182 protein-coding genes and 4 tRNA genes (1 of these 186 only partly in view) are annotated in these 192,561 nt (G+C 44.7%); 117 read left to right on the forward strand and 69 right to left on the reverse strand.

Annotated elements, in window-relative coordinates:
- The 3 genes in view from LZT22_RS04690 to LZT22_RS04700 are tightly spaced (at most 54 nt apart) and all read left to right on the forward strand, a layout consistent with a single transcriptional unit that may run on beyond the window.
- On the forward strand, window positions 1-96 hold the final stretch of the coding sequence (locus LZT22_RS04690) for a (2Fe-2S)-binding protein (protein ID WP_233923911.1). Its footprint begins 390 nt before the window's first position; only the last 96 of its 486 coding nucleotides appear in the window; its start codon lies off the left edge, out of view; its stop codon occupies window positions 94-96.
- A complete protein-coding gene (locus LZT22_RS04695) occupies window positions 80-2,476 on the forward strand; it encodes a xanthine dehydrogenase family protein molybdopterin-binding subunit (protein WP_233923912.1) in 2,397 nt (798 codons plus the stop codon). The genes LZT22_RS04690 and LZT22_RS04695 overlap by 17 nt, the downstream gene beginning before the upstream one ends.
- A 54-nt stretch (window positions 2,477-2,530) precedes the next feature.
- The gene (locus LZT22_RS04700) at window positions 2,531-3,307 is read left to right on the forward strand and encodes a 3-hydroxybutyrate dehydrogenase (RefSeq protein WP_233923913.1); all 777 of its coding nucleotides are present in this window, start codon (window positions 2,531-2,533) and stop codon (window positions 3,305-3,307) included.
- A 2-nt stretch (window positions 3,308-3,309) separates the two neighbouring features.
- On the opposite strand, the gene LZT22_RS04705 is transcribed toward LZT22_RS04700, so the two are convergent.
- Window positions 3,310-4,233: a hydroxymethylglutaryl-CoA lyase gene (locus LZT22_RS04705; protein WP_233924083.1), complete on the reverse strand. Its 924-nt coding sequence runs from the start codon at window positions 4,231-4,233 to the stop codon at window positions 3,310-3,312.
- 154 nt (window positions 4,234-4,387) lie between these two features.
- On the opposite strand from LZT22_RS04705, the gene LZT22_RS04710 reads away from it, so the two are divergent.
- Window positions 4,388-4,984 carry a urate hydroxylase PuuD gene (locus tag LZT22_RS04710; RefSeq protein WP_233923914.1) on the forward strand — a complete coding sequence of 199 codons (597 nt, stop codon included), beginning with the start codon at window positions 4,388-4,390 and terminating at the stop codon, window positions 4,982-4,984.
- A 79-nt stretch (window positions 4,985-5,063) separates the two neighbouring features.
- Here LZT22_RS04710 and LZT22_RS04715 read toward each other — a convergent pair whose 3' ends face one another.
- The 3 genes from LZT22_RS04715 to LZT22_RS04725 are packed head-to-tail and all read right to left on the reverse strand — an operon-like array spanning window position 5,064 to window position 7,075.
- The gene (locus tag LZT22_RS04715) at window positions 5,064-6,236 is read right to left on the reverse strand and encodes an NAD(P)/FAD-dependent oxidoreductase (protein WP_233923915.1); all 1,173 of its coding nucleotides are present in this window, start codon (window positions 6,234-6,236) and stop codon (window positions 5,064-5,066) included.
- The gene (locus LZT22_RS04720; protein ID WP_233923916.1) at window positions 6,214-6,381 is read right to left on the reverse strand and encodes a rubredoxin; all 168 of its coding nucleotides are present in this window, start codon (window positions 6,379-6,381) and stop codon (window positions 6,214-6,216) included. Before LZT22_RS04720 ends, LZT22_RS04715 begins: the two co-directional genes overlap by 23 nt.
- A 40-nt stretch (window positions 6,382-6,421) precedes the next feature.
- A complete protein-coding gene (locus LZT22_RS04725) occupies window positions 6,422-7,075 on the reverse strand; it encodes an FABP family protein (RefSeq protein ID WP_233923917.1) in 654 nt (217 codons plus the stop codon).
- A gap of 58 nt (window positions 7,076-7,133) precedes the next feature.
- Between LZT22_RS04725 and LZT22_RS04730 the strand changes: the two genes are divergently transcribed.
- Window positions 7,134-7,421 carry a hypothetical protein gene (locus LZT22_RS04730; protein WP_233923918.1) on the forward strand — a complete coding sequence of 96 codons (288 nt, stop codon included), beginning with the start codon at window positions 7,134-7,136 and terminating at the stop codon, window positions 7,419-7,421.
- Between the two features lie 61 nt (window positions 7,422-7,482).
- Here LZT22_RS04730 and LZT22_RS04735 read toward each other — a convergent pair whose 3' ends face one another.
- Complete coding sequence (locus LZT22_RS04735) at window positions 7,483-8,217, reverse strand: ABC transporter substrate-binding protein (protein ID WP_233923919.1); 735 nt, start codon at window positions 8,215-8,217, stop codon at window positions 7,483-7,485.
- A gap of 220 nt (window positions 8,218-8,437) precedes the next feature.
- Here LZT22_RS04735 and tcuB point away from each other — a divergent pair, with 220 nt between their 5' ends.
- The 6 genes from tcuB (at window position 8,438) to LZT22_RS04765 (ending at window position 15,047) form a co-directional block, all read left to right on the forward strand.
- Entirely contained in the window at window positions 8,438-9,613 is a 1,176-nt protein-coding gene (gene tcuB / locus LZT22_RS04740) for a tricarballylate utilization 4Fe-4S protein TcuB (RefSeq protein ID WP_233923920.1), read from the forward strand.
- A 67-nt stretch (window positions 9,614-9,680) separates the two neighbouring features.
- Window positions 9,681-10,907 carry an aminoacetone oxidase family FAD-binding enzyme gene (locus LZT22_RS04745; protein WP_233923921.1) on the forward strand — a complete coding sequence of 409 codons (1,227 nt, stop codon included), beginning with the start codon at window positions 9,681-9,683 and terminating at the stop codon, window positions 10,905-10,907.
- A 170-nt stretch (window positions 10,908-11,077) separates the two neighbouring features.
- Window positions 11,078-11,689: a hypothetical protein gene (locus LZT22_RS04750; RefSeq protein ID WP_233923922.1), complete on the forward strand. Its 612-nt coding sequence runs from the start codon at window positions 11,078-11,080 to the stop codon at window positions 11,687-11,689.
- A 79-nt stretch (window positions 11,690-11,768) separates the two neighbouring features.
- On the forward strand, window positions 11,769-13,091 hold the full coding sequence (locus LZT22_RS04755) for an efflux RND transporter periplasmic adaptor subunit (RefSeq protein ID WP_233923923.1): 1,323 nt from the start codon (window positions 11,769-11,771) through the stop codon (window positions 13,089-13,091).
- A gap of 20 nt (window positions 13,092-13,111) precedes the next feature.
- Window positions 13,112-13,804 carry an ABC transporter ATP-binding protein gene (locus LZT22_RS04760; RefSeq protein WP_233923924.1) on the forward strand — a complete coding sequence of 231 codons (693 nt, stop codon included), beginning with the start codon at window positions 13,112-13,114 and terminating at the stop codon, window positions 13,802-13,804.
- Window positions 13,805-13,808: 4 nt separating this feature from the next.
- On the forward strand, window positions 13,809-15,047 hold the full coding sequence (locus tag LZT22_RS04765; protein ID WP_233923925.1) for an ABC transporter permease: 1,239 nt from the start codon (window positions 13,809-13,811) through the stop codon (window positions 15,045-15,047).
- 5 nt (window positions 15,048-15,052) lie between these two features.
- Here LZT22_RS04765 and LZT22_RS04770 read toward each other — a convergent pair whose 3' ends face one another.
- A complete protein-coding gene (locus LZT22_RS04770; RefSeq protein ID WP_233923926.1) occupies window positions 15,053-16,507 on the reverse strand; it encodes a carbohydrate porin in 1,455 nt (484 codons plus the stop codon).
- A gap of 146 nt (window positions 16,508-16,653) precedes the next feature.
- On the opposite strand from LZT22_RS04770, the gene LZT22_RS04775 reads away from it, so the two are divergent.
- The 6 genes from LZT22_RS04775 to LZT22_RS04800 all read left to right on the forward strand — a co-directional run bounded on the left by LZT22_RS04775 (window position 16,654) and on the right by LZT22_RS04800 (window position 21,701).
- Complete coding sequence (locus LZT22_RS04775) at window positions 16,654-16,902, forward strand: FeoA family protein (RefSeq protein ID WP_233923927.1); 249 nt, start codon at window positions 16,654-16,656, stop codon at window positions 16,900-16,902.
- Entirely contained in the window at window positions 16,899-18,797 is a 1,899-nt protein-coding gene (locus LZT22_RS04780; protein ID WP_233923928.1) for a ferrous iron transporter B, read from the forward strand. The genes LZT22_RS04775 and LZT22_RS04780 overlap by 4 nt, the downstream gene beginning before the upstream one ends.
- 45 nt (window positions 18,798-18,842) lie before the next feature.
- Window positions 18,843-19,562, forward strand: a complete 720-nt coding sequence (locus LZT22_RS04785; RefSeq protein WP_233923929.1) for a haloacid dehalogenase type II — start codon at window positions 18,843-18,845, stop codon at window positions 19,560-19,562.
- Window positions 19,563-19,569: 7 nt separating this feature from the next.
- Window positions 19,570-20,607, forward strand: coding sequence for a tripartite tricarboxylate transporter substrate binding protein (locus LZT22_RS04790; protein ID WP_233923930.1), 1,038 nt, complete (start codon window positions 19,570-19,572; stop codon window positions 20,605-20,607).
- A 116-nt stretch (window positions 20,608-20,723) separates the two neighbouring features.
- Window positions 20,724-21,227 (forward strand): hypothetical protein, encoded by a 504-nt coding sequence (locus tag LZT22_RS04795; protein ID WP_233924093.1) that lies wholly within the window; start codon window positions 20,724-20,726, stop codon window positions 21,225-21,227.
- 30 nt (window positions 21,228-21,257) lie between these two features.
- Complete coding sequence (locus tag LZT22_RS04800) at window positions 21,258-21,701, forward strand: glycine zipper family protein (protein WP_233923931.1); 444 nt, start codon at window positions 21,258-21,260, stop codon at window positions 21,699-21,701.
- A 62-nt stretch (window positions 21,702-21,763) separates the two neighbouring features.
- Here the strand turns inward: LZT22_RS04800 and LZT22_RS04805 are convergent, their stop codons facing one another.
- From LZT22_RS04805 to trxA, 5 genes are all read right to left on the reverse strand, one after another.
- On the reverse strand, window positions 21,764-23,155 hold the full coding sequence (locus LZT22_RS04805) for an MATE family efflux transporter (protein ID WP_233923932.1): 1,392 nt from the start codon (window positions 23,153-23,155) through the stop codon (window positions 21,764-21,766).
- 18 nt (window positions 23,156-23,173) lie between these two features.
- Entirely contained in the window at window positions 23,174-24,892 is a 1,719-nt protein-coding gene (locus LZT22_RS04810) for a glycosyltransferase family 39 protein (RefSeq protein ID WP_233923933.1), read from the reverse strand.
- Window positions 24,893-25,036: 144 nt separating this feature from the next.
- Window positions 25,037-25,402, reverse strand: coding sequence for a type B 50S ribosomal protein L31 (locus LZT22_RS04815; RefSeq protein WP_233923934.1), 366 nt, complete (start codon window positions 25,400-25,402; stop codon window positions 25,037-25,039).
- A gap of 155 nt (window positions 25,403-25,557) precedes the next feature.
- Entirely contained in the window at window positions 25,558-26,820 is a 1,263-nt protein-coding gene (gene rho, locus LZT22_RS04820; RefSeq protein WP_233923935.1) for a transcription termination factor Rho, read from the reverse strand.
- A 241-nt stretch (window positions 26,821-27,061) separates the two neighbouring features.
- A complete protein-coding gene (gene trxA / locus LZT22_RS04825; RefSeq protein ID WP_233923936.1) occupies window positions 27,062-27,388 on the reverse strand; it encodes a thioredoxin TrxA in 327 nt (108 codons plus the stop codon).
- Between the two features lie 81 nt (window positions 27,389-27,469).
- Here trxA and LZT22_RS04830 point away from each other — a divergent pair, with 81 nt between their 5' ends.
- Complete coding sequence (locus LZT22_RS04830; RefSeq protein WP_233923937.1) at window positions 27,470-30,448, forward strand: PD-(D/E)XK nuclease family protein; 2,979 nt, start codon at window positions 27,470-27,472, stop codon at window positions 30,446-30,448.
- Window positions 30,400-34,011: an exodeoxyribonuclease V subunit beta gene (locus LZT22_RS04835; RefSeq protein WP_233923938.1), complete on the forward strand. Its 3,612-nt coding sequence runs from the start codon at window positions 30,400-30,402 to the stop codon at window positions 34,009-34,011. The genes LZT22_RS04830 and LZT22_RS04835 overlap by 49 nt, the downstream gene beginning before the upstream one ends.
- On the opposite strand, the gene LZT22_RS04840 is transcribed toward LZT22_RS04835, so the two are convergent.
- Window positions 34,004-34,639 carry a flavin reductase family protein gene (locus tag LZT22_RS04840; protein WP_233923939.1) on the reverse strand — a complete coding sequence of 212 codons (636 nt, stop codon included), beginning with the start codon at window positions 34,637-34,639 and terminating at the stop codon, window positions 34,004-34,006. The genes LZT22_RS04835 and LZT22_RS04840 overlap by 8 nt on opposite strands.
- 168 nt (window positions 34,640-34,807) lie before the next feature.
- On the opposite strand from LZT22_RS04840, the gene LZT22_RS04845 reads away from it, so the two are divergent.
- The 6 genes from LZT22_RS04845 to hpaH are packed head-to-tail and all read left to right on the forward strand — an operon-like array spanning window position 34,808 to window position 39,362.
- Complete coding sequence (locus tag LZT22_RS04845) at window positions 34,808-35,785, forward strand: tripartite tricarboxylate transporter substrate binding protein (RefSeq protein WP_233924084.1); 978 nt, start codon at window positions 34,808-34,810, stop codon at window positions 35,783-35,785.
- Window positions 35,786-35,824: 39 nt separating this feature from the next.
- Complete coding sequence (locus LZT22_RS04850) at window positions 35,825-36,208, forward strand: RidA family protein (protein WP_233923940.1); 384 nt, start codon at window positions 35,825-35,827, stop codon at window positions 36,206-36,208.
- 4 nt (window positions 36,209-36,212) lie between these two features.
- On the forward strand, window positions 36,213-37,085 hold the full coding sequence (locus LZT22_RS04855) for an amidohydrolase family protein (RefSeq protein ID WP_233923941.1): 873 nt from the start codon (window positions 36,213-36,215) through the stop codon (window positions 37,083-37,085).
- A 27-nt stretch (window positions 37,086-37,112) separates the two neighbouring features.
- Window positions 37,113-37,763 (forward strand): fumarylacetoacetate hydrolase family protein, encoded by a 651-nt coding sequence (locus LZT22_RS04860; protein WP_233923942.1) that lies wholly within the window; start codon window positions 37,113-37,115, stop codon window positions 37,761-37,763.
- Window positions 37,760-38,551, forward strand: a complete 792-nt coding sequence (locus tag LZT22_RS04865) for a fumarylacetoacetate hydrolase family protein (protein ID WP_233923943.1) — start codon at window positions 37,760-37,762, stop codon at window positions 38,549-38,551. Before LZT22_RS04860 ends, LZT22_RS04865 begins: the two co-directional genes overlap by 4 nt.
- Window positions 38,552-38,558: 7 nt before the next feature.
- Window positions 38,559-39,362 (forward strand): 2-oxo-hept-4-ene-1,7-dioate hydratase, encoded by an 804-nt coding sequence (hpaH, locus tag LZT22_RS04870; RefSeq protein WP_233923944.1) that lies wholly within the window; start codon window positions 38,559-38,561, stop codon window positions 39,360-39,362.
- Between the two features lie 158 nt (window positions 39,363-39,520).
- Here hpaH and pcaF read toward each other — a convergent pair whose 3' ends face one another.
- The 5 genes from pcaF to LZT22_RS04895 are packed head-to-tail and all read right to left on the reverse strand — an operon-like array spanning window position 39,521 to window position 43,961.
- Window positions 39,521-40,738 carry a 3-oxoadipyl-CoA thiolase gene (gene pcaF / locus LZT22_RS04875; RefSeq protein WP_233923945.1) on the reverse strand — a complete coding sequence of 406 codons (1,218 nt, stop codon included), beginning with the start codon at window positions 40,736-40,738 and terminating at the stop codon, window positions 39,521-39,523.
- A 4-nt stretch (window positions 40,739-40,742) separates the two neighbouring features.
- Window positions 40,743-41,996, reverse strand: a complete 1,254-nt coding sequence (locus tag LZT22_RS04880) for a CaiB/BaiF CoA-transferase family protein (RefSeq protein WP_233923946.1) — start codon at window positions 41,994-41,996, stop codon at window positions 40,743-40,745.
- A 3-nt stretch (window positions 41,997-41,999) separates the two neighbouring features.
- Window positions 42,000-42,977, reverse strand: a complete 978-nt coding sequence (locus LZT22_RS04885) for a tripartite tricarboxylate transporter substrate binding protein (protein ID WP_233923947.1) — start codon at window positions 42,975-42,977, stop codon at window positions 42,000-42,002.
- Between the two features lie 49 nt (window positions 42,978-43,026).
- A complete protein-coding gene (locus tag LZT22_RS04890; RefSeq protein ID WP_233923948.1) occupies window positions 43,027-43,467 on the reverse strand; it encodes a MaoC family dehydratase in 441 nt (146 codons plus the stop codon).
- A gap of 20 nt (window positions 43,468-43,487) precedes the next feature.
- The gene (locus tag LZT22_RS04895) at window positions 43,488-43,961 is read right to left on the reverse strand and encodes a MaoC family dehydratase (RefSeq protein WP_233923949.1); all 474 of its coding nucleotides are present in this window, start codon (window positions 43,959-43,961) and stop codon (window positions 43,488-43,490) included.
- A 271-nt stretch (window positions 43,962-44,232) separates the two neighbouring features.
- Here LZT22_RS04895 and LZT22_RS04900 point away from each other — a divergent pair, with 271 nt between their 5' ends.
- On the forward strand, window positions 44,233-45,246 hold the full coding sequence (locus tag LZT22_RS04900; protein ID WP_233923950.1) for a tripartite tricarboxylate transporter substrate binding protein: 1,014 nt from the start codon (window positions 44,233-44,235) through the stop codon (window positions 45,244-45,246).
- Window positions 45,247-45,282: 36 nt separating this feature from the next.
- Here LZT22_RS04900 and LZT22_RS04905 read toward each other — a convergent pair whose 3' ends face one another.
- The 5 genes from LZT22_RS04905 to LZT22_RS12765 all read right to left on the reverse strand — a co-directional run bounded on the left by LZT22_RS04905 (window position 45,283) and on the right by LZT22_RS12765 (window position 49,234).
- Window positions 45,283-46,425, reverse strand: coding sequence for a mandelate racemase/muconate lactonizing enzyme family protein (locus tag LZT22_RS04905; protein ID WP_233923951.1), 1,143 nt, complete (start codon window positions 46,423-46,425; stop codon window positions 45,283-45,285).
- 25 nt (window positions 46,426-46,450) lie between these two features.
- Window positions 46,451-47,725, reverse strand: coding sequence for an NAD(P)/FAD-dependent oxidoreductase (locus LZT22_RS04910; RefSeq protein ID WP_233923952.1), 1,275 nt, complete (start codon window positions 47,723-47,725; stop codon window positions 46,451-46,453).
- Between the two features lie 13 nt (window positions 47,726-47,738).
- Window positions 47,739-48,080, reverse strand: coding sequence for a hypothetical protein (locus LZT22_RS04915; protein WP_233923953.1), 342 nt, complete (start codon window positions 48,078-48,080; stop codon window positions 47,739-47,741).
- Between the two features lie 63 nt (window positions 48,081-48,143).
- Window positions 48,144-48,947, reverse strand: coding sequence for an enoyl-CoA hydratase/isomerase family protein (locus LZT22_RS04920; protein ID WP_233923954.1), 804 nt, complete (start codon window positions 48,945-48,947; stop codon window positions 48,144-48,146).
- Complete coding sequence (locus LZT22_RS12765; RefSeq protein ID WP_370634782.1) at window positions 48,947-49,234, reverse strand: hypothetical protein; 288 nt, start codon at window positions 49,232-49,234, stop codon at window positions 48,947-48,949. The genes LZT22_RS04920 and LZT22_RS12765 overlap by 1 nt, the downstream gene beginning before the upstream one ends.
- Before the next feature lie 63 nt (window positions 49,235-49,297).
- Between LZT22_RS12765 and LZT22_RS04930 the strand changes: the two genes are divergently transcribed.
- Window positions 49,298-50,515, forward strand: coding sequence for a CaiB/BaiF CoA-transferase family protein (locus tag LZT22_RS04930; protein ID WP_233923955.1), 1,218 nt, complete (start codon window positions 49,298-49,300; stop codon window positions 50,513-50,515).
- 2 nt (window positions 50,516-50,517) lie between these two features.
- Here the strand turns inward: LZT22_RS04930 and hemW are convergent, their stop codons facing one another.
- The 3 genes from hemW to rph all read right to left on the reverse strand — a co-directional run bounded on the left by hemW (window position 50,518) and on the right by rph (window position 53,120).
- Window positions 50,518-51,681: a radical SAM family heme chaperone HemW gene (hemW, locus tag LZT22_RS04935; RefSeq protein WP_233923956.1), complete on the reverse strand. Its 1,164-nt coding sequence runs from the start codon at window positions 51,679-51,681 to the stop codon at window positions 50,518-50,520.
- Entirely contained in the window at window positions 51,678-52,274 is a 597-nt protein-coding gene (gene rdgB / locus LZT22_RS04940; protein WP_233923957.1) for an RdgB/HAM1 family non-canonical purine NTP pyrophosphatase, read from the reverse strand. Before rdgB ends, hemW begins: the two co-directional genes overlap by 4 nt.
- Window positions 52,275-52,340: 66 nt before the next feature.
- The gene (gene rph / locus LZT22_RS04945; RefSeq protein ID WP_233923958.1) at window positions 52,341-53,120 is read right to left on the reverse strand and encodes a ribonuclease PH; all 780 of its coding nucleotides are present in this window, start codon (window positions 53,118-53,120) and stop codon (window positions 52,341-52,343) included.
- A 50-nt stretch (window positions 53,121-53,170) separates the two neighbouring features.
- Between rph and LZT22_RS04950 the strand changes: the two genes are divergently transcribed.
- From LZT22_RS04950 to LZT22_RS04965, 4 genes are all read left to right on the forward strand, one after another.
- Window positions 53,171-54,112, forward strand: coding sequence for a YicC/YloC family endoribonuclease (locus LZT22_RS04950; protein WP_233923959.1), 942 nt, complete (start codon window positions 53,171-53,173; stop codon window positions 54,110-54,112).
- A gap of 2 nt (window positions 54,113-54,114) precedes the next feature.
- Complete coding sequence (gene gmk, locus LZT22_RS04955) at window positions 54,115-54,741, forward strand: guanylate kinase (protein WP_233923960.1); 627 nt, start codon at window positions 54,115-54,117, stop codon at window positions 54,739-54,741.
- A gap of 43 nt (window positions 54,742-54,784) precedes the next feature.
- Window positions 54,785-54,988 carry a DNA-directed RNA polymerase subunit omega gene (gene rpoZ, locus LZT22_RS04960; protein WP_233923961.1) on the forward strand — a complete coding sequence of 68 codons (204 nt, stop codon included), beginning with the start codon at window positions 54,785-54,787 and terminating at the stop codon, window positions 54,986-54,988.
- A gap of 69 nt (window positions 54,989-55,057) precedes the next feature.
- Entirely contained in the window at window positions 55,058-57,373 is a 2,316-nt protein-coding gene (locus LZT22_RS04965) for a bifunctional (p)ppGpp synthetase/guanosine-3',5'-bis(diphosphate) 3'-pyrophosphohydrolase (protein WP_370635189.1), read from the forward strand.
- A gap of 23 nt (window positions 57,374-57,396) precedes the next feature.
- Here LZT22_RS04965 and greB read toward each other — a convergent pair whose 3' ends face one another.
- Entirely contained in the window at window positions 57,397-57,894 is a 498-nt protein-coding gene (gene greB / locus LZT22_RS04970) for a transcription elongation factor GreB (RefSeq protein WP_233923963.1), read from the reverse strand.
- Between the two features lie 18 nt (window positions 57,895-57,912).
- Here greB and LZT22_RS04975 point away from each other — a divergent pair.
- The 8 genes from LZT22_RS04975 (at window position 57,913) to LZT22_RS05010 (ending at window position 65,922) form a co-directional block, all read left to right on the forward strand.
- Window positions 57,913-57,989: transfer RNA gene (locus tag LZT22_RS04975), tRNA-Arg, on the forward strand.
- A gap of 52 nt (window positions 57,990-58,041) precedes the next feature.
- On the forward strand, window positions 58,042-59,217 hold the full coding sequence (locus LZT22_RS04980) for an ABC transporter permease (RefSeq protein ID WP_233923964.1): 1,176 nt from the start codon (window positions 58,042-58,044) through the stop codon (window positions 59,215-59,217).
- Window positions 59,217-59,972, forward strand: coding sequence for an ABC transporter ATP-binding protein (locus tag LZT22_RS04985; RefSeq protein ID WP_233923965.1), 756 nt, complete (start codon window positions 59,217-59,219; stop codon window positions 59,970-59,972). Before LZT22_RS04980 ends, LZT22_RS04985 begins: the two co-directional genes overlap by 1 nt.
- Window positions 59,969-60,919, forward strand: coding sequence for an MlaD family protein (locus LZT22_RS04990; protein WP_233923966.1), 951 nt, complete (start codon window positions 59,969-59,971; stop codon window positions 60,917-60,919). Before LZT22_RS04985 ends, LZT22_RS04990 begins: the two co-directional genes overlap by 4 nt.
- The gene (locus LZT22_RS04995) at window positions 60,916-61,599 is read left to right on the forward strand and encodes an ABC-type transport auxiliary lipoprotein family protein (RefSeq protein ID WP_233923967.1); all 684 of its coding nucleotides are present in this window, start codon (window positions 60,916-60,918) and stop codon (window positions 61,597-61,599) included. The genes LZT22_RS04990 and LZT22_RS04995 overlap by 4 nt, the downstream gene beginning before the upstream one ends.
- A 2-nt stretch (window positions 61,600-61,601) precedes the next feature.
- On the forward strand, window positions 61,602-62,573 hold the full coding sequence (locus tag LZT22_RS05000) for a tripartite tricarboxylate transporter substrate binding protein BugE (RefSeq protein ID WP_233923968.1): 972 nt from the start codon (window positions 61,602-61,604) through the stop codon (window positions 62,571-62,573).
- Window positions 62,574-62,605: 32 nt separating this feature from the next.
- Window positions 62,606-63,391: an SDR family oxidoreductase gene (locus LZT22_RS05005; RefSeq protein ID WP_233923969.1), complete on the forward strand. Its 786-nt coding sequence runs from the start codon at window positions 62,606-62,608 to the stop codon at window positions 63,389-63,391.
- Between the two features lie 26 nt (window positions 63,392-63,417).
- Window positions 63,418-65,922: an ABC transporter permease gene (locus LZT22_RS05010; RefSeq protein WP_233923970.1), complete on the forward strand. Its 2,505-nt coding sequence runs from the start codon at window positions 63,418-63,420 to the stop codon at window positions 65,920-65,922.
- A 27-nt stretch (window positions 65,923-65,949) separates the two neighbouring features.
- Here LZT22_RS05010 and LZT22_RS05015 read toward each other — a convergent pair whose 3' ends face one another.
- The 4 genes from LZT22_RS05015 to LZT22_RS05030 are packed head-to-tail and all read right to left on the reverse strand — an operon-like array spanning window position 65,950 to window position 68,244.
- Window positions 65,950-66,477: an RDD family protein gene (locus LZT22_RS05015; protein ID WP_233923971.1), complete on the reverse strand. Its 528-nt coding sequence runs from the start codon at window positions 66,475-66,477 to the stop codon at window positions 65,950-65,952.
- Between the two features lie 8 nt (window positions 66,478-66,485).
- Complete coding sequence (locus tag LZT22_RS05020) at window positions 66,486-67,097, reverse strand: DUF3106 domain-containing protein (protein WP_233923972.1); 612 nt, start codon at window positions 67,095-67,097, stop codon at window positions 66,486-66,488.
- Window positions 67,098-67,123: 26 nt separating this feature from the next.
- Window positions 67,124-67,678 carry a DUF3619 family protein gene (locus tag LZT22_RS05025; RefSeq protein ID WP_233923973.1) on the reverse strand — a complete coding sequence of 185 codons (555 nt, stop codon included), beginning with the start codon at window positions 67,676-67,678 and terminating at the stop codon, window positions 67,124-67,126.
- The gene (locus LZT22_RS05030) at window positions 67,675-68,244 is read right to left on the reverse strand and encodes an RNA polymerase sigma factor (RefSeq protein WP_233923974.1); all 570 of its coding nucleotides are present in this window, start codon (window positions 68,242-68,244) and stop codon (window positions 67,675-67,677) included. The genes LZT22_RS05025 and LZT22_RS05030 overlap by 4 nt, the downstream gene beginning before the upstream one ends.
- Window positions 68,245-68,465: 221 nt before the next feature.
- Here LZT22_RS05030 and LZT22_RS05035 point away from each other — a divergent pair, with 221 nt between their 5' ends.
- The 13 genes from LZT22_RS05035 (at window position 68,466) to LZT22_RS05095 (ending at window position 80,699) form a co-directional block, all read left to right on the forward strand.
- Window positions 68,466-70,244 (forward strand): acetolactate synthase 3 catalytic subunit, encoded by a 1,779-nt coding sequence (locus LZT22_RS05035; RefSeq protein WP_233923975.1) that lies wholly within the window; start codon window positions 68,466-68,468, stop codon window positions 70,242-70,244.
- Window positions 70,244-70,735 (forward strand): acetolactate synthase small subunit, encoded by a 492-nt coding sequence (gene ilvN, locus LZT22_RS05040; RefSeq protein WP_233923976.1) that lies wholly within the window; start codon window positions 70,244-70,246, stop codon window positions 70,733-70,735. Before LZT22_RS05035 ends, ilvN begins: the two co-directional genes overlap by 1 nt.
- Before the next feature lie 53 nt (window positions 70,736-70,788).
- Complete coding sequence (ilvC, locus tag LZT22_RS05045) at window positions 70,789-71,805, forward strand: ketol-acid reductoisomerase (protein ID WP_233923977.1); 1,017 nt, start codon at window positions 70,789-70,791, stop codon at window positions 71,803-71,805.
- 20 nt (window positions 71,806-71,825) lie between these two features.
- Window positions 71,826-72,476 carry a phosphatidylserine decarboxylase gene (locus LZT22_RS05050; protein ID WP_233923978.1) on the forward strand — a complete coding sequence of 217 codons (651 nt, stop codon included), beginning with the start codon at window positions 71,826-71,828 and terminating at the stop codon, window positions 72,474-72,476.
- A complete protein-coding gene (gene pssA, locus LZT22_RS05055) occupies window positions 72,476-73,345 on the forward strand; it encodes a CDP-diacylglycerol--serine O-phosphatidyltransferase (protein ID WP_233923979.1) in 870 nt (289 codons plus the stop codon). Before LZT22_RS05050 ends, pssA begins: the two co-directional genes overlap by 1 nt.
- 231 nt (window positions 73,346-73,576) lie before the next feature.
- The gene (locus LZT22_RS05060) at window positions 73,577-75,124 is read left to right on the forward strand and encodes a 2-isopropylmalate synthase (protein WP_233923980.1); all 1,548 of its coding nucleotides are present in this window, start codon (window positions 73,577-73,579) and stop codon (window positions 75,122-75,124) included.
- A gap of 136 nt (window positions 75,125-75,260) precedes the next feature.
- Window positions 75,261-75,530 (forward strand): 30S ribosomal protein S15, encoded by a 270-nt coding sequence (gene rpsO, locus LZT22_RS05065; protein WP_233923981.1) that lies wholly within the window; start codon window positions 75,261-75,263, stop codon window positions 75,528-75,530.
- Window positions 75,531-75,767: 237 nt separating this feature from the next.
- Complete coding sequence (gene pnp / locus LZT22_RS05070) at window positions 75,768-77,942, forward strand: polyribonucleotide nucleotidyltransferase (RefSeq protein WP_233923982.1); 2,175 nt, start codon at window positions 75,768-75,770, stop codon at window positions 77,940-77,942.
- A gap of 52 nt (window positions 77,943-77,994) precedes the next feature.
- The gene (locus LZT22_RS05075; protein WP_233923983.1) at window positions 77,995-78,993 is read left to right on the forward strand and encodes an NAD(P)H-quinone oxidoreductase; all 999 of its coding nucleotides are present in this window, start codon (window positions 77,995-77,997) and stop codon (window positions 78,991-78,993) included.
- Window positions 78,994-79,001: 8 nt separating this feature from the next.
- Window positions 79,002-79,760 carry a triose-phosphate isomerase gene (tpiA, locus tag LZT22_RS05080; RefSeq protein WP_233923984.1) on the forward strand — a complete coding sequence of 253 codons (759 nt, stop codon included), beginning with the start codon at window positions 79,002-79,004 and terminating at the stop codon, window positions 79,758-79,760.
- Window positions 79,761-79,781: 21 nt separating this feature from the next.
- A complete protein-coding gene (gene secG / locus LZT22_RS05085; protein WP_233923985.1) occupies window positions 79,782-80,204 on the forward strand; it encodes a preprotein translocase subunit SecG in 423 nt (140 codons plus the stop codon).
- Between the two features lie 113 nt (window positions 80,205-80,317).
- Window positions 80,318-80,402 (forward strand) — tRNA-Leu (locus LZT22_RS05090).
- Between the two features lie 75 nt (window positions 80,403-80,477).
- Window positions 80,478-80,699 (forward strand): hypothetical protein, encoded by a 222-nt coding sequence (locus LZT22_RS05095; RefSeq protein ID WP_233923986.1) that lies wholly within the window; start codon window positions 80,478-80,480, stop codon window positions 80,697-80,699.
- Window positions 80,700-80,705: 6 nt separating this feature from the next.
- Here LZT22_RS05095 and LZT22_RS05100 read toward each other — a convergent pair whose 3' ends face one another.
- From LZT22_RS05100 to LZT22_RS05110, 3 genes are all read right to left on the reverse strand, one after another.
- The gene (locus tag LZT22_RS05100; protein ID WP_233923987.1) at window positions 80,706-81,248 is read right to left on the reverse strand and encodes a hypothetical protein; all 543 of its coding nucleotides are present in this window, start codon (window positions 81,246-81,248) and stop codon (window positions 80,706-80,708) included.
- Window positions 81,249-81,332: 84 nt separating this feature from the next.
- Window positions 81,333-82,301, reverse strand: coding sequence for a tripartite tricarboxylate transporter substrate binding protein (locus tag LZT22_RS05105; protein WP_233923988.1), 969 nt, complete (start codon window positions 82,299-82,301; stop codon window positions 81,333-81,335).
- Between the two features lie 109 nt (window positions 82,302-82,410).
- Window positions 82,411-83,832, reverse strand: coding sequence for an amidase (locus LZT22_RS05110; RefSeq protein ID WP_233923989.1), 1,422 nt, complete (start codon window positions 83,830-83,832; stop codon window positions 82,411-82,413).
- 116 nt (window positions 83,833-83,948) lie between these two features.
- On the opposite strand from LZT22_RS05110, the gene LZT22_RS05115 reads away from it, so the two are divergent.
- The 21 genes from LZT22_RS05115 to LZT22_RS05215 all read left to right on the forward strand — a co-directional run bounded on the left by LZT22_RS05115 (window position 83,949) and on the right by LZT22_RS05215 (window position 105,242).
- Entirely contained in the window at window positions 83,949-85,778 is a 1,830-nt protein-coding gene (locus tag LZT22_RS05115; protein WP_233923990.1) for an FAD-dependent oxidoreductase, read from the forward strand.
- Window positions 85,775-87,625, forward strand: coding sequence for a 2-oxoacid:acceptor oxidoreductase subunit alpha (locus tag LZT22_RS05120; protein ID WP_233923991.1), 1,851 nt, complete (start codon window positions 85,775-85,777; stop codon window positions 87,623-87,625). Before LZT22_RS05115 ends, LZT22_RS05120 begins: the two co-directional genes overlap by 4 nt.
- Window positions 87,622-88,677, forward strand: coding sequence for a 2-oxoacid:ferredoxin oxidoreductase subunit beta (locus LZT22_RS05125; RefSeq protein ID WP_233923992.1), 1,056 nt, complete (start codon window positions 87,622-87,624; stop codon window positions 88,675-88,677). The genes LZT22_RS05120 and LZT22_RS05125 overlap by 4 nt, the downstream gene beginning before the upstream one ends.
- A 23-nt stretch (window positions 88,678-88,700) precedes the next feature.
- Window positions 88,701-89,141 (forward strand): cyclic nucleotide-binding/CBS domain-containing protein, encoded by a 441-nt coding sequence (locus LZT22_RS05130; RefSeq protein WP_233923993.1) that lies wholly within the window; start codon window positions 88,701-88,703, stop codon window positions 89,139-89,141.
- 16 nt (window positions 89,142-89,157) lie between these two features.
- Complete coding sequence (locus LZT22_RS05135; protein ID WP_233923994.1) at window positions 89,158-89,394, forward strand: CDGSH iron-sulfur domain-containing protein; 237 nt, start codon at window positions 89,158-89,160, stop codon at window positions 89,392-89,394.
- A gap of 147 nt (window positions 89,395-89,541) precedes the next feature.
- On the forward strand, window positions 89,542-89,901 hold the full coding sequence (locus tag LZT22_RS05140; RefSeq protein ID WP_233923995.1) for an NADH-quinone oxidoreductase subunit A: 360 nt from the start codon (window positions 89,542-89,544) through the stop codon (window positions 89,899-89,901).
- A 5-nt stretch (window positions 89,902-89,906) separates the two neighbouring features.
- On the forward strand, window positions 89,907-90,389 hold the full coding sequence (locus LZT22_RS05145; RefSeq protein ID WP_108468834.1) for an NADH-quinone oxidoreductase subunit B family protein: 483 nt from the start codon (window positions 89,907-89,909) through the stop codon (window positions 90,387-90,389).
- 11 nt (window positions 90,390-90,400) lie between these two features.
- Window positions 90,401-91,000, forward strand: coding sequence for an NADH-quinone oxidoreductase subunit C (locus tag LZT22_RS05150; protein ID WP_233923996.1), 600 nt, complete (start codon window positions 90,401-90,403; stop codon window positions 90,998-91,000).
- 11 nt (window positions 91,001-91,011) lie between these two features.
- Window positions 91,012-92,265, forward strand: a complete 1,254-nt coding sequence (locus LZT22_RS05155; protein ID WP_233923997.1) for an NADH-quinone oxidoreductase subunit D — start codon at window positions 91,012-91,014, stop codon at window positions 92,263-92,265.
- The gene (nuoE, locus tag LZT22_RS05160) at window positions 92,265-92,783 is read left to right on the forward strand and encodes an NADH-quinone oxidoreductase subunit NuoE (protein ID WP_233923998.1); all 519 of its coding nucleotides are present in this window, start codon (window positions 92,265-92,267) and stop codon (window positions 92,781-92,783) included. Before LZT22_RS05155 ends, nuoE begins: the two co-directional genes overlap by 1 nt.
- Entirely contained in the window at window positions 92,780-94,120 is a 1,341-nt protein-coding gene (gene nuoF, locus LZT22_RS05165) for an NADH-quinone oxidoreductase subunit NuoF (protein WP_233923999.1), read from the forward strand. Before nuoE ends, nuoF begins: the two co-directional genes overlap by 4 nt.
- 2 nt (window positions 94,121-94,122) lie before the next feature.
- Window positions 94,123-96,513, forward strand: coding sequence for an NADH-quinone oxidoreductase subunit NuoG (gene nuoG / locus LZT22_RS05170; RefSeq protein ID WP_233924085.1), 2,391 nt, complete (start codon window positions 94,123-94,125; stop codon window positions 96,511-96,513).
- Window positions 96,514-96,516: 3 nt separating this feature from the next.
- Window positions 96,517-97,590 (forward strand): NADH-quinone oxidoreductase subunit NuoH, encoded by a 1,074-nt coding sequence (gene nuoH, locus LZT22_RS05175; RefSeq protein ID WP_233924000.1) that lies wholly within the window; start codon window positions 96,517-96,519, stop codon window positions 97,588-97,590.
- Between the two features lie 8 nt (window positions 97,591-97,598).
- Entirely contained in the window at window positions 97,599-98,102 is a 504-nt protein-coding gene (nuoI, locus tag LZT22_RS05180) for an NADH-quinone oxidoreductase subunit NuoI (RefSeq protein ID WP_233924086.1), read from the forward strand.
- 21 nt (window positions 98,103-98,123) lie between these two features.
- The gene (locus LZT22_RS05185) at window positions 98,124-98,783 is read left to right on the forward strand and encodes an NADH-quinone oxidoreductase subunit J (protein ID WP_233924001.1); all 660 of its coding nucleotides are present in this window, start codon (window positions 98,124-98,126) and stop codon (window positions 98,781-98,783) included.
- Window positions 98,780-99,088, forward strand: coding sequence for an NADH-quinone oxidoreductase subunit NuoK (nuoK, locus tag LZT22_RS05190; protein WP_233924002.1), 309 nt, complete (start codon window positions 98,780-98,782; stop codon window positions 99,086-99,088). Before LZT22_RS05185 ends, nuoK begins: the two co-directional genes overlap by 4 nt.
- A 2-nt stretch (window positions 99,089-99,090) precedes the next feature.
- Window positions 99,091-101,148: an NADH-quinone oxidoreductase subunit L gene (gene nuoL / locus LZT22_RS05195; RefSeq protein WP_233924003.1), complete on the forward strand. Its 2,058-nt coding sequence runs from the start codon at window positions 99,091-99,093 to the stop codon at window positions 101,146-101,148.
- A gap of 11 nt (window positions 101,149-101,159) precedes the next feature.
- On the forward strand, window positions 101,160-102,626 hold the full coding sequence (locus tag LZT22_RS05200; protein ID WP_233924004.1) for an NADH-quinone oxidoreductase subunit M: 1,467 nt from the start codon (window positions 101,160-101,162) through the stop codon (window positions 102,624-102,626).
- Window positions 102,627-102,636: 10 nt separating this feature from the next.
- Entirely contained in the window at window positions 102,637-104,154 is a 1,518-nt protein-coding gene (nuoN, locus tag LZT22_RS05205; protein ID WP_233924005.1) for an NADH-quinone oxidoreductase subunit NuoN, read from the forward strand.
- Window positions 104,154-104,750 (forward strand): NUDIX domain-containing protein, encoded by a 597-nt coding sequence (locus tag LZT22_RS05210; RefSeq protein ID WP_233924006.1) that lies wholly within the window; start codon window positions 104,154-104,156, stop codon window positions 104,748-104,750. Before nuoN ends, LZT22_RS05210 begins: the two co-directional genes overlap by 1 nt.
- A 57-nt stretch (window positions 104,751-104,807) precedes the next feature.
- Window positions 104,808-105,242: a DUF1178 family protein gene (locus tag LZT22_RS05215; protein ID WP_233924007.1), complete on the forward strand. Its 435-nt coding sequence runs from the start codon at window positions 104,808-104,810 to the stop codon at window positions 105,240-105,242.
- A gap of 37 nt (window positions 105,243-105,279) precedes the next feature.
- Here the strand turns inward: LZT22_RS05215 and LZT22_RS05220 are convergent, their stop codons facing one another.
- Window positions 105,280-106,800: a CoA-acylating methylmalonate-semialdehyde dehydrogenase gene (locus tag LZT22_RS05220; protein ID WP_233924008.1), complete on the reverse strand. Its 1,521-nt coding sequence runs from the start codon at window positions 106,798-106,800 to the stop codon at window positions 105,280-105,282.
- A gap of 128 nt (window positions 106,801-106,928) precedes the next feature.
- On the opposite strand from LZT22_RS05220, the gene LZT22_RS05225 reads away from it, so the two are divergent.
- From LZT22_RS05225 to LZT22_RS05240, 4 genes are all read left to right on the forward strand, one after another.
- A complete protein-coding gene (locus tag LZT22_RS05225; RefSeq protein WP_233924009.1) occupies window positions 106,929-108,050 on the forward strand; it encodes an NADH:flavin oxidoreductase/NADH oxidase in 1,122 nt (373 codons plus the stop codon).
- Window positions 108,051-108,083: 33 nt separating this feature from the next.
- Complete coding sequence (locus LZT22_RS05230; RefSeq protein ID WP_370635186.1) at window positions 108,084-109,073, forward strand: Bug family tripartite tricarboxylate transporter substrate binding protein; 990 nt, start codon at window positions 108,084-108,086, stop codon at window positions 109,071-109,073.
- Between the two features lie 16 nt (window positions 109,074-109,089).
- On the forward strand, window positions 109,090-109,749 hold the full coding sequence (locus LZT22_RS05235) for a SprT family zinc-dependent metalloprotease (protein WP_233924010.1): 660 nt from the start codon (window positions 109,090-109,092) through the stop codon (window positions 109,747-109,749).
- Between the two features lie 114 nt (window positions 109,750-109,863).
- Window positions 109,864-110,937, forward strand: coding sequence for a tartrate dehydrogenase (locus LZT22_RS05240; protein WP_370635190.1), 1,074 nt, complete (start codon window positions 109,864-109,866; stop codon window positions 110,935-110,937).
- Window positions 110,938-110,959: 22 nt separating this feature from the next.
- On the opposite strand, the gene dnaQ is transcribed toward LZT22_RS05240, so the two are convergent.
- From dnaQ to LZT22_RS05265, 5 genes are all read right to left on the reverse strand, one after another.
- Window positions 110,960-111,655 carry a DNA polymerase III subunit epsilon gene (gene dnaQ, locus LZT22_RS05245; RefSeq protein WP_233924011.1) on the reverse strand — a complete coding sequence of 232 codons (696 nt, stop codon included), beginning with the start codon at window positions 111,653-111,655 and terminating at the stop codon, window positions 110,960-110,962.
- Window positions 111,656-111,657: 2 nt separating this feature from the next.
- Window positions 111,658-114,756 carry an efflux RND transporter permease subunit gene (locus LZT22_RS05250; RefSeq protein ID WP_233924012.1) on the reverse strand — a complete coding sequence of 1,033 codons (3,099 nt, stop codon included), beginning with the start codon at window positions 114,754-114,756 and terminating at the stop codon, window positions 111,658-111,660.
- A complete protein-coding gene (locus LZT22_RS05255; protein WP_233924013.1) occupies window positions 114,753-116,105 on the reverse strand; it encodes an efflux RND transporter periplasmic adaptor subunit in 1,353 nt (450 codons plus the stop codon). Before LZT22_RS05255 ends, LZT22_RS05250 begins: the two co-directional genes overlap by 4 nt.
- A gap of 135 nt (window positions 116,106-116,240) precedes the next feature.
- A complete protein-coding gene (rnhA, locus tag LZT22_RS05260; protein ID WP_233924014.1) occupies window positions 116,241-116,696 on the reverse strand; it encodes a ribonuclease HI in 456 nt (151 codons plus the stop codon).
- Window positions 116,689-117,492: a class I SAM-dependent methyltransferase gene (locus LZT22_RS05265; protein WP_233924015.1), complete on the reverse strand. Its 804-nt coding sequence runs from the start codon at window positions 117,490-117,492 to the stop codon at window positions 116,689-116,691. The genes rnhA and LZT22_RS05265 overlap by 8 nt, the downstream gene beginning before the upstream one ends.
- 32 nt (window positions 117,493-117,524) lie before the next feature.
- Between LZT22_RS05265 and gloB the strand changes: the two genes are divergently transcribed.
- The 7 genes from gloB (at window position 117,525) to LZT22_RS05300 (ending at window position 127,325) form a co-directional block, all read left to right on the forward strand.
- Entirely contained in the window at window positions 117,525-118,370 is an 846-nt protein-coding gene (gene gloB / locus LZT22_RS05270; protein ID WP_233924016.1) for a hydroxyacylglutathione hydrolase, read from the forward strand.
- The gene (locus LZT22_RS05275) at window positions 118,289-119,764 is read left to right on the forward strand and encodes a transglycosylase SLT domain-containing protein (protein WP_233924017.1); all 1,476 of its coding nucleotides are present in this window, start codon (window positions 118,289-118,291) and stop codon (window positions 119,762-119,764) included. The genes gloB and LZT22_RS05275 overlap by 82 nt, the downstream gene beginning before the upstream one ends.
- 21 nt (window positions 119,765-119,785) lie before the next feature.
- Window positions 119,786-121,690 (forward strand): propionate--CoA ligase, encoded by a 1,905-nt coding sequence (locus tag LZT22_RS05280; protein WP_233924018.1) that lies wholly within the window; start codon window positions 119,786-119,788, stop codon window positions 121,688-121,690.
- A gap of 141 nt (window positions 121,691-121,831) precedes the next feature.
- Window positions 121,832-123,052 (forward strand): glutamine-hydrolyzing carbamoyl-phosphate synthase small subunit, encoded by a 1,221-nt coding sequence (gene carA, locus LZT22_RS05285; RefSeq protein WP_233924019.1) that lies wholly within the window; start codon window positions 121,832-121,834, stop codon window positions 123,050-123,052.
- Window positions 123,045-126,317, forward strand: coding sequence for a carbamoyl-phosphate synthase large subunit (carB, locus tag LZT22_RS05290; RefSeq protein WP_233924020.1), 3,273 nt, complete (start codon window positions 123,045-123,047; stop codon window positions 126,315-126,317). The genes carA and carB overlap by 8 nt, the downstream gene beginning before the upstream one ends.
- Before the next feature lie 15 nt (window positions 126,318-126,332).
- Window positions 126,333-126,809, forward strand: a complete 477-nt coding sequence (gene greA / locus LZT22_RS05295; RefSeq protein ID WP_233924021.1) for a transcription elongation factor GreA — start codon at window positions 126,333-126,335, stop codon at window positions 126,807-126,809.
- Window positions 126,810-126,821: 12 nt separating this feature from the next.
- Window positions 126,822-127,325 carry a DUF4149 domain-containing protein gene (locus LZT22_RS05300; RefSeq protein ID WP_233924022.1) on the forward strand — a complete coding sequence of 168 codons (504 nt, stop codon included), beginning with the start codon at window positions 126,822-126,824 and terminating at the stop codon, window positions 127,323-127,325.
- Window positions 127,326-127,363: 38 nt separating this feature from the next.
- Here LZT22_RS05300 and LZT22_RS05305 read toward each other — a convergent pair whose 3' ends face one another.
- On the reverse strand, window positions 127,364-127,918 hold the full coding sequence (locus LZT22_RS05305; RefSeq protein ID WP_233924023.1) for a YhbY family RNA-binding protein: 555 nt from the start codon (window positions 127,916-127,918) through the stop codon (window positions 127,364-127,366).
- A gap of 74 nt (window positions 127,919-127,992) precedes the next feature.
- Between LZT22_RS05305 and LZT22_RS05310 the strand changes: the two genes are divergently transcribed.
- From LZT22_RS05310 to phoB, 10 genes are all read left to right on the forward strand, one after another.
- Window positions 127,993-128,682: an RlmE family RNA methyltransferase gene (locus LZT22_RS05310; protein ID WP_233924024.1), complete on the forward strand. Its 690-nt coding sequence runs from the start codon at window positions 127,993-127,995 to the stop codon at window positions 128,680-128,682.
- A 167-nt stretch (window positions 128,683-128,849) separates the two neighbouring features.
- Complete coding sequence (gene ftsH, locus LZT22_RS05315; RefSeq protein WP_233924025.1) at window positions 128,850-130,733, forward strand: ATP-dependent zinc metalloprotease FtsH; 1,884 nt, start codon at window positions 128,850-128,852, stop codon at window positions 130,731-130,733.
- Window positions 130,734-130,750: 17 nt separating this feature from the next.
- Window positions 130,751-131,605, forward strand: coding sequence for a dihydropteroate synthase (folP, locus tag LZT22_RS05320; protein ID WP_233924026.1), 855 nt, complete (start codon window positions 130,751-130,753; stop codon window positions 131,603-131,605).
- A gap of 7 nt (window positions 131,606-131,612) precedes the next feature.
- Window positions 131,613-132,959, forward strand: coding sequence for a phosphoglucosamine mutase (gene glmM, locus LZT22_RS05325; protein WP_233924027.1), 1,347 nt, complete (start codon window positions 131,613-131,615; stop codon window positions 132,957-132,959).
- Between the two features lie 163 nt (window positions 132,960-133,122).
- A complete protein-coding gene (gene pstS, locus LZT22_RS05330; protein ID WP_233924028.1) occupies window positions 133,123-134,157 on the forward strand; it encodes a phosphate ABC transporter substrate-binding protein PstS in 1,035 nt (344 codons plus the stop codon).
- Between the two features lie 56 nt (window positions 134,158-134,213).
- Window positions 134,214-135,203 carry a phosphate ABC transporter permease subunit PstC gene (pstC, locus tag LZT22_RS05335; RefSeq protein WP_233924029.1) on the forward strand — a complete coding sequence of 330 codons (990 nt, stop codon included), beginning with the start codon at window positions 134,214-134,216 and terminating at the stop codon, window positions 135,201-135,203.
- The gene (gene pstA, locus LZT22_RS05340) at window positions 135,200-136,066 is read left to right on the forward strand and encodes a phosphate ABC transporter permease PstA (protein WP_233924030.1); all 867 of its coding nucleotides are present in this window, start codon (window positions 135,200-135,202) and stop codon (window positions 136,064-136,066) included. Before pstC ends, pstA begins: the two co-directional genes overlap by 4 nt.
- On the forward strand, window positions 136,063-136,920 hold the full coding sequence (gene pstB / locus LZT22_RS05345) for a phosphate ABC transporter ATP-binding protein PstB (protein WP_370635187.1): 858 nt from the start codon (window positions 136,063-136,065) through the stop codon (window positions 136,918-136,920). The genes pstA and pstB overlap by 4 nt, the downstream gene beginning before the upstream one ends.
- Window positions 136,921-136,932: 12 nt before the next feature.
- A complete protein-coding gene (gene phoU, locus LZT22_RS05350) occupies window positions 136,933-137,637 on the forward strand; it encodes a phosphate signaling complex protein PhoU (protein ID WP_233924031.1) in 705 nt (234 codons plus the stop codon).
- Between the two features lie 38 nt (window positions 137,638-137,675).
- Window positions 137,676-138,389: a phosphate regulon transcriptional regulator PhoB gene (gene phoB, locus LZT22_RS05355; RefSeq protein WP_233924032.1), complete on the forward strand. Its 714-nt coding sequence runs from the start codon at window positions 137,676-137,678 to the stop codon at window positions 138,387-138,389.
- A gap of 18 nt (window positions 138,390-138,407) precedes the next feature.
- On the opposite strand, the gene LZT22_RS05360 is transcribed toward phoB, so the two are convergent.
- A complete protein-coding gene (locus tag LZT22_RS05360) occupies window positions 138,408-139,379 on the reverse strand; it encodes a hypothetical protein (RefSeq protein WP_233924033.1) in 972 nt (323 codons plus the stop codon).
- Between the two features lie 50 nt (window positions 139,380-139,429).
- Between LZT22_RS05360 and phoR the strand changes: the two genes are divergently transcribed.
- Window positions 139,430-140,731, forward strand: a complete 1,302-nt coding sequence (gene phoR / locus LZT22_RS05365; RefSeq protein ID WP_233924034.1) for a phosphate regulon sensor histidine kinase PhoR — start codon at window positions 139,430-139,432, stop codon at window positions 140,729-140,731.
- Here phoR and ppk2 (LZT22_RS05370) read toward each other — a convergent pair.
- The 4 genes from ppk2 (LZT22_RS05370) to ppk1 all read right to left on the reverse strand — a co-directional run bounded on the left by ppk2 (LZT22_RS05370) (window position 140,728) and on the right by ppk1 (window position 146,169).
- On the reverse strand, window positions 140,728-141,621 hold the full coding sequence (gene ppk2, locus LZT22_RS05370; RefSeq protein ID WP_233924035.1) for a polyphosphate kinase 2: 894 nt from the start codon (window positions 141,619-141,621) through the stop codon (window positions 140,728-140,730). The two genes, phoR and ppk2 (LZT22_RS05370), sit on opposite strands and share 4 nt — an antisense overlap.
- A 103-nt stretch (window positions 141,622-141,724) precedes the next feature.
- Window positions 141,725-142,516: a polyphosphate kinase 2 gene (gene ppk2, locus LZT22_RS05375; RefSeq protein WP_233924036.1), complete on the reverse strand. Its 792-nt coding sequence runs from the start codon at window positions 142,514-142,516 to the stop codon at window positions 141,725-141,727.
- Between the two features lie 18 nt (window positions 142,517-142,534).
- Window positions 142,535-144,181 (reverse strand): CHAD domain-containing protein, encoded by a 1,647-nt coding sequence (locus LZT22_RS05380; RefSeq protein WP_233924037.1) that lies wholly within the window; start codon window positions 144,179-144,181, stop codon window positions 142,535-142,537.
- On the reverse strand, window positions 144,076-146,169 hold the full coding sequence (ppk1, locus tag LZT22_RS05385) for a polyphosphate kinase 1 (protein WP_233924038.1): 2,094 nt from the start codon (window positions 146,167-146,169) through the stop codon (window positions 144,076-144,078). Before ppk1 ends, LZT22_RS05380 begins: the two co-directional genes overlap by 106 nt.
- 163 nt (window positions 146,170-146,332) lie before the next feature.
- On the opposite strand from ppk1, the gene LZT22_RS05390 reads away from it, so the two are divergent.
- Window positions 146,333-147,790, forward strand: a complete 1,458-nt coding sequence (locus LZT22_RS05390) for a Ppx/GppA phosphatase family protein (protein ID WP_233924090.1) — start codon at window positions 146,333-146,335, stop codon at window positions 147,788-147,790.
- A 28-nt stretch (window positions 147,791-147,818) separates the two neighbouring features.
- Here LZT22_RS05390 and LZT22_RS05395 read toward each other — a convergent pair whose 3' ends face one another.
- Genes LZT22_RS05395 through LZT22_RS05410 form a run of 4 tightly spaced genes read right to left on the reverse strand, consistent with a single transcriptional unit; the run spans window position 147,819 to window position 151,021 of the window.
- Window positions 147,819-148,748 (reverse strand): GNAT family N-acetyltransferase, encoded by a 930-nt coding sequence (locus tag LZT22_RS05395; protein ID WP_233924039.1) that lies wholly within the window; start codon window positions 148,746-148,748, stop codon window positions 147,819-147,821.
- Between the two features lie 29 nt (window positions 148,749-148,777).
- On the reverse strand, window positions 148,778-149,173 hold the full coding sequence (locus LZT22_RS05400) for a diacylglycerol kinase (RefSeq protein ID WP_233924040.1): 396 nt from the start codon (window positions 149,171-149,173) through the stop codon (window positions 148,778-148,780).
- A gap of 16 nt (window positions 149,174-149,189) precedes the next feature.
- Window positions 149,190-150,218 (reverse strand): glycosyltransferase family 1 protein, encoded by a 1,029-nt coding sequence (locus tag LZT22_RS05405; protein WP_233924041.1) that lies wholly within the window; start codon window positions 150,216-150,218, stop codon window positions 149,190-149,192.
- Window positions 150,215-151,021 (reverse strand): UDP-2,3-diacylglucosamine diphosphatase, encoded by an 807-nt coding sequence (locus LZT22_RS05410; protein WP_233924042.1) that lies wholly within the window; start codon window positions 151,019-151,021, stop codon window positions 150,215-150,217. The genes LZT22_RS05405 and LZT22_RS05410 overlap by 4 nt, the downstream gene beginning before the upstream one ends.
- An 86-nt stretch (window positions 151,022-151,107) precedes the next feature.
- On the opposite strand from LZT22_RS05410, the gene LZT22_RS05415 reads away from it, so the two are divergent.
- The 3 genes from LZT22_RS05415 to LZT22_RS05425 all read left to right on the forward strand — a co-directional run bounded on the left by LZT22_RS05415 (window position 151,108) and on the right by LZT22_RS05425 (window position 152,124).
- The gene (locus tag LZT22_RS05415) at window positions 151,108-151,905 is read left to right on the forward strand and encodes a 1-acyl-sn-glycerol-3-phosphate acyltransferase (protein WP_233924043.1); all 798 of its coding nucleotides are present in this window, start codon (window positions 151,108-151,110) and stop codon (window positions 151,903-151,905) included.
- A gap of 33 nt (window positions 151,906-151,938) precedes the next feature.
- Window positions 151,939-152,015: transfer RNA gene (locus LZT22_RS05420), tRNA-Pro, on the forward strand.
- A gap of 32 nt (window positions 152,016-152,047) precedes the next feature.
- Window positions 152,048-152,124: transfer RNA gene (locus tag LZT22_RS05425), tRNA-Arg, on the forward strand.
- A gap of 138 nt (window positions 152,125-152,262) precedes the next feature.
- Here the strand turns inward: LZT22_RS05425 and LZT22_RS05430 are convergent.
- From LZT22_RS05430 to LZT22_RS05455, 6 genes are all read right to left on the reverse strand, one after another.
- A complete protein-coding gene (locus LZT22_RS05430) occupies window positions 152,263-153,249 on the reverse strand; it encodes a tripartite tricarboxylate transporter substrate binding protein (protein WP_233924044.1) in 987 nt (328 codons plus the stop codon).
- 66 nt (window positions 153,250-153,315) lie between these two features.
- Window positions 153,316-153,975 (reverse strand): aldolase, encoded by a 660-nt coding sequence (locus LZT22_RS05435; protein ID WP_233924045.1) that lies wholly within the window; start codon window positions 153,973-153,975, stop codon window positions 153,316-153,318.
- Complete coding sequence (otnK, locus tag LZT22_RS05440) at window positions 153,968-155,287, reverse strand: 3-oxo-tetronate kinase (protein ID WP_233924046.1); 1,320 nt, start codon at window positions 155,285-155,287, stop codon at window positions 153,968-153,970. Before otnK ends, LZT22_RS05435 begins: the two co-directional genes overlap by 8 nt.
- 5 nt (window positions 155,288-155,292) lie before the next feature.
- A complete protein-coding gene (locus tag LZT22_RS05445; protein ID WP_233924047.1) occupies window positions 155,293-156,306 on the reverse strand; it encodes an NAD-dependent epimerase/dehydratase family protein in 1,014 nt (337 codons plus the stop codon).
- Window positions 156,307-156,322: 16 nt separating this feature from the next.
- Window positions 156,323-157,231, reverse strand: a complete 909-nt coding sequence (ltnD, locus tag LZT22_RS05450) for an L-threonate dehydrogenase (RefSeq protein ID WP_233924048.1) — start codon at window positions 157,229-157,231, stop codon at window positions 156,323-156,325.
- Window positions 157,232-157,406: 175 nt separating this feature from the next.
- The gene (locus LZT22_RS05455; protein WP_233924049.1) at window positions 157,407-158,219 is read right to left on the reverse strand and encodes an IclR family transcriptional regulator; all 813 of its coding nucleotides are present in this window, start codon (window positions 158,217-158,219) and stop codon (window positions 157,407-157,409) included.
- 83 nt (window positions 158,220-158,302) lie between these two features.
- On the opposite strand from LZT22_RS05455, the gene LZT22_RS05460 reads away from it, so the two are divergent.
- From LZT22_RS05460 to LZT22_RS05485, 6 genes are all read left to right on the forward strand, one after another.
- Window positions 158,303-160,201, forward strand: a complete 1,899-nt coding sequence (locus LZT22_RS05460) for a metallophosphoesterase (RefSeq protein ID WP_233924050.1) — start codon at window positions 158,303-158,305, stop codon at window positions 160,199-160,201.
- Window positions 160,198-161,151 carry a tripartite tricarboxylate transporter substrate binding protein gene (locus LZT22_RS05465; RefSeq protein WP_233924051.1) on the forward strand — a complete coding sequence of 318 codons (954 nt, stop codon included), beginning with the start codon at window positions 160,198-160,200 and terminating at the stop codon, window positions 161,149-161,151. Before LZT22_RS05460 ends, LZT22_RS05465 begins: the two co-directional genes overlap by 4 nt.
- Before the next feature lie 37 nt (window positions 161,152-161,188).
- The gene (gene gabT, locus LZT22_RS05470) at window positions 161,189-162,460 is read left to right on the forward strand and encodes a 4-aminobutyrate--2-oxoglutarate transaminase (protein WP_233924091.1); all 1,272 of its coding nucleotides are present in this window, start codon (window positions 161,189-161,191) and stop codon (window positions 162,458-162,460) included.
- 116 nt (window positions 162,461-162,576) lie between these two features.
- Window positions 162,577-163,548: a tripartite tricarboxylate transporter substrate binding protein gene (locus tag LZT22_RS05475; RefSeq protein ID WP_233924052.1), complete on the forward strand. Its 972-nt coding sequence runs from the start codon at window positions 162,577-162,579 to the stop codon at window positions 163,546-163,548.
- Between the two features lie 124 nt (window positions 163,549-163,672).
- Entirely contained in the window at window positions 163,673-164,344 is a 672-nt protein-coding gene (locus LZT22_RS05480; RefSeq protein WP_233924053.1) for a M15 family metallopeptidase, read from the forward strand.
- 82 nt (window positions 164,345-164,426) lie between these two features.
- A complete protein-coding gene (locus tag LZT22_RS05485; RefSeq protein ID WP_233924054.1) occupies window positions 164,427-165,104 on the forward strand; it encodes a hypothetical protein in 678 nt (225 codons plus the stop codon).
- Window positions 165,105-165,200: 96 nt separating this feature from the next.
- Here LZT22_RS05485 and LZT22_RS05490 read toward each other — a convergent pair whose 3' ends face one another.
- Entirely contained in the window at window positions 165,201-166,820 is a 1,620-nt protein-coding gene (locus LZT22_RS05490; RefSeq protein WP_233924055.1) for a thiamine pyrophosphate-binding protein, read from the reverse strand.
- Between the two features lie 182 nt (window positions 166,821-167,002).
- Here LZT22_RS05490 and LZT22_RS05495 point away from each other — a divergent pair, with 182 nt between their 5' ends.
- Entirely contained in the window at window positions 167,003-167,782 is a 780-nt protein-coding gene (locus LZT22_RS05495; RefSeq protein ID WP_233924056.1) for an ABC transporter substrate-binding protein, read from the forward strand.
- Between the two features lie 26 nt (window positions 167,783-167,808).
- Here the strand turns inward: LZT22_RS05495 and araD are convergent, their stop codons facing one another.
- Complete coding sequence (gene araD, locus LZT22_RS05500) at window positions 167,809-169,620, reverse strand: L-arabinonate dehydratase (protein WP_370635191.1); 1,812 nt, start codon at window positions 169,618-169,620, stop codon at window positions 167,809-167,811.
- The gene (locus LZT22_RS05505) at window positions 169,571-170,500 is read right to left on the reverse strand and encodes a tripartite tricarboxylate transporter substrate binding protein (RefSeq protein WP_233924057.1); all 930 of its coding nucleotides are present in this window, start codon (window positions 170,498-170,500) and stop codon (window positions 169,571-169,573) included. Before LZT22_RS05505 ends, araD begins: the two co-directional genes overlap by 50 nt.
- Before the next feature lie 108 nt (window positions 170,501-170,608).
- On the opposite strand from LZT22_RS05505, the gene LZT22_RS05510 reads away from it, so the two are divergent.
- The 3 genes from LZT22_RS05510 to LZT22_RS05520 are packed head-to-tail and all read left to right on the forward strand — an operon-like array spanning window position 170,609 to window position 173,136.
- Window positions 170,609-171,670: a malate/lactate/ureidoglycolate dehydrogenase gene (locus LZT22_RS05510; RefSeq protein ID WP_233924058.1), complete on the forward strand. Its 1,062-nt coding sequence runs from the start codon at window positions 170,609-170,611 to the stop codon at window positions 171,668-171,670.
- 32 nt (window positions 171,671-171,702) lie between these two features.
- Window positions 171,703-172,470 carry an HpcH/HpaI aldolase/citrate lyase family protein gene (locus LZT22_RS05515; RefSeq protein ID WP_233924059.1) on the forward strand — a complete coding sequence of 256 codons (768 nt, stop codon included), beginning with the start codon at window positions 171,703-171,705 and terminating at the stop codon, window positions 172,468-172,470.
- 33 nt (window positions 172,471-172,503) lie between these two features.
- A complete protein-coding gene (locus LZT22_RS05520; protein ID WP_233924060.1) occupies window positions 172,504-173,136 on the forward strand; it encodes a bifunctional 2-polyprenyl-6-hydroxyphenol methylase/3-demethylubiquinol 3-O-methyltransferase UbiG in 633 nt (210 codons plus the stop codon).
- Between the two features lies 1 nt (window position 173,137).
- On the opposite strand, the gene LZT22_RS05525 is transcribed toward LZT22_RS05520, so the two are convergent.
- The gene (locus LZT22_RS05525; protein ID WP_233924061.1) at window positions 173,138-174,745 is read right to left on the reverse strand and encodes an MFS transporter; all 1,608 of its coding nucleotides are present in this window, start codon (window positions 174,743-174,745) and stop codon (window positions 173,138-173,140) included.
- Window positions 174,746-174,749: 4 nt separating this feature from the next.
- Window positions 174,750-175,796, reverse strand: coding sequence for a LacI family DNA-binding transcriptional regulator (locus LZT22_RS05530; RefSeq protein ID WP_233924062.1), 1,047 nt, complete (start codon window positions 175,794-175,796; stop codon window positions 174,750-174,752).
- 87 nt (window positions 175,797-175,883) lie between these two features.
- Between LZT22_RS05530 and LZT22_RS05535 the strand changes: the two genes are divergently transcribed.
- From LZT22_RS05535 to LZT22_RS05560, 6 genes are all read left to right on the forward strand, one after another.
- Window positions 175,884-177,566, forward strand: a complete 1,683-nt coding sequence (locus LZT22_RS05535) for a thiamine pyrophosphate-binding protein (protein ID WP_233924063.1) — start codon at window positions 175,884-175,886, stop codon at window positions 177,564-177,566.
- A gap of 20 nt (window positions 177,567-177,586) precedes the next feature.
- Window positions 177,587-178,321, forward strand: a complete 735-nt coding sequence (locus LZT22_RS05540; protein ID WP_233924064.1) for an SDR family NAD(P)-dependent oxidoreductase — start codon at window positions 177,587-177,589, stop codon at window positions 178,319-178,321.
- Window positions 178,322-178,357: 36 nt separating this feature from the next.
- Window positions 178,358-179,140, forward strand: coding sequence for an SDR family NAD(P)-dependent oxidoreductase (locus LZT22_RS05545; RefSeq protein ID WP_233924065.1), 783 nt, complete (start codon window positions 178,358-178,360; stop codon window positions 179,138-179,140).
- Between the two features lie 40 nt (window positions 179,141-179,180).
- Window positions 179,181-180,152 carry a tripartite tricarboxylate transporter substrate binding protein gene (locus LZT22_RS05550; RefSeq protein ID WP_233924066.1) on the forward strand — a complete coding sequence of 324 codons (972 nt, stop codon included), beginning with the start codon at window positions 179,181-179,183 and terminating at the stop codon, window positions 180,150-180,152.
- An 82-nt stretch (window positions 180,153-180,234) separates the two neighbouring features.
- Complete coding sequence (locus LZT22_RS05555; protein WP_233924067.1) at window positions 180,235-181,098, forward strand: phytanoyl-CoA dioxygenase family protein; 864 nt, start codon at window positions 180,235-180,237, stop codon at window positions 181,096-181,098.
- Window positions 181,099-181,128: 30 nt separating this feature from the next.
- The gene (locus tag LZT22_RS05560; RefSeq protein ID WP_233924068.1) at window positions 181,129-182,142 is read left to right on the forward strand and encodes a tripartite tricarboxylate transporter substrate binding protein; all 1,014 of its coding nucleotides are present in this window, start codon (window positions 181,129-181,131) and stop codon (window positions 182,140-182,142) included.
- Between the two features lie 22 nt (window positions 182,143-182,164).
- Here LZT22_RS05560 and LZT22_RS05565 read toward each other — a convergent pair whose 3' ends face one another.
- The 8 genes from LZT22_RS05565 to LZT22_RS05600 all read right to left on the reverse strand — a co-directional run bounded on the left by LZT22_RS05565 (window position 182,165) and on the right by LZT22_RS05600 (window position 188,987).
- Window positions 182,165-182,881 carry a ribonuclease activity regulator RraA gene (locus LZT22_RS05565; protein WP_233924069.1) on the reverse strand — a complete coding sequence of 239 codons (717 nt, stop codon included), beginning with the start codon at window positions 182,879-182,881 and terminating at the stop codon, window positions 182,165-182,167.
- A gap of 26 nt (window positions 182,882-182,907) precedes the next feature.
- A complete protein-coding gene (locus LZT22_RS05570; protein ID WP_233924070.1) occupies window positions 182,908-184,053 on the reverse strand; it encodes a mandelate racemase/muconate lactonizing enzyme family protein in 1,146 nt (381 codons plus the stop codon).
- Window positions 184,054-184,071: 18 nt separating this feature from the next.
- Window positions 184,072-185,061, reverse strand: coding sequence for a tripartite tricarboxylate transporter substrate binding protein (locus LZT22_RS05575; protein WP_233924071.1), 990 nt, complete (start codon window positions 185,059-185,061; stop codon window positions 184,072-184,074).
- Between the two features lies 1 nt (window position 185,062).
- Window positions 185,063-186,064 (reverse strand): tripartite tricarboxylate transporter substrate binding protein, encoded by a 1,002-nt coding sequence (locus tag LZT22_RS05580; RefSeq protein ID WP_233924072.1) that lies wholly within the window; start codon window positions 186,062-186,064, stop codon window positions 185,063-185,065.
- A gap of 16 nt (window positions 186,065-186,080) precedes the next feature.
- The gene (locus LZT22_RS05585; RefSeq protein ID WP_233924073.1) at window positions 186,081-187,310 is read right to left on the reverse strand and encodes a CaiB/BaiF CoA-transferase family protein; all 1,230 of its coding nucleotides are present in this window, start codon (window positions 187,308-187,310) and stop codon (window positions 186,081-186,083) included.
- Between the two features lie 11 nt (window positions 187,311-187,321).
- Window positions 187,322-188,200 (reverse strand): enoyl-CoA hydratase-related protein, encoded by an 879-nt coding sequence (locus tag LZT22_RS05590; protein WP_233924074.1) that lies wholly within the window; start codon window positions 188,198-188,200, stop codon window positions 187,322-187,324.
- Window positions 188,201-188,309: 109 nt separating this feature from the next.
- Complete coding sequence (locus LZT22_RS05595; RefSeq protein WP_233924075.1) at window positions 188,310-188,447, reverse strand: hypothetical protein; 138 nt, start codon at window positions 188,445-188,447, stop codon at window positions 188,310-188,312.
- A gap of 27 nt (window positions 188,448-188,474) precedes the next feature.
- On the reverse strand, window positions 188,475-188,987 hold the full coding sequence (locus LZT22_RS05600; protein WP_233924076.1) for a hypothetical protein: 513 nt from the start codon (window positions 188,985-188,987) through the stop codon (window positions 188,475-188,477).
- A 236-nt stretch (window positions 188,988-189,223) separates the two neighbouring features.
- On the opposite strand from LZT22_RS05600, the gene LZT22_RS05605 reads away from it, so the two are divergent.
- On the forward strand, window positions 189,224-191,140 hold the full coding sequence (locus tag LZT22_RS05605; protein ID WP_233924077.1) for a S8 family serine peptidase: 1,917 nt from the start codon (window positions 189,224-189,226) through the stop codon (window positions 191,138-191,140).
- A 17-nt stretch (window positions 191,141-191,157) separates the two neighbouring features.
- A complete protein-coding gene (locus LZT22_RS05610; protein WP_233924078.1) occupies window positions 191,158-191,709 on the forward strand; it encodes a hypothetical protein in 552 nt (183 codons plus the stop codon).
- A 514-nt stretch (window positions 191,710-192,223) separates the two neighbouring features.
- On the opposite strand, the gene LZT22_RS05615 is transcribed toward LZT22_RS05610, so the two are convergent.
- Complete coding sequence (locus LZT22_RS05615) at window positions 192,224-192,457, reverse strand: HPP family protein (RefSeq protein WP_233924079.1); 234 nt, start codon at window positions 192,455-192,457, stop codon at window positions 192,224-192,226.
- Window positions 192,458-192,561 lie beyond the last annotated feature (104 nt).

Raw genomic sequence — 192,561 nt, forward strand, 5'->3', positions numbered from 1 at the left:
TGGATTTCTGGTAATTACTGTCGTTGTACTGGCTACCATTCGATTGTGGATGCCATTATGGATGTACTGGAGGCGCAGCGTGAACAAACCGAATGATCTGGCGGGATTAGTACTCGATCCTGTTACTGCCGACCAACGCTACATTGGCGAGAGTGAACCACGCCATAGTGCCAAACGCTTATTAGAAGGCCAAGGCACCTATGTTGATGATCTACAGTTTCCGCGCATGGGTCATGTGGTGTATTGGCGTTCACCAGTAGCACATATGCGCATTATTCAAATCCATTCTGCCGCAGCACGCAATCTGCCTGGTGTTTTAGCCGTCGTTGATGGCGTACAAATGGCGACCATTTGCAAACCTTGGGTAGCCACTTTAAGTCATTTAGCAGGGATGAAGTCGGCCCCACAACATGCTTTAGCGATTGAGCGCGCATGCTGGCAAGGCGAGCCCGTAGTAGCAGTGGTCGCAGAGTCTCGTGCGCAAGCCGAAGATGCTTTACAACTGATTGAGGTGGAGTGGGAGGAGTTACCCGCTGTGGTCTCGATGCTGACTGCTTTAGATCCTGAAACACCCTTGATTCATCCTGAGTTAGGCGATAACCTGTGTTTTAGTCGCACACTAGATGTGGGACAGGTCGATGCGCAGTTTGCTACTGCAGAAATTGTGGCTGAAGCTACCTTTGGGTTTGGACGTCATACAGGGGTTACGCTTGAGCCCCGTTGTCAAATTGCGGATTACAACCCCGGCGATGGTCGCTTAACGGTCTACCATTCGCAGCAAGCCCCACACATGATGCAAGATCTCTATTGCCGGCAATTTGGTTTAGCTGAATCGGATGTACATGTCATTTGTAAAGATGTTGGCGGTTCATTTGGGATTAAAGTGCACGCCTATCCCGATGATTTTGCAACAGTTGGTTTGGCTATTTTATTAGGACGCCCGATTAAATTTGTGGCCGACCGTTTAGAGTCATTTACCAGCGATATTCATGCTCGTGAACATCAGGTGAAAGGCCGCATCGCAGTCAATCAGCAGGGCGATATTTTGGCTTTCGAGATTGATGATCTCACGGCGATTGGCCCCTATTCAATGTTCCCGCGCACCAGTGCAATTGAAGGCAATCAAGTGGTTAACTTAGTTGGCGGCCCTTATAAGCACCAGCATTATCGCGCCCAACTGAAGGTGGTGTTTCAAAACAAAACTCCCACGTGTCAATACCGTGGTGTGGGTCATCCCATCGCTTGTGCTGTCACAGAAGGTTTAGTTGACTTGGCCGCAGAAAAATTACAAATGGATCCTTTAGTTTTTCGGCAACGCAATGTGATTCCGGATGACGCGTATCCATGCTCGGGAGCCTCGGGAATTAAATTCGAAATTCTCTCGCATGAACAATGTTTGCGCACCATTGAAAAAATGATGCATTACACCGAATTGCGCCAAGAGCAGGCTGCGCTCCGAAAAAAAGGAATTTATCGCGGCATCGGTTTTGCTGCCTTAATTGAATTAACCAATCCCAGCGCCGCATTTTATGGGGTTGGCGGCGCTCGCATTGCTTCGCAAGATGGCGCTACGGCTAGACTCGATCCATCAGGGGTGGTGAGCATCATGGTGGGTGTTGGTGAACAGGGTCAAGGTACCGAAGGTATATATGCGCAAATTGCTGCTGATGCTGTTGGAGTATCGATTGCAGATGTGCGGATTATTACTGGTGACACTGCCGTCACACCCTATGGGGGTGGCACTTGGGCATCTCGCGGTGCGGGTATTGGTGGTGAAGCAGTATTGTTAGCAGCTCAGGCTTTGCAAGAAAATATTTTACGATTAGCCGGTGCTATTTTGCAGCGCGATACCGCCGAATTGCTGGTGCGGCGTAGTCAAATAATTGATAAAGCCACTGGCCAAGCAGTGCTGCCGTTTTCAGAAATAGGGCGTATTGGTTACTTCCGAACCGATACCTTACCAAATGATTTTAAAGTGGACCTCATGGTGACTCGTCATTATGCGCAACGTGATTATCCCTTTATTTTTACGAATGGTGTACAAGCTTCTTACGTTGAAGTAGATCTCGATACTGGATTTGTTACTTTACTAAAGCATTGGGCAGTTGAAGATTGTGGTCGAGTATTAAATCCAATGTTAGTTGATGAGCAAGTGCGCGGGGCTATTGTGCAAGGAATTGGCGGCGCACTCTATGAGGAGTGTCTTTATGATGACAGTGGCTTGTTGCGTAATGGCAATATGGCTGATTATTTAGTCCCGATGGCCAATGAAATGCCCGATATTGAAGTGGCACATGTCCAAACCCCGACTGCCTCTTCTCAATTAGGCGCTAAAGGTGCGGGTGAAGCGGGCACTGCTGGCGCGCCCGCGGCAGTGATGAATGCCATTAATGATGCCTTAATGCCATTTAAAGTTAAGGTATTTGAGCAGCCCATTACCTCGGAAAAAATTCTGCATGCATTAGGAAAAATATAAGTTTTTTAAGTCCTGTACCATTGCTTATCTTTATATTTAATTGCGAGAATAATGATGTCTTTTTTAAGCGGAAAAATTGCTTTAGTAACTGGCTCAACTAGTGGCATTGGATTAGCTATTGCGAAAGCCTTGGCACAGCAAGGCGTTCACGTCATGATGAATGGTTTTGGTGAAAAAGAAGCTGCGCTTGCCGAGGTTAAGGCTCATGGAGTAGATGTAGATTATCACGGTGCTGATATGAGTAAGCCTAAAGAAATCGAAGACTTGATTCTGACAGTTGAGAAACGTTTTGGTGCGCTTGATATCTTAGTCAATAATGCTGGCATCCAGCATGTCGATAAAATTGAAGATTTTCCGGTGGAAAAGTGGGAAGCGGTGATTGCGATCAACCTTAGTTCAGCGTTTTATGCGAGCCACTATGCTTTACCGGCAATGAAAAAACGCAACTGGGGTCGGATTATTAATATTGCTTCAGTCCACGGCTTAGTAGGCTCAGCAGAAAAGTCAGCTTATGTTGCTGCTAAGCATGGAATCATTGGCCTAACAAAAGTAACTGCCTTAGAAAATGCGCGCACTGGCATTACTTGTAATGCAATTTGCCCGGGCTGGGTGCTCACACCCTTGGTACAAAAGCAGGTTGATGCGCGCGCTGAACGTGAACATATTTCAAATGAAGCCGCCAAAATTGCCTTGGTTTCGGAGAAGCAGCCTTCAGGAGAGTTTGTCAAGCCAGAGCAGCTGGGTGCGCTAGCTATCTTTCTCTGTGGACCAGATGCTTCTGAAGTGAGGGGTGCCGCTTGGAATATGGATGGCGGATGGGTAGCGCAATAAAACTACGGTTGCTGAGGCGCCGAATGAAGTCGATCCACTTTCCCTGCCATCAGTAACTGGCTAGGCAGTTTTCGTCCAATCAAGGTTTGCAAATCATTCGAGCATTCCAACAGAAGATCTAAATTCATATTGGTATCGTAGCCCATTAAATCAAACATATGCACTAATTCTTCGGTGCAAATATTGCCAGTTGCACCTGGTGCGTAAGGACAACCGCCCAAGCCACCGAGGGAGGAATCAAAGCGCACAATGCCGGCCTCTACTGCTGCCAAGGCATTAGCCAGCCCCATGCCGCGGGTATTGTGAAAGTGTAAGGTCCACTGGATATGCGGATATTTATCTTGGACCGCGTAGCAAACGGCTTTGACTTGCGCCGGATTCGCCATCCCAGTGGTATCGCATATCGTTAGGCCGCGTACCCCTAAGTTCGCGAAGTAATCTACCCAATGCATCAGGTCTTTAAGGCTGATTGCGCCAGCAATAGGGCAACCAAAGCTAGTGGATAAAGAAACGTTACTCGCAATACCTGCTTGATTAGCAAATGCAATGACCGCATGTAGGGCTGCAGCCGAATCGCTACGGCTCATGCGCAAATTGGCTTGGTTATGCGCTTCGCTTGCGGACATTACTAAATTAAACTCATCAACATGAACGGCCCCAGCTCTTTGGGCGCCTTTTAAATTTGGAATGAGGGCGGTGTACTCAATTCCTGGATTACGTTTGATGCCTTGCATCACTTGTTCGGCATCTGCCAACATCGGAATCGCTTTGGGGCTAGTAAATGAGGTCACTTCAATTTTCGCGTAACCGGCATTACTGAGGCGATTAATAAGCTGGATTTTTTCAGCCGTTGGCACAAACTGAGACTCAGCTTGAAAGCCATCACGCGTCACAACTTCCTGGATAAAAAGGCGTTTAGGAGTCATTTTCAAGAGGAACAATGAAGGTTAGAAAGGTCTAAGTATCTATTTTAATTAAGAATAGCGGATTTCTGTAGTTTTCGTGCCGCGGAAGATATTCTCTGAATCGTTTATAGTTACTGCGAATCAAACCGATTGTTTATAAACAGGAGAATTTTAGATGGCTTCAATTCTGACTTCATTAGGGCGTACGGTATTAGCCGGCTTCATCCTTTTGCTGATTATCATTTTTGCATTAGGCGGCTTTGCTGGTAATAGCTGGACCTTGTTTACTTTTCGATGGTTGCATGTCACTTCAGGGGTCATGTGGATTGGCTTGCTGTGGTACTTTAATTTTGTCCAAATTCCGTCGATGCCTAAAATTCCGGATGAGCAAAAGCCCGCAATTAGCAAAGTCATTGCTCCAGTCGCTTTATTTTGGTTTCGCTGGGCTGCTTTAGCAACGGTGGTAACAGGCTTATTAGTCGCGTTGATTAGTGGTTACGCTCATCAAGCATTTACCTTGCAACCTGCTTTCCGTGCAATTGGTTTAGGTATGTGGATTGCCTTAATTATGGCCTTTAATGTTTGGTTCATCATTTGGCCCAATCAAAAACGGGCACTGGGCATTGTGACCGTTGAACCTGATGTCAAGGCAAAATCGGCACGCGTTGCGATGTTAACTTCACGTATTAATACCGTACTATCAATTCCAATGTTATTTTTGATGAGTGCGCAGTCACATAACCAAGGTTGGTTTATCGCCATCATTTCCTAAGTTTTAAGTCTTTAAAGATTTAATTGCTAAAAAACCCACCGCAGCAATCTGTCGGTGGGTTTTTTTATTGCTTGGCTCACTAAATTAAAACGGGTGGGAGTAATTTAGCTAAGGCGGCACGCTCGGTAGTTGCTGTACCAACTAAGGCAAAGCCCAGTAGCTTACCAGTGGCACTTTTAAAGCACGCCTTCATACCACCTTCTTGAGCAGTTGATTCCCACATACCCACCGCATCTTTAGCAGGTGGAGAGACCACGATTGGCATAGCCGGTGTTTTTACCATCACTGGCATTGCGGGGTATAGCACGGTTACCTCTTCGCCGAGTAAGTTTGGGGCTAAGGCCCGTGCAGCTTGCATGAGAGGCATGACATACGGCAGAACTAAACCATCAACTTCGGCGCAATCACCCAGCGCATAAACTTGAGGTGCAGAGGTTTCGAGCCGACGATTAACCTGAATGCCCTGGTTAGTGTTGAGGCCAGCTAACTTTGCCAAAGTCGTACGGGGCCGCAAACCAACCGCCGATAGCACTACATCACTCACTAGTTGAACCCCATTTTTTAGTTGAATCAGCAGGGCATCTTGATGATGGGTAATGGTTTCAATCGTTGTTTCAAAATGCCAGCTTACGCCAGCATTGGCTAGCTCTCTTTTTAGCTCGGCAGCAGCACTGGGCGGTAGCAGGCGCCCCAGCGGTTGGTTAGCTAAATCAATTACATCTACGGTGTATCCTCCAGCAATTAAATCATTAGCAAATTCAGTACCAATTAAACCCGCGCCTAAAATTGCAATGCGTTTTTTATTGGTAATGCGCTCACGGAAAGAGCGGTATTCTTCTAAGTCATTCACTGAGATAACTTGATCTGCAGCATCACCCTGCAAGGGCAAACGAATTTGATCGGCACCTAAAGCTAAAACTAATTTTGTGTAGCTAATATTGCCCTGAGCACTGGTAATAATTTGGTTTTTGATGTCGATTGCGGTGACTTCAGTTTGCGCCAAAATAGTGATGCCTAATTGCGCTGCCATGTCCTCGCGTGAGCCAGTAATTAATTGCATGGGCTCTTTTCTCCCGGCAATAGCAGTCGAGAGCATCGGCTTCGAATAAAAGTAAGCCGGCTCACGGGTAATTAGGGTGACGGGTATTTCTTGATTTAATTTGCGAATTTCCCGAATGACGGTGTAACCCGCTAAACCACTTCCAATGATGACTATCGGTGCCTCAAGCTTAACCAATTTGGACCATTTCAAAATCGGATTTTGCCACGCCACAATCGGGGCATGCCCAGCTATCGGGTACATCAGCCCAAACAGTACCAGGGGGAAGCCCATCTTCGGGCAAGCCTAAGGCTTCATCATAAATAAAGCCACAAACGATACATTGCCACATTTTCATAGTAAAACCTTTCAAGATTTAATGGTTAAACGCAGCAGCTTTAAGCCGCTTGAGGAGAATATAAATGCGCTGCTAAACCATTGGGGGTGGGCTCACCAATTTTATGCAAGGTATTAACATCGGTATGGTGAAATGGTTCAGTTTGACCTTTAATTATGAGAATGGTATCGAGTTGATATGACCACGTGCCATCAGCATTAAAACTAACTTCAATATGGTACTCAGTGGTTCTAAAGGCATATTCAAGAAACGGATTAGACGAAATACCTGAAGTAGGATCATTTTGATAGGCGCTTAATTTAAATTGATCTACCTGAGGGTCTACGGTATTCGAGGCCATGGCAATTTGACCGCGCGGGATTGTCAAGGTTTGCATCACTAACTGGGTTTTGGGATCCCACAACCAGTACCCAACTTGATCGTGATACATCTTGATATTGTCGGGCTTGGTAATAAAGGTGTGATAACGCAAACCATATAGCAGTTGGGGGCCATTGGTTTGAGGGTCGATAGGCTGTAGTTCGATATGCTCTACATAAGCTTGTTGCTTAGGGCCCGCTGCTTTGGGTTTTACATCCAGCCCCTTAGTGCCCTCCCATATTCCAGCAAGGCGGGTAAGCGGGCCGAGGTTTTTCAGCGTATCTACACTAACGTCGCTAGGCTCGGTATAAATATCGGAGGGAAACTGTGCCATGACGATTCTTTCAAAGAGTATGATGATTCTACGAATTGTATTTGATGAGGAGATTTAAATGGTTCAACGTATATCCCAAGTAGTGCTTTCAGGCTTTATCGCAGCTGCAGTAGCTATGCCTTCAGCAACTGTCTTTGCTCAGGCCGCTGCGCCAGCAGCGCCGGTTGCTCCTGCTGCAGCGCCCGCCCCAAGTGCTGCGCCGATGGCTAGCCCGAATACGCCTTCCGCTGCTGCGCCAGAAAAAAGTGCCAAGCAAGCGAAGAAAGATAAAAAAGCCAAGAAAAAGGCTGACAAGAAAGCTAAGAAAAAAACCCCAAAGGCTAGCCAGTCGAATTCTGCTACGTAATCTACGCGATAGTTGTTCACAAGGCTTTTAGTAATTAGCAACTGACTTCATCGTGCAAGGATTACTCGGCTACGCGAGCGCCTTCAATCTGATGGCGTTTCATAGCCTCAGCAACAAAGCCCGATGATTTCAGATTAGTAATGATGGCGCTTAAATAGCTCGTAATTTCTGCGCTATTGGCGCGTTCTTTTGGGGTGCCAATGGCCTGATTGATGACCATGAAGCGACCTGGCAATAAACGGACATTGGTATAGCGCTTCGCGTCAACCTCGAGTTGCTGCTTCACGCCGGCGGCAACATTCCCTTTACCACTCATAAATTCTGCGACCACTGCAGGTGAGCTTGCTACTCGTATGAGGCTCGCTTGTTTTATTTCACGCGTAAGAAAGAGATCATAGGCGCTGCCTTTGCCAACCACAATTTCATTTCCAGGCCGGTCGACCTCATCGTTTTTTTGGAATGGGGAATTGCTCTTCACTAAATAAGCCCCTTCGATTTGAATATAGGGAGGGGTATAGCTAATATCAGCACCGCGCACGGGATCGATCGCAACAAAAATGAGATCAAGGCTACCATTTTTCATCGCTTCAACAGTAGCGCCTGCACTTTTAAATAACTGAAAATCAATCCCTACACCCGCCTGTTTGCCAATCGCATTCGCAATATCAACCGATACGCCTTTTGGCGCCCCTGTGCCAAGCTCTTGGGAGGCTAAAACAGGGTTGCCTAAATTGATGCCAACCCGTAATTTACCCGTGGGTGCAAAGGTTTGAATGAGGGTAGGAGAAAGTGGCATATTGGTAGGAGGGTTAGTTTGACTAATGGCGGCAGTATAAAAAAAGCCGATTACGCAAAAACAGCACAATCGCAGCACTTGCTGCAGCAATGCTGAGTGCCAAGCCAGAGGCCTAAGAAATTTCATTTTATCCAATCGTGTCTGCATCGGTCAAAATTCATGATAGTGGATATCATATGGACTTGATAATTGGTATTTCACCTGAGGAACTAGTAGACGGATGCGGCAACTGAATTTATTAGTGGCAGAAGCTCAAGCTTTAGGCGCAAATGCTGCCGAAATAGCAATCGATCCAGCAGTGGGCGAGGTTGCACGTATTCTACAAATTTGTAATGCCTGCCGTTATTGTGAGGGGTTTTGTGCGGTCTTCCCAGCGATGACGCGGCGCCTCACATTTAGCCCGAGTGATATTCATTATTTAGCCAACTTATGCCATAACTGTGGCGCCTGTTTACATGCTTGCCAATATGCACCACCCCATGAGTTTGGCGTCAATGTGCCGCAGTCTATGGCCGTAGTGAGAAAGGAAACTTATATTGAATATGCTTGGCCACGAGCACTTGGGGCCCTATATCGTAAAAACGGTATTACTTTAGTCCTGGCAAGCTCGCTTGCACTCATTTTTTTCTTGATATTAACGCTAGCATTAAATGGTAGTTTAATGAGCCCCAGTGTAAATGGAAACTTTTACGCTGTCTTTTCGCACAATACGCTAGCTTATCTATTTAGCGCCACCTTCTTATTCGCCGTGCTTGCTTTAGGTATTGGGGTAAGGGATTTCTGGCAGAATATTTCTTCTGGTGGGATGGACGCGGCCAGCTTAGTGGCAAGCGCAGAAGCGGCGCATGATGCCCTTACCTTAAAGTACCTTGGCGGTGGCCATGGCGAAGGCTGCAATAATGCGGACGATGGTTTTTCCTTATGGCGTAAACGTTTTCATCATTACACCTTTTATGGTTTTGGTTTATGCTTTGCTGCCACTAGTGTGGCTACGCTATACCACTATGTATTTGGCTGGCAGGCACCCTATGCAATTTTGAGTCTGCCAGTTATTTTAGGAACGGTAGGCGGAGTAGGTTTAGTCATCGGCCCGCTAGGTTTGTTGTATTTAAATTTCACCCGCGCAGAGCAACATGGCGATGCATCACAAAAGCCAATGGATCGCGGCTTTATTTTGCTATTGTTGCTCATTAGTATTTCTGGATTACTATTGTTAGCGTATCGCGAGACTGCGGCCATGGCAATTTTATTAGCAGTACATCTCGGCTTTGTCATGGCATTTTTTCTCACCATGCCCTATAGCAAATTTGCCCATGGAGTTTATCGGGTAGCTGCCTTGTTGAAAAATTCTATTGAAAAACGTCAAGCTAATAATTTGATGTTAGGTTCCGAATGAGTAATCTCATTTCTTATATCCGCGCGGTCCGCGTTTTGACTTTGCCGAGGTTGCTGAGATTTTATAAGTGAGCACACCAGCAATCTGGGACGCAATTATTATTGGCGGTGGCGCTGCAGGACTATTTTGTGCTGGCCTAGCAGGTCAACGTGGTAAAAAAATTCTGGTGTTGGATCATGCTGAAGTATTGGGTGAAAAAATCCGTATTAGTGGTGGTGGACGCTGTAATTTTACGAATACCGATTCCAGTCCACAACAATTTTTATCTCTTAATCCGCATTTTATGAAAAGTGCTCTAGCGCGTTATCCCGCTAGGGCATTTATTGATTTAGTAAGAGCTTATGGGATTAGTTTTCACGAAAAACATGCAGGACAATTATTTTGTAATAACTCGGCCAAAGAAATAATAGACTTACTTTTTCAGGAATGCGCTAAAGGCCAAGTACAAATTCGGCATCCAGTAAGCGTTAGTGCGATTGATTCGACATCATCACACTGGGCAGTAATGACTGCACAGGGCATCCACAACACCCATGCAGTAGTTCTTGCTACCGGTGGCTTACCCGTTCCCGCAATAGGTGCCAGCAGTTTTGCTTTAGATCTTGCTAGGCAATTTAATATTGACGTGATTACACCACGTGCGGCATTAGTGCCACTGTCGTTTACAGCAAAGGCATTTGCTCAACTCGATTCTTTAGCAGGCATCAGCTTGCCAGTAGCTATTCGCTCAGGGATAAAAGGACAGCAGTATGGAGCCAGCGTATTTCACGAGGATTTATTATTAACCCATAAGGGTCTTTCGGGCCCTGGTGTATTGCAGGCAAGTAGTTATTGGGAAGAGGGCGAGCCAATTGAAATTGATTGGCTGAGTAATAAAGCGGGTATGCCTGGCGCAACATTATTTGATGAAATTTTTTCTGCCAACGTAAACCGTCTTAAAACTACTGAATATATTTTGGCGAGTGTGATGCCCCTGCGATTAGCAAAAATGTTTGCTGAGCAAGCGGGTTTATTGAGCAAGAAATGGGCTGAAGTTGGCAAGATTGAGCAGCAGGCATTAAAAGCCAGTCTCACCCAATGGCGGGTTAAGCCGGCTGGTACCTTAGGCTGGAATAAGGCTGAAGTGATGCGTGGCGGGGTAAATACCGACGCTTTAAATGGCCAGACCATGATGGCGCGGAATCATCCTGGCCTCTACTTTATTGGTGAATGCGTTGATGTGACAGGGCATTTAGGGGGCCATAATTTCCAATGGGCCTGGTCCAGCGCCTATGTTTGTGCTTATTCCCTTTAGGGCGCATGCGCTAGATTATTAGAGAATTTATTGCATTGCAATAAATTAAGCTTAAATAGCCATAGAAACAGGTTAGAATGCTGACAGATTAATGGCGTATTCCCAGCTGGCTAGTTGCCCGCTTTACGTTTTGCGGCATTAACTTTCTTTTATTTCTTTTAGGGGTTATCTTGAAAAAATCATTACTATTTGCAGCAATGCTTGCAACCGTTACTGCAACTGCAATTGCTCAACCAGCTAAACCAGCTAAACCAGCCATGATGCCAATCGAAGCTGGTGTAGTTGTTATTACTGCCACGGTTGATTCAGTGGATATGAAAGCACGCACCGTCATGTTTAAAGACGACAAAGGCAATATGGTAGGAATGCGCGTTTCTAAAGACGTTAATAACTTAGGCAAAGTTAAAAAGGGCGATATTTTTGTAGTTGAGCATGCTGAAGCTGTTGCCGTAGGCTTAACAGCAGCAGGTAAAGATGCAAAACCTGGCGTTTCAGGCGTTCGCTCTGTACAAATTGCCGGTAAAGGTGGTGCTAAGCCATTTACCGATATTACCGACACCGTTTTTGCAACTGTCAAAATTACTGCAATTGATGCCGCTTCACGCGTTGTCACCTTCACCCTGCCAAGCGGTGAGAAGCAAAAAGTAAAAGTGGACAAAGCTGTACTTGGTCTTGAGAAATTTAAAGTTGGTGATGATGTGATGGTTGAGTATGCTGATGAAACAGTCATTACTTTTGTTACACCTCCAGCAGCTCCAGCAGCAGCACCTGCAAAGAAGTAAACTAGCTTGCGGTTATGCCGCTTTAGCCTGATAAACCCATCAGAGTGATCTGGTGGGTTTTTTTAATTGATTAATAAAGATGTTAAAAAGAATAAAGCCTTTTTTCTTGCGCGTAACGCAGCTAGTGAGCAGAAGCTGGTTTGGCGGTATGCTAACTCGTTTCATGCAGCGCTGCTTCGTGGGTCGCTGGCGCTGGCTTAGTATCGGCTTGATCACCTGCATGGTGATTACGCTCTTGTGGTTTCTAGTACGTTCGGTTTTCGGTTTAAATACGCCCGATTTCCGTACTGCTTTAATTGAGGAGGGCCCTCTGGTTGCTTCAATTAATGCCAGTGGTATTTTAAATCCAGTAAAACAAGTTACGGTAGGATCACAAGTAACTGGTATGGTAAAAGAATTATTAGTCGATTTTAATTCGCCAGTAAAGCAGGGGCAAGTGATTGCTTTAATTGATCCACGCGATTTTCAAGCTAAATATGATCAAGCCTTGGCTAATTACACCTTAGCACAGAAAAATCATCAATTTAACCTTAAGTTAATTAAACAGGGTTTTATTTCCCCACAAGCCCTAGTGCAAACCGAAGCGGCTTATAAAACAACTGAGGCGGCTTTACGATCAGCAAAAAAATCACTTGACGATACAGTTATTCGAGCACCTGTCGATGGCGTAGTTGTGAAGCGGAGCGTGGAAGTTGGGCAAACCGTGGCGGCTAGTTTACAAACTCCTGAGATTTTTATTATTGCAAAAAATTTAGCTGAGATGCAAGTCGATACTGCAATAGATGAAGCCGACGTAGGTCGTTTAAGCGAGGGACTGAATGCCAGTTTTACCGTCGATGCATTTCCTGGCCGTATCTTCAAGTCTAAGATTACACAAATTCGTAAAGCACCAACAACCATTCAAAATGTGGTGACTTATACGGTGATATTGTCAGCCGATAATCCCGATTTCAAGCTCTTGCCGGGGATGACAGCGAACGTAAAAATTGTGATCGATAAACGCGAAAAGGTTTTAAAGGTACCTAACGCGGCTTTGCGTTTTCGTATGCCGGCTGCTGGCGAAGTACAGTTGAGTACATCACCATCCAGTGCGGGGCCACCTGTTAGCGCTTCTCGTAAAGGCGGCGGTGGCGCTGGCGGTGCGGGTAATCGCGGCGTACCGACGATCCGCCGTATTTGGCTCTTAGAAGCTGAAGGTCTTCGTTCTAAGGCAGTGCAGCGCATGATTAAGACCGGCTTAAGCGATGGTAATTTCACCGAAATTTTGCCCGATGATGACACAAAATTACCGCCCCTTAAAGTAGGTGAGGAAGTGATTATTGGCATACAGTCGCCGGATAGTAAATCTTCTGGCGCTGCCAGTAGCAGCCCAAGTCGGCCGGCTGGCCCACGCATGTTTTAAAAACACAATTAAATGACGTGTTGATTCATACTAAAAATTTAAGCAAAACATATGGCATGGGCGATCAAATCGTCCACGCCTTAGATCATGTATCACTGGATATTGATGAGCAAGATTTTGTGGCGATAGTGGGCGCATCGGGGTCTGGCAAATCTACTTTTATGAATTTGATTGGCTGCCTTGATCAAGCAACAAGTGGTTCTTATCATTTGGCTGGAGAGAATGTCGAAGTAATGGATACGGATGCTTTAGCAGATATTCGTAGCCGCAGAATTGGTTTTGTATTTCAACAATTTAATTTGTTACCGCGAACCTCGGCCCTCGATAATGTGGCACTGCCCTTACTGTATGCGCGTAATGGCCCACTAGCCCATTTAGATCAGCAAGCGCGCATCGCTCATGCTCGCGTACGTTTAGAGCAAGTGGGGCTGGGCAAGCGTTTGACCCATACACCCGCTGAGTTATCTGGTGGCCAACAACAACGTGTTGCGATCGCGCGAGCCTTAGTAAATGATCCCCTTTTAATCTTGGCCGATGAGCCTACTGGCGCTTTAGATTCTAAAACTTCGGTTGAGGTATTGGAATTATTGACCCGTCTAAATCAGCAAGGTATGACGGTGATAGTGGTAACCCATTCCTTAGAGGTTGCTGCTTATGCCAAAAGACAAATAACTTTTCGTGATGGTCAAATCGTTGATATTCAAGTGAATTAGCGTAATGCAACTAGATCTTAAAACCAATTTATCGATTGCCTTATTAGCGTTACGAATTAATAAATTGCGCTCGATATTAACGATGCTGGGCATCATCATTGGTGTGGCGGCGGTGATTACGATGGTGGCCGTAGGCAGCGGCGCTCAGGCTCGCGTGAAAGAACAAATATCCAGTCTTGGCTCTAATTTAATGATATTAATTCCTGGTACCTTATTGCAATCGGGGGTGCGTCTAGGCGCAGGTAATGCACAAAGCTTAACCGAAGAAGACGCTATTGCGATTGTGCGCGAGGTACCTGAGGTTGCCATTGCGGCTCCAACTTCACGGGGCGCTGGACAAATCGTGACTGGCAATAATAATTGGGGTACCACTATCTATGGCGTCAAAAATGATTACTTTGATGCGCGTGAGTGGACTTTAGCTAAAGGTCGATTTTTTGATGCTGGCGAATTACAAGGTGCAAGTAAAGTGGTGATTTTAGGGCAAACGGTTGCGCGTGAATTATTCGAAGAGGTTGATCCGCTTGATCAAATGGTGCGCATTAAAGGCATTCCATTTTTAGTGATTGGTGTTACAGAGCGCAAAGGGCAAAGTAGCCAAGGTCAAGATCAAGATGATGGCGTATTTGTACCATTATCTACTGGGCGCAGGCGGATTTTTGGTGAGGCCTTAGGGCGAATTTCACGGGTGGGCTCAATTATTGTGAAGGTTGGGGCTGGTGAGAATATGAAACTAGCCGAAGAACATATTACTGAATTATTGCGGCAACGCCACCGTCTTCAGCCTACTGCTGATAATGATTTTACAGTGCGTAATTTGACCGAGATATTACAAGCGCAAGAGGCATCGAGTAAAGTGATGTCGCTTTTATTGGCTGCAGTGGCATCGGTAAGCTTAATGGTAGGTGGCATTGGCATTATGAATATTATGCTGGTCTCAGTAACCGAGCGGACTCGAGAAATTGGTTTACGCATGGCAATTGGCGCGCGCAGTAAAGATATCTTGGCGCAATTTTTAGTTGAGGCGATGACTTTAGCTACTATTGGTGGCGTGATTGGGGTGTTAGTAGGATCTATTGCTTCGTTATTAGTGGGTTCGCTTGCCGGTTGGCCAGTCGAGCTATCGTTTGCATCGATTGCGCTTGCAGTTGGGTTTTCTGCCGCGATTGGTATATTTTTTGGCTACTATCCTGCCAAGAAAGCTGCCACTATGCAACCGATTCAAGCTTTGCGTTATGAATAGTTTCTTTAGAGTTCAAGGTGGGCGCGTAGGCCAAAGAAATTGACCGGGCCCCGTGCAGCGTTATAGGCTGGATTAGCAATGCGCTGATAGTCGGCAGTTAAGTAGATACCTTTATAAACATTCAAACTATAGTAAGTTTCAATAATTTGTTCGGGCTTATATTTCAAGGCACCGTCACCGATAAACATCGTGCTGGCTTTTAGTTGTAAGTAGTTAATTTCAGAAGCAGAAATGCCATTGGCTGCAAAAGCTAACCCAAAGGTATCTTCTTTGCGGTTCCAGATTGCACCATTCACAGAAACACCGCCAGATAATGACTTACTAATGTCGTATGTTTGGGTTTCAGTTTGGCCATTATTCCAACTCCAGCGCGCAAAAATGCCGATGTCCTTGGTCAAAGCTTGCTCTGCATTTAAGCCATACCCCCATGCCGTTTGATTGGCTTGCCGAGCGTTATAGATTGAGGGGACCGAATTGGTTTTAGCGGCTAAGCTAATGGCATTTTGATAGTTGGCCATATAAGCATGGGTTTGAAACCATAAAGCGCGAACTTTTCCTGCTTGGTCCCCTATGGTATGGTCACGGGTAATTTCAATTTGATTGCCGTAATCTTGCGTCATGCTGTAATCAAGCTGCAAGGTATTAGGCTCGGTTGGCATGGCAAAACGTGCTGCACGTGTCACCCAATCACCCTGATACCACTCTGCAACTACGCCATAGGTATAGCCTTTGGCGTCTGCTGCAAAGCTATAAGCACCGCTGGACATAATGGCATAGTTTAAAAATTGGGTACGCGGATCACGGCTATAAGTATTGGCATCAAAAAAGTCTAAAGCAGCAAACTTACCGTAACTAAAGACCAATCGATTTTTATCAACATTACCAGCTAATTGATTGGCTACCCCTTCAATATGTTCCTTACCGCCACCTAGGCCAAAGGTTTGGCGTATAAATGCGCGCGCAGTGTAATACGAAGGGGGTACTGAAGTCCCTTTTTGTAATTCTCCATTGGTAAAACCACCCAGTCCACTAAAATTCGAAAAGGGCAGCCCCTCAAACATTTCTGGGTTGTAATACACCTCCGCACCTTCCCATAAGCGCGCCCCCAAAAATACCGTGGCAGAGAAGGTGTAGCTGCGACCAATATCGCCCTCAGTTTTATTCAGCATACTTTTTTCACCATAGTAGGGTGAATTAAAGTTATTTTTCCATTGCGATATATAAGTTGATTGCGCGTGAATGCTCCATTGCTCGGTATCATTGGCTAATGGCGTTAAGCTATCAACAATCGGCGTATCGGAGACGGCTTCAGCTGCAATGGCAGGAGGTATGGCGATCAAGGATAGGGCAAGGAAAAGGAATAGGGCAGGAAAATTGAGTAGATAGTATCCCTCCCAGCAATTAATTTGGGTTCGAAGTTTGCCAAGTAGATGGCGATACTGGAACTGAAAATCCGACATGTTTTAACGCCAAAATCAAAAAAACGCTCTAAACCGATCATAGGAATCATTCTCAATAGAATAGCTTATAATGATAATGATTCTTGATAACAATTTTCGGCATATGAAATGCTTGCGTGATTCTAGCTTGTTAGTGTGAAACAACCATGAAATCCATCACTGTGAACCAGCTTCCCATTGGCTTAGTAAGACAAGTCGAGCGCGTAAATGCGCCGAGTAATAAGCCTGAATTAGCCCAACAATTAGAAGATATTGGGTTTTTGCCTGGCGAGCAGGTAACTGTATTGCGGCGCAGCTTGCTGGGCGACCCTTTAATGGTGCGAATTGGCACTTCAACTTTTGCTTTACGGCGCGCCGAGGCTCAATTGATTGAGGTGGCAATTATTTCTCAATGAAATCGAGCAAGATTCATTTTTTTGATAGCGATCCGCTGTTAGCGTTATTGGGTAATCCTAATTGCGGCAAAACAGCACTCTTTAATTTGCTCACCGGTAGTCGGCAAAAAGTGGCGAATTATGCTGGCGTCACCGTTGAACGTAAAGAAGGGCGCCTCACACTGCCTTCGGGTAAAGCCATCCGCATTCTAGATTTACCGGGCGCATATAGCTTGTATCCCCGTTCGCTTGATGAGCGAGTCACTTGCAATGTGCTGCTCGGTCGTGCCGAAGGCGAAAAGCGCCCCGATTTAGTCTTATGTGTATTAAATGCCACAAATCTACGCAGAAACTTACGGTTAGTGTTAGCAGCAAAACGCTTGGGTTTATCCTGTATTGTTTTGCTCAATATGGCAGATATTGCCCAGCGCAAGGGTTTAAAAATTAAGCTTGCTGATTTATCGGCGGAGTTAGGTTTGCCGGTGATTTCGACCATTGGCATCAAGCCACACGGGGCTGATGACTTGAAGCACTTTTTAGATGAGCTGGACTGGTCGAATTTATCTCGGCTAACTGCAGGAACTGGACAAGTTAATAGCCTGCTCAATCACACTGAAACCGATAATCTGCGGGTTCATCAAATACTAGAAAAGCTCGCACTCAACGAAGTGGTGCCTGATGTATTAGCCGATCGTCTCGATCGTATTTTGCTGCAGCCAATATTCGGCCCCATGATTCTTGTAGCAATACTTTTTTTAATTTTTCAAGCCGTTTTTAGTTGGGCTGCCCTGCCGATGGAAGCAATTAAGTGGGTAATTGATGCTTTGGCGGGAGTAGTCAGTTCCCATATGTCAGATTCTTGGATACGTAGCTTGCTCATCAATGGCATCTTGGCAGGTTTAGGGGGGGTATTAGTATTTCTCCCGCAAATTTTAATCCTGTTCTTTTTTATTTTGCTGCTCGAAGAGTCGGGCTATTTACCACGAGCTGCCTTTATATTAGATCGCTTAATGGCGACAGTTGGCCTATCGGGCCGCTCTTTTATTCCCTTGCTGTCAAGTTTCGCTTGTGCTATTCCGGGCATCATGGCTACGCGGAGTATTTCTAATCCACGCGATCGTCTTGTAACCATTTTAATTGCTCCGATGATGACTTGTTCAGCGCGCTTACCTGTATATGCTTTATTAATTTCTGCTTTTATTCCCAATCAAAAGTTATGGGCGGGCCTTGATTTACAGGGTCTCGTATTATTTTTTCTGTATCTTGTGGGCATTGTTGGCGCAATGGCGGTGGCTTGGGTTTTGCAGCACTTTACCAGTAAGCAATTTCAAGTACATGCTTTAATGATGGAGCTGCCGAGTTATCATTTGCCCCGTTTAGGTAATTTACTGATTAGTTTATGGCAGCGATGTGAAATATTTTTGCGACGGGTAGGCGGAGTTATTTTTGTGCTTACAGTATGCCTATGGGCGCTCTCTAGTTTTCCTGCCCCACCACCAAATGCTAGTGGTGCGCCGATTGAATATAGCCTTGCGGGCATGTTAGGTAAAACATTGGCAGTTATTCTTCAACCGATTGGTTTTAATTGGCAAATTAGCATAGCTTTAGTGCCAGGCATGGCTGCACGTGAAGTCGTGGTGAGTTCATTGGCGACTGTTTATGCTTTATCTGTAGTTAATACTGAAGCTAGTCAATCTCTGATTCCGTTAATTTCCCACGCATGGAGTTTAGCCACCGCACTTTCTTTATTGGCCTGGTTTGTCTTTGCGCCGCAGTGCCTCTCGACCATTGCAGCAGTGAAGCGCGAAACAGGTGGTTGGAAAATTCCCCTGATTATGCTTGGTTATTTATTTGGCTTAGCTTATTTAGCCTCTTTTATTACTTATCAAACTGCACTTATTTTTGGATGGGGATGAGATAATGAACCTTCGGCAATCCTTGCTTTAAATATGGTAACTCCTATGCAAGCCTTGAGTAATGTAGGCGCAATTCGTGTTTTGGCCTTTGATGTTTTTGGTACCGTCGTTGACTGGCATGGGTCTATTGCAAAAGAAGTATCTCAATTTGATCTCAATGTTGATCCATTAGCATTTGCCACTTCTTGGCGTAATGGCTATAAGCCCGCTATGGCCCGTGTGCGCTCAGGTGAGTTGCCCTGGACGCGTATCGACGATTTACATCGGATGATTCTGGATCAAGTGCTAATTGAGTTCAAGGTTGATGCACTGAATGAGGCGCAGAAAAAAGATTTGAATTTGGTGTGGCATCGGCTAGCCGCGTGGCCCGATACCGTACTGGGTTTACAGCGGCTCAAAAGCAAATACACTATTGTGACTTTATCGAACGGGAATTTAGGCTTATTGGCCGAGATGGCGAAAAATGCGGGGCTGCCGTGGGATTTAATTTTGTCAGCCGAAGTGTTTCGTCATTACAAGCCTGATCCAGAAACCTATTTAGGGGTAGCGGCAACCTTTGATATTGCTCCCGAGCAGGTCATGCTGGTGGCTACCCATAAAGACGACTTATTAGCGGCCCACAAACTAGGTCTTAAAACTGCGTTTGTTGAGCGCCCCTTTGAGCATGGGCCAAATCATTTGCGTCAAGATATGCAGGTGGAGACTTGGACTGATTTTCATGCTAAAGATTTTCTCGATCTAGCACATCAGCTTGGTATAAGTTAATTTACCCGTGAAAAAACATTTTCAAATAGTTGCAAGTTTATTGTTGAGCTTAGTTTTTTGCCTGCTGAGCACGGTAGCTTTTTCGCAAGCGAATGCGCATAAAAATGCTAGTGCTAGTGCTAGTAGCCAGAAAAGCGACGTGATGCTGTGGCCCAAAAAGCCAATTCATCTGGTCGTGAGCTTTACGCCTGGGGGTGCTCCCGATACATTGGCGCGTATTTTGGCTGAAAGTTGGCAGAAGACTCTGGGAGTAAACGTCTTAGTTGAAAATCGCCCAGGTTTTGGTGGCAATATTGGCGCCGACTTTGTAGCTAAAAGCGATGCTGACGGCTATACCTTGTTAATTGGCACCGTTGGCATCCATGCAATTAATGGCGTGCTTTACGAGAAATTGAGCTATGACCCTGTCCGTGATTTTGCACCCATTAGTTTTTTAGCTAGCACCCCGAATGTATTGGTAGTGAATAAAAAATTAGGGGTCAGTAATTTAAGTGAACTCATTACCCTAGCCAAAACCGAGCCTAATCAGCTGACTTTTGGTTCATCGGGCTCGGGTACTTCTTTGCACATGTCGGGTGAACTAATAAAGGAAATGACTGGAATACAAATACGGCATATTCCCTACAAGGGGCGGGCACAATTTTTACCTGACCTCGTTAGCGGGCGCATCAGTATGGCTTTTGATAATTTGGTTTCAGCATTACCATTAATTCAGGCGGGTGAAATACGCGCAATTGGTATTACTTCGCTAAGGCGTTCGGCGGCTGCACCCGATATTCCGACTATTGCAGAGCAAGGCTTACCAGGTTTTGAAGCGGTTTCTTGGTTTTCCTTGGTAGGGCCTGCGGGTCTGCCTGTTGCAATACAAACTCGCTTAAGCCGACTGACTAAAGAAGTCTTGATGCAGCCTGTTGTACAGAGCAAATTAAGGGCAAGTGGGCTCGAGCCTGCACCGAATAGTCCCACAGAATTAGCACGTTTTATTGACCAAGAAAGAGAAAAATGGACTGGAATCGTGAAAAAGTCGGGGGCTAAGGCCGATTAGGCCTATTTTTGAGGGATTAAATGAAGTGCTTTGTCAGCGTAGTATCTTTTCAGCCGTTAATAGCTGATCAGCATAGAATAAATACTGACGACTAACCCCGAATTTATGGAGAGATTATGCAAAAAAAGCTCAAACCTAATTCAACCCAATCTAAATTTGATCCGCATGGCTTTTTTGGGAAATCCACTTTTACTATCTTAGCGCTTATCTGCGGGCTTGCAGGTCTATCTCATACTAGCGTTGTGCAGGCTGGCGCACACTATGGTGGGTGGCGAGGTGGTAACGGAGGCAGTGCTGGATGGAACGTTGGCTGGCGCGGTGGACCTGCTTACGGCTATGGTGGTGGCTTTCGTTACGGCTATGGTTGGGGTTACCCATATGCGGTTGCCCCTGTTTTTGTAGGGGCGGGTTTTTATGGGCCGCCGGCTTATCCCTATTCTGCTCCTGTGGTCTATGCACCACCTGAGCCTATGGTCATGGTTTCTCAACCCCAGCCTAACATTTGGTATTACTGCGCGCTGAGTAAAGCTTATTTTCCGTATGTGCAAACTTGTGCAACCGATTGGCAGGTGCTACCTGCTATGCCGCCCTCTGGGGCGCATGAAGTAAAGCCGCAGTAGCGCAATTTTTAATTTATTTAAAGGTCTTTAATGAAACGTTTAATTTGTTCGGCTTTTGGCGTAGCCGCTACTGTTGTTGGCTTAGCCGCATGTACTTCAGCCCCAACTGGCCCAACGGTAGCAGTAATGCCAAGAGCAGGCAAACCCTTTGATGTCTTTCAAAAAGAAGATCAAGAATGCAAACAATACGCTACCAGCTCCACCGTGGATACATCGAATGCAGCTTTGAAAGAGGGGGCAACTAGTGCTGCGGTTGGCGCTGCGTTAGGGGCAGTTGCTGGCGCTGTTATTCAAGGTGGTAATCATCAAAATGTGGGAACGGGCGCAGGAGTGGGTTTATTGGGCGGCGCAGCAATGGGAGCAGCAAACGCAGCAGGCAAACAAAATCAATCACAAACCCAATACAACATTGCTTATCAACAATGCATGTATGCTAAGGGTAACCAAGTACCAAGCTTCCCAACCCAGCGCTAGAAGCACAAAACGATGATTGCTGAATGATTCAATACTTTAATTGGCTTGTTGATTTTTTAATCTTAAGTTACAACAGCCGGATGCGTTAATTCAAACCGTTCAGCGGTTCTTCTAAATAAATATAGTAAGAGCATAGCTGCTAAGCCAAGGCTAATGCTATTGGCCAACCAAAAGCCACTTGCGCCTTGCATCGATAAGGGAACAGTGCCAGTCATGTTAAATGCCAAAATATAACCGCCACCTAAACCCACGCCCCACAGAGACACAGCGTAAATAATCATTGGTAGAAAGGCGATGCGATAAGCCCGCAAGATAAATGCTGCGGTAACTTGTAAAGAATCGAATATTTGATATAAAGCTATAAATAAAAACAAAGGAATGGCAAATTGTTTTACTGCTGCGGGTGGGTTGTATAGGTCTAGCAAAAGCATACGCAGAAACCACACTGCGATACCGATTGCAATACATAATAAGGTAGTAAAGGTGACGGCAGACCAGCCAATTTCTTCGGCACGATCTTGGCGATTGGCCCCAATCGATTGTGAAACCAAAGTCATAGTGGCAATCGAAAGTGAGAGCGGCACCATATAGATGACAGTGCCAAGGTTAGCCACAATTTGGTGTCCTGCTAGAGCAGTAATTCCAAAACGGGCTATAAACAAAGACATAAACGTAAATGAAGTTACTTCAATTAGATAACTAAAACCAATGGGCGCGCCTAACTTCAAGATGGTCCAAATGCGTTGTAAGTTAGGCCAACTCAATTGCTTAAAGATTGCAAAGGGTCGATAGAATTTACCGTTCCATACAATCATTAAAGTGACCAATAGCCATAACCAAGTAACAATAACAGTAGCAACTGCGCAGCCGGGCCCACCCATAGCCTCGATCCCCAGTCCACCGTAAATAAATAGAGCATTTAGAGGTAGTTTTAAGGCTAGCCCAGCAAGTTGGACGGCAGTAATGACTGCCGGTCGTGAGACGGCATTATGGAGTGCCATTAAAACCCGCATGCCTAAACTGGCCGGCAGGCCAATAGCTAAGATCGATAAATACAGATTTGCTTTGGCATGAATCTCAGCGTTTGCATGGGCAAGGTCTAGGAGATAGTCGGCATTAAGTAAAACCGCGCATCCCAAAATTGCTAAACCAATAGCCAGCCAGGTTGCTTGTCTTACTTCTTCGCCAATTTCATGAGACCGCTTTGCGCCAAAGAGTTGGCCTGCTATAGGTGCTAAAGCAGAGACAATGCCCGTTAAGCCAACATAAATACTAATAAAGATTGCTGAAGCCATCGCTAGGGCCGCTAAATCTTCAGCCGAATAGCGCGCAGTCATGGCGGTATCGAGTACGCCAAAAGCGATAACAGCTAGTTGACCCACCAAAATAGGGGTAGCCAACTTTAAAATAGCCGGGACATCTTCGCGTAAACGCGCTAATTTAAAATGAATCATCTGCAGTACCCGCGCGTTCTACTGCAATTGTTCTTGATAGAGGCGCAACCGCTCATCGCGGTCAGCCGCACGACGGTCTTCCCAAAGTAAAGTTAACTTTTCTCGATTTAAGTGACCCAAACCTTGAACTTCATTGGGGTTATGGGTAAGAAGCCACGGGCAATTGAGATCATCGCGCAATGGCAGGCGGGTGAAATAATCAAATGAAGCTAATTGCGAGTACCCCAAATGCGTGGTATCGATGCAATAGGCCTCTTTGGGTACGGCTTGAGTTAAGCGTTGAGCCACGTATTGATAGGTCTTAGCGTAGTTAATAGTGGGTAACCACAGGGTCATTAATAAAACCCACATGAGGGTAGTGCCTGAAGCCGAAATAATTAAACAACGCCAAATGACCTTAGGCGCGCGCGAGGTGCGCCAGCGGATTACTAAGCCCCATAAAGAAGTAATAATGATGGCAGCGATAAAGGTGGTGAGATTAAATTCTGCTTGAAAGCCTGGAATATAGCGCCCAACATTACTTGCCGTACTTGCTGGAAAGCCGGTTATTTTGGCAAACCAAATGAGCCAAATCATGAAGCCAATCACAGTAAAACTGAGCATGGCAAACCAATCGATAAAGCTAATGAGATTGCGTTTCAAAATGGGCAAACTAAAAACCGCTAATACTGAAAGAGGTGGAATCAAAATAATTAAATCATGATCATTGGCTTCAGTACGAAATAAGTTATATAGGAGACCACCCAAGGCAATACCCAATGGAATGCAAATATGGGGTGCGCGCCATGAGCCGGCTTTTTTTTGCCCAACCCAGTGCACTAAGGCAATGAGTGCGAGCGGCCAAACTGGCCATGCATAAAGCCAAAAGTTGATACTTAAAAAACTGAGTGATTTGTAAGAAGGATAAGCTTGCATGAGGGGCCAATTAAGCCAGCCCTCGAGTGCATTGGCTTGTTGCGTCGCGCTGAGATCAAAATAGAGCCACAGTAATGGCCAGAAGATAAGCCCAATGATTCCTAAGACAATCGATGTAATCGACCAACGAAAGCGCAGACGAGCATTACTTGCGGCAACTGCGCTAGCAGTGCCAATGGCCAATAAAGCCGCCATGATTAAATTACCCGAGAGGATCACAATAGCAAGCCCAAGACCTGTCCAGATGCCCCCTTGCCATGGCTTATCTAAGCCACGAATAGTGCCGTAGAGCATCAGGCTTACACCCATGAGTTGTGCCATCATTGGCGTGGTTTCGTGAGCTTGCTGGGCAATGCCGACACAGGCTAAGAAAATAAGCAGCGCGCCATCGGCCAAGGTCATGCCATATTCCTTGGCATGCGGTTGTCCACCAAGCGCAAAACTCATGGGTTGCACCTCAGGGCGTCGGCCTAGCAAATAACTGGCATACCAAATTGCTAAAGCAGCAGCAAAAAAACAGAGCGCTGAATAGATACGGGTAGCGTTGGCCAAGCCAACGAAGGGACCAAACCAATCCATTAGAAGGGCGCCTAACCAGTAGGGAAGAGGTGCACCCATCGAGGCATCGCGTCCTGCCAAATGAGGCACCAACCAATCTTGGAGACCGCCGTGATGTAAAGTCCACATCACTCCAAAACCAATTGCGTCTTCGTTCTTCCAGGGATCGCGCTCAAAAAGACCAGCTAAGCCATATACCAAAGTCAGCGAAAAAATAATGACTCGCGGAATCGAAGCGGTAGAAGCGGCGGTAAGTTTAACCATCAGTTACACAATTTTAAAAATTTCAAGTTTTCAGTTTTAATAACGAGCACTTTTAAAGCGACTACTCTAGGTTTTCCAATAAAAAAGGCAGCACAGGCTGCCTTTTTTCTACCGCGGGGGATGTGCTGCTTACCCCCAGCAAAATTAAGCGGGTTTTTTAGCGGCCACTTTTTTAGCCACTGGTTTTTCAGTTGTCTTAGCAACTTTAGCAGCTGCTTTCTTTTCAGCAGTTTTGGCTACGCCATCACCAGTAGCCTTAGCCACTGCTTTGCTACCAAATTTCTGGCGGAATTTCTCAACCCGTCCAGCGGTATCCATAATTTTTTGGGTGCCAGTATAGAAGGGGTGTGATTCAGATGAGGTTTCTACTTTAGCCAAGGGATACTCTTGACCGTCTTCCCATTTAATCTTTTCTTTTGTAGCAATGGTAGAGCGGGTTTTAAAGCTAAAGTTATTCGAGACGTCGACAAAGACGACTTCGCGGTAATCGGGGTGAATGCCAGGTTTCATATTAAGTCCTTTAGCGGGTAGCCGTTTCAGCCCTTAATTTCAGCCTAAAAAGGCTAAAGAGGGGGAAATACTTATCCAGGTTTTATTGGGAAAGCAAAATTATGCCATGAAATCAATGGGAAAGGCGAACTTTAGCCCTTTTGAGGCCAGGGAATTTAGCCCCCGCGACGCATTAAATCAAAGAATTCCGCATTATTTTTGGTCGATTTAAGCTTATCCACAATAAAGTTCATTGCTTCAATTTCGTCCATATCGGCCAACAGCTTACGTAATACCCAGATTTTTTGCAGGTTTTCAGCTTTGACTAGCAACTCTTCGCGGCGGGTGCCCGATTTATTGAGATTAATTGCGGGGTAGACCCGGCGCTCGGCTAAACGCCGCTCGAGGTGCACTTCCATATTGCCAGTACCCTTAAATTCCTCATAAATTAAGTCATCCATACGACTACCTGTTTCTATTAGGGCGGTAGCGATGATGGTTAAAGAGCCACCTTCTTCAATATTGCGGGCGGCACCGAAAAAGCGCTTGGGGCGTTGCAAGGCATTCGCATCAACACCACCTGAGAGCACCTTACCAGAGGAAGGCACTACGGTGTTATAGGCGCGCGCTAAACGGGTAATCGAATCCAGCAAGATGATGACATCTTTGCCCATTTCGACTAAACGTTTAGCTTTTTCAATTACCATTTCAGCAACTTGTACGTGCCGTACTGCTGGCTCATCAAAGGTGGAGGCAACTACTTCGCCACGTACTGAGCGCTGCATTTCAGTAACCTCTTCAGGGCGCTCATCTACCAACAGCACAATTAAAATAGCATCTGGGAAATTGGTTGAAATGGCATGCGCAATATGTTGCATCATCACCGTCTTACCAGACTTCGGTGACGACACGATAAGACCGCGCTGACCAAAGCCAATTGGCGAAATCATGTCGATGATGCGGCCGGTTAAATTTTCTTCCGCTTTAATATCACGCTCTAAATGAATAGTGCGATTCGGGTGTAGGGGGGTTAGGTTTTCAAACATGATGCGGTTTTTAAGCGCCTCTGGGGGAAGACCATTAATTTTGTCAACCTTCACTAAAGCAAAGTAACGCTCGCCATCTTTCGGCGTCCGTACTTCGCCCTCAATGCCATCGCCAGTGTGTAAATTAAAGCGGCGAATTTGCGCTGGCGATATATAAATATCATCTGGCGAGGCCATGTATGACGATTCGGGTGAGCGTAAGAAACCAAAACCATCAGGTAAAACTTCAAGAACGCCATCACCAAAAACAGATTCGCCCGTTTTGGCGCGTTTTTTAAGAATCGCAAACATTAGCTCTTGTTTGCGCATCCGTTGGGTATTTTCAATTTCAAGGCTAGCTGCCATTTCAAGCAGAGCGGAAACGTGGAGGACTTTAAGTTCAGTAAGTTGCATAGATTTTCGGTGGGTAAATCAGAGTAATTAAGAGGAAATCAGGAAAACGAGATTTAGGGAGGGGGAGAGCTTAAAAAGAAACTATGGGGGGAGAGGGGAACTAAGGGGGGGGTGGCTGTATTGAAAACAGCGCTATTGAGGGTGAATACTACACTAAAAAAGGCAAATAATAGAAAAAAAAAGGTATTTCATCAGCTCAGCCCTGATTAGATCAATGAGTGAGCTAATGAAAGTCTAGACTTTATATATGACTATCGATAAACGCGGTCATTTGCGATTTTGCCAATGCGCCGACTTTTTGAGCGGCTACAGCCCCGTTTTTAAACAGAATTAAGGTGGGAATGCCACGAATATTAAATTGTGCTGGAACCCCTTGATTTTCATCAACATTCATCTTGGCAATTTGCAATTTATCGCCATATTCTTGGGAAAGTTCTTCTAAAATAGGGCCAATCATTTTGCAGGGCCCGCACCATTCTGCCCAAAAATCGAGCAGTACAGGTTTATCCGATTTCAGCACATCTTGTTCGAAAGATGCGTCACTAACATGTTTAATGCCGGCACTCATGAAAATTCCTTCAATAGATAGATGGGTAGCGTTAAAAGCTTATATTAGCATTTAATGAACCCACCCTTTCCCCACTTAATAATGCCCACGTTTAGCAACGCTGCGACCATTCATGCGTGGCAGGTAGCTCCGAACGGCACTGCTTTAGAGACTTTGGCAAAAGGGATTTGGCAGTGCGCAGTACAAACGGGTCAACGCCCTTTGGTTGTACTCAGTACGGCAGGGCCAGTAATTGGCTTGCGAGCTGGTCTTGAGCGGTATCGCCCTCAAGACTTAAGTGCAAGTGTTCAACCTGGAATTGCCTTCTTGCCTCAAGTAATGAGTAGTAACGATTGGTTAGAGGCTGCACCCAAAATTTGGTCTTTACCGCCAGCGCAAAATGCTTTGACCCGTTGGTTGGCGGTGTATGCAACTCTTAAGAAACACCCACAATTACAAGCTTGGTTTACCGCAGACAGCGAAGCGGGTACTTGGGGTTTAGCCCAAGCCATTATTGAGGCTTGCGACACCTTATCAGCAGCTGCCTTGCCCGAGTTACAAAAAGCCCTCGATTTATCAACGCAAAATTCTGCCACTTGGTTGGCCACCCTAGAACCTATTTTAGAAAAAGCTTTAGCTGCAGCATACCCAGTTTTAGCCCGGCAAGTGGTTGATAAAGAGGCGCAGGTCTTACTGAATTTTTGGCGTTATTTAAGTGGCGTAGGCGATCCCATATTTCGGCGGCATTTTGCCATGGCAGCGCATTTACAAGCAGCAAAAGAGTTGAGAAGCGCAGGGCAAGGAGTCTATGCACGGCCGCTGATTTGGGTGCAAACCGCCGATGCTAAACCCATTGAACAAGATATAGTGCAAGCGTTTTTAAATGATTATGCGCAGCATGCAGTAGTTGTGCAAATTGAAATGGCTTGGCAAACCGTAGCCCTATGGCCCGAGGCGCTTGCTGCGATATCCGCAGAGCGGCTTGAGCAAAACCATGAAGCCCAAACTGCCGAACACATTGCACACAATTTAGCTCATGCGCCAATGAAAAATTGGCGATTAATATCTGCGCGCAGTTTTGAAGAGCTGGCATGGGCTGCAGCCCGCAGTATTGAAGAGCAAGTGATGGCTGGCAAAACCAAGATTGCTTTGGTCGCCCAAGATCGTTTAGCAGCTCGTCGCGCGCGCGCTTTATTGGCGCGCCTTGGGCCCGCGCTGAATATTCTCGATGAAACGGGCTGGAAACTATCTACTACCCGCGCTGCTGCAGCTTTAAATAGTTGGTTGGTTTTATTGCGGGCGCCCGAGCAAGGGCCAAGTGCGTTAGATCTTTTAGAGTTTTTAAAAAATCCATTTTTAAATTTGCCGCATTGCTTAGGGCAATCTCCAGAGAATTGTGCTGGCTTAGTAGCCGAGCTAGAAGACCTTTTCATTGCGCGACAAGCGCAAGCGGGATGGGAAACATTTTATTTGGCAATTGAAGGGGTCTCGGCATATTCGTCAACCACGGCACCAAACCCACTGTTGCTGCAATTAGTGCAATGTATTCGTGGGCGCTTAAATACTTGGCAGAAATTAAAGTTAAGTTGTGCAACTGCGTACGAAGCGCTGATTGCAGATTTAGAAATATTTGGAATGGCTCAAGGTTTAGAGCAAGATTCTGCTGGTCAACAATTATTAAATGTTATACATGGCTTTGATTTGGGCTCAAGTGATTATAAAAATCAAAAAATGCGCTTGGGCGAATGGTTGAGTTTATTAAAAACGGTAATTGAAGAAGCTGCTTATGAAGAGTCTGGAAGGGAAGCAGCTGCGAGCTTGAGCATTTTGCCCTTAAGCTCGACTCGTCTACGCCAATTCGATGCCGTAGTGGTAATAGGCTGCGATGAGCAGCAGCTACCTGCTTATGCAGATCCCCCTTTATTTTTTTCAGAGGCACTAAATTATTTTCTGAAGAGCTCAACAATTACTGCGCAATACATTCAACAGGCTAAAGATTTGTCGCAATTATTAATGAGTTGCCCGCAGGTGGATTTACTGTGGCAAAGCAAAACGAATCAAGCAGAACCATTGGGACCTTCACCCTGGATTCAGCGTTTACAGCTGGACTTTCCGCTTTGGCAAGTAAAGCCAGCAAGGGTTAATCTTCGTGCTGGTAAAGCCCAGCCTTTACAAATGGCCAGCGCGCGTTTAAGCCCCGACTTGCCGATGCCCTTATCAATGAGTCCCAGCGCTTATCGGGCTTTACGCGACTGCCCTTACCGATATTATGTGCGCAGTTTATTAAACCTCAGAAAGCTACGCGACTTCGAAGAGGGTTTTGATGCTTCTTTAGCAGGACAAACTGTGCATAAGGTATTGCGGCAATTTTATGACGCACTTAAAAGTGCTGAAATACAAACACATCTGGATCTTGTGAAGAATCTGGTAGTACGACGCCAATGGATGCTACAAAATTTATCGCAAATTTCTGAGCAGGTTTTTAAGCGTTTAATTGATGGTGATGCCAGAGTCTTAGGGGTCTTACGCGATTGGCAAAAACAAATCCCCAGTTTTGTTGATTGGCAATTAGCACGTGAGGCAAATGGTTGGCAATTCATGAATGCCGAGACTCCCGTAGGGTTTGATTTAATGTTTCAAGATAGCAATGGGATTGAGCGAGCCATGCGCATTGAAGGACGCGCTGACCGGTTTGATACCAATATCCATAACCAAAGTGCCGAGGTGATTGACTATAAGCATCAGCGTCTGGATAAAATTATTTCGCGTGCTGAAAGCATTTTAGAAGATCCCCAGTTATTAATTTATGCGCGCGGCGCCAATGAAGGTCGGCTTTTTCCAGCGCATCAAGTAAACCTGGCTGCATGGGTTGCCTTAAGACCGACTATTAAAGCTGGACAAGAAGAGGTAGAACGCGCGTTAACACTTGAGCAAATGCCTGAACTCATGAGCGAGTTTAATGAGCAACTCACTGAAGATCTGACTCAGTTATGGTCGGGCGCAACGCTGACAGCTTTTGCCCCTGACGGGGTATGCTTGTATTGCGAGGCACGCGGCATCTGTCGCAAGGGGGTATGGTGAGTGATTTAAACGCCGCTTCGCCAATCCAATTTGATGTTGCGCTTGCATGCGATCCGCAACGCAGTGTAGTGGTTTCGGCCTGCGCTGGTAGCGGGAAGACGTGGTTATTAGTAGCCCGCATGGTACGTTTACTGCTGGCAGGTACTAAACCACAAGAAATTTTAGCCTTAACTTTTACACGTAAAGCCGCACAAGAAATGCGCGCTCGCCTGTATGGTTTGCTTGCACAATTTGCCCGAGCTAGCGATACGCAATTACTTGATGAGCTAACTAAGCGGGGTTTAAGTGCAGCACAGGCTACTGCTGCATTGCCAGAAGCAAGGGCTTTATACGCCAAGGTTTTAGCTAGTCCGCAAGGGATTGTGATTGATACTTTTCATGGCTGGTTTGGGAGGTTATTGGGTGCCGCACCAATTTCTACAGGAATTCAGCCGGGCTTTAGTTTGCGTGAAGATAGCAAGCGTTTGCAGGCAGAGTGTCTCGACGATTGGTGGGGGGATTTACCCGTCACTTTAAAAAATCATTATGACGTACTCTTGGCACATTTAGGTGCACACGAGACTCAGCAATTTTTACTTGGGCACTACAGCCTCTTTAAACAAAGAGGTGCATGGGCTTTCTATGCCGAAGCATGTGCGCAAAAAGGTATTACACCATTGCAGCAGTTAGAACAAGATTTACCGCTGGTAAAAAAACCTAACCCACTTTTAGCCTTGTGGAATGCACCTAATATCAAAGCAGATTTAGATTTACTGCTGCACTATTTCAGCAATAGCAATGCCACAGAGCGCGAATATGTCGCCGCTGTACAGGCGGCAATTAATTGCAAGTCTCGGGATGGTGATGTAATGGAAATTATTTCATCATGGCAGAATATTTTTCTTAATCTTAATGGGGGCTATCGCCAAGCAAACAATAAAGTCGCAGGCGAGCTGAGTAAATTTCTCAAGCGAGAAAAACTTCCAGAGGCTAAGCATGTTGCATTTAAACAATCTTGGGGTGAAGCGCTAGTTGCATATATTGAATGGCAAAAAGATCAAGTTGCGTATGCGTTAAATCAAGCCTGGTTTGCAATGAGTGCAGCAATGATGGAGCATCTAAAACAAAGTAAAGAAGCATTGCGTGTGCGTGACTTTGATGATTTGGAAATTGACGTTAGTCGGCTCATGAACCACACAGTTAATGCGGCTTATTTACAAGCCCGTTTAGACGCTAAATATAAACATATTTTAGTCGACGAGTTCCAGGATACGAATCCCTTGCAATGGCAAATCTTGCGCTCGTGGCTTGATGGATATGGCAATGATGAATCGAAGCCTAGCGTTTTTATTGTTGGCGATCCGAAGCAATCGATCTATCGGTTTCGCCGCGCTGATCCTAGATTATTTCAGGAGGCTGAAAATTTTCTGCAGCAAGAATTAAAGGCGGTGACCTTAAAGCAAAATACTACTCGCCGCAATGCCATGAAAGTAAATAAGGCTGTTAATGCTATTTTTATGCGTGATCAGTTGCCCGAGGGCTATCCATTTGTTAGTCAAACTACGACTTGGAATACGCCACCTATTCAATTAGATGATGCCAGTAAGCCAAATGAAGCTATTTTAAAGATGCCATATTCACTACATGGTGAGGCAGTATTGTTGCCCTTAATTCCGCTGGATGTTAATGAGACTTCCCCGCGGAAGGGTAGCGCTTTTGAAGCGGCAATTGTCGATGTTCGGCAAACTGCTGATGTTCTGCAGCGTTATACCGAAGGGAAGAGAATTGCTGAACTTATTCATCATGTGCTGCAAACCCGAATGGTTTTGGACACAGATAGTGTTGAGCCCATTTGGCGAAAACCGCAACCTAGCGATTTTTTAATCCTCGTAAAACGGCGTAAATATATCCCGCAATTTGAACTTGCGCTGCGTGAAGCGGGCCTTGCTTTTGAAAGCTCTCGCCTTGGGGGTTTGCTGAATACCCTTGAGGTAGATGATTTAATCGCCTTACTGACCATTTTGGTCACGCCTCGGCATGATTTACCCCTAGCCCAAGTATTACGAAGCCCACTTTTTAGCTTTAGTGAAGAGCAAATGCAAATTTTAGCTAGTGCGATGGCCACGCAAACTTATCGCTCCTGGTGGGATGCCTTACAACATTCAGCAGATCATGAGATTCAGCAGGCTGCGCGTTATTTAGAGCATTGGCGAATATTGGGTGAGCGCTTGCCAGTGCATGATTTATTGGATTGTATTTTTCATGAGCGCGATTTGCGGATGCGATACGCGCAGGCATCAAAAACAATTGACCGCCCGCAAGTACTTGCTAATTTAGATGCATTTATGCATGTTGCACTAAATCTAGACGGCGGTCGTTATCCAAGCTTAAGTCACTTTATTGCCGAAATAAATTTGCAACGACGCGGAGATGACGATGAAACTCCCGATGAGGGGGAGGTTGACTTTAACCTTGGAGATACCGATGCGCTAAATGATATGTTGGAAGAGGAGCACCAGCAACGCGTGCGCTTAATGACGATTCACGGCGCCAAAGGTCTAGAGGCCCCGTTCGTAATGGTGCTCGATGCAAACCATACTGCAGGCACCCACGAGCACCGCGGGGTATTGCTTGATTGGCCTTCAAATCAAACTAGTCCAAGTCATTTATCGATGTACACCTTAGATACTTTAACTAGTCCCCGCAGGGAAATTCGTGATAAAGAATTGGTGATTGCTAAAAATGAAAATTGGAACTTACTCTATGTGGCAATGACTCGCGCTAAACAGGGTTTATGGATTAGTGGGGTGGCTCATTCCAAAGGCAATGACATAGGTGTTGATGAAAAATCGTGGTACAGCAGGGCGCTTCAAGGTAATTTACCTTTGCTTGAAGAGACTTTATTAGCGCCAGTAAGAGTAGCTATAGGTAGAAACGAAAAAAAGATCCCGCAAGATAAAAATCAGGCCGAGGCAGCATTTTCAATCGATGATTTTCAAATCAAGTGGGAGGCGGCAAAAGCTCACCATCAGCAGTTAATTGGCAAGATTGAAGACGGCATAGTTTTAGATGCTTTTGCTTCTGCAGCAGAAGAGGCTGAATTCAATCCGGATATTTTGGAGCAAGGTAAGCATTTTCACCGGCTAATGGATTCCTTTTCCATGCAAACCGGTGTTACACCCGCTAATTTGCCCGATGTGCAAGAGCTTGCTGTTTGGTTCAATATTGATATTGAGCTTGCAGCTCGTGCGCTCGAGCGCGCCCGAACCGTATTAAATGTACCGGCACTTAAGACTTACCTCACGTCTGGTGAGTGGATTGCCGCATGGAATGAACTGGATCTTGTGAGTACTAGCGGTAAAAATTTTCGCCTGGACCGCTTAGTAGAATTTTCCGATCGCTTAGTCATACTGGATTTTAAGCTGACGATTCCTTTAGCCGGTGATGCTAAAACACAGGCCAGAGCAGATCAGTATCGCGCACAGTTGAATAATTATGCGCAAGAGCTCACGCGAATTCGGCCAGACAAAGTGGTTGAAGCTTATTTAATCTCAGCATTAGGGGAAATGGAGCAGATTATTTAATTACTGTTTTGGGTGTTTGAAAAATCGACTTTTGCGAAATTACTGATCCTAGTCCAGCGTAGTTTGGCCCACCTAGGCGTGCGACTGGACGTAGTTGAGCACTATCAATTTTATAATTCTGAATTAAATCTGGGCGAATATGAAAAACCACGATTTCCCCGACAATAAATTCAGAGCCGGTATCACCATAGGATGTCGCAGAGTGAAAACGGCACTCCATGCTTGCGGGCACGTTTGTCAGACGAGGAACCTTCACTTTTTCTGAGGATATGGTTGTTAGCCCTAGTAATTCAGCTTCACTGCATTCCGGCGGATGCTCTACAGCACTTTCATGAATCATGCTTATCATGGTTTCATCAGCGATATTGACCACAAACTCACCGTGCTCGTATATATTTCGCGCTGTATCCTTCATTTTTCCATCTTTACGGCCAACGTTAATGCCAATCATCGGCGGCTTGTTTGAAACAAAAGTAAAGCAACTATAGGGAGCAAGATTAATAATTCGCTTTTCACCGGAAAGAGGGCCTAAAGTGGTAACCCAAGCAATTGGGCGCGGTACAACAATGCCAGCCAGCAATTTATAGGCCTGTTCGGGGTTTATATCGCATGAGTGAATATGTTGCATCGGAGAAATCATAATCTTGCTGGCCTATAAGCTATTATTTGAGATAAATTTGGAATAAATAAGCCGCGAAATAAGGCTTACTTAGGGAAATTCTATTCTAAACTGATGATGCAGATATAAGAATTGATAAAAAGCATATACTTTTACATTCACTATTAAAATTACATGATGACACCTCTAAAAAAATATATTTTGCAATTTAGCTTACTAATTGCGACGGCCTTATTTCATTCCCTTGCTTTTGCCGTGTGGCCAGATAAGCCGGTAAAAATTATTGTTCCTTATCCACCCGGAGGCAATGTTGATGTTGCCGCCCGCATCATAGCTCCAGAATTAACGACCGTTTTTGGGCAACCTTTTGTCGTGGAGAATAAAGCTGGGGCAGGAGGCATGATTGCTGGGGAATTCGTTGCTCGTTCAGCACCTGATGGCTACACGCTATTTATGGCGGCTAATGGCCCCTTACTCTTTAGCCCAATTATTTTTGGTAAAGATGTATATAAATGGAATAAAGACTTTGCGCCTATCAGTTCAGTTTCCTATACGCCCTTAATTCTGCAAGTTAAGCCATCATTGCCGGTTAAAACGCTAGGCGAATTTATAGCCCTCGCCAAGAAAGAGCCCAATAAATTAAATATGGCCTCACCGGGTGCAGGCACCACTAATCATTTGGCTAGCGAGCTACTACAGTCTCTTACTGGCGCGCAATGGAATACCGTGCACTACAAGGGCAATGCTCCGGCTACGGCCGATCTGTTAGGCGGACAAGTTGATTTTAATTTTGATCAAATTTCAGTTGCATTGCCATTCATCAAGGAAGGCAAAGTTAGGGGTTTAGCGGTGACATCGCCTAAGCGAATTACGTCAATTCCTGATGTGCCTACTTTTGCCGAAGCGGGAGTACCGAGCATGGTAGCGGTAACTTTTACTGGCTTGCTTGCGCCTAAGGGAACGCCAAATGAAGTTTTAGAGCGCTTAAGTGAGGCTTTGCAAAAAATATTGCAACAAGCAGTTATTAAAGAAAAGTTTGAAAAATTAGGCGCAGAGGCGCGTGGCAGTTCACCTAAGGCATTTACTGCCTATTTAACTGAAGAGGACACTAGGTGGACGCCTATTATTAAGAGTGCGCGCATTAAAGCTGATTAATTGCTTTTCACTCGGCAGCCAATTTAAGAAAAAATGAGTATGAAACGTAAAAGTATTTATGCGGAAGGTTTTAGTCATAAAAATCCAATACCTGCAGCGTGCCAAGTTGGCAATATGTTGTATTCAGGAAGCATTCAAGGAACCGATGCGTTGACAGGCGCCTATGGTAAAACTATTGATGATCAATGCCGTTTGATGTTCGCCCATGTCGAGCGGATTATTAAAGCTAGTGGTGCATCAATGGAAAATATTATTAAAATGACGGTTTGGATGAAAGATCGTGCGCAGCGAGCACCCCTAAATCAAGTTTGGCTCGAAATCTTTCCTGATCCAGCCTCACGGCCAGCTAGACACACAATGCAGGCTCCATTAGATGGAGAAAAATTAATTGAGTGCGATTTTATTGCAGTGCTAGACCTGTAACTAGATGAAGAATTATCACCCCTTTAACCCGCAGCCGACCGCGCCATCCAAACCCCCGCCTCCCTTCAGTTGCGATAGTCAGTTTCATGTGTTTGGTCCCCAAGATAGGTATCCAATTCGTGTTGGTGCAGCTTATGAGATGCCAACAGCAACTATCGAAAAGGCTCTCGAGTTACATCGAATTTTGGGTATTGAGAGAGGGGTCATCGTACAGGCTACGACTTATGGTGTAGATCATCAGGTTGTACTGGATGGCTTAGCTTATGCGGGCGCTAACTATCGTGGCTGCGCTAACGCAATTGTTTTACTCGAAGGTAGTGATGCTTACATAGAACAACTTCATTCTGCTGGTGTGAGGGGAGCCCGATTTACAAGACAGGGCTTAGGCATAACGATGAGCAATGCAGATTTTGATCGGGCTATAGGTAGGGTGCGAGAGTTAGGTTGGTATGTCAAATTTCAACCTGAAACTGCCGGCATCTTAGAGCAAGTTGGCTTATTCACTAATTTAGATATGCCAGTTGTTATTGATCATATGGGTCGAAGTGATGTTAGCTTGGGCAGCGCCGACCCATCGTTAAAAAAATTATTAGATTTATTAAAGCAAGGTAATTTTTGGGTAATGTTGTCATTAACAGAAAAACTTTCTAAATCTGGATTGCCCTGGGATGATGTCTTGCCATTGGCTCATCAATTGATTGAATCCGCCCCTAATCGTATGATTTGGGGGAGCGATTGGCCTCATCCATTATCAGTAAGTCCGCCACCAGATGAAGCGCTCTTAATAAATCAACTTTATAAATACGCACAGAATGATGATGCACTTATTCAGCAAATTCTGGTGGATAACCCGGCTACATTATTTGGTTTTAAATAAACAGCTATTTTTAGAAATGGGTATCAGTTGAAGACTGTCATTGGCGCACTATTAAATTTTCAAGGAGTTTGGGATCGGTACGCTCCAATAATGAATCAAGAGCCACATAACAAGCCGCCTCTATACCCAGTCTTATATATCAAGCCTGTTAATACCTGGAGAAAATCGGGTGAGCCAATTATGCTGCCGGCAGGGATTCAGGAAATCGAAATTGGAGCAACGCTGGGCATTGTGATTGGGAAAACAGCAGTGCAAATTGAGGAGGCTGCTGCATTCTCATATATTCAGGGTTACTTAATAGCTAACGACGTAACTATTGCCCACGAGAAAATCTTGCGACCACCTATTAAACAGAAATGTCGCGATAGCTTTTGCCCAATGAGTGAGATGATTATTGCTTCTGATATTAAAAATCCAAATAATTTTAATATTAGCGTTTACATAAATGACGAACTTAAGTTACAAAATTCTACTAAAAATTTAGTCCGCCCAATTGCTAAACTGCTTGCTGATATTACAAAATTTATGACTTTAAATGAAGGGGATGTTGTTTTGGTAGGTACCCCGGAAAATTTACCTCTTGCACGAGCTGGCGATAAAGTTTCCATTGACATTAGTTGTGAAGGTAAGAGCATTGGGCATCTGGTTAATTTTGTTAAGCAGGAGCTTGTCTCATGAAACATGCGCGCGTAGCTTATGGTGGTGCACTTCATCAGGCAATGATGCTAGCCGATGGAATGCTAAAACTGGAAGATGGTAGGGTGCTAGCTGAAGACCAGGTGGTATGGTTGCCGCCACTGCAACCTCAAACTATTTTTGCCTTGGCATTAAATTATGCTGATCATGCCAAAGAGTTAGCTGAAAAATCTTCAAAAGAAACTGGTAGCTTTCTCAAGGCCCCAGTTATTGAGCCAGTGATATTTTTGAAGGGCCCAAATACGCTTATTGGCCATCAAGGCTTTACTAAGCGGCCTGAAGGCGCAGAATTTATGCACTATGAGTGTGAGTTGGGTGTAGTAATTGGTAAAGCAGGCAAACGAATTGCCCGGGCAAACGCGATGGATTATGTAGCTGGATATACTGTTGTGAATGACTATGCAATTCGTAATTTTTTAGAAGGTTACTATCGCCCCAATTTACGGGTTAAAAGTCGTGATACGTGTACTCCAATTGGCCCCTGGCTGGTAGACAGGGATGACATAGCCGACCCCATGAATTTAGTTTTAACTACTCATGTCAACGGGGTATTGACTCAAGAAGGCAATACCAAAGATATGATTCATGATATTAGCGCTTTGATTGAATATATTAGTGATTTCATGTCCTTAAATCCTGGTGATGTGATTATGACCGGCACTCCAAAAGGCTCTGTCGATGTATTTCCGGGAGACCAGATAATCTGCGAAGTTGAGGGTATTGGTAAATTAGTCAATACCATCGTTGCCGATTGGCAAGTTACAACTTAGGGCAAAAATGTTATCACCAGAAATCATTACTGAGCTTGCGCACGAGTTATATACTGCAAGAAAAAAGCGGCAACAAGTTCGCCAGTTTTCTGGCCGTTTTCCGGTAATGACGATTGAAGACGGCTATGCGATACAAAGAGCGTGGGTCAAGCTCGAGCAAGCTGATGGGCGGGTAATTAAAGGCCGCAAAATTGGTTTAACTTCACGGGCTATGCAGCAGGCTAGTCAAATTACTGAGCCTGATTTTGCCCCTTTAATGGACGATATGTTTTTTAAGGCAGGCATTGATATTGCTATCGATCAATTTATTGCCCCCCGTATTGAGGTCGAATTGGCTTTTGAGTTAGGCAAGCCTTTACGTGGCCCCAATGTTACGACTGAGGATGTTTTGGAGGCCACGAAATATGTCATCCCTGCACTTGAAATTATTGATGCACGCATTGAGCAATTTGATCGAGACACCAAAGTGATGCGCAAAGTATTTGATACGATTTCTGACTTTGCTGCTAATGCTGGCATTATTCTCGGAGATCAGCGGGTGAAGCCTGACGCGCTTGACCTTCGTTGGGTAGGCGCTATTTTGTCGAAAAATGGTGTGGTAGAGGAAACCGGCCTTGCTGCTGGTGTGCTGAATCATCCTGCTACTGGCGTAGCTTGGTTGGCCAATAAGATTGCTCCTTACAAGGAACAATTAAATAACGGCGATATTGTTTTGGCTGGCTCATTTACCCGCCCGATTACTGCTGTAGCTGGCGATGAAATTGCTGCAGACTATGGCCCATTGGGGGCAATTCATTTCCGCTTTATTTGAAGGTTTCATTTCAAATACCAATTGGCGTTGCCCTCACATCACTCTGGGCCCTAGCCAGCTAAATTAGCCCCACAGACGAGAGCAGGACTATTAAGCTAATACCTAGTAAGGCGAATAACCAAGTGGGGAAATTGTAGAATAGATAATCAAGGATCATGTCAAACCCGTTCAATTACCAATGCTATTCCTTGTCCAACACCAATACACATAGTACAAAGGGCATAACGCAGCTTTTTTTCTTCTAATTCAACTAGAGCAGTGGTAATTAAGCGCGCGCCACTCATTCCTAAAGGATGACCTAGGGCAATAGCGCCCCCATTCGGATTAACGCGTGCATCATCATCGGCAACGCCCAGTTCCCGAAGTACCGCAAGACCTTGTGCAGCAAAAGCCTCGTTTAGTTCGATCACGTCGATTTGATCAATCGTTAGCCCTAAGCGCTTAAGTAATTTTTTTGTAGCGGGGGCGGGGCCAATACCCATAATGCGTGGCTCGACTCCAGCAGTAGCCATGCCAAGAATTTTGGCTCTAGCTTTGAGGCCATGTTTTTTAAGCGCCTCTTCTCCTGCAAGTAGAAGGGCGCAGGCCCCATCATTAACACCTGATGCATTTCCTGCGGTAACTGTGCCATCAGGGCGAACGATAGGCTTCAGTTTGCCAAGCGCTTCTAATGTTGTAGCGCGGGGATGTTCATCGGCAGAAACAACAATGGGGTCACCTTTTTTCTGTGGAATGACAACCGGAGTAATTTCTTTTGCAAGGCGTCCACTTGCTTGTGACGCCGCTGCTTTATTTTGACTGCGCAGTGCCATCTGATCTTGATCAGCCCGATTAATATTAAAGTCTACCGCTACATTTTCTGCGGTCTCGGGCATTGAATCAACACCATAAGCTTGTTTCATGAGGGGATTAATGAATCTCCAGCCAATCGTCGTATCTTGAATGGAGTTCGTTCTTGAAAAAGCTGACTCTGCTTTGGGCATCACAAAAGGTGCTCTGCTCATACTTTCTACACCGCCAGCAATCATGAGCTCAGCTTCGCCAGCCGCAATGGCTCTTGCCGCAGTACCGACCGCATCCATCCCAGAGCCACAAAGGCGATTAATCGTCGCGCCAGGTATGCTGGTTGATAAGCCAGCAAGTAAAGAGCTCATTCTGGCCACGTTGCGATTATCTTCGCCTGCTTGATTGGCGCAACCATAAATCACATCTTCTACCTCATTCCATAATACTGACGGATTGCGCTCCATTAAGGCCTTGATAGGAATTGCCCCCAGATCATCTGGCCGCACGCCTGATAAAGAGCCGCCATAACGACCAATCGGCGTTCTGATTGCATCGCAGATATAAACGGGCAGCGTATTTTTTGAGTTCATTAGCTTATATTATTTTTTTCTTTTTAAGATCTTGTACTGCTTTTTCGGAGTACCCCAAAATATTAACTAGCACCGCGTGATTTGAATCGCCTAATTTTGGGGGCGGGCGAAGATATTGTGGAGGAGTACCTTGTAGCCTAAGTGGGCTGGCAATAGTTGCAACTGTTGCCCCATCGGGATAGGCGGTATCAATCTTCATTTTTCGATAAATTACCTGCGGGTCTTGAAATACTTGTTGATAATTATTGATCTGCCCACAGGGCACATCAAATTGTTCTAACACTGAAATCCATGCTGCTGCTTTTTTCTTGAGCATGGTTTTCGCTAGTTCTGGCACAAGTTCAGAGCGTCCAGTAATTCTGCCAGTTACTTTACTCCAGCGTTTATCTTGGGCTAGGTCGGGCCGCTTAATGGCTTCGCAATAGCGCTGCCACTGGGTATCATTACCTACGGCGACCACAATTTCACCGTCTTTGACAGCAAAAACTTGATAGGGAACAAGGCTTGCATGGGCATTGCCATAACGAAAAGGAATTGTCCCATCGGCAAAAAATCCGGTTACTTGATTGCCGCCAAGGGCAATAATGCCATCGAGTAGCGCCATATCGATATATTGACCTTGGCCGGTTTCATTGCGGCTATTGAGGGCTGCCAGAATGGCAATTGAACTGTACATGCCAGTAATCACATCAGCAATAGCAATGCCTAATTTTTGTGGGCCACCACCTGGTAAAGCGTCAGCCTCCCCAGTAATACTCATCATTCCACCAATGGCTTGAAAGACAAAGTCATAACCTGGTTTATGCGCATTGGGTCCATCTTGACCATAACCGGTAATAGAGCAATAGACTAAACGGGGATTTATTTTCTTCAGGCTCTGATAGTCCAGGCCGTAACGTTTCAGGTCGCCAAGCTTATAGTTTTCTATCAAGACATCACTAACTTTAACTAATTCTTTTATTATTTCCTGACCCTTTGCGGATGATATATCGAGGGTAAGGGATTTTTTACCGCGATTAGCAGCAGCGAAATAACTAGAAATGCGCTGCTCATGAATGGTTTCTGTCGGATTGATCCAAGGCGGCCCCCAGCTACGGGTGTCATCACCGCATCCTGGCCGCTCAACTTTAATGACTTCTGCTCCAAGGTCGGCTAAATTTTGGGTACACCAAGGACCAGCGAGGATGCGCGATAAATCAAGTACGCGGATATGCGCTAAGGCACCAATAGTTGGCTTAGCACGGGCTTTTTTTAACATGGATTACTCAATTTTAATATTGCTATCGGTGATTACCTTGGCCCATTTATTCATTTCATCTTCAACATACTTTGCATACTGAGCTTGGTTCATGCTGCCTGCATCTGCGCCTTGTTCAGCAAATTGATTTTTTACTTGGGCGCTTTGCAGAGCAGCTAAGACATCGCTGGAGATTTTACTTAAAAGATCGGGAGCCATTTTAGGCGGCGCATACATGCCAAACCAAGCCGTTGCTTCAAAGCCTTTCAAACCCGCTTCACTGATGGTAGGTACATCTGGTAACGCAGCAGCGCGGGTGAGGGAGGTAACACCAAGTGCCCGTAACTTGCCCGATTTGATGTGTTGCAATACGCCAGGTACAGAATCAAACATCACTGAAATTTGATTGCCTAAAAGATCGTTTAGGGCAGGTGCAGCGCCCTTATATGGCACATGAACCATATTGATGCCCGCCATCGCGTTAAATAACTCACCAGAGAGATGATTCGCCCCGCCTGTTCCTGCAGAGCCAAACATAACCTTGCCAGGGTTCGCTTTAGCATAGGTAATTAATTCTTTGACTGTTTTTGCTGGAAATGCGGGATTGACAACCAACACATTAGGTACGTTTGCCACCAAGGCAACTGGCGTAAAGTCGGTGCGGGTGTTGTACTTCAGGTTTTTATATAAATTCGGATTAATGACATGATGTGTAGCTGTCACCATGAGGGTGTAGCCATCCGGCGGCATCTTCACCAGTTGCTCGGAAAATACTGTACCGCTTGCACCCGCTCTATTTTCAACTACGACAGATTGCGACCATTTTTTGGTTAATTCATTGGCTAGAATACGAGCGAGGATATCCGTTGTGCCGCCGGGTGGAAATGGGACAACAATTTTAACTGGGCCATTGGGAAAATTTTGCGCTAAAGCGCTAGCTCCGACAATTGCGAAACTGAAACCTAATAAAAGATTGCGTACGAATGTATTTAGTTTGCTCAATTGCCTAACTCCTTATTGTTAACCTAATATGCGTCATTTCACCACTTCATTACGACGCGAGGGGAAATTCAACTAAGGCTTCGCCAACGGCAATTATTTCATTTCGTTGATTGTTCACCGCGATGTCTAATGATACCCACTGACCTTTTTGTGTGGTTTTGACTGCAGTGATGACGGCACTAGGGGTAATTGTGTCGCCTGGTTTCACTGGTGACTTCCAACGGGTTTCTAAGCGCCGGTGCACTCCGCCTTGGGGATAAACCCAGTCGGTGATCATTTTGGAGATGACCCCAAAATTATTCATGCCATGCATGATGATGCCGTCAAATTTGGTTTTACCAAACTGTGTTTGCATGTAATTATCATCAAGATGTAAGGGATTAAAATCGAGCGAAGCTTCACAAAATTCACGTATCGATTCTCTTGTAGGGTAGAACGGCGTGCCCTGAATTTTGTCTCCAATATGACATTTTTCTAATGCATGACTCATTAACTTGATCTCATTATTTTTTATTGTGGACGAATGGTCCAACCACGCCCCGAGCAGATTACTTCATTATTTTGATTAAAAAAGACATTGTCATGAATGACGAACAAACGCTCCTTTTTTATAAATTTATCCAGTGCTCTTGCTTCAAGGCGGATAACATCATTTGGTCGCGCTGGAATGTTATAACTCCACGATTGACCGGCGTTAATGGTTCCCGGGCTTCTCATCCAATCGTCGGCTGGGGTACAAGAAAACATTAAAAGAATATGAATTGCAGGCGGGGCGATGATGCCTTTGTAAGGAGTGGTTTTTGCATAGGCTTCATCAAAGTAGAGTGGGTGAGTATCGCCAATGACTTTGCAATATTTTTGGATTGCTTCAAGCGTAAGGGTGTAAGGAATTGTTTTTCTAGCTTCGCCCGGAATAATGTCATCCCAGCTCTTGCGAATTTTTTCATCCTTCCAGAAATCTGTTTCAAAATTACTATTTGACATTGCTCTTTTCAATTGTATTTAAATAGAATATGACGACTGCTAAGCAGGCTATAGCAATCGAATCATGGTTATGCTAGGGTGTTTAAATTAGCCTGTCAAGGGATCAACATTTAGTGAACTATTTTCTATGGGATGCGCTGAAAAAAATCTTTCCCTATTATTCTCAATAGTTTAGGAATATTCTGCCGAATTACTAAAAACCTAGTACTTACCCGCTTTTTTCTGGGAATTACCTATGATATGGTTAAACAAAATAGACATAGGAGACTGTATGACAAGTAGATTATTAAATAGCTGCTCTTGGTGCCGTACAACTATATTGTTGGTTTTAGCTTGCGGCATAAGCGGTATGGTAGCGATGAATTCCGCATTTGCTCAGCCATATCCTAATCGGCAAGTTACTTTAATTGCGCCTTATGCTGCTGGTGGCGATAGTGATTTTTCTGGACGCAATTTAGCTGCCGTTGCGACCAAATTAATGGGTCAACCTTTAATCGTACAAAACGTGGTGGGGGCTTCTGGCACCATTGGCTCAATGCGCGTTCGAAACGCTGCGCCTGATGGCTACACCTTACTTATTTCGCGTGGCGGTTCACAGGCCATTACGCCCGCCTTAGATAGTAAAACGCCTTATAAGTGGAATGAATTTACGATGATTTCTTTATTGGATTTTAATCCGGTTGTGTGTGTTGTCAGGCCCGATTCACCCTATAAAAATCTGAAAGAATTATTAGAGGCTATTCGCACGCAGCCGGGCAAATTAAATTACGCTACTGCTGGGCCCGGTACGACCCAGCATTTAGCGGTTGAGGTCATGCTGCGCTCAGTCAATATTCCTTCAAGCTCTGCAGTTATGATTGGTTATAAGGGGGGTGGCGAGGCAACTGCAGCCTTGCTGGGCGACCAAGTGCAATTTTTATGTAATAACCTAACTACCTTAGTAGGGCAAATTAAAGGGGGTGCAATGCGCGCCTTAGTATCTTCTTCTGCCGAACGGCTAAAAGAATTCCCTGAAATTCCTACCGCGCGTGAAATGGGTGTGGCCCCATTAGAGCAAGTAATGGGTTGGAGCGGCTTATATGGCCCCCCCGGCTTGCCTCCAGAGGTGGTCAATAAATGGGTTGAAGTGCTGAAAAAAGTGGCGCAAGATCCTGATTGGAGTAAAGGCAATAACACTGTGGCCGCAATTCCGGCTATTCGCTCGCCAGCCGATACCGAAAAATTTGCTCGCGAGCAAGTTGAGTTATATGAAAAGTTAGGTACCGCGCTAAATTTACGTAAGTAATCAACAGCAAGCCACTGTTAATTCTGCCTAATTTAATTAATAGTGGTGCGGCACTTGAAATTCTTTTAATGCGGCCAGGTCTGGAGTAATACCCAGTCCTGGAAGCGCATTTAAGGTGATGCAACCCTGATCAAGTTTAGGTAGTTGGGGCGCTAAAAGTTCGCGTAGCGGGTTAGGATTAGCGTCGACCTCAACAAAGCCAAAGGTATTTGCACTTGCTTTGAGATGCATTGAGGCTATTAAGCCAATGCCGCCGCCTAACCAATGAGGGCAAAACATATTTTTACTTTTCACAATCGCTTGGCCAAGTGCTACGCCGGCGCTAAAGCCGCCCCATTTACCCATATCGGGCTGCAGGATCGCAAAGGCCTTGCTCTCTATTGCATTGGTAAATTCGAGCATGCCCCGCATATTTTCCCCAGCAGCTAATGGGATGGGCGAATGTTTAGCCAATTCTTGCCAGACGCTTAAAGCACTATCTGCTGCAATGGGCTCTTCTATCCAAAAAGGTTTGTAAGCGGCCAATTGCTGAATGCATTCACTCGCCTCTGCTGGTGTCCAAGCTTGATTGGCGTCGAGCATCAGCGGTGTATCGGCGCCTAGTAAGGCTCTTAAATTAGCTAAGTTAGCAAGGTCACTTTGTGGGTCAAAACCAATTTTTAATTTAAAAGCCCGATACCCCTCCGCCCATTTTTGGGCCGTAATTTTTTCAGGGTTGCGTGGATTAATGCCTGAGGCATAGACCTGTACGGTAGGAGAGCCATTAAAAATTTGCCATAGGGGTTGCTGTAATTTTTTGCCGATTAAATCCCACAGGGCCATATCGATGCCAGCAATGACTTGGGCAATAGGGCCAGGCTCACCGCTTTGCAAGCTTAAGATATGCAAATCTGTAGTCAGCGAAGAAAAAACTTGCTCTGGCGACGCCCACGTTTTACTGAGTAAGAGCGGGGCAGCTGCGGCTTCAAAAAGCCGTGCGCGATGCTCAGCCCCAACGGTGGGGAAATTACACCAAATTTCACCCCAGCCTAAATTGCCATCGCGATCCTCGAGCATAAGCACCAATGCGGGGCGATTATGCATGAGGCCAAATGAAGTTTGCACGGGCTCGGCAATGGGCGCACGGTAAACGATTGCATGCGCTTTAACTAAATCAATTGGGGGCAGATTCTGCAGCAAAGATCTCCCTTTACTGTAAGAGCAGTTAAGCTAAGCTATCAGCCCAGATATTTTTTGCCCAACCCCAAGCATAAATTCCTTCAAGCGTCGTTGGTTCGGGCGATAGACCGCCAGATCCAGGCACCGTTTTAAAGGTTTTTTCTGCTGCATTATATTGATGCACACTGGCTACGTGAACGACTTGTGTAGCATCGACAAAGCTATAACAAGTATTAGTCAATACTGGTGCAGAATTTACTTCTAAGTTACCCAGTTCGGCAACGATAGCTGCCGCAGCTACTTTGGCATGGGAGTTGGCCATGTGACCTGATTTAGGCATGAGCGGCGCCACTTGAATTGAATCACCCAAGACATGAATATCTTTAGCTGCGGTAGCTTCAAAATTCAGATAGTTCACTTGCACCCAGCGACCGTTGGCATTCGCAATACCACTTTTGACAGCAATATCGCCTGCGCGCATGAGGGGCAGAATATTTAAGACATCTGCCTTAACATCATCCTGCACTTCAAACTTGATCGTTTTAGTTTTTGCATCGACGCCCACAACATTATATTTTGGATGATATTCAATCATGCCTGGATATAAAGTAGCCCAAGCCTTTCTAAATAGACCTGCCTTAGAAACAATATCAGCATTAGCATCAAAAATTAAGACTTTGGATTTAGGCTTATTCTTTTTAAAGTAGCTTGCCACTTGACAGGCACGTTCGTATGGCCCAGGGGGGCAACGGAAGGGGGCTTCAGGAATGCTAATGGCATATACACCACCATCGCGCATGGCCGCAAGTTGCCGATGAAGCGCTATTGTTTCTGGGCCAGCCTTCCAAGCTTGAATGGTAACGCCGGCTTGATTCGCTTCGGCCAGACCTTTGATTTGATCCATCATCAGGTGTATACCTGGCGATACAACCAACTTGTCATACTTGATAGTCGAACCTGATGCGAGTTTGACGGTTTTTTGTTTTTGATCGATTGACTCAACCATATCTTTAATTAATTTCACCCCATGACGTTTTGATAAGTTATCGTAAGGTGACGTAATTTCTGCCATAGTGCGCGAGCCACCAATAACCAGATTTGACATCGGACAAGAAATAAAATCGGCATTGGGTTCAATTAAAGTAACTTGAGCCGTATTGTTGGAGAACATGCGAATATATTTTGCTGCTGTTGCTCCGCCATAACCCCCTCCAATAACAACAACTTGTGCTTTACTAATATTAATGGGGGCAGAAGAAGCGCATCCCGCTAGAAAGCCAGCAGAGGCAAGACTTTGACCTATAAAGTGACGTCGATTCATCTTGGCTCCTGAATTATTTTTTGCCTAGAACGCTGGCAATGGTAGTGAGTTGTTCATCGGTATAGCCTTTGGCTAATTGCGGCATGATAGTGCCTTGCTGCGCACCACTTTTATAAGCCATGAGTTTAGTTAGCATCTCGTCTTTAGTAAGCTGACCAATATTTGGCATACCACTATTGGGAACGATGACGGCATTAGTGCCATGGCAGTTAGCGCAGGTGGCCGCGAGTGAACGATTGTTAAGATTACTAGCCGATGTTTGTGCAATGCTCGGCAGGCTAAGTAGGGCCAACCCGAGAAGGCCTAAGCTAAAAACCCCACTTTTGATAAGCGGCTGAAAATGGATTAAAGGCATTGGCTCCCCCACCGATAAATTTTATATTTTATAAGACGGTTTATAACAATAATTTACTGCAACTTATTGCCCTTGCCACTTAGGGTTTTCACCCGTTAAAAAAGCCGTTACCCCCACTTTAAAGTCAGCACTGCCATAGCATTCCCGAATTAAATCATCGCAATTCGGTAAATTACTTTGTGAGAGCCGTAATAAACTGAGTTTTGTTACCTTTTGCGTAATCGGCGCTAGCGATTCAAGACGCTGAGCTAAGGCAAATGCGGCAGCACTTAATTCGGCTTGTGGGTAGGTGTGCAAAATAAATCCATGGCTAAGCAACTCTGGAGCACTAATTAATTCTGCTAAAAGCAACATACGCCTAACAATGCTGGTGCCAAGTTGCGCAGTAAGCCAGGCTAGATTGCCAATCGACAGGCAATTACCGAGTGTTTTCGCAATGGGCACGCCAAACTTAGCTTCGGGCGTGGCAATACGAAAGTCGCAGCTGCTGGCAATGGCTAGGCCACCGCCAATCGCAAAGCCCTCAATCACCGCAATGGTTGGAATGCTGAGCTCTTGCAGGGGTTGCAAATAGGCTGCAATTGAAGCTTCATAACGCATCCCATCCTCACCATCTTGGTAAGTGGCGAATTGCGCAATATCACTTCCAGAGACAAATGATTTTTCGCCAACACCACGTAAAATGGCGATCCGAATCGCGGGGGTATTTTGAATTTCTTGGCAAATTGTTCGCAAACTTTCATACATTTCTTGGGTCATGGCATTGCGAGCGGCAGGGTGTTCAAAATGAATATGCGCAATTGACCCCTCAACCGCTAAGAATACGCGGGCGATATTTTTCTGCTCTGCGTTCATTACGCGACTCATTACTGCGCTTTAATACCAAGCGTTTTAACCAATTGGCGATATTTTGCAATTTCGGCAATTAAGAAAGCATTGAAAGCTGCTGGAGTTTTAGGCCCCTCGGTTTGTAAGCCCTGCGACTCACTCATTTTTGGTGCTAAGGCTCGAGCAACGATATCCGTACCGCCACCTGGCGCAAAGCCCACAATTAAGCGAATGGGCTTAGTGGGATAGCCTTGTGCGTTTGCAGGCAAAGTACCCAAACCAAGCAGAGCAATGGCTAAAAGAGCAGTCATGCGCAAGCTATTCATCTTCTTCCTTGTAAATGATTTATATTAATCAGCTTATTCTATTCCCTCAAAGTAAAGCACTGCATGATTAATTCAGGTGCCACCAAACCTCTTCCTTTAGCCGGGGTCCGTGTATTAGATGTAAGCCAAGTGATGGCTGGGCCATACAGCTGCATGTTATTGGCTGACTTAGGCGCCGATGTGATCAAAATTGAACCACCCGGTACTGGCGATCAAACGCGGGGCGCGATGGGCTTCAAAATGAAAGGCGCCGATAGCATGGGTTTTTTAAACATGAATCGGAATAAGCGCAGCGTTGCGCTGAATTTAAAAAGTTCAGCAGGGCGGGCAGTATTTTTACGTTTGGTAAAAACAGCAGATATCTTGGTTGAAAATTATCGGCCTGGTGTCATGAAAAGATTAGGTATTGATTACGCGGTTTTGCATGAAGTGAATCCCGCATTAATTTACGCCAGTATTTCTGGGTTTGGTCAAACAGGTCCTTGGGCCGATCGCCCTGGATTTGATTTAATGGCTCAAGCCATGTCGGGCGTGATGAGTGTCACGGGGTATCCCGATGGACCACCAGTTAAAGCAGGCGTGCCGGTGGCTGATATTGGTTGCGCTTTGTTTGCGACGTATGCAATTTTGGCTGCTTATATTGGCCGCACAAAAAGTGGCGAAGGTCAATTTATTGATGCCTCGTTGTTTGATGCAGCACTGGCTTTTTCGATTTGGGATACTGCGCAATACTGGGGCACAGGAGTTGAGCCTTATAAACTAGGCACGGCAAATCATATGAGCGCACCTTATCAAGCGCTGAAAGCGGCTGATGGTTATTTTGTGATGGGTGCAACGAACCAAAAATTATGGAGTTTGTTATGCGCCAAAATTGGCCGTCCTGAATTATGTGACGATGCCCGTTTTATGACGAACCCTTTGCGTTTAGCTAATCGCCTAGAGCTCGTAGCTGAATTAGAAAAAACATTTATTACCCGTGCGAGTACTGAGTGGGTTGAGCTATTACTTGCCGAAGGGATTCCTGCGGGACCCATTAATACCTACCCCGAAGCGTTTGATAGCGCTCATGGTAAACACCGGCAAATGCGCATTGAAATCGACCATCCCATAGAAGGCAAGGTACCGAATATTGGCTTTGCAGTGAAGTTATCGGCTACACCACAACAAGTGAGAATGCCTCCGCCATTATTGGGCGAGCACACCGCGAGCATTTTGGCCGAGTTAGGCGTGAACGAAGTTGAACTTGCAAGCTTAACTGCCGATGGTGCTTTTCAGCCTTAAGTTTAAGGTGATTTTAAGAACAGTTCTTGCAAATCATTCAAGTACTGCAAACCCAGGGCAGTAGGTTTGATGGTGGTGGGGTGGCTATCAAGCAAACCCTTAGCAGTGGCTCGCTCTATTTCCTTGCCAATCGTTTGGAGCGATAAGCCGGTGCGTTCAGCAAAACTAGTGGTGGCGACACCAGCGGTTAAACGGAGTGCATTCAACATAAATTCAAAGGGGATTTCACTTGGAGTAACTTCGCGTGTTTCAATCAGTGCATGGCCTTGGGTTTCCATAGCGTGCATATACGTTTCTGGATGTCGTTCGCGTACTTGACGCGTAATTGAATGGGGCAGCGAAATTTTGCCATGGGCACCAGCACCAATGCCAATATAGTCGCCAAATTGCCAATAATTGAGATTATGTTTACAGGCCTGCTGAGGTTTACTGTAGGCTGAGACCTCATACCGTGCATAACCTGCATCGGTAAGCAGAGCAAGATTATTTTCAAAAATAGCGTCACTGTCATCTTCATTGGGTAGCACGGGAGGTTGGCTGGCGAATAAAGTATTCGGCTCTAAGGTAAGGTGGTAGAGCGAAAGATGAGTGGGGTTAAAGGCCAGTGCCGTGCGTAAATCTACAGTAGCATCGGCGCAGGTTTGTTGCGGCAAGGCATACATTAAGTCAAGATTAACGGCTTGAAAATGAGTCTGGGCAATTTCAATCGCGCGCTTAGCTTGGTTGCCATTGTGAATACGGCCTAAAGCCTGAAGCTGAGCGTCATGAAAGCTCTGAATGCCCAGTGAGATGCGATTGATGCCAGTACCAGCAAAGGCCGCAAACTTAGCTGCTTCAACAGAGCCAGGGTTAGCTTCGAGGGTAATTTCAGCCGCAGGATCGAGCGGCACTAAGGCCCGAATGCTCGAGAGCAACCAGTCTATGCCAGCGGGAGAAATTAAACTAGGGGTGCCACCGCCAATAAAAATGGTTTGAACTTTACGACCCCAAATTCGGGGTAATTCGGTTTGTAGGTCTTGAATGAGCGTGCGGAGGTAGCGCGCTTCATCAAAACCTGTATCTTTAATCTGATGTGAATTGAAATCACAATAAGGACATTTTTTTTCACACCAGGGAAAATGAATATAGAGCGATAACGGTGGAAGGGCGGCGAGTTTTATGGTCATGCCAAGTTGGCGAGTAATTGCTGTAAGGCTTGTCCGCGATGACTAAGGCGATTTTTTTCGGCTGGCAATAGTTCCGCAGCTGTTTTCCCTAAGTTTGGTAAATAAAAATAGGGATCGTAACCAAAGCCATTGGTACCACGTGGTTGATCAATGATTTCGCCATCCCAGCGGCACTCGACAATGAGCGGCTTAGGGTCGGTGGCTGTGCGAACTAAAACTAGTGCACAGACATAATGAGCAGCGCGATTAACTTGATTTTTTAATTCAGCCAAGAGCTTGGCATTGTTGCGCTCGTCATTGGCGGGCTCATATTTATTAGAAGCGTAACGCGCTGAGTGAACTCCAGGGCGGTTATTAAGGGCGCTGACACAAATTCCCGAGTCGTCTGCGAGCGTTGGCAAGCCACTGAGCTGGCTTGCATGCCGTGCTTTAGCAAGGGCATTTTCAGTAAAAGTAAAAAAAGGTTCTGCAGCAGCGGGTATTCCTAAGTCGGCTTGGGATTGCACGGTAATGTTCAGTGGCGCTAATAATTGGCGAAACTCGCGAACTTTACCAGTATTGTGAGACGCGATTAATAGTTGCGTAAGCTGCATCAACAATTTGTTTAGTGGAATGAATAAAATGGTTTATTGATCTTGTTACTCAGTTTTAATCCATAATTAATGCGGATTAAGCGGGTGGCTCAGGGCAATTTTTTGCTGCTCAATTAATAGTTGAATACCGTGTTGGGCTAAATCGAGCAACGCATTTAACTCTTCTCGCGAAAATGCTGGGCCTTCTGCGGTGCCCTGGACTTCGATCATGCCCCCTTGCCCATTCATCACTACATTCATATCGGTATCGCAAGATGAGTCTTCGGCATAATCCAAATCTAATACTGCTACACCTTGATAAATACCCACCGAAATAGCGGCGATACTATCCTGAATTGGATCTAGCTGAGGATCAGGGCTAATTTTCCCACTTTGAATTAATTGGTTGACGGCATCGCGGGCGGCAACATAGGCACCCGTAATAGCAGCAGTGCGGGTGCCCCCATCGGCTTGTAAGACATCACAATCTAAATGAATCGTGCGTTCGCCCAGTAGCTTTAAGTTAAATACACTACGCAATGCACGTCCAATTAGGCGCTGAATTTCTTGGGTACGACCACTTTGTTTGCCGCGCGCTGCCTCACGATCGCCGCGGGTATGGGTAGCCCGTGGCAGCATGCCATATTCTGCTGTAACCCAGCCTTCGCCAGAACCTTTTTTATGCGGGGGAACGCGTTCCAAAATACTGGCAGTACAGAGTACCTTGGTGTCACCAAATGCAACTAACACCGACCCTTCAGCGTGTTTAGTAAAGCCACGGGTAATTGTCACTTGGCGCAGTTGATTCGGTTGCCGGTGGCTTGGACGCTGGCTAATTTGGCTTGGTTGGCTAGTGCTAGAGCTCATAGCTTTAATTCCTTAGTTGGAGAAGATAATTTAGTAATTACAATGCCTACATGATATCGAGCATGACAGGTTATGGTAGCGCTTCACGGCAAGTATCCCTTGGCGCAGGGATAGTAGCCGATTTGCAGCTAGAGGTGCGGGCGGTGAATAGCCGCTTTTTAGACCTCAGCTTTCGTTTGCCCGATGAGTGTCGCGCCGCCGAGCCTGCTTTGCGCGAGCTGGCAGTTCAGCAATTGACTCGCGGCAAAGTAGAGTTTAGGGCAGTTTGGCGTATTAATTCCAGCGGTAAGTCAACTACTGCAACTGCGGAAGTCAGCCAAAGCCTTAGTCAAGAACGCTGCAATGCCTTGCAAGTCCTTGCCGCTCAAGTACAGACCCAGTTTACGAATGCAGCCCCTTTGAGCATTGCCGATGTATTACGTTGGCCTGGTATGGTTAGCGAGCCGCGAGGCGATGAAGAAGTATGGGTAGCAGCTACGTTAGCTGCAGGCACCGCAGCGTTGCAAGCTTTAGTGGAAACGCGAGCTGCCGAAGGCCAGGCACTAGCGGCAGTGTTACAGCAGATTACGACCCAAATGCGTTTGATTGTTGAACAAATCGAACCGCAAATTCCTGAGTTTGTGCAGCAATATCAACTGAAGCTAACCGCGCGCTTAACCGAAGCTCTAGCTAGCCAAGCAAGTTCAGGTCAACATGCGCCAGCTATTGCGGCCGAAGTATTGGAGCGTATTCGCCAAGAAGTAGTGCTCTACGCCGTGCGCATCGATGTAGCCGAGGAATTTGCGCGCTTAAAAACCCATTTTCAAGCAGTAGAGACCGCCTTAAAGGCCAAAGGGCCGGTTGGCAAACGACTGGATTTTTTAATGCAAGAATTGAATCGCGAAGCCAATACCCTTAGTTCTAAATCTGCGGCAGTCGCCTGCACTTCAGCTGCTTTAGAATTAAAGCTCCTCATTGAGCAAATGCGTGAACAAGTACAAAATTTAGAATAATCATGAATGCGAATACTTACCAAGGCAGCATGCTAATGATTGTGGCTCCATCGGGCGCAGGAAAATCGTCGTTGGTACAGGCCTTATTACAAAGCGATGCCAGCGTCAAATTATCTTTGTCGACAACAACCCGAGCGCCGCGGGTAGGCGAAATAAATGGCCAGGATTATCACTTTGTTACTGAAACAGAATTTATGCAGCAGCGGGCAAATGAAGATTTTTTAGAATGGGCTGAAGTGCATGATCATTTTTACGGCACTTCCCGTTCCTGGCTTGCGGCGCAAATGCAGGCGGGTAGTGATGTGATTTTAGAAATTGACTGGCAGGGCGCTCAACAGATTCGGCAATTGATTCCCGCGGCGCAGTGGATTTTTATTTTCCCACCCTCATTTGAGGCCCTTGAAGCGCGTCTGCGAAAACGCGGCAAAGATGATGAGCAGACTATTGAACGACGTTTAGCTGCGGCGCATCTCGAACTGCAACATGCAGCCGAGGCTGATTTCATTGTGATTAACGACTCTTTTGAGCAGGCTCTAGCTGATTTAAGGAGTATTTTGGCGGCTACTCGCCTGCGCACCACTGCGGTGATGGCGCGCAACCCAACCCTTTTGAGGCGCCTCGGGGTGTAATCAGGTATCCTATAGGCATTAACCCTAAATAAGTGAGTTCAGCATGGCCCGAATTACCGTAGAAGATTGCATGAAAACCATTCCCAATCGTTTTGAACTCGTGTTGGCAGCAACCTATCGTGCGCGCCAATTAGTTCAAGGTCACTCTCCCCGAGTTGAGTCTAAAGATAAAGCCACCGTTGTAGCTTTGCGTGAAGTAGCTGCAGGCGTGACCGACCGGGATATGTTGACCAAAGTACCGCTGTAATTTGAAAGCCCCGCTGTGGCGCCTGCGCTAACCACAACGGGAGATCAGGGTAAGCGCTCGTCTAGCGAGATTGGCGACGTCTTACTTAGTAGCACGAGTGCCTCGCCTGAGGTAGTTGCTGAAACCAGTTCTAAAAAATCGATTATTGCTTCGCTGCTAACGCAGTCGAGTCGCTATCTGTTTGGCCCCACTTCACAACCCCAGTTGCCACCCAAGCAACAAGTGGTTTCCATTGCGGCTCTCACCGACAAACTGAGTTATTTAAAACCGAATGAACGTGAGCTCATTAAAAAAGCCTTTCATTTTGCTGATGCAGCCCATTTAGGACAATATCGTCAAAGTGGCGAACCTTACATTACCCATCCACTTGCTGTAGCTGAGTTATGTGCTATTTGGCGCTTGGATGCTTTATCGATCATGGCAGCTTTATTGCATGACGTGATTGAAGATACCGGTAGCACTCAAGCTGATTTAATTACAACCTTTGGATCTAAGGTAGCTGAACTAGTTGAAGGTCTGACCAAATTAGATAAATTAGAATTTCAAAGTCATGCTGAAGCGCAGGCTGAAAGTTACCGCAAAATGTTTATGGCAATGGCGCGCGACGTACGTGTAATTTTGGTGAAGCTGGCCGATCGTACGCACAACATGCGTACCTTAGACGCGATGCCTTTAGAAAAACGCCATCGCGCTGCTTTAGAAACGATGGAAATTTATGCCCCCATTGCCCATCGTCTAGGCCTCAATTTAATTTATCGCGATTTACAAGACTTAGGTTTTCAATATTCGATGCCGCTACGTTTTCGAGTAATTGAAAAGGCAGTGAAGAAGGCGCGCGGTAATCGCAAGGAAATGGTTGAGAAGATTTTGGATACTACGCGCAGAACATTTGCTAAAGCAAAAATTGAAGTTGACTTACATGGGCGCGAAAAAACCCTCTTTAGTATTTACAGCAAAATGAAATCAAAGCACTTGAATTTTTCCCAAGTGCTTGATGTTTATGCATTTCGGGTGACTGTGCAATCGATTGATGACTGTTATCGGGCTTTAGGGGTTTTGCATGCTTTATATAAGCCCATGCCTGGTAAATTTAAAGACTACATTGCTATTCCAAAGCTCAATGGCTATCAATCGATTCATACTACTTTAGTAGGGCCGTCGGGCGTTCCGGTGGAGTTTCAAATTCGCACGATAGATATGCATGCCATTGCTGAGGCAGGAGTAGCGGCACATTGGGCTTATAAAGATGGCTCGCCTGAGCTGAGTGAGGTACAAAATCGAGCACACCAATGGTTGCAATCACTAATCGATATTCAAGACAGTACTGGTGATTCGCAAGAATTTTTAGAACACGTTAAGATTGATTTATTTCCTGATGCAGTTTATGTTTTTACGCCAAAAGGTCAAATTCGTGCGCTGCCACGAGGCGCCACCGCACTCGATTTTGCTTATTCAATTCACAGTGAATTAGGTAACACCTGTGTTGCAGTAAAAATTAATAGTATGCAATTACCCTTGCGTAGTGAGTTACGTAATGGCGATATTGTTGAGGTTATTACCTCACCGCAGTCACAACCTAATCCAGGTTGGTTAAGTTTTGTGCGCACCGGTAAAGCGCGCGCAGCCTTACGTCATGCCCTTAAAACCAAGCATTACGCTGAGTCTTTGCAATTGGGTGAGCGCCTATTAGCCAATGCACTTAGACAGCAAGAGGTGGATGTGGGTCTTCTTACTGAAGCGATATGGACCCGCTTATTGCACTGGACTGGCGATAGAAATCGTAATGAGGTGTGTGTCAATATTGCTTTGGGTCGACGCTCGCCACAAGAATTAGCGATGCGTTTGAAAATTTTATTGGCTGAAGACTCGGGCGCTGAGCAAATGGTTTTAGGGGTTAGTAATTTTGTTTTGCCGCAACCAGAAATTCGTCATCATGCAATTTTGGTGGATGGGCGCGAGGGGATGTCGACTAGTTTTCAATCGTGTTGTCACCCCATCCCTGGCGATAACATTATTGGCTATCTTGGTAAGGGTGAAGGTTTGCAAATTCATATTAGCGATTGTCAACATGCTTTACGTATGCTGTCTAAAGATCCTGATAAGTGGGTTGAAGTGGAGTGGAGTAAAGATGTGCATCGTGAGTTTGAAGTGGATTTAGTGCTAGATACACGCCAAGGAAAGGGTGTTCTAGCTCGGGTTGCTAGTAGTATTACCGCGGCTGACGCTAACATTATGAATGTATCGATGGAAGATCCGTACAAAGAAGATGCTGTATCGATGCGCTTCACCATTCAAGTATCTGATCGCTTGCACTTATCGCGGGTGATGCGCAGCTTACACAATAATGCAGATGTCATGCGCGTTATACGCAGTCGGCAAACCTAAGTAGATCAAGATTCGTTGATGGACTAATAGTTCACTTCAATAATTTCAATGGTTCTTGGTCCCGTTGGCGTTTGAATGACTACTTCATCGCCCACCCTCGCTTTAATTAAGGCCTTGGCAATAGGGGAAACCCAACTCACATGACCTTGTTCTAAATTTACTTCATCCACCCCGACAATTTTAATGGTGGTTTCGTCGATTCCTTGTTTTGGGTCACTTTCTAGATAAGTAACGGTAGCACCGAAAAACACCTGAGCATCATCAGTTTCATCCAATTTTCGTGCGGCATTATCAATGACTAAGGCACATTCAAGGCGCTGATTAAGAAAGCGAATACGTCGATCAATTTCCCGTAAGCGTTTTTTGCCATAAATATAGTCTCCATTTTCGGAGCGATCGCCATTCGAAGCTGCCCAATGCACAATTTGCACAATTTCTGGCCGCGCCTGATTTAATAGGTGTAAGAGCTCAGTTTTGAGGCGCTCATGACCGTCTGGCGTAATGTAGTTCTTTTCTTCCATGGCATAATTGTGCCTGTTGCGGCTGTAGCTCAGTTGGATAGAGTACTTGGCTACGAACCAAGGGGTCGTGGGTTCAATTCCTGCCAGCCGCACCATTCTGATTCGTAGCACCATGGGGTAGGGGGCGCGATCCCTTATAGTTGCACTATGAGCAAGATTGCCATCGATGCGGGCCAGCCACCGCTAGCCTCCCCAGCGGTTTTAACCATTGTGAATGACTCACGCGCCAGCTTGGTTTTGAGTGGCACCTTGAATATTTACGCCTTAGGGGCAGTTTGGTCGCCTATTCGCGCTGCTCAAAACGCCTGGTTGACCACCGGCGCTAGCCAGCAAAAAACACTGGAAGTGGATGCTAGTCAAATTGAGTCACTCGACGGGGCAGGAATTGCTTTTTTAATAGACGTGCAAGAGGCGCAAATGAATGCCAAGGCGGTCTTTACGATGCCGAACTTAGCAGCACGCTATCTACCTTTATTAAAACAGTTTGATCCTATTGGCAAACTATTTCCAGCGCCACAAGTTGTTCCAGCACAAAGCCCAATTGAAGCAACCGGTAAGGCTGCTTATTCGCTTTGGCAAGATACGGTGGCTTTAATTACTTTTGCTGGACACGTTGTAGCCGATTTAGTTTGGTCATTACGCTACCCACGTCAAGTACGTTGGGGCGATTTTATTAATGCCGCTGTGCAAGCGGGCTTAGCGGCATTGCCGATTGTAGGATTGGTAGCTTTTTTAATTGGGGTGATTTTGTCTTTTCAATCGGCTATTGGCATGCAAAAGTTCGGTGCAGTGACTTTTGTCGGCCCCCTAGTGGCTTTAGGCGTTTTTCGTGAATTAGGCCCCCTCATTACTGCCATCTTATTAGCGGGACGGTCATCGGCAGCATTTGCCGCTGAAATTGGTACGATGACGGTCAATAGCGAGGTAGATGCATTGGTCAGTGGCGGTCTTAGTCCAGTGCGATTTTTGGTTATACCGCGGGTGCTAGCGGGTATTTTAGTGGCGCCGATTCTGACCCTCTATGCTGATATTGTGGCGATCTTGGCATCGGCCATAACCATGACTGCCTATGGCGTGCCCTTTATTAATTTTTACAACGGTACACTGACTATGGTCGGCACTGAAGATATCTTATCGGGCCTACTGAAGTCCCTGTTATTTGGGACTGTAGTTTCGAGTGTGGGCTGCTTACGTGGTATGCAAACTGGCAACGGTGCCGCAGCGGTAGGAATTTCTGCCACATCAGCTGTAGTTAGCAGTATTGTTTTAATTGTGTTAGTTGATGGGGTTTTTGCCTACATCTCCTATCGGACGGGATTCTAATGTTAGCCCTCGAAGCAAAAAATCTCACCATTGGCTATGGCACAAGAGTGCTTTTGCAAAATCTCAACTTCAGCGTTAATTTCGGTGAAATTTTTATTATTTTGGGTGGTTCGGGGTGCGGTAAGTCAAGCTTACTTAAAAATCTATTTGGTTTATATCGCCCGATGGGGGGTGATGTCTTAATTGAGGGGCAGGACATTACGCATGCTTATGGTGCAGAGTTGCAGCGCATCATGACGAGTTTTGGGGTGATGTATCAGCAAGGCGCCTTATTTGGCTCCATGAATTTATTGGATAACGTCAAACTCTTTATGGAGGAGTACACCAGCCTAGATGATAGACAAATGGATTTATTGGCCCGCTGCAAACTCGATTTAGTAGGTTTACTACCGTTTGCAAACTATATGCCCAGTGAAATTAGTGGCGGCATGCAAAAAAGAGCGGCGATTGCTCGCGCGATGGCATTAGACCCTAAAATACTCTTTTTAGATGAACCTTCGGCTGGTTTGGATCCTATTACCTCTGCTGACTTAGATCGGACGATTTTAGATTTATCGAAAAATCTCGGCATCACCTTTGTGATTGTGTCGCATGAGCTAGCTAGTATTTATGCGATTGCTGATCGGGTCATTATGTTAGATGGAGCCACTAAAAGTATCATTGCGGAAGGCGACCCCAAGCTATTACGGGATCAAAGTTCCGATCCCCGTGTGCATCAATTCTTTAATCGAATCATGAGCAAGGAAGCGGTATGAGTAATTCCAACCCCAATTATTTTCGTTTAGGCCTATTTGTTTTTGGCGGTTTAGCGGCTCTTGTGGCAGTTATTCTAATTTTTGGCTCGGGTCAGTTCTTTAAAAAATCTTTTATTGTAGAAACCTATGTCGAGAAATCGGTAACGGGTTTAGATGTGGGCGCCGATGTGCGTTTTCGCGGCGTGAAACTAGGGCAAGTAACCGCAATTTTATTATCTGGCAGAGTTTATGAAAATGAAATTAAATTAGATGATCGTAAAGAATATGTGATCGTGCGGATGCGCATTTTGGGAGACCCTAACGAATTACTGAATAACGTCAATAGCTTGGTAGCCATTGATTTGCGCGCGCGGATAAAAAGCATGGGCATTACTGGCGTAAATTATGTTGAGTTTGATTATTATCCAGACTATAAAAATTATCCAACACTGCCCTATACCTGGACACCAGAATATGCTGTTATTCCATCCTTACCAAGTCAAACGGAGCAATTATTAGCAGGCTTGCAAGGGTTAATGCTGAAGCTCGATCAGACTGACTTTGCTTCAACCCAGCGTAAGTTTGATGCTTTACTAACGAACTTAAACTCCATTTTGACGGGCGATGGTAAAGCGAATGCCGGTATTGTGCAATCGGTTCAAGATTTAAATATCTTGCTTACTAAAGTTAATCAAGTGACTAACAGCGAAGAGCTGCAAGTCTTAATGCGGGAAATTATTGCTTCAGCAATTACCCTACGGCAAATGCTCGGCTCGGTTCAAGGCGATACAGCATTGTCAGTCGAAAATATTAAACAAGCTAGCACGCAATTGAACGACCTCACTCGAATTATTAGTCAAAGCCCCAGTTCTTTAATTTGGTCTGAGCCGCCCGCAAAAATTATTTTGCCGACAAATGGCACGCAAGGTGGTACGCCAGGCGCAATCACGGCAGGAGGTCAGAAATGATTTTTACACCACTGCAACAATTTCCTTGGCAAGGTCGACGATCACTGCGAAGTGCTGGCTTAGTACTCATTGCCAGTGCCTGTGTAGTTTTGTTTAATGCGTGCGCTCCAACTAAGCCGGCTGAGCAAACCTCCGATTGGCTCGTATCAGTTAAGCGAAGTGGCGAGCCTCGTAAACCCATCTCACCAGTTTGGTTGAAGGTGGGAACGATTAGTGTGACAGCACCCTTTGACGGTAAGTCACTAGTTTACCGACTGAGTGAGGGGCGCTACGATAAAGATTTTTATAATGCCTATATTGCCTTGCCCAATGAAATGTTTGCTAACGCTACACGTACTTGGTTAAACGATGCGGGTGTATTTCGTTTAACCGTTGATCAAAGTAATAGTTTTTTCCCGTATTACACTTTACAAGCTCACGTTGAAGAATTTTATGGTGATTACCGAACAAAGCCTGAAGCAGTTGTGACCATTCAATATTTTTTAAGCGCTGCAAGTACTTCAAAAGCAGCTAATCCAGTTATTTTTACGCCACGCTACAGCCAACGCATTGCCTTGACTGATAATAGTCGGGCGGCGTTAATACAGGGTTACCAACAAGCGCTGACGGCAATTTTGCAGCAACTAGAAGCCGATTTTTATCAAAAAAATCTGCAGCTACCCACCCCTTTAGGAAAGTAAATATGAATTTTAGTTACCGCTTTTTTTTGGCGTTTGCCTTAGCCGTAATTTTGAGTGCACCAAGTTTTGCTGATACTTATCCTAGTCGCCCGATTCGTTTAATTGTGCCATTTGCGCCTGGAGGTACAACCGACATTATTGCGCGCAGTATTGCTGATCCCCTTGGACGACAATTGGGTCAACCTGTGATTGTGGAAAATCGGGCAGGCGGCGGCGGTAGTATTGGTGCGCTTGAGGTTGCTCGGGCGCCAAAAGAAGGCTACATCATTGGAGTGGCAACGGTGTCTACTACTGCGGCTAACCCGGCCATTAACCCCAAAATTGGCTATGATCCTACTAAAGATTTTTCACCTATTACGAATATTGCGGCTACCCCAAACATCATTGCGGTAAACCCCAATTTTCCAGCAAAAGATTTCAAAACTTTTTTAGAAGTGTTGAAGAAAAATCCAGGTAAATATTCTTATGCTAGTTCGGGTACTGGTGGTATTGGTCATTTACAAACGGAATTATTCAAAAGTTTGACTGGTGTTTATATTGTGCATATTCCTTACCGTGGCGCAGGTCCAGCATTAACGGACACCGTTGCAGGGCAAGTGCCGATCATTTTTGATAACTTACCTTCGGCCTTACCGTTTATTCGGGATGGTAAGTTAGTACCGATTGTGGTTGCCGCCCCGAAGCGTTTAGCGCAGCTACCTAATGTACCAACTTTTGCTGAAGTGGGTTTAGCTCCCGTGAATCGGATGGCCTACTATGGGCTTTATGGTCCAGTTGGACTTCCCCGTGATATTGTTGAGAAAATATACGTAGCGACACAAAAAGCAGTCACTGAGCCTGCAGTTCGCAAGCGTATTGAAGATACTGGATCAATCATTAATGTGAATGGACCCGAGGAGTTTGCCAAAGAAATTAAAGCCGAGTACACCGTATATAAAGAAGTAGTAGTAAAACAAAAACTGCAAATTGACTAATGCAGATCAATGAATAACAGCAAAGGAAAGATATGGATTACGGAATTCAAGGTAAGGTAGCCTTAGTCTTGGCCTCTAGTCGGGGCTTGGGTCAGGCGATGGCAGTATCTTTAGCGCGTGAAGGTGTCAAAGTCGCCGTTACGGGGCGTAATCCCGAGGGTTTAAATACTACCGTTGAGATGATTAAAGCATTCGGTGGCACAGCGTTGCCAATCCCTTGGGATTTATCTGAGTTAGGCGCAATTGATCCTAATGTGAGTCTGGTCGAGCAGCAATTGGGGCCGATAGATATTTTGATTAATAACACTGGTGGCCCACCGCCGACGCCTGCAGCTGGCCAAGACCCAAAATTATGGGAAAAAAGTTTTCACGATATGGTCCTTTCCTTAATTAGTATTACTGATCGTGTTTTGCCTGGTATGCGCGAACGCCGTTGGGGCCGCATTATTACTAGCACGACGTCGGGAGCAATTGCACCGATTCGTAATTTAGCGATTTCAAATACGCTGCGGGCAGGCTTATCGGCTTGGTCCAAAACCTTAGCGAATGAAGTTGCAGGCGAAGGTATTACTGCTAACATTATCATGCCAGGGCGGGTTGCGACAGATCGATTAAGGCAGCTTGATGAGGCGCGCTCGAAGCGCGAAAATATGACTTATGAAGCTGTTGTTGAGGCAAGCCTTAAGCTGATTCCCGCCGGACGTTATGGCGACCCTAAAGAATACGGTGATACAGCTGCATTTTTAGCTAGTATGAGCGCTGCATACATTACTGGCTCAGTTATTCGGGTTGATGGTGGACAAGTTCAGGGCATTTGATTTATTACGCTAAAGGTCTGGTCTTTTTGTTTAATTCAGTTGTGCTCAGCCACCTTCGGCGTGATCTACGTTCTACTGAGCTGCTCTATTTATTAGTAGCGCTCATTATTTCGGTTACGGCATTATCCAGCGTGGGGTTTTTAGCCGATCGCTTACAACGGGCATTTCAATTTGATGCACGGCAATTAATCGCTGGCGATTTATTAATTGTTTCTGATCGACCCATTACCGAGACTTTTCTTGCTGAAGCCAAGCGACGAGATATTCGTGTTGCCACTACAGTTGTATTTCCTAGTATGGCTAATTCAGCCAAGCAAGCCAAGTTAGTATCTTTAAAGGCGGTGAGTGATACCTATCCTTTACGTGGTAATTTACAACTAGCTGAAAGTACTACTGAGCTAATCGGCGGCCCAAAAGTAGGTACAGTGTGGATCGATGCAGCCGCTGCTATTGCCCTCAATACCCAAGTAGGTGAGCAGCTTAAGCTAGGTGAGCGGCAATTTTTAATTAGCGGGGTGTTGGTTCGAGAATTAGATCGGGGTGCAGGCTTTATGAATTTTGCGCCACGGGTCATGATGCCTTTAATCGATTTAAATTCAACGGGCTTAATTGGCTTAGGCAGCAGGGTTACGTATCGAGCCCTATTTGCTGGTAGCGATGCAGCAATTCAAGCCTATGAAGCTTGGGTGCGACAACAAATAGCGTCCAACGGCCTGCGGGGTATTCAAGTCGAAAATTTGGAAACAGCGCAACCGACGATGCGTAAAACTTTAGAGCGGGCCGAGCAATTTCTCACTCTCATGGCTTTATTAACTGCATTGATTGCAGCAGTAGCAATAGCCTTAGCAGCTCGTCGTTATGTATTAAAGCAGGCTGATGCTTATGCCATTTTGAAATGTTTTGGTGCGACTCAGCGCGATTTAATCTGGCGTCAATTACATCTTCTACTGTATTTAGTTGGTGGCGCTTGTTTTATTGGTGCGGGCTTAGCGTGGTTAGTGCAAGAAGGTTTGGTGTGGTTTTTAGGTGGCCTACTATTAGCCAGCCTGCCTGCACCATCAATTTGGCCAGTGGTGTGGAGTATTTTGTGGGCTGTATTACTGCTCTTTGGTTTTGCCGCTTATCCATTACTTACGCTGACAGCGGTCTCGCCAATTCGGTTAATTCGCCGTGAATTAGGTGCGCTACCGATTGCCGCACGTTGGTCGACCATCATCAGTATCGCAACTTGTTTAGCAATGATTTTTTGGGCAGCGCGTGATTGGAAGCTGGCAGGGTGGGTGAGCCTCAGTTTTGCTGGTGCCATTCTCATTTTTGTAGTGCTTATTTGGCTAATATTGCGCGGTTTAAAAAAATGGAGTGATTCCAAGCAATTTTCGCTGCGTGGTAGCTCGGCCTTTGCATTACGCTTTGCTTTAGCTGCCTTAACTCGGCGGAGTAGTTTTACGATTATGCAAATTTGCGCCTTAGCGATTGCGTTAATGGCAATGCTCTTAATTATTGTTTTACGGCAAGATTTGTTGCCTGCATGGCAGGGATCGGTGCCAGCCAATTCGCCCAACCGCTTTGTGATTAACATTCAAAATGATCAACGCCTTGCGGTTGCTGAAGATTTATCGTTGGCTGGTATTCGTGCTGCGCCGCTATATCCAATGGTGCGTGGTCGCTTAATTGATATCAATGCGAAGTCGGTAATCCCAAGTGATTACAAAGATGAAAATGCAAAGCGTTTAGTTGATCGTGAATTTAATCTTTCTTATACTGATACCTTGCCCCTTGGCAATCGCTTAATCGCAGGTGAATGGTTTAGTTCGGATGCAGCCCAAATCTCCCTCGAGAGTGGCATTGCTAAAACCCTAGGCCTAAAGTTAGGTGACGTACTTAGCTTTGAAATTGCCGGTCAAATTGTTTCGGCCAAAATTACTTCATTACGTAAACTAGACTGGAGCTCAATGCGGGTGAATTTCTTTGTCCTTATGCCGCCTCAGACTTTACAAAATTTACCCCAGTCGTGGATTACCTCTTTTTATCAGCCTCCGACACAAGCAAACCTCGATTTGCAGTTAAGTCAAAAATATCCAAACCTGACTGTCGTTGATGTAGGCTTGTCACTTAAACAAATTCAAGATGTCATCGAGCGTTTAACTTCAGCCCTAAGTATTCTCTTTTTGTTTGCTATCGTTGCGGCTATTTTGGTCTTGTTTGCTGCCATTGCAGCGACACAAGAAGAGCGTTTTCGCGATGCCGCTCTGTTAAAAGCATTAGGTACTTCGCGGGGCTTGCTAGCGCAAATTGCTGCGCTAGAGTTAGTCGTGATTGGCGGCTTGGCAGGATTATTAGGTGGTTTGGCGGCTTCTGCTGCAGCTTGGGCCTTAGGGCGCTATGTGATGGAGCTTGAGTTTTATGCTTTTTTTCAACCCCTCATCTTTGGTTTGCTGATGGGTTTAGTAGCTTGTGCTTTGGCAGGCTATCGTTTTTATCGCAAAATTCAAGTAACCACTGCAGTCAATTGCCTGAGAGAGGCAATGTAAGATAAAGGTAGTGAAACTCGATAATGTTTAGCGCTTTTGGCGTGGCAATTGCACCAGCTTAGTTTGAGCAAAGCGATCTGGCCAGCTTTGGCGACTTGTGTCTGAACGGCGATCGAGAAAAATACTCAGCGGTGAAAATAGTAGCGCCACCACAAATAATAATTCAATAATTTGCCATTGTTGAAAGTGAAAGATGCCCTGTAAGACTATGCAGGGAAGCAACCACAGAGAGCCATAAATATAGCGCGAGATTGCCCGCCGCCGAGAAAGGATTTGGTCTGAATTAGAAAGCAGTTGAATTTGCCAAGTTTGCATGGCTAGCGTTTGACCAGTTCGGGTCCAGTACCAAACAAAATACAGACCTAATACACCATATAAATAAAAAAAAGTAAGCCAACTGGGTAGTGTAATTTGAAAGAGCATGCCTAAAGCTAAATTGGGCAGTAAAAATGTTAGTGCAACGACCCCGAGCAAGACTAATTGCTCGTAGAGATTGCAGGCTACACGGCGCCAAAAACCGGGCGCGGGTAAGCGGTTAATTGCTGCTTGACTCATCGCAGAACTTATTTATTAGCTGGATAAGTTTGCAAGCTGGGGGAGGTAGCCGTGCTAGGTTTTTTTTGGCTATTTTCGCGTGCTGCGAGTTTTTGTTTTTCTTCATCAGGTAATTGTTGATACGCTTGCCAGGCCTCATTTTTTTTATCGTTAGGAAACTTGAGACTACTTAAATAATTTTCACGGGCTAAGCGACGATCTTTTTGAGATAACTTGGCCCACTCGAGCATTCGGGCTTGTAATCGCTCTTGTTCTGCAGCACCTATTTTAGGATATAGGTTGGCTAACTTAGCCCATTTTTGCCGACTTTCGTTGGTCATTGAGGGCCAGTCACCCTCTAAGGGCGCAAGAATTTGTTGTTGCGCAGGACTTAAGCTCGCCCAATTACTAATGGGTTTTTTATCACCAGTATTCGCGCTGGTTTTGCCATGGGGTGCAATTGGCGTAACTAGCGGAGGTGTTAAGGCATTCGTTACTGGTTGGTTAGTGGTTTCAGTCGGCACCTCATTACTCACGGCAGATTGTGCCCATACTTGCGGGGCGAATAGACCAAGAACTAGATTGGCGTTCATGAGTAAGCCAATACTAAAGATCAAGCTGAGGCGCTGCGGATTCAACATCGCTATGGGTGGATTGAAGTATCGATTCAGGAGGGAGAGGCAGCGTTTGCTGCGGCGGGCTCAAGACTATCGGGACTCAGTTCGTGACTCAGGTCACGATGCGCTTTTAAAAACGCTAAAAAACCGCTATCGGCATAAGCGTTGGGGGGCACATCATCGGTGAGAATTGCTGCATCTAGAACAGCAAGGTCTTGCAAGCGCGATTCTTGTTGCCAATCGGTAATCGCCATTAAACCAAAAATAACCGCTGCGCTAGCGGCAAGCCACATCAACATGTTAAATATGGGGCCGTGCTTAGCATCGCCACTGAGTTGGCTTCCCGTTTGACCGCCAAAAGCAGGTGCAAAGCTACGCTGCCAGAAAAACGGCGTAGGGGTTTTTTGCGCGCGTAGCGCGTGCAGTCTTGCCTCGTCTAGACGATGACGAATTTTTGGCACAAGCTGTTGCGCACCTTGCTGCAAAAGAGCCATTGCGCTCTTGGCAAATTGCGCCTCTTCGGTCGGTGTAAGACCCGCGGTTTGGCTTTGCCCGCCTGATTGAGTGGGTCGAGAAGATTGGGTTGGTGCGGTAGGGCGGTTCACAGCGAGATTCCTTTGGCTTTTAATGCCTTAGCTAATGCTTGGGTAGCGCGGGAGCAGTGAGTTTTTACACTACCCTCACTGCATCCCATTGCTAAGGCGGTATCGGTAATACTGAACTCCTCCCAATAACGCATTAGGAAGGCTTCTTGTTGACGACTTGGTAATTTTGATATTTCTGCTTCAAGAATAGCAATTAACTGAATTTTCTCGAGTTGCTGTGCACCATCTTGATGAATACTGCTTTCATCGGGCGCAATTAAGTGCTCTAGCGGGTCGTAATCCTCGTTTTCAAGCTGTTTTTTACCTAAAGCCGAAAACAAGGTAACCCAGGTATTGCGAACCTTTTGGCGTCGAAACCAATCATGAATGCGGTTCTGTAGAATCCGCGTAAAGATGAGGGGTAGCTCATTAGCGGGGCGGTCGCCATATTTTTCAGCCAGCTTAATCATGGCATCTTGGACAATATCTAGGGCTGCATCATCGTCTCGCACGGCATATACCGCCTGCTTAAAGGCCCGTTTATCGATACCACTGAGAAAGTCGGCTAACTGTTGGGGGCTTGCCATAATGGCTAGATATAAAAGGACGAATTCACGGTTAAATAAGGGTTTTCACCCCCATTCTAGGGTATTGCTTTACAATCTAAGGCTCAGTATTTAAAAACCATTCAAGAAGTGGCTTTTATTTTTGCTTTAATTTTAAGCAGCAGCGCCGCCCGAACCAGGTCCAAAAGTCTAGGAAAGGGCTGACTAAACAATTTTTTGCCGAAAATTGCAAAGGAAATGAAATGAATACCAGCAGCGCAGAATTCTTGGCCTCAAAGGCTAATACCCCCACCGTTTCTCAAAATACTGGCCCCGAAATGATTGGCGCCGAAATGCTCGTTCATGCTTTGCACGCTGAGGGCGTTGAGTATGTTTGGGGTTATCCCGGTGGTGCGGTCCTCTTTATTTATGATGAAATCTTTAAACAAGATAAGTTTGAACACATTTTGGTGCGCCATGAGCAAGCAGCAGTGCATGCTGCCGATGGCTATGCGCGTGCGACTGGTAAGGTTGGTGTTGCCTTAGTTACTTCGGGCCCTGGCGTAACTAATGCTGTTACCGGTATTGCTACGGCGTATACCGATTCAATTCCCATGGTGATTATTTCTGGCAACGTACCTACTTATGCGATTGGTGAAGATGCGTTTCAAGAGGCGGATACCGTTGGTATTACGCGGCCAATCGTTAAGCATAATTTTTTAGTTAAGGACGTTAAGGATTTAGCTTTAACCTTGAAAAAAGCCTTTCATATCGCTCAAACTGGGCGTCCTGGTCCTGTTTTGGTTGATATACCAAAAGACGTTTCGGCAGCGAAGGCCCCGTTTTACTATCCTGCTGAGTTAACAATGCGGTCTTATAACCCAGTGGTAAAGGGTCATAGCGGGCAAATTCGTAAGGCTGTAGCCTTGCTGCAGCAAGCTGAACGTCCTTATATTTATACCGGTGGCGGCATCATTTTAGGCAATGCAGCGCCGGAATTAAAAGCCTTTGCTGATTTATTAGGTTACCCCGTCACTAATACATTGATGGGTTTGGGCGGCTTTCCTGGTACGAGCCCCCAATTTTTGGGCATGCTCGGTATGCATGGAACGTATGAAGCGAATATGGCCATGCAACATAGCGATGTCTTAATTGCGATTGGTGCACGCTTTGACGACCGCGTTATTGGTAATCCCGAACATTTTGCCAGTCATCCGCGCAAAATTATTCATATTGATATTGATCCATCCGTCATTTCGAAGCGGGTTAAGGTAGATGTACCCATTGTTGGCGATCTCAAAGAGGTATTGGTCGAGATGACCGCGCAATTGCAGGTCGCTGGCCCATTAAAAAATGATACTAAGCTCGCCGCATGGTGGCAACAAATTAATGAGTGGCGTAAGAAAGATTGTCTTAAATATGATCGCGACTCACAAATTGTTAAGCCACAGTATGTCGTTGAGAAGTTATTTGAATTGACTGGAGGCGATGCCTTTATTTGCTCCGACGTTGGCCAGCATCAAATGTGGGCAGCACAGTTTTATAAATTTGATCAACCCCGACGCTGGATCAATTCAGGAGGCCTAGGCACGATGGGGGTTGGTTTGCCTTATGCCATGGGGATTAAAAAAGCCTTTCCTGATAAAGATGTCTTCACTATTACGGGTGAGGGCTCGATTCAAATGTGTATTCAAGAATTGTCGACTTGCAAGCAATACAACACACCAGTCAAAATTGTTTCATTAAACAATCGCTACTTGGGTATGGTACGGCAGTGGCAAGAACTCACCTATAACCGCCGCTATTCCAGTTCTTACATGGATTCCTTGCCAGACTTTGTGAAGTTAGCGGAAGCCTTTGGTCACGTCGGCATGTTAATTGAAAAGAAAGCCGATGTTGAGCCTGCTTTAAAAGAAGCTATTCGCCTTAAAGATCGCACAGTTTTTATGGATTTTCAAACCGATCCAGAAGAAAACGTCTGGCCGATGGTGCAGTCGGGCAAAGGCATTACTGAAATGCTGTTAGGTAGTGAGGAGTTGTAATGCGTCACATTATTTCAGTTTTACTCGAGAATGAGCCTGGCGCCTTGTCGCGCGTGGTGGGTTTATTTTCGGCGCGTGGTTACAACATTGAAACGCTAAGCGTTGCGCCAACTGAAGATCCCTCACTATCACGTATGACTATCGTCACGATTGGCTCGGATGATGTTATTGAGCAAATTACTAAGCACTTGAATCGCTTGGTTGAAGTTGTCAAGGTATTTGATTTGACTGAAGGCCCACATATTGAGCGTGAATTAATGATGATTAAAGTGCGTGCAGTTGGCAAGGAACGCGAAGAATTAAAGCGTACCGCCGATATTTTTCGTGGGCGCATTATCGATGTGACTGATAAATGCTACACCATCGAATTAACTGGCGATAGCACGAAGTTAGATGCGTTTATCGATTCGATTGATCGAGTTTCTATTTTAGAAACCGTCCGTTCTGGCGCAACAGGCATTGGTCGGGGTGAGCGTATTCTTAAAGTGTAATTGGTAGTTTATTTTGTAATAGCGATAACTTATATCAACAAGAAGGAAATAGTATGAGAGTGTTTTACGATAAAGATGCAGATCTATCCTTAATTAAAGGAAAAAATGTGACCATCATTGGTTATGGTTCACAGGGTCATGCACATGCCTTAAATCTGAAAGATTCTGGTGTCAATGTTACGGTGGGCTTGCGTAAACATGGCGCTTCATGGAAAAAAGCTGAACAAGCCGGTTTAGCAGTGAAAGAAGTGGCCGATGCCGTTAAGGACGCCGATGTGGTGATGATGTTATTGCCCGATGAAGATATTGGTGCGGTTTATAAAGCGGAAGTACATAACAATATTAAGCAGGGCGCAGCCTTAGCATTTGCCCATGGTTTTAATGTGCATTATGGTCAAGTAGTGCCACGCGCCGACTTAGATGTGATCATGATTGCCCCTAAAGCGCCTGGTCATACCGTGCGAAATACGTATACCCAAGGTGGTGGCGTGCCTCATCTCATTGCGGTATATCAAGATAAATCAGGTCATGCTCGTGATGTCGCACTCTCTTATGCCACTGCCAATGGCGGTGGACGCGCCGGCATTATTGAAACGAATTTCCGCGAAGAAACTGAGACCGATTTATTTGGTGAGCAAGCAGTGTTGTGCGGCGGCACGGTTGAGTTAATTAAAGCGGGTTTTGAAACTTTGGTTGAAGCTGGCTATGCGCCTGAAATGGCTTACTTTGAATGTTTACATGAATTAAAGCTCATTGTTGATTTAATTTATGAAGGCGGTATTGCCAACATGAATTACTCGATTTCGAATAATGCCGAGTATGGTGAATATGTTTCTGGCCCACGCATTGTGACTGAAGAAACTAAAAATGTCATGCGTCAGTGTTTGAAAGATATTCAAACTGGTGAGTATGCAAAGAGCTTTATCTTGGAGAATAGAGCGGGTGCGCCCACTTTAATTTCCCGTCGTCGTTTAACTGAAGAACATCAGATTGAAGAGGTTGGTGCTAAGTTACGCGCGATGATGCCGTGGATTGCGAAAAATAAATTAGTTGATAAAGCGAAAAACTAAGTGGATTTAGGCCAGTTTCGATGATGTATCCCCATCCCCTTATTGCTAAAGAAGGCTGGCCTTATTTAATTGGTTTGGCGATCGTTATTTTGATCGTGCAGCATTTTGGCGGTTTATTGTGGTCGTGGCCGCTGTGGCTCATTTTCTTTTTTGTCTTGCAGTTTTTTCGTGACCCACAGCGTATTGCTCCATTAGGTCGCGATTTAGTAGTGTCGCCTGCTGACGGCCGAATTGTTGCGGTTGAGGTCTGTAATGACCCCTATGCTGATCGCGAGGCATTAAAAATGAGTGTCTTTATGAATGTTTTTAATGTGCACTCGAACCGAATTGCAGTGACGGGGCATATACGTAGCATTCAATATTTTCCGGGCTCGTTTGTGAATGCCGATTTGGACAAAGCCTCTACGCAGAATGAACGCAATGCTGTAGTAATTGAGGCTAACAGCCAAATCATTACTTTAGTGCAGGTAGCAGGGCTCATTGCACGGCGCATTTTATGTTATGTGCATGTTGGCGACCGCGTAAAAAGGGGTGAGCGCTATGGTTTCATTCGCTTTGGTTCGCGGGTTGATGTGTACTTACCTCTAACCGCTGAGCCATTAGTGAGTGTGGGCGATATTGTTTTTGCGACTAAAACTGCGCTAGCGCGTTTACCAGGTTTAGATACGTAATGCCATTTCGTCGCCGTTTACGATTCGATCGTAGCCGTTTAAAGCGCCAGCGTACTTTAGGTCGCGAAGGCGATGCTTGGGATGGAGATACGCATAGCGCGGCCGACGATCATCCTGATTTTGAGGTTGAGCAAGAAATTGAATTGAAGCCTCGCCTGCGTAGCAAGGGAATTTATTTGTTACCTAATGCGTTTACAACCGCTGCTTTATTTTGTGGTTTCTTTGCGATCGTGAATGGCATGAACCACCAATTTGAAACTGCGGCAATTGCAATTTTCGCAGCCTTAGTTTTAGATGGCATGGACGGTCGGGTAGCAAGGATGACCAATACCCAAAGCGCTTTTGGTGAGCAATATGATTCTTTATCTGACATGGTTTCATTTGGCGTTGCGCCGGCTTTGGTGGCGTACGAGTGGGTTTTAAAAGATTTAGGTAAATGGGGCTGGTTAGCTGCCTTTACTTATTGTGCTGGTGCAGCCTTACGACTAGCACGTTTCAATATTAATACCGGCGTCGTTGATAAGAAATTTTTTCAAGGCCTGCCAAGCCCAGCCGCCGCCGCTTTATTAGCAGGCTTTATTTGGTTGGCTGATGATAATAAGTTGCCCGTTAAAGATTACGCCATTCCTTGGGTGACTTTCTTTATAACGGTTTATGCTGGTTTAACGATGGTTTCTAATGGCTATTTTTATAGCGGCAAAGCCTTAGATGTGCGCTACCGCGTGCCATTTTGGGTTATGGTCTTGCTAATACTGGGTTTTGTGCTGATTTCATCAAACCCCCCGGTGACCTTATTTGCTGTTTTTGTTGCCTATTCAGTCTCAGGATATGTCATTTGGGCTTGGCGTCGCTTTGCCGCTAAAGGCTAAGTAAACTAATTTGATGTATAGTTTATCTATGTTGATGAATTTAACCCCTAATTTAGCCCTGCTTCTATTAGCACTAAGCCTAGCGCTTGGGGCGGGTAAGCCTTGAGTTAATGAAACCAGATTGATTCATTAATCCAAACATACCAGCCCCAGCAAATTGCTGGGGTTTTTGTTTTGTAGTTTGCGTAATGCAGTGCAGATCGATGAGTAGCGATTTATTGGAGAGTAACTATGACAGACAAATTAATTATTTTTGATACCACCTTGCGCGATGGCGAGCAGTCGCCTGGCGCCTCGATGACTAAAGACGAAAAAGTCCGCATTGCGCGACAACTTGAGCGCCTTAAGGTGGATGTGATCGAAGCAGGCTTTGCGGCTAGCTCAGAAGGTGATTTTGACGCAATTTCGGCAGTTGCTGCAGCCGTGAAAGATTCCACTGTTTGTTCTTTAGCGCGTGCCAATGATCGTGATATTACGCGGGCTGCCGATGCATTAAAGGCCGCTAATTCAAAGCGGATTCATACTTTTATTGCCACTAGCCCATTGCACATGGAAGTGAAATTGCGGATGACGCCCGACCAAGTCTTAGATCAAGCGATACGCTCAGTTCGCTTCGCACGTAACTTAGCTAATGATGTGGAATTTTCAGCTGAAGACGGGTATCGCTCAGAAATGGATTTTTTGTGTCGCGTATTTGAAGCCGTTATCGATGCTGGAGCAACGACCATTAATGTTCCCGATACTGTTGGCTATGCCATTCCTGAGTTATATGGCGAGTTTATTAAAACATTGCGTACCCGCGTGCCTAATTCGGATAAAGCGGTTTGGTCGGTACATTGCCATAACGATTTAGGTATGGCGGTGGCTAATTCTTTGGCTGGGGTGAAGATTGGAGGGGCTCGACAAGTAGAGTGCACGATTAATGGTTTAGGTGAGCGCGCTGGTAATACTTCATTGGAAGAAATTGTGATGGCTTTGCGCACCCGTAAAGACTACTTCAATTTAGTTTCAACAATTGATGCCACTCAAATTGTGCCGGCTTCAAAATTGGTTTCCCACATTACGGGCTTTGTCGTGCAGCCCAATAAAGCCGTGGTTGGAGCTAATGCGTTTTCACATGCCTCTGGTATTCATCAAGATGGTATTTTGAAAGCCCGCGAAACCTATGAAATTATGCGTGCTGAAGATGTAGGTTGGTCAGCAAATAAAATAGTCTTGGGTAAGTTATCTGGTCGAAATGCATTTAAACAACGCTTAGATGATTTGGGCTTAACTTTAGAGTCGGAGGCCGACTTTAATGAAGCATTTGTGCGCTTTAAAACCTTGGCAGATCAAAAAGCGGAAATCTTCGACGAAGACATTATTTCGATTATGTCGGAGGCTGCTCATGCTGAAGAACACGATTTTTATCATTTTATTGGCATTAGCCAGCACTCTAAAACCGGTGAAAGACCAATGGCTCGAGTGAGTTTTCGCATGGGTGATACCGACGTCAGTGCAGAGGCTGAAGGCAATGGGCCGGTTGATGCGAGCTTAAACGCAATTGAAGCTTTAGCTAAAAGTGGTGCTGAACAGCTTTTGTACTCGGTTAATGCGATTACTTCTGGTACCCAATCGCAGGGTGAAGTGACTGTGCGCTTGGCAAAAGGAGGACGTATCGTGAATGGGGTGGGTACCGATCCTGACATCATTGCAGCTTCAGCTAAAGCCTATTTATCTGCCTTAAACAAGCTTTACGATCCACGGCATGTGAAGTTAAACGCCCAAATGACCCCATAAGCTGCCTTATATCAAGCAGATTGCCCTCTAATTTAAATTCTGCTACAATTCGATGGCTTTGATTTATAAAGCTTTTTTTAATCGCACGACACTAAAAGGGTGAAAGCTCGGGTGTTCGCAAGTAAGGAGTAATACGATGTCAGTAGTTCATAGTCAAACGGCGGAAATCGTCAAAGAAAACGCGCGTAGCGCAAATGATACGGGTAGCCCTGAAGTTCAAGTGGCCTTATTAACCGCTCGTATCAACGACCTTACACCCCATTTCAAGGCAAACGCCAAAGATCATCACAGCCGTCGTGGTTTGTTGAAGATGGTTTCGCGTCGTCGCCGTCTCTTGGATTATCTCAAGGGCAAAGATCTGGATCGTTATCGCGCGTTGATTGAGAAGTTAGGCCTCCGTAAGTAATTGGCTGGCATTTAGTAGCAGTTTGAGTGCTTCTAGATTACCTGTTTAGGGGATCGTGTCATTCCAATGCGTCTCTCAGCCCCCATTGCCCTGCGCTGAGTGCCTCACTGGAATGGCATCCCTTGTAATCTCGAATTGCTCCAGCGTAGTCGAGGCGCTGCATTTCCTCGGCGAGCGTTAAGTAGCTTGTTTTAGCATCCATTTGGAATGCACAAGCACAATTTGGAGAATGAAAAAATGACCATGTTTAATAAAGTAGTAAAGACCTTTCAATGGGGCCAACAGCAAGTAACAATGGAAACGGGTGAAATCGCGCGTCAATCTGGCGGTGCGGTTATGGTAGATATAGGCGATACGGTGGTATTAGCCACTGTTGTAGCTTCAAAATCAGCAAAACCCGGGCAAGATTTTTTCCCTCTTACGGTTGATTATTTAGAAAAAACCTATGCCGCAGGCAAAATTCCTGGTGGCTTTTTCCGCCGTGAAGGACGTCCATCAGAAGGCGAAACCTTAATTTCGCGTTTAATCGATCGCCCAATTCGCCCGCTATTTCCTGAAGGTTTTTATAACGAAGTGCAAGTGGTCATTCATGTTTTATCGATTAACCCCGACATTCCTTCAGACATTCCTGCCTTAATTGCTGCATCAGCGGCTTTATCGATTTCAGGAATTCCGTTTAATGGCCCCATTGGTGCGGCCCGCGTGGGTTATCGTGATGGTCAGTATTTACTTAATCCAACCCGTGCTGAGCAAGCAACCAGCGATCTCGATTTAATTGTGGCTGGTACGCAGGCCGCAGTGTTAATGGTTGAGTCTGAAGCACAACAATTACCAGAAGATGTGATGTTGGGTGCTGTAGTTTATGGTCATGATCAAATGCAAATTGCGATCAATGCCATTCAAGAAATGGTCCGCGAAGCTGGTAAACCCGAATGGGATTGGCAAGCTGCACCAAAGGATGAGCCTTTAATTGCTAAGGTAACAGCCCTTGCTGAGGCGCCTTTACGTGAGGCCTATCAAATGCGTCAGAAACAAGCGCGCTCAACCAAGCTAAAAGAAATTAATAAAGAAGTGCTAGCTAAGTTAGCACTTGATGGTGATATTGATGAAGTTGCTGTGGGTAATATTTTGTTTGAGATTGAAGGCAAAATTGTGCGCAGTCAAATTTTGAATGGTGAACCCCGCATTGACGGGCGCGATACTCGCACCGTTCGGCCGATTGAAATTCGTAGTGGTGTTTTGCCCCGTACACACGGTTCAGCGCTTTTCACGCGCGGTGAAACTCAGGCCTTGGTAGTTGCTACCTTGGGCACCGCACGCGACGAACAAATTATCGATGCACTTGAAGGCGAGCACCGTGATCGTTTCATGTTCCACTACAACATGCCCCCATTTGCTACTGGTGAAACCGGTCGCGTAGGTAGCCCTAAGCGTCGTGAAATTGGCCATGGCCGTTTAGCGAAGCGCGCGCTCATTCCTGTTTTACCAAACCCAGAAGATTTTGCTTATAGCATTCGGGTGGTTTCTGAAATTACCGAATCAAATGGCTCTTCATCGATGGCTTCAGTTTGCGGTGGTTGCTTGGCGTTAATGGATGCAGGTGTACCTGTCAAGGCACACGTTGCAGGCGTAGCGATGGGCTTGATTTTAGACGGCAACCGTTTTGCTGTTTTAACTGATATCTTGGGTGATGAAGATCATTTAGGTGACATGGACTTTAAGGTAGCCGGCACAGCAAATGGGATTACAGCTTTGCAAATGGATATTAAGGTACAGGGTATTACCAAGGAAATTATGCAAGTGGCTTTAGCGCAAGCGAAAGAAGGTCGCTTACATATTCTGAGCAAAATGCAAGAAGCGATGGGCTCGGTTCGTACCGAGTTATCAGAGCATGCGCCAAGAATGGTATCTTTCAAAATTCATCCCGATAAGATTCGTGAAGTAATCGGTAAGGGCGGCGCTACCATTCAGGCCTTAACTAAAGAAACTGGTTGCAGCATCAATATTGAAGATGATGGCACGGTAACGATTGCATCTACCAGCGCTGATGGCTTAGCCGAAGCAAAGAGCCGTATTGAAGGTATTACCGCTGAAGCTGAGGTAGGCAAGATTTATGAAGGCCCGGTTGTGAAGTTGCTTGAATTTGGCGCCTTAATTAATATTCTTCCTGGCAAAGACGGTCTCTTACATATTTCAGAAATCGCCAATGAGCGTGTGAAAGAAGTAAAAGACTATTTACAAGAAGGTCAAATTGTGCGCGTGAAGTTATTGGCTGCCGATGAGCGTGGGCGTTTACGTCTTTCCTTAAAAGCAGCAATGGCGGAAGAGGGTGGCACAATTGTACCTTTAGCCGCTAGTGCAAACGCTACTAAGCCTTCGGAAAATACCCCTGCGAATGGTGAGACAGTTTAAGTAAGATAACCTTTACTTAGCTAAATGATCTGACAGTGAACGGAGATGGCTGATGCGCGTGATTGAAATTCGTGAACACGGTGCGCCTGAAGTCTTAGTTTCAAGCACTCGCCCGGACCCCGCTGTACCAACAGCAGGTTCTGGTGAAGTGTTAATTCGGGTTTTGGCAGCTGGTATTAACCGCCCCGATGTATTGCAACGCAAGGGTCATTACCCTGTGCCTGCTGGCGTCTCTGATATTCCCGGCCTGGAAGTTGCTGGCGAAATTATTGGTGGCGATTTAGCCCACGCTGATAATACATTTGGCCTTAAGTTAGGGGATAAAGTTTGTGCCTTAGTGCAGGGCGGTGGCTATGCCGATTTATGTTTAGCCCCCATTGCGCAATGTTTGCCTTATCCAACTGGTTTTAGTGACCAAGAAGCAGCCTCCTTACCCGAAACTTTTTTTACCGTATGGAGTAATGTTTTTATGCGCGGCGAGCTGGCCAAGGGCGAAACTTTATTAGTGCAAGGCGGTTCAAGTGGTATCGGAGTTACTGCGATATTAATTGCTAAGGCTTTAGGGCATCGGGTGCTGGTTACCGCAGGTAGCGATGAAAAATGTGCTGCTTGTATGAAGCTAGGTGCCGATGTGGCGATTAATTATAAAACCCAAGATTTTGTCGAAGAAGTAAAAAAAGCCACTGATGGTAAAGGTGTGAATGTTATTTTAGACATGGTAACTGGTGCCTATGTGCAACGTGAAATTGATTGTCTGGCTGATGATGGTCGTATTGTAATTATTGCGATTCAAGGCGGCTCAAAAGCGGAAGTAAATACGGGCCAGATTCTACGGCGACGCTTAACTATTACGGGCTCTACCTTACGCCCTAGACCAGTAGCCTTTAAAAAGAAAATTGCGCAAGCTTTGCATACGCAAATTTGGCCCTTACTAAATGCCGGTCAATTAAAGCCCGTAATTTATAAAATCTTCAGCATGAATGACGCTGCCGATGCGCATCGCTTAATGGAATCGAGCGAGCATGTGGGTAAAATTATTCTTACGGCGTAATTAAAAATATGCGCCCACTCATTATTGTTGCCAACTGGAAAATGCACGGTAGCTTTAGCCGTAATCAAACATGGATGCAAGATGTCTGCCGTTCTATGGCGCAAGGTATGCCTTCAGGACGGCGCTATGCAGTGTGTGCACCATTTCCCTATTTAGCGCAATGTGCAGAGCTACTGCGCGTGGGTGGAGTAGCCGCCTTAAGTTTGGGCGCACAAGAGGTATCGGCCCATCTCGATGGACCCTATACTGGCGAAGTTTCTGCTCCTATGTTAGCTGAGCTTAGCTGCTCTTATGTCATTGTGGGTCATTCTGAGCGGCGCGATCTTCACCAAGAGACTGATGAACAAATTGCCGAAAAGGCTTTGCTCGCTTTAGATCATGGTTTAACTCCAATTATTTGTGTTGGTGAAACTGCTGATCAACGCAATTCAGGTCGAGCAGAAGAGGTTGTGCGCTCACAAATTGCTCGACAGGTTACGGTTTTACAAGATCGCTTAGTTGATTCTTTAATTGCTTATGAGCCGGTATGGGCAATTGGCACTGGCAAAGTTGCTACCGCGCAAGTTGCGCAAGATATGCATCGCGCTATTCGCCATCAATTAGCTGAATTTAATGACGACGTGGCCTCGCATATTGGAATTTTATACGGCGGTAGTGTTAAGCCTGAGAATGCCGCAGAATTATTCGTGATGCCAGATATTGATGGTGCTTTAGTAGGCGGCGCTTCATTAATTGCTGAAGATTTTCTAGCGATTTGCCGAGCTTAAATATTTTATTGGAGATTTAGCATGGAATGGTTTACTACTCTTTTAACAGTTTTGCAGGTGATATCTGCATTAAGCGTAATTGGTTTGGTTTTATTACAACAAGGGAAGGGTGCCGATATGGGCGCTGCCTTTGGTTCTGGCTCTTCAGGAAGTGTCTTTGGTGCTAGTGGCTCGGCCAATTTTCTGTCGCATACCACGGCCGTTTTTGCCACCGTATTTTTCTTAAGTACCTTAGGCCTTACTTGGGTTGGCAATAAAAAAACTACTGTTCCTGGCGTGCTTTCAGGCTCTACTCTTCCTATGGCGGGTGATGTGCCAGCGCCAGTAGCACCAGCTGCCCCAAATACACCTCCAGCTAGCCCGGCAAAAAATGCTGCCGCACCAGCTCCAGCAACAGAGCCTGCCGCAGCTAAAGATGCCGGTAAGCCAGTAGTGCCTAAGTAGATCGCTCATTAGCTAAACGAAGAAGCAAGGCAAAGTTGAGTTAATAGAAGTTGGGTGATATGCATCCGAGTAAGAAGCTGTAAAATTTTAGTTGTTCAGTAATTTTGTAATATGCCGACGTGGTGAAATTGGTAGACACGCTATCTTGAGGGGGTAGTGGCTTAGGCTGTGCGAGTTCGAGTCTCGCCGTCGGCACCAAGCAGATTTATCTGTCACATCAAATGCAGTCTTGCTCATGATTACGCAGGACATGGGCTATCAAATGAAAAGATCATGGCTGGCATTAAGTTAGGCATTATCTCACTGGCAGCAATCAATGTTATTGCTGTCTTTGATTTAACCGGAATTGCCGCGCAGGCCGAATATGGCTTTAGCACCATTCTTTTTGTTAGTACCCCATTAATTATTTACTCCTTGCGTAAACCCTACTGGGATGCACATGATACAAGTACTAGGCTAGAGCCTTTTAGTAGAGGGAACCGGTCTGGTATTTAGCGCATCTTATTTACCCAGCACGCTCATGTAGCCCGTTATGTATGAGATTGAAAAGAAGAGAGTATTGGTGATACCTTTTTTGGAATTAATATTAATTTTAAAACCGGTATTCTTTTTTTGAATTAAAAAGTCTTCACTAAGCTCAATAGAAATTTCTTCACCAAATTCGCAGCCCATTGCATTACATGGGCCAGGCGTTCGGTTAATTGATTTCAATGGCACAGTTGCACCATCAACTATTTGCGCCGATTGATATTCACGCATGCCATTTAAATAAATTAATTTTGCAAAGGCGCGATAAGTCACGTGGCCATGCGAATTTTTAGTAGCAACCAAGCCAAACTGCTCACTAGTGTTGTTATCGCCGATAGTAAAAATTTCAGGCCCAATATAAGTCACACTTTGATCGGTAGTTGAGGTTTTAATCTGTGTCGCTTTTGCTACCGAAGTAACCTCATCCGAGCTAATGACAATTTCATGGCTTGCGCATGCAGATAGGAAAATTCCAGCAGCAATGAGTGGCAGAATTTTCAATAGGGCAGCGGGCATGATTGACTTAAGCTCGAAGGAGGTTGAGTTAGTAAAGGGTCACGTTAGTAAGGATGCGTGATTCTAGTCTGAAATGTTGAGAGCCTAATCAACTGATGCTCCAGAAGATTTCACCACCTTTTCCCATTTCTGAGTTTCAGCTGCAATAATTTTGCCAAAATCTTCTGGCGTACCAGCAATTGGTACTCCGCCTAACTCGGCCAGCCGTTCACGCATTTTTGGGTCAGCCAAAATTCTGTTTACTTCAGCATTGACACGATCAATCGCGGCGCGTGGAGACCCCTTAGGCATACCTATACCAAACCAAGCGGTAGCCTCATAACCGGGAACCGTTTCTGCGACTGTGGGTACATTAGGCAAAGATGGGTCGCGCGCTGCAGAAGTTACTGCTAAAGCACGCAGATTGCCCGATTTAATATGGCCTGCAGAGGAAGGCAAGTTATCAAATAAGACTTGTACTTGGCCAGCCATCAAGTCTACTAATGCTGGCCCTGCGCCTTTATATGGCACATGCAGCATATTACAGCCGGTCATCGATTTAAATAGTTCGCCTGATAAATGTACCGAAGTACCGCTACCTGAGGAAGCCATATTGACTTTGCCTGGATTAGCTTTGCAATAAGCAATAAACTCCGCCACTGTTTTGATTGGTAATGAAGGTGGAATAACCATCACATTGGGAGTGCGTACCAGGCCTGCCACGGGGGCAATATCACGAATAAAATTGTAATTGAGGTTCTTATAGAGTGAAGCATTAATTCCATTGGCAGGATTTACGAGCAACATCGTATAACCATCGGGTGCCGACTTAATTACAAATTCAGCACCAATGTTATTGCCAGCCCCAGGTTTATTTTCAACCACCACATTCTGCCCTAATGCCTGAGTTAAGGGCTGCGCGATGATACGGGCTAATACATCTGTAGTACCAGCGGGTGGGTAAGGCACAACCCACTTAATGGATTTTTCTGGATAGTCAGCTGCCGTTGCTGTATTGATAGCGGCTAGTAAAGTACAAATGCTGGCTAAGGTAACTTTGCTTATAAAATTCATACGATCTCCTAATTAGTAGCTTGTTATTTTTTCACTTTCATTAAAACTTACATCGATTTCCTTTTAATATCAGTAGTACTTTATATAATAGCTTTAAGATTAAATCAGATTACAAACACAGCGGCGGCCGTTTTAAGCCAAATTGCGTGCTTTGTTCAAAAGCATACGCTAGTTGCAAAACGCCGAAGTCGGCACGGTGGCGCCCAACAATTTGAACGCCTACTGGCAAGCCATTTGGGGTGAAGCCAGCAGGTACTGAGATTGCGGGATTGCCTAAAGCACTAATTAAATACAGTGATTTTTGCCATTCGATATAAGTCTGCATGGGAACCCCATTGATTTCCCGCGGATAGTCGAGGTCAATTGCAAAAGGGGTCACTTGATTCACTGGCAAAATTAAAAACTCATATTGCGCCATAAATTCGCGCATGCGATGGTAGAGTTCGGTCCGTTTGGCTTCGGCTCGAGCTAATTGAGGGCCGGTAATGGGTATGCCTTGCTCGGCATTCCAAATAACAGTGTCTTTAAATTTTTCACCATGTTCGGCCATTAAAGGGGTAATGCGTAGTTCCGTACGCCAAGCACGCCACAACATAAAAATTTCATCAGCTTCAGCGATGTCTGGTTCGGCATTGACTACTTCACAACCCAATGCTTCGAATACCGAGCGCGATGCGGCTAAAACTGTTGAAACTGCTGGCTCTACTGGTAGTCCACCCAAATTAGCGCTAAAGGCGATTTTACAGCCCCGAAAATCACGTGTCAGTGGTTGATTGAAAATAGTGCCAGGGGCTTCTAGTGCAATGGGCGAGCGATCGTCGGGCCCAGCCATGGCAGACATTGCAAGCGCTAAATCGGACACATTACGAGCCATGGGACCAGCGACACTCATGGTGTACCAGCCTAGTTGATCGGGCCAATTGGGCACCCGGCCAACTGAAGGGCGTAAACCCACCACATTGCAAAAATTTGCTGGATTACGCAGCGAGCCACCCAAATCGGTGCCATCAGCCAGTGCGATCATGCCCGCAGCTAAAGCAACTGCGCCCCCGCCCGACGAGCCGCCACAGGTTTTGCTCAAATCGTAAGGATTTGGTGTTGCGCCAAATACGGCATTAAAGGTTTGACTTCCAGCCCCAAACTCAGGGGTATTGGTTTTACCTAGACTTATAGCGCCAGCTCTTTTAAGCCGCTCGACTGGGAGCGAATCAACTTCAGGGATGAAATCTTTAAAGGCGAGCGAGCCAAAGGTAGTTTTTACCCCTTTAGTCAGAAATAGATCTTTGTGAGCTACTGGTAAGCCATGTAGGACGCCAATTTCGGCCCCGCTCTCTAGGTGTTGATCAGCCCTTTGGGCCTCTTGCATAGCTGAATCTGCGGTTAGGGTGACGATGGCGTTTAGGGTAGGATTTAAACGCTCGATTTGGTCTAAATGCGCCCGTATAACTTGGCTAGCTGATAGTTTTTTAAGACGCATTAGCTCGGCTAGTTGCGTGGCCGGAAGAAAACAGAGGTCTTGATTGACTGGCATAAGTAGGGCGCTTAGGGTTTTGCTTTATCTCAGCAAAGATGGGTAGAATGGGCAAGCATAATGCTATTCATCAATAAGCTAATTTATCGTGATTTATCCACTAACAGGGGATAGGTTTGCAAGCTACTAATATTAAGAATCCTGCTTATTTTCATAAGGTTGTGGATTGCCAATGGGCTTGCCCAGCCCACACTCCAGTGCCTGAATATATTCGCTTAATTGCGCAAGGGCAATATACCGATGCCTATATGGTTAATTGGGTTTCCAATGTCTTTCCTGGAATTTTAGGTAGAACTTGTGACCGCCCTTGTGAGCCTGCCTGCCGTCGAGGGCGGGTTGAAGAAAATAATGGTGACGACCCCGAGCCAGTGGCAATTTGCCGTTTAAAGCGGGTTGCAGCCGACCTAAAAGGGGATGTGCAGGCGCGTATGCCTAAGATTGCTAAGAAAAATGGCAAACGCATAGCTTGCGTTGGTGCAGGCCCCTCATCACTTACGGTAGCCCGCGATTTAGTGCCATTAGGATATGAGGTCACCGTTTTTGATGGCGAGCAACGTGCGGGTGGTTTTATTCGCTCACAAATACCCCGTTTTCGTTTACCAGAATCGGTAATCGATGAGGAGACTGGTTATATTCTTGATTTAGGCGTGCAATTTAAAGGTGGTGAACGCATTAGTTCGATGAATGCTTTATTGGCCACAGGTTTTGACGCTATCTATGTAGGCTCTGGTGCCCCGCGTGGTCGAGATTTAGATTTGCCGGGCCGCCAAGCAGCTGCCGAGCAGATTCATATCGGCATTGATTGGTTGGCTTCAGTTTCTTTTGGGCACATTACGAGCATTGGCAAAAAAGTGATTGTGTTGGGCGGCGGAAACACCGCAATGGATTGTTGTCGTTCGGCAAGAAGGTTAGGTAGTTCTGATGTCAAAGTAATTGTACGCAGCGGTTTTGAAGAAATGAAAGCTTCGCCATGGGAAAAAGAGGATGCGCTGCATGAAGGTATTCCAATTATTAATTTTCATGTGCCAAAAAGTTTTGAGGTGCAAGATGGAAAATTAATTGGCATGTACTTTACTGTAGTGGCAGCAGTTTATAACGAACGAGGCGAGCGCAAACTGGTGCCAAATGGCGAGCCCGACATATTCTTTCCCTGTGATACCGTGCTATTGGCAGTTGGTCAAGAAAATGCTTTTCCTTGGATTGAGCCCGATAGCGGCATTCAATTTAATCACCATGGTTTACCAGAATTAGATAAGATTTCTTTTCAGTCGACAAATCCACAAGTATTTTTTGGGGGCGATGCAGCGTTTGGTCCTAAAAATATAATTACTGCAGTTGCTCATGGCCATGAAGTTGCTGTATCAATTGATCGCTTTTTACACCATGAATCGCCCACTGTAAGGCCACCACCATATACCAATTTAATGTCGCAAAAAATGGGTATCCACGAGTGGAGTTATCATAACGATGTATCAGTTGATTTGCGTTTTCCGGTACCTTGGGCTGAAGCGGCAAAGGCCTTAGCAAATATTCGGGTAGAGGTTGAATTAGGCTTTGATGCCGCCACGGCATTTAAAGAAGCTAATCGATGTTTAAATTGCGATGTCGAAACCGTCTTCACCCGCGAAACTTGCATTGAATGTGATGCCTGTGTTGATATCTGTCCGATGGATTGCATTACTTTCACTGAAAATGGTGATGAGCATGATTTGCGCTTACGCTTAAAAGCGCCTGCCACCAACCTCACGCAAGCGCTTTACGTCTCAGCTAATCTCAAATCGGGTCGGGTTATGGTGAAGGATGAGGATGTCTGTTTGCACTGCGGTTTATGTGCTGAACGCTGCCCAACAGGCGCATGGGATATGCAGAAATTTTTGTTAGAAACTACGCCGGCTGGTCCAGATTGCCGAGATAAAACACTAAATCTGCCAGTGGAGTTGGTATGAAGCGCATTGAGGCTGTGAATGATTTTGTAATTAAATTTGCCAATGTCAATGGCTCTGGCTCGGCTTCCGCTAATGAACTTTTTGCCAAAGCAATTTTGCGGATGGGAGTACCTGTTAGTCCGCGTAATATTTTCCCCAGCAATATTCAGGGCATGCCAACTTGGTATGAAGCTCGAGTGTGCGCGAAGGGGTATTTAGGGCGCAGGGGCGGGGTCGACATCATGGTGGCTATGAACCCCCAAACTTGGGATGCCGATGTAGCCGAAATTGAGCCCAATGGCTATCTTTTTTATGACTCGACGCGCTCAATACCTGAATCACAGTTTCGTAAAGATGTGCACACCATTGGTGTGCCTTTAACTGAAATTAGTAATGCTAATTATCCCGATGCTCGTCAACGGCAATTATTCAAAAATATTATTTACGTAGGTGCTTTATCCGCTTTATTAAAAGTTGATAGTGCAGTCTTTGAAAAATTGTTTGCCGAGCAATATAAAGGTAAAGAAATTTTGCTTGATTCAAATATTAAAGCCTTTCATTTGGGCTATAGCTACATTCAAAAGCATTTTAAAGATGCGATTGGCATTCAAGTGCGCCGTGAAGACGGGGTTGGCGAACAAATTTTTATCGATGGCAATAGCGCGATTGCTTTGGGTTGCGTCTATGGAGGTGCGACGGTAGCTGCTTGGTATCCGATTACACCTTCTTCTTCGGTACCCGAGGCATTTCAAAAGTATTGTGAACGTTTTCGAGTCGATAAAAAAACTGGGCATGATCGTTTTGCCATTATTCAAGCCGAAGATGAATTGGCTTCGATTGGGATTATTATTGGCGCTGCTTGGAATGGGGCGCGAGCCTTTACTGCCACATCGGGCCCTGGTATTTCGCTGATGACAGAATTTATTGGTTTGGCTTACTTTGCCGAAATTCCTATTGTTATTATTGATGTGCAGCGTGGCGGCCCTTCAACGGGTATGCCCACTAGAACCCAGCAATCGGATTTATTAGCCTGTGCTTATGCTTCCCATGGCGACACTAAACATGTGCTGCTATTTCCTGAGGATCCTTACGAGTGCTTTGAACAAGCTGCTGTAGCACTAGATTTAGCTGAGCTCTTGCAAACCCCAATCTTTTTAATGACTGATTTAGATATTGGTATGAATCAGCGTTTAAGCAAACCATTTACATGGGATGAGCGAGAAGCGTATCACCGTGGCAAGGTCATGTCCTACGAAGACTTAGAAGCCGGAAAAGATTTCGGACGCTATAAAGATGTGGATGGCGATGGCATTCCATGGCGTACTTTACCCGGTACCCATCCGACTAAAGGTAGTTTTTTTACTCGTGGTACAACCCGTGACGCTTATGCGCGCTATTCAGAGCGAGGGCCCGATTACATTTACAACATGGAGCGTTTGTTATTAAAGTTTAAGGTTGCCGCTGACTTAGTGCCCCAGCCAATTATTGAGCAAGGCAAAACCCCGAGTCAATTTGGGGTGATTTATTTTGGTTCAACTAGCCCAGCGATGCAAGAGACATTAGATGTTCTGCGTGCAGATAAAATTGTGCTTGATGCAATGCGAATTCGGGCCTTCCCATTTTCTAAAGTTGTGAGTGATTTTATTGCTAAACATGAAAAAGTATTTGTAGTTGAACAAAATCGTGATGCACAGATGCATACGCTGCTCACTACCGAGTTAGAAATTGATCCAGCTCGCTTAATCAAAATTTTGCATTACGATGGTACGCCAATTACAGCACGCTTTATTGTTGCCGCTATTGGTCAGCACCTAAAATCACCCGTTACTACCAAATCTCGCGCTCGCCTTGAAAAGGAATCATCATGACTTATATTGCTAAGCCGAGCATGCATCATCCTAGCTTAAGCACCAATAAGGTTGGCTATACTCGGCGTGATTATGAAGGTCGCATTTCTACTTTATGCGCGGGTTGTGGGCACGATTCAATTTCTGCAGCAATTGTTCAGGCTTGCTGGGAAATGGATATTGAACCCCACCGTGTAGCTAAATTATCTGGCATTGGCTGTAGTTCTAAAACACCGGATTATTTTCTTGGGGCTTCCCATGGTTTTAATACTGTACACGGGCGCATGCCTTCAGTCTTAACGGGTGCAAATTTAGCTAATCGTGACCTTCTATATTTGGGCGTTTCAGGTGATGGCGATTCTGCTTCAATCGGGTTAGGACAATTTGCGAATGCTATGCGGCGCAGTGTACGCATGACTTATATCGTTGAAAATAATGGCGTCTATGGGCTTACTAAGGGTCAATTTTCTGCTACGGCAGATCGTGGCTCAAAAAGTAAGAAGGGTATTGTTAATAACGATAGCCCAATTGACTTAGTAGGGCTGGCTTTGCAGTTGGGCGCTACTTATGTTGCGCGCAGTTTTTCTGGAGATAAAGAGCAATTAGTACCTTTGATTAAAGGCGCAATTGGCCATGGCGGGGCTGCTTTTATTGATGTCATTAGCCCCTGTGTTACTTTTAATAATCATGGTGGTAGCACTAAAAGTTACGATTATGTTAGACAGCATAATGAAGCAGTGAGCCGGATTGATTTTATCCCACAACATTCTGAAATTACCACTGCATATGCTCCGGGAGAATTGATTGAAGTGCGCCAGCACGATGGTAGTTATTTGCGATTACGTAAGTTAGACACTAGCTATGATCCTACAAATCGCTATGCAGCCTTAAGTTATATTAATGAACATCAAGATCGCGGCGAAGTGGTTACTGGGTTGCTCTATTTAGATCCGCTGGCTGGTGACTTACATGAAGCGTTAAATACCTGTGCTGAGCCTTTAAATTCTTTAGGAATTGCAGAGTTGTGCCCAGGGGTTGATGCTTTAGCAAAAATAAATGCTTCTTTACGATAAGACATATTTTTTTAGGAGTTAAGATGACTGAGCGTTCCGTATCCAATTCCATCGTCCACAGTAATTTAGTGCGTTTGCCGCCTAGCGCGACTATTCTCGATGCTGCACGCACCATGACTAAGGCAAATTGTGGCAGTGTCTTAATTATTTCACCTAATGGCACTTTAGAGGGCATTGTGACTGAGCGCGATTTAATGACGCGGGTATTAGCAAAGGGCTTGATTCCTGAAAAAACCGTAGTGTCTCAAGTGATGACGCCGAACCCCCATTGTGTGCCTCCCGAAATGATTGTGTCGCATGCCGTGATGATTATGATTGAGCGGGGTTTTAGACATCTCCCCATTGTTTCTGATGACGGCAAAATTTTAGGAGTCTTTTCAGCGCGCGATGCATTGCCCAGAGAAATTAGTGATGCTTTAAGCCTAGCTGATTTTCATGAGCAGATGAATGATCCGTTGATCTAACTAAAAAGGGTATGCAATGGAAAAGAAAATCTCAAAAAATGAGCCATATCCGATTGAAGTTCAGGCTGGCAATACCTATGCATGGTGTTCATGCGGACTGAGTAAAACTCAGCCATTTTGTGATGAATCTCATCAATTAACTGACTGTATGCCCTTTGAATTTACTGCTACTGAAAGTAAGGTTATTTATTTCTGTGGCTGTAAGCAAACGGCATCACCACCGCTCTGTGATGGTTGCCACCGCTCACTGTAGACCGAGATTTCAGTTGCTTGCACAGAAAGCCCGCTTTATGGGCCTTATCCTTTAAGTTTGCCGGCGCCTAGAGGAAAACCCTTATAATCTTGCAAGTAATTTAGTACAGAGATATGGGCTTTGTTTGACAACTGATTTAGGCTAATTTTGAACCTTGCAAACTACTTTCCGGTTTTGCTGTTTATCCTCGTTGGGATAGCCGTTGGTTTAGTGCCAATGTTATTGGGCAAAATAGTAGCCCCCTCTAGCCCAAATGCTGAAAAACTGTCTCCCTACGAATGCGGCTTTGAAGCATTCGAAGATGCCCGCATGAAATTTGATGTGCGCTATTACCTAATTGCCATTCTTTTTATTTTGTTCGACCTTGAAACTGCCTTTCTATTTCCTTGGGGAGTGGCTTTGCGTGATATTGGTTGGGCAGGCTATGCCTCGATGATTGTGTTCCTCTTGGAATTTATTGTAGGCTTTGTTTACATCTGGAAAAAGGGCGCCCTCGACTGGGAGTAAAAGTTATGGCGTTGGAAGGCGTACTCAAAGAAGGTTTTATTACTACCTCTGCAGATCAGCTCATTAACTGGACCCGTACTGGTTCGCTGTGGCCCATGACTTTTGGTTTAGCTTGCTGCGCCGTAGAGATGATGCATGCGGGTGCCGCTCGTTACGATTTAGATCGCTTCGGTGTTGTATTTCGGCCCTCGCCACGGCAATCTGATTTAATGATTGTGGCTGGCACGCTTTGTAACAAAATGGCCCCAGCCTTACGTAAAGTGTACGATCAGATGCCTGAACCCCGCTGGGTGATTTCAATGGGCTCATGCGCTAATGGTGGTGGCTATTATCATTACTCTTATTCGGTTGTGCGGGGCTGTGATCGAATTGTGCCTGTAGATATATACGTACCAGGTTGCCCACCCACGGCCGAAGCCCTAATTTACGGCATCATTCAGTTGCAGGCCAAAATTGGCCGCACTAGCACTATTGCACGCAAAGCGTAAACCGAGCCACTATGTCTGAGCGCTTAAATCATCTCGCCCAAACCATTCAAAACGTGCTGGGTGCGCGGGTTAAATCGATTGAGGTCGCTTTAAATGAAGTGACTCTCGTGGTAAGCGCTGACGATTATTTAAACGCTGCCTTTTTGTTGCGCGACGAACCAGCTTTGGCATTTGCACAACTAATCGATTTATGCGGAGTTGATTATCAAGAGTATGGCGATGGTACGTGGACTGGCTTGCGTTTCGCAGTCGTCACTCATTTACTTTCCTTGCAACATAATCAACGGCTCCGGCTGCGGGTTTTTGCACCGGACGATAGCTATCCAGTAGTTGCATCTCTCGTACCCGTATGGAGTTCTGCTAATTGGTTCGAACGTGAAGCCTTCGATTTATTCGGAATTTTGTTCGACGGCCATGAGGATTTGCGCCGCATTCTGACCGACTATGGTTTTATTGGCCACCCATTTCGAAAAGACTTTCCGATTTCTGGAACAGTTGAAATGCGCTACGATCCTGAACTCAAGCGAGTAGTGTATCAACCTGTCACAATTGAGCCACGTGAAGTGATTCCCCGCATTGTCCGTGAAGAATCATATGGAGGACCCGCTTAACGGTCTTTATCATGGCAGAAATTAAGAATTACACCCTCAACTTTGGCCCTCAGCATCCTGCAGCGCATGGCGTTTTACGTTTAGTACTTGAGTTGGATGGCGAAGTTATTCAGCGCGCTGATCCGCATATTGGTTTATTACATCGCGCTACTGAAAAGTTAGCTGAGACGCGCACTTGGATTCAAAACGTGCCGTACATGGATCGTCTTGATTATGTCTCAATGATGGTGAATGAGCACGCCTATGTCATGTCGATTGAAAAATTAATTGGCGTTGATGTGCCATTACGAGCCCAATATATTCGCGTGATGTTTGATGAATTAACGCGTTTACTGAATCATCTACTCTGGATTGGTTGTCATGGTTTAGATGTGGGGGCAATGGCCGTATTTTTATATGCTTTCCGTGATCGTGAAGAAATTTTTGATATGTATGAGGCTGTATCTGGCGCACGGATGCATGCAGCTTACTATCGTCCGGGGGGAGTGTATCGAGATTTGCCCAGCGAGATGCCTCAATTTACAAAATCAAAATTGCGTAGTGATGCGGCAATTCAGCGCCTGAATGAAACTCGTACTGGTTCTTTACTCGATTTCATTGAAGCTTTTAGTCAACGCTTTCCAGCTAATGTTGATGAATACTGCAACCTTCTCACCGATAACCGTATTTGGAAGCAGCGTTTAGTGGGCATTGGTGTGGTTACCCCTGAGCGAGCTCTACAGCTTGGTTTTACAGGGCCTATGTTGCGTGGCTCTGGTATTGAATGGGATTTACGTAAAAAGCAACCCTATGAAGTATATGACCGTCTAGACTTTGATATTCCAGTAGGGGTCAATGGCGATTCTTATGATCGGTATTTAGTGCGCATGGAAGAGATGCGGCAATCAAACCGCATCATTACTCAGTGTGTTGCATGGCTAAAAGAAAATTCTGGTTCAGTGATGAGCGCTAACCATAAAGTTGCCCCACCATCGCGTTTAGATATGAAAACTAATATGGAAGAATTAATTCACCATTTCAAATTATTTACCGAAGGCATTCATGTTGCGCAAGGTGAGGCTTATGCTGCGGTCGAACACCCGAAAGGGGAGTTTGGCGTCTATTTAATTTCTGATGGGACTAATAAACCTTATCGAATGAAAATTCGTGCGCCCGGTTTTGTTCATTTAGCTGCCCTCGACGAAATGGCGCGGGGCCATATGATTGCTGATGCAGTGACGATTATTGGCACTCAAGATATTGTCTTTGGTGAGATCGACCGCTAATGACAACTTTATTTTCTGTTGCCTGCCGCGCGGAAATTGATCGCAATATTGCGAAGTATCCGCCTGAGCAAAAGCAATCGGCAGTGATGGCGGCTTTAATTGCCGCGCAAACCGAGTTAGGTTGGGTTTCGCCAGCCGTGATTGAAGAAGTAGCACAGATCTTAGGCATGCCCACCATTGCGGTAGATGAAGTAGCCACTTTTTATAATATGTATAACACTAAGCCTGTTGGCGCATACAAAATTGTGGTGTGCACAAATTTGCCTTGCCAATTAAGTCATGGCGCTGATGCAGCTGATTATTTGAAACAAACCCTTGGTATCGGATTTAATGAAACTACACCTTGTGGCACTTTTACTCTTAAAGAAGGTGAGTGCATGGGCGCTTGCGGTGACTCTCCTGTGATGTTGGTAAACGATAAGCGCATGTGTAGTTTTATGAGTCACGACAAAATTGATGCTTTATTAGCTGAGTTACGTATTGCCAAGACAAATTATGCAGAAGGATCGGCAGCATGACCAGCTTGCATAAAAATCATGTGAAGCCGCTAATTTTAGCTGGCTTAACTGGCGATAATTGGCATTTAGAAGATTACGTGAAGCGCGGCGGTTATGGACAATTGCGGCGCATCTTAAGCGAACCTGTTGCACCTGAGGCGATCATTGCTGAGTTGAAGTTATCGGCATTGCGCGGGCGTGGGGGTGCGGGCTTTCCTACTGGCTTGAAGTGGAGCTTTATGCCACGCCAATTTCCGGGGCAAAAATATTTAGTATGTAACAGTGATGAAGGCGAGCCAGGCACTTTTAAAGACCGCGACATCATGCGCTATAACCCCCATGCCTTAATTGAGGGCATGATTATTGGTGCGTACACGATGGGCATAAGTGTGGGCTATAACTATATTCATGGTGAAATCTGGGATGTTTATAAACGCTTTGAAGCCGCGTTAGACGAAGCACGAGCCGCAGGTTATTTAGGTAATCAGATTTTAGGTAGTCAGTTTAGTTTTGAATTGCATGCTTCGCCAGGTTGGGGGGCTTATATTTGTGGTGAAGAAACGGCCTTACTCGAATCTTTAGAAGGTAAGAAAGGTCAGCCTCGTTTTAAGCCGCCATTTCCAGCTAGTTTTGGCTTATATGGCAAGCCGACCACCATAAACAACACCGAGACATTTGCGGCCGTGCCATTCATTTTGGCAATGGGTGGCGAGGCGTACTTAAAATTGGGCAAGCCAAACAATGGTGGCACCAAAATATTTTCGGTTTCAGGTGATGTTAATCGGCCTGGCAATTATGAAATTCCCATGGGCTTACCATTCGCAGAATTATTGCAATTGGCTGGCGGCATGCGCAATGGCTCTACCTTAAAAGCAGTTATTCCCGGCGGTTCTTCGGCGCCCGTTATTCCAGCTGCTGAGATGATGGATTTAACGATGGATTACGACAGCATTGCTAAAGCGGGCTCGATGTTAGGCTCGGGAGCTGTAATCGTGATGAATGACACGCGCTGCATGGTGCAGGCCTTATTACGGCTCTCGTATTTTTATCACGAAGAATCCTGCGGGCAATGCACACCTTGTCGCGAAGGCACTGGGTGGTTATGGCGAATTGTTAATCGCATAGAACATGGTAAGGGACGCATAGAAGATTTAGATTTATTGAACGATGTCGCCAACAACATCCAAGGCCGCACAATTTGTGCATTAGGCGATGCTGCAGCGATGCCAGTACGCGGTATGTTGAAGCATTTCCGTGATGAGTTTGCTTATCACATCGAGCATGGGCGTTGCCTTGTATCCAAGGGCGTGAGTCATCCTCTAGAAACTGCTGAAGTGGTTGGGAGTTCAAGTATATGAGCATGGTCGAACTTGAAGTTGATGGTAAGCCAGTAGTAGTTCCACAGGGTTCGATGGTGATGCATGCAGCGAATAGCTTGGGTACCTATGTGCCCCATTTTTGTTACCACAAAAAATTATCGATTGCGGCGAATTGCCGGATGTGTTTAGTCGAGGTTGAAAAAGCTCCCAAGCCTTTACCTGCTTGTGCCACACCAGTGACGCAAGGCATGAAAGTATTTACGCATTCAGCTAAAGCCCTTGAGGCGCAACGTTCAGTGATGGAGTTTTTACTAATTAACCATCCACTGGATTGCCCGATTTGTGACCAGGGTGGCGAATGTCAGCTTCAAGATTTAGCAGTGGGCTACGGCAAATCGAGTTCACGTTATACCGAAGAGAAGCGGGTGGTATTTCATAAAAATGTTGGCCCTTTAATTTCTATGGAAGAAATGTCCCGCTGTATCCATTGCACGCGCTGCGTGCGCTTTGGTCAAGAGGTTGCGGGTGTAATGGAATTGGGGATGGTTAACCGTGGTGAACATTCTGAAATAACCACCTTCTTGGGACGTACGATCGACTCTGAGTTGTCGGGCAATATGATCGATATTTGCCCAGTTGGCGCTTTAACTAGCAAGCCATTTCGTTATGCCGCGCGAACGTGGGAGTTAGCGCGTAAGCGTTCACTAAGCCCGCACGATAGCTTAGGCAGTAATACGACGGTGCAAACCAAGTCTAATCGCGTGATGCGTGTAGTCGCTTTAGAAAACGAAGCAATCAATGAATGTTGGATTAGTGATCGTGACCGTTTTGCCTACGAGGGGCTAAATAGTACCGATCGGCTAACAAAGCCGATGGTGAAGCAAGATGGCAAGTGGTTAGAAACCGATTGGCAGTCGGCGCTAGATTATGTTGTCCATTCTTTACAAACGATTGGTAATTTACATGGCGCTGAATCAATTGCCGCCATTGCCCATCCTATTTCGAGTATTGAAGAGTTATATCTATTACAAAAATTAATTCGTGGTTTAGGCTCCAGTCAAATTGAAACGCGTTTACGCCAAGTTGATACCCGTGGCGCTGCTACTGTGCCTTATTTGGGAATGGCTATCAATGAATTAAGCGGGTTAAAACGCGCGCTCATCATTGGCAGTAATTTTCGTAAAGACCAGCCACTTCTTGCCGCGCGTTTGCGCACTGCTACTAAGCTAGGCTTACAAATGCATCGCTTGGATGCAGGCGGTAGCGATTGGCTGATGCCATTAGCAAGTAGCTTAACGATGCGACCGAGTGCTTGGGTCACGGGGCTTAGTGAAATTGCTTTAGCAGTTGCGCAGGCAAAAGGGGTATCAGCCCCCACAGGAATTCGCAGCCAAACCGTTTCACCTGAAGCAATGCAGATTGCGCAAGCACTATTAGAGACACCAGCGCTTAACCCATCAACAGGCTCAGACGCTCGCCCAACCCAAGCAATATTTTTAGGTGCAAGTGCTATCACACATCCACAAGCGGCTGATTTACATGGATTAGCGCAATTTATTGCCGAACAGACTGGTGCACGCTTTGGTTTCCTGCAGGAGGGTGGTAATAGTGTTGGTGCGCATCTAGTGAATGCAGTGCAGGGCAATGAGGGTAGTATCAACTCCTTGCTCGACGGAGAGCGTCATGCTTATCTATTGATGCATGTTGAGCCTTTGGCAGACTTGCCGAACCCACAGCAAACTCGCGCAGCCTTAACTAAGGCTGATACCGTGATTGCCTTAACCGCATTCACCAGCCCCGACTTACTCGAGTTGGCTGATGTACTTTTGCCCATTACGCCCTTTACAGAAACCATGGCTAGCTATGTGAATACCGCTGGCACAATTCAAACCATTCAGCCTGCTGTAAAACCGCTCGGCGATTCGCGACCCGCATGGAAAGTGATACGCACCCTCGGAACGCTGGCAAAGCTCGATGGCTTTTTATATAACCTACCTGAAGAAGTGCGTGCAGAAGCTTTACCTGAGATGCACGATAGCGCTGTGTCTCGCGCTAATAATCAATTTACAGGACTATTTAGTTTGAGCACAACAGTGCCAGCACAGCCCGCGAGTTTAGAGCGCTTAGGAGAGGTGCCGTTGTATGGAGTTGATGCTATTGTCCGTCGTTCGAGCGCATTGCAACTAACTGCCGATGCAAAATTAGCTTCAAAGGTAGGCTTAGGGCCAGATACTTTTGCTGAACTGGGTTTGGTAGAGGGCGAAATAGTGCAAGTGACGCAAGCAGGCATGAGCGTCAATATGACTGCCACGCAAATACCTAATTTAGCTGCCGGTGTCGTTCGCTTGGCGAGCACTACTCTAGCCAGTATGCAGCTGGGGCCGATGTTTGGCCCAATTACGGTAACGCGGATTGCCGGAGAAGTGGGCTAAGCGATGGCTAATTTTCTCAACCTGATCGAAATGCAAGGCATCGCTATCTTTGGCTCATTTTGGCCTTTGGTCTGGACCTTAATCAAAATCGTCATCATTGTTTTGCCGATGTTTGGCGCAGTTGCCTACCTCACCTTGTGGGAGCGCAAACTGATCGGTTGGATGCACATTCGCTTAGGCCCTAATCGGGTCGGACCATTAGGCTTATTTCAGCCTATTGCCGACGCGCTTAAACTTTTATTAAAAGAAATTATTGCGCCTACACGGGCTAGTAAAGCCTTATACGTGATTGCGCCAGTGATGGTAATTGCGCCCGCATTTGCTGCATGGGCTGTCATTCCATTTCAGGCAGAAATGGTGTTAGCGAATGTAAATGCTGGGCTGCTGTATGTCATGGCAATTACTTCGGTTGGCGTCTACGGCATTATTTTGGCCGGCTGGGCCTCTAACTCGAAATATCCGTTCTTAGGCGCGATGCGCGCTGCTGCACAAATGATTTCTTATGAAATTGCGATGGGCTTTGCTTTAGTTACCGTGCTAATGGTGTCGGGCTCTTTAAATTTAAGCACTATCGTCATTAGTCAAGGTGCGGGTCTTTTTGCTAGTTATGGCTTGAATTTCTTGTCATGGAATTGGTTGCCCCTCTTGCCAATGTTTTTAATTTACTTTATTTCAGGCATTGCTGAAACGAATCGACATCCATTTGACGTTGTCGAAGGCGAGTCGGAAATTGTTGCTGGCCACATGGTGGAATATTCGGGCATGGCTTTTGCGATGTTTTTTTTAGCCGAGTATGCCAACATGATTTTGATAGCGGCAATGGCTTCCGTCTTATTCTTAGGCGGTTGGCTGCCTATTCTTGATTTACCGATGCTGCGCGATATTCCGGGCTTCTTCTGGCTATTTGCTAAAACATTTTTCTTGTTATCGTGCTTCATTTGGTTGCGCGCCACCTTACCGCGTTATCGCTATGACCAAATTATGCGCTTAGGCTGGAAAATTTTTATCCCCCTCGCGGTTTTTTGGGTGGTGGTCGTTGGCGCCTGGATTGTTTCGCCTTGGAATATTTGGAATTAATTGAAGCCATGATCAAAAAATCATTCAAACGGATTAGTCAATTTTTCGATAGCCTCATGCTCAGAGATATTTTGACGGGAATGTCGATTACGGGACGTTATCTTTTTAAACCAAAGTTTACGATTCAGTACCCCGAAGAAAAGACACCTTTGTCACCCCGTTTTCGTGGCCTCCATGCTTTACGGCGTTATCCAAATGGGGAAGAGCGGTGCATTGCTTGTAAATTATGTGAAGCCGTTTGTCCTGCTTTAGCAATTTCAATTGAATCAGATCAGCGTGAGGATGGTACCCGCCGTACGACCCGTTACGACATTGATTTAACTAAATGTATTTTTTGTGGCTTCTGTGAAGAAGCATGTCCGGTTGATGCGATTGTGGAAACCAATATTTTTGAATACTTTGGTGATAAACGCGGCGACCTGTATATGACTAAAGAAATGTTATTAGCTGTTGGCGACGAGTATGAAAAAGAAATTGCTGCTAATCGTGCTGCCGACGCCCCTTATCGTTAATGCTGAATAATTAAAGAACCCGTGGCCCTCGAACCCTCAACTATCTTCGCAATTTTCTTTTATGCCTTTGCGGGCTTATTGATTATTTCTGCTTTGCGGGTGGTAACGGCAGCCAACCCAGTGCATGCCGCACTCTTTTTGGTGCTGGCATTTTTCTGTGCCTCAGGAATTTGGATGCTATTACAAGCAGAATTTTTAAGTCTAGCGCTAATTTTGGTTTATGTTGGGGCGGTGATGGTGTTATTTCTATTCGTGGTGATGATGCTAGATTTAGATTTAGCCCATTTGCGCCGCGATTTTAAAAAATACCTCCCAGTGGCATTTTTAATGGGGATTGTGATTGTTTTAGAATTAGCAGTCGTATTAATTCGCAGTTTTATTGGAACTCGTGCACCAGTTCAAGTGATGAGTGAGGAGCTAGCGAGCAACAATACCCAAGCGCTCGGTAAATTAATTTTTGTTGATTATGTTTATGCCTTTGAAGTAGCTGGCGTTATTCTATTGGTTGCCATTATTGCAGCTGTAGCGCTCACTTTACGACATCGTAAAGATTCGAAGACCCAAAATATTGCTGATCAAGTTGCTGTTAAGGCTAGCGAGCGCCTGCGTATTGTGACGATGCCAAGCGAGATGGATGCCAAACAAGATGCTGAGCAAAATCGTCGCGGGAGGCAAGAGTGACTATTACTTTGGCTCATTATTTGGTGTTGAGTGCCATTCTGTTTGCAACCAGTGTGGTGGGGATTTTCTTGAATCGTCGCAACTTAATCGTATTGCTAATGGCAATTGAATTAATGCTACTTTCAGTCAATATTAACTTTATTGCCTTCTCTCATTTTCTGGGTGATATGGCTGGGCAAGTTTTCGTCTTTTTTATTTTGACGGTGGCTGCTGCTGAAGCTGCTATTGGTTTGGCAATTTTGATCGTGCTCTTTCGTAAACTCGATACGATTAATGCTGAAGATCTTGATCGGCTTAAGGGTTAATAATGCAAACGAATTTAACCCTACCACTCTTATGTGCCATTCCGCTTGCTCCATTAATCGGTGCAATCATTACTGGTTTTTTTGGTACGGCGCTATTCGGCAATCGTTTAAGTAAAGTAGGCTCTCAGTCGCTCGCTATTATGGGCGTCATTATTGCTTTTGCCTTGTCCTGCCAAGTTTTCTTTTACGTGCAGGCAGGTGATTATTTCAATGGCGAGGTTTATACCTGGATGCAATTGGGCGAGCTTAATTTGGGTATTGGTTTTTTAATTGACTCACTCACCGCTACCATGATGGTAGTAGTGACCTTTGTGTCATTAATGGTCCACATTTATACGATTGGCTATATGCATGGCGAGGAGGGTTATAACCGCTTCTTTTCATATATCTCTTTGTTTACTTTTGCGATGTTAATGTTGGTGATGAGCAATAACCTCTTGCAACTCTTTTTTGGTTGGGAGGCAGTGGGGGTGGTGTCTTACTTGCTAATCGGCTTTTATTTTGAACGTCAAACTGCCGTGTTTGCCAATATGAAGGCCTTTTTAGTGAATCGGGTAGGTGACTTTGGTTTCATCTTGGGCATTGGTTTAATTTTGGCTTACACCGGCTCGATGAACTATGACGCAATTTTTGCTCAAAATACCGCGCTTGCTGCTCAAACACTTCCTGGTACCAGTTGGAATCTAATGACGGTAATTTGTATTTGCTTGTTCATTGGTGCGATGGGTAAGTCGGCTCAATTTCCATTGCATGTTTGGTTACCAGACTCAATGGAAGGGCCAACACCAATTTCTGCCTTGATTCATGCGGCTACTATGGTGACAGCGGGTATTTTTATGGTCTCACGGATGTCGCCCTTATTTGAATTATCCACGACAGCCCTCAGCTTTATTTTGGTCATTGGTTCGATTACCGCATTGTTTATGGGCTTCTTAGGCATTGTGCAAAACGATATCAAACGTGTAGTGGCTTATTCCACGCTATCACAGTTGGGCTTCATGACCATTGCCTTGGGTGTATCGGCTTATCCAGTTGCTATTTTTCATTTAATGACCCATGCTTTCTTTAAGGCCTTATTGTTTTTAGCGGCGGGTAGTGTGATTATGGGTATGCACCATGAGCAAGACATGCGCAAAATGGGCGGCCTGTGGAAATATATGCCCATTACTTGCCTGATGATGTTGATTGGCAGTTTATCGTTGATTGGAACGCCATTCTTTTCCGGCTTTTACTCGAAAGATTCGATCATAGAAGCCGTTGCTGCCAGCGATATACCTGGCTCAGGGTTTGCCTATTTTGCCGTCATGGTAAGTGTGTTTATTACCGCTTTGTACTCATTCCGTTTGTACTTTTATGTTTTTCATGGCAAAGAGCGGTTTCATCAACCCAGTCATGCTACGCACCAGGCCGAACATCATGATGAACACGCAGACATTGCTGATCATCACGGTTTAGCCGCTGGTGAAGTGCCGCATGAGTCACCTTGGGTGGTAACGGTGCCATTAATTCTATTGGCCATTCCGTCCGTCATCATTGGTTTTTATGCCATTGAGCCGATGTTGTTTGGGGATTTTTTTGGTGACTCGATGTTCATTGATCTGAGCCAGCATCCCGTAATGGAAGAGTTAGCGAATGAATTTCATGGCCCCATTGCGATGGCCCTTCATGCGCTGACCTCTTCGGTAACAATCTTAGTGGCCCTAGGGGTGTTAACTGCAGCGCTAGGCTATTTATGGGTGCCTAGCTTACCAAGCAAAATTGCCCACACCTTTGCGCCATTGAAAAAATTACTTGATCATAAATATTACTTAGACGAACTCAATCAATTGATCTTTGCTAAGGGTTCTATTATGTTAGGTCGCGGCTTATGGCATCGCGGTGATCAACGGCTAATTGATGGTTTACTGGTTAATGGCAGTGCGCATTTAGTTAGTCGCATGGCTGGAGTAATGCGGCATTTGCAGTCGGGTTATTTATATCACTATGCATTTGCGATGATTTTAGGCCTAGCCGTTTTATTGGCTTGGGTTTTATATGCTTACTTACCTTATGTGCGCTAGGTATTAATTTCATGACACTTTCATTCGCAATCTGGACACCAATCTTCTTCGGCCTTGTGCTGTTGATGTTTGGTTCAGATAAATCCACTGTTGGTTTGCGCTATCTAGCGCTCTTTGGTGCAGTTATTAGTTTTATTGCCACCTTACCTTTAATTTTAAATTTTGATCTTGCCAATGCTGGCATGCAATTTGTGGAAAAGGTCAGTTGGATTCCGCGCTACGATATTAATTACTATTTAGGAGTTGATGGGATTTCAGTATGGTTTATCGTACTTACTGCATTCATCAATATCTTCATAGTGATTGCCGCTTGGGATGTAATTCAAGTCAAGGTTTCTCAGTATCTAGCTGCCTTCATGATTTTGTCGGGCTTAATGATTGGCGTATTTGCAGCGCTTGACGCTTTATTGTTTTATGTGTTCTTTGAGGCAACCTTAATTCCGATGTATGTAATTATTGGGGTATGGGGTGGGCACAACCGTATTTATGCAGCCTTTAAGTTCTTCTTGTATACCTTGCTGGGCTCGTTACTGACTTTAGTGGCCTTGCTCTATCTATATAACGTCAGTAATAGTTTTGACATTCTGGTTTGGCAAAAGACGCGCTTAGATATTGTTGAACAAGTCTTTTTGTTTGCGGCGTTTTTCATGGCCTTTGCAGTTAAGGTGCCGATGTGGCCACTACATACCTGGCTTCCCGATGTGCACGTTGAGGCTCCCACGGGCGGTTCTGTAGTGCTAGCAGCCATTATGTTGAAGTTAGGCGCGTATGGTTTCTTGCGCTTCTCTTTGCCAATAGCACCTGATGCTAGCCAATATCTGGGCCCTTTTATTATTTTCTTATCTTTGGTGGCAGTGATTTATGTTGGTCTGGTTGCCTTAGTGCAGCAGGATATGAAGAAGTTGGTAGCGTACTCGTCGGTAGCGCACATGGGTTTTGTAACCCTGGGATTTTTTCTATTTAGCCCGCTTGGTATTGAGGGTGGAATTGTGCAAATGATTTCACATGGCTTTATTTCGGGTGCCATGTTCTTATCGATTGGTGTTTTATATGAGCGGATGCATACTCGGCAAATTGCGGATTATGGCGGTGTAGCACATACGATGCCTAAATTTGCAGTGTTTGCTGTCTTTATGGTAATGGCTAATTGCGGTTTACCTGCAACCTCAGGCTTTGTGGGTGAGTTTATGGTGATTCTGGCGGCAGTAGATTACGACTTCTTAATTGGGGTCTTAGCAGCCACAGCTTTAGTTCTTGGCGCCGCTTATTCTTTATGGATGGTGAAGCGGGTCTTTTTTGGTCCGATTGCCAACCCCCAGGTAGCCGCGCTGAAAGATATTAATGGGCGTGAGTTTTTCATGATGGGCGCATTATCGATCTGTGTGTTGTGGATGGGGGTATATCCCAAACCTTTTACCGATATCATCCATCCCGCCGTAATTAATCTGCTGCAACATGTTGCCGTAAGTAAATTGTAGGATAGAACAGATGCAAGCACTTGACCTTATTGCCATTTTCCCCGAATTACTGTTACTGGTAACCGCCTGCTTTTTATTGGTAGCTAGTGTTTTTGTGCGTGAGCGCCCAGTAATAATCAGCAATGCTTTTGCTGCTAGCGAAGAACCGGATATTTTTCATACGCCCCGTGGGGTTGGGTTTGTTTATTTCTTCACCATAATTTTATTAGCTGTTCTTGCCATTGCCTTTATTGGCCGCTTTGATGATGTATCACTATTGGCAATGAATGGCTTGTTTCAGTCTGATCCAATGGCTAATTTACTCAAAGCAGGGTGCTGTTTAGCTTTGCTAATTAGCTTGATTTACTCTAAACAGTATTTACAAGATCGGGGCTTATTTCGTCCCGACTTTATTGTTTTATGTTTATTTGCTTTGCTCGGGCAATTGGTACTTATTTCTGGGGCAAATTTACTGAGCTTATATTTGGGCTTGGAATTAATGGCTTTATCAACCTATGCATTAGTTGCAATGCGCCATAGCAGTGCTAAGAGTGCTGAGGCAGCAATGAAATATTTTATTTTGGGTGCTTTGGCTTCTGGTTTTCTTTTATATGGCATGTCGATGCTGTATGGCGTAACGGGCTCATTAGATTTGCTCGAAATTTTTCAGGCGGTTGCTGACCCGCGCATTAATCATTTAGTCTTGGCTTTTGGAGTGGTTTTTATTGTCGCTGGCTTAGCTTTTAAAATGGGCGTAGTACCATTTCATATGTGGGTACCCGATGTGTATCAAGGTGCTCCTACCGCTGTAACACTGCTTATTGCGGCAGCCCCTAAATTAGCCGCTTTTGCTTTGCTCTTCCGTTTACTGGTAAATGCTTTATTACCTTTAATGGGTGATTGGCAGCCGATGTTAATTCTGCTAGCGATCTTGTCACTAGTTTTAGGTAATGTCACCGCAATTGCCCAAACTAATCTCAAGCGGATGCTAGCTTATTCAGCGATTGCGCAAATGGGTTTTGTTTTATTAGGGATGCTGGCCGTATTTGATGAGCATGCTTATAGTTCCGCCTTTTTTTATGCCTTAACCTATGTCATAACTACTTTAGGCAGCTTCGGCTTATTAATGCTGCTTTCGCGCAAAGGCTATGACTGCGAAACGCTAGATGGTCTAAAGGGCTTAAATCAACAACATCCTTGGTATGCTTTTATCGGCTTAATTTTGATGTTTTCGCTTGCTGGGGTTCCGCCTACTGTTGGCTTTGCGGCAAAGCTAGCCGTTCTTGAAGCCTTGGTGGATGCACAATATACTGGTTTGGCAGTACTTGCGGTATTGGCGTCTTTGGTGGGCGCTTTTTATTATTTGCGGGTAGTTAAGGTCATGTACTTCGACGAGCCAATCCATGAGTTACATGCAGTGAGTGGCTCTAGATTTGCACGTAGTATATTAAGTCTGAACGGCATTTTAGTTTTAGTCTTAGGCATTTTCCCCGCTGGCTTATTAACATTGTGTTTAGATGCTATGCGTCGCACTTTGTTAGGCGTTTAATGACTGAAAAATCACTCAGTGATTTAGCCATTGGCGATGCCCATTTGCGTGAAGAGCGCGTTTCGGGTGAGGCCATCTACGATGGTATTTTTTTGCAGATGAAACGCGATGTTGTACGCCTGCCTGATGGGGCAGAGGCAATGCGTGAATATTTAACTCATCCGGGCGCCGTAGCCATTTTGGCTATATTGGATGATGGCCGGGTGCTCATGGAGCGACAGTATCGTTACCCCATTGCTAAAGCTTGCTTAGAAATTCCAGCGGGTAAGTTAGAAATTGGTGAAGACCCTTTACTTTGCGCACAACGTGAGCTTCTAGAAGAGACCGGCTATACCGCAAGTACATGGTCTTTTATTCGCCGCATTAATCCGGTGATTTCCTATTCAACAGAATTTATCGATATTTACTTGGCACAAGGGCTTATAGAGGGTAAAAGTCAGCTTGATGCAGAAGAGTTTTTAGACGTATTTGCTGCGCCTCTAGAAGATTTACTGCAGTGGGTTGAACGTGGCGAAATTACCGATGTGAAGACGATTATTTCGAGTTACTGGTTAGAGCGTTATCGGCGCGGCTTAGTTTTACCAAAATCTTTATAATTAGATATTTATTTATAGCCCTTGAATTTATGCAAATAATCCTTATCTATTATTGGTATGAAAGTCTATAACCTTTCTTGTGCACTGACCCATTCTTTTGAAGGCTGGTTTGCTTCGGAGGCAGATTGCCTATCACAACAGGCGAATGGTCTATTAACTTGTCCAATATGTAATAGCAATGAGGTTATTCGGCTACCTTCTGCACCCCATATTGGTGATCGGCTTGGCGAGCGCAATGCAGTGCAAACACAGACTCAGCTTGAACCACAAATGCAGGAGGCCTTTTTAAAGGGCGTGCGCCAATTAATTAATGGTGCAGAAGATGTTGGCACTGCATTTGCTGAAGAGGCGCGGCGCATTCATTACCATGAAGCCCCCGAACGCAATATTCGCGGCCAAACAACGCAAGACGAAGCAGAATCATTACGAGAAGAGGGCATTCAGGTATTAGCTTTGCCCGCGCTTCCAATCCTTAAAAATACCCTGCAGTAAGCCACTTAATTTCTATTAAGTTGTTAATGATTTGCAGTTACTTTGAGGTTGGCATGACGAATTCTGCGCCTTTGCTAATACTTTCTGGCCAGCGCTGCATCACACTTTTTTGCTTAGTATAAAAACGGACACTTTCTTTGCCGTAGGCGTGGGTATCGCCAAAGATGGAGCGCTTCCAGCCACCAAAGCCATGCCAGGCCATGGGCACAGGAATCGGTACATTAATCCCCACCATGCCGACTTGCACACGGCGGGCAAATTCGCGCGCAATATTACCATCGCTGGTAAAGCAGGCAACGCCATTCCCAAATTCATGGGCATTGACTAAATTCAAAGCGTCGGCAAAGTTAGCCACCCGCACGCAAGAAAGTACTGGGCCAAAAATTTCTTCACGATAAATTTTCATCTCGGGAGTGACATTATCAAAGAGGGTGCCACCAATCCAGAAGCCTTGCGCAAACTGTGGAGATTTAAATGGGCGTCCATCAACCAATAATGTGGCGCCACTAGCTACGCCACTTTCTATATACCCAGTAATGCGCTCAAGGGCTGCGCGACTTACTATCGGCCCCATCTCGGCATCGAGCTCCATCCCGTTTTTAATTTTCAGGGACCGTGTCCGTTCAATCAGCTTTGGCATGACTTTATCGGCTGCATCGCCAACCAGAACCGCAACTGAAATAGCCATACAGCGTTCGCCAGCGGAGCCATAAGCAGCTCCAACTAAGGCGTCAACCGCTTTGTCGATATCGGCATCGGGCATGATGACCATGTGATTTTTAGCTCCCCCGAGGGCTTGAACGCGTTTGCCAAAATGGGCGCCACGCTCATAAATATAGTTGGCAATTGGGGTTGAGCCAACAAAGCTTAGGGCCTTGACGTGAGGATTTTCAAGCAAGGCATCAACTGCTTCTTTATCGCCTTGTACGACGTTAAAGACACCGTCAGGCAAACCCGCTTCTTTGAGTAAGCGCGCCATGAATAAAGAAGCCGATGGGTCGGTAGGGCTCGGCTTGAGGATGAAAGTGTTGCCGCAGGCTATTGCCATTGGAAACATCCACATTGGCACCATGACCGGAAAGTTAAATGGAGTAATTCCAGCAACTACTCCTAAAGGCTGGCGCATGACCCAATTGTCGATGCCTGTCGAGACTTGCTCGGTGTAGTCGCCTTTGAGTAGCTCGGGAATACCTGTGGCGAATTCGACAATCTCTATTCCGCGAGTGACTTCGCCTTGGGCATCTGTAAAGACTTTGCCGTGCTCAGCAGTAATAATGGCGGCCAATTCATCGCTATGGCGATTTAGCAGCTCGAGGTATTTAAAAAGAATGCGCGCGCGCCGTAGGGGCGAGGTATCCGACCATGCAGGAAAAGCAGCTTGTGCAAGCTCAACAGCCGCATCAACCTCGGCACGGTTAGCCAAGGCAACTCGCCTGGCAATTGCGCCAGTAGCGGGGTTATACACATCTGCAAAGCGACCCGTTCCAGGTTGAAGGATTTTACCGCCAACAAAGTGGCCAATATCTTCTTTAATTTCAAAGGCTTGCGGTGCATTCATCAAGTTTTACCCTAGTTATTGTATGGAGTTGAAATGAAGGGTTTACAGGCAAAAACCTGCGAAAATAAGAACCCTCATGGGGATCTCGTTATTCTATCGGTTTGGCCAATTTTTTGTTGAAAGTGCATATGAGTTTGTTATTTTCTAAATACACCTTAGGCTCGCCCAAGGGCGGATTAGAGCTAAGTAATCGGATTGTTGTGGCACCGATGTGCCAGTATTCCTCCGCTGATGGTGCGGCCACCGACTGGCATCTCATGCACTGGGGTAATTTATTAAATAGTGGTGCAGGCCTTTTTATTATTGAGGCTACCGGCGTTTTACCCGAAGCGCGTATTACACCAGTGTGCTTAGGTTTATGGGATGAGCGTACCGAAGCCGCGCTGAAAGATAAGCTTACGCGGGCCAGGGCGTTAGCACCAGCAGTACCCGTTTTTATTCAGCTCTCGCACGCTGGCCGCAAAGGTTCTAGCGCCTCGCCATGGCACGGTGGCCAATTAATTGATGAGGGGGCTGGCGGCTGGCAAGCATCAGCGCCTTCAGCCGTGCCGCAACTGCCCAATGAAAAACCACCCCGCGCCTTCACCCCAGATGAAATTCAAGACTTGATCCAAGCGTTTGTCATTGCCGCGCAACGTGCTGAGCGGATTGGGATCGATGGAGTAGAACTGCATGGTGCTCATGGGTATTTATTGCATCAGTTTTTATCACCTATTGCCAACCATCGCACTGATCAGTATGGGGGCTCGTTTGAGAATCGGATTCGTTTGGTAATTGAGTTATTCACAGCTGTCAGAGCAGCTTATCAAGGCGTTTTAGGCATTCGCCTTTCTGCTTGCGATTGGGTTGAGGGCGGCTGGACCCCTGAAGAAACCGCTGAATTAGCTTTGCGTCTGAAGACCCTAGGATGTAATTATGTCCATGTTTCATCAGGGGGCGTTTCGCATTTACAAAAAATTGCTATTGGTCCCAATTACCAAGTTTCATTTGCCAAATTAGTTAAAGAAAAATCGGGCTTACCTACCATGGCAGTGGGCTTAATTACCGATCCCCATCAAGCCGAAGCGATTTTGCAAGCTGGTGATGCCGATTTAATTGCGCTGGCTCGCGCCTTCCTCTATAAACCGCGTTGGGCTTGGGAAGCTGCCGCCGCTTTACAAGGTGAAGTTACTGCTAGTAGTCAATATTGGCGTTGTTTACCGCGTGAGGCGCAAGCTGTTTTTGGCGCAGTACGTATTGGCCAGCGCTAATTTATAACCAGCATTTTTATTTAAAGGGTTTATATGCCATTATTTAAGCGACTAGCAATGATTTTCAGCCTAGGTCTGAGCGGATTAGTAGGGCTAGCAGTGACCCAAGCTGCTGTTGCGCAATCTTTCCCTGATCACGCCATTACTTTAATCGTGCCCAATCCGCCTGGTGGCTTGGTCGATACATCGGCGCGTTTATTGAGTGAACCCCTTGCCCGCGTTCTTGGCGAAACGGTGATTGTGGAAAATAAACCTGGAGCAAGTGGCAATACAGCTTACCAGTTTGTGGCTAAAGCTAAGCCAGATGGGTATACCTTGTTGATTTCCTATTCGGGATACCACGTTGGTAATCCGGCCTTAATGGATAAATTACCGTGGGATCCGCTTAAAGATTTTGCGCCAATTGCGTTACTTACCGTCTCAACTAATGTGATTGCGGTGCATCCCTCAATTCCAGTAAATAACTTAAAAGAACTGATTGCTTATGCGAAAGCCAATCCAGGCAAGTTAAATTATGCTTCGCAGGGTAATGGCTCGGTTTCACATATTGGTACGGAAATTTTTAAACAAACCACCGGAATTGAAATGGTGCACGTGCCTTATAAAGGCTCTGGACCCGCAATTCAAGATGTCTTGGCTGGACAGGTACAGGTATTTATAACGACACCGCCATCGGTGATGCAGCACGTGCAAAGTGGCAAATTAAAAGGTTTAGCAGTGACGGGCAAAACCCGTCACCCCTCGATGCCCAACGTACCCACTACGGCTGAGGCTGGCTTGCCAAGCTTTCAGCTCGAGTCGTGGGTAGCTTTGTATGCTCCTGCTGCTACTCCGGCACCAGTCATTCTCAAGCTAAGTGAGGCAGTGAAAAAAAGTTTAGAGCAGGCAGAAGTCAAGCAACGGGCCGATACCGCAGGCGTTGAAGTGCGTTACCTCAACCCCCAGCAAATGGATGCGCTCTTGAAAAAAGAATTGCCCTATTGGAACAAGGTGATTAAAGCCGCTAATATTAAGCTTGATTAAATAGAAAGAAGTAGCAATGTCCCAGCAAGAACATCCGCAGGCTTATACCCTGCGTGAAGCGTGGTTAGAAGCAGCAGTGAAGTATTTAGAGCCCATTTTTTCTAAAGCAGGTTATGCCATTCCCCCCGTGCGAGTCTCATGCGGATTTCCGGCATCGAGTAGCCCGCGTACGACCTTAGGGCAATGTTGGCCACGGGAACGTTCGGGCGCTAGTGTTAATGAAATTTTTATCTCGCCCAAAATTGATGAACCCGTAGCTTTGTTAGATACACTGGTGCATGAGTTATGTCATGCTGTTGATGATTGTTTTAGCGGGCATGGCGAAGATTTTAAAGGTATCGCCCAAACAGTAGGGCTTGAAGGACCAGCGCGAATGGCAAAAGCGAATGAGGCCCTGGTAGTGCGTTTAATGATGATTAGTCAAGAGCTTGGCCCTTATCCACATCAAGCTATCGTATTTCCACCGCCACGGCCGAGTAACGCCAGCCGTAATAAGGCTACCTGCCCTCAATGTGGTTACGAGGTCACTTTACTGAAGAAGTGGGCTAGTTATGGCGCCCCGATTTGCCCAAAAGACTCGCTCAGAATGGTCGAGGCCATGCCTCAAACAATTGAAAATACCACCCTTACCGAGCTAGTACAAGAGCCCGATGAAATTCGACGCGCCATTAGCTAAGCGCTAAAATATCCTAACAATAATTTCTACACCGCATTTGTTATTACTCTAAGAATGCTTCCCTAATTTACTACCTTACTAAAATTAATCATCATTATGAGCGCACAAAAAATCATTCAAAATCCAAAGATCGCGATTATTCCTGGTGACGGCATTGGCAAGGAAGTCATGCCTGAGGGGGTTAGAGCCCTAGAGATCGCAGCCAGTAAGTTTGGTATCAACTTTCAGTTTGATCACTTTGATTTTGCAAGTTGTGACTACTATTTGAAGCACGGCAAGATGCTGCCCGATGATTGGTTTGATACCTTAATGAAATACGATGCTATTTTCTTTGGTGCGGTGGGTATGCCTAATATTTTAGCCGACCACCTTTCTTTGTGGGGTAGCTTAATTCAATTTAGACGGGGTTTTGATCAATATGTGAATTTACGCCCCGTACGATTATTGCCCGGTGTACCTTGTCCTTTGGCCAACCGTAAGCCTGGTGATATCGACTTCTTTGTGGTGCGTGAAAATACCGAAGGTGAATATTCAAGCGTGGGCGGCAAAATGTTCCCCGATACCGAGCGCGAATTTGTCGTACAAGAATCGGTTTTTACGCGCATTGGAACCGATCGGATTTTAAAGTTTGCCTTTGATCTAGCGCAAAGCCGATCTAAGAAACACCTGACGTCGGCAACGAAGTCGAATGGTATTGCTATTACGATGCCATATTGGGATGAGCGAGTAGAAGCAATGGCTAAAAAATACCTTGATGTAAGGATGGATAAATATCATATTGATATTCTCACGGCGCAGTTTGTGATGAATCCCGATCGCTTTGATGTGGTCGTAGCAAGCAATTTATTTGGCGATATCTTGTCTGATTTGGGTCCAGCATGCACTGGCACGATTGCAGTTGCACCATCGGGAAGTATTAACCCTGAGGGACTTTATCCCTCATTGTTTGAACCAGTTCATGGTTCAGCCCCCGATATTTTTGGTCAAAATATTGCGAACCCGATTGGTCAAATTTGGAGTGGTTCGATGATGCTAGATCATTTGGGATACCCCGCTGCGGGCAAAGCAATTTTCTCAGCAATTGAAAAAGTCTTAGCGGCTGGACCAAACCATGCCCCATTAACACCCGACTTAGGTGGTAAGGCTTGTACTGCAGATTTAGGCAAGGCAATAGCCGCAGCAATTTAATTGCGGGCTAGGGGGTAATTATTTAGCTGCCCCAGACGGGCTCCTTTTTATTGCTCTTAGCGATTTCTGTCATGACAACTTGATGTGCTTCGCAATCTGCAGCACTAGCCTGCAAGACAATTAAGTCTGTGGGTAGTGCGCGGGCTTGTCCAGTAGCATCGGTTTTACTATCGTAATCAATTAAATCGATGGTGAGGTCTTCTTGGCCACGGGTCATCGCTAAATAAACTTCAGAAAGAAGCTGCGCATCTAACAGAGCGCCGTGTAAAGTGCGGTGCTCGTTACTAATTGCAAAGCGGTCACAGAGTGCATCGAGTGAATTACGTTTACCTGGAAACATTTGTCTAGCATCAACCAAGGTATCAATCACATTGCTCAATTGCGCCTTAAAGCTTGCCCGCTTTAAGCGATTAAATTCACTTTCTAGAAAACCTAAATCAAAAGGGGCATTATGAATAATGACTTCAGCATCAGCCAAAAATTCCATTAATTCATCGGCAATATGGGCAAAGAGGGGTTTATCTGCCAGAAATTCACGTGATAGGCCGTGAACCGCATAGGCCCCCGCATCAATTTCACGCTCAGGATTAATATAGCGATGAAAGGTGCGATTACTAAGGCGGCGATTAATGAGCTCCACGCAACCAATTTCAATAATGCGATCGCCAGTTGCGGCATTCAACCCAGTGGTTTCAGTATCGAGAATAACTTGGCGCAAGATTAAGTAGCCACCAAATCTTCAGGCGGGATTTCCATCGGCCCAGTACCAGCATATTTATCGAGGTAAAGATAAATAACGGGCGTAATAATCAAAGTAACAAATTGCGAAAAAATGAGGCCGCCTGCTACTGAAATGCCTAATGGCTGTCTTAATTCTGCACCAGCACCTAAACCAAAGGCAATTGGTAAGGCGCCCATTAAAGCAGCTAGGGTGGTCATCATAATGGGGCGAAAGCGCAAGGCACAAGCTTCACGAATCGCTTGCTCGGGGGTCATACCATGGTTACGTTGCGCCTCAAGGGCAAAGTCAATTAGCAAAATCGCATTTTTCTTCACAATGCCAATGAGCAGCAAGATACCAATCGAAGCTATCACCGTTAGCTCAAAGCCAAACAAGCGTAGAGCGAGTAAGGCGCCAATCGCTGCAGAGGGTAAGCCTGCCAAAATAGTGAGGGGATGAATATAGCTTTCATAAAGTACTCCGAGTAGTACGTAAATAACCCCCAGCGCCGCCAAAATTAAAATGATTTGTCCCGATTGATTATTTTTAAAAACTGCGGCGTCGCCGCCATAACTCGTAATAATAGAAGGTGGCAATTCAATGGCTTTCACGTATTTTTCGATTTGATCGGTCGCATCACCTAAGAATATATTTGGTGCCAAGTTAAATGAAATCGTGACTGCCGGAATTTGTCCCTGATGGTTTACTGCAGTAGGGCCTATAGTACGTTTAAAACTAGCAAGACTTGAAAGTGGAATGAGTTTATCGGTAGCACGCCCGCGCACAAATATTTTATTGAGGTCCGTTTCAAACTGGCGATCTTCGGGCGCAGCTTCAAGAATTACGTAGTAGGTGTTGACGCTGCTGTAAATTGTGGAGATTTGTCGTTGACCAAAGGCGCTATACAGCGCAGTACGAATATCAGCAATATTGACTCCAGCCCCTGCTGCTTTTTCACGATCAATGTCAATTTGAACATTGAGTCCTTTTAATTGCGAGTCAGTAGTAACATCGCGAAACATCGGATTACTACGCATTTTTTCAAGTAACTTTTCGGCCCACTGGTTAACCCCCTCAAACCCAACACTTTGTAGGGTGAATTGATAGCGACTTTTACTAACGCGACCACCCAATTGTAAATTTTGAACCGGCCGCATATAAATATTTAAACCAGGTAATTGCTTAAACTGATTTCTGAGGCCCTCAAGTACTTGAGGCATTGGGAGGCGGTCACCCTTTGGTTTTAAGATAATTAAGAAGCGTCCTGTATTTGTGCCAGTACTCAGGCCGCCACCAATGATTGAAATTGAGCTCTCTACATTGGGATCTTTGCGCACAATTTCTGCAGCACGATCTTGTAAATCTAACATGGCAGTAAAAGAAATATCTTCTGCCGCTTCGGTTGTAGCGGTAATTTGGCTAATATCTTCTTCAGGAAAAAAGCCAGTAGGGCTATACATAAATAAGAGCACCGTAATAACAAAGGTCGAGATCGCTCCCCACAAGACGATTTTACGATGATGTAATGCTAAATCAAGGTAATGCAAGTAGGTCTTCAACGTCCATGCAAATATTCTGTCAAATTGCCTCAACAAGGCATTGTCGATGGAGTGCTCACCTGGTTTTGGTAAAAAGCGACTACAAAGCATGGGCACTACAGTTAACGACACTAGGGCGGAAACTAAAATGGATAAGGTCACTACAATTGCAAACTCATTAAATAACAGTCCAATGGGGCCTGGCATAAAGAATAGGGGAATAAATACGGCCACTAGAGAAATCGAGATTGAGATAATAGTGAAGCCCACTTCTTTGCTACCAATGAGTGCCGCCTTTAGAGGATCCATGCCTTTCTCAACATAACGCATGATATTTTCTAGTACCACAATAGCATCGTCGACTACGAGCCCCACTGCTAAGGTAATACCAAGGAGCGAGATATTATCTAGGCTATAGCCTAATATATAAAGCAAAAAGAAAGCGCCAATGAGTGAAATTGGCATGCTAATCGACGGAATAATTGTGGCAGAAAGGTGCTTTAGGAAGAGAAAGATGACCAACACCACGAGAAAAATAGTCAGGCCTAAGGTGAGGTTGACATCGTGAATTGAGTCTTTAATTGAGAGCGAGCGATCGTTTAATAATTGCAACTTAATTGAAGCGGGCATCTGTTGTTGAAATTGGGGCAGCAGTTTTTTTACTGCGTCAACAACTTCAACTGTGTTGGCATTAGGTTGCCGTAAAACTGCAATTGCAATCGAGCGCTCACCATCGGCAGTAGCCCAGGTTTTAATATCTTCATAACTTTGCAAGACATTGGCTACATCTTTTAAGTACACCGGTAGGCCATTCCGTTGGGCAACTACTAAATTGGCAAATTGCTCGGGCTTGAGCATTTGCTCATTTGCATAAATCGTAATACCTTGACGCGGACCATCAAGAACACCCACTGGACTATTTGAGTTTGCTTTATTTATAGCGATTGCGATTTCATCTAAGGTAAGGTTGCGGCTAGCTAAGGCATCAGGACGAGCAAGTACTCGAATGGCATAGCGTTTCGCTCCATAGACTAAGACTTGTGCCACCCCAGTAATCGTTGAGATTGTGGGCGAAAGTAAGTTTTCAGCGTAATCATTCAGCTCAGCAAGGTTCATTGAAGGTGAACTCATACGCACGACGATGACGGGGGTATCGGCAGGATTAATTTTGCGATAGGAGGGCGGCACCGTCATTTCAATTGGCAAGCGTTTTTGTGCGCGTAGTAGGGCAGCTTGCACATCGACAGCGGCTTTATCGATATCGCGGTTGTTATTAAATTCTAGGGTAATGTTCGTAACACCTAAGAAATTACTGGAGCTAATGACTTTAATGCCGTCAATCGTTGAAAATTCTTTTTCTAAGGGTAGCGCGACTGAAGAAGCCATATTTTCTGGCGAAGCACCTGGCAAGGTGCCGCTGACAGAAATAATGGGGGTATTAAAACTCGGCAACGCTGCGACTGGAATTTTGAAATAGGCAATGGCGCCAGCGATTACGATAGCCACGGATAGCAAGACGGTCATGACTGGCCGGCGGATGCATAACTCGGAAAGTGTCATTTAGCGGCAGCAGGTGCGGCGACAGGCGCGGCAGGGGTTGTGGTAGGCGCAGCACTTTTTACTGGAGTAGAGCCAGTAGCTGGTGTAGCTTCACGAATTTTGGTGCCCGGACGTAAATTTTGTTTGCCTTCAACTACCACTCGGCTGCCGGGCGCAACGCCAGTAATAACTGACTGGCCTTGATATTCATAAACCACAGAAATGGGTTTAACAGCCACTTTATCACCGGCTTCAACGATATACACAATGCGACCTTTAGGGCTAATAATGATCGCTTGGGAAGGTACGACTAATGCATCTTTCAGTTCGCCAGCATTGAGCTTCACACGGGCAAATTCTCCTGGCAATAGGATCCCTTTTTCATTAGGGATTTGCGCCTTCACACGTACCGCTGCGATGACAGGATCGACTTGGTTATCAACCACTAAAACGTTGCCGACATAACTTTTGTTGCTTGAGTCTCCTACAGTGACTGTAACCTGCATAGGGGTTCCCGCGCTTTGAGTTTCTAGAATAATGGGAATGTCTTTTTCCGAAATCACAAACTGCACATTGATGGGGTTAAGTTGAGTGATGGTAACCATGGCTCCAGTGGTGGTAGTGGCAGTTGAGCTGGTCGCAGTGATTACGGTGTTACTGGCTTGTACCAATGAGCCTGGAAAAACATTAATAATGCCGGTGCGCCCACTAATGGGAGCGCGAATCGAGTCGAACGAGAGCTGCACTTGTGATGCGTTAGCAGCAGCTTGAGCCGATCTTGCATTGGCTAGAGAGGTATCGAGCCCCGCTTTAGAGATAAAGTTTTTATCCATTAGCTCTTTAGCGCGTAAATATTGTTTTTGCGCATCATCTGCGAGCGACTTCAGTTTTTCATAGTTTGCTTTATCTACACGATCATCGAGCAAAAATAATAAGTCACCCTGTTTCACTTCTTGGCCATCTTTAATGAAAATTTTGCTTACCGTATTGGTAACCATGGGGCGAATATCGACAATACTGTTTGCCACAATGGTGCCGGTTGCTTCAATTACCAAGGGTACATTTTTAGCTTGCACAATAACCGAGGTAATGGTTTGTGGTCCACCTACTTTATCTGCTGGCGGAAAGAAATAGGTATAGGCTTTTGAGCCTACGTAAATCAAAATCAACAAGGCAATAAGACGCCATTTGTATTGACGAATAAATGCCTTGACACTAGCCAGATTAATTTTTTTAAACCGCGCGAGCAGTACTTGAGCAGTGGGGCGAGCCAGCAGCGCTTGAATACTTTGCCAAACTGCGCAGGCTGTTTTTTTAGTGCGTTTGCCTAAAGCATCTAATGTGGAGGAAAGCCAGTTTTTTTGCAGCACAGTTTTTAAATTTATATCTTGGTTAAAGGTAAAGGCAAATTGAATTATTGCAGTGCCTATTTTTTCTATCCAGCAAGGGTTCGCCACATTTTCGCATAAGCTGGAATTTACTGAAGATCGTGGTTTCCGGGCTGACTAGGGTAAAAATTCTTCAACCCCGCGATTGGCCAATTGATCGGCCAGCTCATTGCCGGGATCGCCGTTATGGCCCCGCACCCAATGCCATGAAATGGTGTGTTCTGGCAATAAAGAATCGAGTTCTTGCCATAAATCAGCATTTTTTACTGGGGCTTTTGCGGCAGTGCGCCAATTTCGGGCTTTCCACCCATCTAGCCACTCTGTAACCCCTTTTTGCACGTATTGAGAGTCGGTATAAAGGGCAACCGAACTAGCTTGTTTGAGGGCCCGTAGCGCATAAATAACGGCGCTAATTTCCATGCGATTATTGGTAGTGAGCAAAGCCCCGCCATGCAATTGCTTTTCATGGTGCCCTGAGCGTAAAACTGCGCCCCAACCACCTGGACCAGGATTGCCTTTGCAGGCGCCATCGGTATAAATCGTAATGTGCGGTAAAGCGGTTTTTTTATTCATTCCCTGGTAGCCTTGCGTGCTGCTCGACAGCGGGGGTAAGTTGGGTAAGGGCTTTAAGTCGTTTGGCGGGAATGCGCCCAAGCAGATGCATACCAGGAGTTCGCTTGATAGCTGAAATCAAAAAGACGGCCCCAAAAATAGGCCACCAGCGATTCCCCATCGGTTCTAAAAAATCCATTCTTGTCATGCCGGCGGAACTTTGTAAGGGAAATTTATAACAGCCAAAATGACCTCGATCAACTGAATAATCCAGTAATTTTAGCCAATCTTTCAGGCGTAGCAGACTAATAAATTGCCCGGTTCGTGGTAAATAGGGTGTGCCAAATAAATGGCTTAAATATTGCCTGACACCCCAAATGCTGGCTGGATTAAATCCTGAAATAATCACCCGGCCTTCGGGTAGCAAAATACGATCGACTTCCCGCAAAATTTGGTGGGGATCGGCCGCAAATTCCAACACATGGGGCAGCAGCACTAAATCAATACTTTGACTAGCAAATGGGAGTTCGGTAGGTAAACCCTCGACGATATGCCACTCTTGGCTCTGCGCTTTGATGCCAACCTCACCAGGGCTAACAGAGAGCACATGCAAGGGCATCCGATTGGCGTTTAAGCCGTCGAGCTGGGGTAAGCCAATTTGCAAAGCATGAAAGCCAAAGACATCACCCACGGCGGCTGCGAAGCGTTTTTCTTCCCAAGCTAAGACATATTGGCCCGGTGGCGAGTTTAGCCATTGTTCCCATGAAGACCACGGTGGGGCGTCATGCGCCGCGGAGGGTGGGGGAGTTGATATCATTAGGTCTTGTTTGTATCCGAGGTTTTCGTCTCATGGTCAAGAGTACAGCATTGCAAGTTTGGCCGATTCCTGCCTTTAGTGATAACTATATCTGGTGCATTCACGATGGTCATAGTGCACTGATTATTGATCCGGGTGATGCGGCCCCCGTTATTCAATATCTGCAAAAAAATCGGTTGCAGTTAAGCGGAATTTTGATCACTCATTATCACGCTGATCATATCGGCGGGATTGCCGATTTATTAAGTGCCACTCCCAATGGCGACGCTTTACCAGTTTATGGGCCTGCGGCAGAAGTGATTGCTGAACGAACCCACGCTTTAATGCAGGGGGATGAGTTTGCCATCGCTGCACCTGCGATTCATTTTCAGGTTCTCGAGGTGCCTGGTCATACCTTGGGGCATATTGCCTACTTTGCCCCCGCAATACAAGTTCAAGAGGCCAGCGAGGATGCGCAGCAGGGAGCAGAGCCGCCACGGCTATTTTGTGGCGATACTTTATTTGCTTCTGGTTGTGGTCGTTTATTTGAAGGCACACCCACACAAATGCAGACATCTTTAGCAAAATTTGCTGCCTTACCAGGCAACACCTTGGTGTACTGTACCCATGAATACACCCTTTCGAATATCCGTTTTGCTTTGGCAGTTGAACCGCATAACGTTGATTTAATTACTTGGGCCAAACGGGCAGAGGGCTTACGAGCAGCACATTTACCCACCGTACCAACAACCATTGCGCAAGAAATGAAAACTAATCCTTTTATGCGTTGTGATCAAGCGGATGTTATCGCTGCAGCATGCAAGATTGCTCAGCAACCCGCTCTAAAAAGCCCGGCAACTGTGTTAGCAGCGATTCGTGCTTGGAAAGATCAGTTTTAGTGCGCAGTGCAACGGGCTATAGCTTACAGTTATACGGGCTAGCAATCCTTGCTGCCCTAGCCTTGGGGGGCTGTGCAACAGGGCCCCAATGGAGTTCTGACACGCCCACAGGCGCAATTTCTAAAGACCCGCGCGCTGCAAAAGCCCCGCGCATTAATTTAAATGAACAGTCGGTTAGTAGTTTAGAGGCACCTAGTAATAATTTGTGGATTCATATTCGTAATGGCTTTCAAATGCCCGAGCTCGAAAGCCCATTAGTCATTCAGCAAACAGTTTGGCTTGCGGCACGCCCCGATTATGTACAGCGCTCAATGGCACGTTCATCGCGGTATTTGTTTTATATCGTGCAAGAGGTTAATTTACGGGGCATGCCTACAGAGTTAGCCCTCTTACCTTTTGTGGAAAGCGCGTTTAATCCGCAGGCTAAGTCCGTTGCTAAGGCCTCGGGTATATGGCAGTTCATGCCTAAAACAGGTAAAGACTTTAAGTTAACCCAAAATGTATTTCGGGATGAACGGCGCGATGTATTGCAGTCTACTGACGCCGCTCTAGATTATTTGCAGCGCTTATATAAACAATTTGGCGATTGGCAACTGGCTTTAGCTGCGTACAACTGGGGCGAAGGTAATGTGCAACGCGCAATTCGTAAAAATCAGGCAGCGGGCTTACCCATTGGCTACAGCGATTTAAGTATGCCGAATGAAACGCGCAACTATGTACCTAAACTCATGGCCTACCGCAATATTGTGATGCAGCCAGAAGCCTATGGCATTGTTTTGCCGCAATTAGAGAATCATCCGTATTTTGTGGCCGTGGATGTTACTCGCGATATTGATGTCAAACTCGCGGCAAATTTAGCCGAGATGCCGCTTGAGGAGTTTTTAAATTTAAATCCCTCATTTAATAAGCCAGTTATTTTAAGCGCCGCTAATCAACAAATTTTATTACCGTTTAGTCGCGCTGAAATTTTTCAAGCGAATTTAAAACAATATCAAAAACCATTAGCATCTTGGACGGCTGTCACTATTTCAAAATCAGAATCACCCGAGCAAGTTGCGAAGACCCTTGGAGTGGATGTGACGCAATTACGTGAGGTAAACGGCATTCCAAAGGGCATGCGCATTAAAGGGGGGTCGACGGTTTTAGTTCCAAAGTTGGCCAATAAAACCAGCGATATTTCTGTGAATTTAGCTGAAAATGCAAGTCTGAGCCTAGAAAAGCCGCCACCACCCCCAAAACCCAAAAAAGCGGGTACGCATTCTAAGGCGGCCTCGCAAAACGGGGCAACTAAGCGTAAATCCCCATCGACAGAGACAGCGAAATCTGCGAAAAATATACCCAATAAGCCCTTAACTGCGACAACTAGCAGTGGCAAGGTAACTGTTAAAAACTAACGTAATGGGGTCGGAACTACTATGGTGCAGGCAAGCAAGCAACACACTTCTTATAAAACTGTGCATCAAGCTTCAATTACTGATCCAATTCAATTTTGGGGAGAGCAGGCCAAGCTTATTCATTGGGAAAAGCCGTTTAATCAAGTCTTGGATTATTCCAATCCACCCTTTAGTAAATGGTTCGCGGGCGGCTTAACCAATCTTTGTTACAACGCAGTCGATCGGCATTTAGCGCAACGTGGCGACCAAATTGCTTTGGTGGCAGTTTCCACCGAAACCAACCAAGAAAAAACTTACACCTTTCAAGAGTTGCATGCGGAAGTGAACCGCATGGCAGCAATTTTAAAAACTAATGGGGTAAATAAAGGCGATCGCGTTTTAATTTATATGCCGATGATTGCGGAAGCCTGTTTTGCCATGCTGGCTTGCGCGCGAATTGGGGCAATTCACTCAGTGGTCTTTGGGGGTTTTGCTTCACATAGCTTGGCAGCGCGAATTGATGATGCGCAACCCCAAATGATTATTTCAGCTGAGGCTGGCATGCGCATGGGTAAAGGCGTACCTTACAAGCCTTTATTAGATGAGGCGATTGCTTTAGCTGTATCAAAGCCAGCCAAGGTGCTCATTGTGAATCGGGGGTTGACTCCATACACAGCTGTAGCGGGGCGCGATTTAGATTACGCTGCCGAGCGGGAAAAAAACATCGCTGCACAAGTTCCCGTGGAATGGGTTGATGCCACGCATCCCTCCTATATTTTATATACCTCTGGCACAACTGGAAAACCGAAAGGCGTGCAGCGCGATACGGGTGGTTATGCCGTGGCCCTTACAGCGAGCATGCAGCATATTTTTTGTGGCAAGCCAGGTGAGACGATGTTTACTACATCGGATATTGGCTGGGTAGTAGGGCATAGCTACATTATTTATGCACCACTTTTAAACGGTATGGCGACCATCATGTATGAAGGCACGCCGTTACGACCCGATGCAGGAATTTGGTGGAGTTTAGTTGAAAAATATAAAGTCTCGGTGATGTTCTCTGCGCCAACGGCAGTGCGCGTGCTGAAGAAACAAGACCCTAGTTTTTTAAGCAAATATGACTTGTCGAGCTTGCGCTATTTATTTTTGGCTGGTGAACCACTTGATGAACCCACTGCGAATTGGATTCATGGCGCCATTAATAAACCCGTAGTAGATAACTATTGGCAGACCGAAACCGGCTGGCCTATTTTGGCAATTCAAAGTGGAGTTGAGGTCATGCCCCATAAATTTGGTTCGCCTGGCTTACCTTCCTTTGGGTACAACATGAAATTGCTCGATGATGCTACTGGCGCTGAGTTAGGCGCCGACGCCAAAGGCGTAATTGCTATTGAGGGCCCCTTACCACCGGGTTGTATGCAAACGATTTGGGGAGATGATGCGCGTTATGTGAAGACCTATTGGGAATCAATTCCTGGCAAGTTAATTTATTCGACCTTCGATTGGGGTATTAAAGATAGTGATGGTTACTTTTTTATTCTTGGGCGTACCGATGATGTAATTAATGTGGCTGGCCATCGATTAGGAACACGTGAAATTGAAGAAAGTTTGTCTAGTCACCCGAATTTAGCCGAGGTTGCCGTAGTTGGTATTGCTGATCAATTGAAGGGCCAAGTTGCGATTGGCTTTGCTATTCCGAAGGATGCTTCACAAACTGCCACTTTAGAAGCCGAACTGATGAAAACAGTGGATTCCCAGTTAGGGGCCGTTGCTCGCCCAGCAAGAGTCTACATCGTTCATGCTTTACCCAAAACGCGGTCAGGAAAAATTGTGCGACGTGCTTTACAAGCAGTGGCTGAAGGGCGCGATCCTGGCGACATCAGCACTATGGAAGACCAAGCGGTTTTGGCGCATATTAAAGAAGTGATTGAGCAAAAGCGCGGCTAGTCTGTAGGCAAGCTGGTATGATAGTGGGGTTCGTAACTCATAAATTACCCTAGCGCTTAAAGACACTCACCTCCCGCAAATTGTCCCGGGTAGGTCTTTTGGGGCGAGCAGGGTCGGATGGCAGTAGGGATTGGAGAATTTTTGTCACCCTTACTTCCTTCTTTTCCTCCCGCGGTACTGGCGCTCGCAGATGGCAGCGTTTTTGCTGGTTACAGTATTGGCGCCCCTGGTGAAACTTCTGGTGAAGTTGTTTTTAATACCGCCATGACAGGTTACCAAGAAATCTTGACTGATCCCAGTTACGCAAGGCAAATTGTTACCTTAACTTATCCACACATTGGTAATGTGGGGGTGAATGCGCAAGATGCAGAATCGGCGCAGGTTTACGCAGCAGGTTTAATAGTGAAAGATTTATCGCGGCGGGTTTCGAATTTCCGTGCTGAAGATAGTTTGGAACATTATTTGCAAGAGGCCAAGGTTCCGGGTATTGCTGGTATCGATACCCGTAAGTTAACGCGATTATTGCGCGATAAGGGTGCACAGTCAGGTGCCATCGTGGCCGGTCGTATTGGCGATAATGTGGCGGAGTTAAGTAAACAAGCTTTGCAGTTAGCAAAATCGTTTGCAGGTATGGCTGGTCTCGACTTAGCGCAAGTGGTTACCACTTCATATGCCTATGAATGGCGTGAAGGTGAATGGGAATTGCATGGCCCCATTGGTAAGCCAGCCTATCGGCTGCTTGATGAAGATAAACCTCCAAAAAATATAGGCAAATTAAAACATGTCGTGGCCTACGACTTTGGTGTGAAACGTAATATCTTAAGAATGCTAACTGAGCGCGGCTGCTTATTAACGATAGTGCCAGCTAAAACGAGTGCCGCTGAAGTGATGGCGATGAAACCAGATGGCGTATTTTTATCGAATGGCCCAGGCGATCCCGAGCCTTGCGATTACGCCATTACAGCTGCCAAGACCATTATCGACGCTGGTATTCCTACCTTTGGTATTTGTTTGGGACATCAAATCATGGGTTTAGCGGCGGGGGCCAAAACCCTCAAAATGAAATTTGGTCATCATGGTGCAAATCATCCCGTTAAAGATCTCGAGAGTGGCAAGGTTGCCATAACTTCACAAAACCACGGCTTTGCAGTTGATGCAAAAACCTTACCAGCTAATGTGCGCATTACTCACGTGTCTTTATTTGATGGTTCATTGCAAGGCTTAGCTTGGAAAGATAAGCCGGCCTTTTGCTTCCAAGGTCACCCTGAAGCATCGCCCGGACCCCATGACATTGCTTACTTGTTTGATCGCTTTATAGATTTAATGCAAGCTCCTAAGCAGCAGGAGGTTACCTGTGCCTAAGCGTAGCGATTTAAAAAGTATCTTAATTATTGGCGCTGGTCCGATTGTGATTGGTCAAGCGTGTGAGTTTGATTACTCTGGTGCGCAAGCTTGCAAAGCTTTGCGTGATGAAGGTTACAAAGTTATTTTGGTTAATAGTAATCCTGCGACCATCATGACCGATCCCGATATGGCCGATGTAACTTACATTGAACCCATTACCTGGGAAGTAGTTGAGCGCATTATTGCGCTAGAAAAGCCCGATGCCATTTTGCCAACAATGGGCGGCCAAACTGCCTTAAATTGCGCACTTGATTTGCATCGTCACGGGGTTTTAGAAAAATATGGTTGCGAACTAATTGGCGCCTCTCCCGAAGCGATTGATAAAGCAGAAGATCGGCAGAAGTTTAAAAATGCCATGACGAAAATTGGCCTAGGCTCGGCTAAATCAGGCATTGCCCATACCATGGAAGAAGCCTTAGCAGTGCAACAACGCCTTCAAACTGAAACCCATAGTGCCGGTTTTCCAGTAGTCATTCGTCCTTCATTTACGATGGGTGGTTCTGGCGGCGGCATTGCTTATAACCGCGAGGAATTTGAAGAAATTTGTAAGCGTGGTCTCGAGCTATCACCCACTAATGAATTATTAATTGAAGAATCATTATTGGGTTGGAAAGAGTTTGAGATGGAAGTGGTGCGTGACCGAGCAGATAACTGCATTATTGTTTGCTCGATTGAAAACCTCGATCCGATGGGCATCCATACTGGCGATTCAATTACCGTTGCCCCAGCGCAAACTTTAACGGATAAAGAATATCAATTGATGCGTAATGCTTCAATTGCGGTCTTACGAGAAATCGGTGTTGATACAGGTGGTTCGAACGTGCAATTTTCTATTAACCCGGTTGATGGACGCATGATCGTTATTGAAATGAATCCCCGGGTCTCGCGTTCTTCGGCCTTGGCCTCAAAGGCTACTGGCTTTCCGATTGCCAAAATTGCTGCCAAGTTAGCAGTGGGTTACACCTTAGATGAATTACAAAATGATATTACTGGTGGCGCTACGCCAGCATCGTTTGAGCCTACCTTAGATTACGTCGTAACTAAAATTCCCCGTTTTGCTTTCGAAAAATTTCCCCAAGCCGATTCACGCTTAACGACGCAAATGAAATCGGTTGGTGAAGTCATGGCAATTGGCCGCACTTTCCAAGAATCATTTCAAAAAGCCTTACGTGGCTTAGAGGTTGGGGTCGACGGACTCGATGAAAAATCGACTGAATTAGAAGAGATCATTCAAGAAATTGGTGAACCTGGCCCAGAGCGTATTTGGTATGTGGGCGATGCTTTTCGATTAGGCATGAGCCTTGATGAAATTTATGACGAAACTAAAATTGATCCTTGGTTTTTAGAACAAATTGAGGAACTCATCCAGCTAGAGGCAGACGTCAAGCTGCGCCAGCTTGATTCCCTAAAGGCTGCCGAATTACGTTTCTTAAAGCAAAAAGGCTTTTCTGATCGTCGCTTAGCCCGATTAATGCAAGTCGATACTGCTGCGGTACGCGCTGCACGCCAGCGCTTAAAAGTGTTGCCAGTTTATAAGCGGGTCGATACTTGCGCTGCCGAATTTTCTACTAATACTGCTTATTTGTATTCTACCTATGAGGCCGAGCACGGTGAATGTGAAGCTAACCCAAGTCAACGTGACAAGATCATGGTGCTAGGTGGTGGCCCTAACCGGATTGGCCAAGGGATTGAGTTTGATTATTGCTGTGTGCATGCGGCGCTAGCCTTGCGTGAGGATGGCTATGAAACCATCATGGTGAATTGCAATCCTGAAACCGTGTCAACCGACTACGATACTTCCGATCGTTTGTACTTTGAGCCGCTTACTTTAGAGGACGTATTAGAAATTGTTGCCAAAGAAAAGCCGCTAGGTGTCATTGTGCAATATGGCGGCCAAACGCCGTTGAAGCTAGCGTTAGACCTAGAGGCGAACGGCGTGCCAATTATTGGTACCTCACCCGATATGATTGATGCGGCTGAAGATCGTGAGCGTTTTCAAAAATTGTTGCAAACCCTAGGTTTGCTCCAGCCACCAAATCGAACCGCGCGCGCTGAAGATGAAGCCTTGATATTAGCCGAAGAAATTGGCTATCCTCTGGTGGTGCGGCCATCGTATGTATTAGGTGGTAGAGCAATGGAAATTGTTCATGATGGCCGCGATTTACAACGCTATATGCGTGAAGCGATGAAGGTCTCGCACGATTCACCGGTTTTACTAGATCGTTTTTTAAATGATGCGATTGAATGCGATGTCGATTGTATTAGCGATGGGCAGCAAGTCTTTATTGGCGCGGTGATGGAGCATATTGAACAAGCTGGAGTGCATTCGGGTGACTCCGCCTGCTCTTTACCGCCTTACTCCTTAATACCCTCAACAGTCGCTGAAATAAAACGTCAAACTGCAGCGATGGCTAAAGGCCTCAATGTAGTGGGCTTAATGAATGTGCAGTTTGCGATTCAGAATGTAGCTGGTAAAGATGTCATCTACGTTCTGGAGGTGAATCCGCGTGCTTCGCGCACCGTTCCCTATGTATCGAAGGCCACAGGGCTGCAATTAGCAAAAATTGCCGCGCGCTGTATGGTTGGTCAAACATTAGCTCAGCAAGGTATTGTGGCCGAGGTTATTCCAACTTACTTCTCAGTTAAAGAAGCGGTCTTTCCCTTTAATAAATTTCCTGGTATTGACCCCATTTTGGGCCCCGAGATGCGTTCTACTGGTGAGGTAATGGGGGTAGGACGAACTTTTGGTGAAGCGCTGTTTAAATCGCAATTAGGCGCTGGTATTAAGTTGCCTAAAAGTGGCACGGTCGTATTGACTGTGAAAGATAGCGATAAGGCAGTTGCAGTAGAAGTGGCCCATATCTTGCATGAATTAGGCTTTCCCATGGTGGCGACCAAAGGTACTGCCGCAGCAATTACGGCTGCTGGATTACCTGTGCGGATGGTGAATAAGGTTAAAGATGGTCGACCCCATATTGTTGACATGATCAAAAACGGGGAAATCTCCTTGGTCTTTACTACCGTTGATGAAACCCGTACCGCCATTGCCGATTCTCGCTCGATTCGCACAAGTGCCCAAGCAAATAATGTGACTTACTACACTACCATTAGCGCAGCTAGAGCGGTCATGGAAGGTTTATTAAGTTTTAGTAAGAGTTCAGATAGCGGCAAAGATGCTTTAGCGGTCTATTCCTTGCAGGATTTACACCGCTCACTGCCATAGCTTAGAATTAGGGTTATGAGCACAATTCCATTAACTAAGCTTGGCGCGCAACTTTTGAAAGAAGAGCTGCAGCGCTTGAAGCACGTCGAGCGCCCAGCGGTGATTAACGCAATTTCAGAAGCCCGTGCCCAAGGCGATCTTTCTGAAAATGCCGAGTACGATGCCGCAAAAGAAAAGCAAGGTTTTATTGAGGGTCGGATTCAAGATCTGGAAAGTAAATTAGCCGCCGCCCAAATTATTGATCCTGCTACCTTAGACGTCAATGGGCAAGTTGTTTTTGGAGCCACGGTCGATTTAGAAGATTTAGAAAATGGCACGAAGTTTACCTACCAAATTGTGGGTGATGATGAGGCTGATATCGCGGTCAATAAAATTTCTATTAGCTCACCTATTGCGCGGGCTTTAATCAGCAAGGAAGAGGGCGACGTGGTTAAAGTGCAAGCGCCTGGCGGCAATCGCGAAGTTGAAATTTTAGCTGTACGGTATATTTAATTTATTTCAGCTATGCCGATGGTCGAAGTGGTACCAGTAAATTCAAGCTATGCTGGTGCACGGCGCCTATTCATGATACTCAGCAATTTATGGGTTGGCAGTATATTAACCGTCGGTTACTTGGTCGCTCCAACCATTTTTTCTCAACTCTTTGATCGGCAAGCCGCTGGCATGATGGCTGGCGCAATTTTCCGGGTCGAGGCTTATGTAAGTTTGGTGACATCTGTAGGGCTTTTGGTTTTTGCCAATTTACTGATCAATCGCGGCTTGAATCAATTTCGTCTCGTTCGCTGGTTATTACTAGGCATGCTGATTTGTACTTTATGCGCGACATTTATTCTCATTCCTTGGTTAGAAATGATACGCGATCAGGCTTTACAGCAGGGTATGCCAGTGATGCTTTCACCATCAGCTACTTTATTTAGTAGGCTTCATGGCATGTCGAGCATTTTATTTTTATGCCAAAGTGTTTTGGGTTTAGTCTTGGTATGGCGGTTGAGTGGAAAAGCGGAATAGATTCAGCTAAACCAATAAACTCAGCTAAACCATTTGTATTACCCCAATAATTTTTTCTTAGTACTGCTTTGGCGCACTTTGCGCCGCTTAGGGTTTGGTGCTGGCGCGCTTAATTTGCGCGAGGTGTAGCCTGCCGAAGTCCAGCCAATTTTAGATTCACGTACCGGCGCTTTCGAGCCTTTGCCAACTGTTTTTGGTGGCGTGCTGACTTTTTTGCTTGCGGTCTTGCGCGTTGTCTTGAGCGCAGTTCGTGGGGCTTGAATTTTTTTCTTGGTCTTTTTAGCCGAGCGTGCAAAAGCTTCATCTTCTGCGGCAGTAGGTTTGGGGCGCCAGACTACGAATAGTTTGCCAATCTGTTGTACTGGGGCTGCGTGCAAAGCGTCGCAAAGCTTGGCGTACATCTCGGCACGTAATTCACGATCATCGCCCAGCACCCGAATTTTAATCAGCTCATGGCTTTTAAGTGCCAATTGCGCTTCTTTGATGACGTTGGCACTCAAGCCAGCATTGCCAATCATGACAACAGGATTAAGATCATGGGCTTTGGCTTTAAGCGATTTGCGTTGGGCAGGGGTAATGGTTAATTTAGTCATAGCTTGCGATGATAGTGCATTCGAAATTACACGCATTTGCACTGCTACAAAGAAATCAGCGAAAATAGCCCATCGTGGCAAAAAATAAATTTAATAAAAGCTGGTTACAAGATCATTTAAATGATCCCTATGTAAAGATGGCCCAAAAAGATGGCTATCGCGCACGGGCGGTATATAAGCTTAAAGAAATTGACGAGCAAGATCATTTAATTAAAGCAGGTATGGTGGTCATCGATTTAGGTAGTGCTCCAGGCAGCTGGTCTCAATACGTACGTACCCGCTTAGTTGAGCTAGGCAAAAGCAATCCCAAAATTGAGTCGGGCAAGCCGGACGGCTGCATCATTGCCATTGACTTGCTGCCCATGGAAGCCATTGCTGATGTTAGTTTTATCGAAGGAGATTTTCGTGAAGACGCGGGAATTGCTGCCGTTACTGCTTTGCTACCGGGGGGAGTGGATAGCAAGGTTGACTTGGTACTGTCTGATATGGCGCCCAATTTATCAGGGGTAGGGGTTGCCGATGCTGCCCGCATGGCGTATTTGGCTGAATTAGCCCTTGATTTTGCCGTGGCACGCTTAAAGCCCGATGGCGCTCTATTGATTAAAAGCTTTCATGGCAGTGGCTACAGCCAAATTGTCGAGGCTTTTAAAAAGGTCTTTAAAACCGTAACCCCTCGAAAGCCTAAGGCCTCGCGAGATAAATCGGCTGAAACCTTTCTCTTGGGTCGAAATTTAAAGCCTGCCGCTATATCCTCAGGGACTTAGGGCTTGATTAACCCTAATAACAACAGTAGTTTATTGGATTTATTTGTTCTCAGCCCTTGAATATAGGGAGTAGTAGAATCATATACATAGGGTATTCATGGGGTTTACGGTGTTTATTGGGGTTTTATAGGTTTTTACTCCCGAATTAATTCGGCAAAGGTGTGCATTTGAATAGCAATATGTTCCAGAAAATTGGGGTTTGGCTCATTGTGGGTCTGGTTTTATTCACCGTTTTCAAGCAATTTGATAAGCCGCGCTCACAAGAGCAGGTTACTTACTCGCAATTTATGGATGACGCCAAGGGCGGCAAAATTAAACGCGTGGATGTACAAGGCCGTACCCTTCAAGTAACGCCTAGCGACGGCGTTAAGTATTCGATTATTTCGCCTGGCGATATTTGGATGGTAGGCGACTTGATGAAGTTTGGCGTGCAAGTAACCGGTAAAGCGGAAGATGAGCCAAATTTATTGGTATCTGCTTTGTATTACCTCGGACCCACTTTATTGATTATTGGTTTTTGGTTTTTTATGATGCGCCAAATGCAAGGTGGCGGCAAGGGCGGTGCCTTTTCTTTCGGTAAATCGAAGGCGCGCTTGATTGATGAAAATAGCAATACCGTGACCTTTAATGATGTGGCGGGTTGTGATGAGGCCAAAGAAGAAGTATCTGAATTAGTCGATTTCTTAAAAGACCCGCAAAAATTTCAAAAACTGGGTGGGCGAATTCCGCATGGTGTGTTATTGGTTGGCCCTCCAGGTACAGGTAAAACCTTATTAGCGCGCGCCATTGCTGGTGAAGCTAAGGTACCGTTCTTTTCGATTTCGGGTTCCGACTTTGTGGAAATGTTTGTTGGTGTGGGCGCATCGCGTGTGCGCGATATGTTTGATAACGCTAAAAAACATTCACCATGCATTATTTTTATTGATGAAATTGATGCCGTTGGTCGCCATCGTGGTGCTGGTATGGGCGGTGGTAACGATGAGCGCGAACAAACCCTCAATCAAATGTTAGTTGAAATGGATGGCTTTGAGAGTAATAGCGGCGTAATTGTCGTTGCTGCGACTAATCGCTCAGATGTGCTCGATCGGGCCTTATTGCGTCCAGGTCGTTTCGATCGCCAAGTACACGTTGGCTTGCCGGACATTCGGGGCCGTGAACAAATTTTGCAAGTACATATGCGCAAAGTACCGATTAACCCCGATGTCGATGCAGCAGTAATTGCGCGTGGCACTCCCGGATTTTCTGGTGCCGATTTAGCGAACCTGGTGAATGAGTCGGCTTTATTTGCTGCGCGCCGTAATAAACGCTCAGTTGATATGCAAGACTTCGAAGACGCTAAAGACAAAATTTATATGGGTCCCGAACGTAAATCGGCAGTTATGCGTGAAGAAGAGCGGCGCAATACGGCTTATCACGAATCGGGTCACGCAGTGGTGGCGAAAACCTTGCCCAAAGCCGATCCAGTGCATAAAGTCACGATCATGCCGCGCGGTATGGCTTTAGGCGTTACTTGGCAGTTGCCTGAGTTTGATCGCATTAATATGTATAAAGATCGGATGTTGGAAGAGCTGGCTATTTTGTTTGGTGGCCGTGCCGCCGAAGAGGTTTTCTTACACTCGATGAGTACTGGGGCCTCAAATGACTTTGAGCGCGCGACAAAACTGGCGCGTGATATGGTGACGCGTTATGGCATGAGCGATAGCTTGGGCACCATGGTCTATGTTGATACCGAACAAGACAATATGTTTGGGCGCATGAATGTGAAAACGGTTTCTGAAGAGACGCAGCAAAAAGTCGATGCTGAAATACGTACCCTCATCGATACGCAGTACGGTGTAGCCAAAGCGATATTGGAGCAAAATCGCGAAAAAGTAGAAGCCATGGTAGTTGCTTTGTTGGAATGGGAAACCTTAGATGCTGAGCAAATAAATGACATCATGGCAGGTCGTCCACCACGGGCACCTAAGCCACCCCCAATTACCAGCGCTTTTGGAAACTCAGCTGGTGGGGCATCAGGTCCTACAGCTGATAATGCCCCAGCACCAGCTTAAGAAATAATTACGCTGTAATGTACGTGCAAAATCTGCCCACGGCTTGGCGCTGTGGGCGTTTTCTTTTTGACTGGCAGAAACGCATGCGTCCTTTAGTCATGGGGATTCTGAATGCGACACCCGATTCATTTTCAGATGGGGGGCGTTTTGCTAGTCGTGATGCCGCTTTGCGTCAAGCTGAGCATATGATTACCAGTGGCGTTGACATTATTGATATTGGTGGCGAATCAACCCGCCCTGGTGCTGAAGCGGTGCCAGTAGATATTGAGCTTGAGCGGGTACTGCCCATCATTGAAGCATTGCGCGATTGTGGCACCGCCCTATCAATCGATACCTATAAGCCACAAACCATGCTAGAGGCCTTAAAGCTAGGTGTCGATTGCGTAAACGATGTCTGGGCTCTGCGCCAACCGGGGGCATTAGAAGTGGTTCATCAAGCAGGCTGTGGGGTGGTGCTAATGCATATGCAACGTGACCCGCAAACCATGCAATTTAATCCTGAATATTTAGATGTTGTTACAGATGTGAGATTATTTTTAGCAGAACGGGCCAAAGAAGTAGAGGCAGCAGGGGTTAGTACCGAGCAAATTATTCTCGATCCTGGCTTTGGTTTTGGTAAAAGCCTTGAGCATAATTTACGCATGTTACGCGAATTTGGCTCATTTACCGAGTTAGGGTACCCAGTTTTATTGGGCATTTCCCGTAAATCGATGCTGGGTAAAATTAGCGGCAAGGAAGTGCATGAGCGCTTAGCCCCCGGCATTGCTGCGACGATTATGGCGGTTGAGCAGGGCGCAGCGCTGGTTCGCACTCACGATGTACCAGAAACCTTTGATGCACTTCGCTTATGGGAAGCGGCGCGGGTTTTATAATCAATCTATGAAAAAGAAATATTTCGGTACCGATGGTATTCGTGGAGAAGTAGGGCAATTTCCTATCGTCCCTGAATTTGTGATGCGCTTGGGCTATGCTACTGGCAAGGTGCTTAGTCGTGATCTTGCGCCAGGCGAGCGTTGTTCCGTTTTAATTGGTAAAGATACGCGAATTTCTGGTTATTTACTCGAGGCCGCTCTTGAAGCAGGCTTTTCTGCTGCTGGTGTCGATGTCAGTTTATGCGGCCCTATGCCTACCCCTGCTGTTGCCTATTTAACGAATGCCTTACGCCTTTCAGCAGGCATTGTTATTTCGGCTTCGCATAATCTTTATCAAGATAATGGCATTAAATTTTTCTCTGCCCAGGGCGACAAAATATCGGATGAGTTTGAATTGGCAATTGAAGCCCTATTAGAAGAGCCGATGGGGTGCGTTAGCTCAGAGCATTTAGGAAGGGCATTTAGACTACGCGATGCAGCTGGTCGTTATATTGAATTTTGTAAGTCGACCTTTCCTAATCATTTGAATTTGCGCGGTATGAAAATTGTGGTCGACTGTGCTAATGGTGCTGCTTACGATGTAGCTCCGAATGTCTTTCATGAATTAGGCGCAGAAGTGATTTCTATTGGCATTGAGCCTAATGGTCGCAATATTAATGATCGTTGTGGCGCGACTGCACCGGCTGCTTTAATCGCCAAGGTGCGCGAGACCGGCGCTGATATTGGCATTGCCCTTGATGGTGATGCCGATCGCTTGCAAATGGTCGATGCTAGTGGGCGTCTCTTTAATGGCGATGAGTTACTTTATGTCTTGGCCAAGGATCGGCTTGAGCGGGGTATGCAGGTCGGTGGGGTAGTTGGAACCCTTATGACAAACTTAGCCGTAGAAAATGCCCTGCGGACTTTGGGCCTTGATTTTGAGCGAGCGCAAGTTGGCGATCGTTATGTTTTAGAGCAGCTAAAACAAAAAAAATGGCTCTTAGGCGGGGAAGGTTCGGGCCATTTGCTCTGTTTAGACCACCATACTACTGGCGATGGCACGATTGCAGCTTTGCAGGTTTTGGCAGCGATGCGGCAAAAGAAACAAAGCTTGGCTCAATTACTGAGTGCAGTATCAATTTTCCCGCAGGTACTGATCAATATTCGCACCCCAGCCAATTACCGCTGGCAAGACGACGCGCAACTCCAGGCGAAGATAACTTCTACCGAGAGCGCCTTAGGCCAGCGTGGGCGAGTTTTAATCCGCCCCTCAGGTACTGAACCGGTTTTGCGGATCATGGTAGAGGCGCAAGATGATTCTCTGGCGCAAAGTAGCGCTGAACAGATTGCTGCTGTAGTGACTAAGGCAAGCTAGAAAATATTTTAAGATGAAACGATAAATAACTGATTTATATATCTATTTATCGATTGAAGCCATTTTGTTTTGGCTGTCATAAAAAGGTCATATAGAAGTCTTATGCTGACAGAGGTTTCAATCTCATCTGCTCACTTAAGCTCTTCTAAAGGACTAATTAATAATGAATGTTTTGCTCAAAAAAGCTATCACGGTAGGTGCAGTCGTTACCTCCGCCGCCTTTTCGGTATCTGTTTTCGCAATTGATGTCACTGGCGCCGGTGCAACTTTTCCTTACCCTGTTTATGCGAAGTGGGCCGAGGCTTATAAAGCAAAAACGGGTAATGGCATGAACTACCAGTCGATTGGTTCTAGCGGCGGCATTAAGCAAATTAAGGCCAAAACCGTTGACTTTGGCGCAAGTGATAACCCTGTTGCTTTCGAAGAGCTAGAAAAAGATGGCATGGTGCAGTTCCCTGCCATTATTGGTGGCGTGGTACCAGTGATTAACGTGGACGGCGTGAAGTCCGGTCAAATTAAGTTGGACGGCCCCACTTTAGCGGATATTTTTCAAGGCAATATTAGCAATTGGAACGATAAGCGCATTGCCATGATGAATCCAGGAGTAAAAATTCCTGCAGGTGACATTACAGTGATTACCCGTGCCGATGGCTCTGGTACTACCGCAATTTTTACTGACTATTTAGCTAAGACTAGCAAGCTTTGGAAAGATGCGGTAGGTTCGGGTGCCTCTGTAAAGTGGCCCGCAGCTTCCACAGTTGGTGGTAAGGGTAATGAAGGCGTAGCCGCTAATGTAACAAGAGTAAAAAATTCAATTGGTTATGTGGAGTACGCTTATGCTAAGAAAAATAACTTAACTTATATTGCCTTGAAAAATGTAGCAGGGCAGTATGTTGAGCCAGACGATGAAACTTTTGCCGCCGCTGCAGCCGGAACCGATTGGGCGAAGATTCCAGGAATGGGCACTTTTATTACCAATGCACCTGGCGCAAAATCATGGCCGATCACTGGCGCCTCTTTTATTTTGGTCTACAAAAATCCTGAAAATAAAACAAATGCAGCAGAAGTCTTGAAGTTCTTTGATTATGCTTTTAAAGATGGCAAGAAAATGGCTACCGACTTAGAGTATGTGCCCGTGCCAGATGCAACAACTGACTTTATTCGTAAGAATGTTTTTACTAAAGTGCAAACAAAGTAACGGAAGATTACAGGCTAGTATTTAATCCATAATTCATTAATTGAGGCGATGACGTAATGCATTTAGCGGCTTTAAATTCAGCAATGCCTTCTAGTCGGGCAATTAGAGTCGCTAAATTGCAGCGCGTACAAGACTTTTTGTTTCATCGTGTGACTCAATTTTTTGCCATGCTCGTTTTATTTGCATTGTTAGGAATTATTGCCTCGTTGCTAATTAATGCTTGGCCAGCTTTACATGAATTTGGTTTTGGTTTTTTTATTGATCCAGAGTGGGATATTGGTAAAGATAAATTTGGTGGGTTAATTGCTATTTATGGCACGGTTGTCACGTCGCTGATTGCTTTGTTAATAGCCGTTCCTCTGAGCTTCGGCATTGCTGTTTTTTTAACTGAAATCTGTCCAGGGTATTTGCGGCGACCCTTAGGTACGGCAGTAGAATTATTGGCCGCAGTACCGTCGATTATTTACGGGATGTTTGGCCTCTTTGTTTTTGCGCCGATTTTTGCCGACTATATCGAGCCTGCACTTGCAGCAACTTTGGGGAAAATTCCACTGATTGGTCTACTTTTTTCAGGGCCAGCTAATGGAATTGGCATGTTATGCGCTGGTTTAATTCTCGCCATGATGATTTTGCCTTTTATTGCCTCGGTTATGCGCGATGTATTTGAAATCGTGCCCCCAGTGATTAAAGAATCGGCTTATGGCATTGGTTGCACTACCTGGGAAGTTGTTAGTAAAATTGTTTTTCCGTATACCAAGGCTGGTGTAATTGGCGGCATTATGTTGGGGCTAGGGCGAGCACTCGGCGAGACTATGGCCGTTACTTTTGTTATCGGTAATGCCCTGCGTTTATCACCATCCTTATTTGCGCCAGGTAGTTCAATTGCCTCTACCTTGGCCAATCAATTCGGTGAGGCCGCCCCGGGCTTGCATTTTTCATCCCTATTTGCATTGGGTTTGGCGCTATTTGTGATTACTTTTATTGTCTTGGCGCTGGCCAAATGGATGTTAGCGCGCATGGAAGAAAAGCAAGGGCTAAAGTCATGAATCAAGTTAATCATATTAATCAGGCAGTATTTGCGGTGCGTAAGCGTACCAATGCCATTGGCCTATTTTTATCGATGGCGGCAATGACCCTAGGCATGTTATTTTTATTATGGATCTTAAGTATTTTATTTATTAAAGGATTTTCGGCAATTAATTGGGCTATGTTTACTGCCAGCACACCTGCTCCAGGATCGGAGGGAGGTGGTTTGGCTAATGCAATTGTCGGAAGCATGATGCTGATTGGTTGCTGTACCCTAATTAGCACCCCAATTGGTGTTTTGGCTGGCCTGTATCTGGCGGAATATGGTGATCGAAGCAAAGTTGCCGGTATTACCCGTTTTGTTACCGACATTATGCTGTCTGCCCCATCCATTGTTATTGGTCTTTTTGTCTATGCTTTAGTGGTGGCTCAAGTGCGCCATTTTTCAGGCTGGGCCGGTACGATTGCTTTGGCTTTAATTGCAATACCTGTAGTGGTAAGAACAACTGAGAATATGTTGCAGCTGGTACCCGGCAGTTTACGAGAGGCCGCCTATGCTTTAGGCACACCTAAATGGAAGGTGGCTTTTTGGATTACCTTACGAGCGGCAAAAAGCGGGGTCATCACGGGTATTTTACTGGCACTAGCCCGCATCAGCGGAGAAACCGCACCCTTACTATTTACGGCGTTGAATAATCAATTCTTTTCGACCAATATGAATGCCCCAATGGCCAATTTGCCGGTGGTAATTTTCCAATTCGCGATGAGCCCATACGATAATTGGGTGAGCTTAGCGTGGGGCGGCTCACTTTTAATTACCTTTGCGGTTTTAGGGCTTAATATCTTAGCTCGAGTCGTATTTAGGGAAAAGGTACAAGGATGAAAAGTATGCGAACCGTTTTTAATGCCAACCAAAATCAAGAGGCACAGATTTTGACTGATACCCTGATCGACAATTTAACCGAGACAAATTCTTTTATTTTGACTAATGCACTTGAAATTAAGAATCTAAATTTTTTTTATGGCTCTTATCAAGGCTTAAAAAATATTAATCTCAATATTCAAGAGCAGAAGGTAACTGCATTTATTGGTCCCTCGGGTTGCGGCAAGTCAACTCTATTACGCTCAATTAATCGTATGTACGACCTTTACCCCGGTCAACGCGCTGAAGGTGAAATTCTATTTTATGGAGAAAATATTCTTGCCCCGAAGCAAGATCTCAATTTATTGCGCTCACGGATTGGAATGGTTTTTCAAAAGCCAACCCCATTTCCAATGTCGATTTATGAAAATATTGCTTTTGGTGTACGTCTCTACGAAAAACTTTCGAAGGCTGAGATGGATGAGCGGGTTGAATGGGCCCTCAAGAAAGCAGCATTATGGGGTGAGGCAAAAGATAAATTGAAGCAAAGCGGCTTATCGCTTTCGGGCGGTCAGCAGCAGCGTTTATGTATCGCTCGTGGTGTCGCAGTTAAGCCAGCAGTATTATTACTCGATGAGCCCACATCTGCCTTAGATCCAATTTCCACAGGGAAAATTGAAGAGCTTATTAATGAATTGAAAAATGAGTACACCATTGCAATTGTGACTCACAATATGCAGCAAGCGGCCCGCGTATCAGATTTCACGGCTTATATGTACTTAGGGGAATTGGTTGAATTTGGTAAAACTGATGAAATTTTTATTAAACCCAAGCGGAAAGAAACAGAAGATTACATTACGGGCCGATTTGGCTAATTAAGAGGGCATATGCCAGATAAACACCTTTCGTCGCAATTCGATTCGGATCTAAATTCGCTCTGTAGCAAGTTATTAGAAATGGGCGGTATGGTTGAATCACAAACCTCTACTGCCATGCGCGCATTTACTGAAATGGATTTAGAAATTTGTAATCAAGTTATTGAACGTGAAAAAGCGGTCAATGATTTTGAAATTGAAGTCGATTCTGCTTGTACAGAAATTATTGCCCGCCGTCAGCCGACGGCACGAGATTTGCGCTTAGTGATGGCAGTTTCTAAGGCAATTACAAATTTAGAGCGTGCTGGTGATGAAGCTGAGCGAGTTGCAAAACGTACTAAACGTATTATTGAGTCGGGCCTTAACCATAATATTAATGTGGCGGAAATTAAATTATCGGGACAAATGGCTATTTCATTATTGCGGCGTAGCTTAGATGCATTTGCACGCTTAGATACTATTGCAGCGGCAGAAGTGGTAAAAGAAGACAAGCAAATTGACGAAGAATTTCGCGCCTTTGTGCGCAAATTAATCGTCTATATGATGGAAGATCCCAGCTTAATTACTACGGGCCTTGATATGTTGACGATAGCTAAAGCAATCGAACGCATTGGTGATCACTCTAAAAATATTGCTGAATTTGTGATTTATATTGTTAAGGGTGCTGATGTACGCCATCTTCCTCATGCAGATTTAGTGCGTGAAGTTCATCGGTAAGCAAAACTAAATTGTTTAATTCGAGTGCGTAGTATTTTATGGGTATAAAGATCTTAATTATTGAAGACGAGCCAGCAATTGCTGAATTAATTGCAATTAATTTAGTTCACGCAGGTTATGAGGTAGAGCGAGCGTTTCAGGCCGATCAAGCTGTACTGATGATGAAAGAGGCTATGCCAGATTTACTCGTTCTGGATTGGATGTTGCCAGGCAAATCGGGCGTGCAATTTGCTAAAGAGTTGCGAAGTAACCCCAAGACTATTGCACTGCCCATCTTAATGCTAACGGCTAAAAGTGAAGAAGCGGATAAGGTTTTAGGCCTTGATGCTGGAGCTGATGATTATGTAACTAAGCCCTTTTCGCCAAAGGAATTAATTGCTCGAGTTAAAGCAATCTTACGCAGACAACTACCGTCTACTGATGAAGTACCCCTCACTGTAGGGCCTTTGAAGTTAGATCCTGTAGCCCATCGTTTAATGGCAACCTCACCTCATTCCGAGCCGCAAGCTATTGCTTTAGGGCCAACTGAATTTCGTTTATTACAATTTTTAATGTCGAATCCAGAGCGGGTTCATTCTCGTTCGGTTCTACTCGATCGAGTATGGGGTAATGAGGTCTATATCGAAGAGCGCACTGTAGATGTGCATATCAAACGCTTGCGAGCGGCATTGGCTTTCACCGAGTGTGATCACTTCATTGAAACTGTGCGGGGTAGCGGTTATCGAGTTACTAAAAACCCAATCCAGAATTAGCTTGGATGCTAAGGTAACTTACTTACTTCGCGCAGAATTAGAAAATTCACTGTTCCTTTTAACTATTAAAGGCCGAAAGCTAAATGGGGAATTTTTCCTAGCATCTACTGTAATTTCGAGCGCTTGAATCTCTTCCTCTCCCATTAATTCAACCCGAATAACATTTTCTAACACATATTTTTGATCACTTGTCTTTAGTGGCTGATCAATTCTTAAGCGATGGGTATCACCATGAATCAAGAGTACTGCATTGCTAAACTTCTCAGCATGGGAAGATAGACTAAGAACAGTATCGCGATAGCCATTTGCTAAATCATCAGATTGAATCTGGCCCGTAAACATATCGGCTTGAAAAGCAAAAATAATCCCAGCTAATTTTTTTTCCGTAGCCAATTGAAAAGTGTAATTAATCCAGGCTAAATTGGCTTCGTTGCGTTTAAAATATTCCTTGACAGCCAAAATATTTCTCTCAAAATCATTATTCGATCCAGGGATATTTAAACTCACAAAAAGAAATTGATCCTGAATCCAGTATGAATTTTCAACATAAAGCTTAAAGTCACTCATGACATCAGCTTGTCGTATTAAGGTCAGGGTGTTTTTACCTAAGCTTTGATTTGAGCTAAAGAATTTTTTTCTAATACTAGCAAGACGTTCAATTGGATCGTACGAGCCCGATAATGGGCGATAACAGTCGGTCCATTCATTATCGCCAATACTATAAATTACTGGGGCTTCATAGCGTTTAAAAAAACTTGCAATTTTTTCAGTGGCAGCATCGCTACACGGTGTTTCACTTGATTTAGTATCGCCAACAAATAGGCTAAATTTAGGGTGCGATTGATTAATCGCTTGAATAAGGTTGAGGTAGCGGTACTCATCATTCGCGTTGTTGTAGGGCATGTCGCCAAGCGCCACAAAACGAAATGATTCCCCGTGGGCCAGACCCATCAGCAATAGATTAAGCACAATTGCATGTATAAATTTCATTTATAAGTCGTATTCTAGACCGCTTTCCTAAATCCCACTAAGATAGCGGTATGGTTGCAATCCTTTTCCGTTTTATTTTTCTCCTAATCCTAGCAATAATTGCATTTGGGGTAGGTAAGTCATTTTTTAGCGAGCAAGTCGGCTTAGGTATTGCACTCGCAATAGTAGGTCTGCCATTAGCTTATTCCTATATTAATTTAGCCCGTCTGCGTAAATATATTATGCAAGGTGAGATTGAAAATTTACCCTCTACGAGTGGCAAATGGGAAGATGTGTTATTTCGCCTACAACGTTTTTTACGTGGGCAACGCCAACAATTACATCAAATTGAGGCGCAGCATGAGCGCTTTATTCAAGCCTTCCAAGCCTCACCAAATGGCATCGTCATGCTTGATGATCGTGATCAAATTGAATGGTGTAATGCGATTGCTGAAAGTTATTTTGGCTTAAATTTTAAGCGTGATGCTTTACAGCAAATCAATTATTTAATTCGTCGCCCTGAATTTGTCCGCTACTTAAGTCAACGTAATTTTGATGAGCCCCTATTAATTGAGCAAATGGGCCAAGCAAGCAATTTAACGCTGCTGCTGCAGCTTTTTCCTTTTTCCGAAAACCGCCATTTACTATTTGCTCAAGATATAACTGACTTGCGCAAAACCGAGGCTATGCGGCGCGATTTTGTTGCTAATGTTTCTCATGAGATGAGAACCCCATTAACGGTTATGTTAGGTTTTTTAGAAACAGTACTTAATTTAGATTTAGATGAGGTGCAAAGAACTCGCTACCTAGAGATGATGCAATTGCAGGCAAAGCGCATGCAGAGCTTAGTTGAAGATTTGCTAACTCTAGCCAATCTTGAGGCTAATTTGCAACCGCCTATTTTACAAGCCATTGATATGCCAGCGCTCATGGCTTTATTAAAAAATGATGCTGAAGCCTTATCTCAAGGTAAACATATTTTTGAATTTAGTTGCGATCAAGGCCATGATTTATTGGGCAATCAAAAGGAATTACTTTCCGCATTTAGTAATCTAGTGGCTAATGCTGTGCACTATACGCCTGAAGGGGGAAAAATAAAGATTTCCTTGGTGGTCAACGAAGTTGGTCAAGGAGTTTTTTCTGTTGAAGATACTGGTCCAGGTATTTCGGCAGAACATTTACCTCGCCTAACTGAGCGTTTTTATCGAGTAGACCGCAGTCGATCGAGGGAAACTGGAGGTACTGGGTTAGGTTTGGCGATCGTGAAGCACATTGCAAACCGCTATCAGGCACAACTACTTATTACTAGCGTACCAGGTAAGGGCAGCACCTTTTCTCTACAAATTCCTACCCAAAGGGTAGTAACTATTTAGTAGATTTTAGGGATATACATCGAGTCTGGAATCGGGTCGCGAGTGTAGTCGGCATTGTGCACTCGCTTGGGCAAGATAATTGGTGCGTGCTCAATTGCTTGATAGGGAATTTGTTGCAGGAAATGATGGATACAATTTAGGCGGGCTTTTTTCTTGTCGTTTCCGGCTACTATCCACCATGGTGCTTCAGGAATATGCGTGCGTTCAATCATGGTCTCTTTTGCCTTGGTATAGGCTTCCCATAGTCGCCGCGACTCTAAATCCATGGGGCTTAATTTCCATTGTTTTAATGGATCATGAATACGGGTCATAAAGCGCAAATGTTGCTCATCATCAGTAATTGAAAACCAATATTTAATTAGAATAATTCCCGAGCGAACTAGCATTTTTTCAAACTCTGGTACAGAGCGAAAGAACTCTTCATACTCTGCATCATTACAAAACCCCATTACTCGCTCAACTCCCGCACGGTTATACCAACTGCGATCGAAGAGAACTATTTCACCAGCAGCAGGTAAATTGCTGATGTAGCGCTGAAAATACCATTGCGATCGCTCCCGCTCGCTTGGGGCTGATAACGCAACTACTCGACATACTCTAGGGTTAAGGCGTTGGGTAAAGCGTTTAATCGCACCACCTTTGCCGGCTGCATCACGACCCTCAAATAGCACAACTACTTTTAATTGATTCAGTACTACCCAGTCTTGCAATTTAATTAATTCACTTTGCAGGCGAATGAGCTCTGTAAAATAATATCGACGGGCCTTGCGCTCATCGGGGGTGAGAGGATTTGGGTTATGTCGGTCATCATCAAGCTCCATTTCAAGCTCTTCATCAAAGCTATCCATTAACTCTTCTTGAGCACGGCGGTAAAGGTCGGATTCGTTCATAGGGGAAGATATGGGTGGCATTAAGCTGTGTTTGGGGGGCAATTGATAAGTCAATTCTTATATTTAATTATGACATTAATATGACAGCTAACTTTAGCCCCATTTAGGGCTCTAATCGCGGGAGTTGCGGGGAATTGCTTGGCCATTGCACCACAATTTGTGGGTCAAATTTCAAAATTTTCTTATTTTTATTGGGGTAGCTTAGTGTCAATAAGAGATGCTGAATTAGGCTAATGCGCGCTATTTTTTTGTCATTAGCCCGAATCACAGTCCACGGCGCAGCGCTATTATTCGTTTTTTTCAGCATTGCATCGCGCGCTTTGCTATAGGCTAGCCATTTTTTTTGCGCCTGCTGATCAATAGGACTCGTTTTCCATTGTTTCAGCGGGTCTTTGATGCGATCTAGCAAACGCTCTGCCTGTTCTTTTTTAGATATATCCAAATAGTATTTAATTAACTTGATGCCAGAGCCTACTAACATAGCCTCGAAGCCATTTACCGTTTTCATAAATTCAAGATACTCTTTTTCAGTGCAAAACCCCATGACATGCTCAACGCCTGCGCGGTTATACCAACTACGATTAAACAAGGCGAATTCACCTTTGCTGGGTAACTGCGCTACGTAGCGTTCGAAGTACCATTCGCCGGTTTCTCGATCGGACGGTTTACCTAGCGCAACAATCCGAGTTTCTCTAGGGCTCAAATGTTCGGCGATGCGCTTAATGCTACCGTCTTTACCTGCGCCATCGCGGCCCTCAAAAATAACTAGAATACGTTCGCCATTTTTAATGAAGTGACGTTGCAACTTAACGAGTTCAATTTGTAATAAATAAAGTTCAGCCTCGTAATCTAATTTTTTATTTTTTACTTTTTTGACGGGAGATTTAAATTTCATCACGGTTGGTTTACAAAGTTACCAGATTTTTTTTAAGCTATATAGCGATTTAAGGTTTTCATTACTTTGCTCGCGTACCCGATTTTGTTCTGCACTTAACCAGCCCATGGCAAACCAATGTTGAGAATGTTTTTCTACGCTTGGCCCTAACTCATGAATCGCCACGCAGATGTCGTTATAGTTACCCAAACTTTCTAGGGCAGTAGCCATCACCTTCAGGTATTTGCTACGTTTATTACGCTGACAAAAATCTCCAAAAAACTCAAGCGAGTAACGTAAAAATTTTAATTTTTTGCGTAAACGATGACGCTTGAGATCGTCGATAGTTTTAAAGTGAGCGGCTTGTTTTTTGGTATCACGGAAGGTGCTATCGAGCATGGCAATAATCCGTTTTTTTAATAGGCTGTTAGGCAGGCTAGACTCCACATTATGATTTCCAAGGGCGATGATGGCCAATAGTAGTTCTTGAAATGGCTTCGCACGTAAAAATGTACTAGGATGTTTTTGCGGTGGCATAATTTCTAATTGAATGGCGGGACCTTTCGAGGCCTTTAAGGCAGGACTTAACTTTTCAGCAATAAAATTGCTATCTCGATATGTGCCTAGTAATTGGAATACCTGCTCGAGTGTTTGAATTTGCAGTTCGGTCATATAGGTATGATTCAGCGCTAAAATTTTCAAAGCCGATTTAAAGCGCCGTAAACCCACTCTAAGCTGGTGTAAATGCTCATCATAAAGATTAATACCTGCATTTATTTCACTTAAATTTGGCAAAATTTGCGCTAAACAGGATTGCACAATGGTGGAAATAATTTCAGTATCGCTTGGCTTGGAATTAGCAAAATGGGCTAACTCCGCCCGCACCGGAGGGATGGATTGAATACCATTAGCCAAGGTAAAGCCTTGTTGAGCTTTGCCCCGCGTATCAATAGAGGCGCCAAATCGCTTCACCATCATTAATGCGTGGGCAATGACCGCACTGCGTTGCCCACTTAAGAGTTCAATTTCGAGCTCCATTACGGGCACTGTTTTTTCTGTGCCTTGGGAATCAAATGCTTTAATTTGACCAAGATCAAGGGCATATTCAACCAAGCCGTTGCGCGCCTTAAGGTGGGCCTTACGACGCCATATATCGGTGGAATACCGCACTGCTAAGCCCTCTGCCGAGGTATTAACCAGCGCCTTCATTAGTTCGGCTCCAGCAGGATGCTCGGCGTGGGCAGCTAAGGACCATGCTGGAATACCACCCCCGCGATGGGGTATCACTATTTCATGTTCAAGCCGGGCAAAGTTGCTTGAGGTGCCTGTTTTAAGGGTCTGCACCCATTGACGGCCTTCTTTGCGCAGCCGCAAAGCAATGCCAGCACGGGCTAAGCGAAAGTCGTCAGTATCTATATAAGCAGCTTGCAAGTGTTGCCTTTTCAGGGCACCTTTGCTACGAAGAAATTTTTCAATTGCCGGCAGTTTTTCGGCTGGAAAGACGAGTTTTAGCTCGAATTCTTGATGGTCTTGATGCAATGAATCCATATTGGTGCATTCTAACTCGCAAACATGACAAACTAGGAATTGGAAAATTGAGCCATCAGGACATTTTGGCCAATAATGGGTTTTTGCTTGGCCTTGGCATGCAGTTGCTGGTAACTGCCGTCGGAGTTCATTTGCCACGCAGAGGCATTATCAGAAAGTAGAACTTTTAAGCCTTCTTGAATGACTTTTTGTTTTAAAAAAGCATCTTTAATTGGAAATGCCACCTCAACGCGGCGTAAAAGATTACGCTCCATCCAATCAGCACTAGATAAATAGACTAATTCATTACCGCTATGATAAAAATAATAAATGCGATGATGTTCTAAAAATCTGCCAATAATCGACCGTACTTGAATATTCTCGGATAAACCTTTTACACCTGGCTTAAGGGCGCACACACCCCGAACAATAAGTTCAATTTTGACACCCGCTTGAGAGGCCTTATACAACTCTTCAATGATAGTGGGCTCTAATAGTGCATTCATTTTTGCTATGATCAGGGCTTTTTTTCCATCCCGTGCAGCACGTGCTTCAGTGCGTATCAGTTTAATCAGTTCGCTTAAGAGAGTAAATGGGGCCTCAAGCAGTTCCTTGGTTTTGGATTGCAAGCCAGTGCCCGTTAACTGCTGAAAAAGTTGATGAGCATCGCTTGTCATATCGGGATTGCAGGTCATCAGACCAAAGTCAGTGTACAGTTTTGCCGTGCGGGGATGGTAGTTACCGGTGCCCAAATGAACGTAGCGTTGTAAGATATATTTTGGTGCCGCTTTACTCGAACTAGAATTGATACTGGGTATGATTTCGCGGCGCACGATTAACAACATTTTAGCGTGGCATTTATGACCCACCACACCGTAAACTACGTGCGCGCCCACGGATTCCAGTTTAGATGCCCAATTAATATTGGTTTGCTCATCAAAGCGCGCTAAGAGCTCGAGCACTACAGTAACTTCTTTACCATTGCGCGCCGCTTCCATCAGCGCCTCCATTACGGGTGATTCATCACCTGTGCGGTAAACTGTTTGTTTAATGGCTAAGACATCTGGGTCTTGGGCAGCTTCCCGCAGTAATTGCAAAACCGGCTCAAAACTCTCGTAAGGATGATGTAACAAAATATCACCCTGATGAATTTTATGAAAGAGCGACTCATCAGGAATAGCTTTTAATACGGCAGCTTGATAAATCGGAAATTTTAAATTCGGCCGGTCGATGAAATCGGGTATTTGCGAGAGTCGTACTAAATTAACGGGCCCATTAACGCGGTAACAATCTGTTACTTCTAATTGAGTGGATAGGCGCAGGAATTCTAATAATTCGCTCGGGGTATCTGCTGATACTTCCAGCCGTACTGCATCCCCCAAATGGCGGGTTGGCAGTTCGCCTTGCAAGGCTTCGCGTAAATCAGTAGCCTCATCATCTGAGACAAATAATTCTGAATTTCGTGTTACTCGAAAGGCATGAGCTTGTAAAATAGTTAAGCCTGGAAAAAGTTCAGCTACAAAGGATTGCACCAAAGCAGAAAGCAAGACAAAAGAATAATCACAATCAGAAATTCGCTTAGGAATTTGAATAACTCGAGGTAAAGCACGCGGCGCCTGAACTACGGCTAAGTTGGCATCACGACCAAAGGCATCTTTACCAGTTAAAGACACAATAAAATTTAAACTTTTATTCCCAACACGTGGAAAAGGATGCGCGGGATCGAGAGCAATTGGAGTTAGGAGAGGTAGTATTTCTGCACGAAAAAAATCGTTGGCCCAACGACGTTGCTGCACTGTCCAATCTTCGCCCCTTAAGAAACGGATACCAGCGGTTGCCAATTGGGGAATAATGATTTTTTGATAAATCTCATATTGGCGGGCGACCAAGTGATGGGAATATTCAGCCACCCGTTGGTAGCAATCTTGAATCGTTAGGCCATCTGGCTCAAGTTTAAGGGGTTGGCTTAATAGCTGTTCTTTAAGCCCCGAAACCCGCACTTCAAAAAACTCATCTAAATTATTAGAAACAATGCTTAAAAAGCGCAAGCGCTCAAGTAATGGGTTTTGGGGGTCTTCAGCCTGTGATAAGACCCGTGAATTGAATTCCAGAATACCGATTTCACGGTTGAGAAGGGGGGTCACCATATTTTTTGGTTATATTTCATTAATGTGTCACTTTTATTTCATAATATAAGCTTATCTCTTATTTTTCACTGGTTTAGCTCTTTTGCCCACTTCCCCTAATATTTCTACCCCGCTGGGCTCTAATCTAATCGCTGCAGTTGATTTAGGCTCAAATAGCTTTCGTATGTTGGTGGCTCAGCCAATTAATACGTCCTCTGGCACCCAATTACGCCCAATTGATACCTTGCGTGAATCTGTAAAATTAGCCGCGGGTTTAACCGAAAATAAATTATTAGGTCACGATGCTTACCAGCGGGGCCTCAATGCAATTCATCGATTTGGTGAGCGCTTGCGCGGCTTTGATCCCAGCAAAGTCAGGGCAGTTGCAACCAACACTTTGCGGGTGGCACGTAATTCAGCAAACTTCATTGCTGATGCGGAGCAGGCTTTAGGGTTTCCAATTGAAGTGATTGCTGGGGTTGAGGAGGCGCGCTTAATTTATATTGGCGCCTCACATGAAGCTTCAGCTGTGCAGGGCAATCGCTTGGTGGTAGATATTGGGGGCGGTTCAACCGAATTTATTATTGGCGCGGGTTATGACCCGCAACTTTTAGAAAGTCTTTATATTGGCTGTGTATCGCATAGCATGCAATTTTTCCCTAAGGGGGCAATTGATGCGCACGCTTTTAAGGAAGCTGAATTAGCCGCTCAACGTGAAATTCAGGTGATCTCAGGTGCCTTTTTAAAAGCAGGCTGGCGACAGGCAGTTGGCTCTTCCGGCACCGCTAGAGCTTTAGCCGACTTAATTATGGAAAATAATTTAAATGATAAAGTTAACCACCCTGAAGGCTTAATTACACGAGAAGGCTTAAAACAACTTAAAAAGCTTTTACTCCAATTTGATAATGTTGGTGAAGTTGAATTACTTGGTCTTAAAGATGATCGGCGTTTAGTTTTACTTGGCGGGCTGTCGATTATGTTGGCAGTATTTAATGAGCTAGGAATTGATTCGATGGAAGTAACCGACGGCTCCTTACGCATCGGGGTACTCTATGATTTACTAGGTCGTGCTCAGCATCACGATATGCGCTTTGTAACCGTTGAGCAATTTATGCAGCGCTATACTGTTGATCGAAACCAGGCACAGCGAGTTGGTAAATTGGCTACCGATTTTTTAGAGCAGTTACCCAAGCCGAACCTAGAAAATCGCAGTGATAATTTGGCGCTAATAGAGTGGACTGCTAATTTACATGAAATTGGTTTATCGATTTCGCATAACGGCTACCATCGGCACTCTGCATATATTGCGGGTAATGCCGACATGCCTGGCTTTTCGAAAAAAGATCAAGCGCGCCTAGCAACCTTACTATTGGGTCATACGGGTAAGCTAGGAAAATTAGCGACTAGTGAGGGTTTTTTAGATTGGCGCATGCTCTTTAGTTTGCGCTTGGCTCACGTGTTAAGTCGGGGACGAATCGATGCCGATTTACCGGCTGTTAAAGTTTCACTCGAAGATGATGGATTTGTTGTGAGCTTACCCAAAGCTTGGGCTAATGACCATCCTTTAACTGAATTTAGTTTAAAAAAAGAAGCTTTAGAATGGGAGCGTATTGGCCGTAGTTATCGAATTAAATTGAAATAAAAACTAGCCAAGTAAAAGTCAACTATTCTTAGCTGCCAAAGAAGTGCTTTGCATAACGTGGGTTAATTTCATTAAGGCGCAAAATGGTGAGCACATCTGCGGTATTGAATTGAGGGTCCCAAGCCGGGGCACTACAAATTTTGGCGCCTAGCTTTAAGTAGCCTTTAATTAGCGGTGGCGGTTCGACCTCTAAGCCGCCATTTAATCGCTCTAAAGGTAGCGGAACATGAGGAAATGCATGATTTTCAATTGGCGCCATCTGTTCATTTTTTAATGAATTGAATAAGCTCGCAGCAAAATGACCGCCATCCGCCATTGGGATGCTGGCACAGCCCAACATAATTTCATATTGATGTAATTGCATGTATTGGGCTAGACCGCTCCACAAAGCCATAATGACTGCGCCAGAGCGGTAATCAGCATGTACACAAGAACGTCCTACCTCAACTAATTTAGGGCGTAAATGATTCAACCGAGTGAGATCAAATTCGGAGTCGGAATAAAGGCGTCCGATTTCCTGTGCTTTATGGGGCGGTAAAACACGGTAAGTACCAACCACCTGAAGGCTTTCTTGATCGCGTATCAGTAGGTGCTCGCAATACGCATCGAACTCATCGATATCTAGACCCGTGCTATTAGGAGACAATTGCGCACCCATCTCCTCAGCAAATACTAAATAACGTAAGCGCTGGGCCTCACCTATTTCTTGTGAGTTGATGGCCCATGAAATTTGTAGCGTAGGCTTTTTTGATTTTACTGATTTTATATTGGGCTCAAGGATTTCAACTTGAGCTAATAGAGATGCTCGCGATTTAAGAGCAAACTTCTTACCAAATAGTTTTTTTGCAATCTTTTTAGAAAAGATCTTTTTTAGGGGCTTTAATTTTTTCCCCCACCTTGCTTTATCGAAAACAATTAGACTATCTAAATGAATAAATGGATTTGGAACTTCTTTCATAAGAAAAATCTTTCAATATTTAGTCGAAATTAATTAATAAAAATCGGAATAATTATCGTAAGCCAAATTAATAAGGCGAATAATAGTGTCAGCATGACTGCCGCCGAGCCAAAATCCTTAGCTCTTTTAGAAAGATCATGATGCTCAAATGAAATACGGTCAATTGCAGCCTCAACGCTAGAATTTAATAGCTCAACCGTTAGCACCATCAGCAAAGATCCGACCATTAGTGCTTTTTCAAGATGGGTAGCGGGAATTAAAAGTGCAATTGGGGTAAGGATAATTAGCAAGGTAAGTTCTTGTCGAAATGCACTTTCCTCCTGAAATGCATAAACAACGCCGCACCAAGAATTTTTAGCTGCATGCCAAGCACGGGAAATACCCCGATTACCCTTATGAGGGTTTTGATTGATGTGATATGGCATTTTCAATTGGGGATATTCACGCTAAAGCGGTTTGATGTAAGTCGGGATTTGGAACGGGCTGAAGATGACTTGCAAATTGTTCAGTTGCGGCACGCCAGGAGAATTTTTCTGCATGTTCACGAGCGCGCTCCCGAGGAATTTTAAGGGCCTGTAGGCAGGCTTCTTTTAAATCTTCATGCATTACGCCAGCATTCGATTTACCAAGCACATCAATTGGGCCAGTTACTGGGTAAGCTGCTACTGGCAAACCGCATGCCATTGCTTCGAGCAAAACTAGACCAAAAGTATCTGTTTTGCTGGGAAATACAAAGACATCGGCGGCAGCATAAACTTGAGCAAGCTCAACTTGATCAAGTACACCTAAATAATGAATTTCAGGATATTTTTGCTTAATACCTGCTAATGCAGGCCCATCGCCGACAATCCATTTTGAGCCTGGCAGATTGATTTCTAAAAAGGCATTTATATTTTTTTCAATAGCAACTCGTCCGACATAAAGATAAATTGGGTGGGCTGAATTGAGCACTTTAGAGGGTTGCATTTTAAAAATATTGAGGTCAACACCGCGCGACCATAAAACTACATTAGCAAAACCATACTTTTCAAGATCATTTTTAACCACTATCGTTGGCGCCATTACAGCCATAGAAGGTTTGTGAAACCACCTTAAAAAACGATAGGTGATGCCCACCGGAATTTTTGTGCGCGCTTGAACATATTCAGGAAAACGCGTGTGATAGGCTGTAGAAAAGGGTAAATGATTACGTACCCCGTAGGCGCGGGCTGCCAGACCTAATGGGCCTTCAGTAGCAATATGCATAGCATCAGGTGAAAATTCCTTAATTCGTTCAGCTAATTTTTTACCTGGAAATAAGGATAAAGAAATGTCGGGGTAAGTAGGGCAGGGGATGGTTTTAAATTCTTGGGGAGTAATCATATCGACCTGATGCCCCATGGCAATAAGTTCAGACCGAGTTTGCTTTAAGGTGCGCACTACGCCGTTTACTTGTGGTTCCCATGCATCTGTAATGATCATGATTCTCATGCGAATACCTCATTTGGAAGGGTTGATATTGGTTCTAATGGTTGTTCGAGCGATAAGACTGGATCGCCTTTAATTTTTGGCCAATGAATAATTTTTAATTCACCGGTGTTGGTCTCAACTAGAGCAGTAAGGCTTTCAACCCAGTCGCCATCATTGCAATAAAGTAGTCCATCTATGTGCCGAATTTCGGCTTTATGAATATGTCCACAAACGACCCCATCGCAATTGCGCATGCGCGCTTCGCGGGCCATCATATGTTCATAGTCGGCAATAAAACTAACGGCATTTTTTACTTGGTGCTTTAAATACTGCGATAAAGACCAGTATTGCAAACCCATCTTCATGCGAATGTGATTGAAGTAACGGTTCATGTGAAGAATGAGGGTATAAAGGCTATCGCCAACGTACGCCAGCCACTTGGCGTATTGCATTACTCCGTCAAAGAGATCGCCATGAGTAATCCACAGTTTTTTCCCATCGGCTGTCACGTGAATGCATTCTTCTACTACCTTGACGTCTCCAAATGAGAGACCAAAAAATTGGCGGGCACTTTCATCATGGTTGCCAGGAATATAAATTACTTCAGTACCTTTACGGGCTTTGCGTAGTAATTTTTGTACGACATCATTATGTGATTGTGGCCAATAAAATGATTTTTTTAAGCGCCAACCATCGATAATATCGCCGACCAAATAAAATGTATCTGCTTCGTTGTGCTTCAGAAAATCGAGAAGGTAGTCCGCTTGGCACCCTGATGTTCCGAGGTGCACATCTGAAATCCAAATAGCTCTGTAGTGCTGCATGGAAGTTCATTAGGCCACCGAGTTATGTAAGTAGCATGACAGTTTCGTGTCATTTTTATGACTTGTTTGAAATTTATGATTGCTGAATGGCTAATTCATTTTCATTTTCAATCATCTTTACCTTAAGTAGAATTACTTGGCATATTATTCGCGGCATGCTGACTCTCTGTTTTCTATTCCCTTTTCTTAGTAGCAAGGCGAAAGAGCAGCAGATTCAAAATTGGGCGCTTCAGTTGCTAACTTTACTAGGCATACGCTTGCATTTAGTTAACGCAGACTTTTTTCCAAAAGAGCCTTGTTTATTAGTTGCTAATCATATTTCCTGGGTTGACATACAAGCGATATTGGCATTTCAACCCATGCGTTTTGTTGCTAAGTCAGAAGTTGCTAGGTGGCCACTTTTTGGCTGGATGGCAATTCAATTGGGTACTTTATTCGTTCGCAGAGATAGCGCATTTCATGGTCGAAAAGTAGCGCAGGATATGCTGCCGATTCTTCAGCAGGAAAGTATTTGTATATTTCCTGAGGGCACTTCTACTGACGGCACTGTAGTTTTATCCTTCAAAACCAGTTTATTCGAGGCGGCTGTGCTGGGTAATGCACCTGTTTCGATGGTGGTGATACGGTATTTTAGGGATGCATCGAATGGGCTTCAGCCCTCAAGTGCAACTGCTTTTATTGGTGAAATGGGGTTAATAGAGTCTATCTTTAAGATTTTGCAAGCGAGACCCTTATTGGTTACGCTTGAGTTCTTGCCAATAGCCCCAACAGGCTTAGACCGTAAAGGCTTGGCAGAATTTACGCACAGCCAAATTGCAGCCAAAATCACTGAAAAATTGCCCAATGCTCCTAAATTAGACCTTCTAGCTTCAACTTTACGGTGAAATTGCGTAGCCCATGTAAAATAGCCAGCTTGTCGGGGCGTAGCGCAGCCTGGTAGCGCATCTGCTTTGGGAGCAGAGGGTCGAAGGTTCGAATCCTTTCGCCCCGACCATGATTCTTTAGTCCAGCAGTTCGTGTTTCCATCTGCCCATAGCTCAGCTGGATAGAGCAACGCCCTTCTAAGGCGTAGGTCGCACGTTCGAATCGTGCTGGGCAGGCCAATTTATAGAGGTCCGTACCGGACACATGGTTTACATCCGGTACCGACCACATAGTTTACAGTTGCCGTTCACCCCAATACTTTATTTGTAAAAGAATAAAGGGGGTCACTTGACCCCCTTTATATATTAAGATTTTGCCTAATCCATCTGGATCTTGGCATAGTCAATCACCTTACGCCAGCGATCAGTATCGGTCTTCATAAATTGAGTTGCACGTTGCGCATTCATGTATGTAACCGTAGCACCTAAACGTGAGATTGCCTCAACCATTTCCTTGCGAGCCACAATCTTTTCTAAAGCAACCTGCAAACGTTGACTGACGCCATCAGGTATTCCTTTTGGGGCGGCCAAACCAAACCAAGCAGAAACATCGAAGTTGGGATAGCCTGATTCAATCATGGTTGGCACATTGGGAAGGGCGGGATTACGTGTAGCAGTCGTAACGGCTAGAGGCTTTAACTTATTGCCATTAATTAGACCAAGAGCAGGCGGTAGATTATCAAACATAAAATCCACTTCTTTTGCTACCAGCCCAACATTTGCAAATGCCGAGCCACGATAGGGTATATGAACCACAAAGATACCTGCTTGGTTCTTGAGCATCTCGGCACTGAGATGCAGTGATGTGCCGTTGCCATTGGAGGCGTAATTGAGTTTTCCGGGATTTGCCTTCGCTCGTTTGACTAAATCGGCAACAGTGTTAATCCCCGATTCTGGGTTGACCAATAAGACATTGGGAAGCTGTCCGAGAACAGCAATGGGTTCAATGCTGACTGGGTTGTAAGGCAAGGTCTTATACAGAGCAGGGCTAATGCTTAGTGGAGCGGAAGCCATTAAAAGGGTATAGCCATCTGGACCCGCTTTTGCAACGTCGGCTGCTGCTAAATTGCCACCTGCTCCTGGTTTGTTCTCAATCACCACGGGCTGACCCAGTTCTTTGGAGAGCTCTGGACCAATGAGTCGCGCAGCATTATCAATTAAGCCGCCCGGAGGAAAGGGTACCACTAACTTAATAGCGCGATTGGGATAACTTTGAGCATGTACATGAAAGCTTATAAAGCTAATCAGAATTAAAGTGAACGAAGTAATAATGTGACGCATCATTAATCCCTTAGTCAATGTCATGCTCTCTTTTTATCACTAAATCCTGCAGATATCGCTAGTGGTTTACCTTAATTTATTACAATCGGCTTACCAAATTGCACCAAACGTGCGACGTAAATCTTCAATCTGCACTCCACTTAAGGGGGGTGCCTGACAGTTTGACATCAACCAAAGCTTAGCGGTTTCCTCTAACTCCTCAAGAACAGCGCTAGCCGTTGAGGGTGATTGATGCCATACCACTGGCCCAAGTCGATCAAGCATGACGCCACGGATCGGTTTAGCTATTTTAATACCCTTAGTAATGCATTCAACTACCATAGATGCTACTTCGGGATCACCAGGGCGTCGATAGTTAATAAAAGGGATATGACCAACCTTCATGACGTAATAAGGAGTAATCGGGGGCAAGATATCAGCTTCACTCCAGACCCCTCTGATACTCAAACTCACTAGATGGCTGGCATGAGTATGAATGACGCAAGACGCTTGAGTATTTGCTAAATAAATACTACGGTGTAGCAATACCGTTTTTGAGGCGAGGGATCCGCTGATTTGCTCACCATTAGAATTAACGAGCGCAAGTTTATGGGGGACTAAATTACCAAGACAAGCATCAGTTGGAGTAATTAAAATGTTTCCATCATCTAGTCGAATGCTGATGTTACCTGCACTTGCGTGCACATAGCCACGCATATATAGAGATGCGCCAACCCTACATATTTCTGCGCGTGCTTGTGATTCAATCATGATATAAGTTTGATAGCTGTGTAAATGATTTTGTAAAAAAATCGATGGAACCAAAGTTCCCTGATTTTAGAGCTAAGTGGATAACCTTGTCCTTAGAGCAAGGTGAGATTGCTGACATCCATGGTACCCCTGGATCAATTTGTGGACCAATGATCATCTGTTTAATTCCTAACGCTTGAACGATGGCACCCGAGGTTTCTCCACCAGCAATTACTAATTGGCGTACACCAACTTCAACTAAACCCATAGCGATCTCTGTAAGTATTTTTTCAACCAATTCACTTGCGTGAATAGCGCCTAATTTCTGTTGTATTGATTTTAAGTTATCCGGCTGTGTAGTGGCATAAATAAGAATCGGACCATTCTTAAGATGTGTTTTTGCCCACGCAATTGCTTGTTGCGCCATATTTACTTGAGATACATCTGCAAGCGGATCGATTGCAAAAGTAGGCAATCCCCTCTGACAAAAGTCTAGAACCTGCGCATTGGAGGCTTGTGAACAACTACCTGAGATAACTGCTTGATAGCCCGAAGCAGGAGGCAGTATGTCGGCGCTCTCATTTAAATCTAATAAACCATGAATCCGCCAGTTATTCGGTAGACCAATTGCTAGGCCTGAGCCTGCCGTAACAAGAGGTATATCCGCAATAGCCGAAGCAATAGATTCTAGATCTTGATTACAAGTAACATCAACCACTGCAATCGTAATTCCTTCGTTTTGAAGCGCATGGAAACGAGCCCGAATTTCAGTAGGTCCAGCACGTACAGAGGCATAATTTACTAGGCCCACAATACGATGAGTTTGTGCTTGCATGACCCGAACTAAATTTGCGTCAGTCATGGGGGTAAGCGGATGATTACGCATTCCACTCTCTGAAAGAAGTTCATTTCCAACAAAAAGATGACCATTAAATATGGTTCGTTTAGCCTCTGGAAAAGCAGGGCAGACAATTGTGAAGCCTTTACATTTTCCATAAATTGCATCCATTAGGGCTTCTGTCACTGGACCAATATTACCCTGAGGTGTTGAATCAAAGGTTGAGCAATATTTAAAATAAAACTGCTCAACGCCCTGCGCTTTTAACCATTCATAGGCCTGTAAAGACTGCTTGATAGCTTCATAGGAAGAAATGGTTCGCGACTTGAGGGAAATGACGATGGCATCTGTATTCAGTGTTTGTGAATCCTCTGGTACACCAATAGATTGAATGGTTCGCATGCCTGCACGAACTAGGTTGTTCGCTAAATCACTTGCTCCAGTGAAATCATCTGCTATGCAACCTAGAAGTGGTCGATAGATCCTTTTTTCCAACAGAATTATCCTTTTATGACACAGGATACGGCTTGCGGGTGTCTCAAAATATATGCCCGAATTAAACTCACAACAGAAGAATCCGGATTTAATCCAAGCTGGGTAGCGCGCAGATGACTAAATTGACTTGGCCATGAACTCACAATCGCCTGAACCTGATGATCTACTTTCCATTGAAGTAAATTAGCCACGTCCTTTCCAGCAACTTCTTGTAATGCGTTTGCCATTTCGCCAACAGTAGTGCTTAGGGCAGGAAGGTTGACTGCTATGGGTGCACCCCATATTGAGGACGGAGATTCAAGGGCACATAGTAAGCCTTCAAGCGTTTTATCAAGTGAGGAGAGAGCCACTCGCGTTTCTGGAGGAACTGGAACAACGCTGTTCTGTCCTGATAAAGGCTCTCTCAACATTCCACTTAAAAAGCTTGATGCAGCCCCATTTGGTTTACCGGGACGAATGGAAACGGTCATTAGGCGGATATTGCGTCCATGAATTAAACCTTTCCGTGTAAAGTCAGCAACTAACTGCTCAACCATAAATTTTTGGATTCCATAACTACTTTGTGGTGTTGGTTGGTCAATATCTGAGATGCTGCTTGGTAATACATGGCCAGGAGGTGCTCCAAAAACTGCAACAGAACTAGGAAATACAAAAACAGGGCGTTGTGCTTGGTGACGAATTGCTTGCAGTAAATTTAAACTCAGCTGTAAATTACTCTGCAAGCCTAGGTCTAGGTTAGCCTCACACTCTGCACTGACAGCAGCAGATAAATGAATGACTGCATCAATCTTGTTTAGCGGGAGAGTTTTAGATGTAATCAAATCATTTAAGTCGCCAATAAATGAGATAACGCGGCTCTCCGCAGCGAGATCATCAGGTAGCTTGTTTAAATCAGTTAAAAAGAGCGTGGTGAGTGGAGCAGTTGTTCTGCCTTCAATTTGAATGAGCGGTTTCCTTAAAAGCTCCCGGGCTAGACTCGAACCCAAGAAACCACTACTTCCTGTAATTAGTATATGCATATGATTTTTTTATAAATTATTTTGCATCTGGTAATTTAATGCCCGGAAATATCTTAATAACAGCCGCATCGTCCTCGCGACCATATCCCGCCGCAGAGGCTTGCATAAACATTTGATGGGCTGTCGCCGCCAAGGGCAGCGGAAACTTGCTTGCGCGAGCGGTATCTAGAACAAGACCAAGGTCTTTTATAAAGATATCGACTGCGGATAGAGCGGTGTAGTCTGCCTGCAAGACATGTGCCATTCTGTTTTCAAACATCCAACTATTACCGGCACTATGCGTAATGACCTCATAGAGAGCATTAGGATCTACCCCTTCACGAATACCTAAGGCCATTGCTTCAGCTGCTACAGCAATATGAACACCGGCCAATAGCTGATTGATAATTTTTACCTTACTACCAAATCCTGCACGATCGCCTAATTTGTAAATATTACTTGCCATGGCCTCTAAGATATTTCCTGCTTTTTGATATGCATCAGCATGACCAGAGGTCATCATTGTGATTTGGCCAGCAGCTGCTTTTGCAGCACCACCAGAGATGGGAGCATCTAAATATAGAAATCCTGAATTATTTAGGCGTTTCTCAAGCAAAGCAGACCAATTAGGATCAACTGTTGAGCACATGATAAAGAGTGATTGCTGCTTCAATTCATTTACTGCACCATGATCACCAAACAGTATGGCTTCAGTTTGCTCCGCATTTACAACGACGCTAATAATGATGTCAGATACTTTTGCTAGTTCAGAAGGTGTCTTAAACGCCACTCCCCCAGCCAATGCAAAATTCTCAGCTACTTCGAACCGTACATCGCAAACATTTAGAGCATAGCCATTACGACGCAAAGAGCTAGCCATACCTAATCCCATGGCGCCAAGACCAATGAGACCTATGGATGGTGAGTTTTTGGTATTAGTAGTCATAGATCCTAGCTACAAATATAAAGGGTTAAGTGCAATATAGATCTCATTGTATGTCTGGCGTAAAGTTTATTACACAGTACCATTTTTACGCTGTAAACCATTGAAATATATAGACATTACAGACCCGCAAATTTTAAAAATCCTTGTATCGGCGCTTCGATTCCGCCCAGCACTTCTAACTGCCAACTTTACTCTGAAGATTTTGAACTATGTCAACCAGCCTAGGACCAAAGTCATTTTCTATTTGTTTTTTATCGGCCTGCTGTGCTGGAACGGTGATATTCATGGCTAAATTTTGACCATTTATTTTATTTTTAAATGGCACTGCTATTCCATATAAATTAGGTCGCCATTCACCATAACTTGTGCAAAAACCTTTTTTTTGGATTTCTTCAAATGACTTGCTCAGTTTTTCATGAAATTTTTGCCACTCATCTATTTTATCAATATGTAACTTATCCAAAATGAGCTCAAGCTCTGATTTCGTATTTGTATACAGCAGAGCACGCCCAATAGCCGTACTAAGTAAAGGCCTAGCAGATCCGATATCAGGATGTGCATTACTACGATAGCGGTTATAGGTAGTTTCAATATAAACAACTTGTAGGCGATCTCTGATGCCTAGAGAAACTGGACCCTTTACTATTTTTGATAGCTCAATCATATCGTGAGCTGCAATTTCTCTAATATTAAGTTGTATTAATAAAGGGTACCCAAGTGTTAATACTCCAGCCCCTAAAGAGTATCTACCGGTTGCTTTATCTCTGCATAAAAATCCCATGGCAACAAGGGTAAAAGTTAATCGAGATATGGTTGGCTTTGCTAGACCCAATTTTTCAGCTATTTCCTTATTGCTGAGTGTTAAGGACGCAACGGTAAAGCACTGTAGTACATCAAGACCATTACCAAGGGTTGAAGCAAACTGTGGATGTTCTTCCAGCGTCGCCTTTGGCAGAAGTTCAAAATTATCAATTTGTTTATTGTGCAATTCGCTTGACCTATAAATTATTTGTTATAGTTGTATTGTATATTTAAATTGAATTGAATACAACTATTTTGAATTGAATCGATATGAAAAAAGGGGCAAAAGGAAGACATTTATTTAGGTTTGCATTGATAGCAGATTCGCATTTGAATCCAGTAGATGAGGGTAATACCTCTCCATGGCAGACCAACCACTTAGCAAATCCTAGGAACGAAGTAGTTGTCAGGGCTGTAAATATACTCAAGCCTGCATTTACAGTGCATTTAGGAGATGTTGTACATCCATTGCCTTACACAAGTTCATACAAAGGCGCAGCAGAATATGCAAATAATTTATATCAAAAATTAAATCACCCTTTTTACATAACACCCGGAAATCACGATATTGGGGACAAATATTTAGCTGGTAATCCTGCAGCAACTATTACGCAGGAAAGCTGTAAGGTTTATGAGAGCTTCTTTGGGGAACAGTGGCAGACATTTGAGAGGGATGGGGTTTGCTTCATCATTTTAAATTCTTGCTTATTTGGCTCAGACTCAGAATCTGAGGATTTGCAATGGAAATGGTTTGAGAAGACTTTGAGCCTCAATTCAGATAAAAGAATTTTTTTATTTTCTCACTATCCACCATTCATTGCAGACAGAAATGAAGAAAATAATTACGACAATATTGAGCAAGAACCTAGGGCAAGGCTATTAAATTATATTGAAAAATATAAAGTTGAAGCAATTTTTGCTGGCCACGTACATACATTTTTTTTAAATCAAATTTTTAGTACACTTTCTTACGCTCTACCCTCATCAACAAACTTTCGTCAAGACTATGCGGAAATTTTTAGAGTAAATCCGGCTCAAGAGTTTGGCAGAAATGATGTAGGAAAGTTTGGATTCTTTATTGTTGATATATATGAAGACGGCCATATAAGTAGATTTGCCCGCACTAATGGATCGACTGAGTTGATTGATGCATCAGAGATATCTAATCAGATGGAGTTTAGACCGGAAAATTCAAAGCCAATGAATATTTCTGTGGATATGTGTCATGAGTGGTGCGAAGTATTAAGGCTTCCATATAACCCACCCTTAGATGCCTTCACTAGAAAAAAGGTTAGAAATGATTATTCAATATTAAATTTATGGGACTGCGGAATTGAGCACATCAGAATTCCAGTATCTGACATTAGCGATGATCAGGTTTGGGAAAGGGTAAAATTTCTTAGCCATTTAGGTATACGATTCACAGTATTTACTGTATCTACTTTCAGTAATCTAGTAAGAGAAAGACTTTCGGAGATATCTAACTCAATTCACGCATTTGAGATGATCTCAGTTAAGCCTGATGAAAAATTGGTCAATCTAAAAGTAGCTTCACTAGACATTCCAGTTTATTTCTCACCAATTTATATTCCGCAGCCTCATTCTGGATCTGCCGGACCATTTGATCACACAATGGCTAGCGGATATTTTGTAAGCGATCTATCTGAACATTTTCAAGCTCCAAAATATATTCATTCGGGGCGTGATCTAGATGGTATTGTGGTTAGAGTGCCATATGGAGACAGTGTTTTAGATGCCATTGCACATTTAGGAGCTCTACAAAGCTCAAGCGATATGCAAATCGTTGCAAACATTTGTTTATTACCTAATAAATCATCCTTAAATAATAACGATGATGATGCAATTTCTCTGCGGGTCGCTGAAGCATGCTTTGCTTCGTTAATGAACCCACAAATACATATTCGATTAGATACATTTGTTGATATTGATCGCGGCTATTTTTTAAGACATGGGTTATTTGATAGGCGACACAATCCCCGTAAAGCCGGCCTCTTAATAAAGCAAATTAAAGATGTTTACGGGGCTTTAAAAAACTTGTACGTTAGCGTAGAGGTCAAATCTGATGGAGTTAAAGAGTTCCAATTGAAATGGGACAAGGGTGCCTTACAACTCCAATTAAAAAATGGAATCTTCAAGGAGATAGTATGAAATTACTTAAATTATTTTTTTTATTGACCACTTTAAATCTTGTAGGTATATGTCAAGCGCAAGAATGGCCAAACAAGTCCATACAAATGATTGTTCAGTTCCCGACGGGTACAACAACGGATTCTGTTGCCAGGGATTTGGCTGATGAGTTATCAAAAGAACTAGCGCAAACAGTGGTTGTGATGAATAAGCCTGGTGCTGGTGGAGTTGTTGGTGTGTCAAGTTTAGCTTTGGCTAAGCCGGATGGATATACGATTGGAACAGTCAATATGCCCACATTAACAACTATTCCCCTGCTTCAGACGGTCACTTATGATCCTTTGAAGTCGTTTTCACATTTGGCGGTAGTTGGGCCATATGACTACGGGATCTTTGTCAATGCAGATGCTCCATGGAAAACTTTAAGTGAATTAGTTGAGTACGCCAGAAAGAATCCCAATAAATTATCTTATGGGACATTGGGGGCTGGCACTACAAATCAACTAACAATGGAGAGGCTGGGCAACGATCTTGGGTTTAGCTGGAACTTCATTCCATACAAGGGAGACAATGAGTCAGTACTTGCATTACTAGGCGATCAAATTCAGGTAATTAATGCTTCTGGAGCCGCCACTATGGCGCATGTAAAGGCTGGAAAATTACGAATGCTGATAAGTACGGGGCCTAAAAGATGGTCTGCGTTGCCAAATGTTCCAACTCTTACGGAAACAGGATTAGTTAAATTTTCACAAAATTCATATTATTCACTAGCTGGCCCCGCTGATATTCCCGAGCCAATTAAACGGCGCCTTGAGAATGCGCTCAAAAAAATTCTAACGGATAAGACTGTTGCAGAAAGATTATTAACCAAATATGGACAGTCTGTGGTCTATCAATCAGGCGCAGATTATGCAAAATTTATCGCAAATGAGAATGCAAGTTTGAGGGCACTTACTGAAACGAAGAAATAAATTTGAGAGACTCATTTATTAAAAAATCTTGGAATATATGAAAAATAGCGATATAGATTTGCGCCGTCAAAAAATACTCCCTAGAGGCGTAGGAATTATGTGTAATTTTTATGTGAGTAGAGCTGAAAATGCAACTCTTTGGGATGTAGAGGGTAATCGGTATACCGATTTTAGCGCAGGTATTGCGGTATTAAATACAGGTCATAAGCACCCTGTAATAAATTTAGCAATTCAATCTCAGCTAGATAACTTTACTCATACCGCATTTCAAGTAATACCCTATGAAAGCTATATTTCATTAGCAGAGCGTATTTCACTTATAGTTCCAATTTCTGGTGAAAAAAAAGTTGCTTTTTTTTCAACAGGAGCAGAGGCGGTTGAAAATGCTGTAAAAATTGCCCGTTCATACACTGGAAGATCGGGATTAATATCATTTTCCGGCGCCTTTCATGGGCGGACAAATATGGGTTTGGGCTTAACTGGTAAAAACGTCCCCTATAAGAATGGTTTTGGCCCATTTCCTTCTGGTATTTATCATTTACCTTTCCCGGCGGATATTCTTGGCGTTAGCGTTGATGAAAGCATTGATTCTTTAGAGCGACTATTTAAATCGGATATAGATCCGTTCAGTGTTGCTGCAATTATTTTTGAGCCTATTCAAGGCGAGGGTGGTTTTTATGTAATGCCAAATGAGATGCTTATCAAATTACGCAAAATTTGTGATGAATATGGAATTGTTTTAATAGCCGATGAAATTCAGTCTGGGTTTGCAAGAACAGGGAAAATGTTTGCATTAGAGCACTATAGTGTTGAGCCTGATTTAATAACGATTGCCAAAAGCTTGGCTGGAGGAATGCCTTTATCGGGGGTGTGTGGACGGGCGGAGATTATGGACGGGCCTTCTCCTGGTGGTTTGGGTGGGACTTACGCGGGTAACCCGCTGGCAATCGCCTCCGCTCATGCCGTACTAGATGTTATTGAGGCGGAAGGTTTATGCGCTCGCTCAAGAAATCTGGGCGATAGGTTAATTCAGATGCTTACGAAAGAACAAGAATCTAATCCATATATTGCAGATATTCGAGGAATTGGATCCATGACTGCCATTGAGTTAAGAGATCCCAAAACCAATCAGCCTACTCCAGAGATCGTAACTCAGATACAAAAAACGGCTTTAGCACAAGGATTAATTCTTTTGTCATGCGGTGTTTATTCAAACGTAATTAGGTTTTTGTATCCCTTAACAATCCCAGAAACTCAATTTGAAGATGCATTGAAGATTCTGAGTAGCTCAATACGGGAATCATGCTGAAGAAAACCCCGATTTACCAATAATAGGTCAAATAAATAGAATGACCTAGATAGAAACAACCCATTGTCATGAAGTTTTAGTATATTCGGGTAGTTCAATTTGAGATGGGAGTCGCCGTGAAGTTTGCCTATGTTTACTTATGCTTAGCATTCATTGGCGTAGCGCAGGCGGCCGAGCCTAATTTAGCCTCCTACCCAGCCCATCCTATCCGTGTAATTATTCCGCTAGCGCCAGGCAGCGGGGCCGATAATGCCGTGCGCATTGTTACGCAAAAAATGAGTCAAAATATGGGACAAGGTTTTATCGTTGAGAACCTTCCTGGCGCCGCTGGCTTAATTGGTGCCGATAAAGTTGCAAAAGCAAGCCCGGATGGCTATACCTTAGGGGGTTTCAACGATAGCATCTTAACTATGGTGCCAAATGTCAATCGCAAACTGCCTTGGAACCCTATTAAAGACTTTGCCCCGATTTCTTTGGCTGTGATGGTGGAGTGGGGCCTCGTTGTGCCATCTAAATCCCCCTATGCGAACGCAGGCGAGCTGATTGCTGCTGCCCGCAAAAATCCAGGACAACTGAATTATGGATCAGCTGGTAACGGCAGCCCCCAACATATAGCCATGGAGTTATTTGATTCCGAGGCAGGCATTAAGATGACGCACATCCCCTATAAGGGGATTAATCAAACGGGTATTGGGGTTGCCTCAGGAGAAGTGCAGGCGGCATTTATTACTTTAGCTAGCTCTAAAACCTTAGTAAAGTCGAACCGCCTTAAATTAATTGGTGTTACGAGCCCTAAACGTGCTTTGCAGTATCCAAATGTCCCAACGATTGCAGATTCTGGTCTTCCTGGGTTTGAGTTTAGCGCCTGGTTTGCGTTGGTAGCGCCTGCAGGAACACCACAGCCTATTATTCAAAAACTAAACACTGAGCTGATTAAAGCATTGAAAGATCCCACCGTACGTCAACAACTTCTGGCTAATGGCCTTAATCCAGTGGGTAGCTCGCCAGAAGAATTAAGCAAAAAAATTCAAGAGCAATTAGCAAGCTATGCTGCTTTAGTTAAAAAGACGGGTATAGGTACGGATTAATTAAGGCTGGGTAGGGTGTTGATAGGTCATGGCTACTTTGAATTTGTTCTGATAGGATAGGCGGAGTATGAAAATCTTTATCGAGATTTAATGCGCTAACCTAATGTAAGATGATAAGGATCTTATGCGGCATAGCATCGCCATAATTATTATCAACGCATTACTTGTTTCTATCGCATGGGCAATTCCCGATGGATTTGTTTATGTTGATCAGGAAATTCCTGGCATTCGGGTTGGGTTAAGGTATGCCAGCAGCAATAATTTCGTCGGGCGGCCTATTAACGGCTATGTTAGTCAAAGGGCCGTCTTAACTAAACCAGCTGCTAAAGCACTTGCTGAGGTTCAATCTGATCTCAAACCATTTGGCCTGGAATTATTTATTTTCGATACTTATCGACCACAAAGGGCGGTTGATGACTTTATCGCTTGGGCAAAAGATCTAAAAGATACGCGTACAAAAACGAAGTACTATCCCAAAGTGGCAAAAGAAAATTTATTTTCGGAGGGCTATATTGCTGATCGCTCTGGCCACAGCAGGGGAAGTACGATCGATTTAACGATTATTTCATCAGCTTCGCCATTTCGACCTCTCAATATGGGCACTAATTTTGATTTCTTTGGGCTAGAGTCATGGCCAAAATATATTGGTGTATTGACACAACAAAGGGCTAGCCGACTGTTGCTGAGAACGCTCATGCTCAAACATGGTTTTAAGCCATACGAGATGGAATGGTGGCATTTCACCTATGAAAAGGAGCCATTTCCCGAGACCTATTTTGATTTTGTTGTTGATTAAGCGCCCTGATCATGCGTCTGTTACTATTTATATAATAATTGAATTTCTAAAGGCCAGATTGCCACATTTTTTAAAGTCTTTTATGATTTTGGTAGTCATTGGCGTAAGCTCCAATGGCTTTGCCCAGTCACGTTTTGAGGATAGCTTTACTCAAATGGGTGTGGGCTATGAAGTCTTAAAGTTTTCCTTTACAGGCGGAACGATTACTGAACCTCCACTTCAGGGTGTGCCTTATACCGCTTCTGCTCCCAATTCGAATAACCTAACCTTCTCGGCTGCTACCGGCTATAGTTTTTTATTGCATCCCAATTTCTTATTGGGCTTTGGCGCTGAATATAATCTGGTGGATTCCAAAAGCTCTACTTACACGATTACCGTTCCAGGTGGAAGTGGCAGTGACCAATTTAAGCAAGGTAGCGCTACTAATTGGGTATCTGCTATCAAGAACCAAGATTACAGTGTATATGTTGCGCCTGGATATCCTATTGGGCTTGATAAATTGGTTTTTGCCAAGTTAGGTTATGCGAGTACTCGAATGTATTCTGGGGGTGGTGATTACGATATGGTTAGGGGACCCTTAGTTGGACTAGGCTACAAACAAGTGATTGCCGATTTTGATTGGATTATTAAAGGCTATATCTATGGCTTTGGCGAAGCAAACTACATTAAATATAGTAATGTTTATACCTCTGGTGGAACTGGATCATACTCTGCTACTGCAGCCAATGTTCGCGTAGGTTTGGGCTTTCTGTGGAAGTGATGTAAATAGGTCTCTGATTTTGGGATCTAAAGCAAGACGACCAAAATCATCAATATTTTTTCTGAAGGCTTTATTGTGGGCGTGCCTTAACTTTATTTAGACACGCTTTTTAAGCGCAGAAGTTAAGCGCAATAAACCTGGGCTATATTTTCCCAAGGGTACGCAGGCCCGAATAATACAGAGTTCATCTAAAGCAGTTGCCTTAGTCAATGCAGAAAATAATTCATCTTCGGTTTTGCATAAGAAACCTTTGCCAGTGCCCAATACGGTTGGTAGTTCTTCAGAGCGCAATGAGGCAATATCATTAAAGGGGCCGTCCATCATGGGTCTTTGAGTGCCATAACCTTGGTTATCAACAACTATCACTAGTGGATTTACCCCGTGAAATACCGAAGAAAGAACCTCTAAGCCTGTCATCAAAAAGGCGCCATCTCCGACTAATACCAAGGGTCTGCGGGTAGCATCGGCGCGAGCGGCGCCCAAAGCTGCTGGCACCGCATACCCCATGGTAGCGTAATAGGCGCTGGCAAGCATTAGAGATTGCGCTGGCAGTTCTATCGAGCCAAATAAACAATCTCCTGGCTCAACAATTAAACGCATTTTATTATCAAGAAAGATCGATACGCATTCCATAATTCTTTCAACCACGAGACCTTGGCCAGCAATTGGAATAAAAGTCATTGTTTTATGGGTGACATGCCCATATTCTTTGTAACCTCTAGCGCTAGCTGCCTTAATTAAAGCAGGTAAGAAGGCCCACAGCGGAACGTCTTGATAGGTGCGAAAACCAATACTCACTTGGTAATCCGTACATTCGATTACCTGACCGCGATCTAGGTGATCGGTAAATGCACCCATTATTAAATCGGCATATAAAACCCCAAACATAATCAGAGGTTTTGCATTTTCTACTTGTTGAACAATGGCTGGTGCGCTAACTGCCCCCATATAAACACCCAAAGCTAAGGGATGGGTTTCTGGTACTACCCCCTTAGAAACAGAGGTGGTTGCCATTGGCACCTCAAAATTTTCCATGAAAGCTAGTAGCTCTTTACCAAGTCCGCGCCGCACCGCCATTAAACCCGCAATAGCCACTGCATCACCTGCACCCTCTAATAGTTGCAATGTTTCTGCTACTGCAAGTTCTAAACGCTGTGGATGGACTTTAGGCAACTCGATCGATAGATCCTCTAGGCAATCAAGCACGGGAACGTCAACCATATCTCGGGGAATTTCAATGTAGCCAGGACGTTGATTTGCAATCATGGCTCCTAGAACACGATCTATTTCCGCAGTCACGGTTAAGGGGTTTGTCAGCACGGCCTGGGCGATGGTGATATCTTTAAATACCTCAAGTTGGGTGTCAAAATTTTTAACCTTGTGATGCAGTAAAGGGTCCCCCTGTCTTTCAGATAATCCTGGAGCACCACTTAGCACTAAAAGTGGTACATTTTCCGCCCAGGCCCCAGCCGTAGCATTCACTACTTTAAAGCCGCCCACCGAATAGGTTACGGCACATACCCCAAATCCTCGGATCCGCGCATAAGCCTCAGCTGCAAATGCTGCGCCTTGTTCATCGGTAGTTACTAGTATTGGAAAGCCACAGTGGTGGAGTTGAGCAAATAACTTCAGAGCATAATCTCCAACGATTCCAAAACCCTCATCAACCGCCAGCTCTTTAAAACGACGTATGAAAAACTCCGGAATTGTTGTCATGGTTTGCGCTGTTGTCATATGGGCCATAAGGGTTAGGTTGGTCTAGTCTAAAGCAAATCAAGGTAAAAAAATGAGCTATTTAGCCTCCTTACCCCTTAAAATAAAGCAAAAAATAGAGCTAAACCTAGTCACGTAAACTTGTCATAATAAAATTACATTTGCTCCTCACTTTGAAAGTAATCATGAAAACTAAACTATTCTTAATGCTTGCTGTATTAGAGTTTTTTGCATTTGCAGCATTTGCGCAGACAGGCAGTGTTTGTGAGGCTTTGGTTATTACGGGGCACCCAGCTTACCCGCCAGTAGCCTGGGGGGCTAATGGAAAAATTGTGGGCGCTTCGGCTGAATTAGTGACGACTATTGCCCAGCAGCTGCAAGTGAAGAATATCAGTTCAGTTGACTTTGGGTCTTGGCAAAAAGCCCAAGATGCTATTAAAGAGGGTAAAGCAGATATTATTTTTGGTATCTATAAAGATTCATCAAGAGTTGCTTATATGAATTACATTGATCCACCGTATATGCAAGACCCAGTTGCCATTGTGATTCGTAATGGTGATTCTTTTAAGTATGCCGAGTGGGGTGATTTAAAGGCCAAAAAAGGAGTAACAAATTTAGGCGAAAGTTACGGCAATGATTTTGATACCTATATTGCACAAAATTTAACAGTGGCACGAGCTAATGGAGTAGACAAAGCTTTTGAGGCGTTATTAAAAATGCAAGCCGATTACCTTATTATTGGTCGCTATCCAGGTAAGCTGGAGGCAAAGAAATTAAATATCCTTACAAAAGTTGATTTTTTGCCGAAAAATGTGGTTTATGGAGAAATGTATGTCGCTTTTTCGAAGAAATCTAAATGCTACAACAGCCTACAGGCTGGCTTTTCAGAGGCAATTAAAAAAGCCGTTAGTGGTGGCAAGATAGAGATGTTGCTGGAGCAGGCTAATAAACAGTTTTATAAATAAGCAGTGCTATTAATCTTAAATCTGTTTCAATGAATTTCTGGTTCACTGCCTTTGCTGCGCTTCTGTGAATTTTCAGCATTGCTAGCATGTACTTGGGTTTCTAAAAAATCAAAATCACAGCCATTATTGGCTTGTTGAATGTGTTGTAAATAAATCTTACCAAAGCCCCGCTCAAACTTAGGAGCTGGTGCTACCCATGCTGCTTTGCGTTTGGCCATTTCCGCCTCAGAAATCAAGACATTTAATTTGCGGGCGGGTACGTCTAATTCAATGAGATCGCCATCTTGTACAAAAGCCAAGGGCCCACCAATATAAGCTTCGGGAGTGACATGCAAAACACATACGCCATAACTAGTCCCGCTCATACGTGCATCAGAGATACGCACCATATCGCGCACTCCTTGTTCTAAAAGCTTTTTAGGGATAGGTAACTGCCCCCACTCTGGCATACCAGGCGCCCCTTGTGGGCCAGCATTTTGCAAAACAATTACTGAATTAGCATCGATTTCTAAATCGGCCGAATCAATGCGTGCAGATAAATCGTCATAGTTTTTGAATACGACCGCTTTACCAGTATGTTTTAGCAAGTGAGCTTCAGCAGCTGGGGGCTTGATAACTGCGCCATCTGGGGCCAGATTTCCTTTTAAGATTGCCAAGCCGTCGCTTTTTACCAGTGCTTTATCTGCCGAACGAATGACATCATCATTGAATACCTTGGCATCAGCGATTAGCTCGCCGATGGTTTTACCATCAACGGTTTGCTCAGCAAGACTTAAGAAGCCGGTCAGTTGCTTGAGTAAAGCACGTAAACCACCCGCATAGAAAAAATCTTCCATGAGATATTTGCCCGAAGGTCTTATATTCGCAAGGACAGGGATTTTGCGTGCTAATTCGTCAAAGCGTTCTAAGGTGAGCCCAAAGCCCGCACGTTTGGCAAGAGCAATTAAATGCACTGCGGCATTAGTAGAGCCCGATAAAGCTAAGGTAGTCATTACAGCGTTATCAAAAGAGCCGGCAGTGAGAATGTCAGATGGTTTTAAATCTTCCCAAGCCATTTCGACAATGCGTCTGCCTGTTAAGGTAGCCATTTGCGCATGTCTTGAATCGGGGGCCGGAATAGATGCATAACCAGATAAACATAAGCCTAGCGCTTCAACTGTACTTGTCATGGTAGATGCGGTACCCATGGTCATGCAATGACCAGCTGAGCGTGCAATACCATCTTCAATTTCGCCCCAGTCAGCCTCGGTAATATTGCCCGCCCGTAATTCATCCCAGTATTTCCATACATCGCTGCCGCTACCCAAAAATTGACCGCGATAATCACCACGTAACATCGGGCCAGCCGGCAGAAAGATGGCGGGAATGTTCATACTAATTGCACCCATCAATAGAGCAGGCGTTGTTTTATCGCAGCCACCCATCAAAACGCACGCATCTGCTGGGTAAGAACGTAACAACTCTTCTGTTTCCATTGCGAGCAGGTTGCGATACAACATGGTGGTCGGTTTTTGAAAGGGCTCGGATAAACTCATGGCAGGCATTTCCACTGGGAAACCGCCGGCCTGCCAAATACCTCTTTTTACTTCTTCAGCGCGCTGACGAAAATGGCTATGACATGGGTTAATATCACTCCACGTATTAATAATAGCGATGACCGGTTTGCCGGCATAATCGCTGCGGGTATAGCCCATTTGCGCTGTGCGCGAACGATGCGCAAAGCTACGCATATCTTTAACGCCATACCAGCGATGACTACGGAGCTCTTCTGGTTTTTTGCGATTTGCTTTACTCAATTTTGGCACCTGACTCTTTAATAACAGCGACCCACCGATCATTTTCGGCTTTAATAAATGCGGCAAATTCACTTGCCGATCGTTCGGTTATAGGCGTACCCGCTTTTTCAAAGCGCTCGCGTACTTCAGGATTTGCTAAGGTTTTCTTGAGAGCAGCTTGCAATTTTTGCACTACATCTTTAGGCATATTTGCTGGACCAACTAAACCTTGCCAACCTGAAGTTTCTAATTCTGCATAGCCCGATTCGCGAACCGTTGGAACATTAGGTAAATCTTTATCTCTAGTAGAGCTAGTAATGGCAATCGCTTTGAGGTTACCAGACTGAACTTGCGGCACTAAGATGCCAGTAATATCAATCAAGATATGGGTTTGACCTGAAATTAAGTCGACGATGGCTGGTGCAGAACCTTTATAGGGAACATGTGTGAGTTTGATGCCGCCAACATTATTCAGTAACTCACCATTTAAATGGGTGATGGAACCATTGCCACCAGAAGCAAAATTGGCTTTGCCCGGATTCTTTTTAGCCCACTGAATAAATGTTTTAAGAGAGTCTACGGGTAGCTCGCGTGGGACAACGGCTAGAAAATAAGTAGAAACAATTTGCCCAATGGGGGTGAAGTCTTTTAAGGGATCGTAAGGTTTTTTTGCCATCATATTGGGCGCTAAAACCATTGGACCAATATTAGCTACCACTAAGGTATAGCCGTCGGGAGCAGCTCGTGCTAGCTCGGTTAGGGCAATGACACCAGCAGCACCGGGCTTATTCTCCACAATAACTTGCTGTCCCAAGGCCTCGCCAAGATAGGGCGCAATGAGACGCGAGGTAAAATCTAGGCCACCACCTGGGGGAAAGCCAACAATGAGCTTGATGGGTTTGTTAGGATAGTTTGATTGCGCATAACTAGGCAAAGTCTGCATGAGCAACGCAATTACTACTAAGAATGGTAATCTACACCGATTAAACATTGTCCCCCCTTATTTTTTTATTATGCTAGCACATTCTAAGCAGCAATAAGCTCTATCACTATGCCAATATTTCAAGCCGAAGATTTAAAAACTAAAATTGTTCAAATTATTACTGCTACTGGTAGTTCTGAGGTTGAAGCTTTGCGGGTTTGTACCAATCTAATTCACGCGAACCTAAAAGGGCATGATTCGCATGGTGCTGGGATGATTCCGCGCTACGTGGAATCATTTGTAGAAGGCTCTTTGCAGCCAAACCAATCGGTTCGAGTGAAGAGTGATTTAGGCAGCTTGTTGGTGCTTGATGGCCAGCAAGGTTTTGGTCAGGTCGTGGGCGAAGAGGCTATGGTGATGGGAATTGCTAGAGCCAAAAAATTAGGTAGTTGCATTTTATCCTTATCGCGTGCTCATCACTTAGGCCGTATTGGACATTTTGCTGAAATGGCGGCGGCAGATGGTTTGGTGTCGATTCATTTAGTCAATGTTCTATCTGCACCTGTTGTAGCGGTATGGGGTGGGGGTATTGGTCGCCACGGTACTAATCCATTTTGTATTGGTGTGCCAATTGCTAACCGTGCGCCATTCATCCTAGACTTTGCTACTAGTCGCTCAGCCCAAGGCAAGATGCGGGTGGCTCATAATGCAGGTAAATCAGTAAGCCCTGGGTATTTAATTGATCAGCAGGGCTTGCCGACTACCGATCCTGGCGTAGTAGTAAGGCCCGATGCGGCTGGCAATTTGGGCGCGCTGATGCCTTTTGGTGAACACAAGGGTTCGGGCTTGGCCATTGCCTGTGAATTATTAGGTGGAGCATTAACGGGCAACGGCACTTGGAAGCCGCCGAAAGTAAAAAAACGCGCCATTTGGAATGGCATGTTATCCATTTTAATTAATCCTGCTAGCATGAGCTCTAAAGAACAATTTGACCTAGAAACAAACTCTTTTATCGACTGGGTATATCAAAGCCCAGCTAGCGAAGCGGGTGTGCCGGTTATGCTAGCTGGTGAGCCCGAACAAAAAATGATGGCTCAACGCATTAAAGATGGCATTGAGATTGATGATAAAACTTGGCAAGATATTTGTGAGGCAGGTAAAAAGGTTGGTGTTAATTTAAATTCAGTTTAATTCTGAGATTGGTTCAATAAATTGGAGAACGTATGCAGCACGTTACAACTTCACTGAAGTCAAAGTTACAGCAAGGTAAGAGTATTGGAGGCGCATGGATGATGACGGTTAATCCCGCCTTTGCTGAAATTGCATCGGCAGTTGGCCTCGATTTTGTGGTGGTTGACATGGAGCATGGCGCAATTGGTCTAGCAGATTTACCTGGCATATTGCGCGGCTTTAGTCGCGAAACTACCGCGCTGGTACGCGTGCCTTCTGCCGATCCTAGCCTCATTGCTCGTGTTTTAGACCGTGGTGCCCACGGCGTGATGGTGCCTCGGGTTGAAAGTGTTGAAATAGCTTTAGAGGTAGCACGCGCCGCAAAATTTCCGCCTCAAGGCGATCGTGGCTTAGCTCTACCCGCGCTGAGAGCCTCGGCTTATGGAACCAATGCCGACTACCGCAATAATGCAAATAGAGATACTTTGGTGATTATTCAATTGGAATCTCGGAATGCAATGAATTTAGCCTTGGAAATTGGCGGCTTGCCAGAAGTTGATTTAGTTTTTGTAGGCCCAACTGATTTATCGGCCAATTTAAATTTAGAAGGGCCAGATCATTTTATTGAGTTAAACCAAGTAATCGATGCAGTTGTAGCTAAATGCAAGTCGGCCAAAATTCCAGTTGGGATTATTCCCTTTGCTGGCAGAGCTATTCCCGAGCTTAAACAGCTTGGGTTTCAAATGATTGTGGCTGGCAGTGATGTGGGTTTCTTAAGAGATTCAGCAGTTAATTTGAAGAAAATCCTCGATTCGAATTAAATTATTGAAACCCGAAATAAATTGGCTGAAATGATGGGTAAGGTACCTTTAACTGCTACAGAGCTAGCTGAAATAGCTACTAAAACTGTAGATCATTACAATATTAATGCGGATGATTTTTTTGCAGGTACGCGTGATCACGATGTCAGTCAAAATATTGCAGCTCTACTAAAAGCGATTAAAGGAGCTGGTCCTTTTCAAATTTTAGATTTTGGCTGTGGTCCTGGCAGGGATTTGCAAGCATTTACTGCACTCGGCCATCAAGCAATTGGACTAGAGGGCAGTACGCAAGCGGCTGCAATAGCCCGTAAATTTAGTGGCTGTGAAGTTTTGGTGCAAGATTTTTTTAATCTACAACTGCCAAATGATTATTTCGATGGCATTTTTGCCAATGCCTCGCTATTTCATGTTCCCAGTCAATTATTGCCAAAAGTTCTGGATGATTTATTCGCCACCCTAAAACCGCAAGGTATTTTATTTAGCTCTAATCCAAGAGGTACAAATGAAGAGGGCTGGAACGGTGACCGCTACGGCTCTTATCATGATCTAAAGGCTTGGCAAGCGTATTTATGCGCAGCCGGCTTTACCGAGGTAGATCATTTTTATCGGCCACCGGGCTTACCGCGTGATCAGCAGCCTTGGCTGGCAAGCGTTTGGCGTAAATAAATTATTTTTTCAGGCTTGAGGCAATACGGCGAGTTACTTTTGGGGGCGCAATATCAATGTGGTGACGATGTCGCTCTTCCTGCATATTCAGATCATCCGCAGTAAAGCGATCAAAACGACGTAAATAGTCGGCCCACGTTTCAAATACATAGAACTCTACAAATTTACCGGTATGTTCGGCGTCTTCGAACAAGCTCCATGAGAGCGCCCCTTGGCGGAGACGCGACTTTCTGGTGCTAGCCATCAATTTCTTGAATGTATCATTTTGGGTAGTGTGGGTTTGATACTCAATCGAAATCATCACTGGGCCCTCACTTGGATCAATGTTTCGAGATGGGTGTGGACGCTCTAATGGACATACCGGGCTCATATCTTCTTGATGCAAACCTTCTACTTGCAATTTACGAACTGCGATTAAGGCGACAATGCCAAAGATTGAACTTAAGCCAATGCTGATGCTAACGTCAGTTTCAGTGGCAATTTTGCCCCAAATGGCTGCGCCTAATGCGCTGCCCCCCATAATACTCATTTGGTAAAGTGACATACCCCGCGCTCGAACCCAGCTAGGTAAACAGAGTTGAGCTGATGTTGTTAGCGAGTTGGCTACACTAATCCAGGCAATGCCACAAATGAGCATGAAGACCGAAGCAAGCCATAAATTGAGCGATAACACGACGGCAGCTGAGCTAACTGATAAAAGAATAATTCCATAATTGGCTAATTGATTCGTGCTCAGATGTATTTTTAAACGAGGTAGTTGGGAGCCTGCAATAACAGCTCCCAAGCCTAAACACGACAGCAATAAGGTAAAAATATGGGCATTACCCTGAAAATGATCTTTAGCAATAACGGGCAATAGGGCAATGAGTCCAGTTGACTGCAGAAAAAATAAGAAAGTACGAATAAAAATGGCTTGTAATTGATTTGATTGGCGCACATATTGCAAGCCGACGCGCATGGCGCCAAAAAAACGTTCGCCGGGTAGGGCAGAAACATAATATTGGTATTGCCACCGCAATACTACCCATGAGGTAATGAGTGATAGCACCATATTTAGGGCAAAGACATACTGGCTTCCAGCCGTGGCAATAATAATTCCCGCAATCAGCGGGCCGACAATACGCGACACATTCATTGCAATTGCATTTAATGCTAAGGCTGGTTGCAAGGAATCGCGGGGTACTAATTCTGGAACTAAGGCGGCAAAGATGGGCCAGCGCATGGCCAAGCCAATGCCATTGGTAAACGTTAAAAATAAAAGTACATAGGGATTAAGTAAGCCGAAAACCAAGAACAACATGAGAGCAGTTGCATTGGCTGCTAACCATAGTTGGGTAAAGACAAAAAAGTGTTTACGATTCAGAATATCGGCAAGTGCACCACTCGGAATGCCAAGTAGCAGAACAGGCAGACTAGAGGCAGTTTGTACTAAAGCAATTAAGGTTGCTGAAGTAGTTAATGAAGTCATCATCCACGCTGCAGCAACATCATTCATCCACATGCAAATGGTGGCAGTAAGCCATACTAAATAAATTGAACGAAATACTTTAAATTTCAGTGGTGCTAACCACTTTTGTGAAAAAATCCATTTGTCTATGAAGGTGCTCATTGAATTATTTTTTTGATCCCTTTTTAACCTGCGCAGAACTTTCACGCACACATAGCTGTGGTTGAATCTGGATGGATTTTATTTGCTCGCCATGCATTAATTTAATAATGAGATTGGCCGCATGAATTCCTACATCGTGCTGCTTGAGGTCGACTGAGGTAATAGAAGGTGTAGTGTAGGCAGCAAAATCATTATTATTAAAAGAAACCAGAGAGATCTCTTCAGGTACTCGTTTACCTATTTCATAAAGCCCACGGAGTACACCTAGTGCATGATAGTCGCTGGTGCAAATAATGGCAGTAGTATTTGGTTGATTTTTGAAAATCTGCTCAACTGCATTGCGACCCGTACTAAATCGATGCGGCTCTTCAATGATTGCATTGGGTGCTAGCAAAACCCCGGCTTGGTTAAGCTGCTTTTTTACTCCCGCCAACCTTGCTGCTGCTCTTGGATTATGCGCCAAAGGAATTCCTACAAAGGCAAAATGACGATGACCTAATTCTAGTAAATGATTAGCGGCTAATTGCCCCGCCTTAATTTGATCAACTGAAACGTATGGTTGATCTTTTAGTTTTTTTGTAGTCCAAATTAATATATAAGGCAGTTCACGATGGTGGAGCATTTCAAAAAGTTCGGGTTTATGATCTTCGCCAAGGAGTATTAATGCATCTGCGCCGCGCTCAAGCAAACGATAGGCTGCTGATTCGGATGAAGCTAATGAAAATTCAGGCTGCGAGACAATTAAAGTGATATTTTGAGCTTCTAATGCATCATTCAGATCGGCTATAGTTTGAGCAAATGCAGAAACCCCCATTTTGGGTATTACCGCGCCAATAACAGTTGGCTTGGCAGAGCGCAGATTTCTGCCAGCAGGGTCCGGGAAGTAGTGTAGTTTTTTTACAATACTAAGAATTTTTTCTAAGGTTTTTGGAGCTACTAGATTTGGCCTTGTTATTGCTCTTGATACAGTACCTGGAGAAACCCCTGCAATGCTAGCCACGTCATGCAGGGTGGCTATCTTTGATTTATTTTGAGTTTTAGCCAGTTTCATTTTTATTTTTGTAGTTTATCTGTTAGTATAAATTAAACTTTATGCAAACGTTTGCATATTAACTTTAATAATCGGATAAAGGGCGTGATGAGTACAACCAAGCGAGAAATAGTAAAAACGTTGATTGAATGCGGTGCTAAACATGCCTTTACCTTGCCTGGGCTTGGCATCACTTGGATGTTGGACGAATTTTATGAGCAACGTTCGAAGTTAAAGCTAGTTTTATCGCGTAGCGAACAGCATGCATCAATTATGGCTCAAGCTTATGGCAAGGTTACTGGTACGCCTGCAGTTTTAATGGGTATGGGCCCTTTTTTAACCACCACCGGCGCCTTTGGAATTTTAGAAGCTTATTTTGCCGGTTCCCCAATGGTAGTTTTAACTGATACCTCTTGTTATGATGGGTTTGCGATGCGCGGTGTATATCAAACCATGACTGGTGACTATGGTGCTGCAGATGCAGCCACGGTATTAAAAACTATGACTAAGTTTTGCGCATATGCCACCGAGATAGATGAAGCAGTATATGGCGTGCAAATGGCATTTAAACACGCAACTTTGCCCCGCAATGGCCCCGCGGCAGTAGTTCTAAAATCGAGCATTATTCGTCGACCATTTGAGATTAATCCGCGGGTTACGCTTTACCCTTCAGCGGGGCATTTGCAATATACCCCTGCAAGACCTGACGCAAATGCAATAAATGAGCTTGCCAAAATGCTTAAAAAAGCTGAGCGCCCACTACTCATTGTTGGACAGGGCGCCCAAAATGATCGTGCACGAACTTTACTTGCACAAGTTGCGGCAAAAGGCGGTATTGCAGTAGCCACTAGCTATAACGGCAAAGGGGTGGTTGATGAAGGTTCGCCGATTAGTGTCGGTATGTTAGGTACATGGGGCTGTAAGGCGGCTAATAATGCCTTGCGCGACGCCGATTTAGTAGTGGCAATTGGAGCTAGTCTTGGACCAGACTACATGCGTTTTTGTGAAGCTGGATTTTTAAATCCACTGGATCAGACCTTAGTACAGATCGATATTGATCCTAGAAATAGCGGGTGGGTCTATCCTGTTAAGTTGTCGATTACAGGCGATGCTGGTGATGCACTTGAAATGCTTGTTGATTTAGATGTGGGTGACGCGAAGCGCGGCGAACGCTTAGGTTGGATTGCAGAAAATAACCGCAAATTTAATTATGGTGTCATTCCCGAATATAAATCTCCAGATGGGACAGTGCATAACGTCGATATTGTTAAAGCCTTAGACCAACATTTAACTGATAATCATTTACTCACTCTCGATGCAGGTAATAATCGCATTTGGGTTACAGGTACTTTGAAGATTCGAACCCCTGGACAATTGCTAGTTCCCGGTGGTATTGGGGGGATGGGCTGGTCAATTCCTGCTGCGGTTGGTGCAAAAATTGCTAAACCAGAAAAGCGGGTTATTGCGCTAACTGGCGATGGCGGAGCAGGCATGTCGGTTGCTGCGTTGTCTACCGCGATTTCTGAGAATGCGCCAATAACTGTAGTTGTCGCTAATAATTGTGGTTTAGGTATGGTTCGTGACAATATGAAGGGCGAACCTTATGGCGTGAACTACCCGCCTACCAATTTTGCGATGATTGCTAAGGGCATGGGATGTCATGCTTTTGAGGTAACCCGTAAAGAAGATATGCTAGATTGCTTAAAAGAGGCAGAAAAATTTGCAGGCCCCTGTTTAATTGATGTGGCAATCGACCCTAACGCTAGCCATCACCCCGCATCTGATTATTAATTTAAGAAGAATCTCAAAATATGAAGCAAGTTGCGATTATTACTGGGGCAGCAAATAATATTGGCCTAGCAATAGCACAACGCTTTAGCGATGATTTTATAGTTGTTGGATTAGATTGCGTATTTCAGTCACAAGATGTTGTAGATAAAAAAAATCTGCTTGGTTTTGAGCAGATTAGCTGTGATATTACGAAACCATTAGAGGTAGAAGCCGCTTTTGCCTTTGCGCGACGCATTGGCCCAATTGGCGTAGTGATAAATAGTGCAGCAATAACTGGACCTAGGAGATCAATTGTTGACACCTCTCTTGAGTCTTGGCGCCAAGTAATTGATGTCAATTTAAATGGGGCCTTTATTGTCATGAAGACTGCATATAATTACTTAAAAGAAACCCAAGGTTGTGGTTTATTAATATCATCGCGGGCTGGCAAAGTAGGTTATGCAGGTTTCGATCCAAATCCAATAGGAACCAAGGCGAATTATTGTGCTTCAAAGGCAGGTGTAATCTCTTTGGTGAAATCGCTTGCAATTGAGTATTCACCTGCAAAGATACGAATCAATGGGCTTGCCCCTGGATCGATTGAGGGCACCATGATTCCAAAAGAGTTCTGGCCAGAGCTTGCTAATAAAATTCCGTTAAAACGCCTAGGGTTACCAACTGAAATTGCTGAAGCAGCTTTTTTTCTTTGCTCAACTGCAGCCTCATATATTACTGGCCATATTTTAGATGTCAATGGTGGCTCTTTAATGGATTAAGAAAATGAAATCATTAAAAAATAAAAGATACTTCTTATGACTAGCTTGTACTCATTAAGTCAACAAGTAGCCTTAATAACTGCAGCAGGCAGTGGCCTAGGTAAGGGAATCGCACTCGAATTAGCTCGCCGAGGAGCCCTTGTTCATGTATGGGATCGCGATGCAGTTGCGTTAAAAAATTTATCAGATGAAAGTGCCGCCGCGGGATACGCTATTGAAACACGGCTAGTTAATCTTTCTATTGACGATGAGATTCAGGCTGCATTTTCAGCCAACATACAGCAATCGAAAAAAATAGATATTTTGATTAATAATGCCGGCGGGTCTTTGCATACACCTTTTCACTTTCTAGAACAGTCAAAAGATGATTGGCAAAAAGTATTTGAGTTAAATTTAATGTTGGCAGTTACGCTTTCTCAATTAGTTATTCCCGTAATGGTGGCAAACCACTACGGTCGAATTATCAACTTAGGATCGAAAGCTGGCCGTTATGGTAGTTTATTTGCGGGCGCCAATTACGCTGCTGCAAAAGGCGCAATTCACTCGCTAACTTTGCAGTTAGCCCAAGAATTTGGCCCCAATGGTATTACCTGTAACGCTATTTGCCCTGGTGCTGTAATGACACCAAGGGTACAGGGTTTGTTAAAAGAGCGCCAGTCAGATGAATTAAGACAGAAAATACTAAATGAGATACCTGTCCGCAGACATGCTGAGGTTGATGATGTAGCACAAGCAGTTGCTTATCTGGCCTCTCGTGAAGCAGGCTTTATTACTGGAACACTGTTAGACATTAATGGTGGTCAAGCAATGAGTACTTAAATTTAATATGGTGAGTAATTAAATATTTCAGGGAGGAAGTATGAAAAATTTTTTAAGAATTTTTTTAAGTGGTGCCATAATTTTTCTTGTGCCAATTGCGGCACCTGCGCAAAACTATCCAACCAAGCCAGTGAAAATAATTGTGCCATTTCCGCCTGGTGGCGCAACCGATATTATTGGTAGAGTTCTTGCGGAAAAGTTGCAAGCAGTCTATGGGCAAACTTTTATCGTCGAAAATAAAGCTGGAGCAAGCGGTAATATTGGGGTCGGTGAAGTTGCCCGGGCAGCACCTGATGGCTATACCTTGGTTGTCGGCTCTGCTCAAACCCTTACCATTAATCATCAAATCTTTAAAAATGTGTCATTTATTCCGCAGCGTGATTTGGCACCAATTGTTGTTATTGCATCAGTGCCCAATGTATTAATTGTGTCGAATAAACTGCCAGTAAAAAATGTACAAGAGTTAATTGCATACGCCAAGGCAAATCCAGGAAAATTAAGTAGCGGTTCATCAAGTATTGGTGGAACCCCCCACCTTGCATTGGAGCTTTTCCAAATATTAACCGGCACTGATATTGCTCATATTCCATATAAGGGCAGCGCTCCTGCATTACAAGACTTAGTGGGCGGCCAAATTGGCATGATGTTTGATAACCTACCTGCAGCATTACCTTTAATGAACGGCGGACAAATTCGGGCGTTGGCAGTCACTACCCTAAAACGTACGCCTTCAGCGCCTGATATTCCTACTTTAGATGAGTCGGGTTTAAAGGGCTTTGATTCTCAGGGTTGGTTTGCCTTATTAGCCCCAGCTGGAACACCTGCACCCATTCTTGATAAGCTCAATATTGAAGCCAATAAAATTATTAAAACTGCCGATTTTCGTGAGCGCATGAGTAAATTAGGCGCAGATGTTGTCGGGGGTTCAATCGATGAATTCAAGTTGCGCATGAAAACTGAGACTGAACGATGGGGCAAGGTAATTGAGAAGGCTAATATAAAAGCAGATTAATTAATCATTCTTGGGAATTATTGTGAGAAAGGCATTGGCGATACGTTTACAATAATAATTATTCAAAGTTTTGGGGATAATTATGCTTAATGCCGAGCAGGTGAAACAATACCAAGTAGATGGCTATGTGGTAATTCCCAGCGTTTTTAAGCCGACTATTGTGCAGCAAATGCGTGATGCGGTCTCGAGAATAGTTGAGTCTTCGCGAACGGTTCAGGACCACAACTCAATCTATGATTTAGGCCCAAATCATTCTGCAGCAAAGCCCTCGGTACGTCGTATTAAGCAACCACACCAGGTAGACCCCATTTTTCAGCAGGTAATGACCGACCCTAATTTATTAGCGATGTTGCAACAATTACTGGGAGAGAGCGTACGTATACGTAACGCCAAACTGAATTTAAAAGAGCCTGGCGGGGGTGAGGCTGTTGAATGGCATCAAGATTGGGCTTTTTATCCGCACACTAATGATGACGTTTTAGCGGTTGGCATCATGTTAGATGATTGCAAAATGGAAAATGGCCCACTAATGATCATCCCTAAAAGTCACCAAGGCCCAACTTATAGTCATCATGACGTTGATGGCTACTTTTGTGGCGCTATGGATCCAACTGCTGACGGAATTAATTTTGCAGCTGCTCGGCCATGTATTGGACCGGCAGGATCGGTATCCTTTCACCATGCGCGTGCAATACATGGTTCGGCCGCGAATACCTCTACTAGCCCGCGGCGTTTACTGTTATTTGAATTTGCAGCAGGTGATGCTTGGCCCTTATTAAAAAACTATAATTCACTTGCCGAGTTCAACAGTTGGTTACTTACTGGCAAAGCCTCTATTGTTCCCAGAATTGTACCTGCGCCAGTTATCATGCCTTTGCCGCCTGCTGTCAATCAGGGCTCGATTTATGAGAATCAATCGCGCCTAAAAAATAAATACTTTGCATAAAGCAATCTTGTTTCTAATATCAGGAAAAATATGAAAATTAATAACTGGTTCAGCCAGCTTTTTGTTGCCTTACTTGCGTTAATATCTTGCAGTGCGTTTGCGCAGGCCGATTATCCAACTCGTCCAGTTAAAATTATTGTGCCATTTCCAGCGGGTGGCACTAGCGATGTGATGGGGCGGATGGTCGCAGATGGCTTAACCAAATACTTTAAACAAACTTTTATCGTAGAAAATATTGGTGGCGGTGGAGGGGTTGTTGGCACTAAGCGAGCAACTGAAGTGCAGCCTGATGGCTATACTTTAATCCTTACGGGAGTTGGCCAAAATGCTGTAGCGCATGGTCTTGATCCAAATGTAAAGTACAACTCAATTACTGATTTTATTCACATCTCGCAAATTCATATCGGCCCTAATATATTAGTGGTCAACCCAAATTCACCTTTTAAAACCTTAAAAGAGTTGGTTGATTATGCACGCGCAAACCCCGGTAAGCTCGATTATGGCTATACCTATGCAGCTTCTGGGCATGTGGCTATGGAATTATTTAAGCAAACCGTTACCGCTTGCAGTGCGCCTAAGAAAAATGAAAAATGTTTACCATTAGGATTAGTTGGCATTCCCTATCGTGGTGGCGGTCCGATGATGACGGCGATTTTAAGTGGTGAGATTCCAATGATGTTTATTAATCAAGATGTAGCTTATCCGCATATACAGGCTGGTAAATTACGTCCTTTAGCAGTAACAAGTGAGAAACGCAATCCGCTTTATCCAAATGTGCCAACCATTGCTGAATCTGGCTTTCCGACCTTTGAAGCTATTTCGTGGTCAGGTTTGAGTGCACCAAAAGGTACTCCGAAAGTGATTATTGATAAGTTAGAGACTGGGATGAATCAGGTGATGAGCACTCCAGAAATAAAACAGCGGATGGAGTCACAGGGGTTTGTAATTCCACCACAGGGTTCAAAGCCTTATACGGAGTTTATTAAGAGCGAAATTCAACGTTGGACTGCAGTAATAAAGCAGGCTGGCATTAAGCCCGAATAATACTTATCCCGCTTTTAATTATTTACCGCTGGTGAGCGATACGCCATTGTTGAAAAGCAATGATATTGGCTGCATCGGTTGGCGGGTAAAGGCCAACGATGCTTTGTCCTGCTAGCACTTTTTCGCTGACAAAATCTTCAAAGGCGGTCATTTCAACTGCTTCATTAGCAATCTCATCAGCTAAATGCGCAGGAATAATGACAACGCCCTCGCCATCCCCAACCACGATGTCGCCCGGATAGACAGCAACATCGCCACAACCAATAGGTACATTAAGATCGATTGCACAATGTATGGTGAGATTGGTTGGTGCACTAGGGCGTTGGTGATAAGCTGGAATTGCTAATTGCGCAATTTCAGGCGAATCGCGAAAGCCGCCATCGCTCACAATGCCCGCAACCCCACGCTTCATTAGGCGAGAAATGAGGATAGAGCCAGCAGATGCAGCGCGAGCATTTTTACGACTATCAATGACGAGTACCGAGCCTGAAGGGCAATCTTCAATTGCAAGTCGTTGGGGGTGCAGCGGGCTCTTAAAAACATCAATGGTATTCAAATCTTCGCGCGCCGGAATATAGCGCAGGGTATAGGCTTCACCCACCATATTGGCTTGGTGGGGATTAAGGGGGTGCACATCTTGAATAAACTGATTACGCAACCCTTTTTTAAACAAGGCGGTGCATAAAGTAGCAGTACTTACCTTGAGTAATTTATTACGGGTTTCAGGATTTAAGGGCATGTTAATTTAGGGGGATAGTTTAATGTTTAACACAATACGGGGGAATACTCTTTTGAGTGAGCCTGTGTAATTAAATTTATTTCTGGCACTACACCAATACCAATAGGATTTAATTGCTCGATATTTAAGTAACCATTTTCAGCATGCAAGGGCTTTGGGCAGATATCAAATTCAAGATACTGATTAGACATACTAAAACCCCAAGGAATCGAGTCAATTGCAAATCCTAAAGAAGCAGTAGCAGCTGCAGAAAGCGAAGTTTCTGCAACCTTACAGGCAAGATTAAGCTTAAGATTTCGTCGCTTTAATTCATAGGCAGCCTCTAGCCCAGATAATAGGCCTCCTGTTTTTATTAGTTTCAGGCTAGCACCGTCTAAAGCATTAGCTTGATCAAAAAATACTATTTCACTAACTCCATGAATCGATTCATCTAAAGCAATTGGCAATAGCGATTTTGATTTCAGCACAGAAAAGTCATTAAGGGAAGATTGGGTTGATATTGCTTGCTCGACAAAAGATAGTTTGCGAGTTTGCTCAGCACTACAAAAAGTGACTGCATCTTGTAATTTAAATGCCCCATTTGCGTCAGCCGAAATCGTATCTCCATCTAGCAAGTTGCACAAAATTGATACTCTTTCAAGGTCTTCAGCAAGCGGCAGAATGCCAACTTTAATTTTCCAATGCCGATATCCTTGAGCGCGATATCTAGCGGCTTCAGCAATTTCTTTATCTAAAGAACCTCCTAGCATCCGTAATAAGGGCAGCGGACTTGGCTGAGTTTGGGTTTTATTTTTAGCTAGAGTGCGTAGTATTTGCCAAACACTAGTTTCTTGCTCTTGGGCGATAAGATCAATTAAGGCCATTTCGAAGCAAGACTTAACAGAAGTATTGCCATATAAGATTTTACCAAGCGCTATTGAAATTGAATTAAGCTCGGGGATATCTAAACCCTTTAGATGTTTACCAAGATATTTAGCATTTTGCAACAAGCCACCCAAAGTCTCGCCAGTCATTAAGGGAGCCGCCGACGTTTCTCCCCAAGCCTCTTTGCCAGTGTTGGTTTTTAAATAAACTAATAAGGTATTGGCATGCGTAATTGTTTCGCCCGACATCTTAATAGGTTCTATTAAGGGAATAGCCAGAGGATAAAGTTTGATATGGCTTATTTTCATCAGGGGGTATGACTTCTATTACTCTACTTGAATATTGTTATCTTTAATTACTTTAGCCCATTTTGCAGATTCTTGAGCAAGAAAGCTTGCGAATTGTGCCGGTGTGCTGGCAATAATTTCGTTTCCTTGTTCAGCCATACGCGCTTGCACGGCAGGATTTTTTAAGGCTTGAGCAAATGCGCTATAAATTTTTTCGATGATGGCAGGTGGCGTTCCAGCGGGGACCAAAATGCCAATCCAGGAGCTCACATCAAAATTAGTTAAACCTTGCTCGCTAGCAGTTAGAAGTTGGGGCAAAGCGGGGGTACGTTTATTGCCTAAAATAGCCAAGCCCTTGAGATTGCCACCTTTAATTTGGGGGATGGTGATGACTGCCCCTAATATAGTTATATCGGTTTCTCCCGATATAGTAGCGGTTAAGGCAGGACCTCCACCTTTGTAGGGTACATGGGTCATGTTAATTCCCAAATTATTTTTGAGTAACTCTGCAGCTAGGTGTCCCGAGCTACCAGCGCCACCACTTGAAAAATTGATGCCATTTGGCCTGCTTTTTGCTAGCGCGCTTAATTCCTTTAAATTATTAGCAGGTAATTTATTTCCGGCTACCAAGAGCAAAGGAATTGAAACTATTTCCATTACTGGAGTTAAATCTTTAAAAGAATCAAATGGAAGATTTTTATAAATGTGAGGGTTAACAGCAAAAGTGTCGTATACCATCAGAATGGTGTAGCCATCCGCTGGTGATTTAGCAACAAAATTGCTGCCAATTGTGCCCCCAGCACCTGATTTATTTTCAATCACAATAGGCTGCCCAAGTATTTCTTGTAGGGATGGGGCCAGCATTCGCGCAATGGCATCTACCGCTCCACCTGGTGCGAGGGGGTTAATAATACGGATCGGTTTATTTGGGTAAGTGCTTGCTGGGTTTGGTTGAGCTATCGTTAGCCCGATCGATTGGCTGAGAATTAAAGCCGTAACAAAGTATTTATAGAGTTTTAATTTATTCATATTAGTCTGCCTTGATATTACCTTCTTTAACAATTTTTGCTAAGCGCAACATTTCTTTTTGAAAAAATACTTGGCTCTCTGTCGGGCTTACAAGGTTCATTACTTCACCACCATCGCTAGCTACTTTTTCTTTAAAAGCATTTGACCCAATAACGCTTTCAAGTGCTTTATCAAGTTTATTCATAATTGAGTTTGGCACGCCTGCTGGCGCCCATACGGCATAGATGATCGACATTTCATAGCCCTTTAAATTACCAGCCTCTTCAATAGTTGGAGTTTCAGGCAAAAGTTTTGAGCGGGTATTACTGGTAATTCCCAGTGCCATTAACTTACCTGCTTTAACATGAGGTAATGCTAGCCCAAAGGCTGAAAAACTCAGCGGTATTTGCCCGCCCAAGGTATCGGTGATGGCAGGGCCCCCACCTTTATAAGGCACGTGAACCATTTTGATGCCTGCTTGAGAGGTAAATAGAGCGCCAGCTAAATGACTTGCGCTGCCATTTCCAAAGCTGGCATACGAAAGACGATCAGGTTCTTTTTTTGCCAAGGCAATTAACTCATTGATATTTTTTGCTGGGAAGCTCGGGTTAGCAACCAAAAGCAGTGGAACAGCAGCTACTACGGCAAGCGGTACGATATCTTTTTCTGTTGAATAGGGCGTTTTACCGTACATGGTTGGATTAATTGCGTGTGAAGTGATGGATTGGAACATTAGGGTGTACCCATCAGGGGCAGATTTGGCAACGAGATCTGCGCCAATCATGCCATTTGCGCCGCCGCGATTTTCTACTACGACTTGTTGCCCTAATATTTGACCTAATTGTGTGGCAATGGTTCGACCAAGTGTATCGGCAAACCCCCCCACGGGCCAAGTAATAATTAATTTAATAGGTCTACTCGGGTAATTGTCATTACCTTGCGCCCAAATTGGCGCTGCAACACAAGCAAATAAAGCAAGACCCACTAGAATTTGTTTGCCAGCAAGACGACCTACATTCACCATTGTGCTCTCCTAGATGTCATACGATAACTTTTTTAGTTTTTAATTCTTGTATAGCATTATTACTTAAATCTAGATATTCCTTTAATAACTCAACAGTATGCTGTCCTAGTAATGGAGGGGCGCGGCGAATTGAGCTAGGGGTGGCATCCATTTTTAAAGGAATTCCTAGCGTTTGAAATTCACCTATCTTAGAATGTTTTATGGTGCGCACCATTTTTTTTGATTTTGTTTGCTCGCCTTCAAGCGCCTGCTTAACAGTATTGACTTGGCCGACAGGAATACCATTTTGGCGCAGTAAGTGAATTAAATTTTTACTAGAAAAATGGATTACTGCTTTAGCAATTAACTCATTAACGTAGGCGCGGTGATTAACTCTTGCTGCATTAGTACAAAAACGCTCATCTTGCGCCCATTCTGGGTGCTTTAGTAGTTCCGCGAGTTTCATAAATTGGCTATCGTTACCCACGGCAAGCGCAATCATGCCATCAGAACACTTATAACTTGTATAGGGGACAATAGTAGGGTGGCCATTGCCATAGCGCCCAGATTCATTACCTGTTGCGAGATGGCTATTACCAACATTGGCTAGCAATGCAATAGCTGTGTCGAATAGCGAAACTTCAACTGCTTGCCCTAAACCTGTTCGATAGCGGGCAAGTAAGGCCGCTTGAATTGCATTGGCCGCCATCATGCCAGTTGCTAAATCGACAATGGCAACCCCATACTTAGTAGGCTCGCCTTCAGTTCCCCCAGTAATACTCATTAAACCTGATTCAGCTTGCAAGATAAAGTCGTAGCCAGGTAAATCGGCTTGGGGACCATCACTGCCGTATCCTGTAATTGAACAACGCACTACACGTGGCGCATTTTTTTCAAACCATGCATTATCAAAGCCCCATTTTTCAAGGGTGCCAAGTTTAAAGTTATCTAGTAGTACATCAAATTTTGGAATTAAGGCAGCTAACAATTCTTTTCCACTAGTTTGGGAAAAATCAATTGCCATGCCACGCTTATTACGATTACACCCTAAAAAATAGGCTGACTCTCCGGCCAAAAAGGGTGGTCCCCAGGCTCGGGTGTCATCGCCAGTGGTAATGGACTCTATTTTGACAACTTCAGCGCCTAAGTCGCCCAGCAATTGGCCGCACCACGGGCCTGCTAGCACCCGACTAAGATCCAGTACTTTGAATTCAGCTAAAGCACCTGAGTTGGTAGTGGACAAATCTGCACCGCCTTGAACACTCATGATTAGGTTAATTAATCGCGCATATCTGGTGGAGCATTCAGATTTTTGTGAAAGCCATCTAAATATTCTTCAAGCGCAGCTTTATTTTTCATGCGGAATTTTTGGAAATCAGGTTTACGACCTTCTAAAAAGGCATTCATACCTTCTAAGCTTTCCTCTGAGCCCCATACGTAGGCGAGGAGCTCCATACCATGTTGCCATGAAGCATAAAGCTGATCGGATTCAAAATTTAAACTCTTTTTAGTCATGCGAATAGTTTGTGCACTATTACTTTTAATCGTTTCACACCAAGCGAGGGTTTCTTGTAATAACTCAGACTCTGGAACACATTTATTAATGAGGCCAATACGTTCAGCTTCTTTCGCATCAAAACGCTTAGCAAGAAAAATCATTTCGCGGGCAATGCGTTCGCCCACTATACGTGGCAGATATTGTGTGGCTCCAACAGTAGGGCAGGCACCCACTTTAGCGCCAGTTTGCCCAAACATCGATTTTTCAGAGCCAATGACTAAGTCACACCAGAGGGCCAGCTCATGGCCGCCACCAACACACCAACCGTTGACCATTGCAATTGCAGGAATTGGCGCGCCTCGAATAGCCATCGCTAAACCAAGCATGCGATCATTCCACATCGAGGCATTAGTGAAGGTAAGACGCTTCATAGCATAAAAGTCTCCGCCAGCCGAGAAAGCTTTATCGCCAGCGCCGCTAAAGACAATACAAGCAATCGATGCATCTTCACGGGTTAGCTTGACGGCATCAATCATCTCATCTAAGGTTTGCTCGCGAAATGCATTGAGTACTCGAGGCCGATTGATCGTAATCCAGGCTACTTGATCTTTAACCTCGAATAAGATGTCTTTATAAGGTTTGGTGGGTTTTAAGCTCATTATTTTTCCTGAGTTTAATCATTAGAGGTTAATGTGGTGGGCGAAAGGTGACTGCATGAAACAAATTTAATCAAGTGTAATGGCGCCAGAATACCGGCCATAAAAATGATTATTGGCCGATAAAGCTACTGCCAGAATTAGAGATATCGTTCTCGTAGTCATCGTGCATGCCACCATCTTTTGCCAGATTAGTTGCACATCCCAGCAGGGGCACTACCAAGAAAATGGCTAGAATAAATTTACGCATGAGATTGATTTGCCTTTATATGGCTAGTTAAGATTTTAAATTATGGGCTTGAGCGTGATAGATGCGAAATGCTTCAGTCATCTTGGCTGAACTTTCATTGGCTAGCTCAATTCGTTTCTTGTTATATTCACCAAAGGTAATTTTGCCTGAATATAATTCTTCAGATAAGAAATTTAATTTAGAAGTGTATTGTTTTAATTCTTCAGCGTAGGCATATCCTAAGCCTGGGGTACGGACATGATTTATAGCAATTTCAGTTTGCAAAGATAAATATTCTTTACGTTTTTCAACTAATATATGCAGTTCATTTTTTTCTGCTTTATCTGCCTTAGATGGATCTGCGAATTGCGCCAAAGTTGTTTGTTTTGGATGGGCGGGAATTTTTTTGCTTAACAAGGGCAGACTTCTTTCGTACCACTCGGCTTGCACTACCGATGCAGCCCTCATTTCTTCTGCATACTTTTTCTGCGCAAAAGCTGAATTGCATAGAAGTGGCGCTAATAACAAGGCTAAAGCGGAAATCAGAACAAATTTTTTCATGTCCACAACCTATATTTGGTTATTAAATTAAAGGAAATTATAGATTAGTGTAACGCACCAATTGCGCTACCTAGGTTCTGGCAAATCAGCGTTTTTACAACTTTTCAGTAGGCCGGGGGTTTCCACCAGTAAAACTCATGGAAATTCAATTTATGGCATTATTGATAAAGGAAGTCTAAAGCTAATTCAATGGGTATTAGCCTTTACTAGCAAGATACAGCCTAGAGGGGGTTGGCTTGAAAAAGACCATTTTATTTTATCTCGTTATTGTTGCGCTGGGAACACAGCTCGTATCTTGCGGAGATAACACTAGCACTTCATCCTGTTCTGAATCTGGTCCCTATGCCTGCCAAACAGGCGCTACAGAACCCTTGTATACCTATCAATGGGCCTTAAATGCTGCGCAAAGTTTCTTTGCTGGCTACCCCCTTGTTGCTGATGGCTTTACAGATTTAAATGTTGAGGCAGTACATAAGCTAGGCATTAAAGGGCAAGGCATCAATGTCATGGTCTTAGATGATGGAATGGAGATCAATCATATTGATCTGAAAGCCAATATCAATCCGGCAATGACATGGAATTTTGAAACCGGCACTTCCGATTCAACGCCTTCAAATCCAGACGATGCCCATGGCACTAATGTTGCTGGGATGATTGCAGCCGCCCAAAATGGGATTGGCGTCATGGGAATCGCCCCTAGAGCTTCGCTGGGAGGGGCGAAATTTGTTGGATTTAATTCTATTAATAATACGCTTGAAGCTTATGGCGGTGCAGGTTGGTCAAAAGATACGGATGTATTTAATGCATCTTATTCTTCTTCTGCCGTCACAATAACGCCCTCTAGCTATCAAGAGAATCAAGCGCTTCAGAGCTTGCCGAATTTGCGAGGTGGTAAAGGTGCAGTCATGGTTAAAGGTGCCGCAAATGGTTTCGAAGATGAAAAACCAAACTCGACCACAATCTACGATTGCCCACAATTTCAATACGGCAACTCTTTCTATCGCCTTGTCAGTTGTGCAAATCCATCTTCTGATACTGAAACCCTTGAGCTGCCAGTCATTGTCACTGCAGCGGCCAATGCCATGGGCTATAAATCAAGCTACTCCTCGGCAGGCTCGGTGATGTGGATTACAGGGCTTGGCGGAGAGCTGAGGTCAATTGGTAATTACGGTGAGGCAGGTAGCGCGGCAAATAAGCAGGGGCCACAGATTTATTCTACAGATTTAATGGGTTGTGAGCAGGGGTATAGCAGAGATGGCAGGTCAGCAGTTGATACTGTTCAATTCATGATTGGTGGCTCGCCCATCAATAAAGAAAAAAACCCAAATTGTGATTTTGATCAAATGAATGGCACTTCGTCTTCAGCACCCACTGTTACCGGAGTCGTAGCATTAATGTTAAGCGCTAATCCAAATTTGGGTTGGCGAGATGTGCGCGATATTTTGCGAAAAACAGCTCGGCTTATCGATGTTGATTACGGCAATCAAGGGTATCGCAATCATCAGGTCAATTTGACATTAAACCCGACGATTTCAAATCAAACCAGTAAGGAATTGGTTGATGGACAAACCTCAGCCAGAATTGACTATGGCTGGCAAAAGAACCGGGCCGGAATTTACTATTCTAATTGGTATGGATTTGGACTTGCTGATGCTAGGGCAGCGGTTGAAATGGCTAGGAGCTATACAAGCTACAAGCCTTCCGCCTTAGTTCAACCAGAATGGAAAGAAGTTGAGACTAGTTCAGCTATAGAAGAGTCACTTGATTATGGAAAAGTTAAAAAGGTTGGGCAATTTAGCGTAGCAACAAAAGGCGAAATTGATATGGTGCAACTTCAGATGCAAGCAGTAGGAAGCGCGGAGGTTTGTATGGGCAGCGTTGGCATTTTCTTAAAGTCGCCTCAAGGTACCGTCTCTATTCTAAGCACACCCTACAACCTATTTTATAACGACACAGGCAATACAAAAGATCAGCGGGATGGTGGCAAGATTAGCTCACAGACTCTTTATGCTTTAGGCTCATATGCGTTTTATGGCGAAAACCCTAAAGGCGATTGGACGGTGTACGCAGTGAGCGGCACACCATTAGCAGCTTCCGAATGCGCACCCAATCCACAGCTTGCTATGGAATATCGTATCTATAACGCAGAATAAATCGGGAATTTAATATCATGCACAAAATAATAATAATCGCTACTGCAATTGGTTTGAGTTTTTCTGGCTTGATTTTTGCTCAAAGTAAATATGAACTAGGCACAAAATTAAGCCCTGCAGAGATTAGTGCCTTAGGTAATTTAAAATCGTTTAGTGTGAGTTCGGGTACATCTACTGCATCTTCTGCGTCTGCGATTGCTGCTGCTAATCAGAATGACCCGACCCGCAAGATCAGTGCAGCAGGATCTATTTCAGCACGCCAGGCAACCTATCGTATTGTGTCTGCCAGTAGTGGTGGCGGTGGCTATGTCATCGATGATCGGGGTCAAGTTGGCAAATGCGATGGAGTAGTGCTTATTTCAGGTATTGCTACTGATCTAGCCAAGAAAGCTTTCGATCCGTATCAAGCTTCAATTGTTTCAGTCAAGGTTTATGACAACTTAAAGATTGTCTCAGCCACATTTTCTAATTTAGCTGAAGCTGCAAATGCGAGAAATGAATTGGCAACTAAGCTTACGGGTGCTACAGTAAGCTTGCCAGTTATTTTTGACGTGCCTAAGGTGCAATAGTTTAGATTTAAAACTGAACTACTTTACTAACAAAAAGCGAGCCCCGTAACCTTGGCTCCTCGACGTGGGATCGAACCACGGACCAACAGATTAACAGAAATTTGAAGTTCATTTTTTTGTAATTAATTCAATGACTTATGTTAAAAAAGACCCTTTGTGTAATAAGTCGTGTAATGGGAAAAAGTTGTTTTTTACAACTTTTTATGGGACAGGGGGATTTTTATTATGTTGGGCCGCGCAAAATTCAAGACCACGAACAAGGAAATTTAGGTGATGCAAGACATGATCTTTTAGTCCTAGGTCTAAGTCTTTGATGATTCAGAACATTGAACTCCGGTAGGGGAACCTAAAGTTATTTTATGGAAAAACAAGGCCGTGTCAGTAAGTTCATTTATCTGACCAAACTCATTGAAGGGAAAATTAAGGGGAAAGGTCAAGACTAGATGATCATCCCGCACTGAGCAATTTTGGTTTTTAATTCGCACACCATAGAAAAAATAATGAATCGCTACAGTCAATCTCCCCAAATACTCCAGTTGAGTGATGGCGGTGAAGGTTGAGTCCAAGATACTGGATATTTTCTTACCCCAAAGCCAAGCCGACTCCAAATGAAGGCAACTGCAAAAATAATGCTAACACCCACCATTACAGTTATCCCAAGATGAATAAAACTTGCGTGGGCTTGAATCATAATTAAAGGGTTTGCGCCGGCTGGAGGATGTACGGGTAATCCCCCCATTTTTAACATAAGCTAAAAGTAGAGGCTGGTACTGCAAGTGCTAGTTTTTGCTTAGGTGTAATTCCCCCTAAGCCCATATTCGGTCTTTCATGATTGTATGTCCACATCCAGTC

Source organism: Polynucleobacter sp. IMCC 29146 (assembly GCF_021395195.1).
In the GTDB taxonomy this organism is placed as follows: domain Bacteria; phylum Pseudomonadota; class Gammaproteobacteria; order Burkholderiales; family Burkholderiaceae; genus Polynucleobacter.

Coding starts and splice junctions, on each gene's coding strand:
- ltnD (WP_233924048.1), bottom strand. CDS start 157,231: ATGACTACTAATACCAAAAACTCACCATCCATAGGTCTCATTGGTCTT.
- LZT22_RS05155 (WP_233923997.1), top strand. CDS start 91,012: ATGGCAGAAATTAAGAATTACACCCTCAACTTTGGCCCTCAGCATCCT.
- LZT22_RS05005 (WP_233923969.1), top strand. CDS start 62,606: ATGGATTACGGAATTCAAGGTAAGGTAGCCTTAGTCTTGGCCTCTAGT.
- LZT22_RS05550 (WP_233924066.1), top strand. CDS start 179,181: ATGAAAAATTTTTTAAGAATTTTTTTAAGTGGTGCCATAATTTTTCTT.
- LZT22_RS04880 (WP_233923946.1), bottom strand. CDS start 41,996: ATGTTAAAAAAAGCCCGTGCTAAGCCAACTATTGGTGCCTTAGCGCAT.
- LZT22_RS05220 (WP_233924008.1), bottom strand. CDS start 106,800: ATGAATGCACCGCAAGCCTTTGAAATTAAAGAAGATATTGGCCACTTT.
- LZT22_RS05150 (WP_233923996.1), top strand. CDS start 90,401: ATGTCTGAGCGCTTAAATCATCTCGCCCAAACCATTCAAAACGTGCTG.
- ppk2 (WP_233924036.1), bottom strand. CDS start 142,516: ATGAAATTTAAATCTCCCGTCAAAAAAGTAAAAAATAAAAAATTAGAT.
- LZT22_RS04920 (WP_233923954.1), bottom strand. CDS start 48,947: ATGAGTCGCGTAATGAACGCAGAGCAGAAAAATATCGCCCGCGTATTC.
- LZT22_RS05400 (WP_233924040.1), bottom strand. CDS start 149,173: ATGCCATATCACATCAATCAAAACCCTCATAAGGGTAATCGGGGTATT.
- LZT22_RS05525 (WP_233924061.1), bottom strand. CDS start 174,745: ATGAGCACCTTCATAGACAAATGGATTTTTTCACAAAAGTGGTTAGCA.
- gloB (WP_233924016.1), top strand. CDS start 117,525: ATGGTCAAGAGTACAGCATTGCAAGTTTGGCCGATTCCTGCCTTTAGT.
- LZT22_RS05610 (WP_233924078.1), top strand. CDS start 191,158: ATGCACAAAATAATAATAATCGCTACTGCAATTGGTTTGAGTTTTTCT.
- LZT22_RS05135 (WP_233923994.1), top strand. CDS start 89,158: ATGGAAAAGAAAATCTCAAAAAATGAGCCATATCCGATTGAAGTTCAG.
- LZT22_RS05020 (WP_233923972.1), bottom strand. CDS start 67,097: ATGTTGAATCCGCAGCGCCTCAGCTTGATCTTTAGTATTGGCTTACTC.
- LZT22_RS04735 (WP_233923919.1), bottom strand. CDS start 8,217: ATGCCACTTTCTCCTACCCTCATTCAAACCTTTGCACCCACGGGTAAA.
- LZT22_RS04990 (WP_233923966.1), top strand. CDS start 59,969: ATGAGTAATTCCAACCCCAATTATTTTCGTTTAGGCCTATTTGTTTTT.
- LZT22_RS05360 (WP_233924033.1), bottom strand. CDS start 139,379: ATGAAATTTATACATGCAATTGTGCTTAATCTATTGCTGATGGGTCTG.
- nuoI (WP_233924086.1), top strand. CDS start 97,599: ATGATCAAAAAATCATTCAAACGGATTAGTCAATTTTTCGATAGCCTC.
- LZT22_RS05130 (WP_233923993.1), top strand. CDS start 88,701: ATGACTGAGCGTTCCGTATCCAATTCCATCGTCCACAGTAATTTAGTG.
- LZT22_RS05265 (WP_233924015.1), bottom strand. CDS start 117,492: ATGATATCAACTCCCCCACCCTCCGCGGCGCATGACGCCCCACCGTGG.
- tcuB (WP_233923920.1), top strand. CDS start 8,438: ATGCGGCAACTGAATTTATTAGTGGCAGAAGCTCAAGCTTTAGGCGCA.
- LZT22_RS04915 (WP_233923953.1), bottom strand. CDS start 48,080: ATGCCTTTAATCCATTTTCAGCCGCTTATCAAAAGTGGGGTTTTTAGC.
- ppk2 (WP_233924035.1), bottom strand. CDS start 141,621: ATGAACGAATCCGACCTTTACCGCCGTGCTCAAGAAGAGTTAATGGAT.
- LZT22_RS04770 (WP_233923926.1), bottom strand. CDS start 16,507: ATGTCGGATTTTCAGTTCCAGTATCGCCATCTACTTGGCAAACTTCGA.
- LZT22_RS04980 (WP_233923964.1), top strand. CDS start 58,042: ATGAGCAAGATTGCCATCGATGCGGGCCAGCCACCGCTAGCCTCCCCA.
- LZT22_RS04995 (WP_233923967.1), top strand. CDS start 60,916: ATGATTTTTACACCACTGCAACAATTTCCTTGGCAAGGTCGACGATCA.
- LZT22_RS05480 (WP_233924053.1), top strand. CDS start 163,673: ATGCGGCATAGCATCGCCATAATTATTATCAACGCATTACTTGTTTCT.
- LZT22_RS05570 (WP_233924070.1), bottom strand. CDS start 184,053: ATGAAAATAAGCCATATCAAACTTTATCCTCTGGCTATTCCCTTAATA.
- nuoF (WP_233923999.1), top strand. CDS start 92,780: ATGACCAGCTTGCATAAAAATCATGTGAAGCCGCTAATTTTAGCTGGC.
- LZT22_RS05595 (WP_233924075.1), bottom strand. CDS start 188,447: ATGCGTAAATTTATTCTAGCCATTTTCTTGGTAGTGCCCCTGCTGGGA.
- pssA (WP_233923979.1), top strand. CDS start 72,476: ATGCCATTTCGTCGCCGTTTACGATTCGATCGTAGCCGTTTAAAGCGC.
- rpsO (WP_233923981.1), top strand. CDS start 75,261: ATGTCAGTAGTTCATAGTCAAACGGCGGAAATCGTCAAAGAAAACGCG.
- LZT22_RS05390 (WP_233924090.1), top strand. CDS start 146,333: ATGTTGGTGGCTCAGCCAATTAATACGTCCTCTGGCACCCAATTACGC.
- gmk (WP_233923960.1), top strand. CDS start 54,115: ATGAATGCGAATACTTACCAAGGCAGCATGCTAATGATTGTGGCTCCA.
- LZT22_RS04775 (WP_233923927.1), top strand. CDS start 16,654: ATGAAATCCATCACTGTGAACCAGCTTCCCATTGGCTTAGTAAGACAA.
- pstA (WP_233924030.1), top strand. CDS start 135,200: ATGAATCAAGTTAATCATATTAATCAGGCAGTATTTGCGGTGCGTAAG.
- LZT22_RS05050 (WP_233923978.1), top strand. CDS start 71,826: ATGATGTATCCCCATCCCCTTATTGCTAAAGAAGGCTGGCCTTATTTA.
- LZT22_RS05300 (WP_233924022.1), top strand. CDS start 126,822: ATGCCGATGGTCGAAGTGGTACCAGTAAATTCAAGCTATGCTGGTGCA.
- LZT22_RS05520 (WP_233924060.1), top strand. CDS start 172,504: ATGGGTAAGGTACCTTTAACTGCTACAGAGCTAGCTGAAATAGCTACT.
- LZT22_RS05305 (WP_233924023.1), bottom strand. CDS start 127,918: ATGACTAAATTAACCATTACCCCTGCCCAACGCAAATCGCTTAAAGCC.
- LZT22_RS04840 (WP_233923939.1), bottom strand. CDS start 34,639: ATGCAACATATTCACTCATGCGATATAAACCCCGAACAGGCCTATAAA.
- LZT22_RS04810 (WP_233923933.1), bottom strand. CDS start 24,892: ATGGTTAAACTTACCGCCGCTTCTACCGCTTCGATTCCGCGAGTCATT.
- nuoE (WP_233923998.1), top strand. CDS start 92,265: ATGACAACTTTATTTTCTGTTGCCTGCCGCGCGGAAATTGATCGCAAT.
- LZT22_RS05515 (WP_233924059.1), top strand. CDS start 171,703: ATGCAGCACGTTACAACTTCACTGAAGTCAAAGTTACAGCAAGGTAAG.
- LZT22_RS05590 (WP_233924074.1), bottom strand. CDS start 188,200: ATGAGCTTAAAACCCACCAAACCTTATAAAGACATCTTATTCGAGGTT.
- glmM (WP_233924027.1), top strand. CDS start 131,613: ATGAAAAAGAAATATTTCGGTACCGATGGTATTCGTGGAGAAGTAGGG.
- LZT22_RS05540 (WP_233924064.1), top strand. CDS start 177,587: ATGAAGCAAGTTGCGATTATTACTGGGGCAGCAAATAATATTGGCCTA.
- LZT22_RS05060 (WP_233923980.1), top strand. CDS start 73,577: ATGACAGACAAATTAATTATTTTTGATACCACCTTGCGCGATGGCGAG.
- trxA (WP_233923936.1), bottom strand. CDS start 27,388: ATGAGTGCCGGCATTAAACATGTTAGTGACGCATCTTTCGAACAAGAT.
- pcaF (WP_233923945.1), bottom strand. CDS start 40,738: ATGAACTCAAAAAATACGCTGCCCGTTTATATCTGCGATGCAATCAGA.
- LZT22_RS05580 (WP_233924072.1), bottom strand. CDS start 186,064: ATGGTGAATGTAGGTCGTCTTGCTGGCAAACAAATTCTAGTGGGTCTT.
- LZT22_RS05235 (WP_233924010.1), top strand. CDS start 109,090: ATGTCCCAGCAAGAACATCCGCAGGCTTATACCCTGCGTGAAGCGTGG.
- LZT22_RS05015 (WP_233923971.1), bottom strand. CDS start 66,477: ATGAGTCAAGCAGCAATTAACCGCTTACCCGCGCCCGGTTTTTGGCGC.
- LZT22_RS05230 (WP_370635186.1), top strand. CDS start 108,084: ATGCCATTATTTAAGCGACTAGCAATGATTTTCAGCCTAGGTCTGAGC.
- LZT22_RS05095 (WP_233923986.1), top strand. CDS start 80,478: ATGGCTGGCATTAAGTTAGGCATTATCTCACTGGCAGCAATCAATGTT.
- LZT22_RS04835 (WP_233923938.1), top strand. CDS start 30,400: ATGCTTGTATTGCGAGGCACGCGGCATCTGTCGCAAGGGGGTATGGTG.
- LZT22_RS05435 (WP_233924045.1), bottom strand. CDS start 153,975: ATGATTGAATCACAAGCACGCGCAGAAATATGTAGGGTTGGCGCATCT.
- nuoH (WP_233924000.1), top strand. CDS start 96,517: ATGGCTAATTTTCTCAACCTGATCGAAATGCAAGGCATCGCTATCTTT.
- secG (WP_233923985.1), top strand. CDS start 79,782: ATGGAATGGTTTACTACTCTTTTAACAGTTTTGCAGGTGATATCTGCA.
- LZT22_RS04705 (WP_233924083.1), bottom strand. CDS start 4,233: ATGACTCCTAAACGCCTTTTTATCCAGGAAGTTGTGACGCGTGATGGC.
- LZT22_RS05495 (WP_233924056.1), top strand. CDS start 167,003: ATGAAAACTAAACTATTCTTAATGCTTGCTGTATTAGAGTTTTTTGCA.
- phoB (WP_233924032.1), top strand. CDS start 137,676: ATGGGTATAAAGATCTTAATTATTGAAGACGAGCCAGCAATTGCTGAA.
- LZT22_RS05510 (WP_233924058.1), top strand. CDS start 170,609: ATGCCAATATTTCAAGCCGAAGATTTAAAAACTAAAATTGTTCAAATT.
- LZT22_RS05000 (WP_233923968.1), top strand. CDS start 61,602: ATGAATTTTAGTTACCGCTTTTTTTTGGCGTTTGCCTTAGCCGTAATT.
- LZT22_RS04710 (WP_233923914.1), top strand. CDS start 4,388: ATGGCTTCAATTCTGACTTCATTAGGGCGTACGGTATTAGCCGGCTTC.
- LZT22_RS04815 (WP_233923934.1), bottom strand. CDS start 25,402: ATGAAACCTGGCATTCACCCCGATTACCGCGAAGTCGTCTTTGTCGAC.
- LZT22_RS05585 (WP_233924073.1), bottom strand. CDS start 187,310: ATGAGTGTTCAAGGCGGTGCAGATTTGTCCACTACCAACTCAGGTGCT.
- rho (WP_233923935.1), bottom strand. CDS start 26,820: ATGCAACTTACTGAACTTAAAGTCCTCCACGTTTCCGCTCTGCTTGAA.
- LZT22_RS05415 (WP_233924043.1), top strand. CDS start 151,108: ATGGCTAATTCATTTTCATTTTCAATCATCTTTACCTTAAGTAGAATT.
- phoR (WP_233924034.1), top strand. CDS start 139,430: ATGGTTGCAATCCTTTTCCGTTTTATTTTTCTCCTAATCCTAGCAATA.
- LZT22_RS05395 (WP_233924039.1), bottom strand. CDS start 148,748: ATGAAAGAAGTTCCAAATCCATTTATTCATTTAGATAGTCTAATTGTT.
- LZT22_RS05430 (WP_233924044.1), bottom strand. CDS start 153,249: ATGACATTGACTAAGGGATTAATGATGCGTCACATTATTACTTCGTTC.
- LZT22_RS05405 (WP_233924041.1), bottom strand. CDS start 150,218: ATGAGAATCATGATCATTACAGATGCATGGGAACCACAAGTAAACGGC.
- LZT22_RS04700 (WP_233923913.1), top strand. CDS start 2,531: ATGTCTTTTTTAAGCGGAAAAATTGCTTTAGTAACTGGCTCAACTAGT.
- LZT22_RS04805 (WP_233923932.1), bottom strand. CDS start 23,155: ATGATTCATTTTAAATTAGCGCGTTTACGCGAAGATGTCCCGGCTATT.
- LZT22_RS04785 (WP_233923929.1), top strand. CDS start 18,843: ATGCAAGCCTTGAGTAATGTAGGCGCAATTCGTGTTTTGGCCTTTGAT.
- pstB (WP_370635187.1), top strand. CDS start 136,063: ATGAAAAGTATGCGAACCGTTTTTAATGCCAACCAAAATCAAGAGGCA.
- ilvN (WP_233923976.1), top strand. CDS start 70,244: ATGCGTCACATTATTTCAGTTTTACTCGAGAATGAGCCTGGCGCCTTG.
- LZT22_RS05200 (WP_233924004.1), top strand. CDS start 101,160: ATGACACTTTCATTCGCAATCTGGACACCAATCTTCTTCGGCCTTGTG.
- hpaH (WP_233923944.1), top strand. CDS start 38,559: ATGTTATCACCAGAAATCATTACTGAGCTTGCGCACGAGTTATATACT.
- LZT22_RS05485 (WP_233924054.1), top strand. CDS start 164,427: ATGATTTTGGTAGTCATTGGCGTAAGCTCCAATGGCTTTGCCCAGTCA.
- LZT22_RS05120 (WP_233923991.1), top strand. CDS start 85,775: ATGAAGCGCATTGAGGCTGTGAATGATTTTGTAATTAAATTTGCCAAT.
- LZT22_RS04800 (WP_233923931.1), top strand. CDS start 21,258: ATGAAACGTTTAATTTGTTCGGCTTTTGGCGTAGCCGCTACTGTTGTT.
- LZT22_RS05410 (WP_233924042.1), bottom strand. CDS start 151,021: ATGCAGCACTACAGAGCTATTTGGATTTCAGATGTGCACCTCGGAACA.
- LZT22_RS05225 (WP_233924009.1), top strand. CDS start 106,929: ATGAGTTTGTTATTTTCTAAATACACCTTAGGCTCGCCCAAGGGCGGA.
- LZT22_RS05615 (WP_233924079.1), bottom strand. CDS start 192,457: ATGTTAAAAATGGGGGGATTACCCGTACATCCTCCAGCCGGCGCAAAC.
- phoU (WP_233924031.1), top strand. CDS start 136,933: ATGCCAGATAAACACCTTTCGTCGCAATTCGATTCGGATCTAAATTCG.
- rph (WP_233923958.1), bottom strand. CDS start 53,120: ATGAGCTCTAGCACTAGCCAACCAAGCCAAATTAGCCAGCGTCCAAGC.
- LZT22_RS05035 (WP_233923975.1), top strand. CDS start 68,466: ATGAATACCAGCAGCGCAGAATTCTTGGCCTCAAAGGCTAATACCCCC.
- LZT22_RS04795 (WP_233924093.1), top strand. CDS start 20,724: ATGCAAAAAAAGCTCAAACCTAATTCAACCCAATCTAAATTTGATCCG.
- LZT22_RS05535 (WP_233924063.1), top strand. CDS start 175,884: ATGAGTACAACCAAGCGAGAAATAGTAAAAACGTTGATTGAATGCGGT.
- LZT22_RS04910 (WP_233923952.1), bottom strand. CDS start 47,725: ATGAATCGACGTCACTTTATAGGTCAAAGTCTTGCCTCTGCTGGCTTT.
- LZT22_RS04730 (WP_233923918.1), top strand. CDS start 7,134: ATGGTTCAACGTATATCCCAAGTAGTGCTTTCAGGCTTTATCGCAGCT.
- LZT22_RS05490 (WP_233924055.1), bottom strand. CDS start 166,820: ATGACAACAATTCCGGAGTTTTTCATACGTCGTTTTAAAGAGCTGGCG.
- LZT22_RS04755 (WP_233923923.1), top strand. CDS start 11,769: ATGTTAAAAAGAATAAAGCCTTTTTTCTTGCGCGTAACGCAGCTAGTG.
- LZT22_RS05100 (WP_233923987.1), bottom strand. CDS start 81,248: ATGCCCGCTGCCCTATTGAAAATTCTGCCACTCATTGCTGCTGGAATT.
- LZT22_RS05565 (WP_233924069.1), bottom strand. CDS start 182,881: ATGCCCTTAAATCCTGAAACCCGTAATAAATTACTCAAGGTAAGTACT.
- LZT22_RS05465 (WP_233924051.1), top strand. CDS start 160,198: ATGAAATTACTTAAATTATTTTTTTTATTGACCACTTTAAATCTTGTA.
- LZT22_RS04725 (WP_233923917.1), bottom strand. CDS start 7,075: ATGGCACAGTTTCCCTCCGATATTTATACCGAGCCTAGCGACGTTAGT.
- greA (WP_233924021.1), top strand. CDS start 126,333: ATGAGCACAATTCCATTAACTAAGCTTGGCGCGCAACTTTTGAAAGAA.
- LZT22_RS04930 (WP_233923955.1), top strand. CDS start 49,298: ATGATTAATTCAGGTGCCACCAAACCTCTTCCTTTAGCCGGGGTCCGT.
- LZT22_RS05575 (WP_233924071.1), bottom strand. CDS start 185,061: ATGAATAAATTAAAACTCTATAAATACTTTGTTACGGCTTTAATTCTC.
- LZT22_RS05110 (WP_233923989.1), bottom strand. CDS start 83,832: ATGCCAGTCAATCAAGACCTCTGTTTTCTTCCGGCCACGCAACTAGCC.
- LZT22_RS05210 (WP_233924006.1), top strand. CDS start 104,154: ATGACTGAAAAATCACTCAGTGATTTAGCCATTGGCGATGCCCATTTG.
- pnp (WP_233923982.1), top strand. CDS start 75,768: ATGACCATGTTTAATAAAGTAGTAAAGACCTTTCAATGGGGCCAACAG.
- LZT22_RS05460 (WP_233924050.1), top strand. CDS start 158,303: ATGAAAAAAGGGGCAAAAGGAAGACATTTATTTAGGTTTGCATTGATA.
- pstC (WP_233924029.1), top strand. CDS start 134,214: ATGCATTTAGCGGCTTTAAATTCAGCAATGCCTTCTAGTCGGGCAATT.
- LZT22_RS04900 (WP_233923950.1), top strand. CDS start 44,233: ATGACAAGTAGATTATTAAATAGCTGCTCTTGGTGCCGTACAACTATA.
- rnhA (WP_233924014.1), bottom strand. CDS start 116,696: ATGAATAAAAAAACCGCTTTACCGCACATTACGATTTATACCGATGGC.
- LZT22_RS04985 (WP_233923965.1), top strand. CDS start 59,217: ATGTTAGCCCTCGAAGCAAAAAATCTCACCATTGGCTATGGCACAAGA.
- LZT22_RS05250 (WP_233924012.1), bottom strand. CDS start 114,756: ATGACACTTTCCGAGTTATGCATCCGCCGGCCAGTCATGACCGTCTTG.
- LZT22_RS05030 (WP_233923974.1), bottom strand. CDS start 68,244: ATGGCAAGCCCCCAACAGTTAGCCGACTTTCTCAGTGGTATCGATAAA.
- nuoG (WP_233924085.1), top strand. CDS start 94,123: ATGGTCGAACTTGAAGTTGATGGTAAGCCAGTAGTAGTTCCACAGGGT.
- hemW (WP_233923956.1), bottom strand. CDS start 51,681: ATGACCATAAAACTCGCCGCCCTTCCACCGTTATCGCTCTATATTCAT.
- LZT22_RS05280 (WP_233924018.1), top strand. CDS start 119,786: ATGGTGCAGGCAAGCAAGCAACACACTTCTTATAAAACTGTGCATCAA.
- nuoL (WP_233924003.1), top strand. CDS start 99,091: ATGCAAACGAATTTAACCCTACCACTCTTATGTGCCATTCCGCTTGCT.
- LZT22_RS04855 (WP_233923941.1), top strand. CDS start 36,213: ATGAAGAATTATCACCCCTTTAACCCGCAGCCGACCGCGCCATCCAAA.
- LZT22_RS04720 (WP_233923916.1), bottom strand. CDS start 6,381: ATGAAAATGTGGCAATGTATCGTTTGTGGCTTTATTTATGATGAAGCC.
- LZT22_RS05075 (WP_233923983.1), top strand. CDS start 77,995: ATGCGCGTGATTGAAATTCGTGAACACGGTGCGCCTGAAGTCTTAGTT.
- LZT22_RS04890 (WP_233923948.1), bottom strand. CDS start 43,467: ATGAGTCATGCATTAGAAAAATGTCATATTGGAGACAAAATTCAGGGC.
- ilvC (WP_233923977.1), top strand. CDS start 70,789: ATGAGAGTGTTTTACGATAAAGATGCAGATCTATCCTTAATTAAAGGA.
- LZT22_RS05145 (WP_108468834.1), top strand. CDS start 89,907: ATGGCGTTGGAAGGCGTACTCAAAGAAGGTTTTATTACTACCTCTGCA.
- ppk1 (WP_233924038.1), bottom strand. CDS start 146,169: ATGGTGACCCCCCTTCTCAACCGTGAAATCGGTATTCTGGAATTCAAT.
- LZT22_RS04780 (WP_233923928.1), top strand. CDS start 16,899: ATGAAATCGAGCAAGATTCATTTTTTTGATAGCGATCCGCTGTTAGCG.
- LZT22_RS04845 (WP_233924084.1), top strand. CDS start 34,808: ATGACACCTCTAAAAAAATATATTTTGCAATTTAGCTTACTAATTGCG.
- LZT22_RS05445 (WP_233924047.1), bottom strand. CDS start 156,306: ATGCATATACTAATTACAGGAAGTAGTGGTTTCTTGGGTTCGAGTCTA.
- LZT22_RS04850 (WP_233923940.1), top strand. CDS start 35,825: ATGAAACGTAAAAGTATTTATGCGGAAGGTTTTAGTCATAAAAATCCA.
- pstS (WP_233924028.1), top strand. CDS start 133,123: ATGAATGTTTTGCTCAAAAAAGCTATCACGGTAGGTGCAGTCGTTACC.
- LZT22_RS05105 (WP_233923988.1), bottom strand. CDS start 82,301: ATGAATTTTATAAGCAAAGTTACCTTAGCCAGCATTTGTACTTTACTA.
- LZT22_RS05600 (WP_233924076.1), bottom strand. CDS start 188,987: ATGAAAAAATTTGTTCTGATTTCCGCTTTAGCCTTGTTATTAGCGCCA.
- araD (WP_370635191.1), bottom strand. CDS start 169,620: ATGATCGGTGGGTCGCTGTTATTAAAGAGTCAGGTGCCAAAATTGAGT.
- rdgB (WP_233923957.1), bottom strand. CDS start 52,274: ATGCAGCTTACGCAACTATTAATCGCGTCTCACAATACTGGTAAAGTT.
- LZT22_RS05215 (WP_233924007.1), top strand. CDS start 104,808: ATGAAAGTCTATAACCTTTCTTGTGCACTGACCCATTCTTTTGAAGGC.
- LZT22_RS05275 (WP_233924017.1), top strand. CDS start 118,289: ATGCAAGATTGCTCAGCAACCCGCTCTAAAAAGCCCGGCAACTGTGTT.
- tpiA (WP_233923984.1), top strand. CDS start 79,002: ATGCGCCCACTCATTATTGTTGCCAACTGGAAAATGCACGGTAGCTTT.
- LZT22_RS05125 (WP_233923992.1), top strand. CDS start 87,622: ATGACTTATATTGCTAAGCCGAGCATGCATCATCCTAGCTTAAGCACC.
- LZT22_RS04950 (WP_233923959.1), top strand. CDS start 53,171: ATGATATCGAGCATGACAGGTTATGGTAGCGCTTCACGGCAAGTATCC.
- LZT22_RS05560 (WP_233924068.1), top strand. CDS start 181,129: ATGAAAATTAATAACTGGTTCAGCCAGCTTTTTGTTGCCTTACTTGCG.
- LZT22_RS05555 (WP_233924067.1), top strand. CDS start 180,235: ATGCTTAATGCCGAGCAGGTGAAACAATACCAAGTAGATGGCTATGTG.
- greB (WP_233923963.1), bottom strand. CDS start 57,894: ATGGAAGAAAAGAACTACATTACGCCAGACGGTCATGAGCGCCTCAAA.
- LZT22_RS05545 (WP_233924065.1), top strand. CDS start 178,358: ATGACTAGCTTGTACTCATTAAGTCAACAAGTAGCCTTAATAACTGCA.
- nuoN (WP_233924005.1), top strand. CDS start 102,637: ATGCAAGCACTTGACCTTATTGCCATTTTCCCCGAATTACTGTTACTG.
- LZT22_RS12765 (WP_370634782.1), bottom strand. CDS start 49,234: ATGAATAGCTTGCGCATGACTGCTCTTTTAGCCATTGCTCTGCTTGGT.
- LZT22_RS04830 (WP_233923937.1), top strand. CDS start 27,470: ATGCCCACGTTTAGCAACGCTGCGACCATTCATGCGTGGCAGGTAGCT.
- LZT22_RS04765 (WP_233923925.1), top strand. CDS start 13,809: ATGCAACTAGATCTTAAAACCAATTTATCGATTGCCTTATTAGCGTTA.
- LZT22_RS04865 (WP_233923943.1), top strand. CDS start 37,760: ATGAAACATGCGCGCGTAGCTTATGGTGGTGCACTTCATCAGGCAATG.
- folP (WP_233924026.1), top strand. CDS start 130,751: ATGTACGTGCAAAATCTGCCCACGGCTTGGCGCTGTGGGCGTTTTCTT.
- LZT22_RS05505 (WP_233924057.1), bottom strand. CDS start 170,500: ATGCAGACTTTGCCTAGTTATGCGCAATCAAACTATCCTAACAAACCC.
- gabT (WP_233924091.1), top strand. CDS start 161,189: ATGAAAAATAGCGATATAGATTTGCGCCGTCAAAAAATACTCCCTAGA.
- rpoZ (WP_233923961.1), top strand. CDS start 54,785: ATGGCCCGAATTACCGTAGAAGATTGCATGAAAACCATTCCCAATCGT.
- LZT22_RS04895 (WP_233923949.1), bottom strand. CDS start 43,961: ATGTCAAATAGTAATTTTGAAACAGATTTCTGGAAGGATGAAAAAATT.
- LZT22_RS05530 (WP_233924062.1), bottom strand. CDS start 175,796: ATGAAACTGGCTAAAACTCAAAATAAATCAAAGATAGCCACCCTGCAT.